This is a genomic window from Paenibacillus sp. FSL F4-0243 (genome assembly GCF_037963295.1).
Classification (GTDB): Bacteria; Bacillota; Bacilli; order Paenibacillales; family Paenibacillaceae; genus Paenibacillus_AQ.
In genome coordinates this window covers 1-230686 of sequence record NZ_CP150151.1, presented here as the reverse complement: position 1 = coordinate 230686, position 230686 = coordinate 1, and the positions used below count along the sequence as shown (strand labels likewise).

Annotated in this window: 190 protein-coding genes, 12 tRNA genes, 12 rRNA genes, 2 other RNA genes and 3 riboswitches (1 of these 219 cut by a window edge); of the genes, 23 read left to right on the top strand and 193 right to left on the bottom strand. The window is 45.3% G+C overall.

Annotation, left to right across the window (positions count from 1 at the left end; translation table 11 throughout):
* The 13 genes from NSS87_RS01080 to NSS87_RS01020 form a co-directional block, all read right to left on the bottom strand.
* Positions 1-1497, bottom strand: the 5' portion of a protein-coding gene (locus tag NSS87_RS01080) for a glycosyltransferase family 39 protein (RefSeq protein WP_339244288.1). The gene continues 45 nt to the left of window position 1, outside the view; the window shows 1497 of its 1542 coding nt (coding positions 1-1497); its start codon is at positions 1495-1497; its stop codon lies beyond the left edge, outside the window.
* Between the two features lie 29 nt (positions 1498-1526).
* The gene (locus NSS87_RS01075) at positions 1527-3587 is read right to left on the bottom strand and encodes a glycosyltransferase family 2 protein (RefSeq protein WP_339244287.1); all 2061 of its coding nucleotides are present in this window, start codon (positions 3585-3587) and stop codon (positions 1527-1529) included.
* Entirely contained in the window at positions 3584-4972 is a 1389-nt protein-coding gene (locus NSS87_RS01070; RefSeq protein WP_339244285.1) for a sugar phosphate nucleotidyltransferase, read from the bottom strand. The genes NSS87_RS01075 and NSS87_RS01070 overlap by 4 nt, the downstream gene beginning before the upstream one ends.
* A 424-nt stretch (positions 4973-5396) precedes the next feature.
* A complete protein-coding gene (locus NSS87_RS01065; protein ID WP_339244284.1) occupies positions 5397-6902 on the bottom strand; it encodes a CehA/McbA family metallohydrolase in 1506 nt (501 codons plus the stop codon).
* A 46-nt stretch (positions 6903-6948) separates the two neighbouring features.
* Positions 6949-7806: a DMT family transporter gene (locus NSS87_RS01060; protein ID WP_339244283.1), complete on the bottom strand. Its 858-nt coding sequence runs from the start codon at positions 7804-7806 to the stop codon at positions 6949-6951.
* A 7-nt stretch (positions 7807-7813) separates the two neighbouring features.
* On the bottom strand, positions 7814-8959 hold the full coding sequence (locus tag NSS87_RS01055) for a glycoside hydrolase family 88 protein (protein WP_339248371.1): 1146 nt from the start codon (positions 8957-8959) through the stop codon (positions 7814-7816).
* Positions 8960-9191: 232 nt separating this feature from the next.
* Entirely contained in the window at positions 9192-10949 is a 1758-nt protein-coding gene (locus NSS87_RS01050) for a beta-galactosidase (RefSeq protein ID WP_339244281.1), read from the bottom strand.
* 54 nt (positions 10950-11003) lie between these two features.
* Positions 11004-12671 carry a DUF4091 domain-containing protein gene (locus NSS87_RS01045; RefSeq protein ID WP_339248369.1) on the bottom strand — a complete coding sequence of 556 codons (1668 nt, stop codon included), beginning with the start codon at positions 12669-12671 and terminating at the stop codon, positions 11004-11006.
* Positions 12672-12767: 96 nt separating this feature from the next.
* Positions 12768-14285: an extracellular solute-binding protein gene (locus tag NSS87_RS01040; protein WP_339244280.1), complete on the bottom strand. Its 1518-nt coding sequence runs from the start codon at positions 14283-14285 to the stop codon at positions 12768-12770.
* Between the two features lie 55 nt (positions 14286-14340).
* Positions 14341-15222 carry a carbohydrate ABC transporter permease gene (locus tag NSS87_RS01035; RefSeq protein ID WP_339244278.1) on the bottom strand — a complete coding sequence of 294 codons (882 nt, stop codon included), beginning with the start codon at positions 15220-15222 and terminating at the stop codon, positions 14341-14343.
* Positions 15222-16109: an ABC transporter permease subunit gene (locus tag NSS87_RS01030; RefSeq protein ID WP_339248366.1), complete on the bottom strand. Its 888-nt coding sequence runs from the start codon at positions 16107-16109 to the stop codon at positions 15222-15224. The genes NSS87_RS01035 and NSS87_RS01030 overlap by 1 nt, the downstream gene beginning before the upstream one ends.
* Positions 16110-16537: 428 nt before the next feature.
* Entirely contained in the window at positions 16538-18847 is a 2310-nt protein-coding gene (locus NSS87_RS01025; protein WP_339244277.1) for a helix-turn-helix domain-containing protein, read from the bottom strand.
* Positions 18848-19068: 221 nt separating this feature from the next.
* Positions 19069-21198 (bottom strand): pectate lyase, encoded by a 2130-nt coding sequence (locus NSS87_RS01020; RefSeq protein ID WP_339244275.1) that lies wholly within the window; start codon positions 21196-21198, stop codon positions 19069-19071.
* 336 nt (positions 21199-21534) lie between these two features.
* Between NSS87_RS01020 and NSS87_RS01015 the strand changes: the two genes are divergently transcribed.
* Positions 21535-21711 (top strand): hypothetical protein, encoded by a 177-nt coding sequence (locus tag NSS87_RS01015; RefSeq protein ID WP_179085866.1) that lies wholly within the window; start codon positions 21535-21537, stop codon positions 21709-21711.
* A gap of 142 nt (positions 21712-21853) precedes the next feature.
* Here the strand turns inward: NSS87_RS01015 and NSS87_RS01010 are convergent, their stop codons facing one another.
* Both NSS87_RS01010 and NSS87_RS01005 read right to left on the bottom strand, forming a co-directional pair.
* Positions 21854-23107 carry a mechanosensitive ion channel domain-containing protein gene (locus NSS87_RS01010; protein ID WP_076299965.1) on the bottom strand — a complete coding sequence of 418 codons (1254 nt, stop codon included), beginning with the start codon at positions 23105-23107 and terminating at the stop codon, positions 21854-21856.
* An 87-nt stretch (positions 23108-23194) separates the two neighbouring features.
* Positions 23195-24052, bottom strand: coding sequence for a LysR family transcriptional regulator (locus NSS87_RS01005; protein ID WP_339244273.1), 858 nt, complete (start codon positions 24050-24052; stop codon positions 23195-23197).
* 128 nt (positions 24053-24180) lie between these two features.
* Here NSS87_RS01005 and NSS87_RS01000 point away from each other — a divergent pair, with 128 nt between their 5' ends.
* Complete coding sequence (locus NSS87_RS01000) at positions 24181-25170, top strand: zinc-binding dehydrogenase (RefSeq protein ID WP_339244272.1); 990 nt, start codon at positions 24181-24183, stop codon at positions 25168-25170.
* Positions 25171-25312: 142 nt separating this feature from the next.
* Here NSS87_RS01000 and NSS87_RS00995 read toward each other — a convergent pair whose 3' ends face one another.
* The 3 genes from NSS87_RS00995 to NSS87_RS00985 form a co-directional block, all read right to left on the bottom strand.
* Positions 25313-26629 (bottom strand): NAD(P)/FAD-dependent oxidoreductase, encoded by a 1317-nt coding sequence (locus tag NSS87_RS00995; protein ID WP_042184042.1) that lies wholly within the window; start codon positions 26627-26629, stop codon positions 25313-25315.
* 31 nt (positions 26630-26660) lie between these two features.
* On the bottom strand, positions 26661-27968 hold the full coding sequence (locus NSS87_RS00990) for an aminoacetone oxidase family FAD-binding enzyme (RefSeq protein WP_339244270.1): 1308 nt from the start codon (positions 27966-27968) through the stop codon (positions 26661-26663).
* Between the two features lie 443 nt (positions 27969-28411).
* Complete coding sequence (locus tag NSS87_RS00985; RefSeq protein ID WP_339244268.1) at positions 28412-28900, bottom strand: MarR family transcriptional regulator; 489 nt, start codon at positions 28898-28900, stop codon at positions 28412-28414.
* A gap of 161 nt (positions 28901-29061) precedes the next feature.
* Between NSS87_RS00985 and NSS87_RS00980 the strand changes: the two genes are divergently transcribed.
* On the top strand, positions 29062-29805 hold the full coding sequence (locus NSS87_RS00980; protein ID WP_339244266.1) for a nitroreductase family protein: 744 nt from the start codon (positions 29062-29064) through the stop codon (positions 29803-29805).
* Positions 29806-29945: 140 nt separating this feature from the next.
* Here NSS87_RS00980 and NSS87_RS00975 read toward each other — a convergent pair whose 3' ends face one another.
* From NSS87_RS00975 to NSS87_RS00915, 13 genes are all read right to left on the bottom strand, one after another.
* Positions 29946-30623 carry a zf-HC2 domain-containing protein gene (locus NSS87_RS00975; RefSeq protein WP_339244264.1) on the bottom strand — a complete coding sequence of 226 codons (678 nt, stop codon included), beginning with the start codon at positions 30621-30623 and terminating at the stop codon, positions 29946-29948.
* Positions 30620-31111: an RNA polymerase sigma factor gene (locus NSS87_RS00970; RefSeq protein WP_339244263.1), complete on the bottom strand. Its 492-nt coding sequence runs from the start codon at positions 31109-31111 to the stop codon at positions 30620-30622. The genes NSS87_RS00975 and NSS87_RS00970 overlap by 4 nt, the downstream gene beginning before the upstream one ends.
* 473 nt (positions 31112-31584) lie before the next feature.
* Positions 31585-31950: a hypothetical protein gene (locus NSS87_RS00965; protein WP_042184038.1), complete on the bottom strand. Its 366-nt coding sequence runs from the start codon at positions 31948-31950 to the stop codon at positions 31585-31587.
* A gap of 229 nt (positions 31951-32179) precedes the next feature.
* Positions 32180-32544: a transfer-messenger RNA gene (ssrA, locus tag NSS87_RS00960) on the bottom strand.
* A 198-nt stretch (positions 32545-32742) separates the two neighbouring features.
* Positions 32743-33222, bottom strand: coding sequence for an SsrA-binding protein SmpB (gene smpB, locus NSS87_RS00955; protein ID WP_339244261.1), 480 nt, complete (start codon positions 33220-33222; stop codon positions 32743-32745).
* A gap of 732 nt (positions 33223-33954) precedes the next feature.
* Positions 33955-36837 carry a ribonuclease R gene (gene rnr, locus NSS87_RS00950; RefSeq protein ID WP_339248363.1) on the bottom strand — a complete coding sequence of 961 codons (2883 nt, stop codon included), beginning with the start codon at positions 36835-36837 and terminating at the stop codon, positions 33955-33957.
* A 346-nt stretch (positions 36838-37183) separates the two neighbouring features.
* Entirely contained in the window at positions 37184-37417 is a 234-nt protein-coding gene (gene secG / locus NSS87_RS00945; RefSeq protein WP_042123332.1) for a preprotein translocase subunit SecG, read from the bottom strand.
* Between the two features lie 211 nt (positions 37418-37628).
* Positions 37629-38915 carry a phosphopyruvate hydratase gene (gene eno / locus NSS87_RS00940; protein WP_042123330.1) on the bottom strand — a complete coding sequence of 429 codons (1287 nt, stop codon included), beginning with the start codon at positions 38913-38915 and terminating at the stop codon, positions 37629-37631.
* A 68-nt stretch (positions 38916-38983) separates the two neighbouring features.
* Complete coding sequence (gene gpmI / locus NSS87_RS00935) at positions 38984-40528, bottom strand: 2,3-bisphosphoglycerate-independent phosphoglycerate mutase (RefSeq protein ID WP_042123328.1); 1545 nt, start codon at positions 40526-40528, stop codon at positions 38984-38986.
* Position 40529: 1 nt separating this feature from the next.
* Positions 40530-41282, bottom strand: coding sequence for a triose-phosphate isomerase (gene tpiA / locus NSS87_RS00930; protein ID WP_042123325.1), 753 nt, complete (start codon positions 41280-41282; stop codon positions 40530-40532).
* 27 nt (positions 41283-41309) lie between these two features.
* A complete protein-coding gene (locus NSS87_RS00925) occupies positions 41310-42491 on the bottom strand; it encodes a phosphoglycerate kinase (protein WP_042184036.1) in 1182 nt (393 codons plus the stop codon).
* A gap of 116 nt (positions 42492-42607) precedes the next feature.
* Complete coding sequence (gap, locus tag NSS87_RS00920) at positions 42608-43618, bottom strand: type I glyceraldehyde-3-phosphate dehydrogenase (protein ID WP_036687120.1); 1011 nt, start codon at positions 43616-43618, stop codon at positions 42608-42610.
* Between the two features lie 102 nt (positions 43619-43720).
* Positions 43721-44773, bottom strand: a complete 1053-nt coding sequence (locus NSS87_RS00915) for a sugar-binding domain-containing protein (RefSeq protein ID WP_042123320.1) — start codon at positions 44771-44773, stop codon at positions 43721-43723.
* Positions 44774-45206: 433 nt separating this feature from the next.
* Here NSS87_RS00915 and NSS87_RS00910 point away from each other — a divergent pair.
* Together NSS87_RS00910 and clpP are read left to right on the top strand one after the other, a co-directional pair.
* Positions 45207-45281: transfer RNA gene (locus tag NSS87_RS00910), tRNA-Arg, on the top strand.
* Between the two features lie 193 nt (positions 45282-45474).
* A complete protein-coding gene (gene clpP / locus NSS87_RS00905; RefSeq protein ID WP_042184034.1) occupies positions 45475-46071 on the top strand; it encodes an ATP-dependent Clp endopeptidase proteolytic subunit ClpP in 597 nt (198 codons plus the stop codon).
* Positions 46072-46166: 95 nt separating this feature from the next.
* Here clpP and NSS87_RS00900 read toward each other — a convergent pair whose 3' ends face one another.
* The 26 genes from NSS87_RS00900 to NSS87_RS00775 form a co-directional block, all read right to left on the bottom strand.
* A complete protein-coding gene (locus tag NSS87_RS00900) occupies positions 46167-46805 on the bottom strand; it encodes a GDSL-type esterase/lipase family protein (RefSeq protein ID WP_042184032.1) in 639 nt (212 codons plus the stop codon).
* An 85-nt stretch (positions 46806-46890) separates the two neighbouring features.
* Positions 46891-47991: a DUF4163 domain-containing protein gene (locus NSS87_RS00895; RefSeq protein ID WP_339244254.1), complete on the bottom strand. Its 1101-nt coding sequence runs from the start codon at positions 47989-47991 to the stop codon at positions 46891-46893.
* A 126-nt stretch (positions 47992-48117) separates the two neighbouring features.
* Positions 48118-48873: an SIMPL domain-containing protein gene (locus NSS87_RS00890; RefSeq protein WP_042184030.1), complete on the bottom strand. Its 756-nt coding sequence runs from the start codon at positions 48871-48873 to the stop codon at positions 48118-48120.
* 150 nt (positions 48874-49023) lie between these two features.
* On the bottom strand, positions 49024-49293 hold the full coding sequence (locus NSS87_RS00885; RefSeq protein WP_036687106.1) for an HPr family phosphocarrier protein: 270 nt from the start codon (positions 49291-49293) through the stop codon (positions 49024-49026).
* Positions 49294-49390: 97 nt separating this feature from the next.
* Positions 49391-50320: a DNA-binding protein WhiA gene (gene whiA, locus NSS87_RS00880; protein WP_042123310.1), complete on the bottom strand. Its 930-nt coding sequence runs from the start codon at positions 50318-50320 to the stop codon at positions 49391-49393.
* A gap of 144 nt (positions 50321-50464) precedes the next feature.
* Positions 50465-51412 (bottom strand): YvcK family protein, encoded by a 948-nt coding sequence (locus NSS87_RS00875; RefSeq protein WP_179085868.1) that lies wholly within the window; start codon positions 51410-51412, stop codon positions 50465-50467.
* A 57-nt stretch (positions 51413-51469) separates the two neighbouring features.
* Entirely contained in the window at positions 51470-52369 is a 900-nt protein-coding gene (gene rapZ, locus NSS87_RS00870) for an RNase adapter RapZ (RefSeq protein ID WP_042123306.1), read from the bottom strand.
* A 45-nt stretch (positions 52370-52414) separates the two neighbouring features.
* On the bottom strand, positions 52415-53365 hold the full coding sequence (locus NSS87_RS00865) for an ROK family glucokinase (protein ID WP_042184026.1): 951 nt from the start codon (positions 53363-53365) through the stop codon (positions 52415-52417).
* Between the two features lie 209 nt (positions 53366-53574).
* Positions 53575-54837 (bottom strand): DUF438 domain-containing protein, encoded by a 1263-nt coding sequence (locus NSS87_RS00860; RefSeq protein WP_339244251.1) that lies wholly within the window; start codon positions 54835-54837, stop codon positions 53575-53577.
* A gap of 40 nt (positions 54838-54877) precedes the next feature.
* Positions 54878-55105 (bottom strand): DUF1858 domain-containing protein, encoded by a 228-nt coding sequence (locus NSS87_RS00855; RefSeq protein ID WP_042184022.1) that lies wholly within the window; start codon positions 55103-55105, stop codon positions 54878-54880.
* Between the two features lie 201 nt (positions 55106-55306).
* Positions 55307-56797 (bottom strand): altronate dehydratase family protein, encoded by a 1491-nt coding sequence (locus NSS87_RS00850; RefSeq protein WP_339248361.1) that lies wholly within the window; start codon positions 56795-56797, stop codon positions 55307-55309.
* 34 nt (positions 56798-56831) lie between these two features.
* Positions 56832-58301, bottom strand: coding sequence for a tagaturonate reductase (locus NSS87_RS00845; protein WP_339244249.1), 1470 nt, complete (start codon positions 58299-58301; stop codon positions 56832-56834).
* A 162-nt stretch (positions 58302-58463) separates the two neighbouring features.
* Entirely contained in the window at positions 58464-59462 is a 999-nt protein-coding gene (locus NSS87_RS00840; protein ID WP_339244247.1) for a LacI family DNA-binding transcriptional regulator, read from the bottom strand.
* A 57-nt stretch (positions 59463-59519) separates the two neighbouring features.
* Positions 59520-60947 (bottom strand): glucuronate isomerase, encoded by a 1428-nt coding sequence (uxaC, locus tag NSS87_RS00835; protein WP_339244246.1) that lies wholly within the window; start codon positions 60945-60947, stop codon positions 59520-59522.
* A 306-nt stretch (positions 60948-61253) separates the two neighbouring features.
* The gene (trxB, locus tag NSS87_RS00830; RefSeq protein WP_149647951.1) at positions 61254-62207 is read right to left on the bottom strand and encodes a thioredoxin-disulfide reductase; all 954 of its coding nucleotides are present in this window, start codon (positions 62205-62207) and stop codon (positions 61254-61256) included.
* Between the two features lie 40 nt (positions 62208-62247).
* The gene (locus NSS87_RS00825) at positions 62248-63984 is read right to left on the bottom strand and encodes a tetratricopeptide repeat protein (RefSeq protein WP_339244243.1); all 1737 of its coding nucleotides are present in this window, start codon (positions 63982-63984) and stop codon (positions 62248-62250) included.
* Positions 63985-64218: 234 nt separating this feature from the next.
* Entirely contained in the window at positions 64219-65169 is a 951-nt protein-coding gene (locus NSS87_RS00820) for a ribose-phosphate pyrophosphokinase (protein WP_042123288.1), read from the bottom strand.
* A gap of 23 nt (positions 65170-65192) precedes the next feature.
* A complete protein-coding gene (hisJ, locus tag NSS87_RS00815) occupies positions 65193-66020 on the bottom strand; it encodes a histidinol-phosphatase HisJ (RefSeq protein ID WP_339244241.1) in 828 nt (275 codons plus the stop codon).
* 15 nt (positions 66021-66035) lie between these two features.
* Entirely contained in the window at positions 66036-66752 is a 717-nt protein-coding gene (hisIE, locus tag NSS87_RS00810) for a bifunctional phosphoribosyl-AMP cyclohydrolase/phosphoribosyl-ATP diphosphatase HisIE (RefSeq protein WP_339244239.1), read from the bottom strand.
* The gene (gene hisF / locus NSS87_RS00805) at positions 66749-67507 is read right to left on the bottom strand and encodes an imidazole glycerol phosphate synthase subunit HisF (RefSeq protein ID WP_339244238.1); all 759 of its coding nucleotides are present in this window, start codon (positions 67505-67507) and stop codon (positions 66749-66751) included. Before hisF ends, hisIE begins: the two co-directional genes overlap by 4 nt.
* 766 nt (positions 67508-68273) lie before the next feature.
* Positions 68274-69011, bottom strand: a complete 738-nt coding sequence (hisA, locus tag NSS87_RS00800) for a 1-(5-phosphoribosyl)-5-[(5-phosphoribosylamino)methylideneamino]imidazole-4-carboxamide isomerase (RefSeq protein ID WP_076286827.1) — start codon at positions 69009-69011, stop codon at positions 68274-68276.
* A 42-nt stretch (positions 69012-69053) separates the two neighbouring features.
* Entirely contained in the window at positions 69054-69677 is a 624-nt protein-coding gene (gene hisH, locus NSS87_RS00795; protein ID WP_339244237.1) for an imidazole glycerol phosphate synthase subunit HisH, read from the bottom strand.
* 1 nt (position 69678) lies between these two features.
* Complete coding sequence (gene hisB, locus NSS87_RS00790) at positions 69679-70287, bottom strand: imidazoleglycerol-phosphate dehydratase HisB (protein ID WP_036687073.1); 609 nt, start codon at positions 70285-70287, stop codon at positions 69679-69681.
* Positions 70274-71584 (bottom strand): histidinol dehydrogenase, encoded by a 1311-nt coding sequence (hisD, locus tag NSS87_RS00785; protein ID WP_339244235.1) that lies wholly within the window; start codon positions 71582-71584, stop codon positions 70274-70276. Before hisD ends, hisB begins: the two co-directional genes overlap by 14 nt.
* Before the next feature lie 36 nt (positions 71585-71620).
* Positions 71621-72259, bottom strand: coding sequence for an ATP phosphoribosyltransferase (gene hisG / locus NSS87_RS00780; protein WP_042123270.1), 639 nt, complete (start codon positions 72257-72259; stop codon positions 71621-71623).
* Positions 72260-72328: 69 nt separating this feature from the next.
* Positions 72329-73546, bottom strand: coding sequence for an ATP phosphoribosyltransferase regulatory subunit (locus NSS87_RS00775; RefSeq protein WP_042193089.1), 1218 nt, complete (start codon positions 73544-73546; stop codon positions 72329-72331).
* A 379-nt stretch (positions 73547-73925) separates the two neighbouring features.
* Between NSS87_RS00775 and gntK the strand changes: the two genes are divergently transcribed.
* Positions 73926-75455, top strand: a complete 1530-nt coding sequence (gene gntK, locus NSS87_RS00770; protein ID WP_339248359.1) for a gluconokinase — start codon at positions 73926-73928, stop codon at positions 75453-75455.
* A 72-nt stretch (positions 75456-75527) separates the two neighbouring features.
* On the opposite strand, the gene NSS87_RS00765 is transcribed toward gntK, so the two are convergent.
* From NSS87_RS00765 to rpoE, 35 genes are all read right to left on the bottom strand, one after another.
* The gene (locus NSS87_RS00765) at positions 75528-76682 is read right to left on the bottom strand and encodes an acyltransferase (RefSeq protein ID WP_339244233.1); all 1155 of its coding nucleotides are present in this window, start codon (positions 76680-76682) and stop codon (positions 75528-75530) included.
* A 42-nt stretch (positions 76683-76724) separates the two neighbouring features.
* Positions 76725-77921 carry an acyltransferase gene (locus NSS87_RS00760; RefSeq protein WP_339244232.1) on the bottom strand — a complete coding sequence of 399 codons (1197 nt, stop codon included), beginning with the start codon at positions 77919-77921 and terminating at the stop codon, positions 76725-76727.
* Positions 77922-78214: 293 nt separating this feature from the next.
* Positions 78215-78724, bottom strand: coding sequence for an acyltransferase (locus NSS87_RS00755; RefSeq protein WP_179281711.1), 510 nt, complete (start codon positions 78722-78724; stop codon positions 78215-78217).
* Complete coding sequence (gene ppaX, locus NSS87_RS00750) at positions 78721-79377, bottom strand: pyrophosphatase PpaX (protein WP_076286834.1); 657 nt, start codon at positions 79375-79377, stop codon at positions 78721-78723. Before ppaX ends, NSS87_RS00755 begins: the two co-directional genes overlap by 4 nt.
* Before the next feature lie 5 nt (positions 79378-79382).
* On the bottom strand, positions 79383-80414 hold the full coding sequence (lgt, locus tag NSS87_RS00745) for a prolipoprotein diacylglyceryl transferase (RefSeq protein ID WP_042183990.1): 1032 nt from the start codon (positions 80412-80414) through the stop codon (positions 79383-79385).
* A 12-nt stretch (positions 80415-80426) separates the two neighbouring features.
* Entirely contained in the window at positions 80427-81365 is a 939-nt protein-coding gene (gene hprK, locus NSS87_RS00740) for an HPr(Ser) kinase/phosphatase (protein WP_042183988.1), read from the bottom strand.
* A 210-nt stretch (positions 81366-81575) separates the two neighbouring features.
* Positions 81576-82697, bottom strand: a complete 1122-nt coding sequence (gene ugpC / locus NSS87_RS00735; protein ID WP_042123255.1) for a sn-glycerol-3-phosphate ABC transporter ATP-binding protein UgpC — start codon at positions 82695-82697, stop codon at positions 81576-81578.
* A gap of 114 nt (positions 82698-82811) precedes the next feature.
* On the bottom strand, positions 82812-83906 hold the full coding sequence (locus NSS87_RS00730) for a helix-turn-helix domain-containing protein (RefSeq protein WP_042183986.1): 1095 nt from the start codon (positions 83904-83906) through the stop codon (positions 82812-82814).
* A gap of 149 nt (positions 83907-84055) precedes the next feature.
* A tRNA-Lys gene (locus NSS87_RS00725) sits at positions 84056-84128 on the bottom strand.
* Between the two features lie 5 nt (positions 84129-84133).
* Positions 84134-84219, bottom strand: a tRNA-Tyr gene (locus NSS87_RS00720).
* Positions 84220-84228: 9 nt separating this feature from the next.
* Positions 84229-84301, bottom strand: a tRNA-Phe gene (locus tag NSS87_RS00715).
* 66 nt (positions 84302-84367) lie between these two features.
* A tRNA-Asp gene (locus NSS87_RS00710) sits at positions 84368-84445 on the bottom strand.
* A gap of 13 nt (positions 84446-84458) precedes the next feature.
* A tRNA-Thr gene (locus NSS87_RS00705) sits at positions 84459-84534 on the bottom strand.
* A 33-nt stretch (positions 84535-84567) separates the two neighbouring features.
* Positions 84568-84643: transfer RNA gene (locus NSS87_RS00700), tRNA-Val, on the bottom strand.
* A gap of 8 nt (positions 84644-84651) precedes the next feature.
* Positions 84652-84728: transfer RNA gene (locus NSS87_RS00695), tRNA-Met, on the bottom strand.
* A gap of 30 nt (positions 84729-84758) precedes the next feature.
* Positions 84759-84850 (bottom strand) — tRNA-Ser (locus NSS87_RS00690).
* 82 nt (positions 84851-84932) lie between these two features.
* Positions 84933-87861 (bottom strand): 23S ribosomal RNA (locus NSS87_RS00685).
* A 165-nt stretch (positions 87862-88026) separates the two neighbouring features.
* Positions 88027-88102 (bottom strand) — tRNA-Ala (locus NSS87_RS00680).
* Positions 88103-88123: 21 nt separating this feature from the next.
* A tRNA-Ile gene (locus tag NSS87_RS00675) sits at positions 88124-88200 on the bottom strand.
* A gap of 45 nt (positions 88201-88245) precedes the next feature.
* Positions 88246-88362 (bottom strand): 5S ribosomal RNA (rrf, locus tag NSS87_RS00670).
* Between the two features lie 124 nt (positions 88363-88486).
* A 16S ribosomal RNA gene (locus NSS87_RS00665) occupies positions 88487-90044 on the bottom strand.
* Together the 16S, 23S and 5S rRNA genes with 10 tRNA genes alongside form the textbook arrangement of a ribosomal RNA operon.
* A 302-nt stretch (positions 90045-90346) precedes the next feature.
* Entirely contained in the window at positions 90347-90613 is a 267-nt protein-coding gene (locus NSS87_RS00660) for a pro-sigmaK processing inhibitor BofA family protein (RefSeq protein WP_042183984.1), read from the bottom strand.
* A 34-nt stretch (positions 90614-90647) separates the two neighbouring features.
* Positions 90648-90899 carry a DUF2508 family protein gene (locus tag NSS87_RS00655; RefSeq protein WP_052404100.1) on the bottom strand — a complete coding sequence of 84 codons (252 nt, stop codon included), beginning with the start codon at positions 90897-90899 and terminating at the stop codon, positions 90648-90650.
* Positions 90900-91035: 136 nt separating this feature from the next.
* Positions 91036-91635 (bottom strand): recombination mediator RecR, encoded by a 600-nt coding sequence (gene recR, locus NSS87_RS00650; RefSeq protein WP_042123249.1) that lies wholly within the window; start codon positions 91633-91635, stop codon positions 91036-91038.
* 38 nt (positions 91636-91673) lie between these two features.
* Positions 91674-91985: a YbaB/EbfC family nucleoid-associated protein gene (locus tag NSS87_RS00645; RefSeq protein WP_042183982.1), complete on the bottom strand. Its 312-nt coding sequence runs from the start codon at positions 91983-91985 to the stop codon at positions 91674-91676.
* Positions 91986-92032: 47 nt separating this feature from the next.
* Positions 92033-93808, bottom strand: coding sequence for a DNA polymerase III subunit gamma/tau (gene dnaX, locus NSS87_RS00640; RefSeq protein WP_339244228.1), 1776 nt, complete (start codon positions 93806-93808; stop codon positions 92033-92035).
* 137 nt (positions 93809-93945) lie between these two features.
* Positions 93946-94214, bottom strand: an RNA gene (gene ffs, locus NSS87_RS00635) — signal recognition particle sRNA large type.
* 116 nt (positions 94215-94330) lie between these two features.
* Positions 94331-94528 (bottom strand): 50S ribosomal protein L31, encoded by a 198-nt coding sequence (rpmE, locus tag NSS87_RS00630; protein WP_042123239.1) that lies wholly within the window; start codon positions 94526-94528, stop codon positions 94331-94333.
* A gap of 131 nt (positions 94529-94659) precedes the next feature.
* Complete coding sequence (locus tag NSS87_RS00625) at positions 94660-95937, bottom strand: radical SAM protein (RefSeq protein ID WP_042183978.1); 1278 nt, start codon at positions 95935-95937, stop codon at positions 94660-94662.
* Between the two features lie 25 nt (positions 95938-95962).
* Entirely contained in the window at positions 95963-97315 is a 1353-nt protein-coding gene (gene rho, locus NSS87_RS00620) for a transcription termination factor Rho (RefSeq protein ID WP_042123234.1), read from the bottom strand.
* 163 nt (positions 97316-97478) lie between these two features.
* Complete coding sequence (locus NSS87_RS00615; protein WP_042183976.1) at positions 97479-98732, bottom strand: UDP-N-acetylglucosamine 1-carboxyvinyltransferase; 1254 nt, start codon at positions 98730-98732, stop codon at positions 97479-97481.
* Positions 98733-98919: 187 nt separating this feature from the next.
* Positions 98920-99774 (bottom strand): class II fructose-1,6-bisphosphate aldolase, encoded by an 855-nt coding sequence (fba, locus tag NSS87_RS00610; RefSeq protein WP_036679934.1) that lies wholly within the window; start codon positions 99772-99774, stop codon positions 98920-98922.
* 208 nt (positions 99775-99982) lie between these two features.
* Complete coding sequence (locus NSS87_RS00605; RefSeq protein ID WP_042123230.1) at positions 99983-100369, bottom strand: response regulator; 387 nt, start codon at positions 100367-100369, stop codon at positions 99983-99985.
* A gap of 369 nt (positions 100370-100738) precedes the next feature.
* Entirely contained in the window at positions 100739-102346 is a 1608-nt protein-coding gene (locus NSS87_RS00600) for a CTP synthase (protein ID WP_042183974.1), read from the bottom strand.
* A gap of 326 nt (positions 102347-102672) precedes the next feature.
* Positions 102673-103224: a DNA-directed RNA polymerase subunit delta gene (rpoE, locus tag NSS87_RS00595; protein ID WP_042183972.1), complete on the bottom strand. Its 552-nt coding sequence runs from the start codon at positions 103222-103224 to the stop codon at positions 102673-102675.
* Positions 103225-103682: 458 nt separating this feature from the next.
* Between rpoE and NSS87_RS00590 the strand changes: the two genes are divergently transcribed.
* On the top strand, positions 103683-104852 hold the full coding sequence (locus tag NSS87_RS00590; RefSeq protein WP_339244224.1) for a S8 family peptidase: 1170 nt from the start codon (positions 103683-103685) through the stop codon (positions 104850-104852).
* A gap of 127 nt (positions 104853-104979) precedes the next feature.
* On the opposite strand, the gene argS is transcribed toward NSS87_RS00590, so the two are convergent.
* The 3 genes from argS to NSS87_RS00575 all read right to left on the bottom strand — a co-directional run bounded on the left by argS (position 104980) and on the right by NSS87_RS00575 (position 108617).
* On the bottom strand, positions 104980-106665 hold the full coding sequence (gene argS, locus NSS87_RS00585) for an arginine--tRNA ligase (protein ID WP_339244222.1): 1686 nt from the start codon (positions 106663-106665) through the stop codon (positions 104980-104982).
* Positions 106662-107105 (bottom strand): DUF1934 domain-containing protein, encoded by a 444-nt coding sequence (locus NSS87_RS00580; RefSeq protein WP_339248356.1) that lies wholly within the window; start codon positions 107103-107105, stop codon positions 106662-106664. The genes argS and NSS87_RS00580 overlap by 4 nt, the downstream gene beginning before the upstream one ends.
* A 327-nt stretch (positions 107106-107432) precedes the next feature.
* Complete coding sequence (locus NSS87_RS00575; protein ID WP_339244220.1) at positions 107433-108617, bottom strand: hypothetical protein; 1185 nt, start codon at positions 108615-108617, stop codon at positions 107433-107435.
* A 224-nt stretch (positions 108618-108841) separates the two neighbouring features.
* Here NSS87_RS00575 and NSS87_RS00570 point away from each other — a divergent pair, with 224 nt between their 5' ends.
* Both NSS87_RS00570 and NSS87_RS00565 read left to right on the top strand, forming a co-directional pair.
* A complete protein-coding gene (locus NSS87_RS00570) occupies positions 108842-110902 on the top strand; it encodes a PBP1A family penicillin-binding protein (RefSeq protein WP_339244219.1) in 2061 nt (686 codons plus the stop codon).
* A 202-nt stretch (positions 110903-111104) separates the two neighbouring features.
* On the top strand, positions 111105-111578 hold the full coding sequence (locus NSS87_RS00565; protein WP_076286897.1) for an AbrB/MazE/SpoVT family DNA-binding domain-containing protein: 474 nt from the start codon (positions 111105-111107) through the stop codon (positions 111576-111578).
* 101 nt (positions 111579-111679) lie between these two features.
* On the opposite strand, the gene NSS87_RS00560 is transcribed toward NSS87_RS00565, so the two are convergent.
* Complete coding sequence (locus NSS87_RS00560) at positions 111680-112186, bottom strand: YwhD family protein (RefSeq protein WP_339244218.1); 507 nt, start codon at positions 112184-112186, stop codon at positions 111680-111682.
* Between the two features lie 103 nt (positions 112187-112289).
* On the opposite strand from NSS87_RS00560, the gene NSS87_RS00555 reads away from it, so the two are divergent.
* The 6 genes from NSS87_RS00555 (at position 112290) to NSS87_RS00530 (ending at position 118196) form a co-directional block, all read left to right on the top strand.
* Positions 112290-114296 carry a M1 family metallopeptidase gene (locus NSS87_RS00555; protein ID WP_339244217.1) on the top strand — a complete coding sequence of 669 codons (2007 nt, stop codon included), beginning with the start codon at positions 112290-112292 and terminating at the stop codon, positions 114294-114296.
* Positions 114297-114307: 11 nt separating this feature from the next.
* Positions 114308-115138, top strand: coding sequence for a hypothetical protein (locus tag NSS87_RS00550; RefSeq protein WP_042193082.1), 831 nt, complete (start codon positions 114308-114310; stop codon positions 115136-115138).
* 214 nt (positions 115139-115352) lie between these two features.
* A riboswitch (cyclic di-AMP (ydaO/yuaA leader) is annotated at positions 115353-115491 on the top strand.
* A 53-nt stretch (positions 115492-115544) separates the two neighbouring features.
* On the top strand, positions 115545-115973 hold the full coding sequence (locus NSS87_RS00545) for a C40 family peptidase (RefSeq protein ID WP_042193080.1): 429 nt from the start codon (positions 115545-115547) through the stop codon (positions 115971-115973).
* Positions 115974-116332: 359 nt separating this feature from the next.
* Positions 116333-116474: riboswitch (cyclic di-AMP (ydaO/yuaA leader) on the top strand.
* A 5-nt stretch (positions 116475-116479) separates the two neighbouring features.
* Positions 116480-116971, top strand: coding sequence for a C40 family peptidase (locus NSS87_RS00540; protein WP_042183954.1), 492 nt, complete (start codon positions 116480-116482; stop codon positions 116969-116971).
* 255 nt (positions 116972-117226) lie between these two features.
* A complete protein-coding gene (locus NSS87_RS00535) occupies positions 117227-117712 on the top strand; it encodes a GNAT family N-acetyltransferase (protein WP_339244216.1) in 486 nt (161 codons plus the stop codon).
* 127 nt (positions 117713-117839) lie between these two features.
* Positions 117840-118196 (top strand): cytochrome c, encoded by a 357-nt coding sequence (locus tag NSS87_RS00530; RefSeq protein ID WP_042183950.1) that lies wholly within the window; start codon positions 117840-117842, stop codon positions 118194-118196.
* Between the two features lie 91 nt (positions 118197-118287).
* Here NSS87_RS00530 and NSS87_RS00525 read toward each other — a convergent pair whose 3' ends face one another.
* Together NSS87_RS00525 and NSS87_RS00520 are read right to left on the bottom strand one after the other, a co-directional pair.
* On the bottom strand, positions 118288-118575 hold the full coding sequence (locus NSS87_RS00525) for a 4a-hydroxytetrahydrobiopterin dehydratase (RefSeq protein ID WP_042123209.1): 288 nt from the start codon (positions 118573-118575) through the stop codon (positions 118288-118290).
* 228 nt (positions 118576-118803) lie between these two features.
* Positions 118804-119097, bottom strand: coding sequence for a hypothetical protein (locus NSS87_RS00520; protein ID WP_042131745.1), 294 nt, complete (start codon positions 119095-119097; stop codon positions 118804-118806).
* A gap of 206 nt (positions 119098-119303) precedes the next feature.
* On the opposite strand from NSS87_RS00520, the gene motA reads away from it, so the two are divergent.
* Entirely contained in the window at positions 119304-120107 is an 804-nt protein-coding gene (gene motA, locus NSS87_RS00515; RefSeq protein ID WP_076286892.1) for a flagellar motor stator protein MotA, read from the top strand.
* Positions 120091-120909, top strand: coding sequence for a flagellar motor protein MotB (motB, locus tag NSS87_RS00510; RefSeq protein WP_042183946.1), 819 nt, complete (start codon positions 120091-120093; stop codon positions 120907-120909). Before motA ends, motB begins: the two co-directional genes overlap by 17 nt.
* Before the next feature lie 99 nt (positions 120910-121008).
* Here the strand turns inward: motB and rluF are convergent, their stop codons facing one another.
* Complete coding sequence (gene rluF / locus NSS87_RS00505; RefSeq protein ID WP_042183944.1) at positions 121009-121710, bottom strand: 23S rRNA pseudouridine(2604) synthase RluF; 702 nt, start codon at positions 121708-121710, stop codon at positions 121009-121011.
* Positions 121700-124027 carry a sensor histidine kinase gene (locus NSS87_RS00500; protein WP_042183942.1) on the bottom strand — a complete coding sequence of 776 codons (2328 nt, stop codon included), beginning with the start codon at positions 124025-124027 and terminating at the stop codon, positions 121700-121702. Before NSS87_RS00500 ends, rluF begins: the two co-directional genes overlap by 11 nt.
* Before the next feature lie 442 nt (positions 124028-124469).
* Between NSS87_RS00500 and tadA the strand changes: the two genes are divergently transcribed.
* Positions 124470-124943 (top strand): tRNA adenosine(34) deaminase TadA, encoded by a 474-nt coding sequence (tadA, locus tag NSS87_RS00495; RefSeq protein ID WP_218641875.1) that lies wholly within the window; start codon positions 124470-124472, stop codon positions 124941-124943.
* Between the two features lie 112 nt (positions 124944-125055).
* A complete protein-coding gene (locus NSS87_RS00490) occupies positions 125056-125625 on the top strand; it encodes a GNAT family protein (RefSeq protein WP_042183940.1) in 570 nt (189 codons plus the stop codon).
* Between the two features lie 108 nt (positions 125626-125733).
* Here NSS87_RS00490 and NSS87_RS00485 read toward each other — a convergent pair whose 3' ends face one another.
* From NSS87_RS00485 to pth, 48 genes are all read right to left on the bottom strand, one after another.
* Positions 125734-126825, bottom strand: a complete 1092-nt coding sequence (locus NSS87_RS00485; RefSeq protein ID WP_339244214.1) for a hypothetical protein — start codon at positions 126823-126825, stop codon at positions 125734-125736.
* 103 nt (positions 126826-126928) lie between these two features.
* Positions 126929-127081: a small acid-soluble spore protein P gene (locus tag NSS87_RS00480; protein WP_042183936.1), complete on the bottom strand. Its 153-nt coding sequence runs from the start codon at positions 127079-127081 to the stop codon at positions 126929-126931.
* A gap of 12 nt (positions 127082-127093) precedes the next feature.
* Entirely contained in the window at positions 127094-127435 is a 342-nt protein-coding gene (locus tag NSS87_RS00475) for a hypothetical protein (protein WP_042183934.1), read from the bottom strand.
* A 173-nt stretch (positions 127436-127608) separates the two neighbouring features.
* Positions 127609-127697 (bottom strand) — tRNA-Ser (locus NSS87_RS00470).
* Between the two features lie 68 nt (positions 127698-127765).
* Complete coding sequence (serS, locus tag NSS87_RS00465; protein WP_076301054.1) at positions 127766-129052, bottom strand: serine--tRNA ligase; 1287 nt, start codon at positions 129050-129052, stop codon at positions 127766-127768.
* Positions 129053-129125: 73 nt separating this feature from the next.
* Complete coding sequence (gene pdxT, locus NSS87_RS00460) at positions 129126-129722, bottom strand: pyridoxal 5'-phosphate synthase glutaminase subunit PdxT (protein ID WP_339244211.1); 597 nt, start codon at positions 129720-129722, stop codon at positions 129126-129128.
* A gap of 18 nt (positions 129723-129740) precedes the next feature.
* Complete coding sequence (pdxS, locus tag NSS87_RS00455; RefSeq protein WP_042123186.1) at positions 129741-130622, bottom strand: pyridoxal 5'-phosphate synthase lyase subunit PdxS; 882 nt, start codon at positions 130620-130622, stop codon at positions 129741-129743.
* 111 nt (positions 130623-130733) lie between these two features.
* On the bottom strand, positions 130734-132080 hold the full coding sequence (locus NSS87_RS00450) for a D-alanyl-D-alanine carboxypeptidase family protein (protein WP_042193075.1): 1347 nt from the start codon (positions 132078-132080) through the stop codon (positions 130734-130736).
* A gap of 161 nt (positions 132081-132241) precedes the next feature.
* Positions 132242-133699 carry an IMP dehydrogenase gene (gene guaB / locus NSS87_RS00445; RefSeq protein ID WP_042183912.1) on the bottom strand — a complete coding sequence of 486 codons (1458 nt, stop codon included), beginning with the start codon at positions 133697-133699 and terminating at the stop codon, positions 132242-132244.
* A 431-nt stretch (positions 133700-134130) separates the two neighbouring features.
* A 5S ribosomal RNA gene (gene rrf / locus NSS87_RS00440) occupies positions 134131-134247 on the bottom strand.
* A 74-nt stretch (positions 134248-134321) separates the two neighbouring features.
* Positions 134322-137250, bottom strand: a 23S ribosomal RNA gene (locus NSS87_RS00435).
* 214 nt (positions 137251-137464) lie between these two features.
* Positions 137465-139022 (bottom strand): 16S ribosomal RNA (locus NSS87_RS00430).
* Positions 139023-139429: 407 nt separating this feature from the next.
* Positions 139430-140950: a lysine--tRNA ligase gene (gene lysS, locus NSS87_RS00425; protein ID WP_179085871.1), complete on the bottom strand. Its 1521-nt coding sequence runs from the start codon at positions 140948-140950 to the stop codon at positions 139430-139432.
* Between the two features lie 156 nt (positions 140951-141106).
* Positions 141107-141586 carry a transcription elongation factor GreA gene (gene greA, locus NSS87_RS00420; RefSeq protein ID WP_042183910.1) on the bottom strand — a complete coding sequence of 160 codons (480 nt, stop codon included), beginning with the start codon at positions 141584-141586 and terminating at the stop codon, positions 141107-141109.
* Positions 141587-141787: 201 nt separating this feature from the next.
* A complete protein-coding gene (gene dusB / locus NSS87_RS00415; RefSeq protein WP_042183908.1) occupies positions 141788-142804 on the bottom strand; it encodes a tRNA dihydrouridine synthase DusB in 1017 nt (338 codons plus the stop codon).
* A 40-nt stretch (positions 142805-142844) separates the two neighbouring features.
* On the bottom strand, positions 142845-143039 hold the full coding sequence (locus NSS87_RS00410; protein WP_234540301.1) for a helix-turn-helix transcriptional regulator: 195 nt from the start codon (positions 143037-143039) through the stop codon (positions 142845-142847).
* Complete coding sequence (gene folK, locus NSS87_RS00405) at positions 143006-143557, bottom strand: 2-amino-4-hydroxy-6-hydroxymethyldihydropteridine diphosphokinase (RefSeq protein WP_042183906.1); 552 nt, start codon at positions 143555-143557, stop codon at positions 143006-143008. Before folK ends, NSS87_RS00410 begins: the two co-directional genes overlap by 34 nt.
* Before the next feature lie 11 nt (positions 143558-143568).
* Positions 143569-143931: a dihydroneopterin aldolase gene (gene folB, locus NSS87_RS00400; protein ID WP_042183904.1), complete on the bottom strand. Its 363-nt coding sequence runs from the start codon at positions 143929-143931 to the stop codon at positions 143569-143571.
* A gap of 30 nt (positions 143932-143961) precedes the next feature.
* The gene (gene folP / locus NSS87_RS00395) at positions 143962-144819 is read right to left on the bottom strand and encodes a dihydropteroate synthase (RefSeq protein WP_339244207.1); all 858 of its coding nucleotides are present in this window, start codon (positions 144817-144819) and stop codon (positions 143962-143964) included.
* On the bottom strand, positions 144816-145697 hold the full coding sequence (locus tag NSS87_RS00390; RefSeq protein ID WP_339244205.1) for an aminotransferase class IV: 882 nt from the start codon (positions 145695-145697) through the stop codon (positions 144816-144818). Before NSS87_RS00390 ends, folP begins: the two co-directional genes overlap by 4 nt.
* Positions 145694-146275: an aminodeoxychorismate/anthranilate synthase component II gene (pabA, locus tag NSS87_RS00385; RefSeq protein ID WP_042123170.1), complete on the bottom strand. Its 582-nt coding sequence runs from the start codon at positions 146273-146275 to the stop codon at positions 145694-145696. The genes NSS87_RS00390 and pabA overlap by 4 nt, the downstream gene beginning before the upstream one ends.
* Positions 146272-147816: an anthranilate synthase component I family protein gene (locus NSS87_RS00380; RefSeq protein WP_339248350.1), complete on the bottom strand. Its 1545-nt coding sequence runs from the start codon at positions 147814-147816 to the stop codon at positions 146272-146274. The genes pabA and NSS87_RS00380 overlap by 4 nt, the downstream gene beginning before the upstream one ends.
* Before the next feature lie 484 nt (positions 147817-148300).
* Positions 148301-149239, bottom strand: coding sequence for a cysteine synthase A (cysK, locus tag NSS87_RS00375; RefSeq protein ID WP_042123166.1), 939 nt, complete (start codon positions 149237-149239; stop codon positions 148301-148303).
* 174 nt (positions 149240-149413) lie between these two features.
* On the bottom strand, positions 149414-150358 hold the full coding sequence (locus tag NSS87_RS00370) for a peptidylprolyl isomerase (RefSeq protein ID WP_339244202.1): 945 nt from the start codon (positions 150356-150358) through the stop codon (positions 149414-149416).
* Between the two features lie 8 nt (positions 150359-150366).
* Positions 150367-151251: an Hsp33 family molecular chaperone HslO gene (gene hslO / locus NSS87_RS00365; protein WP_042183894.1), complete on the bottom strand. Its 885-nt coding sequence runs from the start codon at positions 151249-151251 to the stop codon at positions 150367-150369.
* A 47-nt stretch (positions 151252-151298) separates the two neighbouring features.
* Positions 151299-152066 (bottom strand): type III pantothenate kinase, encoded by a 768-nt coding sequence (locus NSS87_RS00360; RefSeq protein ID WP_042183892.1) that lies wholly within the window; start codon positions 152064-152066, stop codon positions 151299-151301.
* Complete coding sequence (gene nadC, locus NSS87_RS00355) at positions 152063-152938, bottom strand: carboxylating nicotinate-nucleotide diphosphorylase (protein WP_339244200.1); 876 nt, start codon at positions 152936-152938, stop codon at positions 152063-152065. The genes NSS87_RS00360 and nadC overlap by 4 nt, the downstream gene beginning before the upstream one ends.
* Positions 152928-154544, bottom strand: a complete 1617-nt coding sequence (gene nadB / locus NSS87_RS00350) for an L-aspartate oxidase (RefSeq protein WP_076286871.1) — start codon at positions 154542-154544, stop codon at positions 152928-152930. The genes nadC and nadB overlap by 11 nt, the downstream gene beginning before the upstream one ends.
* Before the next feature lie 39 nt (positions 154545-154583).
* Entirely contained in the window at positions 154584-155522 is a 939-nt protein-coding gene (gene nadA / locus NSS87_RS00345; RefSeq protein WP_042183878.1) for a quinolinate synthase NadA, read from the bottom strand.
* A 258-nt stretch (positions 155523-155780) separates the two neighbouring features.
* Positions 155781-157835, bottom strand: a complete 2055-nt coding sequence (gene ftsH / locus NSS87_RS00340) for an ATP-dependent zinc metalloprotease FtsH (protein ID WP_042183872.1) — start codon at positions 157833-157835, stop codon at positions 155781-155783.
* Positions 157836-157944: 109 nt separating this feature from the next.
* Positions 157945-158484 (bottom strand): hypoxanthine phosphoribosyltransferase, encoded by a 540-nt coding sequence (hpt, locus tag NSS87_RS00335; RefSeq protein ID WP_042183870.1) that lies wholly within the window; start codon positions 158482-158484, stop codon positions 157945-157947.
* A 46-nt stretch (positions 158485-158530) separates the two neighbouring features.
* Complete coding sequence (gene tilS, locus NSS87_RS00330; RefSeq protein WP_042183868.1) at positions 158531-159973, bottom strand: tRNA lysidine(34) synthetase TilS; 1443 nt, start codon at positions 159971-159973, stop codon at positions 158531-158533.
* A 36-nt stretch (positions 159974-160009) separates the two neighbouring features.
* Positions 160010-160948: a serine/threonine protein kinase gene (locus tag NSS87_RS00325; protein ID WP_042193073.1), complete on the bottom strand. Its 939-nt coding sequence runs from the start codon at positions 160946-160948 to the stop codon at positions 160010-160012.
* The gene (locus NSS87_RS00320; protein ID WP_042183866.1) at positions 160938-161684 is read right to left on the bottom strand and encodes a VWA domain-containing protein; all 747 of its coding nucleotides are present in this window, start codon (positions 161682-161684) and stop codon (positions 160938-160940) included. Before NSS87_RS00320 ends, NSS87_RS00325 begins: the two co-directional genes overlap by 11 nt.
* Before the next feature lie 507 nt (positions 161685-162191).
* Positions 162192-164699: a stage II sporulation protein E gene (spoIIE, locus tag NSS87_RS00315; RefSeq protein WP_339244197.1), complete on the bottom strand. Its 2508-nt coding sequence runs from the start codon at positions 164697-164699 to the stop codon at positions 162192-162194.
* A 343-nt stretch (positions 164700-165042) separates the two neighbouring features.
* Positions 165043-165543 (bottom strand): S1 domain-containing RNA-binding protein, encoded by a 501-nt coding sequence (locus NSS87_RS00310; RefSeq protein WP_036678766.1) that lies wholly within the window; start codon positions 165541-165543, stop codon positions 165043-165045.
* A gap of 124 nt (positions 165544-165667) precedes the next feature.
* The gene (locus NSS87_RS00305) at positions 165668-166003 is read right to left on the bottom strand and encodes a septum formation initiator family protein (protein ID WP_339244196.1); all 336 of its coding nucleotides are present in this window, start codon (positions 166001-166003) and stop codon (positions 165668-165670) included.
* Positions 166004-166026: 23 nt separating this feature from the next.
* Positions 166027-166590 carry a spore cortex biosynthesis protein YabQ gene (yabQ, locus tag NSS87_RS00300; RefSeq protein ID WP_076286874.1) on the bottom strand — a complete coding sequence of 188 codons (564 nt, stop codon included), beginning with the start codon at positions 166588-166590 and terminating at the stop codon, positions 166027-166029.
* Entirely contained in the window at positions 166587-166871 is a 285-nt protein-coding gene (gene yabP / locus NSS87_RS00295; protein WP_042123140.1) for a sporulation protein YabP, read from the bottom strand. The genes yabQ and yabP overlap by 4 nt, the downstream gene beginning before the upstream one ends.
* A gap of 137 nt (positions 166872-167008) precedes the next feature.
* Positions 167009-167287: an RNA-binding S4 domain-containing protein gene (locus tag NSS87_RS00290; RefSeq protein WP_042183857.1), complete on the bottom strand. Its 279-nt coding sequence runs from the start codon at positions 167285-167287 to the stop codon at positions 167009-167011.
* Positions 167287-167559, bottom strand: a complete 273-nt coding sequence (locus NSS87_RS00285; RefSeq protein ID WP_036678778.1) for an HU family DNA-binding protein — start codon at positions 167557-167559, stop codon at positions 167287-167289. The genes NSS87_RS00290 and NSS87_RS00285 overlap by 1 nt, the downstream gene beginning before the upstream one ends.
* A 287-nt stretch (positions 167560-167846) precedes the next feature.
* The gene (gene mazG, locus NSS87_RS00280; RefSeq protein ID WP_042183855.1) at positions 167847-169346 is read right to left on the bottom strand and encodes a nucleoside triphosphate pyrophosphohydrolase; all 1500 of its coding nucleotides are present in this window, start codon (positions 169344-169346) and stop codon (positions 167847-167849) included.
* Positions 169347-169412: 66 nt separating this feature from the next.
* Positions 169413-171095, bottom strand: coding sequence for a polysaccharide biosynthesis protein (locus tag NSS87_RS00275; protein WP_339244193.1), 1683 nt, complete (start codon positions 171093-171095; stop codon positions 169413-169415).
* A gap of 148 nt (positions 171096-171243) precedes the next feature.
* Positions 171244-171786, bottom strand: a complete 543-nt coding sequence (spoVT, locus tag NSS87_RS00270; RefSeq protein WP_339244191.1) for a stage V sporulation protein T — start codon at positions 171784-171786, stop codon at positions 171244-171246.
* Positions 171787-172041: 255 nt separating this feature from the next.
* Positions 172042-173085 carry a peptidylprolyl isomerase gene (locus NSS87_RS00265; RefSeq protein ID WP_042183851.1) on the bottom strand — a complete coding sequence of 348 codons (1044 nt, stop codon included), beginning with the start codon at positions 173083-173085 and terminating at the stop codon, positions 172042-172044.
* Entirely contained in the window at positions 173072-176596 is a 3525-nt protein-coding gene (mfd, locus tag NSS87_RS00260) for a transcription-repair coupling factor (RefSeq protein ID WP_042123128.1), read from the bottom strand. Before mfd ends, NSS87_RS00265 begins: the two co-directional genes overlap by 14 nt.
* Before the next feature lie 131 nt (positions 176597-176727).
* Positions 176728-176958 carry an anti-sigma-F factor Fin family protein gene (locus NSS87_RS00255; RefSeq protein WP_042123127.1) on the bottom strand — a complete coding sequence of 77 codons (231 nt, stop codon included), beginning with the start codon at positions 176956-176958 and terminating at the stop codon, positions 176728-176730.
* An 84-nt stretch (positions 176959-177042) separates the two neighbouring features.
* On the bottom strand, positions 177043-177603 hold the full coding sequence (pth, locus tag NSS87_RS00250; protein WP_339244188.1) for an aminoacyl-tRNA hydrolase: 561 nt from the start codon (positions 177601-177603) through the stop codon (positions 177043-177045).
* A gap of 124 nt (positions 177604-177727) precedes the next feature.
* Between pth and NSS87_RS00245 the strand changes: the two genes are divergently transcribed.
* Entirely contained in the window at positions 177728-177928 is a 201-nt protein-coding gene (locus tag NSS87_RS00245) for a hypothetical protein (RefSeq protein WP_042183847.1), read from the top strand.
* 116 nt (positions 177929-178044) lie between these two features.
* On the opposite strand, the gene NSS87_RS00240 is transcribed toward NSS87_RS00245, so the two are convergent.
* The 13 genes from NSS87_RS00240 to NSS87_RS00180 all read right to left on the bottom strand — a co-directional run bounded on the left by NSS87_RS00240 (position 178045) and on the right by NSS87_RS00180 (position 190827).
* Complete coding sequence (locus tag NSS87_RS00240) at positions 178045-178998, bottom strand: ribose-phosphate diphosphokinase (RefSeq protein WP_036678796.1); 954 nt, start codon at positions 178996-178998, stop codon at positions 178045-178047.
* 87 nt (positions 178999-179085) lie between these two features.
* Positions 179086-180486, bottom strand: coding sequence for a bifunctional UDP-N-acetylglucosamine diphosphorylase/glucosamine-1-phosphate N-acetyltransferase GlmU (gene glmU / locus NSS87_RS00235; protein WP_042183845.1), 1401 nt, complete (start codon positions 180484-180486; stop codon positions 179086-179088).
* Between the two features lie 272 nt (positions 180487-180758).
* Positions 180759-181049, bottom strand: coding sequence for a septation regulator SpoVG (gene spoVG / locus NSS87_RS00230; RefSeq protein ID WP_042123119.1), 291 nt, complete (start codon positions 181047-181049; stop codon positions 180759-180761).
* 210 nt (positions 181050-181259) lie between these two features.
* Positions 181260-182087 carry a pur operon repressor gene (gene purR / locus NSS87_RS00225; RefSeq protein WP_042183840.1) on the bottom strand — a complete coding sequence of 276 codons (828 nt, stop codon included), beginning with the start codon at positions 182085-182087 and terminating at the stop codon, positions 181260-181262.
* A gap of 76 nt (positions 182088-182163) precedes the next feature.
* Entirely contained in the window at positions 182164-183018 is an 855-nt protein-coding gene (ispE, locus tag NSS87_RS00220) for a 4-(cytidine 5'-diphospho)-2-C-methyl-D-erythritol kinase (RefSeq protein WP_042183839.1), read from the bottom strand.
* A 140-nt stretch (positions 183019-183158) separates the two neighbouring features.
* Positions 183159-183335 (bottom strand): small, acid-soluble spore protein, alpha/beta type, encoded by a 177-nt coding sequence (locus NSS87_RS00215; RefSeq protein ID WP_042183837.1) that lies wholly within the window; start codon positions 183333-183335, stop codon positions 183159-183161.
* A gap of 181 nt (positions 183336-183516) precedes the next feature.
* Positions 183517-183792, bottom strand: a complete 276-nt coding sequence (locus tag NSS87_RS00210) for a Veg family protein (RefSeq protein WP_019914493.1) — start codon at positions 183790-183792, stop codon at positions 183517-183519.
* Positions 183793-184206: 414 nt separating this feature from the next.
* Positions 184207-185109 carry a sporulation peptidase YabG gene (gene yabG / locus NSS87_RS00205; protein WP_042183835.1) on the bottom strand — a complete coding sequence of 301 codons (903 nt, stop codon included), beginning with the start codon at positions 185107-185109 and terminating at the stop codon, positions 184207-184209.
* Positions 185110-185180: 71 nt separating this feature from the next.
* Positions 185181-186065, bottom strand: coding sequence for a 16S rRNA (adenine(1518)-N(6)/adenine(1519)-N(6))-dimethyltransferase RsmA (gene rsmA, locus NSS87_RS00200; RefSeq protein WP_042183833.1), 885 nt, complete (start codon positions 186063-186065; stop codon positions 185181-185183).
* Positions 186062-186613, bottom strand: coding sequence for a ribonuclease M5 (gene rnmV, locus NSS87_RS00195; RefSeq protein WP_042183831.1), 552 nt, complete (start codon positions 186611-186613; stop codon positions 186062-186064). The genes rsmA and rnmV overlap by 4 nt, the downstream gene beginning before the upstream one ends.
* 176 nt (positions 186614-186789) lie before the next feature.
* Positions 186790-187953: a 3D domain-containing protein gene (locus tag NSS87_RS00190; RefSeq protein ID WP_042183829.1), complete on the bottom strand. Its 1164-nt coding sequence runs from the start codon at positions 187951-187953 to the stop codon at positions 186790-186792.
* Positions 187954-188234: 281 nt separating this feature from the next.
* Positions 188235-188464: riboswitch (cyclic di-AMP (ydaO/yuaA leader) on the bottom strand.
* A gap of 197 nt (positions 188465-188661) precedes the next feature.
* Positions 188662-189432 carry a TatD family hydrolase gene (locus NSS87_RS00185; RefSeq protein WP_339244182.1) on the bottom strand — a complete coding sequence of 257 codons (771 nt, stop codon included), beginning with the start codon at positions 189430-189432 and terminating at the stop codon, positions 188662-188664.
* A gap of 111 nt (positions 189433-189543) precedes the next feature.
* Positions 189544-190827, bottom strand: a complete 1284-nt coding sequence (locus tag NSS87_RS00180) for an HD domain-containing protein (RefSeq protein ID WP_339244181.1) — start codon at positions 190825-190827, stop codon at positions 189544-189546.
* Between the two features lie 304 nt (positions 190828-191131).
* Here NSS87_RS00180 and NSS87_RS00175 point away from each other — a divergent pair, with 304 nt between their 5' ends.
* Positions 191132-191386 carry an AbrB/MazE/SpoVT family DNA-binding domain-containing protein gene (locus tag NSS87_RS00175; RefSeq protein WP_042123095.1) on the top strand — a complete coding sequence of 85 codons (255 nt, stop codon included), beginning with the start codon at positions 191132-191134 and terminating at the stop codon, positions 191384-191386.
* 325 nt (positions 191387-191711) lie between these two features.
* Here the strand turns inward: NSS87_RS00175 and rsmI are convergent, their stop codons facing one another.
* The 10 genes from rsmI to NSS87_RS00125 form a co-directional block, all read right to left on the bottom strand.
* Positions 191712-192626, bottom strand: coding sequence for a 16S rRNA (cytidine(1402)-2'-O)-methyltransferase (rsmI, locus tag NSS87_RS00170; protein ID WP_042183824.1), 915 nt, complete (start codon positions 192624-192626; stop codon positions 191712-191714).
* Complete coding sequence (locus NSS87_RS00165; protein ID WP_042183822.1) at positions 192623-193396, bottom strand: tRNA1(Val) (adenine(37)-N6)-methyltransferase; 774 nt, start codon at positions 193394-193396, stop codon at positions 192623-192625. The genes rsmI and NSS87_RS00165 overlap by 4 nt, the downstream gene beginning before the upstream one ends.
* 77 nt (positions 193397-193473) lie before the next feature.
* Entirely contained in the window at positions 193474-193839 is a 366-nt protein-coding gene (yabA, locus tag NSS87_RS00160) for a DNA replication initiation control protein YabA (protein ID WP_042123089.1), read from the bottom strand.
* Positions 193840-193870: 31 nt separating this feature from the next.
* A complete protein-coding gene (locus NSS87_RS00155) occupies positions 193871-194671 on the bottom strand; it encodes a stage 0 sporulation family protein (RefSeq protein ID WP_076286882.1) in 801 nt (266 codons plus the stop codon).
* A gap of 137 nt (positions 194672-194808) precedes the next feature.
* On the bottom strand, positions 194809-195783 hold the full coding sequence (gene holB / locus NSS87_RS00150; protein ID WP_042123085.1) for a DNA polymerase III subunit delta': 975 nt from the start codon (positions 195781-195783) through the stop codon (positions 194809-194811).
* A gap of 117 nt (positions 195784-195900) precedes the next feature.
* Positions 195901-196344 carry a YaaR family protein gene (locus NSS87_RS00145; RefSeq protein WP_042183820.1) on the bottom strand — a complete coding sequence of 148 codons (444 nt, stop codon included), beginning with the start codon at positions 196342-196344 and terminating at the stop codon, positions 195901-195903.
* 49 nt (positions 196345-196393) lie between these two features.
* Complete coding sequence (locus NSS87_RS00140) at positions 196394-196723, bottom strand: cyclic-di-AMP receptor (RefSeq protein WP_042183817.1); 330 nt, start codon at positions 196721-196723, stop codon at positions 196394-196396.
* A 123-nt stretch (positions 196724-196846) separates the two neighbouring features.
* Positions 196847-197488 (bottom strand): dTMP kinase, encoded by a 642-nt coding sequence (gene tmk, locus NSS87_RS00135; RefSeq protein ID WP_042183814.1) that lies wholly within the window; start codon positions 197486-197488, stop codon positions 196847-196849.
* A complete protein-coding gene (locus tag NSS87_RS00130) occupies positions 197489-199030 on the bottom strand; it encodes an aminotransferase class I/II-fold pyridoxal phosphate-dependent enzyme (RefSeq protein ID WP_339244176.1) in 1542 nt (513 codons plus the stop codon).
* Between the two features lie 209 nt (positions 199031-199239).
* On the bottom strand, positions 199240-199425 hold the full coding sequence (locus NSS87_RS00125) for a sigma factor G inhibitor Gin (protein WP_042123074.1): 186 nt from the start codon (positions 199423-199425) through the stop codon (positions 199240-199242).
* A gap of 208 nt (positions 199426-199633) precedes the next feature.
* On the opposite strand from NSS87_RS00125, the gene NSS87_RS00120 reads away from it, so the two are divergent.
* On the top strand, positions 199634-200158 hold the full coding sequence (locus NSS87_RS00120; protein ID WP_042183802.1) for a hypothetical protein: 525 nt from the start codon (positions 199634-199636) through the stop codon (positions 200156-200158).
* Positions 200159-200230: 72 nt separating this feature from the next.
* Here NSS87_RS00120 and NSS87_RS00115 read toward each other — a convergent pair whose 3' ends face one another.
* The 16 genes from NSS87_RS00115 to gyrA all read right to left on the bottom strand — a co-directional run bounded on the left by NSS87_RS00115 (position 200231) and on the right by gyrA (position 222945).
* Positions 200231-200644 carry a hypothetical protein gene (locus NSS87_RS00115; RefSeq protein ID WP_042183800.1) on the bottom strand — a complete coding sequence of 138 codons (414 nt, stop codon included), beginning with the start codon at positions 200642-200644 and terminating at the stop codon, positions 200231-200233.
* A 255-nt stretch (positions 200645-200899) separates the two neighbouring features.
* Positions 200900-201016, bottom strand: a 5S ribosomal RNA gene (rrf, locus tag NSS87_RS00110).
* Positions 201017-201145: 129 nt separating this feature from the next.
* A 23S ribosomal RNA gene (locus tag NSS87_RS00105) occupies positions 201146-204074 on the bottom strand.
* Positions 204075-204337: 263 nt separating this feature from the next.
* Positions 204338-205895 (bottom strand): 16S ribosomal RNA (locus NSS87_RS00100).
* Between the two features lie 425 nt (positions 205896-206320).
* The gene (locus tag NSS87_RS00095; RefSeq protein ID WP_042183798.1) at positions 206321-207472 is read right to left on the bottom strand and encodes an amidohydrolase family protein; all 1152 of its coding nucleotides are present in this window, start codon (positions 207470-207472) and stop codon (positions 206321-206323) included.
* Positions 207473-207474: 2 nt separating this feature from the next.
* The gene (locus NSS87_RS00090) at positions 207475-208533 is read right to left on the bottom strand and encodes an aminotransferase class V-fold PLP-dependent enzyme (protein WP_042183796.1); all 1059 of its coding nucleotides are present in this window, start codon (positions 208531-208533) and stop codon (positions 207475-207477) included.
* Entirely contained in the window at positions 208530-209303 is a 774-nt protein-coding gene (locus NSS87_RS00085) for an ATP-binding cassette domain-containing protein (protein WP_042183794.1), read from the bottom strand. Before NSS87_RS00085 ends, NSS87_RS00090 begins: the two co-directional genes overlap by 4 nt.
* On the bottom strand, positions 209294-210061 hold the full coding sequence (locus tag NSS87_RS00080) for an ABC transporter ATP-binding protein (protein WP_231573369.1): 768 nt from the start codon (positions 210059-210061) through the stop codon (positions 209294-209296). Before NSS87_RS00080 ends, NSS87_RS00085 begins: the two co-directional genes overlap by 10 nt.
* Complete coding sequence (locus NSS87_RS00075; RefSeq protein WP_143764167.1) at positions 210058-210924, bottom strand: ABC transporter permease; 867 nt, start codon at positions 210922-210924, stop codon at positions 210058-210060. Before NSS87_RS00075 ends, NSS87_RS00080 begins: the two co-directional genes overlap by 4 nt.
* Complete coding sequence (locus NSS87_RS00070) at positions 210921-211910, bottom strand: ABC transporter permease (RefSeq protein ID WP_339244172.1); 990 nt, start codon at positions 211908-211910, stop codon at positions 210921-210923. The genes NSS87_RS00075 and NSS87_RS00070 overlap by 4 nt, the downstream gene beginning before the upstream one ends.
* Positions 211907-213529, bottom strand: a complete 1623-nt coding sequence (locus NSS87_RS00065) for an ABC transporter substrate-binding protein (protein WP_339244171.1) — start codon at positions 213527-213529, stop codon at positions 211907-211909. The genes NSS87_RS00070 and NSS87_RS00065 overlap by 4 nt, the downstream gene beginning before the upstream one ends.
* A gap of 155 nt (positions 213530-213684) precedes the next feature.
* Positions 213685-213801 (bottom strand): 5S ribosomal RNA (gene rrf / locus NSS87_RS00060).
* Between the two features lie 129 nt (positions 213802-213930).
* A 23S ribosomal RNA gene (locus NSS87_RS00055) occupies positions 213931-216859 on the bottom strand.
* A 232-nt stretch (positions 216860-217091) separates the two neighbouring features.
* Positions 217092-218649, bottom strand: a 16S ribosomal RNA gene (locus NSS87_RS00050).
* A 389-nt stretch (positions 218650-219038) separates the two neighbouring features.
* Positions 219039-220136 carry an HD-GYP domain-containing protein gene (locus NSS87_RS00045; protein ID WP_339244169.1) on the bottom strand — a complete coding sequence of 366 codons (1098 nt, stop codon included), beginning with the start codon at positions 220134-220136 and terminating at the stop codon, positions 219039-219041.
* Positions 220137-220404: 268 nt separating this feature from the next.
* Positions 220405-222945: a DNA gyrase subunit A gene (gene gyrA, locus NSS87_RS00040; RefSeq protein WP_042183783.1), complete on the bottom strand. Its 2541-nt coding sequence runs from the start codon at positions 222943-222945 to the stop codon at positions 220405-220407.
* A gap of 355 nt (positions 222946-223300) precedes the next feature.
* Between gyrA and NSS87_RS00035 the strand changes: the two genes are divergently transcribed.
* Positions 223301-224176, top strand: a complete 876-nt coding sequence (locus NSS87_RS00035; protein ID WP_339244167.1) for a YheC/YheD family protein — start codon at positions 223301-223303, stop codon at positions 224174-224176.
* A gap of 182 nt (positions 224177-224358) precedes the next feature.
* Here NSS87_RS00035 and gyrB read toward each other — a convergent pair whose 3' ends face one another.
* The 6 genes from gyrB to dnaA form a co-directional block, all read right to left on the bottom strand.
* Positions 224359-226269, bottom strand: a complete 1911-nt coding sequence (gene gyrB, locus NSS87_RS00030) for a DNA topoisomerase (ATP-hydrolyzing) subunit B (protein WP_042183779.1) — start codon at positions 226267-226269, stop codon at positions 224359-224361.
* A 47-nt stretch (positions 226270-226316) separates the two neighbouring features.
* A complete protein-coding gene (locus NSS87_RS00025; RefSeq protein WP_036677731.1) occupies positions 226317-226565 on the bottom strand; it encodes an extracellular matrix/biofilm biosynthesis regulator RemA family protein in 249 nt (82 codons plus the stop codon).
* A gap of 16 nt (positions 226566-226581) precedes the next feature.
* Complete coding sequence (gene recF / locus NSS87_RS00020) at positions 226582-227700, bottom strand: DNA replication/repair protein RecF (RefSeq protein ID WP_042123050.1); 1119 nt, start codon at positions 227698-227700, stop codon at positions 226582-226584.
* A 20-nt stretch (positions 227701-227720) separates the two neighbouring features.
* Positions 227721-227951: a S4 domain-containing protein YaaA gene (gene yaaA / locus NSS87_RS00015; RefSeq protein ID WP_042123047.1), complete on the bottom strand. Its 231-nt coding sequence runs from the start codon at positions 227949-227951 to the stop codon at positions 227721-227723.
* A gap of 48 nt (positions 227952-227999) precedes the next feature.
* A complete protein-coding gene (gene dnaN, locus NSS87_RS00010) occupies positions 228000-229142 on the bottom strand; it encodes a DNA polymerase III subunit beta (protein ID WP_339244164.1) in 1143 nt (380 codons plus the stop codon).
* Between the two features lie 197 nt (positions 229143-229339).
* Complete coding sequence (gene dnaA, locus NSS87_RS00005) at positions 229340-230686, bottom strand: chromosomal replication initiator protein DnaA (RefSeq protein ID WP_042183777.1); 1347 nt, start codon at positions 230684-230686, stop codon at positions 229340-229342.

The following is a 230686-nucleotide window of genomic DNA, read 5'->3' as shown; positions in this document are numbered from 1 at the left end:
CAATGTAGTCCACTCTGCTCCATTTTCATAGAGATCCGGATACTTTTGGTTCACTCCATCTATGGACAAAACGGCTTTCGGGTTTGGAAGCAGGATAAAATCAATGTTATGCTCTGCAGGATTTTCAAGCGATTCTACAAAATCATCATCACTTGTTATAACGAAGTTTTTAGGATTGCTGCTGCCCATAATAATTCTAAAGCTGCTGAATGAGTCTGTAAGAATCATCTGGTTAGGCACATTTTTATTAATGAATGCTGTTACCGCTGCGCCAGCTTGTTGTTCTTCAAACAGCTTATTTTGACGGAAAGCCTCATATTCATCGGATGCGATTTTCGGATTATTCATCATCATACCCATGACTACTCCGCTTATAAGCATCCCAATAATGAGCAGGGTCGATCCTACTTTACGAAATCTCATTTTGCTAATCTCGTAAGGAATCCACGCAACAACGATCGGAAATACATACATGTAGTATCGAATCCACGCTGCAGTCCCTCCCCTTAGCAAAAGAATAACTTGCATCGAAGGTATTGAGAGTGCAAGTATAAGCAGCATGAGAAAATCCCATCTGAATATTCGCCGCTCTATGATACGCATCACAAATATAATAATGAGCGGTATACTGAAATACCATAAACGCTCCGCAACGAAAATTAAAGTAGAAATAGGGTTATTAACCAGCGAAGTAAATTTCTCATCTTCCATTAATAAGGTAGCTTGTCCTAAATTCCCGTAGCTGGATGTCAGAAAGTAAAATCCATCCCCCATAATTGTATAGTTGAAGAAAATCCATAACAATCCTGAGAAAACAACCGGCGTTAATAGAAGAATCCACGTTCCCTCGACTTGCTGCAACCGCTCCTTCATTAATTCTTTTTTGGTCTGCATTATCCAGATAAGGACCGCTACTGCTAGTGCTGCCCCAAAAAATACAGTTTCGTAACGTGTCCAAAAAGCAAATGCAATTGCAATGGCTGCTATAACCAAAGGTCTTGCACCATCTTTATGCATCCAGAGCAGCATTTGGATCACAGCTATGTTAATGAAATAAATGAAGATAACCTCTGTTAGTCCATTAGCTCCATAATAAAAAATATACGGATTAAAAGCGTAAAGCAGTGCAAAGATGATGCTTAACCATTTGTTCAAACCGAATTGCTTTCCAGCCTTTACTAATAACGCTACAGTTAGAGCAGCAAATAAGCTGGAAACAATAACGGCAGCTAATCCTTCTGATGCAAGTGCTGGGAATAGGGGATAAAATACAAGTAAAATCATCTCCATAAAACTCGGGAGAGGATTCCAGACAAACCCAATATTTGCAAGGCTCGGCTCACGACTATAAAGGACATAGAAAGCATTAGCTACACGGCTTGAAGCGTCTCCCGACATAAATCCATAAATGGATGTTAGGTAATATCCTACCCCCAACTCTAGTAACAAAACCAAAAAAAAGATAATATATTTTGATCGTTTCCATGTAACTGACATTCAATTCACCTATCCATTTATTTGTTGGCCTACATCGATGTATCCATTTTTGAATTTGCATGATGTGTATCCATTGTAGCGTGTCCGTGAGTCGTTTTTTCCCAATAAAATGGCTTGGTGACGAGTTGGATTGCCGCCTTAATTGCTGCGATACTCATCAACACCCAATAAATCGGCGTCAACAATGTGTATTTGATAAGTGAAAATGAAAATACTTTATTTCCTTTATTATGTAAATCTCTTGTTACCCAGTAAATACCAACAGTAAGACTATATACAAAAATAAAATTGCCAATAAACAATTCAAATGCGGCAAAATAATAAATTGGACCTGGGAAAAATAGAGGTATGATTTCTACTTTCGCCAAATACCACAGCAACAGCATTGTCCAAAATATAGGGTTTAATAAAGGCAGCATGGGAGTTGCAAGCACCATCGCTTGAAAGCCAAAAAAGCCTTTTGCTCCGAGGTCACGCCAAAGCTGAACCGGGTTACGCATATGGACAAGCCATGTTTGCATATAACCCTTAATCCACCTCGACCGCTGTCTAATCCAGTTGCCTACTCGGCTCGTTGCTTCTTCCCATGTTCTGGAGTCAACAATAGCCGTCTTGTATCCTTCTTTATATAGTCGAACTCCAAGATCCGCGTCTTCCGTCACGTTGTACGGATCCCACGCATTAATTTTCTTCAATACATCCGTCTTAAAATGGTTTGAAGTGCCTCCCAAAGGTATTGGAATATCGAGTTGCATTACTCCTGGCAGAAGCAATTCAAACCACATGCTATATTCATGAGTGAACCAGCGGGTTAGCAGATTTTGATTGCTGTTGTAATAATTAAGCTTTGCCTGTATACAGCAAACATTTTCTTGACTCGCCTGAAAGGCAAGGTATACCTTTTTCAGTTGATCTGGATCGGGACGATCTTCCGCATCATAAATAACTACATATTCTCCTCTTGCCCGTATAAGACCGTAGTTGCAAGCTTTTGGTTTAGTCTTGGGCAAGCTGTGCGGCACAACAAGCACCGTAAAATAAGATGGAGGCTTAAACGCTCTCAGTAATTCCTGGGCTTCGACATCGTCCTCTTCAATTAGCAGCCTGACATCCAATTTCGATCTAGGATAATCTAAGTTTTCAATATTTCGAATAAGCTGTGGAATGATATTGCTTTCCTTATAGATAGGAACCAGTATGCTATATACCGGCAAGGATCTTTCATCTATAGCTGCAATTTCTTCCTCCGTGTACCTAAGCTGAGCTGATTCCTTTGCCCCGTAGATTAAAATGGAATATTTAAAGACCGACATCAATAAATATCCGATTTGAACAACGATGTTAAATATGATTAATGTCCATAGCCAATCCCATATCAAACCGCCCACAAATAATACACCGGATATAAGTAATCCAATGGTTTGTCTTTTCGTAAACGTAATATGTGCGGAATCTTCTGGTTTTTCGGCTATAAGCTTATCCGTACTTTCCAACATGAGCTCCTCGACGTAAACTTCTTTCCAGAATAATTCCATCTCGTCTCTAGTTGCCATTACTTGTTCAATCGGGCTGTCCAGGTATCTTTCTAGTTCCCTCACCTGTTCCTGAGATAGAATGCTACTCACCGCTACCAAGTACCGGTTGAAATCTCTATTTAAAATAATCGCATTATAAGCACGGGCCATCGTTTCTGGCAATTTATGCTCCTGCTCAAATGAAAACTCCACGCCGATACGACCCATATTATTCTGAGTGGCAATGGCCCGATATAGCTGATCAGGTTCAATAAAACGGAACGATAACAAAATATCTCCCAGAATACCTCCACTTTTCTGTTGAAACAAAAGAGCTTGATCCAGCTGTTCTTGCGTAATCTGCCCTGTATTCACCAGCATTTCGCCTAGGCGTCCTTTGCTTGGAAGCTGCTGAGTGAATAATTGAATCGCTTCGCGATCCACACCTTCTAGTTTCATAATAATATCGCCTAGGCGACCGCCAAATCTTGTCTGGTAATCGATAGCTTCTTGCAGCTGTTCGTTCGTAATTAAGCCTTCGCTCAACAGTGCATCCCCAATACGTACAGGCTTCATACGAATATTCTTCCTTTCCTTAGGAGCCTGTGCTCTTCCCAGTCGTAGTCATATCTTGTTATGTCTTCTTCACTAACTTCAACACCAATTTGAACCTCAATCAGGTCAAGGCCATCTATCGCCCTAATTGCATGTTTCGATCCACACTTAATATGAATCACATCGCCTGAACTCACGGTAAAGCGTTGCTCATCAACAACGACATCCCCATTTCCGCTAATAATCGTCCATATTTCTTCGCGCATCGTATGAATCTGGTAGCTAATATGTTTTCTAGCCCATACATGCACCCGCTTCGTAACTACGTGCTGGTCCATCTCGTTTTTCTCTATATCAATCACACGGTACCATCCATATAGGGTCTCTTCGTACATAGGCCTTGCTGAAATGGGCTCTATCAGTTCCTTTAGCTTGGGACTGAGTTTTTTATCCGCGAACAAAATCCCGTCTGGACTGGCCGCGATAATTGCATTGGAAATCCCCATCACAACGATTGGGATCTGCAATTCATTGACGATATGTGTATTTACACTATCCTCACTTAGAATACCTTTTCCATTCAAGTAACTTGGCATCGTGGTTGTCCATTCATCCCAGGTTCCCAGATCACTCCATTTTCCTTCATACGGTTTCACGACAACGTTTCTTTCCTTCTCAACCACTTCATAATCAAAGCTGATGGCAGGCATCGTGTGATATTGAGTAAGAAGCTCCTCGTATTGCCTAGGCCGTTGTGACGCATCCAATAATTGAAGTAGATAGCCTAAGCGGAAAACAAATACCCCGCAATTCCATAGCGCACCCAAAGCAATCAATTGTGATGCTTCGTCTGAAGCAGGCTTTTCAACAAATCGGTCAATTGTTAACAAAGCTGCATTATCATCTGAAGAATCAGGAAGAATATAACCGAACTTCTCTGAAGGATGTGTCGGTTTCAAGCCAATAAGCCCTATATTTGCTGTCGATGATTCAAATTCAAGCGCAAGCTGCTTAATAGCAGCAAAAAAGCCTTCATCCGATTCAACATCGACAGGCATGACTACAACTACCTCATCTTCGTTCACATTCCATTTTGTATGCAAAAAACTCGATGCTAGACATATTGCCGGGAAAGTATCCCTCTTAACGGGCTCGAGCACGAGAGTAACATCATCGCCAAGTTGAGATTCGATGACCTCTTGCTGTACCCTGCTTGCTGCAATGATCGCCGAAGAAGCAAGATCATACTTTTTTAAGTTGTTCCATACTCGTTGGATCATTGAAGTTTGACTTTCATTAATGCCATTATCACTATTCATTACCTTTATAAACTGTTTCGAACGATAGTCGTTTGACAACGGCCATAATCGCTTTCCAGATCCGCCAGATAAAAGTATTATTTTCATAGTATTCTCCTTCTAGCTATTAATGAAAGATCAAATATCTCAATGAAAGGAACCTAAAGGCAGCACTATTAATCTAGTTATTTGAAGATACTCATCCAAAATGGCAAATAGCCGTAATCACATCTAGATAATTCATACATAATCTAACATATTAACCTTCCAAATACTAGAATTCTACATTTTCCTTAAAAAAGGATCCTATTATACAAAAAAATATGGTCAAATTGTTACGAGGACCCTAGAGATTGTAAATAAAGCAAAAACCACATCCTCTTGCTGATGTGGTTTTACATGGCGGACCCGAATTGTAGCTATGCGAAATCACAATTCACCTGAGCTCAGAACCTGGGTAGCCTATTTACGTGTATACGGTTTGTAAAATTGTCTTATCCGCTAGCTTCAACAATAAATGCAGCATCTATTTTCACGTCAGGTTCGCACTTGCCAAGAGCTCGTTATAAGTTGTGATCTGCGGCTTCTTAGAACCATAATAAACTGGATTCGTAAAGGCGAGCAGCGTCCCCGCTTCATCACGAATGTCAAAGCGATACCAGTTATACGTCCCCTCTTCTAAAGCTATATTCCATTCCAGCACCTCAGGTACTTCTCCTGTGGCCGTTATAGATACATCCCTTACCGATTCAGCAATTCCGTTGTGGATCAGTGTCACTCGAGCGTTGACATCACTTGCTACGCTTAATGTGCAAGTCACCTCATGAGATGCTATTTCTCCTTGTTCCTGACTGAATGCAGCAGACAGGTCACAGCCGAAGCGATAAGTATTACCACCAGCTTGAATCGATGCATCAATCACTGGACCACGCGATACATAAACATGCCCATTTCGCACACCTTCTAATACTGCATCTGCACTCAGATCATCACACCACACATACGTAGCAGGATCCCCGATTAAAGAAGGAATTGGGCTATCATCATAGCTCTCAGTTGGTAGCATATGTGAGTCAGAGCCGCCAATACCTGTAATGCGGTAGCCTTCATTCCAGCTTGCTGTCCATAACTGCAATGCTTTCTCGGTAGCTACATTGTTAGGAGAAAAGGTCGGGTCATTCCATATTTCCATGGAATGTACTCCCTCCAACTGCGTCTCTCCGTATAGCCAAGCCCATGGCGTCAGCATCGGATGATTAATTGAGCAAATCGCCCCCAGCTCTGCCGCCTCTTTCATCAATCGATCCATACCCTGCTGAGTGGTTAGGCCTCCATCCGGTGAGGTTGCTCGCCAATCGATCCATTTTCGAAGTCCAAGTGCATTCCAATGTCCGTCGCCAGCTGTTACCTCTACACCTGGAATGACGAGCGCATCTCCTTTAGCCCAAGATGTAGACATTACATTGTGATCTGTCGCTACAAAGAAATCCATACCTTGCTTCAGTGCCTGCTCACGATTCATAAGCTGAGTCATCTTGCCATCGGACAACACGGTATGCGTATGGAAATCCCCCTTGTACCAACGGCTTCCTGCCTGCCATATCTTCGCCCAGTCATAGTTTTCCATTATGAAGCCAGCATTCAGCTTGCCGCTGTTCCAATACTCACGTTCGCCCTGAATTTGCGCAGATACATACTCGTCTGGCAATGTGCCACAACCAAATTCCCACTCAGCTTCAAAAGTTCTGCCTTCTTCATTTGAAACTTCAAGCATCCATGTGCCGGTCATAATCGGCCCTGGCACCGCTATTGAACTCGTTAATTCCGGTTGGTTATGAACGACAATGAGCCGCTCGTTTCCACCATCCAGAAAGCAGAATCGAATATGTTTTTCCGAATCAAACAAATGTAATCGTCCCCACGATTTCTCCTTCTCATAAGTAAATCGAATCGCGAACCATTCGTACTCTTCTTCAGCCTCAATCGTGAAGTAGGTATTATTCTGTTCCAGCTTAACGGAAATTTGTCCTTTATTCATAGTTAGCCACCCTCCATATTCCAAGTTTAGTTGTACAATTCTTCATCTATCCAAGTGTTCCAATAATAATTATCCCTGCCGTAATCGCAATCGACATCATGACCCGCATTCTACCCTGCTGTTCCTTCAAGACTATTATGCCTAGCAGTGTCCCGAAGACGGTGCCTATCTCTCGGATCGGAGACAGATGTGCTAAAGGGCCTAGATTCATAGCAAATAAGAATAACAAGTAAGATCCTGGCGATAAAATGGAGCCGACTATAAGTGGCACCTTATTGATCTTCCACTCCGTCTTGACCGCTTTCGAGCGCAAGGCAGGCAATGTTAGAACAAGCATATAGCCAATGTTGCACAGGGCCAGTAATGCAAGCGGTGGCATGAATTCCAATATGTTCTTATCTGTCAGGGTATAGCCTGTTATGCATAAACCAACCCCAAGAGCATACATAAGACCCTTCATATACTTCTTATCTTGCAGCAATGTTCGATTCAACTTAAAGCCACCGATGCGGATCATTCCATAAATAATAAGCATTAAACCTGCCCATCCGAAGATGGAAAGGGACTCGTTATACATAAGTACACTTAGGACAGGAACGAGCAGTGCTCCTGTCCCACGCATAATCGGGTAAACCTGCGAAATATCACCGAACTGATACGCCTTCGATAGTAGTATGAAATACCCGCTCTGCAGCATTATAGATAGCAGTATTAAGCCGTAAGCTTTCAATGGAATCGTATTGCTTACTAGCCATTCAATCAGATATGGAGTAAGCAGCAAAAAACACGGGATATTAATCATCCATAGGAACACATCTTTGTTCATGCTACGTTTCGCAAACAAATTCCATATTGAATGCGTAAAACCAGATGCTAACACGAGTATGAGTGCGATAGTTGTCATTGTTTAATCACCGAGTTTCTTGTAAAGGTTGTGACTCGTACCAGTATCCTTTTATTCCTTTTTCCAAACGTATCAGTGCTTCGAGGTAGAAATAATCGCCCCATATCATATAATCATCTGGAGCTACATTTCCTCGTACATAGTAGGACCCATGTTTTAATAATCCCTCGGCTCCTTCTTCGCCAATAGTTGAATAATGAAGCACGAGTGAGGTCATCGACAGCTCAAACTTCTCTTCAAACTCAGCGCGATCGGGATCTGTATCGTCAAGAAGACTTAGCATCTCGATCAAGCCAGCTGCGGCGATCGCTGAAGCGGAACTGTCTCGATACGTATTCGCATTAACCGGAGCATCAAAGTCCCAATAAGCCACATAATCTTCTGGCAGTTGCCCAATAAAATAGGATGCCATACGCTTCGCCGTGTCCAAGTAAACTTTATGTCCTGTGTAGCGATAGGCAAGGGAAAAGCCATAAATACCCCATGCTTGACCACGAGCCCATGTAGATCCGTTCGTAAATCCTTGATGAGTCGCTCCGCCAAGCGCTTCACCTGTTTCCGTATCAAACACAAACGTATGGTATGAGCTATCATCCCCACGCACAAGATATCGCTGGCTTTGATCAGCTTGCTTAATCGCAACCTGACGATAACGCTCTTCCCCTGTTTGTTGATAAGCCCAGAACAACAGCGGGAGATTCATGAGACAATCAATGATCATTCGTCCCCCATGCTGTGCATCACCAGACAGTCCCCAAGCTTGAATATACTGTCCATCCTCGCGCCAACGACGCATGAGTACATCTGCCGCTTGTAGTGTCAATTCTCTTGATTCCTCATCCTGCTCCACCACCCATTGCGCCTGCGAGGATAAGGTATAGAGGAATCCAATGTCATGATGATCAAGAACGATGTTCTGTTCCATTCTCCGCTTGAAGCTTTTTACCGTAAGGCGTGCTGCCTCACGGTAAGCCTCGTCGCCAGAATACTCGTAGCACAGCCACAGCATTCCGCTCCAGAACCCGTTCGTCCAATCATCATTATTGTTCAATTCATACCTGCCGTTAACACTGACATGTGGGAAGCGATCTCCGAAACGCTCCACATTATTTTTGATCTTCTCCATTGCATCTTCAATTGCATGTTTCCACATGTCCTTACACCCTTTCCACGATCCATTCATCTCAGCGAAGCATTCGTTGCAGAACTGCAGCAGCCTCACCAGATAGTCTACATCTTCCTTAGCCCAATGATTGTCCATATCCTTGAATGTCTTCACATGCTCAACCAAGATGTAGGAATGTCATACAGAATGCTACTATAATTGAAATCCGTCTCTTTCTGATGCCCATTCAAGGTCTCCTCCTACTGAACCCATAGTAATATCACCCTAAGTCCGGTTGATCCTGAAGTGTAACTTGCAGGTCATTCGTACCATGCAATTCGAACACAACAATCTCATTCTCACCGGCATGCAGCAATGGCCCTGGAACATAAAGCGTCTTTTGCGGTCCCGCCTCCCAATAACGTCCGAGATTGAAGCCATTTACGAATACAATTCCCTTTGTCCAGCCCTCAAGTGCTAGGAAGGTGTCTGCGATATCTGCCTCTTGCTCAATATGGAAGGAGCCTTTATAAAATGCAGGTCCTTCTTTTCCTTCCTCAACATTAACAACAGGTTCATGTAGTAGATCGATATTGTCCATTGGTAGACTATGAATCGTCCAATCAAATAGGAACTGGAATCCCAATCTCGCACCCTCGGTAATTCCCTTACAATCTCTTAAATACGGTCCATAGTTTGTTCTGCCCATATTCTCGACTAGAATACGAAGCTCTGCTCCGCCCTCTGGTACATGGAACTCAATCGGCTGCGGATCCCAACGCTCAATAACTCCCTTATACTCTCCATCGAGAAATACGAGCGCACGATCATGTACCTCCTGCAAGACCAGTGAACAATTTTGTCTAGGACCGGAAACCTTCGTTGTATATAAAATGAAGCCATAATCCTGTCCAAGCTTCTCCATCGGCTCTGGGCAAGTTCGTTGCACAGGCGTCGACAGCACTGGCAGTAGGTCAAACAGCGGTGCTACTGGCTTCATCTGAACACTGCCATAATCCATCTTGCGAACAGGCTCAGGAAGCGGCATTAGCTCCGTATCGAGATATTTTGCAATAAGCTCCCTTAACAGAATGTACTTCTCCGTAACGTCCCCCCATTCTGTCAGTGGGCTGTCATAGTCGTAGCTAGTTACCGTTGGCTCATATATCCCGTGATTATTGGCACCATTGTAGAATCCAAAGTTTGTTCCGCCATGAAACATATAAAAGTTAACCGATCCGCCAGCCTTCAGCATATCCTCAAACACATGCACAGCATCCTGTGCATCTCGCGTATGATGCGGCTTGTTCCAATGATCGAACCACCCGTTCCAATACTCCATACACATTAGCGGCTTATCCGGCTGCACCTGCTTCAAACTATTAAAGGCTTCCTCCGTTCTCGAGCCAAAATTAACGGTTTCAAGAACTCCTGGAACCATGCCGCCTTGCAGCATGAAATCTTCAGGGCCATCTGAGGTGAACAGCAGGATGTCCATCCCGCGTGAGATCATGCTCTCCTGTATATGTTCTAGATATTTCAGGTCATTCCCATAGCTTCCGTACTCATTCTCTATCTGCATCGCGATGATCGGGCCGCCATTCGTACATAACAACGGCTTCAGCTTCGGCAGCAGCACATCATAATAAGAATCTATCTTAGATAAAAATACCTCGTCATAGCAGCGCAAGCGCATCCCATCCTCGGCAAGCAGCCAGGCCGGCATTCCACCGAACTCCCACTCCGCACAGATGTAAGGACTTGGGCGTACGATAACATGCAAACCTAACTCTGCTGCTGTTTCGATAAATGTGACGATATCCGCCATACCCGTAAAACAGAACTTACCTTCCTGAGGCTCATGAATATTCCATGCAACATACGTTTCTACCGTGTTAAAGCCGCAAGCCTTCAGCTTGCTCAATCGATCCTTCCAATACTCAGGAATTACGCGAAAATAGTGAATCGCTCCTGACACAAGCGTAAGGGGTGTACCCTCATAAAGAAATTGATCTCCTTGCACTGTGAATGATGCCATATTAGATACTCCTCTACTCATGAACTCGATATAGACTCCTTCTACCTGTCATTACTATTCTGAACAAGAATTCTCGCTAACCAGACGGTTAATCTCTTCACGCTTACGGATATACCATTCTGCCTCTTGTGGGTATACTTCAAGGGATAATTCTTGCTCCAAGCCATCTTCCAATAAGGCGATTACTGCCTCTCTTCCGACTTTCTGCTCGAGTAGCTCAAGTGCGCGTAAATCTTGCAGAGCTTCCGTAAGGACCTCCAGCCTGATCGACTCGATCGGCCCCTCAGCGCCTGGATATACCAAAAATGCATCGCCCGCTGGAAATCCACCTCCTGCATCCGTCACTTGAAATGGATCAATCGGATACTTTGAGAACTGCGCATACCAGAAGTTGTAACCCCAATGCAAAAATCCTTTAAGTTTTAGCTTATAAATTTGCATCCCGAGTACACGATTGCGTGATGACGGCATATGAAGAAAGCGATTAGAAACGAGCTTGTATTGGGCACAGCAATAATAAGTCCATAACCCCTCTACGCCATGATCCAGAAATGGTTGAATACCATTGCTCGCTGGAATCGGATGCTTAATTAAACCACTTTCATAAAATTCATACTCAGAGAGCGCATCAATGATCGGAAAACCTTCTAGAATTGGCCCAATAAGTTCGCTCGCTGCACGATAAGTATCCATGTCCGCAAGATTTGGTTCATCCGATAGATGGAAATAAACTCGCTGCTCTAAACCATTCTCTTTTACAAACGCTAAAAGCTCTTGTAAAAATAACGTAAGGAATCCCGTGTACTCCGGATCTCTAGAATCGGTATCCCATCCAAATAGTTGCTTTAATTGACCATCAACCATAGCCATTACTTTTGGTGCATGCTTGGCACCCCATTGTGTGAATAGATGGGAGAACTCAAAATATTTCACGCCACTGCGGTCACACAACTCTATCCAACGCTTTAATCGCTCAAAAGTGAAGTTATACTTCTCTCCTGTCCGTTCTACTTGAACAAGTTGTATGGTTGGGCGGTCTCCCCCGATCTCCGTGTCTAACGGCGGTGTAAACAAAGGGGTTAGAATCATATTCATTCCATGTTTCACCGCGGTGTGGATGTATTGCTCAATCAACTGCCAATGGTACTCGCTAAATATGTCCGCTTTATAGTAGGTAGCCAAGCAGTCTACATGGAACCATTCCGTATGTATAAGCGACTGCTCCGGCAATGTTGCCGCGATCACTTCCAGCGTAAATGTTTCCTCACTTACTAGTTCGCCGCTATCATTTGCGATTTGGATACAAATATCAAATAATCCCGCCTTAGCATTGAGCGGCACCTCAACAGTGATCCATATTGAGCGCCATTGATTCGGATAACCAGTTAAACCCCGATTCGTATCGAACGGAATTAACGCATCTGGATAAAGACCCGACGTGCTTCTTAAGACATGTTCATCTGCATCGTGATAGCTCACCATATTAGCAGGCACTAGCTCTACAGTTCGCACAGTGATATTGGGCCCCAACTCGGATTGCTCGGCCCGAACTTGAAGCGACCGCATAAGTACATTTGCCCGATATGCAACCTGGAAAGAATAGGATTCACCAAGTAGTGCCGAGCCTCTAAGTTGAGTTGGTGCATGCAGTTCTTCATCAGCAAATACCTTGATTAATGAACTGATACATCTTGTTTCCATCCGTGCAGCTCTATTCAACATTTCCACTTCTTTTCCCCCCATATGAATTGGTAAAAAGGATAAGCCCGGCAAACTCGACTGACTATTCGAACTTACCGGGCTTATTTAATTACTTAATTACTTACTTGCTTTGTAAGCATCGCTAGTATCTTTGAGATGCTGCTGGAAGCTAGGGTCTGCTTTCAGTCCATTAATAAACTTGTCCCAATCCTCCAAGCTGGATTTTTTGATAACGACATTTGTATACATATCAACAAACTTCTTCTGCCAATCGCCGCCTTTTTCCATCCACGCTTCGGTATTTGGCAATCCTGCAGCAGGATTCTTAATCGAAGATTCTGAGATTGTATCGATCAGCTTACGATTGTACTCTAATACTTCTGCTGGCATTCCAGGTCCTTCAGCACGTTGGTATTTATTGAAGAAACCAGAAATCCATTGTGCTGTTGTCGCTGTACCGTATCCTTGCTTCTTACCTTCATCTGTTTGAACAATAGAACCATCTTCAGAAACGGTATAATCCTTGTCTTTGATACCATAAGTCACGAGATTGTAGCCTTCTTGAGTAGCCGTTTCGTTGTAAACTTCAAGAATCTTCTTGAGCTTGTCTTCACTAACCGATTTGTTAACTAGGAACAATCCATAATAACCATAAGCTTGCTCATTGTATTTCTTGCCGTCTTTTGCAGCTGGAATTTCATACGCCTTCAACTCAGCTTCAGGCTTAACCTTCTGCAACTCTTGGCCAAACATAAATGCTTCGTTAATATTACCGAATGAGATGCCCGCTTTGCCTTGAATCATCATTTCTTTCACTTGGCTTGACTTCATAACTGGTAAGTCCGGTGTAATAAGACCATCACCATAAGCCTTGCTCCAGAATTCAAGCGCTTCTCTCGCTTCAGCTGTTAGCCAGTATGGCTCAAGACCGCCATCAGCTGTTTCCTTCCACGATGTACCTGCACCAAACATCGTCATCATATAAGGACTGACACTTGCCTGTACCATACCGTAAGTATCGTTTTTACCGTTTTTGTCCGGGTCATTCTTTGTAAAGGCCTCTAACACTTTGTAGAACTCTTCCATAGTAGTAGGAGCAGTCAATCCTACGTTTTTGAGCCAGTCTTCACGAATCAACAGCGACTCATGCCCGTCCAATGGACGAACGCGTGGAATACCATAAGATTTTCCTTTGAACTTAATATTGTTAATTGCATTCTCCGGATAGCCTGCTAGATTAGGATAGTCTGGCAGGAAAGGAGTCAAATCCCAGAATGCACCTTGATCTATTGCAGTTGAGAATGCAGGGTCATTAATATCCTCGATGAGAACGACATCTGGCAAACTCTTCGAAGCAAGCAATGCATTCAACTTTTCTTTATAGTTATTAATTGGATAGAAGTCGATCTGAAGCTTTACATTCAATTTTTCATTCAGCTGTAGAATGCTTTCAAGATCACTACTAGGGGATTCACCATAAGTCATCGTACCGATATTGATTTCAACTGGCTTTTGTTGCTTGGACTTGGAAGCATCTCCAGCAGAATTGGTCTCACCACCCTTTGCACAACCCACCAACATGCTTGTAGTGAGAACTAACACCAATAACATGGTCATCCAACTTCTTTTTTTCATTTGTAAAAACCCTCCCTTTTATCTAATAAATTAATATATAAGCTTGGTTTACCCCTTAACCCTTTACGGAGCCAACCAACATACCCTTAACAAAGTACTTCTGAAGGAACGGGTAGACCATAATGATAGGTAGAGAAGCGACGACTACTGCAGCCATTTTAATCGTCTCTGGAGGAAGCATCTGCTCACTCTGTAGCATTGCAGCTACGGATGGATCTGCTATATTCGTTGAAGCTTGTATCAGCATCATCTGCAGCACAACCTGCATCGGCCGAAGTTCATCTGAGTTGATGTATAAAACGCCATTGAAGTACGTATTCCAGAAACCTACTGCAAAGAATAGACCGAATGCAGCAACCGCTGACAGCGAGATCGGGAACATAATTTTGAAAAAGACTCCGATATCATTACATCCATCAATCTTCGCTGCTTCCTCTAACTCCTCCGGCAGTTCCTGATAGAAGTTCTTCATCAAGAATACATACCATGCGCTTGTAATTGCCGGTAATATCAACGACCAGATGGAGTCAATAAGACCTAATCCTTCAACTAACATGAAATTTGGAATCATTCCTGGGTTGAACAACATCGTCATTAGAATAGCAACTAGGAAAAACTTCTTCCCGAAGAATCGTTTCCGTGATAGAGAATACGCCAAGGCACTCGTCACCATAATACTAATCGCAGAGCCGACAATAGCTAAGAAGGCACTAACCCCTAATGAGCTCATAAACATCTTGGTTGATAGAATGTACTTATAGGAGGAAAGACTCCAGTTTTCCGGAATAATAATTAATGGCTTGCTCAAATATTCCGAAGGATCTGTAAAGGATACGATAATGACATAAAGAAAAGGTAGTAGTGTTACAAGCCCGATTAAACTGAGCACCGTATAAATGATGCCGTTTGTCACTTTATAGCCGAGGGACTTATTCATTAGTAAAGACCCTCCTCGCCGAATTTTTTAGCTAAACGATTGGCTGTTACTACAAGTACAAGACCAACAACCGACTTGAATACTCCAACGACTGTCGCATAACTGAAACGACCATTCTGTATCCCAGCCCGATACACATATGTATCAAAGACATCCGCAACATGCGCTACGGGAGAACTCATCATCAAGAAGATCTGTTCAAACCCTACCTCCATCACTTGACCGAGCCTGAGTATGAGCAACACGACGATTGTACTCCTGATGCAAGGCACTGTAATCTTCATAATCTGTTTCCAACGGTTCGCACCATCAATTTGAGCCGCCTCATACATTTCTTGATTGATACCTGCAATTGCAGCCAAGAAGATGATTGTACCCCACCCGGCTTCTTTCCATATGCTCTGCGCAGTTAACAAACCCCAGAAGTAATTCGGCTCTGTCAAGAAAGCGATTGGCTGACCGCCAAGCTCGACAATAATCTTGTTAACAATTCCATCGCTCTGTCCAAGAATAATAAAACAGATACCAGCAATGATTACCCAAGATAAAAAGTGAGGTAAATAAACTATCGTTTGTATTACTTTCTTAAATCTCATACTCCGAACCTCGTTAATGAGCAATGCAAGAACGATCGGAATTGGGAAGAAGAAGATGATATTTAGCAAGCTAATCGCCATCGTATTTCTAAATAAGAGAAAGAAGTCTGGATTCGTGAAAAACTCACGAAAATATTTGAATCCGACCCATTCGCTTTCCCAGAACCCTAGGTATGGAGAATAGTTTTTAAATGCTAAACCTAGCCCCCATAGCGGGAAGTACTTGAAGATTAAAAAGAAGAGAAGACCTGGAAGTGCTAGTAAGTACAAATATTTCTCTCGACCAAATATGACTTTGAATCGAGCCCATAGGGAGTCTTTCGGATTTAATCTTTGTCTGTCGGCTTCATATGCCTGTGATAAACTTGCGTTCGCTAATTTAAGATTAGATTGCGGCAAGGGTTTCACCACCTCCAACGATTTTGTTTGAACCTGGTTGACTGTAACGTTTCATGTCTGCATCTTACAAGCTGCAACGCCCATCAACAATGACCAATTCTTATTCGCCTGAGATCCTTGTGCAATAATTGCGAACAGCTTGATACTACTGGGTTTATGAACACTTCTAGTCTCAATAATTAACCTCGTTAGCCCTGAGAGATTATAAATTTGCACCTCATAAAAATCAAAAAAAGACTTGCAAGAACGAGAGGTTTCATTTCTCTCGCTCTTGGCAAAGTCTTATTAAAAAAAAAGTGCATTTAATTTAGTCAGGAATACTATTTTCGATGCATCTCTCGATATTGCCCCGGCGGTAAGCCCACCTGCTTCTTAAATACACGAATGAAATTTTTAGGGTTATATCCTACCTGCTCCGCTATTTCATTGACCAATAAATCAGTCGTTTCTAACAACTCCTGGGCTTTGGCTACACGCAATTGTGTTAAATACTCGATAAAGGAAATATTCATCGTCCGCTTAAACAACTTGCTTAAATATTGCGGGCTCAAATTGCATATCTGTGCACACTGGTCAAGAGAGATATCAAGATGATAGTTTGCCTCGATATAGTCCGTGACCTTCTCAATAAATTGCTCATACTCTTGATTCTTCTTACTATTCACATACAGCATAATCGGTTCGAATATACGATCCATAAACCACTCATTAATTGAATGTATAGTTGTGAGTTTTCTCAGATTTACATTGAGTTCACTAGTTGTATAGCCAAATAATTGCTCCGAATTTATATCCATTAAATATACCATTCGTAAAGTAGTAGACAACAGCTGATCGTAAGACATCATAATGAGCTCTGGATTGTGTACAGCGGATTGTACTTTATCAGAGAATGCATCAAGCATCCGCTTCGTTTCAGAGAGATCTCCCACCAGCAGCGAATCGGTCAGATGGTTCTCAATCTCCGTTGGATAACGGTACATCATCGAAATCGCAAGCCCTTTGCTCTCAATAATCTGATTTCCCCCATTAATCATCCGCGAGTGAATCGCAAGCTGCGCCTCACGATATAAATCAGGCAACTCCTCCACATGCGATGTGGTTCGACTCAAACCGATCGTCGCCGGAGATTTCAAAAAATGAGTAATCTGCTCACGTATCCTATCAATCACAGGCTTCAGCTTATCTGACCAAACGTCTACCTCTTCATGCTCTGTCCATAGCCAAACCACAACTTGATCATTAAAAGAGTTGATGACCAAGCCCTCCAGTTGCTGATGCTCCAATAATTCTGTCGTCATATTCTTTATGATGAAGAGAATTAGATCCCTATCCGTCTCTTGGAACTTGGTCACATCCGATAGGTGATCATAGGCAATAATAAATACAACTGCACACTGCTTCTCCGGAATAGAATGCCTGCGCAGAAGCTCCAGTAAATATTCACGACGGTCATGAGTAAACTGCCCCTCCATTAACCTTAAGGCGAACAGCTCGCGAATAAGTGGGAATTGTTCATTTAATTGTTCTTCTAGTTGACTCGCTTTACGGTTAATTTCCTTCCAACGCTGATTCACATAACTGAACTCATCCGTTCCCATATCCGCGGTTTGATTATCGCTGATGAGAGAGACTAGCTTCCGAATCGGACTATACACTTTCCTAGTGCCGATCATCGCCAATGCAATTCCTGCAGCAAGTACAGCAATTACAATTCCTATCGTAATGCCTGCAATCTGCCTTGCACTGCTATACAGTTCCGCCGTCGGGATCATATCCACAAACAACATCTTTTGGATTGGAGATTCCGTAGAGGTCACTAAGTACTCTCGGTCCTGCCATCGATAGATAAACTCTTGCTCACCTTTTTTTGTAACCGTTATCAATTCATACAAGTCTTCAGGCACTTCGCTTCCGTTCAAATGGAATACAAGTTGACCGGTGTTATCCATCACATACATTTGCTCATGCTCGTATTTAAGAAATTGTTTTGTCAGTGATTCAAACGCTTTATTATCTATGATGACCTGGATAAATCCGATAGGTTCTTTTGAATGTAAAGGTACTGTACTTGTTAACGTTATTCCTGAATCATAGTCTTTGCCACCCTGAGAATAGCCTACTTTCCAATCTAGTTGCTGATTTTTATCCAGTAGGTTCGCATACTTCTCCCGTTCCACTGCTGATTCGATCTTTATTCCACCGTAAGTTGATGATATTAAGTAGTTCTCATCCAATGTATATAGCGCAATATCCTTAACACGAGAATTTCCGTTCATAAAAGCTAACAAATTCTGATATACACCCGTATAGAAGCTGGAATAATTGGTTCGCTTCATTTCATTCAAGTCTGAAGTAAAGAACGAGCTCAGTTCCATCTGGACTAAGTTATTCTGAACCGCTTCCAACTCGGTATCCATCGTCCTTGAAGCGTAATTCAAGATTTGAGTAATATCTTGGCTAACATTATCTTTAATAGCATTAGAAGTTAATGCATAACTAGCGATTCCAACGATAACGATAGGAATGATCGATGAAAATAATGTATATGCAATCATTTTGCGATAAAATGATGGATACTTCAGCAATCTTTTATTCCAAATTGTTCGGTAATCATCTTTAAGCTTCATATTGTAATCTCCCATGTTGATAAACTATGTCCTCAGCGTACAAATCATTTGATATGAAGTCAATAACTACGAAAAAAATTTTGGGAAATATTATAATATTAAACAAATCAAACAATCTACAATGATTCGAGTCTTAAGATCATAGAAAAAAAGCGACCCTGACCAAAAAAGCTGCCAACGATATTGCAATATCGTTAGCAGCTTTTATCTTATAAAACTATCTATTCCAACTTCATATAATACAGATTCGCCGTACTATCCTTCGTAATGGTATGTGCGCCCGCCGTAAGGGAGACAGTGGCAATGCCATTCGTTATAGGATAATTTGTTCCATCCACTTTTATTTTGGTTCCTTCTGTATTGAACACTAGGGTTAGGGTTGAAGCTTTAGCAGCTGTGAACTGAATACTGGTTGCACTCTCGATTTTTAGACATTGGGTTAGGGTTAAACCCTGATATGTCACATTTCCCTTACTTGTTGAGAGATTTCCTTGGATATTGAAGAAGCTGCTCGTTGTTCCATCAGTGGTAAAGTTATGAATGGTTGCTCCCGCTGTCGGCACTGGCGTTGCCGTCGGTGTAGGTACAGGTGTTGCTGTTGCTGTTGCTGTTGCTGTTGCTGTTGCTGTTGCTGTTGCTGTTGGAGTCGGTGTCGGACTTGTTGGGTTTGAATTGCCCCCTACAGAGACAAGCCCCGTTGTGTAGCTTCTGATTGCAGACATCAGTGCAGTATTCAGCGCATACGATGCGTCATCCACGGAATCATTAAATTCCCATGTGAAGTCTCCACCATTCAGACGTCCGGCTTTTGCCGTAACAACCTGTTCCACATTGCTTACGTTGTCAATATTCGATACGTTCACTCCAGTTTGGACGCTCGTATCGAAGTTATTATAAGCTGTTCCGCCTTTTAATGCTTTGTATGAGCTTGGGACGGTTTCATTTCTCGACGAGGCTAAATAGGCATCAAATGAGGTTGCATTAGCAGGAGCTGTCCCTGTGTTGGAGTTAGCGTAGATAAGACTTGAAGCATCAACAATTAGATTGTTATAAGCTTTAATCACACCCCCATTTTCACCCGAGAACGTACCCTCACCTAAAGCATCTGTACCCTGTAAAGAACTAAGCATTGGGTCTTTAGTATTTCTAAAAACATTGGATTCCACAAAAGCCGAAGCTCCGGTTGTAACGCCGACACCATATTTCGAGACTCCATCATAGAAGTTATTATAGACGTGAACAGAGGCCACTCTGATCCGCGGATGACGGGAGTCCGAATGATCAAACCAGTTATGGTGGAAGGTAACAAAGAATTCTGCCGACTCACTAAGTCCGACTAGAGCAGCTTTTCCGGAATCAAAGTAATGGTTGTACGAGATCGTAATATACGTTGATCCTTTTTTGAGGTCCGTAGACCCGTCACCTTTGGCTTGGTCCGCGTCGCCCCCTGCGGATCCATAAAAAATATCATTATTATGCACCCATACATTCGCATTGCCTGTGTCCATTGAAATGCCATCGTCAGGAAATAACATCACACCCAGATTTCTTACTTCCAAATTACCAACATATCTAAGCAGCAATCCCCAACCGTATGCATAAGCATCTTTTCCGATACCTTCGATTGTAATATTCATTTCCGAATAATTATTTTTACCTTTGACTTCAAGATATCCACTGCTGTTAAGCTGTCCACTCAGGTCAGCAGCTGTAACTTTACCGATAATTCGGATGGCAAGTGGGGTTGTATCATAACCCTTTTGTCTCAGAGCCAAGATGCTACCAAGACCAACGCCTGTTTGTACAGCACCTGAGCTGTTGATTTTCACATCAAGTGTTACGGTTTTCGCATTCTGAGATGTTATATACAGCACTTGAGCACCATTCTTGAGGGTTCCATTCTCATTATAAGCGCCAGAACCCGTACCAAATGGCGAGCTTGCCGAAAAAGAAAACCCAGATCGATCATATGACGTTACGGATAACGTATTTGATACCGAACTTGCCGTTCCTCCCCCTGATAGGGTAGCCTCAACCTTCATTACATAACTTCCAGCTGCAAGCCCTACAGCATCCGCTCTCCAATAGGAAGAATATTTGCGGATCAATTCATTATCAATCTGTTGGTACCCCGAATCTGATGCGCTTGCCTGTTTAACATATACGTTATATCCTGTCGCATTACTTACAGGTGACCATTCCACATATGCCGCTTCATTCCAGCCTCCACTGCCTGTTATCGAAAGACCAGCAGCATGCACTACTGTATTTGTCCATCCACCTGCTATCAAAGAAAGTGCAAGAGAAAACAACACACCAATACTGATTACCTTGGCAATACTTTTTTTCATTTTATTCCCTCCTGATTCTAATTTGTTGCAGATAGAATTGTAACCGCTTGCAAGAAGATATAAAGCTTCCTTTTCACCTCCTGACAATATTACATTTTATGGGACTAAAACATCCTCAACATATCAGAACAGAAATCAGTTCCGATACAATCATTTCCTCATATTTTTCACATCTAACAGTATTCTGAGTTAATGATTATAGGACAGAGCATTGATTCACCCGTACTTTCAGCAATGTATCCTGGGCTCTTGTGAAAATACAACATGAATAGCCACACAGTAGCCAGCACATAATAAAATTCACAACCATTAGATAATCAAGGGAGGAGCTTTCAATTGAGTGCAAATCAACCAGATAAGAATCTAATCAACACAGTAAAAGAACTGGAAGCCACGCCCGTAAACAGCCTGGAAGCCCAACAGCAGCAGCAAGCCCGTAATGATCGCCGCAAACAAGCTCTGCATGACAGCGATGGCAAATTCTCAGAAAATGAATCTGGGAACTTCCATTAGAGTCTTCAGCTATGTCCGCACCCCAATAAATCGCACGTATTATGATCCTTTCCAAAATGAAAAAAACGTAAAAAAGCGACCAACGATGGTCGCTTTTTTACTGATATTAAGAAATGCCTTCTCCTGCAAATCATTCTTATCTTCAGTATCCAGACGAATACTCTTTGCTTTCTTTTAAGCGAGCAATATCATGGCCCGTCGGGTTTTGGAAGACACGAAGCCCAAATATCGGTACAACTGCAAAAATGTGATCAAAGATATCAGCTTGAACCGATTCATACACCACCCAGTTAGTATCATTGCTAAACGCGTAGATTTCTAAGGGCAGTCCATTATCCTCTGGTGCTAGCTGTCTGACGATCAGCGTCATATCCTTATGAATTTTAGGATGATTCCTCAGATATTCATGGATATATTCTCTGAATACACCAACATTCGTGAGATGTCTTCCATTTACTTTACTCTCCGTATTGATTTGATGTTCGATATTATAAATGCTAATTTCATTTAATCTTGCCCTTATAAAATCGGACAGGTAGTGAATCTTCTGGAATTCCTCCATCATTTCTTTTGTACAAAAACATATGCTGCTTGTATCGATATGAACGCTTCGTTTAATCCTTCTGCCTCCAGAAACTTGCATGCCCCTCCAGTTTTTGAACGAATCTGAAATAAGGGCGTAGCTAGGAATCATGGTGATTGTTTTATCGAAATTCATAACCTTTACCGTATTCAATGTAATGTCAATTACATCACCATCCGCATTATATTTAGGCATTTCGATCCAGTCACCTACACGAACCATATCATTAGATGATAATTGAACACCTGCCACCAAACCCAATATAGAATCTTTGAAAATCAGCATAAAAACAGCTGATAATGCACCTAACCCACTAAGTATAATCAGTGGATTCTGACCAATGAGGTTAGAGATCACCACAATAACACCAATGATAAATAGAATAATCTTTGCAACCTGAATGTACCCCTTGATCGGCCTAATCTTGGAGACCTCGAATGAGCGATAAATAGCATCAATGGCATTAAGTAGTGCATTAAACACCGTGATAGTTACGATAATCATATAAGTTAAGGCGGATTTTTCAATAAAGGCCTGATATAGCGGAAAGATAGACGCAGAATAATAGATGATGAAGGCTGGCGCGAGATGCGACAGCTTGTGAAACACTTTTTTCTCCAAAACGATATTATCCCATGCATACCGATCCTTACTAATGAAATGAATAATTATCTTCAGCACGATTTTTTTGGCTATTAAATTGGCCAGTACAGAGAGTAGTGCTATAAATAAGACCATGATTATATTCGAAAGATAACCTGTCATTTGTTCGTTTACACCGTATCCTGCTAGTTGATCTTTTATAAAATTCATCATTTCCTCCTGCTGCGTGTTACTTAAATTGTTTGATGAAATGGTCTAGCACTAACATTCGACGTATCGATCGTTGCGGGTGAACTATTATTGCCTAGTTTCAACTAATTGTATTAACCTGGTTAACGCGCTTGAGTAAATTGTGTCATGTCTATGCACAAACCATACCTGCAAATCTCGATACTCTTCAGGCAAACGGTGGGAAGTGATTATGCCCTGTTCTTCCGCCTTGGCAATCGATGACTGTGGCAGCATAGACACACCAAGTCCAGAGGAAACGCCATCTAGAATAACTGCTAATGTGCCAAATTCCATAATCTGATAAGTGGTCAGGCCAGTGCCTCTCAGAAAACTCTCTGCTTTTGCCCGATGCGTACATCCAACGTCAAAGAACAACATCGGTTTCATAAGTAGCTCATACATTCCGTTTTGTCCCGGCTCAGAGATCAACACCAACTCCTCTTCAAAGGCCGCGATATGTTCTATATCTGGATCATCAACAGGACCATAGACGAACGCTCCATCAAGCTCGTAATCCAACACCTTTTGTAAGAGCGCATGTGTCACACCCGTAGTGAGCGATAAATTAACATCCGGATATCGTGATTGATACTCGGCCAATAAAGGAGTCAGATGAATGACTGCTGTCGCTTCAATGGACCCTATCCGAAGAGGCCCTGCAGGATGGTCCGAGTATTGTGTAGTTTTCACAGCCTCGTCCATCAGAGTCAGTATTTTATCCGCATATCCCAGTAAATTCTCGCCAGCCAAAGTTAGCGTCATTCCTCGATTGGATCTCCGAAAAAGGGGTGTTTTCAACTGAGCCTCAAGATACTGAATTCGAGTCGTCACATTAGACTGTACATAGTTCAACATTTGCGCAGCCTTGGTTATGCTCCCCTCTCGAGCCACAGCCTGAAATATTCTTAAATCTCCGCTTTCCATTTCTATGTCACCTGCTTGGTATGATCATTTATGATACTCACAATCGGTTTTGTTCATTTTACTGTATGATTCCCACTCTGTACAATTCAATATAGATTCATTGAAATACGAATGACTGGAGGATTAGGATGAAAGCAATCGTACATGCTGGGATGAACGGCTTGAAGAGCCTGACATATGAAGACGTTGTTGATAAACAGCCAGGCTTCGGTGAAGTAAAAGTAAGGCTGAAAACCGCAGGGTTAAATCATCGAGACTTATTTCTCATAGCGGATCGAAAAAATGAGGATGCTCCCCTGATTATGGGCTCTGATGGGGCGGGTATAATTGAAGCGGTAGGTGAAGGCATAACATCACTTACAGTAGGTACCGATGTAATCATTAATCCGTGTATCGGATGGGAAATCACCCACGATGTCCCGAACGTTCCGGCCATAGTGGGCGGCCCTTCAGATGGTACATTTGCCGAGTCTATCGTCATCCCTGCGCAAAATGCCATCAGCAAGCCAGCTTATTTGTCTTGGGAAGAAGCGGGCGTGTTGCCCTTATCTGCCTTGACAGCCTATCGGGCTTTGTTTACGAGAGGCCGCTTACAGCAAGGTGAACATATCCTTATTCCGGGTATTGGTGGCGGTGTGGCTACTTATGCCATGCTTATGGCTTCAGCAGCGGGTGCAAGAGTCAGTGTCACATCACGAAGTGAAACAAAAAGGCAAGTTGCTCTTGCACATGGGGCAGATCATGCCTTTGACAGTCATAGTGATTGGAAGGAAAGTATGAAAGGAGAAACAGTGGATCTCATCCTGGATAGTATCGGGCCAGCGACGTTCCAACAGTACTTTGATATCATTAAGCCAAATGGCCGAATCGTTACGTTTGGAGCAAGCTCAGGAGATCGAATGGAAATAGCAGCACGATCCATATTTTACCCCCAAATCAGTATCATCGGCACCTCAATGGGAAGCAGTGAGGAGTTTGTTGCGATGCTTCAATTTATGGAACTCCACTCGATACGCCCTATCATTGATAGTGTGTATCCTTTTCAAGACACCCTTCAAGCCTTTCAGCGAATGCAACAGGGGGAGCAGTCTGGGAATATTGGAATAAGAATTGATTGAAAAAAGACACCTCACAAGGTGTCTTTTATTTACTCTATATGGAACCGAGGCGTGGCATGGCAAATCCATTAGCCGCCGTGTGTTCTAGGGCATGCAAGTATTTCCACTGCAACATGCCAAGAGTCAGCAACCATCTATCCTATTACGTGGCGCTAACACGTCGTTTAGCAAGCGCCATCGCGGCAGCATAGCCGGAGCTCCAGGCCCATTGCAGGTTATAGCCGCCGCAATCTCCATCGACATCCATCACTTCACCTGCCAAATACAGCCCAGGGACTAACTTAGATTCTAACGTTCCTTCGATTAGCTCCGTCGTATCGATGCCACCGGCTGTTGTTTGTGCATTCGTGAAGCTATTGGTATCGGTCACTTTAAATTCCCAACGTTTCAAGATTCGATAAAATATTTTCTTGGTTTTCCATGATAAATCCATACAAAGCAAGTGCGGCTGTTGATCAATTCCAGCCTCCTTCAGCAGAACTGGAATCAGTTTCTTGCTGACGATGCCCACAAAAGAATCGGCAACCGTCCGGTGTCCGAAGATCCCCCAGTGGATCTCCAGAAAATCAATTAACTCTTCCTCCGTGCGCTCCGGCATTAAATCAACCGACAATGTCACCGATTCTCCTATTCCGAGATTATACGCAGCCTTTCTGCTGAGCTGAAGTATGGGCGGGCCCGAGATACCATAGTCCGTAAAAAGAATCTCACCAGACTCAGTGCGGATGACTTCATTGTTTACGATAACATGGGCCTCTCCCTCAAATTTGATGCCCGATAGTTCCTTCAAATACGGATAATCCAGCTTCAATTGTACAATGCCTGGCACCGGGTTGATCAGGGTGTGCCCCAGACGTTGGACAAGCGTATAACCGGAGCCGTCTGTTCCCGTTTTGGGAGCGGTAAGGCCGCCTGCACATAGAAAAAGATAGTCGCTGGTATACACAACCTGTTCCTCTGTCTCCGTCTGGCAGGTTATCGCGAACCGCGGATGTCCCGCCGAAACGGTAACATCCAACACTTTATGTTTATAATATACGGGAACATTCCGATCCTCCAGCGCAAGCTTAAATACACCCGGCACCGAAGCCGCCTGCAGCGACATCGGATACATCCGGCCATTCTCCAAGCTTACAAAAGGAAGCCCGAGCGAGGAGAAAAATTCGATCGTTTGGCGGACACCGAATTGCCGCAATACATGTATTGGGAATCCTTCCTGATTACTGTGATACTTGCGTGATAAAGCGGCCGCTTCATCCGTACCGGTGGCGGTGGATTGGTTCGTAATGTTGCAACGCCCGTTACCCGTCGTTATTATTTTCTTCCCAAGCCGGTCATTGCTTTCAATAATTGCTGTATCAATACCTTGATCCCTCGCTGTAACTGCAGCCATTAGACCTGCAGCACCCCCACCGATAATGAACAGCTCGTGGTGCTTAGAAGTCTGATCCTTATACATGTTAATTGATGCATCCCTTTTCCTAATAAATTTATTGAATTGACTTAGCTAGCGCCATGGCGGCCACATATCCGGAACTCCAGGCCCATTGCAGGTTATAGCCGCCGAAATCTCCGTCGACATCCATCACTTCGCCAGCCAAATACAGCCCAGGCACCAGCTTGGATTCCAGCGTTCCTTCGATGAGTTCCGACGTATCAATGCCGCCGGCTGTCACTTGCGCATTAGTAAAGCCATTGGTATCCGTCACTTTAAATTCCCAACGCTTCAAGATTCGATAAAATTTCCCCTTGGTTTTCATCGATAGATCCTGGCAAAGCAGCTCTGGCTGTTGATCTAAGCCAGTCTCTTTTAGTAGGACAGAAACAAGCTTCTTATTGAAGATGCCAACAAGGCAATCCGCCACAGTCCGGTGTCCAAAGGTCTCCCAGAGCCTTTCTAAAAACTCAACCAACTCTTCCTCCGTGCGGCCCGGCATCAGATCAACCGACAATGTTACCTGTTCTCCTCTTGCAAGATGATACGCAGCCTTCCTGCTTAGCTGAAGAATTGGCGGGCCGGTAATACCATAATCCGTGAAGGCAATTTCACCCTGTTCACTGCAGATGACTTTACCGTTCACAATGATATGAGCTTGTCCCTGAGATTTGATAGTGGACAGTGCCCTCATATTCGGATATTGCAGCTTCAATTGCACAATGGCCGGCAAAGGCTCAATCAGGGTGTGTCCCAGACGTTCGGCAAGTGTATACCCAGGAGGTTCTTTTCCCGCATTTGGACCGGCAAGACCACCCGCAGATAGAAGTAGATAGTCGCTAGTATAAACAACCTCCTCCTCTGTCTCCGTTTGGCATTTTATCTTGAAGCGCGGATGATTCTTCGAAACAGTAACATCCAACACTTTGTTATTGAGGTATACCGGAACATTCCGATCCTCCAGCGCAAGCTGGAAAATATCCAGCACCGCTGCTGCCTGCAGCGACATTGGATACATCAAGCCCTCCTTCAATCTTGTAAGCGGAAGCCCGAGGAAGGAGAAAAAAACTATGGTTTGACGGATGCCAAATTGCTGCAATACCGCAAGTGGAAATCCGGCCTGATTACTGTGATACTTGCGCGATAAAGCGATTGCTTCATCCGTACCCGTTGCAGTGGATTCATTCGTAATGTTACAGCGGCCATCACCTGTCATTAATATCTTCTTTCCAATCCGGTCGTTACCCTCCAGAATGGCAGTATCGATACCCATATCACGCGCAGTAACGGCGGCCATTAGTCCGGCAGCACCTGCGCCGATAATAAACAGCTTGTGGTGCATAGAAGTCTGATTCTCATACATGGTTGGTCAATGCATCCTTTATCCAATTTTTCTAAAAGCACAGAGTCACTTTATTAAATTATAGCATAAGTATACTGGTTTTCATTTATATCTCCCTATTAACTCTTCCTATCCTATGTTTGCCTTTTTTATCCCTATATAGAACCTTAAGTTTTTTTGGCCTTCAAAACTTTCACAACTCTAAGACTGAATGAATAGCATTTCCAGAGCTTATCAACTTTGATTACGGGACGAGCATGCTTTCTACACTGCAATCTTTAATTCCATACACGTAAGATACTGGACCTAGCAAAATACGCAGTTTTTTTGAACCATTACACATAGTCTAGATCATACTTTGAAAAACATAAAAAAAGACACCCTTCAAGGTGTCTTTCACTGGTACTCCATATGGAGGAGAACCGTGGCGATGCAAAACCGTTACCTATCGGAGCACCCATGCCCTATCGCAGACGGGCTAGCTTCTCCAAAAAGTCTGCCACAATTTCCAACGACGCTGCATCGAAACTTGTCAACAGTTCCATCACCTTTTGATCTTTCTCCTGGTGGAATACCCGATGCAGTTCGGCCAATTCGGTGCCGAGCGGAGTCATGGAGAAATAAATTTCTTTCAGGTTGTCCGGCAGCTGGGTTTTCCGGATCAGGTCATAATCCAGCAATTTGCGGGTGATTTTGGAGACGGCGCCTTTCGTTATCTCCATATCGCGGGCGATATCAGCCCCTTTAATACCTTCATGCATATTGATGACGTCCAAAACGTGCAGGCTTGAGACGGATAGGCGGGGCAGCAGCCTTTTTAGCCGGTCGTCGGAGATGTGCTCTATGAGCCAAAGCCGATCCTGGTCCTCGTCGGTTTCGCTGATGAGGATCCGGTAAATGGACTTTTCTATACGGTTTTTGAGCTGAAGCAAATCATCATTCATATCTGGCATAAGGCAAGCCTACCTTTTTTCTTTTTATTATATCATGGTTTCCACGGAAACCATTTGACAAGATATCTTTTTCTTGTTATCATCGTTTCCATGGAAACCATTTTGCAAAACACAATTTTCTTATAACTTCCACAAAAACCATCGATTGGGAGGGAATTTTAATGAATGAGGTCATGCAAGTGATCCGCCAGCATCGCTCCATCCGTAAGTTTAAAAATATTCCGTTGACTGGCAAGCAAATCGAAGCCATTGTCGATGCAGCGCAAATGGCACCGACCTCGGCGCATATGCAGCCGTTCTCGATCATCGGCGTTACCGATCAGGAACTTCGGAAGAAGATCGCGGTGCATTCGAAAAATCCATCGATTGAGGAATGTGGGTACTTTTTTATTTTTTGCGCCGATCTTCATCGGATGATGTTGGCCGCCGGCCCGGACCAACAAGAAAAAATGGGTCGTAACCTGAGCTTCTCGTATTTTTACCAAACCGCTGTGCTGAGTGCCGCGCTTGCCCTGCAAAATGCCAATCTGACGGCCGAATCGATGGAGCTCGGAGCCGTGATTATTGGCGGAATTAACGAGGCCCTGCCTGGACTGGACGAATGGCTTGGACTGCCGGACTTCGTCATTCCTTTGGTCGGTCTTGCAGTAGGTGTTCCCGACGAGGTTCCAGAGCAAAAGCCACGGTTGCCACGGTCTGCCGTATTTTTTGAAAACAAGTATGATCCAGATCTTAAAGCAAAGGTCGAAAGATATGACCGGGAAATCGAGGAGTACTACGGCGCGCGAACGAATAACAAACAAATGTCAAGCTGGTCCGGAAAATTCATCGCCATGCTGGATAAAGATTTGCCGTTGGATCGTTATACGGAATACGTAAAAAGCAAAGGATTTGATTTGAAATAGTGAGAATTCTGTATAAAGAGCATCTTATTCTATAGTTTCTTATCCCTGAAACGCAAAATCCACAACCAGATTGGGTTGTGGATTTAACATATGGAGCCGAGGGGAGTCGAACAGCCCTTGTCTCAACATGAGCCCCCTAATTATCGACTTGCCGTCGGCAGTTCCATTCCCTTCTTCCAAATCAGAATCGGATGATCCGGTGAACCGTAGTAGATGGACGTAATCTCCACGTCCTTACCATACTTCTTCTGATAGGCCCTTACATTCAGAGGATTGACGAACATCTCGCCATTGACTGGATTGGAGGCATTATATTTCTTCGATATGATAAGAGGATGAACGGGGATCATATAGAAACTCCCATCATCCTTAACGGTATTCTTCACATGAGCGAAACTATACCCGTCCCTGATTTGAACACGAAAAGCAATTTCACCGCTTGATATGGTTCTTATATCAGAAATAATAATATGGTCGGATGACACCGGTAGGATATTCCAGCGGAAAAGACCGAAGTAGCCAACAATCAACATTCCAAATACGGAAGCAGCCACAAACAATCCTTTCATAAAAGCCATCGATCGGGTACGGCTCCACATTCTTTTAATGCTTTGCAGCCCTTTTCCCTCCAATTTATTTACTTCCATATCTTGAATGGGCAAGCTCAGGCTGGATTTCAATTGTTCCAGAGAAGAACGGCAGTCAGGGCAATCAACAAGGTGTTCCTCCACCAGTCCCTTACTAGTTTCACTGCATATGTCATCATAATACAAGGGGAGAAGATCTTGAACTACGTCACATGAGATTCGGTTCATCATTTATCCTCCACTAGCAGATTTTGTATTCTTAGCCGAGCACGGTGATAGGTCACTCTTGCCCAGCTTTCCGTTCGCCCAAAGATTTGACTAATATGATCGAAAGATAGTTCTCCAAATAACCTGAGCATAAAAACCTCCTTATACGGCTCGTTCAAAACGTGCAAAACCTTATGAATACGCATAGCTTCAGTCTGATCAATGAGTTTTTGCTCCAGATTAATGCTGCCCTCTTCTTCCTGTACAGCCAACGAAGCTAACTTCCGCTGCCCGTTCATATAGGAGAAATAAGTATTTTTCGCAATCTGACACAGCCAGACGCTCATTTTGCAGTCCCCCCTGAACTGGTCAATTCGCTTCAGCGCTTTAAAAAAGGTTTCCTGTGTAATTTCCTCGGCAATCTGCTCGTCCCTGCTTAACGACAGCACAAATATGTATACATCACGGAAGTATTGATCATAGACTCCTTCTAATTCATCTGATTTGTCCAATGGTTCACCACCTTACATATATAAGACTAACTAAACATAAAAACGTTACAATGAATTCAGTTTATTTTATTGTACTTGTAATAGAAAAAAAGAAATAAAAAAGACACCCCTAAAGGTGTCATCACTTACACTCCATATGGAGCCGAGGGGAGTCGAACTCCTGTCCGAAGATAACGGCACATTAGCTTTTACGAGTGTAGTCACAGTTTTGATGTCACCCTAGAAGCATTCTAACCAGCATTTGATGAGTCCGTCTGATTTTACTTAGATAAAAATTGGCTATATTACTGTTCTTCCTTGTTATATATTTAACAAATTATAGAATCGTATAAAAATTACTTATCTATGGTTAAAAAAGGAGACTGATCATAGGAATATCTCCTTAGTATAGTGATGCAATTATATAAGTTAATACGCAAAAGTACCTTTGCCGCTACAGATGATGGCTGGACCCTTTTAATTATTAGAAGTTGCTAATTCCCTGCAGAATCAAGATACGTTTCAGCTTCTTCTATCGATTCGTACAAGTTTGCAATATCTTTAAACATACGATGCATTTGCGTTTTGTAGAAAGAGGTAGGCGCAACATACACCCATTTGTGTTTTGTAGAGATTCCAGCTTTCACAGCATCTTCACTAGTTGGAGCAAGAATTGCCAACACTTCTTGCTTAAATACCAGGCCACCAGTAATTACAGTCATACCTGTAAACCCTCGCTTAGTTTTCTTCAGTACTTTCGGAAATTGTTCCGCGTACGCAAGGGCATCCTCAACATCCATACCGTCCGATGTTACAATAATTCTGTTTTTGTTTTTAACATAATCAATAGTAAAACTCATGATAGTAATTCCTCCGAATGTTTTTGTTTTTGGATGCTTAATACTATAATTTTATATCAGTTCGGGCTCTTATAGATATTAATAACTTCAAAGTGAATGATCTAATTTTAGATGTAGACAACATGTCTACAATAATGAACACATTTAGTTCCCTATAACTCCTTGTCTACATTCGGTCTGCAATCCAACCACTAAACAGCAAAAAACCCGCTATTTTAGCGGGTTTTTCTTATGGAGCCGAGGGGAGTCGAACCCCTGTCCGAAGATAACGGCACATAAGCTTCTACGAGTGTAGTCACAGTTTTGATGTCACCCGAGTATCGCCCCGTAACCGGCTATACGTTGGGTCAGCCTGATTATCTTCTTCCGTTGACCCCAGGCGGAGACCAGACGGCGTATCCCACTACTTGTTAGCCCCTATCCCTGTCACATGGGCGATGCAGGGTAGAAGCACGCGCGCAGTTTCTTAGGCTGCGAAAGCGTAGTTGTTTTGTTGTTTGCCGTTTAATAGGCTTTAGCGTTGATGAAGCGGACGCGTCCCCACTACTCGCTACTCATGCTCGAACTACCCCCGTCGAATCCAAGAACGGCCCCTCATTAAAAAGGGCGCTTCGGATCAAGCGGATCTTCCAAGCAAGAGAGATCCTATCCACAGCTTCTTCTTCAAGAAGTCTGTAACGAAGCAATAATCTTACTTACTCAGTATATCACATTTATCAATACTTTAACACGTAGGTTAAAGGAATTGAAGGTGGAAACTGGTACTCATTTGAATCGTACATTCTTCCTAGATTATCTGGCGATCTTTTGCTTCTCACGCAATACACGCTGAATATCACGTTGAGCATCACGCTTAGCAGCAGAGTCACGTTTATCGTACTCTTTCTTACCTTTACCAAGACCAATTAACAGCTTCGCATAGCCATTTCGCACATAAATCTTGAGTGGCACAATCGTAAATCCATCTCGCTTGGACAAGCCCAGCAGTTTATGAATTTGCTCCTTATGCATCAGCAATTTACGAGTACGCGTCGGGTCCGTAGGGTTAGCACGATTACCTTGTTCAAAAGGGCTGATATGCATGTTGTGAATGTGAATCTCACCGTTACGGATCGTAGCAAAAGCATCTCCAATATTAGCGCGGCCATTACGTAGCGACTTGATTTCTGTACCTGTCAGCACCAAGCCAGCTTCATAAGTATCCTCGATAAAATAATCATGGGAAGCTTTTTTGTTCTGGGCAAGTACTTTCCCGTCTGCTTTTTTACCCATGAGAATCACTCCTTGAATCATATTCATAAGTTAAAGTAACCATGTCTCTCTAATCTTAAACGACATAGTCATCGAACGTCTGATCTATATTGTAACAAATGGAATCGATTGTGCGCAAGGAAGGATCAGGTAATCCTTTCCCAGCCATTTTGACAACTAGTTGTCAGTAAGTTTGCCCAATAGTTAACTTTAATTACATTTATTTATAAAAAATTGTTTATGTTTCTATATTCACACATCTCAGTTAACTCATACCCTTTTCTATTCACTCTCTCCCTCCGACGCTACCCTAAAGCTACATAAATGCACTTTATACATCTATTTAATATATTTAGATGCTCGATGGTTGTTTAGTTGTACTTTCTGCAGTTAAAAACTCAAAATCATGCCGTTTTGAAGATACTGATCACATTTTAATGTACAAAGTGCAATTAACCTCAATCTCTACTGAAACGCCGGAATTTTAACTGCACATTATGCAATTAAAAAATAAGCATCGTGATAGCACGGGTTACTTTGCTCCAACCCAAGTGTCATAGTTACAAACAATGCTGCAACCTAGCTTCTTCTGATTATTACTCAACAAACTTGTGGCAACCAATAGTCTCGGTCATAAATGAGAATTTCACACTTGAGCCGCGAAAAAGAATTAAAAAAGCACCGCCCCCAATCAAAGGGGGCAGTGCTTAATTTTGCGTCATAGAGCTACGTAATGTAGCCCAATAACGTTATTTATTTCTTCTTTCTCTTACGAGGAGCACCGTCTGGTGCGTTACCTGTAGTTTCACTACGTTTAGAAGCGGCTTGTTCTGACGTCTGAACGTTGCCTGGTGTCACGGATTGACCGATGAACACACCGCTTTTGTTCTTCTTTTTCCGGCGACCTTTACCTGTTGGAGCGCCGCTACGGCCTTCTCCACCGCCAAAGTTACCGCCGCGGTCCTCTCGGCTACGGAACTTCGTGCTGCCGTCCAGGCCGCGGACCTCGCCGCCGGAAGAGTCAGACGCAGGAGCGCCGTATCCGCCTTTGCCGGAGCCAAAGCCGAAGCTGATGCCGCGTCCACTACCGGCACCGCCGTTGTCACCGCCGCGGCCTCGCCCGCCGCTGCGCTCACGTGGCGCGCCTACGTTACCGCCGGCTTCGCCCCCGCGCTCTGCGCCGGTGCTTCCGCCCGGCGCCGCAACTACCCGGCTCGCATCCTCGCCGGCATCACGCCCGCGCTTCCGCTTTCCGCGTCCGCCCGGTGCGCCAACACCGGCCGCTTCGCGCGGCCCTTCGCCGACGCGCACACCAGCGCCCGGCTTGCCCTTGCCCGCGCCTACAGCAGCGCCGGGCTTGCCTTTACCGCCGCGGCCCTTGCTGCCCGCGCCGCCTTTACCCCCGGCTGGCGCCTTGAAGCCGCCGCTACCTGGACGGCCGCCTTTGCCACCGCGGCCGCCTCCAAAACCACCGCCGCGATGCTCACCTGGCGCGCGTGGTTTCATGTCGACCAACTCGAAATCGATCGTGTGGTCATCCATGTTTACCTTGGCGACTCGAATTTTCACCTCGTCGCCAATACGGAACACCCGTGATGTGCGCTCGCCGATGAGCGCCATATGGGCCTCGTCGAAGTGATAATAATCGTCGCTCATAGCGCTGAGACGAATAAGGCCTTCGACAGTATTGTCCAGCTCGATGAACATTCCGAAGCTGGTCACACTGCTGACCATTGCCTCGAATTCCTCGCCTACTTTATCCTGCATGTATTCAGCTTTCTTCAGCTGCTCTGTATCGCGTTCTGCTTCTACCGCTACACGCTCACGCTCCGAGGACTGCTGAGCAATGTCAGGCATCCGGCCGGTCAAATAATCATGTCGTTTCTGGCTCAGCGCCCCTCCATTCTCAATCACTTCACGCATTACGCGGTGAATGACCAGATCGGGGTAACGGCGAATCGGCGAAGTGAAGTGGGAATAGTATTCCGCAGCCAGTCCGAAATGGCCTGTGCTCTCCGCATCATATTTCGCCTGCTTCATGGAACGCAACATCATTGTGCTAATAACGGTCTGTTCTTTAGTCCCTTGGATTTGCTCCAACAGATCCTGCAAAGCACGTGGATGAACCGAATTGCCACGTCCCTTCACGTGATATCCGAAATTAGCCGCAAAAGCCATAAAATTCTGCAGCTTCTCTGGATCTGGATCTTCATGAATCCGGTAAAGGAACGGAACCTTCAACCAGTGAAAATGCTCCGCAACTGTTTCATTCGCCGCGAGCATAAATTCCTCGATAATCTGCTCAGCTACAGAACGCTCACGCTTCACAATATCTACAGCCTTGCCGTTCTCATCTACGATGATTTTGCTTTCTTCAAAATCAAAATCAACCGCGCCTCGCCGCATCCGTGCATCACGCAGCTTCATCGCCAATTCTTTCATGAGACGGAAATCATCAATTAATGGACTATAGCGCTCCAGCAATTCTGGATCTTCATCCTCCAAAATTTTGCGAACATTGGAATAAGTCATTCTTTCCTTGGTGCGAATCACACTTGTAAAGACATCGTGCTTCACGACCTTCATGTGTTCGTTAAATTCCATCTCGCAGGACATCGTTAAGCGGTCTACCTGTGGATTCAAACTACAAATCCCGTTAGACAAACGATGAGGCAGCATCGGAATCACCCGATCCACCAAGTACACACTACAGCCCCGATCATAGGCTTCTTTATCGAGCTCAGAGCTCTCGCGTACGTAATAACCTACATCCGCAATATGCACGCCTAGCTTGTAGTTTCCGTTCTCCAGTCGCTGAACATTAACCGCATCATCCAGGTCCTTAGCATCCTCACCATCAATCGTGACAATGTTTAGTCCGCGCAAGTCGCGACGTCCCTGCTCAGCAATTTCCTCTTCTGTGATTGAATCCGGAGCGTTGTCCGCTTCGTTCATCACTTCAGCCGGAAAGGCCTCAGGCAGCTGATGCTTACGGATAATAGATAGAATATCGACTCCTGGATCATCCTTATGTCCGAGGATCTCAATAATTTCACCCTCTGCCGCTGATCGGCCTTCTGGATAATTCACGATACGTACAACGACCTTTTGACCGTCTACCGCCCCCATGAAGGATTGCTTCGGAATAAAAATATCGCGGTTAATCCGTTTATCATCAGGCAGCACAAAGCCATAGGTCTCCAGATTTTGAAATACGCCAACCGTCTGCAATACTCCCCGTTTTACAATGCGCTCAACTTCGCCTTCCATACGTCCGCCGGACGGACTTTTAGAGGTAATACGGATAAGGACGATATCACCATTCATAGCTCCCTTAAGATCATTCGCATGGATATATACGTCAGGATGATCACGATCATCCGGGATAAGAAAAGCGAAGCCTTTCGCATGAGCCTGTAACCGGCCTCGCAGTAAATCCATTCGTTCCGGCACGCCATAACGTGCATTACGAGTTAATACAATTCTTCCGTCCTGCTCTAATTCAATTAGTAGTTCCTCGAACTTTTTAAACCCTGTGCTATCTTCTAGAGCAAAATGGCTCACCAGCTCTTCATAAGTCATTGGTTTATATGCAGTTTCCCGCATGAAATCGAGTAATATTTCTTGTGTTATCATGTTCGTCACCCCAGCCCTCCGCGGCTCCAAGCCGCTGGCAAATATGTATGTCTTGTCCTGCTCTGTAGTAATGCCAAGTAAAATTTACCTTTACCTACTTCATACCCTAGTATACACGAAATCAATCCTGCGCATCCCTGTTACTGTCATCCAAAGGTAAACGCAGTACGAAATTTCATTCACATCGAAGGAGAAAGTTTATTTATTAAGGCTTTACCGTATCGAATCTTATTCTTTCTGCTATGCAAAGAAAAGCACCTGCAGGTGCTTTATCCCCTTTTTATTATAACAAAAAAGCCTTCGCTCCATTCCATTCAGAACAGAGCGAGGGCTTACTGTAGGTACTTTAGTCAATGAAAACAGCAGCTAGAATCGCCATAATGAAGAATCCTGCAGCAAGTCCAACTGTTACACGTTGTAGTACGAGTTCCATACCACGAGCTTTTGTTTTACCAAAGAGATGCTCAGCACCACCGGAGATGGCACCGGAAAGACCCGCGCTTTTCCCCTTTTGCAGAAGAACGACCGCAATAAGACCGACGGAAAAAATCAGGAGCACAACTTTCAAAAAGATATCCATTCACTTCCACCTCCTACGCCTAAGCATCACTATCTATGGTAATTGAGGTTATCACGATACATAAACAGTACTCTTATTTTATCATAGCAGTGCCGGTAATACAACCGCCTAGACTGTTAAGTCGTAGCTTTTCTTGAAAGATTAGGATAAACACATATTAAAAAAAGACCCGCCATAATGGCGGGTCTTCGTACTCTGCTATAAAAGCAGATTATCTTTTAAGGTTGTAGAAGGATTTCAGGCCGTTGTATTGAGCCAATTCACCCAACTCGTCTTCGATGCGAAGCAATTGGTTGTATTTAGCAACACGGTCTGTACGGGAAGGAGCACCTGTTTTGATTTGACCAGCGTTAGTCGCAACAGCGATGTCAGCGATTGTGCTATCTTCGGATTCACCGGAACGGTGAGAGATAACTGCTGTGTAACCAGCACGTTTAGCCATTTCGATAGCATCGAAAGTTTCAGTCAATGTACCAATTTGGTTAACTTTAACCAAGATGGAGTTACCGATACCTTTTTCGATACCTGTTGCAAGACGCTCAGTGTTTGTAACGAACAAGTCGTCACCAACCAATTGAACTTTGTCTCCCAATTTTTCAGTAAGCAATTTCCAACCATCCCAGTCGTCTTCGGACATACCGTCTTCGATTGTGATGATAGGATATTTTTCAACCCATGAAGCAAGAAGGTCAACATACTCAGCGGAAGTGTAAGATTTACCTTCGCCAGCAAGGGTGTATTTACCGTCTTTGTAGAACTCAGTGGAAGCAACGTCCATACCCAAGAATACGTCAACACCTGGTTTGTAACCAGCTTTTTCAATAGCTTCGATGATTGTAGTGATTGCTTCTTCATTCGAACCAAGGTTTGGTGCGAAACCACCTTCGTCACCAACAGCTGTGTTCAGGCCTTTGGATTGAAGTACGGATTTCAAGTTGTGGAAGATTTCAGCACCTGTACGAAGAGCTTCTTTAAAGCTTGGAGCTCCTACAGGAAGAACCATGAACTCTTGAACGTCGATGTTGTTGTCCGCATGCTCACCACCATTGATGATGTTCATCATTGGTACTGGAAGAGTTTTAGCGTTGAATCCGCCCAGGTATACGTACAAAGGAATATCCAATGCTGCTGCAGCTGCGCGAGCTACGGCCATGGATACAGCTAGGATTGCGTTAGCGCCCAATTTACCTTTGTTATGAGTTCCATCCAAAGTGATCATCAATTTGTCGATGCCCACTTGGTCAAGAGCGTCCATACCAATAACTTCTGGAGCGATGATTTCATTTACGTTCTCAACAGCTTTCAGAACGCCTTTACCCATGTAACGGGATTTGTCGCCATCACGAAGCTCTACAGCTTCATGAGCGCCAGTGGAGGCGCCGGAAGGAACGATAGCGCGGCCTTTAGCACCGGATTCAAGATAAACGTCAACCTCTACAGTAGGGTTACCACGGGAGTCAAGGACTTCGCGAGCATAAACATCAGAAATAATAGTCATTTTAGTTAATCTCCTTTAAACAATGTTTTGGTTTTGATTGTTGAAGCTTAATCTTAGGTATTGTTTCCTTATTTGCGACTAGCGATCATGGATTGACCAGTCATTTCCGCAGGTTGCGGAATTCCCATCAGATCCAGAATGGTTGGTGCTACATCAGCAAGGATACCGCGATCGCGCAATACAACATTTTCATCCGTAAGGATGAACGGAACCGGGTTAGTAGTATGAGCTGTGAACGGACGACCGTTCTCATCAAATACCATGTCTGCATTACCGTGATCGGCGATAATGATCGCAACGCCACCCTTGGCAACTACTGCGTCCACTACTTTACCTACACACTCATCAGTTACCTCTACAGCCTTGATTGTTGGCTCCAGCATACCGGAGTGTCCAACCATATCAGGGTTTGCAAAGTTAAGGATAATAGCATCCTGTCTTTCCGCTTCGATTTCTGCTACGCAGGCTGCAGCCACTTCGTAAGCACTCATCTCAGGTTGAAGATCATAGGTTGCCACTTTAGGAGAGTTGATCAAGATACGAGTTTCTCCTGGAAGTTCCTCATCACGTCCACCACTGAAGAAGAACGTTACGTGCGGATACTTCTCAGTTTCCGCGATGCGCAGTTGCTTCTTGTTGTGTTGCACAAGTACTTCACCCAATGTGTTATCCAGGTTCTTCGGTGAATAGGCTACATAACCTTGTACCGTTTCACTGAAAGTAGTCAGGCATACGAAGTGCAAGTCTTGCGGGAACAAAGGACCCCGGTCGAAACCGCGGAAATCTTGATTCGTGAACACTTGTGACAACTGAATAGCACGGTCAGGGCGGAAGTTGAGGAACACGACGGAATCGCCGCTCTCTACTGCCGTTACCGGCTTGCCTTCACTGTCTACAATCACGCTAGGTTCAACGAATTCGTCGAATACGGAATTTGAATAAGAAGCAGTGATAGCTTGCAGAGCATCTGTGTATTTCGGTCCTTCGCCATAAACCATAGCACGATAAGCTTTTTCTACACGATCCCAACGTTTGTCACGGTCCATTGCGTAATAACGCCCGGATACCGTTGCAATTGTACCTACTCCAACTTCTTCAATCTTAGCAACCAGATCTTGAACAAACTTCTTACCACTATCTGGAGGTACGTCCCGGCCATCCATGAAAGCATGGATATACACTTCGTGCATATCTTCTTTCTTAGCCAGGTCAAGCATAGCAAACAGGTGATTAATATGGCTATGTACCCCTCCGTCGGATACAAGCGCGTAAAGATGAAGCTTTTTACCTGTGTTCTTAGCATTTCTAACTGCTGCTACCAGTGTTTCATTATCGAAGAATTCGCCCTCACGGATCGATTTATCGATACGAGTCAAATCCTGGTATACAATCCGTCCTGCACCAATATTTAAGTGCCCTACTTCAGAGTTGCCCATTTGGCCTTCTGGAAGACCAACAGCTTCACCACAAGCAGTAAGGGTAGTATTAGGATATTGTTTCAAGTAACGGTCATAGTTAGGTTTGTTAGCTTGAGCAACGGCGTTACCTTCAGATGTTCCACGCAAACCGAAACCATCCATGATGATCAAAGCTACAGGTCTTGGAGCTGACATCTTACTTCGCCCCCTCAACCAATTGAACGAAGGAAGCAGGCTGCAAGCTGGCACCGCCAACAAGCGCACCATCGATGTCGCTTTGGCCCATGTACTCAGTTACATTCTCAGGCTTCACGCTGCCGCCGTATTGAATACGAACAGCTTCAGCTGTTGCAACATCATACAAATCTTTTACAAGACTGCGGATGTAAGCAATAACTTCGTTAGCATCTTGGGAAGTGGAAGATTTACCTGTGCCAATAGCCCAGATAGGTTCGTATGCAATGACAACTTTTGCTGCTTGCTCGGCACTAAGTCCTTGGAATGCAGCTTCAGTTTGTACTTTACATACTGCTTTAGTTTGATCAGCTTCACGCTCTTCGAGCTTTTCGCCAACACATACGATTGGAGTGATACCGTGACGGAATGCAGCATGCATTTTCTTATTCACGATTTCATCTGTTTCGCCAAAATAAGCACGACGCTCTGAGTGACCAATGATTACATAGTCTACGCCAAGATCGCTAAGCATTACACCACTGATTTCTCCTGTGTAAGCACCGTTATCTTCAAAGTGCAGGTTCTGTGCGCCAATCTTGATGTCTGTACCTTTTGCAGCTGCTACAAGTGCAGGCAGGTTAGTAAATGGGGCGCAGATTACAGTCTCAACGCCTTCTACTTCTGCTTTGCCTTTGATGTCAGCAATAAAGCTTTCTGCTTCAGGAACTGTTTTGAACATCTTCCAGTTACCCGCAATAATTGGTGTTCTCATGAATTTAATTGCCTCCTTCTATACGTCTTACTTGTCGTTCAGTGCTTCTACGCCAGGAAGCGCCTTGCCTTCCATGAACTCAAGGGATGCACCGCCACCAGTGGAGATGTGATCCATTTGGTCAGCCAGGTGGAATTTTTCTGCTGCTGCTGCGGAATCTCCGCCGCCAATAACAGTGTAACCTTCAGTTGTTGCACAAGCTTTTGCTACTGCAAGTGTACCTTCAGCGAATTTATCGATTTCGAATACGCCCATAGGTCCATTCCAGACAACCAGCTTGGAGTTCTTGATAATATCGGCATAAAGTTCACGAGTCTTAGGTCCGATATCAAGTCCTTCCCAGCCTTCTGGGATTTCATTGTAATTAACGATCTTAGTGTTAGCATCAGCACCGAATTTATCAGCAACCACAACATCAACAGGAAGCATGAAGTTTTTGCCAAGTGCTTTGGCTTTTTCGATGAATCCAAGAGCAACATCAAGTTTGTCGTTGTCTACAAGTGACTTACCGATTTCAAAGCCTTGTGCTTTAGTGAATGTATAAGACAATCCACCGCCGATCAGGACGTTATCAGCCAAAGACAACAAGTTATCAATAACATCAATCTTGTCTTTAACTTTCGAACCACCGATTATCGCAGTGAAAGGACGTTCTGGGTTAGTAAGAGCTTTACCAAGAACGGTCAATTCTTTCTCCATCAAAAGACCTGATACAGCTGGTAAGAAATGAGCGATACCTTCTGTCGATGCATGTGCACGGTGAGCCGCACCAAACGCATCATTGACGAACAAATCAGCTAGTTCAGCGAATTGTTTAGCCAATTCAGGATCGTTCTTTTCTTCGCCTGGGTAGAAACGAACATTCTCAAGTACAAGTACGTCGCCTTCGCCTAGCTCAGCAATTTTTGCTTTGACAGCTTCGCCAACAGCTTCGTCAGCTTTAGCTACTGGTTTGCCAAGAAGCTCGGACAGACGCTCAGCAGCAGTAGTCAAACGCATGGAATCTACGAATTGACCTTTAGGACGACCCATGTGACTCGCAAGAATGATCTTTGCACCGTTCTCAATCAAATATTTAATGGTAGGAAGGGTTTCGCGAATACGAGTATCATCAGTAATCTTACCGTCTTCTACAGGTACGTTGAAATCCACGCGTACAAATACGCGTTTACCCTTTACTTCTACATCACGGACGCTCTTTTTGTTCATGATTAATTCCTCCACACCCAAAGTTGTTTCTAGCAGGAAACAAGAAATACATTTAGAAAGAGCGGAAACAAGGAACTTCTGTTTCCGCTCTATAGATGTTACTTATATCAAGTCAATTACTTAGCGATTTTAGCGAATTTCTCCAAAGTACGAACCAATTGTGCAGTGTAGGACATTTCATTGTCATACCAAGCAACAGTCTTAACGAGTTGTTTGTCGCCAACAGTCAATACTTTAGTTTGTGTAGCATCGAACAGGGATCCGAAAGTCATACCTTTGATATCGGAAGATACGATTTCATCTTCAGTGTAACCATAAGTGTCTGGATCGGAAGCTGCTTTCATTGCTGCGTTGATTTCTTCAACAGTAACGCTCTTATCAAGAACAGTTACAAGCTCAGTCAGGGAACCAGTTGCAACTGGAACACGTTGAGCCGCGCCATCCAATTTACCTTTAAGTTCTGGAATAACAAGACCGATTGCTTTAGCAGCACCAGTAGTGTTAGGAATGATGTTCTCAGCTGCTGCACGAGCGCGTCTGAAGTCACCTTTAGCGTGTGGAGCATCCAAAGTGTTTTGGTCACCAGTGTAAGCGTGAATTGTAGTCATCAAGCCTTCAACGATACCGAACTTGTCGTTCAATACTTTTGCCATTGGAGCTAGGCAGTTCGTTGTGCAAGATGCGCCGGAAATAACAGTCTCAGTACCATCAAGAATGTCATCGTTAACGTTGTAAACGACAGTTTTCATGTCGCCAGTAGCTGGAGCGGAGATAACTACTTTCTTAGCTCCACCTTTCAAGTGTTTTTCAGCTGCTTCTTTAGTTGTGAAGAAACCTGTGCACTCAAGTACGATATCAACGCCTAGGTCGCCCCATGGCAATTCTTCAGGGTTGCGGTTAGCAAGAACCTTAACTTCTTTGCCATTGACTTTGAAGAAGCCATCATGTACTTCAACATCACCTTGGAATTTACCTTGAGTTGTATCATATTTAAGCAAATGAGCAAGCATCTTAGCGTCAGTCAAGTCGTTGATTGCTACCACTTCGATACCTTCTACATTTTGAATACGGCGGAAAGCAAGGCGTCCAATACGTCCAAATCCGTTAATTCCAACTTTTACACTCATTGAATAGTTCCTCCTAGAATTCGTTTTATTTATTCAAAACAGACCGTGAAGCCTGTCATGACAACAATGTTAAGTATGATGCAAGATATAATCTCTAGTGAGTTACGAGGATATCTGTAACTGATTATCAATTTCCTTGCCGATTTCCACAGCAGCAGCCTCGTCGGTGACGAGTATATTCTCCTGCCCGAAACGCAGCATGGCATGAATGGCTTTGGCCTTTGGTTTGCCTCCAGCAATACCGATGACTGTCTCCGTCCGAACAATATCTTCTAGACGTAGTCCCATCGTAAGCATCGTATGGACAACCTGACCATCTTCGTTAAAGTAATACCCAAAGGATTCAGCCACGGCTCCCTCACCCTGGATTTCTGAGACAGTTGCCTCATCCAGCTTGCGGCGGCGAGTCATTTCAATGGCATCCCCAATCCCATGTACAATAATACGCGAACTGCGGATGATTTGTACAATCTCTCCAATATTAGAGTCAAGTGCTAGTGACTGGTAGGCATCCCCACTAAGTAAATCAGGTACATGCAGCAACCGGTAATTCGCTCCTACCCGCTTTGCCATTGTTGAGGCAATCGTATTGGCTTGAATCTCCATACTCTCTCCTAATCCACCACGCGCCGGAACAAACCAAGCGTTCTTATAGGAAAGGGATAACGGCGGTGTCAGTTGATCAGCCATATCGGCAAGCGTTGATCCACCTGTGACAGCAACTATATCATCTGTACGAAGTACACTGAGCAGCGCTTTTGCACCCGCTCGGCCAAGCTCACGTTTGGTGAACGGCGATGACTCACAATCACCCGGCACCACAATAACTTTATCCAGACCGTACGTTGCCCGAATTTTCTCTTCCAGCTCATCCAGACCAAACAGGCTCTTAACGACCGGCTCTAGCAAATCAAGCAGTCTACGCCCAGCAGCGCTAATGCGCATGCCAACGCTCTCGATCTCAATGAGCCCTTGCGATTTCAGAAGATCCGTCTCGGCACGCAGTACCCGCTCAGTCATATCAAGTGAAGCGGCAAGCGTTCTGCGCCCAATTATATCGGACAGCATGATCTGATGAAGAATCGTGTACCGTCTCTTAAGGGTTTCCATGAGATCAGGCAGAAGCTGCTTTTGGATATCTAATAAATTACGCATACTTTCACTCCTGCAACTTCGTCTTCCTCTATTCCCTTGTTCATGGTCTCAAAATGTCCCGGGTAAACTTTTTAAGTCCCACTCATATTCTAACCAAATATTGCTCGAAGTGCAAGTCTTCCGAGAGTAGAATTCTCAAGCGCTTGTCTTCTTATACATTTATAGGATTGGGAAAGAGATTCAGCTCCAAAAAACCTGTCATTAACAATCCAGATTCTTTAGCTGAGTGAAACACAATGTACGCTTGTCCACCTTGAAGACAAGGGATAGAGCCTGAGTACAGTATTATTAAAAATATAAGAAATTACAGGTTTCACGTTATATATCATCCTTATATTTCTACGAGAAACGGTTGTCGTCAATAAAGGACGACAGCGTCGTTTCTTCCTGTCCATTGCAATTGCACAGAAATTGTATTATAATCATTTTTGTTGCGCCCGTGGTCCAATGGATATGACGTAGGCCTCCGAAGCCTGAGATCCAAGTTCGATTCTTGGCGGGCGCGCCATTAATTTCACTTTTGTACATAATTTAGTAGTGCCTATACTACTACTTAACCAAAGAGCCGCGTGTCGGCTCTTTTTTTTGAATATAAGTTTGACTTTCTTTGACTTTTTGTTTGAATTTGTTTATCATGTGGGTAATACGGCAAGAGTAAAAATGAATACATTTGAAGAACCAATATCAAGGAGGTTTTCCACGTGAGTTATATTCCTATGGTAGTAGAACAGAGCAACCGCGGTGAGCGCGCTTATGACATCTATTCCCGCCTGCTGAAGGACCGCATCATTTTCCTTGGAACGGAGGTTAATGACGTGGTAGCCAATTCTATCATCGCACAAATGCTGTTCTTGGCTGCCGAAGATCCGGAGAAGGACATTCACCTTTATGTGAATAGCCCAGGCGGTTCCATTACTGCAGGTATGGCTATTTTTGATACAATGCAGTACATTAAACCGGACGTTTCCACCATCTGTGTGGGTATGGCAGCTTCTATGGGAGCTTTCCTACTTAACGCTGGCGCTAAAGGCAAACGCTTCGCGCTGCCTAACAGTGAGATCATGATTCACCAACCTCTGGGTGGTGCTCAAGGTCAAGCAACGGATATTGAAATCCGTGCCCGTCGTATCCTGAAATTGCGTGATAAGTTGAATCGTATTCTTGCAGAACGTACGGGTCAACCGCTAGAACGTATTGAGAAGGACACTGATCGTGATTACTTCATGACTGCTGCAGATGCGGCAGCTTACGGTATCGTTGATAAAGTCATCGAGAAGACACTGCCTAGCGGTGTGTAAGCTATAAAACAACACAAAGAGGCTGTGCCCTATCCACTTGATGGTTAGTGCACAGCCTCTTTACTTTTCAAACCACTACTTCATACGAATCTCAATTAATACAAACCACCATAACCAAGCGCATCCAGTTTCTCAGCAATCACACGGTAGCCTCGACCATTAGGATGTAAGTGGTCAATTGATAAAAGCCCTCTCTCGTTTCCTGCAAACTCACTATAAATAGAAGCAAATCCACATACCCGGCTACTGTACTGTGAGGCATAACTGTTAAACTGCCTTACCCACTCTGTAGCGCCTACTACCTGAGGATAGGGATTATACAATCCCACAATTCGAATGATATAAGGTCTACGCGTTCCCGCCTTCAATTGGAAGAGGATACTCATAATTGCAGCAAAATTCTGTTTGCACTCTTGCAATGATCTTCGCAGCTCTTTAGATAAATTTTCAGGTTGTCTAGCTGCAGCCTTCGCTGCATGGATTAAATCATTACCACCAATGGATAGAGTGATAATATCCGCTGCTCGAATGGCTTCACGAGTCATAGAGCTTCCGCGTAGCCGCTGTTCCAATTCAGAAGTAGTCAATCCATTCACGCCCAAATTCGTGGAGGCTACGTTAGAACGCAGTCTCCCTTCCGCCATTCTACGGTACACCGGTACAAAACCGTTACCTGGCAGAGCGCCAAATCCAGTCGTCAAGGAATCGCCAATTGCAGTGTATTGATAGCTCATAGCTCTCCCCCGTTCATAAACTAGTTACTCCATTTAGCATATGAATTCGAGGTGATTCTGGTAAGGGGGAGATGTCCAGTTCTATTTATTTTACAGCAGCAAATGGGCTGCCGCCTTCCGGCAACAGTTCTTTGAAAGTAAAGATGTATTCGGGGAACCCCGCAGCATAAGCTGTGTATTCATACAATTGGAAGAACAGAACGACCTGATCATCCTTCAGATAAAAATACTTTTCCGTATTCAATCCGTTGAATCCTCCCAAATAACTTTCCTCCGCTTTTACTAGCTTGTTTAACTTAGCATTCAACTCTTTTTTGTAGTTTGGGTTAGCTCCGAACAGGTCGCCCAACAGCAGACGTTTTCCATCCTTGAGCGAAAAGGTAAAAGCCTCCCGATTGGTCATACCATGAGCGCCGCCCGTATCGCTATACTCTGACATCACTAAACTGATCACACCATCCTGATTGTAGGTCACCACATAATCTATATCATAAGTATACTTAGGCTCTGACCCGGATCGATTCGAGATATCCTTCTCTGCGCCTGCAGCGAATTTCATGGCACTTTCTTTCAAAATATCATTCATGGCCTGCTGTGCATTGGAATTGCTTAATCCACTAAACTTCGGATAATCAAGCTGGATCAAAGCCTCTTTCCGATCCTTAGCATAGGTCTCCGTGGTTACTATCAACGCATTCTGTGATCTATTCACCACATTCAACCTACTAGAGCCCCGACTCCAATCCACTTTATAACCCAAATAATCATTTAACAGACCGGATGGAACATAAAGCCGGTTGTTTATTAGCTTTCCTTCATACTCTCGAATGTAATAATTATTCACCCAAATTGAAGTACCATAGCTAGATAACAGCAACTTGGCCTTAGTCGTTCCCTTTCCGATCGTGTATGCATTTTCTTTTTTATCATAAGTTAGAGGTAATTGCAGCACATCACGCATAAAGGTAATCGGAATCCAGACCTTCCCTTCCTGCAAAATACCTGTCTGCTGAGAAATTACCCCGTTCGCCTTTAAAGCTATACTTGCAGCAATAGCCTTGCTCTTCGTCTGATCAGACGCTGCATAACCCTTATCACTAGGCAGCAATCCTCCACCAAGCAATAATCCCGCCGACATCAAACCTATGCCCCATTTGCGTACTGTTTCTTTTGAGATATTCACCATCTAATTTTCCCACTCCTTTCCAGTTTATTAAACCTAATCTTAGAGAATTTACACAAAAAAAGAGGCATCCCCCACTATTACTAGTGGAAGATCACCTCTCCTCTCTGCAATCATCTTGTTCTGCTACTATTTCAATTCATACATTACGCTCAGCTGTGTTGTAACTTTAACTACTCCCGGTTGAACGGATGTGCTTGCACCAGCATCTGCTGCAGCCATTTCCATTTTTAGATTCTGTTCAAAATAAACCGGAGTGACATTGCCATCATTTTGGCTGACCGTGATTACTTGACCCAAGCTACGTTTAGCTGCCTTAGCAATAGCACCTGCTTTAACATCTGCGTTCGCCATCGCCTTTTCAATCACCTGAGCTTCAAAGGCAGAAGTATCTTCCACGGAAAAACGTGCATTTCCGATATTATTTGCCCCCGCCGCAGATGCAGCGTCTAGCAATTCACCAACCTTAGTCAGATCTCTATAGGACACTAACAGTGTATGATTCGCGTTGTATCCTTTCACTTGCTGTCCTTCTTTTTCACTATAACTATAGTTGGGTTGCACATAGAATTGGGTACTTTGAATATCCTTATCTGCGATTTTCCAAGTCCCCTTCAGTAGAGTAGTGATCTTTTGGATTTTAGCAGCATTTGTTTTTTGCGCTTCTTGCGCAGTTGTAGCCGTAGTATCCACACCGATGGACAAGTATACAATATCCGGCTTGATGGACAACTCACCTTTACCTACTACACTAACAACATTTTTCTGCACTTCATCTGCATAAGCCTTTGCAGGACCTTGGAAGACACCACTCATGCTAATCCCTCCAATTAACAAACTTCCTACGATCAACACTGAACCAATCTTTTTTACCAAACCTTTCATATTTGCCAGCCCCTTTCATCCTTTGTGATTTGTTATTATCCTCTAGACGAGTCTTTTTGGTAAATGTTGCACAGTTAAAATCTATTTTTTGGTATAAAAAAAAGCCCCTAGGGGCTTTTTAGTCATTCGATAAAAAGTCACTTCAAAAGATTATTGGTTCTCAAGCTCTTCTTTGCTGACGAGACTCGTCAAAGCGTTTACAGCTTGATCCGCGTCTGCACCATCCGCGCTGATATAGATCTCCGTGCCGGAACTGATCGCTAGGCTCATAATACCCATAATACTTTTGGCGTTTACTTTTTTATCGTCTTTTTCCACGAAAATCTCCGACGAAAACTTGTTAGCTTCTTGCACAAACAATGCTGCCGGTCGAGCGTGTAGCCCTGTCTTCAACCGAACAACTACCGGGTGCTTTGTCATGAAACGCTTACCCCCTAATTGAGTTCTCCCCAAAAATTTCACATTAATTTTATATTATTATATCATTATAACGTAAACCACACTAGAAAAAAAGTGACTAGCCGCCTCGAACCTTGTCCGCCAGTTCATCAATCTTACGAAGTCGATGATTTACTCCGGACTTACTAACCGTACCTTTCAGCATTTCACCAACCTCTTTAAGGTTGATATCCGGATGTGCCATTCGAATTTCTGCAACTTCCCGCAGTTTATCCGGTAAGCTCTCCAGACCCACTTCTCGCTGCAGCAGTTTGATATTCTCAATCTGCCGCACTGCGGCACTTATCGTTTTATTGAGATTCGCAGTCTCGCAGTTCACGATCCGATTCACGGAATTACGCATATCGCGCATAATTCTTACATCCTCAAATTTGAACAACGCTTGATGCGCCCCGATCAGACTTAAGAATTCGATAATCTTCTCGCCTTCTTTAATGTATAGAATGAACCCTTTTTTACGTTCAATGCAGCGTGCGTTTAGGTGAAATTCACCAGCCAGATCGACCAGCGCCTTACAATGCTCCTCATACATCGAGGAAATCTCCAAATGGTAAGAGGAACCCTCCGGATTATTAACGGATCCGCCCGCCAAAAAGGCACCCCGCAAATAAGCACGCTTACAGCAGTTATTCCCAACAATCTCTTTATCAATACCGTCGGTAAAAATAAATCCTTCGGACACAATTCTGAGATCATTTAAGATTTCCTGTACGCGACTAGGGATTCTAACGATATAAACGTTATTTTTCTTCAAACGCATTTTTTTACGCACGAGTAGCTCAATATGGACCTGGTAATATTTCTTAAGTAAAGAATATACCCGCCTTGCAATCGCGGCGTTCTCCGTCGAAATGTCGAGAATCACCTTTTTGCTTGAAAGCTGCACAGATCCATTCATACGGATAAGCGCTGACATTTCCGCCTTCTCACAACAGGGCTCACTCTCCACCATCGTCAGCTCTTTTTTGGTAAGGGCCGCAAAAGACAAGGGTCTCACCTCTTTCTGAAAATAAGTACGTCATTCATATATACAAGCATAAACGCCTTCGGCGTCCTTTTGAGGACGGTAAGCGTTTAAGCGAGAAAAATAAGAAAGTATAGGTGTAAAACTTATATTTTCTTATATTTTAAGTTATACCCTAGGGTTTCTGTTTATCCAATCTTGCACAAGCTGATAGATATGATGACTAAGCTTATCGGTATCATGCCTTAAATAAGTTCGGAATAACACTAGCTTATCCGCTATAACTTTATATGCACTGCCTTCTAGTACATCCTTGTCGAGCTGTACCGGACGTGCACCCTTCTCAGCGTATTTCGACTGCACCTGCTCTGGAATTTCACCGTCATTCACAATAATATAATCAAATAAATGAATCCCAATATGATCATAAACGGCTTGTAGATGGTCATTTACAGTATAATTATCCGTTTCACCAGGCTGAGTCATTACATTGCAGACAAAAATTTTGATTGCATCAGAAGATACAACTGCTTCTGCTAGCTTCGGAACAAGTAGGTTCGGAAGAATGCTCGTATATAGACTACCTGGCCCCAAAAGAATTGCATCAGCATTTCGAATCGCTTCAAGTGCTTCAGGCAACGGCTCCACATCAGCAGGCTCCAAAGAAACCCGTTTAATGATCCCGCCTGCTTCCGGTATCTTAGATTCACCCGTGATAATCGTGCCGTCCGACATTTCTGCACGCAATACTACGGCATCCCCCGCAGCGGGTAATACCCGTCCGCGAACAGCAAATAATCGGCTAAGCTCACGAACAGCTGTGACAAAATCGCCAGATATATCTGTAAGCGCGGCAAGAATTAAATTGCCAAGACTATGACCCGCCAAGCCTTCGCCCGTGTTGAAACGATATCTCATAATATCCGCCATGAGCGGCTCTACATCAGCCATAGCTGTTAATACGTTACGGATGTCCCCAGGAGGCGGCATTTGCAGTTCACTGCGCAAAATGCCCGAGCTTCCTCCATCATCTGCTACGGTAACTATAGCTGTAATATCTAGCGGCTTTTCTTTTAAGCCGCGAAGCATGACAGATAGCCCCGTGCCACCGCCCATAACGACGATACGTGGACGCTGTCTTTGTTCTTCAGCCACTATGGACCCCTTCTCTCATTAGTGCCGATCACGCTCGGAATCCCGATGACTAACGGCTACGGATTCCGTTTCGCTGACGCCCAGCATTTTGCCCAAATATTCAGAAATGGCTACTGAACGGTGTTTCCCGCCTGTACAGCCAATGCCGATAATAATCTGGGATTTACCTTCCCTACGATATTGCGGAATTAAGAAATGAAGCATATCGAGCAGTTTGGTCAGGAACACCTGTGTTTCAGGCCACTTCATTACATAGTCATAGACATCGCTGTCCTGACCTGTTTTTGGCCGCAGATGATCCACATAATGTGGGTTAGGCAAAAAGCGAACATCGAAGACGAGGTCTGCATCAATAGGAATACCATACTTAAATCCGAACGATGTAATGTTCACGGAGAGTGTACTTTTTCCTAAATGCGAGAACCGAGAAACGATCTTCTCCTTGAGCTGCACTGGTTTCATACTGCTAGTATCCAGACATAATGTAGCTGAATTCTTTAATTCCTCAAGCATTTTACGTTCCAGCTTGATACCATCAAGCGGAAGTCCCTTAGGCGCTAGAGGATGATGACGCCGGCTTTCCTTGTAACGCTGCACAAGCACCGAATCCGTAGCATCCAAGAACAAGATTTCACAGCCAATGGTTGACTCATCTTTGATATAGGCTAGAGACTCGGACAGAGCAGTGAAGAATTCCCTACCGCGCAGGTCAATTACAAGCGCTACCTTGGCGATCTTACCCTTCGACTGCTCAATCAGTTCTGCAAACTTAGGGATCAGCACCGGCGGCAAATTATCGACACAGAAGAACCCTAGGTCTTCCAGACTCTGCACAGCAATTGTCTTACCCGCACCTGACATTCCGGTAATAATGATCAGGGTGGCTCCAGCCGTTGGAGTATTGTCCAATTCGGTCATTAAAGCGTCCCCTCCCTAAATTAGTATATGAATACTCCCTATCTTTTAAGAACGAAGCAGAAGACCTGCTGCACCCACAATACCTGCATCATTACCAAGCTCTGCAGGAATAATCGAAACACCAGTCTGAAGCGGCGCCGGTGCGAGCTTAGCAAACACACGACGAACTTCATCAAATAGAATATCTCCAGCCTTAGACACACCACCACCAATGATGAAGACCTCAGGGTTAAGCACGGCTGCAACAGAAGCCATAGATTTACCCAGGTAGTATGCTGCACGGTTTACTATGCGAATCGCTACTTCATCGCCAGCCTTAGCCGCATCAAAGACTTCCTTCGCAGCAATCTTCTCTACCATTGAGAGGGAAGTACGATCACCACGAGCTACTGCATCGTTAGCCATACGAATAATTCCTGTAGCAGAGGAAACGGTTTCCAGACATCCCATATTACCGCAACCACATTGAATGGCTTCCAAATCCGGCACTACAGTGATATGGCCAAGCTCACCTGCTAGACCTGCAAAACCTTGATAAATCTTTCCGTTAATAATGATTCCGCCACCAACACCTGTTCCTAGCGTATAGCAGACACAGTTTTCAATCCCGCGTCCTGCACCACTCCAGGCTTCACCCAGTGCAGCCACGTTCGCATCATTGTCTATTTTGACAGGCTTGTTCCAGCGGTCTTCCAAAATGGAACGAATCGGCACATCTTTAAATCCTATGTTGGGCGCAAGGATAATGATTCCTTCACGAATATTTGTGAACCCTGCTACGCCCGCGCCTACACCTGCAAGCTGATCCCAAGAGTACGGGGAATCCTCCACAATTTGGCGTACATACTTCTCGATATTATCGATAACAGTATCGACACCTTCTGCAGTTCCTGTGGGTCCCTCATAAGTATGCAGTAGCGTTCCCTCAGCATTGCAGATTCCAACCTTAATTGCAGTTCCACCCAAATCCACGCCAACGTAGATATTCTCAGACATGTAACAAGCCACCTTTTTTTATACTAAAATAGTTAATCCTAAGTACCAACTATAATAGAAGCCCCCTCTGTGGTCAAGGAAAGACAACACACCCGGGAATTCCTTATTTTAATACTATACTCTATTATATTCTAAAAAGACCCCCTTACGACTAAGTAAGAGAGTCTTCTGACTATATTATTATCTGGAAAATAACCTAAATCACCCATTTATTCTGACAAAATACGCTTTTGCCCCTCCAGTGCACGGATAGGTGCGATATTCTGTGTAAACTCCAGCGTACCCATATACCGACCAGTCTCGTCGCGGACAGCGAAATAACGGATATAGATAAATTTATCCTTGATGTTGATCCAGAAGTCCTCAGCATCCTTACGACCTGCCTTAAAATCTTCCAGAAGCTTCTCCACCACATGAACACTTTGAGGCGGATGACAGTTCTGTACCGTGCGGCCGATAACTGCCTTAGTTCGGGCAAAGATACGTTCCTTCCCGTGTGAAAAATATCGAACGACATCATTCTCATCAATGAATGTCAGATCTACTGGCAGGTGATTGAGTACTGTTTCGAGCTGATGCAACGACAACAGCCCTGTCTCAAAACGGATGAACCCTTCTTGCGGAGCGGCTCCCACTGCTTCACCCTGCAATGCTGCACCTTCCGGCTCTGCGGCACGTTCGGGTATCCACTCCTGTTCCGGCGCCGTTAGGCAGAATCCGATCTCATCGCTCTCCCGAGCGATTTTGACCCATTCGTCTTCCGTCAATTTATCCAGCGACATAGGCAATAAAATATTTTCTTCCTTAAAAATCATTTCATTAACTTCCTTGATGATCTCCGTAAGTTGAACACCAATATCTGCTGCATTTCCGCTGTAGCTGCTGAGCGCTGTTTTTGCATCTTTAATCATACGACGGATATGATCATCCACGCCCCACATTACCTTGGTTGGTCCATAAATGCCGTATTTTTCAAGGTAAGGGAACAACAGATTTTCTTTTCGACTATAGTGTTTATCTAGATCCAGCAGTAAGCTAAGATCCTCCAGCAGCTTAAAGATCAGCTCCTCGCTGTCATTCTTCTGGAATTTGGTAGCATGCAAATCTAAACGGAAGTTCACAAGTCTTTCAATCTCACGGTTTTCTAGCTTGAAGGTGTGGACTGGGTGGCCGGGTTGTTCTTCAGGCTTTGAGGAGCGGTGAATTTGCTCAATAGAGCCTTTGAATATTGCTGTATGCACCGAACAAAGCCGCTGTACCTCGGATACTGGAATTCCCTCTTCAGTCATTAACGAATGCTCCATTGCAGAGATTTCCGCAACAGTAACATCACCTACAGCTTCCTCGAAGCGTGCCTTAACCTCTTCAACACTTTTGCCTGCATGCAGTTCTTTAATAATCTCCTTGAGCATGGCTTGGCGACGAGTTTGCTCCGGTACATCAACCTCGCGGTTATTTATCAGTTCACTCATTATTGATCTCTCCTTAATGAAATTTTGATGATAGATTCCTTTATTTCATAATCTCGAAGCCATGTCGTTCAAATGCTAACTTCACGGTGTTGAGATCCATTTTCTTCAGCTTGATTCCTTTGGATAAGGTCATGAAACGGCCAGCGGTCTGCAGCATACCTGGCTTAGCAATGTCCTTAAAGCCCAGCTCTACCATAATCTCAACGACCTCTGGATGCCGGGATACCATCTCGAAGATAGACTCATCCATTCGCAGCATTTTTTCCATTGGACTCTTCTCCTTTATATGAGAACTATTCTCAACAACAGATTAGCATAGGCCGTACAAAGCAATTGTGATTGCAATCACTAAATCAGAAGAAAGCAAGGACCGTTCTTTTAAAGATGGATTATGAATAATGTCAAATTAAAAAAACTGCCCCTAAGCTTAATAGCATAAGGGACAGTCTAATTCGTAATAAATTATTTATTATAGCGTTACTCCTGTTTTAAATATGGATATCTCGCGGAAGTTATTCTTCTCGTTATTTACCCATTCCCCACTAGCTACGCTGATAATGTAGTTAATGAAGTCACGCAGAACCTCATCTGGAGAACCATCTTCAACCAACACACCTGCGTTAAAATCGATCCAGTGACGTTTGCCTTCATACAATGGGGTATTGGTAGACACCTTCATTGTTGGCACGAATGTACCAAAAGGTGTCCCCCGTCCGGTCGTAAAGATCACCAATTGGCAGCCGGCAGCAGCCAGAGCCGACGAAGCCACTAGGTCATTGCCCGGCGCGTTAAGAAGATTTAAGCCCTTGTTAGTGATAAGCTCTCCGTACTTGAGTACATCCATTACCGTGGAATTACCGGATTTTTGAGTGCAACCCAGCGATTTATCCTCAAGCGTAGTAATTCCTCCGGCTTTATTGCCTGGCGAAGGATTTTCATATACCGGCTGTTTATAGTCCATGAAATACTGCTTAAAGTCATTGATGAGATCAACAATTTTGTGGAAAATAGCTTCGTCTGCAGCACGTTCCATCAGAATCTTTTCGGCGCCAAACATTTCAGGTACTTCAGTGAGTACAGTTGTGCCGCCTTGGGCAGCAATATAGTCAGACAGACGTCCAAGAAGGGGATTCGCTGAAATCCCGGACAGGCCATCCGAGCCTCCACACTTCAGACCAATCTTCAGCTCAGAGAGTGCCACTTCTTCCCGATGATCGCCCTGTACGTTATTGTAGAGTTCCTTCAGCAGCTTTACGCCTTCTTCAATCTCGTTTCCAACCTCTTGGGAGACAAGAAAACGCACTCGATCCTCATCGTAACTACCCAGCATGTCTTTAAAAATATGCAAATTGTTATTCTCACAACCTAGTCCGAGCACAAGTACGGCGCCTGCATTTGGATGCTTAACCGCGTTAGCAAGTATTGTACGAGTATTGTCATGATCATCACCCAGCTGGGAGCAACCATAGTTATGCTTAAGTACTAGCACGTTGTCGAACGGCGCAATATCCCCAACCTCTGCCTTAAAAATATTGATGATCTGCTCCGCCACTCCATTCACACAACCAACCGTAGGGACGATCCACAGCTCATTACGAATACCTACAGATCCGTCAAAGCGACGATACCCCTTAAAGGTCAAATTCTCCGTTTTAAAAGGATTGGGGGTCAGCTTCTGCTCAAAAGTATATTCCTCAACCCCTGTTAGGTTTGTCTTCGTATTATGGGTATGCACCCACTGGCCCGGCACGATAGGCGCTTTAGCATGACCGATGGGATAACCATACTTCAATACATTCTCGCCTTCGCTAATACTGGTTAGTGCAATTTTATGACCTCTAGCAATATCTTCCGTAATTTTTATCTCTTTTGAACCAATCACAATGGTGTCGCCTGCTTGATAGTCTTTAAGTGCAACTGCCACGTTATCAGCCTCGTTGATCTGCAGTACCTCTTTCATAGTCTTAATCATGTCGTTATCCACCTCCTGTGTATTAGTTGTGTGCAGGTCTCTTCACGTACGCTTGCAGCGCTTGCTTCATACCTGTTCTCTCAATCGCAATGAGCCCTTCTGTCACCTTGTCAGTAAGACCAGCCACTTCATTCAGGTCACAGCCCCAGCGATTTGTCGCTGCTAATACCTCGACAGCCAGTGCCCGTAACCCAGTGTCTGTGCCATCCCATCCTCCCCACAAGGAGGCGAACCATTCCAAAATATCCGCATCATCGGCCAGCTGAATCTCTTCTTCCCCTCTACGTCCTTTATAGAAGGCAATTAATGCACTCATTGAGAAAACAAGCTTCTCGGGCAATTGTCCTTTGGACTCTACATATTGCAATAAAGAAGGCAGATCTCTTGTCTTAAATTTCGAGATAGAATTAAGGGAGATGCTCATCAAGTAATGCTGCACATAAGGGTTCAGGAACCTTTCCAATACCGCGTCTGCAAAAGAATTCAATTCCTCTACCGGCAGATCCAGCGTCGGAATGATCTCATCGTAGATTAAGGACTTCACGTACGCCCCAACCTCTTCGTGCTCAATGGCCTCGGCAACCGTATCAATGCCGTACAAATACGCTACTGGTGTCAACGCGGTATGAGCTCCGTTTAGAATTCTCACTTTACGCGTCCGGTAAGGGGTCATATCATCTACCACGAGCACATTAAGACCTGCTAGTTCAGCTGGGAACTCCTCTTTAATCCACTGCGGCCCTTCAATTACCCAAAGATGGAACTGCTCACCGACAACGACCAACTTATCCTCATAGCCCAATTCTTCCGTAATCTCAGCGATGGTGTCTCTTGGATATCCAGGAACGATGCGGTCCACCAAACTACAGCAGAAGGTGTTAGCTTCATTCAGCCAGTTTACAAAGCCCTCTCCAAGATTCCATAAATCTGCATATTTCAAAATAACCTTCTTAAGCTCATCCCCATTTCGGTCAATCAGCTCGCACGGAATGATGATAAAACCTTTAGATGCATCACCGTTAAAAAATTCAAAACGCTTATACAATAAGGCCGTCAGTTTACCTGGAAAACTGCTCTGCGGAGCATCGGTTAACTTGTCGCCTGCTTCAAAAGCAATTCCCGCCTCAGTGGTGTTGGACACGATAAAGCGCAGCTCTGGATTTTCGGCAAGCTTCATATACTCCTCATGCTGGGCAAAAGGATTAAGCGTTCGTGTAATACAGTTGATGACCTCATGTTCTTTTACCGCTGCTCCATCTTTGATTCCTTGGAGATAAAGCGTATATAAACCGTTCTGAGCATTTAGCATTTCTGCAAGTCCGTTGCCCAGCGGTTGTACAACCACCACGCCACCATTGAAATCCGTTTTTTGATTCATGGTATGAATCTGCCAATCTACAAAAGCGCGCATGAAATTGCCTTCACCAAATTGCAGAACCTTCTCAGGATATTGCTTGTAGGCTTTCCAACTATCACTATTTAATCTGCTCATATAAACGCCTCCTGATTATTAATGCACACGATAAACTAATTAAACATACTTTATAATACAATATTTATATTATTATTTTATTAATTAATGCACACGTGAAAATTTTAATTCAAAATCCTTTACGAGTGAAAGGATCAAGCTGCTATGTTCAGCTTTTTGCTTCTACAGTTTTCTAACCGATTCTCTCGCAATAAACTCCGTATCAATGGAGGTTAGCCCGTCATTCTCCAAAGGTTCTTTAATTAAGCTTAGCAGCTTGAGGGCTCCATGCTCGCTGATCTTCTCAATAGGACGTTTAACTGTGGTAAGCGAAGGATTCGCAAAGAGCGAAAATCCAATATCATCAAAACCAACAATAGAAACATCGTTTGGCACCTGCTGCCCTCGCTCAAAAACAGCTTTCATAGCCCCGATTGCCATATCGTCATTGGAACAAAATACTGCCGTCGGCGGTTTTTCCAAATCTAGCAGCTTGCCCATCGCCTCATACCCACTTTGCATATCGTAATTACCATTTCTCATATAATCGTTACGAACAGGGATATTATGGTCAATCAAAGCTTTTATAAAACCGTCTCTGCGTTCCTGCGTGGATTTAAAGCCCTCGACGCCTTCAATGATCGCAATGTCTTGATGCCCAGATTCAATCAGGTGTTTGCCTGCATGATAAGCACCTTCCCGGTCATTTGAGATGATGTTGATAATGGAGCGGTCATCAATTTGTCGGTTTAGCACAACGATTGGAATGCCTTGCTGGACCACATGATAAATAAATTTATTATCTGCTTCGCTTTGGCTCATTAGAATGATTCCGTCAAAACGTCTGCGATGAATAGAAGAATACTCTGCATAATCATCGATCCCACGTATAAACAAATTATATTCAACATCTACAACGCTGTTCACACCACGAATCGTATCAGAGAAGAAACTGGACGATGTGCCCTTCGCAATGCTTGTGAAGAACAGGCCAATGGTATACGATCGCTGCATTACAAGGCTTTTAGCATTGTAATTGGGAACGTAACCCACTTGCGCAGCGATCTCGGCGATTTTTTTACGTGTAACTTCTTTAATTAGGGGACTGTTGTTAAGTGCTCTTGATACAGTTGTATGTGAAACATTCGCCAGCTTGGCGATATCCTTGATTGTAGGTGCCATGGGTCAACCTTCCTTATCAAACGGGTTTGTCTCTTCCATGTAAGGATATCATAACGATTACCTAGTCACCAATGCCTGTTTCGAGAAATTGAAATAATGATCAGCGTTATTGTAACAGATATTCTCAATCATACTGCCCAGTAGCTCCATATCATCCGGGGCTTCTCCAGTCTCTACCCAAGAGCCAACAAGATCACATAGGATTCTTCTAAAATACTCATGTCTGGTATACGATAAAAAGCTTCTGGAGTCTGTTAGCATCCCGACAAATTGGCTAAGTACACCGAGATTAGCGAGCGTCTTCATCTGTTCCAGCATGCCATCCTTATTGTCATTGAACCACCATGCCGTTCCGAATTGAATCTTCCCTGGAATTCCGCAGCCTTGGAAGCAGCCCATTAAACCAGCAATGACATGATTATCATTTGGATTCAGTGAGTACAAAATCGTCTTAGGCAGCGCATTCTCACGATCCAGCGCATCTAGCAGACCTGCCAGCGGTTTAGCAATCACGCCATCATTAATCGAATCATAGCCCGTATCAGGGCCGAGTCGTCCGAACATTACGCTGTTATTATTGCGTAGCGCATGGATATGGAATTGCATGGCCCAATCCAGCTCGCTATATAATTTCCCGAGGAACACAAGGGTGAACCCTTTATATTTCTTTTCTTCACCCTCACTTACAACGCCTTCACGAAGAGCTTTGTTGAATATAGCCGTAGCTTCCTCCAAGGTAGCAGGCTCAAACATTACTGCATCCAAAGCATGATCGGATACACGGCCCGCTCTGGCGTGGAAGAATCTCACTCTGCTCTCCAATGCTTCTAGAAACTGACCATAATTCTCAACATCCATTCCTGAGACTTCGCTTAGCTGAGCTACCCAAGGCTTGAAGGTAGGACGATTAATCTCAAGGGCTTTATCTGGACGAAACCCCGGAACTACGCTGGCATCGAATCCACTCAAGCTGCTGATTTTTTCATGATATTCCAGAGAATCTACTGGGTCATCGGTGGTGCATACAACAGTTACTTTCGATTTAACAATTAGGTCTCTTGCTCCATATCCTTCACCTTGCAACTGTCTGTTCACTTCATCCCAAATCTTCGGTGCATTAGCCTCATTTAGCAAATCATATACTCCAAAGAAACGCTGCAACTCAAGATGTGTCCAATGATAGAGCGGATTCCCGATAATCTTAGGAACGGTTCTAGACCATGCTAAGAACTTTTCATAGTCACTAGCATCACCAGTAATGAACTTCTCCTCTATACCATTTGCCCGCATCACTCTCCATTTGTAATGGTCGCCATACAGCCAAGCTTCGGTAATATTGTTGAACGTCTTGTTCTCATAGATTTCTTGAGGACTGAGGTGGCAATGATAGTCGATAATAGGCATATCTTTCGCATGATTATGAAACAGCTTAATGGCGGTCTCGCTCGACAACAGGAAGTTCTCATCCATGAATTTTTTGCTCATGAGGTTTGCTGCTCTCCTTTATAATCATAATGGGAGTTACAATTAGTTTAACGTGAACATTTTTGAATTATGATATTTAAACTTAGTTATTTCTTTAAATTACAATAATTTCATTGCTGAATATGTTAAAATTGTTCACGTTAACATTATCTCTTATTGTAAACGTATTTTTTAAATGCGCAAGCCCTTTTCGAAAGACATTGTTACAGTTATTTTAACAGCACCCAGCTTCCTGCTACAAAAAAGCAGGCGCCCCTTTAAAATAAGGATCACCTGCTTGAATTCATTCCGATTAATTTAGTTATATTAACTACCCAAGTTTTCGCTCCAGTCATGTACCATTGTGCCCTCAAGATATTTCTCAGCGTCCATTGCTGCCATACAGCCGGTGCCCGCTGCGGAGATCGCTTGTCGGTAACGGGTATCCTGTACGTCGCCGCAAGCGAATACACCCGGAATGTTCGTCTCAGTAGTACCTGGATTTACTACAATATAACCATTGGTATCCGTCGTAATCTGACCGCCCAAGAATCCGGTATTCGGCGTATGACCGATAGCGACAAACACTCCGTCCGCTTCGATCAGTTCTTCAAGCCCTGTATCATTGTTGCGAACCGTCAGTCCCTTAACTCCAGACTCGCCGGTTGTTACTTCAAGCGGTGTACGGTTAAGTGCCCACACAACCTTACTGTTATCGCGTGCGCGGTCCTGCATAATCTTTGAAGCTCTGAGCTCATCACGACGATGAACCACGGTTACGCTAGAAGCAAATCTTGTTAAGAAGCTGGCTTCCTCCATCGCAGAGTCACCACCACCGACCACGATAATCTTCTTGTTCCGGAAAAAGAAGCCATCACAAGTAGCGCAAGTGCTGACCCCACGGCCCACATTCTCCTGCTCCCCTGGTATTCCTAAATATCTGGCAGAAGCACCGGTAGAGATAATTACCGACTCTGCCTCTAATACACCCAAACCATCTACTGTCACTTTAAATGGACGCTGTGAAAAATCCACTGAATCCACCCAACCATTCTTGAATTCAGCACCAAAACGTTCAGCCTGCTTCCGCATGTTGTCCATTAAATCCGGGCCGAGAATCCCTTCGGGAAAACCTGGAAAATTCTCCACTTCCGTTGTCGTTGTCAGTTGTCCACCTGGCTGCATCCCTTCAATTACAAGTGGGTTAAGGTTGGCACGTGCCAGATAAATAGCAGCAGTAAGCCCGGCCGGGCCTGTTCCGATTACAATCGTTTTGTACATAACAGTGGCCTCCTCACAATAGGGTTTATGCATCAAGAATTTAGATATTTTCAGTAAACGGGGGAAGACTGTCGCTCACACTTCCCTGAAAACTACATTCATCATCGATACGCCGAGCATAACGGCTGACCATCGACACGGATACGTCATAACGCTGAGCTACCTCGCGGTAGGTGACTGGAAGGTTATGCATTTTTGCGATCAGATATTCTAAGGCAGCACACCAGCCTTCCGTTTGACGGATAAAAGGAACATCTGGATATATGCTACTCACGAATTGCTTCCAAAGTAATTCAGCATCTTTTTTCTGGACGGCATCAAATCTCCGGTCCATCATACTTACCGTCTGGTCGATGACTTTTTGCCAATCTTCTCTCCATTCTGGCAATCCCTTCAGACGCGCATTAGAAGTTTCTTTGGCTTCCTGAAGTACATTTTCCTCCGGAACACTACCAATCAGTCGCTGCAGGCTCAGAAGCGCAGCTTCCTGCAGCTTTTCTTCCTGCAATGGCTGTTGCTTCAGAAGTCCTTGTAGAATCTCGGACATTTCTTCATCTTCAATCCAGCGCAGAGCTTCCGTAACCTGAATCTTCGTATTGGCATCACCGTAGCGAAGTGCCCAGAAGAAGGAAGATCGAAGCAGTGGATTGTTCCGCACCTCTTCAGCAAAGCTGCCTTTGTTGTCTTTCCACAGCTTCAGCTGCTCTTGAAAGGGGAGCTGATAGTTGTAACTGATTGGAGACAACGCCTTGCCTTCCCCCTGTGCTTGCTGCAGTTGGGCCAGAAAAAATCTCGGCACAGCCGATTCCGGATCCAGCTTAGCAGCTTTTTGCCAGCAACGCTGAGCCTCTGCATAGAGACCACTATTACTTGCTGCTGCCGCACAGTAATGGTACAAACTGGCGTCACCGCCGACTTCCTCATCTTTCAGCAGGCGCCGAAAATGACCATAGGCGGTTCTATGCCGTCCCAGAATCCCCATCGTAGTGGCCATCTTGAATAAATGCTCCTGGTGAAAAGGAATAGTCGTCTCTAGCAGACGTAATAATCCAGCCAGTTGCCCGCGGTCACCTTCATACTGCAAAAAGATCGCCAAGTTACAAAGTGCGTGCAAATTCCCAGAGTCCTGTTCAAGCACCCGCATAATGCATTCTTTGGCTTTGGTAAAACGACCCATATAGAAATACGCAAGGGCTAGGTTGTTATGCGCCGCCAAGAAGTCTGGCGTATTGCTCACAATCTCTTCAAGCAAAGTTACGGCTTGTGTAAACTTGCCTTCCTCCAACAGCGCTCGGGCCCGCTCATGCTCTATTACCCCTTCCCGGCTTCTAATCCGGATAAGTGGTGCAGGACGATCGAGCTCATATTGCAGAAGTTCCATCAACTCTTCCGATTCGGCTAGAAATTCACCGTTCACATCTTCTTCGAGATAAGTAACGAGTGAGCGTTCTGCCTCCTCATAGCTTTCCATATTGGCGAAGTTGTTAGCCATATAGAAATAACATTCCGTCATTCCAGGATCAATATTCTCCAGCACATGGGTCAAAATGTCGTTAGACGCCTCATAATTACCCATCTCTGATAATACACCTGCTACGTTACAATGATTTACCGGGTTCTCCGGTTCGTACTCTACAGCTTTGCGAAAATTCTTTAATGCCTTATCATATTGAAAGCGATCCAAGGACCGAACGGCTCTTTCAAAGAAAAAATTGGCATTCAGAGTGACAGGAATAACATTACCATTCTCCTCATACTCTGAAGTTCTCTCCATCATGGAAGCAAGGCACCCCCTTATAAGAAGCTTCCTTTTATACTAACGAAAAAATAGGAGGACGGCGCCCAATGGGGTATACCGGAGCTCCAAACTTAATCGCTATTCCGTTCCCTTTATGGGTGCGGCTATCTTCACACAGTATACCACATGTGACCGCGAGATTCTCAAGTTGAGAAAGACTCTACCACTCCACAAACAGCAACTTTTTCACATAAAAATAAAAAAGACGGGGAATTAAATTCCCGCGTCTCTGAAAAGCTTATCGATCGAACCGCCCTCAAGAATAATACGTGTAGCTTGTGCAAGCATCGGTGCCACCGATAAGACCGTAAACCGACTTGAATGATCATCTGGCAGTGCAATAGAGTCCGTAATGACCACTTCCTGAACAGAGGGATGGTCAAGCCGCTGCAGCGCAGGTCCTGAGAACAATCCATGCGTTGCACAGACGATACTGTCCTTCGCACCTCTCTCTTTCAGACCCTCAACCACATTCACGATGGTAGTCCCTGTATCAATAAGGTCCTCGATAATGATCGGTGTACGTCCCTCGACATCACCAATGACATGAGTGATTACAGATTCATTATGGGCTGGACGCTTCTTGATCATAATGGCAAAAGGTGAATCCAGCTTATTTGCGAGCTTCTCAGCCATAGATGCACGTCCCGCATCCGGAGAAACAATGACCAAATCAGACATAGCCTTGGCCTTCAAATGGCTGCTGATCAAATCGAGAGCAGTCAAATGATCGACCGGAATGTTGAAAAAGCCTTGAATTGCCGCTGCATGCAAATCAATAGTAATTACACGGGTTGCGCCCGCGGTCGTAAGTACATCAGCTACCATCTTAGCCGAGATCGGTTCACGAGGTGCAGACTTACGTTCCTGTCGAGCGTATCCATAATACGGCACAATAATGTTAACTGTACGTGCTGATGCCCGTTTAGCAGCATCTATCATCACGAGCAGTTCCACGAACATCTCATTAATGGGATGGGATAGGGATTGCACCAAAAATACGTCGCAGTTCCGGATGCTCTCTTCGTAATGCACGTAAATCTCGCCGCTCATGAAACGGGTCAGCTTAATCTGCCCCAATTCAACACCAAGTCGCTCTGCAATATCTGCCGCCAGCTTTGGATTCGACGAACCGGAAAAAATACGTAATTGTTGATGATGCATAATACCCTCCTGCGGATTATAAATTATAGTTTGAACGGAACAGTGGTACGACGGCGTCCCTCAAATACAGCCAGCTCACGGAAGCCTGTGTGCCAAAGCATGCTACGTGCCTCTTGCAGGCCGTCGCCAAGCTTGGCAGGGTCATGTGCATCCGAGCCGAGCGTAAGCGGTATACCGAGCTTAAAAGCTTCCTGTAGCAGATGTTCCGCCGGGAACATCTCAGCACATGGCTTGGTAAGTCCTGAAGCATTCAGCTCCATGGCGATTCCGCTATCCGCTATAACCTTTAAGGTTTCCAGCTCCAGCGTTCTCACCTCTGCTTTACCTTCTGGTGTCTGAGGACCATAGCCGAACCGTTTAATAACATCCATATGTCCTATAATATCATATAATCCTGATAACGCCGACTTCTTTACAGCATCATAATAAAGGCGATATACCTCTAGTTCATCCTTGCCTTCCCAGCCATCAACCTGTCGATAATCTGTGATATCCCACTCCCCGAGAAAATGCACAGAGCCTATCAGATAATCCCATGGGTAAGTAGTTAAAATCTCACTAATTTGATCCTCGTAGCCTTCAATATAATCTGCTTCCAGCCCTACCCGCAGGTCTATGACTCCGCGATAGCGTTCCTTCAGCTTCAGGCATTCCTCCACATAACGAGGCAGTTCAGCCATTGGCATGGCCATTTCAGGGTAATAGCTAGCGGGATCAACATGGATGAGCGGCAAGTGGTCGGATAACCCTAGCTGCTGAAGACCAAGCTGTATCCCACGCTGCACATACTCCTCAAGTTTGCCCACGGCATGACCGCAGCGCTCATGATGCGTGTGGTAATCGATATGCATCCGTCAGTTCCCTCCCTAGTACTGGTCCCGGCGTGGGCGCTCGTGGCGGGTACTCAACTCTTCCATGATTTCATCCAGCGGAAGCTTGCGCTCTTGTAGCAGTACTAGTAAGTGGTAGATCAGATCACTAACTTCAAGACGCAGCTCGGCATTATCTTTATTTTTGGCGGCAATAATCGTTTCAGAGGCTTCTTCGCCTACCTTCTTAAGGATCTTATCGACACCTTTATCGAACAAATAAGTTGTATACGCGCCTTCCGGACGCTCTACTTCCCGCTCAGCAATCACGCGTTCCAGCTCACCAAGAACAGCAAAACGCTCACCATCCGTAAGGCTAGTAGCTACCGATTTCTGAGCTTCCTCGGCTTGGTTATTCAAAGGAATGTCACGGAAAAAGCATGATGTAGCTCCAGTATGGCAAGCTGGTCCTTCAGGGACAACCTTCACGAGCAGTGTATCACTATCGCAATCATAGGATATGGAAGTAATCGCTTGTGTATTGCCTGAGGTTCCACCTTTGTGCCAAAGCTCGCTGCGTGAGCGGCTCCAGAACCAGGTCTGGCCACTTTCCAACGAGAGCTGCAACGATTCCGAATTCATATAAGCAACCATCAAAACTTCTAGTGTGTTAGCATCCTGCACAACGGTAGGCACCAACCCCGCTTCATTCCAGCGAATGCCAGCCAGCGCTTCTTTTTGGCTAATGGATGTTTTCTTTTCTGTTTCGCTCATCTGATCTCTACCCCTTTTTGCTTCAAGTCAGCCTTTAAGTCGTTAATGGCAATCTCTTTATAGTGAAAAATGGTCGCCGCCAGTCCCGCATCGGCTTTCCCTTCCGTAAATACATCGTAAAAATGCTCCTTCTTCCCAGCGCCGCCAGAAGCAATCACAGGAATACTAAGTAAATTGCTTACTGCTGAGGTCAGCTTCAGGTCGAAGCCATCTTTCGTCCCATCTGCATCCATACTTGTGAGCAAAATCTCGCCTGCACCCAGCTTTTCAGCTTCCTTGGCCCAGGTCAGAGCACGGATACCAGTGGGCTTGCGACCACCATGCGTATACACTTCCCATTCACCAAATGCCTCGTTATATTTAGCATCTATTGCTACCACAATACATTGAGAGCCAAAACGGCGTGCACCTTCCAAAATTAACTGTGGATTAGTGATAGCAGCCGTATTAATGCCGATTTTGTCTGCACCTGCACGAAGAATCCGCTTCATATCATCAGGTGTAGAGATCCCGCCACCCACTGTAAAAGGAATGGCGATTTCACCTGCGGTCTGCCGCACAACCTCAATCATGGTCGCCCGGCCTTCTACGGAAGCCGATATATCGAGAAACACAAGCTCATCTGCACCCTCACGGTCATACAGCGCCGCCAGCTCTACCGGATCTCCGGCATCACGCAGATTCACAAAGTTAACGCCTTTGACTACCCGTCCGTCCTTAACGTCAAGACAGGGGATGATACGTTTTGCTAACATTATTAATCCCCCTTTCCATGTGTTTCCCTAAAACATTTTGATCCCCCTAAATCCCGCTCCACTCACTCTATAATCACTATGTTCCCACGATTCTTGCTCTAGCAGGACGACGGGCTCGCGACAACCGCAAGACCACATTCATATAGGCGGCCTGTGGGCTTGCGCTCATGATATAATCGGTTCATTTAATTGCACAATGTGCAGTTATTTCACCGTCCATCCAGCAAACTAGGCATTTAACTGCATTTCGTACAATTAAATCTGGGAATGAACTTAAATATAAGCTCAACTCTCATTTATAGCTGCACGAAATACAATTAAATTAGCAAACACGCTCATAATTGGAATAATAGTTGTATGAAGTACACTTATATCATCTATCAGAGGAATAATGTCAAACCCGGCGCCTAATTAACTTATTGCAGCAGATTCCAAATCAGGCTTTAGCTGAAACCACCTTAGTCGCTCAATAGTTTAGTGAATTATTAACCTAGTTCAACGTTCTATTGCATTCTGTACAATAGAATCGACCTCAAACAATCTAATTGTGACGTCTGTTGCATTTCGTGCAATAGATTCCTGAGAAATCCACAAAAATAAGAGCTTTGAACTGTTTGGATTGTACAAAGTGCAGTCAGATAAGCATTCAGCTTCTTTAAGCAGCTTTCTATTGCACAAAATGCAACCAGCACCCCTAAATGAGACTTTTCACAGAGTAAGAACGAGTTAATTAGTCAGGTTCGTCAACAAACGCACATACTCAGCACTACTTCTGCCCGAGCGCCTGCAAAGCTTTGGAAAGATCAATATTGCCCGTGTACAACGCCTTGCCAACAATAGCTCCGCCCACACCGCTGCCGCTGTGTACGTTCAGACGTAACAGATCATCAAGACTGGTGACTCCGCCGGAGGCGATCACCGTTTTACCGCTGACCTTTGCCATGGACACAATGCCCTCCACGTTCGGACCCTGCATCATCCCGTCGCGGGAGATGTCGGTGTAAATGAACGTCTCGGCTCCTTTTGCAGCCAATTCCTTAGCCAGATCCTCAGCACGTACTTCAGAGGTGTTCAACCAGCCATGTGTCGCAACATAACCGTTGCGCGCATCAATGCCGATAGCTACTTTATCACCGTATTTAGCCAAAACCGCTTCGGTAAAAGCATGATCGTTAATCGCAGCAGTTCCGATAATAACCCGACTAACGCCAAGCCCAAGCAATTTTTCCACGTCCGCAAGATTACGAAGGCCACCGCCCACCTGAACAGGCACATTAGCATTAGCAGCAATAGCGCCGATAATCGCATCATTCACAGGATGACCTGCTTTCGCGCCATCTAAGTCCACCAAATGAATGAACTTTCCGCCTTGCTCTTCCCATGATTTTGCCACCTCCAGTGGGCTATCATTGTATATCGTTTCCTGACTGTAATCCCCTTGTTGCAGCCTGACACATTTTCCATCCCGGATATCAATCGCCGGATATACAATAAAAGAAGACATTTGGCGCTCCCCACTTTCGTTACATTATATTTATAGCGCGGCTTATGCCCGCTCTCCCTTTAATTTCAAAAAATTTCCCAGCAGCTTGATTCCCAGCTCCCCGCTTTTTTCAGGATGGAACTGCATGCCGAACACATTATCTCGCCCCACAATAGCTGTGACTGGGTAACCATAATCGCTGACAGCCAGCAGATCACTCTCATTCGCTACAAGCGCATGATAAGAGTGCACAAAGTACACATGACCCTCATCAAGATCTGCAAAAAGCGGACTTTGCGGCTGCCTAAAGCTCAGCTTGTTCCAACCCATATGCGGCACCTTATAGCCATCTCTAGGAGCGAAACGCACCACCGAGCCTGAGAGAATATCAAGTCCCTCATGGCTGCCATGCTCTTCACTGCTGCTAAACAGTAGTTGCATACCAAGACAGATTCCTAGCAGCGGCTGGGTTCCGGCAGCTACCTGTTTGACCACACGATCCAAACCACTTTCCCGCAGCTGCTCCATCGCATCGCCAAATGCACCGACACCAGGCAGAATGACACTATCAGCAGCGAGAATTTGCTCGGCTTCCCCCGTCACTACACACTCATAACCGAGACGTTCTACCGCCTTGCTCACACTGTGCAGGTTGCCCATGCCATAATCGACGATTGCAACAGTCATGCTACAGCACTCCCTTCGTAGAAGGCACACCCTTCACGCGTGGATCAATCAGTGTCGCTTCATCGAGTGCCCGTCCGAGCGCCTTGAATACAGCCTCAATCATGTGATGTGTGTTAGAACCGTAGTGTACGATCACATGTAGCGTAATCCGAGCTTCCAGCGCGAACTTCCATAAGAATTCCTGAACAAGCTCCGTCGAAAAGCTGCCCACCTGCTGTGAAGGATACGTTGCGCGATATTCAAAGTGTGGGCGATTGCTGATATCGATCACAACCTGCGCCAACGCCTCATCCATCGGTACAAAAACACTCGCATAACGTTTGATTCCCTTTTTATCACCAAGTGCTTCGTGCAGCGCTTGACCTAGGCAGATCCCGATGTCTTCAACCGTGTGGTGATCATCAATTTCGATATCTCCCCGCGCCTGTACTGACAGGTCAAACTGGCCGTGCTTCGTAAATAGGTCCAGCATATGATTCAGAAAAGGAACATCCGTCTCCAGCTCGGAAACTCCACTTCCATCTACGTTAAGAGACAGCTTGATATCCGTCTCGTTTGTTTTACGGCTTAATCCTGCTTGGCGCAAGGCCTGTTCATTATTGTTCTCCATATCCGTCTCCACCTTTTCCTTCGTTCTTGAGTCGAATCTCAATGGCTCGTGCGTGGCCTTCTAGCCCTTCGCGACGCGCTAGCTCTATAATGGTCTTCCCATCCCGCAGGAGGGCTTCTTTACTGTAATAGATCAAACTTGATTTCTTTATAAAATCATCCACATCCACTGGCGACGAGAAGCGTGCCGTACCATTGGTCGGGATAATATGATTCGGTCCGGCAAAATAGTCGCCCACAGGCTCCGAGCTATACGCTCCCAGGAAGATCGCCCCAGCATTCTCGATGCTGCCCACAAGGCCCATTGGATCCTCGACAACAATCTCTAGATGCTCTGGTGCCAACCGATTCACTACGGAGATTCCCTCCTCCATAGATTCCACAACAATGATCGCCCCGTAATTTTCTACGGATGAACGGGCGATCGCCTGTCGCGGCAGCTCCTGTAGCTGACGCTCCACTTCAGCAGCCACGCTTTCCGCCAAGCTCTGCGATGGCGTGACTAGAATCGCCGAGGCCATCTCGTCATGCTCGGCCTGCGAGAGCAGATCCGCTGCGACATAGGCCGGCTCAGCGGTCTCATCTGCGAGCACGACAATCTCGCTTGGTCCCGCGATACTGTCGATGTCCACGGCGCCATATACCTCGCGTTTTGCTAGCGCGACGTATATGTTGCCGGGCCCACATATCTTATCTACCGGCGCTATGCTCTCCGTCCCAAAAGCCAAAGCAGCTACCGCCTGCGCTCCGCCCACACGGTAGATTTCATTCACCCCTGCTTCTGCAGCAGCAACCAGGATGTAAGGATCAATCCCTTCTTTGCCGCCGGTGGATGGCGGGGTTACCATAACGATCTCCGGCACGCCTGCGATCTGTGCAGGGATCACGTTCATCAGCACCGAGGAAGGATAAGCTGCCTTACCACCAGGAACATATACCCCTACCCGCTTCAGCGGACGAATAATCTGTCCCAGAATAGTGCCATCGGGCTGCAAATCCATCCACGAATTCCGTTTCTGTCTAGCATGAAAAGCCCGGATATTGGCTGCGGCTGCTTGAATAGCGGATACGAAAGATTCCTCTACTCGACCATACGCCGCCTGAAGCTCTTCCGGCGTTACCCTCAGCTGATTCGGCGTAAGCGTGACCCGATCAAATTGCGCCGTGTAGCGAAGAAGTGCCGTGTCTCCTTCTTTTTTAATCGCGGTCACAATTTCCTTTACCGCCTGATTTTGTTCTGGCGTTCCATACTCGACTTCTCGCTCTAGCTTAAAATCCTTGCTCGATACAACCTTCATCGCCGGTTCCTCCCTTTACCCCTTAACATCTGTCACCTACCGCAAATTTGGTTCCCCTATAACCGCCTGTAGTCGGTCACACAGCTGCTGTATCTCTTCATTTTTCATCCGATAGCTCACACGATTGGCCACAAGACGGCTCGTAATTTCGAATATGCTCTTCATTTCAATTAATCCGTTATCCCGCAGCGTTTGGCCCGTCTCTACCATATCCACGATACGATCAGCGAGACCAATCAGCGGCGCAAGCTCAATTGAACCATTCAGCTTCACGACTTCAACCTGCTGTCCCTGCTCCCGAAAATATTTTGAAGCCACATTCGGATATTTCGTCGCTACACGCTGCTGAATCCCCGGCTGCCAGTTCGGTAATCCAATGATCGACATCCGGCATCGAGCGATGCCAAGATCAAGCAGCTCATATACATCACGATCTTCCTCCAGCAATACGTCCTTGCCCACGATTCCAATGTCGGCCACACCATATTCTACATATGTAGGTACATCTACTGGTTTAGCTAATATAAATTCCATGCCTGCCTCAGGCAGCGGAATAACAAGCTTGCGGGATGCCTCACCATCCGGTGGAATCGGGAGACCTGCCTGGCGGAACAGCTCAGCAGCCTTTTCATAAATCCGACCTTTTGGCATAGCGACCTTCAAAATCTGTGCCATCGTTAAGTTGCCTCCTTTTCCATTTCCATACAAAATTTATCTTAACTGCTCATTCTTGCTAGCAATATCTCAGCCATGCTCACTTACAAAAGATACAAAGGTATAGATTTCGCCGTACCGCATACCATCTGCTTCGATCGTATCCGTATCTAGACGCTTCACCGTTTCAAGCTCTTCTGGACCTGCTGCTAGTCTAGTCACTACTGCGTGCCCTTCCGACCGTAAGCGTGTTGCCTCTTCCAGACCTTCTTTTCTGCGAGTAGCATCATATTGGATCAAGATAGGCAGCTCTTCCTCTTCGCTCGATCCAGCCACACCATCGAGAATACGATTCGTTTTTAAAGAAAAACCTGTAGAAGGGATCGGACGTCCAAACTGCTGAAGGAGATTATCATATCTGCCTCCACTACATACCGGAAACCCTAATTCCGCTGCATAGCCTTCGAAAGTCATCCCTGTATAATAAGAGAAGTCCCCGATCATCGTCAGATCGATCAGCACATGCTGTGATACGCCGTAAGAGACCAGTACCTCCCACACCTTGCATAAATGATCTATCGAATGACGGGCAAGCGGATGATCGCTAAGCTCCAGCGCCTGTCCACAAATCTCCTTGCCTCCACGCAAACGTAACAGTCCATCCAGTTCATTCTTCTGAGCTTCCGTCAGATCCAGTCGGCGTAAAGTCTCCCGAAAAGAGACGTAGTCACGGCCCAACAAATGACTTTTGAGCTCCTCCTGAGCCTCCGGCAATTGTGGAAGTGCCTCTTGAAATAAACCATTCAGAAAGCCTACATGCCCCATAGCGATTTTAAAAGATTTCACACCCGCAGCCTGTAAAGATGAAATTGCGAGCGCCACTACTTCAGCATCAGCCTCAGGTGAATCGTCACCTACCAGCTCGACCCCTGTCTGGAAAAACTCCGCTTCCCGCCCTGCTTCTTCCTCAATGGCACGGAAAACATTAGCGTGATAGGACAACCGCAATGGTAATGGCTCATCCTTTAATAAAGATGCCACAACACGGGCAACCGGAGCTGTCATTTCAGAACGAAGCACTAGCGCCTGACCACGATTGTTGAGCAATTTATAAAGCTTTTGGTCGGACGTAGAGCTAGCTACGCCAACTGTATCGTAATATTCTAGCGTCGGAGTCATCATTTGCTGATAACCCCAGCGACTCATGCAATGCAGTACATCATTCTCAATTTTGCGTAATTTCGTTACGGCCCGGGGCAGATAGTCCCGAACGCCAGACGGCTTCTCAAATCCCTTTGGTTTGGACATCTTCATTGTTCACCTCGTCAGTTATCATTAGATACTGTTTATATTTACTTTACTATGGTAAAGTGGTAGCAAATTAAAGTATTTTCAATATCGTATCATGGTCACTGCTTTTTCGTCAATCTAACGGGGTAAAGCTATGACTTCAATTCTAATGCTTGTATGCTTAAAGCTTGTCTACCTAGGTTGAATTGTTCACAAAGAAAATCTAAATCAAACACTTATGTACTTCGAACCAATACTTGGGAATCCCTTTATTTTGCCTCCACGTTTATCCAATACTATAATGAGCTAATATGATTGTACTTCATAATTCTGTAATTAGTGTTCTAAAAATCTACTTACAACTAGAAAGAAGGGCTAATGCGTGACTAAATCCTATATGATTGGCGTTGATATTGGAACTACAAGTACCAAAGCAGTTCTCTTCGAGGAAAAAGGAGCCATAGCTGCACAAGCTAATGTAGGATATCCCTTACATCAGCCCTCACCCTCAATAGCGGAGCAGGACCCAGAACAAATCCTGAGTGCAGTCTTCCATACTATCTCTGAAGTTATGCGGCAAAGCGGTGTATCTGCGGATGCAATCCTTTTCGTCTCCTTCAGTTCTGCCATGCACAGTGTCATTGCAGTTGATAAACTGGGTAAGGCCCTAACTGCCTGCATCACATGGGCTGATAATCGCAGTGCCGGATGCGCACTTCGTTTGAAGGATGAGCTAAACGGCCATGAATTGTATCTACGCACAGGTACACCTATACACCCAATGTCTCCGATCACCAAGCTAATGTGGCTTCGAGAAGAACATCCAGAAGTGTTCCAACAAACCTATAAATTCATTTCCATAAAAGAATACATATTCGCAAGACTGTTTGGCGAATACATCATCGATCATTCCATTGCCTCTTCCACAGGCATGCTCAATCTGGAGAATCTAGAATGGGATAAAGAAGCTTTGGAGATTGCCCACATTACAACAGATCAACTCTCGCGGCTTGTTCCCACCACGCAGATTATGCAAGGGCTGCTCCCTGGTCTGGCAGAGGAGCTTTTGCTGCTCCCTACAACTCCATTTGTTGTTGGCGCCAGTGATGGCGTCCTGTCCAACCTCGGCGTAGGCGCAATTGAGCCCGGTGTAGTGGCCGCTACGATTGGTACGAGTGGAGCAATTCGTACCGTAGTCGATCACCCGCTCACCGATCCCAAAGGACGGACCTTCTGTTATAACTTAACCCCAAAACATTGGGTGATCGGAGGCCCCGTCAATAATGGTGGCATGCTGTTCCGCTGGGTACGTGACGAGTTCGCGGCCTCTGAAGTTGAAACCGCCAAACGACTAGGCATTGATCCTTACGAGGTTCTGACTCGCATTGCAGAGCAAGTTCCTGCGGGAAGCGGTGGACTTTTATTCCATCCTTACTTGACTGGAGAACGAGCACCGCTGTGGAATCCGGATGCTCGGGGCTCCTTCTTTGGCCTTACTATGAACCACCATAAGGAGCATATGATTCGGTCAGTACTAGAGGGCGTAATCTTCAATATGTATATGGTTCTCCTTGCTATGGAAGAGCAAATCGGACGCCCAAGCAGAATCCTTGCCACAGGCGGTTTCGCCCGCTCCTCAGTGTGGCGGCAGATGATGGCTGATATCTTTGATCAGGAGGTTGTCATTCCGGAGAGTATCGAGAGCTCCTGCCTCGGTGCGGTTGTACTTGGCCTTTATGCTACGGGTCGTGTAGATTCATTTGATGTGGTGTTTGACATGATTGGTTCAACCTATAAACATGATCCATTGGATGAACATACCAAAATATACAAGCAGCTGCTGCCGATCTATATTTCTGTCTACCGTAGTCTCGAAAGCCAGTATCAAGCCATTGCAGAATTTCAGCGAGAACAAGCTGGAGAATAAGGCAAAAATAAAAAGCGTCGGCCTGCCCACATATGTGGGAAAACCGACGCTTTTATATTTCCTTGCAATAGACTATGCACTTTTAGATTCTGCTTTTGCTTTCTGTGGACCCGAGCCGAAGATGATCCAAGCCGATTTAATATATCGGAAGGCAAAGGCCACTACCACCCATGAACCTAACAACGCAAAGAGCCAACCCCCAGCAATCGCTGCGGTATATGCAAGAGAACCCCCGTGAAACGGTAATTTTCTATAGAAAAATAGCAGTAACGGATGCAGTAAATAGATACCGAAAGAGCAAGCTCCGGCAGATAACAACAGTCTTGTGAGCAAGCTTCGGCCCGCTCCGTACAATAAGAAGGAGACTTGTAGCAACACCACACAAGAGAGTAGCGCATGAAGGTTAGAGAATCCTTCATACCATAAACTATTGATGACTGTTTTCTTCGTATAGTTGTTAAACCATAGCTCAACATGAACAACCCCAGCTACGATCCACAACAACCACAACGTAATCCATACCGGACCTTTACCGGCGCGCCAGCCTTCACGTGAAGGTACCAGCCATTTTTTCAAAGAAGGATAATATACTGCAATCCCAGCACCCAGCAAGAAATACGAGAAATAAGTGATTGCCAGACTGCCCTTGGACAACTGCCAATACCCGTTATTAGTCATGTATTTATTCAGCAGCACAAAACCCCATTGTAGAATCAATCCGATTAGCGGTGCCCAAGCCGCCAGACGACGAACCTTTTGCAGACACCACAGAATGAGTGGAAACAATACATAGAACTGAATAATGATAATAATATAATACAAATGCGTGTATGCTGTTCCTGTCCACAAATACTTCCAAAGCTTAGAAGCCATCTCCCCTGGAGGTAAACTCCATGTATGTCCCGCCGTCATTTTTAATGCAAAATACAACAGTGAAAATAGTACATAAGGCACGATAATATAAAGCAGCCTTCTACTGTAGAACTTCCCCAGCGTCTTTCCGCCCAGAGGACGATCAATATAGTTATAGAACAGCACGAACCCACTCAAAAATATGAATGAAGGTACAGCGAACTGGCTGAATTTATTAATAAATAAGAACGGATGAAACATGTTTGTACCTAGTGTCTCCGCCAACGTTCGCGAAGTAGCATGAATAGCTAGCACTGCAAAAATAGCAATCGCTCGAAAAATATCCAGCTGCGGAATTCTTTCTTTTTGTCTCATTATCTTTCCTCCTGTTAAGCTCCGCATCAAAATGATGCCTAATCAAGTATTAACCTTCCTCATCTCCTCCGAGACATGTCCTGACTTTACCTTGGAACTAGACTCTAGAGACCGAGGAACACTTCCCAAGAAGATCCATGACTTAGGAATTCGGCGAAAAGCAAACTGCACCATGAACCAGCTTCCTCCCAGTGCAACTACAAGTCCTCCATAGATGAAGAAAACATAAGTTAGCGATTCGAGGGGAATATGATATCGGAACCTGCGATATATCGCCAGCAATAGCGGATGAATCAAATAAATTGCAAATGACAACTCACCTAAACGAGTCAAGAAAGCAACGATCACACGAGGGGCCTTTCGATAAAGCAAAAATGTAGCGTACAACAGAACCAATGCCGATAACATCGTATGAACATTCCATAACAGCTCGTACCACAGCGAATCCGTCCACACCCCAAAATGGCGGGCTACATACCATAGCTGCACATGGATAAAGGCTGCAATTAACCACAAGCTCACTAATAAGACAGTCCATCTCTTTTGCTTGGCAGCCAGCTCACTCCATGGCTTTATCAGCCACAGCTTCACCTTCTCAAAGTGAATGGCGAGATAAGCACCCATCATATAATAGGCCAGGTAGGAGATCGCCAAGCTCCCTTTTTCAACAATGTGCAGTTCGTACTTATTCCAAAAAATAAAACCCCACTGAAGCGCCAAACCCACCGGTATCGCCCATTTCATTAAGAAGCGGGAACTCTGCAGTAGCTTAAGCAGCACTGGAAAAAGCAAATAAAACTGAATGCTAATAAAGACAAAATACAAATGCGCATATGCGGAACCCGAGAATAACGCTCTAGAAAAGCTTAACAAGTTATCTCCAAGGCTCTGCATCAATCGTCCGTTCACATATAGAGTTAGTGCATAATAGCCCATAGAAGCTAGCAAATAAGGCAGTAAGATATACTTTAATCGCCGACGGTAGAAATTAATGATCAAGCTACGTGTCACAGGACGACCATAATAATTATAAAACAATACGAAGCTGCTAAGGAAAATAAATGAGGGCGTACCGAATTTAAAGAAAATGTTAATCCAGTTCAGCCAGTAATAATAAGGTGAATGCAGTGCCTGCTCTCCAGCAGCAAAAGATGAGGCATGCACATGCAGCACACCTAATATAGCTAGAGCTCTGAAAATATCCAGCTGGGGCAGCCTTTCCTGTCTCACAGTATTCATATTAAATTCCTCTTCTCTACTATGATGGTTGTTCATAGAGACGCTAAGCGGAATGTGGAAACTGAACATACCAGGAAGTCTGCACTTGCTGAATTTACATTCTGATATTTGACGCTGAATGCCTAGCGTGGGATTTACGTGATTACTAAGGTTAATTATACCGCCTACATCCGAATAAAAAACTTAAGAAGATCTTAAAGTTTTCTTAATATGCTTCTCCAAGACGCAAGAAACCCTGCAGATCCTGCGCTAAAAAAACGCAATATGAAACTGCAGGGTTTACGAAGCATCTTTTACACTTGTTCCGAAGAATCTTCCGATGAAGCTGGGCGTAGCTCTCGCAGTGGGTTGCCTCCTACAAAAGAGCCAGCCGCCACGTTCTTGTGTACTACTGATCCTGCGGCAACAACTGCCCAATCACCGATGGTTACACCGGGAAGAATCGTTGTATTGGCGCCAATCAATACATTTTCCCCAATCACTACTTCTCCCAGGCGATACTCCTTGATTAAATATTCATGCGCCAGAATCGTCGTGTTATAACCGATAATAGAGTTCTCACCCACCGTTATTTTTTCCGGAAAAAATACATCCACCATCGCCATCAGACCGAAGGAGGTATGCTTGCCTACCTTCATCCCGAGAATCCGACGATAGATCCAGTTCTTTAACGGTAGAATCGGGCAATAACGGGCAATCTGAATAAAAATAAAGTTGCGGACACCCTTCCACGGGCTGACCGTACGGTAAATGTACCAAAGTGAGTTATGACCTTCTACAGGATATCGGGTTACGTTTCTCACGATTCACTCGTTCCTCGCTCCACAATTTCTATAATATCCTTCATGTTATGGATGATATAGTCGGGATCATACTTGCGGAGAGTCTCTTCGCCTTTTAAAGACCACGATACTCCAGCCGCATATACACCAGCAGCTTTTGCTGACTGAATATCAACCGTACTGTCACCCACCATAAGAGTTTTACGAGGATCAACGCCAAGGTTATTGACTGCTGTCAGAACAGGCTCTGGATGTGGCTTTGGTTCAGTAACATCGTTCACCGTCACAATCGTATCCATGTACTTTAGCAAATCAAACATCTCAAGCGATTTAATCGTTGTTGGACGAATTTTTGTAGTCACAATCCCCATTTTAATTCCACGACGTAAGAGCTCTTCCATTGTCTCATTCACTTGAGGAAAGGGACGTACTAACTCATCGTGATGTTCATAATTATAAGAACGGTAGGATTTCTCAAGCGCACCACTTACATCCTCAAGTCCAGAGAAGACTCTCATCTGTTGCTGAAGGGTTGTGCCCATATGCGGAATAATCTCTTCCCTAGTGAGTGGAGCTAGACCATTGTCCTTCAGCGCGTACATAAACGAACTAATAATTAGCTCATTCGTATCGACAATCGTTCCATCTAGATCAAAAAGAACGCATTCTATCATAAGCTTTACTGCTCCTTCTTATCTCCATCCGCAGGCTGTCCTTGCTCAGGTTGAGCCCCGTGACGAGCTTTCTGCGGTGTATTTACTGCGCTTTCAGGCACTATGGTATCTGCTTTGATCGGTTTAGTACATACGATAGGATCAGAATAATGTGCTTTAGGCTCTCCCGTGACCCTACGAATAATGATAAGCAGTACAGCTGCGACGATGATCAGTAAAGCAAGCAGCTGAGAAATACGGATATTTCCATAGCTTGGGTCCAAGTATCCTTGCTCAAAGCCTAACCATTCCATCGGTTTCCACAATCCGTTCATAAAGGATGCCAAGCCTGCACTTCCATTAAAGGCCAAGCTGTCCGTACGTATGGCTTCAATGAAGAAACGACCGATGGAATACCATATAAAGTAAGACATGAAGATCTCACCGGCTCGCACAAACTTCTGACGACGAAGAACCATTAGTAGCGCGATACCTAGTAAGCTCCAAAGAGATTCATACAAGAAGGTCGGATGATGAAAAGCATCCCCTATGTACATTTGGTTCACAATGAAGTCAGGTAAATGCAGTTTATCCCGTAAAAACGACTCTTCAACCACGCTGCCGTATGCCTCTTGGTTGACAAAGTTTCCCCAGCGTCCAATCATTTGACCCGCAAGTAGTCCAGGTGCACAAATATCAACGATACGCCAGAAGGGGTAGCCTTTATAGCGGAAATAAATAATCCCGCAAATAATGGCTCCAATTAACGCACCGTAAATGGCGATGCCACCATTCCAGATCTTAAAGACATCTATTAAATTATCCTTATAATCCTCCCATTTAAACGCTACAAAGTAAATCCGTGCCCCAATAATGGCCGAAGGCACACCTAGCAGCAGCATATCCATAAAGAATTCTTGTGGTATACCAAACCGTTTGCCCTCGCGGATCGCAAGAAATAACCCCGCGAGTGCACCGAAACCTAGTATTAATCCGTACCAGTGTACTTGCAGTGATCCAATTGAGAAGACAATAGGATTTAGTGCTAATGGGAACATTCTCTCACACTCCTAATCGAGATCATCCATATCTTCAGATATGGTCGCAGTTAGCTTATTCGTGAACTGCAGGGCTGCATTAAAGCCCATTTGTTTCAGGCGATAGTTCATCGCTGCAACCTCTATAATAACTGCAAGGTTACGTCCTGGGCGTACGGGAATCGTTACAAGCGGAACATCTGTGTCAATAATCCGTGTCGTTTCCTCATCAAGTCCAAGTCGATCATACTGCTTGTCTTGCTGCCAAGCTTCCAATCTAACAACAAGTGTAATCCGTTTATGATTACGAATGGCACCCGCACCAAAAAGTGTCATTACATTAATGATACCGACTCCACGGATCTCCAGTAAATGACGGATTAACTCAGGGGCTGTACCATGCAGCTGGTTATCTGAAGTCTGACGGATTTCTACGGCATCATCAGCAATCAATCGATGACCGCGTTTTACAAGCTCAAGGGCTGTTTCACTTTTACCAATCCCACTACTACCCGTAATTAGCATACCTACACCATATACATCACAAAGTACGCCATGAATAGTCGCCGTAGGAGCTAATTTTCCTTCTAGGAAGCTCGTCAAACGGCTGGAGAAAATAGTCGTAGCCATCGAGCTGCGAAGCACAGGAAGAGCCTTTTCATTACTTATGTCAATTAACTCTTGAGGCACTTCTAAACCACGTGTAATTACAATACAAGGTGTGTTATCATTGCAAATTCCACGAAGTCGGCTTTTCCGCTCAGCTTCGGGCAGCATGGAGAAAAAAGCGAGTTCTGTTTTGCCTAGCAATTGAACACGTTCTTCTGGATAATATTCAAAATAACCAGCAATCTCTAGTCCAGGGCGATTCAGGTCATCGACCGTAATGGGTCTCTTTAGACCTTCCTGGCCGGAAATAACCTCTAATTGAAAATGCTGTACCAATTCAGATACTTTTACTTTCTTAGCCATGTAATTTCGTCCTTTCGTCACCTGCGGTATTTGTCCGCTTACTGCGTCCGGTTGGCAGCGATCTCTTTACATTCCGGAGGTAATTCTCCTGCTATCTTAATTGATAACGCTTATGAATGCAATCTTAGCGCCTAACCAAACAGGGTCCATCTAAACAATAAAGCCACCCTTTCGGGTGGCTTTATCAAGAGAGAAAAGATCTTTACAATCTTATCCCAACAAAATGTTAGCTTCGGATTCTTTATCAAAGAAGTGAATTTTGTTCATATCAATAGCCAATTTAGGCTTGCTGCCTTCGCGAGTAGTGGAACGTCCATCTACACGAGCGATTACAGTAGATTTACCAAGGCCGCTCAAGTAAAGGAGCATTTCGTGACCAAGGTTCTCAGTAACATCAACCAATGAAGTGAAGATTGTGTTCGGGGAAGCTTCCAAGAATACTGGCTCTTCATGGATATCTTCTGGACGAACGCCCATGATTACTTCTTTACCGATGTAACCTTTGTTGCGGATGATTTGAGCTTTTCCGCCTGGTACTTCAACATCAAGGTTCTCAGCACGGAAACGGATAGAACCGCTCACTTCGGACAAAGTACCATTGATAAAGTTCATTGTAGGGGATCCGATAAATCCAGCTACGAACAAGTTTGTAGGTTCATTGTACAACTCTTCAGGGGAAGCTGCTTGTTGAATGATACCATCATACATAACTACGATGCGATCACCCATTGTCATAGCTTCTGTTTGGTCATGCGTTACGTAGATACAAGTAGTTTCAAGGCGCTTAACCAGTTTAGTGATTTCAGCACGCATTTGACCACGAAGTTTAGCATCCAAGTTGGAAAGAGGCTCATCCATCAAGAAGACTTGTGGATCACGTACGATAGCGCGTCCCAAAGCGACACGTTGGCGTTGACCACCGGAAAGCGCTTTTGGTTTACGATCTAGCAAATGCTCGATATCAAGAATTTTAGCAGCTTCGCGAACTTTCTTGTCGATTTCATCCTTCTTCACTTTACGAAGTTTCAAACCGAAAGCCATGTTTTGGTATACGCTCATATGCGGATACAGGGCGTAGGATTGGAATACCATCGCGATATCGCGGTCTTTAGGTGCAACGTCATTAACTACACGATCGCCAATGTACATTTTACCTTCGGAGATTTCTTCCAAACCAGCGATCATACGCAAAGTTGTGGATTTACCGCAACCGGAAGGTCCAACCAATACTAGAAATTCCTTATCTTTAATATCAAGATTGATATCGATTACTGTTGCTTTATCTGAACCCGGGTATTTTTTGAAAATATGCTCTAAACGTACGCCTGCCATTGTATTTCCCCCTCGAGTTAATTATTAATTAGTTAATATAAAAATTCTGTTTCCTTGTACATTTATATTACCCCAGTCGGGACACTATGGCTATTTGTAAGGTTCACAAAAAACCTATTTCCTTTTCGTCACTTTATACAAAAGCATAGTAAGCTTCACAATAGCAGCGTCCCCAAAGCTTCGTACATCTGCTCCGGTCTCTTGTTTTATCTTATCCAGACGGTAAAGCAGCGTATTTCGATGGATATACAACTTCTTGGCGGTTTCACTTACATTACAGTCCATCTCAAAAAAAGTCTCCAAAGTCAGCAGCATCTCTTTATCTGATAGTACAGAGGAGTAGTCACCAATTTGTCCAAGCAACTGTTTGCGGCGTACATCAGGAATGCTGTTAACCAGACGTTCCAAATGCAGTTCCCAAGGTAAATGAATATATTCTCCTACTTGAAAAATACGACCGAGTACAATCGTCTCCCTGAGCAAAGCTACAGATCCAGTCAATCCCTTAACAGGGACTATAGCCGGAGCTACTGCCAAATGGAATACCCCTACCCATTCACTAGCTATCAGCTCATGTAACCCCATACTAGTCTGTGCTAGAAGATCATCTACACTCTCTTCTTCATCATCTTTATCATCCCCGCCCGTAAGTAATTCTTTACGAGCTAAAATTAACCATTCCTTCTCTTGAAGGGGAATGAGCAGAATTTCGTTCTCAAAATAGCTACGCAGTAATTTCATCAGTGAACGATAAGAGATCTGTGGACTATGGGCAATCTCACTACTAAGGAGGAATGGAATCATATCTCCGAACAGACGTCCCTTTAGGGTGATCTCATCGGGAATTTCAGTGTCATTCTTCTCTTGCTCTAGCTCCGTGTTCAACCAAGCGCCAAGCTGCCGCGCCTCCACTTCACCTTCTTCTCGAAGACCTGTTGCTTTAAGTGCAATAGCAAAATTTCGAACTGCATAGTTGACCAGTTGTACTTCCAGAGAAGTGAGCCCCTCCATTTCTACCCAGACAGCGGTTATACGTCCGTCACTCTCATACAAAGGTGCCCAGAGATGACCCTCATGGATTACCAGCTGATCCTGTCCTTCTAATCCCATGCTAAAAAGAGAAGCTGAATGCTGCCTCCCTAACTGCTTGATTCCGGTTCTCTTTCCGGTGAGCTGCTCTAATTTTTTCCGCAATGTCTCACTATCCATAGTCACCATGCTCCACCACTTTTGCTCTTTTCGCCTATTTTAGCATATTCTCTTATATTATGTTAATCGCTACAGTAGCGCGCTACTATAATACAACCATAAAACACAAAAAAAGCCACCACCATAAGGTGATGACTTTCTGTTTGGGATGAGCCATGAAGGACTCGAACCTTCGACACCCTGATTAAAAGTCAGGTGCTCTACCAACTGAGCTAATGGCTCATAAATGGTGGGGGATGATGGATTCGAACCACCGAACACGTACGTGAGCAGATTTACAGTCTGATGCGTTTGGCCACTTCGCTAATCCCCCAGGGAAAAGTGGCTCGAGACGGATTCGAACCGCCGACACGAGGATTTTCAGTCCTCTGCTCTACCGACTGAGCTATCGAGCCATATTAAATTGACATAAAAATAAAGTGGTAGTATTATACTTCCCACCCTAGTCTTGTGGAAAAAAATGGCGGAACCGACGAGATTCGAACTCGCGATCTCCTGCGTGACAGGCAGGCATGTTAGGCCAACTACACCACGGTTCCGCATTGATAATAATGGTGCCGGCGAGAGGACTTGAACCCCCAACCTACTGATTACAAGTCAGTTGCTCTACCAGTTGAGCTACACCGGCACGGTGTAAAAAGTATTTCTTAAAAAGTAATAATGGTGGAGGCTGAGGGGATCGAACCCCCGACCCTCTGCTTGTAAGGCAGATGCTCTCCCAGCTGAGCTAAGCCTCCAGGTATTATGGTAGCGGCGAAGGGGATCGAACCCCCGACCTCACGGGTATGAACCGTACGCTCTAGCCAGCTGAGCTACACCGCCACAATAATTAGAAATGCTATGGATTGAAAATGGCGGAGAGAGTGGGATTCGAACCCACGCACCGCTTACGCAGTCTAACCCCTTAGCAGAGGGTCCCCTTATAGCCACTTGGGTATCTCTCCAAACGATATCAGTACCACAGCAATCCAAACAGGAATTTGACTCCCTGAAAACTGAATCCGAATTGAATTTGCGTCTTAAGTATAGGATAAGCCCTCGACCGATTAGTATTGGTCAGCTCCATGCATTACTGCACTTCCACCTCCAACCTATCTACCTCGTCGTCTTCAAGGGGTCTTACTAATTGGGAAATCTCATCTTGAGGGGGGCTTCACGCTTAGATGCTTTCAGCGCTTATCCCGTCCGTACGTAGCTACCCAGCCATGCTTCTGGCGAAACAACTGGTGCACCAGCGGTACGTCCATCCCGGTCCTCTCGTACTAAGGACAGCTCCTCTCAAATTTCCTGCGCCCACGACAGATAGGGACCGAACTGTCTCACGACGTTCTGAACCCAGCTCGCGTACCGCTTTAATGGGCGAACAGCCCAACCCTTGGGACCTACTTCAGCCCCAGGATGCGATGAGCCGACATCGAGGTGCCAAACCTCCCCGTCGATGTGGACTCTTGGGGGAGATAAGCCTGTTATCCCCAGGGTAGCTTTTATCCGTTGAGCGATGGCCCTTCCATGCGGTACCACCGGATCACTAAGTCCGACTTTCGTCCCTGCTCGACTTGTAGGTCTCGCAGTCAAGCTCCCTTATGCCTTTGCACTCTTCGAATGATTTCCAACCATTCTGAGGGAACCTTGGAACGCCTCCGTTACTCTTTAGGAGGCGACCGCCCCAGTCAAACTGCCCGCCTGACACGGTCCCCGTACCCGGTAAGGGTACTAGGTTAGAACCTAGATACGATCAGGGTGGTATCCCAACGGCGCCTCCACCGAAGCTTGCGCTCCGATTTCTACGGCTCCCACCTATCCTGTACAGATCGTACCCAAATTCAATATCAAGCTGCAGTAAAGCTCCATGGGGTCTTTCCGTCTTGTCGCGGGTAACCTGCATCTTCACAGGTATTAAAATTTCACCGGATCTCTCGTTGAGACAGCGCCCAAGTCGTTACGCCATTCGTGCGGGTCAGAATTTACCTGACAAGGAATTTCGCTACCTTAGGACCGTTATAGTTACGGCCGCCGTTTACTGGGGCTTCGGTTCATAGCTTCGGGTTACCCCTAACCACTCCCCTTAACCTTCCAGCACCGGGCAGGCGTCAGCCCGTATACTTCGCCTTGCGGCTTCGCACAGACCTGTGTTTTTGCTAAACAGTCGCTTGGGCCTTTTCACTGCGGCCCCCTCGTGCTATTCACACTACCGGGGCACCCCTTCTCCCGAAGTTACGGGGTCATTTTGCCGAGTTCCTTAACGAGAGTTCTTCCGCGCGCCTTAGAATTCTCTTCTCGCCTACCTGTGTCGGTTTGCGGTACGGGCACCTTCTCCTGGCTAGAGGCTTTTCTTGGCAGTGTGAGATCATGACCTTCGCTACTATAATTTTCGCTCCCCATCACAGCCCAGCCTTAACGATGTGCGGATTTGCCTACACATCAGCCTCACTGCTTAGACGGACATATCCATCAGTCCGCGTCACTACCCTCCTGCGTCACCCCATCGCTCATAGCGGATTACGGTGGTACAGTAATTTCAAACTGTTGTCCTTCGACTACGCCTTTCGGCCTCGCCTTAGGTCCCGACTTACCCTGAGCGGACGAGCCTTCCTCAGGAAACCTTGGGCTTTCGGCGGATCAGATTCTCACTGATCTTTTCGTTACTCATACCGGCATTCTCACTTGTATGCTGTCCAGCGCTCCTTACGGTACACCTTCAACCCACATACAACGCTCCCCTACCCCAGATACATACGTATCTAGCCATAGCTTCGGTGGTGTGTTTAGCCCCGTTACATTTTCGGCGCAGAGTCACTCGACCAGTGAGCTATTACGCACTCTTTCAATGGTGGCTGCTTCTAAGCCAACATCCTGGTTGTCTGTGCAACTCCACATCCTTTCCCACTTAACACACACTTGGGGACCTTAGCTGATGGTCTGGGCTGTTTCCCTTTTGACAATGGATCTTAGCACTCACTGTCTGACTCCCGGCAATAAGTATATGGCATTCGGAGTTTGACTGAGCTTGGTAATCCTTGCGGACCCCGCACCCAATCAGTGCTCTACCTCCACTACTCTTATACCGAGGCTAGCCCTAAAGCTATTTCGGGGAGAACCAGCTATCTCCGAGTTCGATTGGAATTTCTCCGCTACCCCCACCTCATCCCCGCATTTTTCAACATGCGTGGGTTCGGGCCTCCAGTGCGTGTTACCGCACCTTCACCCTGGACAGGGGTAGATCACACGGTTTCGGGTCTACGTCCACATACTCAATCGCCCTATTCAGACTCGCTTTCGCTGCGGCTCCGTCTTCTCGACTTAACCTTGCATGTTAAACGTAACTCGCCGGTTCATTCTACAAAAGGCACGCCATCACCCATAGATAGGGCTCTGACTTTTTGTAAGCACACGGTTTCAGGTTCTATTTCACTCCCCTTCCGGGGTGCTTTTCACCTTTCCCTCACGGTACTGTTTCACTATCGGTCGCCAGGTAGTATTTAGCCTTAGCAGATGGTCCTGCTGGATTCATACGGGGTTTCACGTGCCCCGCACTACTCGGGATCCGTCTCGGAGAGAACACAGTTTAGGCTACAGGGCTTTTACCTCTATCGCGGGCCTTTCCAGACCTCTTCACCTACCATATTCCTTTGTAACTCCATGTGAGACGTCCCACAACCCCTAAGAGCAAGCTCTTAGGTTTAGGCTGTTCCGCGTTCGCTCGCCGCTACTGACGGAATCACTATTGTTTTCTCTTCCTCAGGGTACTTAGATGTTTCAGTTCCCCTGGTCTGCCTCTACATCTCCTATGTGTTCAGAGATGAGTAACTGCGAATTACCACAGCTGGGTTTCCCCATTCGGACACCCCCGGATCAAAGCTTGCTTACAGCTCCCCGAGGCAGTTTCGTTGTTCGCCACGTCCTTCGTCGGCTCCTGGCGCCTAGGCATCCTCCGTGTGCTCTTATTAGCTTAACCTTGATTTTTCCGCAGGAAAATATCGAACGATATCTTCTTTGAAAAATCTCACTAATAACATTTACTTGTTTGCACAAGTTGCTAAAAGATGTTCTAAAACGCAAATTCGTTTCGGTATCCAGTTTTCAAGGATCAATGTTTAAAACAGGTATTGAATTAAAATTATGGTGGAGCCAAGCGGGATCGAACCGCTGACCTCCTGCTTGCAAGGCAGGCGCTCTCCCAGCTGAGCTATGGCCCCATAAAAGGATATAATGTCATATGGTGGGCCTTGGTGGACTCGAACCACCGACCTCACCCTTATCAGAGGTGCGCTCTAACCAACTGAGCTAAAAGCCCATATAACATATATAATATTGTGAATCAACCAAAGAATGGTTGTCCGCTTGGCGGCGTCCTACTCTCCCAGGACCCTTCGGTCCAAGTACCATCGGCGCTGGAGGGCTTAACGGTCGTGTTCGGGATGGGTACGTGTGGAACCCCTCCGCTATCGCCACCAAACGCATACGAAAGAGACTTGCTCTTTCAAAACTGAACACGAGTGAGTGTTCGAACCCGAAGGTTCTATAATGGAAGTTTAACTTCCGATTTGAATGTCTTCATTGCAGAAGACGATTCTCCATAGAAAGGAGGTGATCCAGCCGCACCTTCCGATACGGCTACCTTGTTACGACTTCACCCCAATCATCTACCCCACCTTCGGCGGCTGGCTCCCTTGCGGGTTACCCCACCGACTTCGGGTGTTGTAAACTCTCGTGGTGTGACGGGCGGTGTGTACAAGACCCGGGAACGTATTCACCGCGGCATGCTGATCCGCGATTACTAGCAATTCCGACTTCATGCAGGCGAGTTGCAGCCTGCAATCCGAACTGAGACCGGCTTTGATGGGATTGGCTTCACCTCGCGGTTTCGCTTCCCGTTGTACCGGCCATTGTAGTACGTGTGTAGCCCAGGTCATAAGGGGCATGATGATTTGACGTCATCCCCACCTTCCTCCGGTTTGTCACCGGCAGTCACTCTAGAGTGCCCAACATTACTTGCTGGCAACTAAAGTTAAGGGTTGCGCTCGTTGCGGGACTTAACCCAACATCTCACGACACGAGCTGACGACAACCATGCACCACCTGTCTCCTCTGTCCCGAAGGCCGCCACTATCTCTAGTGGATTCAGAGGGATGTCAAGACCTGGTAAGGTTCTTCGCGTTGCTTCGAATTAAACCACATACTCCACTGCTTGTGCGGGTCCCCGTCAATTCCTTTGAGTTTCAGTCTTGCGACCGTACTCCCCAGGCGGAGTGCTTACTGTGTTAACTTCGGCACCAAGGGTATCGAAACCCCTAACACCTAGCACTCATCGTTTACGGCGTGGACTACCAGGGTATCTAATCCTGTTTGCTCCCCACGCTTTCGCGCCTCAGCGTCAGTTACAGCCCAGAAAGTCGCCTTCGCCACTGGTGTTCCTCCACATATCTACGCATTTCACCGCTACACGTGGAATTCCACTTTCCTCTTCTGTACTCAAGTCACCCAGTTTCCAGTGCGACCTCAGGTTGAGCCCAAGGTTTAAACACCAGACTTAAATGACCGCCTGCGCGCGCTTTACGCCCAATAATTCCGGACAACGCTTGCCCCCTACGTATTACCGCGGCTGCTGGCACGTAGTTAGCCGGGGCTTTCTTCTCAGGTACCGTCACTCCGATAGCAGTTACTCTACCGGACGTTCTTCCCTGGCAACAGAGCTTTACGATCCGAAAACCTTCATCACTCACGCGGCGTTGCTCCGTCAGACTTTCGTCCATTGCGGAAGATTCCCTACTGCTGCCTCCCGTAGGAGTCTGGGCCGTGTCTCAGTCCCAGTGTGGCCGTTCACCCTCTCAGGTCGGCTACGCATCGTCGCCTTGGTGGGCCGTTACCCCACCAACTAGCTAATGCGCCGCAGGCCCATCCCTCAGTGACAGATTGCTCCGTCTTTCATTCTTTCTTCAGGAGAAAAAAGAAATTATCCGGTATTAGCTACCGTTTCCGGTAGTTATCCCAGTCTAAGGGGCAGGTTGCCTACGTGTTACTCACCCGTCCGCCGCTAAGTTATTTTGAAAGCAAGCTTTCAAAATAACTCCGCTCGACTTGCATGTATTAGGCACGCCGCCAGCGTTCGTCCTGAGCCAGGATCAAACTCTCCAATTAGTATTGAAAAGAGCGATATGCTCATTTTGAAACATCTGACGAGAAAATTAATTCTCTAATTTTGGATTTCACTTTCGCGATTTCCCACTCACTCGTTGTTCAGTTTTCAAAGATCAATGTCTCATCTTTCGTTGTCGTTGCTTGTCAGCAGCGACCTTTATAATATATCACAGCACCTTTGTTTTCGTCAAGCGTTTTTTTAATTTCTTTTTTTCGCTTACCGTTTCAGCAAGTTGTTAATCAACATCTTGTCCAAAGGGGCGAGACTTAATGTATCATATTTTTCAAACTCACGTCAAGCATTAAAACAAAATAATTCTTAATCCTATTAACATTACTACGCCTGGAAGGCCAAGAACCGTTACTGCGCCTATGGTTGCGGGATTCAGGGGAATATGAACTTGTGTGATTAAACCCGAGAAATTCACTACATATATCGCGAGCGCAGCCAGTACCAAATGAGCTCCGAACAGACTAAGCCATCCAAAGCCAAGTTTTTTTCGGAATACAATTACACTCAACAACACAACCGATATGACTAGTACTCCTATAGCTAACATTCTTAGCATGTTGATCCCTCCTATATTTCCTTTTGACTAGCGCCTACATCTGACTGCTATTTAATCCAATGCTCTTTGCATGTTTGAGATGTATCTGATACTTGCGCTCTGCTGCCTCTAAAATATAAATAGCATAATCAATTTGATCTTGACCCAACGCTTCATCAAACATTAGGTACGCTCTCTCCCACTCAGATTGCGCCTTACGAACCTCCAGCAACGTTTCCCAGCCCTCCGTATCTTTTCTACCCTGTTCTTCATCTGCTCCCCGCCACAATGAGGTCCACCATCCCATTACTCATTCCTCCTCAGAATAATTTCGATGCAAAATTACATCTCGTTATTCTCATTCATATCGGGATAGGGACAAACTTAGAACAAAAAAAGGAGGCCCAGGGGGCCTCCTTTTGAAAAACACGACTTTAGAGCTACTAGAATAGCTCACGACGACCTTCCAACGCTTTGGACAAGGTAACCTCGTCGGCATATTCAAGATCGCCACCAACAGGCAAGCCATGGGCTATTCTGGTGATTTTAATCTCAAAAGGCCGAACTAAACGAGAAATATACATCGCCGTTGCCTCACCCTCAATGTTGGGGTTAGTCGCCATGATAAGCTCACTCACTCTTTCATCACTCAAACGAGTCAATAATTCCTTCAAGCGAATATCATCAGGGCCTATACCTTCCATAGGTGAAATCGCACCCTGAAGAACGTGATAATACCCATTAAACTCTTTGGTTCGTTCTATTGCCACCAAATCCTTGGAGTCTTGGATCACACAGATTACTGAAGGATCTCTAGTTTTGTCCTGACATATCTTACACGGGTCCGTATCCGTAATATTACAGCAGACGGAGCAATAATGAAGATTACGCTTGACACTTACTAGCGCTTTAGCAAAATCAATGACGTCATCCTCTTTCATGTTAAGCACATGAAAAGCTAACCGGGCGGCTGTCTTCGGCCCAATCCCGGGCAAGCGCGTAAAAGCATCGATCAGCTTGGCTAGCGGTTCGGGATAATACAAATTAATAATTCTCCTTTAGACGAAGTGGAGTGAGTGAATTAGAACAAGCCTGGGATCTTCATTCCACCAGTAAATTTACCCATATCATTGTTCGCAAGGTCTTCAGCTTGAGTCAAAGCATCATTAACTGCAGTGATTACCAAATCCTGTAGCATTTCAACATCTTCCGGATCAACAGCTTCTGGCTTGATTTGGATAGAAAGCAACTTTTTGTGGCCATTAACTTGAACTGTAACTACACCGCCACCTGATGAGCCTTCAATTACCTTGCCACCTAGTTCTTCTTGAGCTTTAAGCATTTGCTCCTGCATTTTCTTAACTTGCTTCATCATTTGGTTCATATTATTCATACATCATCTCTCCTTTGGAATGCGCAATTTGCGCTAGTATGCTTACATTACTCTTTTATGACAACAAGGTCTTCTCCAAAAAGCTGGATAGCCTCATCAATCCAAGGTTCAGATTTCGCATCTGCAGTATCATGTTCATGCTCTAGCCGCAACTCTTCCTTGCTAGGCTGTCCCACTGACTTCTGAGCGGCTTCGTTCCAATCGCGCTGCATTATAGTTACCAGTCTATAAGGTTTACCAAGACGCGCTGCAAACACATTCTCAATGACCTGTCTGTTTGCTGGCTTCTCCGTTGTATCACGATGAATCGTGTTCTTAAACGCAACAAGCACAGCATCGTCCATTACAGATACAGGTTCTCCGTCTACAAACCACGCATGAACCGTTACCTTCTCCTCTTTTACCCCTTGCAAGACAAGACTCCACTGTTTGTAGATAGCTGCAAAATCAGGACTATCCTTACCAGCAATAAACTTATCAACATTTGGAGGCATTTTGGAGGTTGCAGAGATTCTAGGCGCAGAACTTGGAGTCGGATTCGATTTCGCAGAAGAGGCACCATCTCGCCCACCTCCGGAAATACCACCGGCCTGCAATGCCTGCTCCAGCTTTTTCTCCAGCGCAGTAATCTGTCTCTTGAGCAGATCCAGTTCACCAGAGTGGACTGCAGGAGCATTCACCCCTGACCCAGCCTGTAATGCACCTAACGGAGCAGCTGATGCGGTCTCACTTTCCTCTTGCTGCAAGCTACAAAGCTTCATCAGCGCGACTTCAAACAAAGTCTGTGGATGAGTAGCATATTTCATTTCACCCAGGTACTTATTAAGTGTATCTACGATCTGAAACAGACGATCCCGGGAAAATGCGGTGGCCATATCTTTAAACTCGGCGGGATTAAGCACTCGCTCCGTCAGTTGATCGGCCCCAGGTACCATCTTAATCATCAATAAATCACGGAAATAATACATAAGATTCTCTAGACATTTATCAGCACTCTTACCTTCATGCATAAGCTGTTCAACAAGCTCCAGCAGAAGACCCATATCACCTTCCAATATGGCAGTGGCAAGACGTGCAAATTGCTCAGAGGGTATCCCTCCGGTCATCCCCAGGACTTGTTCGTACGTAACTTTGCCATCTGTAAAAGATGAAATCTGATCCAGCAAACTCACTGCATCGCGCATACCTCCATCAGAAAGGCGGGCAATATACTGCAATGCGTTAACATCAGCTGTAATCCCTTCCTTCTCACAGATAGCACTTAGATGTGCTGTCTGCTCTTCCAAAGCTACTCTGCGGAAGTCAAAACGCTGACAACGAGAAATGATCGTCGCTGGCAATTTATGAGGTTCCGTAGTCGCAAGGATGAACATTGCATGTGACGGCGGTTCTTCCAATGTCTTTAATAGCGCATTAAATGCTTCTGTTGTCAGCATATGCACTTCATCAATAATATACACTTTACGGCGCACCTCGGTAGGTGCATATTTCACCTTGTCCCGGAGGTCGCGAATCTCTTCTACGCCCCGGTTAGATGCCGCGTCTATTTCCTGCACATCCATCACATTACCCGCAGTGATTCGCAAGCAGGAAGGACACTCGTTGCAAGGCTCCGGACCTGGCCCACGTTCACAATTGACCGCTTTCGCTAAGACTTTAGCAGCACTTGTCTTACCAGTTCCCCGCGGACCACTGAACAGATAGGCATGCGAAACCCGCTGTTCACGAATTGCGTTCTGCAGCGTTTGGATAATGTGCTGTTGTCCAACCATGTCTTGAAACGACTGCGGCCGCCAAGCACGGTACAGCGCGATATGTTCCACTATGCATTACCCTCTCTTAGGCTGCCTCTTTCCCGGCATTTGTCGCAAATTTATTATACTATATTCATCGGCTATTGACCAAAAACAAAAAGCATCTTTGCTTGTGGCAAAGATGCTGTTATAAACAGAATTATAAACCGTGCACCTGTTATTGATGACTACGATCCAAGCGGCAACCCTACATGACTGCTCGGGCTAGGCCACCCTCCGGCACAAGAGTAAACTTACTTATGGCTGCTTCCTTCCGGACCTGACCAGGTTCATAAGCACTCATTGCGGAGGACCCAACCGTCAACACAGCCCGTAGGAACCAAGGCCTCACATCGATAGCACCTCTAACAGGAATTCAACCTCGCTACAGCGGATTGCGAGTTACAGGGCACCGCTACCTCCCCGTCTAGCACGGCGAAGATAAGTATAGCTCACGCCCGGATAAAAATCAACTCCAAGACATAAAATGAGCCCCCAGCGAGAAAGCTGGGAGCTCGATCTAACCATTAAGCCGCTAAGCGGCTATTCCAATTAGATACCGTATTTCTTCTTGAATTTATCAACGCGACCGCCGGCATCCAGGAACTTCTGCTTGCCAGTGAAGAAAGGATGGCAGCTGGAGCAAATTTCAACACGAAGCTCTTGTTTAACAGAGCCAGCTTCGAAAGAGTTGCCACATGCGCAGGTTACCTTAGTTAAGTTATACTTTGGTTGAATTGCTGCTTGCATTTTGAATTTCACCTCTCATGCCCTAAGCCTCATGCGGACCCAGAGTTATATGATTACACTGTGGTATTTTAGCACGAAAAATTCAATTGATCAATATGTTTCATTGGTAATTCATTGGTACATTTAATCTATTAAATGTTGAGTTGCCGTTGCTTTACCCGAGCCATATTTGCTGGTGGTACATGTGTGTAAGAACCAATAACAACATCCGGCAATTCGTCCCGGAAAATTTCCAGCATTGTCTTCATGCCGAGAATTTCACCCTTAGCAGGAGGAATTAACTCCAGATAACTCTCTGGATCAATGTTCAGATTACGCATCTGAATAAGCTTCAGATCCGTACGTCTTACAAACTCCACCATCGCCTCAATCTCTTCTTCGCGATCAGTTACTCCAGGGAAAATCAGATAGTTGATCGATGTGTAAACACCTTGCGAGGCAGCATATTTCAAAGACTTCTCTACATTAGCCAATGTGTAGCCACGTGGTTTGTAATAAGCATTGTAATGATCATCTAGAGCACTAATCGTGCTGACACGCATCAAATCCAGCCCAGCATCGACGATTCCACGAATATGATCGCTTAAGCCAGCATTGGTGTTGATATTAATGTAGCCCATGTCAGTAATCGAGCGCACTTCACGGATTGCTTCTATAATAAGTTTTGCCTGCGTAGAAGGCTCACCTTCACAGCCTTGTCCAAAACTGATAATCGATTCAGGCGTCTTCAAGTGCTCCAACATAACTTGTGAAATTTCATTAACCGTTGGTCGGAAATTCATACGAGTCTGCGGAGACACAAAACCACTATCATCAGGTTGCTCAGAAATACAGCCAAAACATCCAGCATTACATGAATAAGAGACAGGCACACCGCCCTCCCAGCGCCCTAAGAAGGTGTTGGAGGAAGTCAGGCATTCATAACCAAGCGCACAGTTAGAAAGATGCTCATAGAGACGGTTATCAGGATATTTGGCAGTCAACTCGCCAACACTTACCTCAAGATCCTGTTTATCACAGTTCAGTGGGTTCCACTTCTCCGGATTATCGGTTGGATCTGCCGCAACATAGAACCCGCCATCCTTCCACACTACAGCCGAATACCCAAACAGAGGAAGCTTGTAAGACTTATCTGTCTTTACATACCCAGGAAGACACAAGCGAGTATAGCCCTGAGGCAGCAGCGCGCCTACAGCCTGTGAGCCATCCGGCAACGCCATCATTTCACCTGTCTCAGGATCCATACCCACAGCCCGCGTACTAGGCAAGCCCACAAGAGTAGCGCCTTCAGGCAGCGGTATCAACTCTTCCTCCAACATTTCAACGATCATATCTCCACTACGGGCTAACCCGTACAGTTCTGGATGATCATATACGTTTCCTTGCCCGTCGGCATATACCAAATACATGTTAGTCTCCTCTTATTATCAATTCTCAAGTTGTAGGCACTGAAGAAGTCTTTGCCCGTGTTGTGCGACGAGCAGCCGTACCACTGTTGGAAGTTCCTCCGCTACTTGCAGTTCCATTTGGCGATTGTTTAGCTCCCGCAACGTCAAATGATGCTAAGAATTCAGCATTAGTCTTTGTATCACGCAGCTTTTTGATGAATCCCTCCACAAAATCGTAGGATTCATTCATATTTTTGCGAATCGCCCAGATCGTATCAAGCTCTTCTTTGCTCAAGAGCACTTCTTCACGACGTGTACCTGAACGACGAATATCAATAGCAGGGAATATACGGCGTTCCGCCAATTTTCGGTCCAAATGAAGCTCCATATTACCAGTACCCTTAAACTCTTCATAAATAATATCATCCATACGTGATCCGGTATCAATTAAAGCAGTTGCTAAAATAGTCAGTGAACCGCCCTCTTCTACATTCCGTGCAGAGCCAAAAAACCGTTTCGGCCGATGAAAGGCTGCTGGGTCAATCCCCCCACTAAGCGTGCGTCCAGATGGTGGAACCACAAGATTATACGCACGTGCAAGACGGGTAATGCTGTCTAAAAGAATAACTACATCCTTCTTGTGCTCAACTAAACGAAGAGCTCTTTGCAACACAAGTTCGGCCACTTTAATATGATTCTCTGGAAGCTCATCAAACGTCGATGCAACCACTTCGCCTTTTACTGAACGCTGCATATCAGTTACTTCTTCGGGACGCTCATCTATTAGCAATACAAAGAGTTCAATCTCAGGATTATTAGTGGAAATACTATTGGCAATTTCTTTCAAGAGGAGCGTTTTTCCTGCTTTAGGAGGTGCTACAATCAAACCCCGCTGCCCCAAACCTACAGGAGCGAGCAAATCCATTATTCGGGTAGACAAATGAGTAGGGGATGTTTCAAGCGGTAGCTTGTCTTGCGGATAAAGTGGTGTTAATGCTGGAAAATGTAGTCGCTCCGCTGCGCTAGCAGGGTTCTCGCCATTAACGGCATTGACTTGAAGCAGGCCAAAATATCGTTCATTTTCTTTCGGCGTCCGGCATTTCCCAGATACAAGATCTCCGCTTCTGAGATCAAACTTCCGAATTTGTGAGGCTGAGATATAAATATCTTCAGCGCTAGGCAAATAGTTAATCGGCCTTAGAAATCCATAACCCTCGGGTAGAATTTCCAGTACGCCTTCCATAAACATAAGACCGCTTTGCTCTGCCTGTGCCCGAAGGATCGCAAAGATCAGTTCCCGTTTCTTCAGCTGTCCGTAATAAGGGATCTGGTATTTCTTGGCCAGCTTATACAACTCGGTCAGCTTCATTTCTTCCAAATCGGAAATTTGAAGATCCATGTAATAACCACCTATTCAATTTTTAAATGAGTTCGCCCTAGTCTATCTACTAGGCAAAATGATGAGTCTATTAAAATGCCCATTAGGATATTAATACCCAATTTGGAAGGATATATGCGGTAAATAAGCAAATAAACCTCCTTCCAAACGGGATATCCTAATTTTATTCGTTCTCACGCCAAACATGAGCACCAAGTTGTCGAAGGTTGCTCACTAAATTATCATAACCACGGTCAATATATTCTACGCCGGTCACCTCGGTGATCCCATCCCCTACTGTCAATCCAGCAATGACAAGAGCAGCGCCTGCCCGTAAATCAGTCGCTTTCACCTTTGCAGCGTTAAGCTTACCACCCTCAATAATTGCAGAACGGCCTTCAACGCGTATTTTCGCGCCCATCCGTACCAATTCTGGCACATGTTTAAAACGGTTGCTGTAGACGAAATCGCTAAGCACACTAACACCTTCCGCCTGTGTCAACATACTTGTCATAGGAGATTGTAAATCTGTAGGAAAGCCAGGATAGGTCAACGCTTTGACATCTGCGTGCTCATATTTAGCTCTACCTATAACGCGAATACTTTCGTCAAGCTCTTCAATCTCAACGCCCATCTCTAAAAGCTTGGCCGTTAAAGCTTCCAAGTGCTTAGGAATAACGTTATCTATCAACACATTACCACGCGTAGCCGCAGCGGCAATCATATAAGTTCCTGCTTGAATCCGATCGGGAATAATGGAGTGACGGCAACCGTGCATCTCCGATACCCCTTCGATTCTGATGGTTTCTGTACCGGCGCCTTTAATAACAGCGCCCATAGAGTTCAATAGGGTTGCTACATCTATAATCTCAGGCTCTTTAGCCGCATTTTCAATAATTGTGGAGCCTTTGGCACGTGAAGCCGCAAGCATGATGTTAATAGTGGCACCTACGCTTGATACGTCTAAATAAATCTTCGCACCGCGTAGCTCTTTAGCATATAAGTGGATAGAACCATGTTCGTTGGTAACTGTTGCTCCCAGTGCCTCGAATCCTTTGATATGCTGATCGATTGGACGAGGTTCGAAGTTACAACCACCGGGTAGACCTATTGTCGCTTCTTTGAATCTTCCAAGTAGAGCTCCCATCATATAATACGAAGCTCGAAGTTTCTTAACCGGACCATTAGGCATAGGTATAGATACAATACGCGAAGGATCAATTTTCATCTGGTTGCCTGACCAAGATACACTTGCGCCAAGCTCTTGCAAGATTTCGGAGTAAACGGCTACATCACTAAGGGACGGTAAATTATCAAGAACAACTTCAGATTCGGCCAAAATCGCCGCAGGAATAAGTGCAATAGCACTATTCTTTGCTCCACTGATGGTTACAACGCCCTCTAGCGGACGTCCACCGCCAATCATTAATTTTTCCATAGATTTATCAATTTCCCCCTACGTGTATTGCAGCTGTGTGGGCAATACGTGCTGTGGACTTTTAGTGATGAAAATGGAAAGACACCGGCTAAGCGGTGTGCTTTCCTCATCAAACTATTCAACTGGGCAGAGCTACACCCTGCCCTTTACAAATTGCTTGTCCACCTGTGGCGGAAGCTAACAATGATTAGGCTTTGTTGTTGGATCCAAATTCGCGGATTTTACCGATAACGGTTTCTTTGATCGCATCGCGACCTGGTGCGATGAATGTACGTGGATCGTAAGCATCAGGTTTAGCAGCTAGAACTTCGCGAACAACTTTTGCGAACACGATTTGGTTCTCAGTGTTTACGTTGATTTTGGAAGTACCCAAGGAGATAGCTTTCTTGATGTCATGTTCAGGAATACCTGTACCACCATGAAGAACCATTGGGATGTTAGTAGCGTCGCGGATTTCTTCCATTTCTTTAAATCCGAGGTTAGGCTCGCCATGGTAAGGTCCATGAACGGAACCTAGTGCAGGAGCCAAAGTGTCGATACCTGTTTCTTTAACAATACGTACGCACTCATCAAGCTTAGCATACATGATGCCGCCGATAACGTCGTCTTCTTGTCCACCAACAGTACCTACTTCTGCTTCTACAGAAACACCTTTAGCGTGAGCATATTCAACGACTTTTTTAGTCATATCAATGTTCTCATCGATTGGGTGGTGGGAACCGTCGATCATTACGGATGTAAATCCAGCATCAATTGCTGCTTTACATTTATCAAAGCTAGATCCATGGTCAAGGTGGATCGCTACAGGAACTGTGATATTCATATCGATAATTAGACCTTCTACCATTTTAACAACAGTAGTGAAGCCGCCCATGTGACGTGCTGCGCCTTCGGATACACCAAGGATTACTGGTGATTTCTCTTGTTCAGCGGCACCAAGAATAGCTTGTGTCCACTCCAAGTTGTTAATGTTGTACTGACCTACTGCGTATTTTCCTTCAAGTGCTTTGTTCAACATGTCTGTCATAGATACTAATGGCATGGTTTCATCCTCCTAAGAATGTTGGTTGGCTATGTTTTTAAACCGACATCACATACAGGCTTATTATAACACATCCTGAGTCAAATACTAAATAGGATAAACAAAAAAATGTCCCGGTGGGACGATTTTTATCCAGCCCGTATAGCATTTGCACTCAAACTGTTTATAATCACCATAACCAAATAGAATCGATACAGAAAATATCACTTTAACTGCATTGATCTACAGACTTATTATGAAGATGCATATTGACCGCTACCCGCATTTCATCGATGTCAAATGGCTTTGTGAAATGCATCAATGCGCCTAGCTTGGTTGCTTCCTTAATCATATCCAGCTCTCCATAAGCGGTCATCATTATGACCTTAATGGATGGATTTAGTTCCTTCAGATGCTTCAAAATCTCGAGTCCATCCATTCCCGGTATTTTCATATCGAGCAAAACCAAGTCAGGAGACTCACTGCGAACAATGTCTAAGGCCAATTTTCCGTTAGCTGCTTGAAATGTCGTATATCCTTCGCTATTGAACACTTCCATAAGAAGAATCCGAATCCCATTCTGATCATCGACAATTAACACTTTCTTTTTTTCCATATAATACCCTCCCAGAGATTAAGCCAGATTGACTATACCGCGCTCTCCACAGCTAACGGCCCCTTCAGAAACTAACCCATACGAAACCTATTATTCGTGCTTCACTGCTCAAATCCTGCTAATTGGATAAAATGGGTAAATAAAGAGTCTGAATTACAGTGATGTCATTTACGGAGCTCTTCAAAATGGACAAACAGGCATAAACACCTTCGGCGTCCCTATAAGGACGGTAAGCGTTTAAGCGAAAAATATTAGACATAAAGAATAGATGAACAACTTATACTTTCGAATAGTTAAAAAAAAGAGCCTCCCATGGGAGGCTCTTCAGGTTTGATACAGAACCCGCAGGTTCCGATTATATTTACAAAATTACTGCTGTTCGGAATGAGTCAAAGAAGCTTTGACGAAATCACGGAACAACGGTTGTGGACGGTTCGGACGTGAAGTGAATTCCGGATGGAATTGAACCGACAAGAACCAAGGATGTCCCGGAAGCTCTACGATCTCAACTAAACGGCCATCTGGAGAGGTTCCGGAAATAACCAGACCTGCTTTTTCAATCTCATCACGGTACGTATTGTTGAACTCATACCGGTGACGGTGACGCTCATAAACCAGTTCATCATCGTAGCAAGACATTGCCAGGGAACCCTCAGCAATCTTACAAGGATACAAGCCAAGACGCATAGTACCGCCCATATCTTCAATATCCTTCTGCTCAGGAAGCAGATCGATCAGTGGATATGGTGTGTTCGGATCGATTTCGGAGCTATTCGCACCTTGTAGACCTAGAACAGAACGGCCATATTCGATTACGGAAACTTGCATACCTAAGCAAATTCCGAAGAAAGGTATCAATTTCTCACGGGCATAACGAATCGCGGAGATTTTACCTTCAATTCCCCGATCACCGAAACCACCAGGAACAAGAATACCACCAATACCACGCAGCATTTCGTCCACGTTCTCATCCGTAATTTCCTCTGCATTCACCCAGCGAATCTTAACCTCTGCATTAGCAGCAAAGCCTGCGTGTGAAAGTGATTCAACAACGCTCAAATAAGCGTCATGCAGGGCTACGTACTTGCCAACAATCGCAATTTCCACTGTTTTTTCAAGCTTCTGAATCCGTTCAAGCATACTTTCCCATTCACGCATATCTGGTGCAGGTGTTGTAAGCTTCAAATGATTAACAACAATCTCGTCCAATCCTTCATCACGAAGATTCAATGGAACTTCATACAACGTTGAAGCATCGCGGCATTCCACAACAGCATTAGCATCAATATCGCAAAAGAGTGCGATCTTCGCTTTCATATCTGCGGAAAGCTCATATTCCGTACGGCACACGATGACATTCGGTTGAATACCGATACTGCGCAGCTCTTTAACACTGTGTTGTGTCGGCTTTGTCTTCACTTCTCCAGCAGCCTTGATATAAGGAATCAAGGTTACGTGGATATACATCACATTTTCCCGTCCGATATCACTCTTGATCTGACGAATGGCTTCCAGGAACGGAAGACTTTCAATATCACCTACGGTTCCACCAATCTCTGTGATTACAACATCAGAGTTGGTCTCGCGGCCTGCACGGAACACGCGTTCTTTGATCTCATTCGTAATGTGTGGGATAACTTGTACAGTTCCGCCCAAATACTCTCCACGACGTTCCTTGCTGATTACGGATGAATAGATCTTACCTGTCGTCACATTGTTGTTCTTTGACAGATTAATATCAATAAACCGTTCATAGTGTCCAAGGTCAAGGTCAGTCTCCGCACCGTCATCGGTTACGAATACTTCACCGTGCTGATAAGGACTCATCGTTCCAGGGTCTACGTTAAGATACGGATCAAATTTCTGAATCGTTACCTTTAGACCTCTGTTTTTGAGCAGCCTGCCCAGCGAAGCGGCGGTAATGCCCTTGCCCAGGGAAGACACAACGCCACCCGTTACAAAAATATACTTTGTCACTGTAAAACCCTCCTAAATAAAGTCCAGACATAAAAGCGGCGCATGGTGTTTATCGTAACCCGTTTTACTATCATCAAAACAGGGGAAATCAAAAGTTTGATTCACCGGGGAAAACATAAAACGTTGTCCCGCAAATTACATAAAACTACAGCTACTTTGCATCTAAAAAAACAAAAAAGTGACACCCGTAGAACCGGGGCACTTTTTATTTTAAGAAACGCGTTTATTAACTTACATGATAAGCCCATGCAATAGTTTACTCTGACGTTCCCCCACTGTCAAGGGAGGAATTATACCATCAGCAAGACTCTTTGAAATTATTTATCTTACTTGTCAGCTTCTGCATCGTCTTCATCTGAGTCATCTTCTGCATCGTCTTCATCTGAGTCATCTTCGTCTATGTCATCTTCATCGATCACGACATCTTCGTCGACTTCTTCTTCGCTGTCGTCGTCGGAATAGAGGTCGTCGCGATCTTCGTCAATAGCGTCGAAATCCTCTTCTTCAGCAGCGTAGTTTTCTTCTTCTTCAGCAAAGTCGTCATCTTCCAAATCATCGTCTTCATCGTTGATGATACGCACGCGTTTGGTGTTACCAACCGGATCATCAGAGCGCTCTAGAGGATACCAGCGTTTCAATCCCCAAAGGTTGGTTCCGACACAGGCAAAACGCCCATCAATGTTAATCTCGGTATATAACTGGGCAATAGTATCTTGGCTTTGTTGATCGGTCATGCCGCGCAACTTGGCTACCTCGACCATCAGATCACGGTAATAATACGGTGTATTGGCTGCCTTAAGCACTAGAAAGGCCAAATCCACCATCGGCATTTCTTTAACTTTCTCAGGGTCTAGCTTTAAATTGAGTGGCGTACTCACTAAAGGACACTTCCTCTCACGCATTGTTCACATTACGGTTTATTTCAATAATATCCATTAACAAAACTAAGTAAAACCTATTTGACAACAAATTGCAAGTCAAAAGCGGTAACAGCTGACAGAAAGAGCCTTCAGGCTGTTATCCATAGCAGAAACCTGTCTCCATCTTGAAGAAGGATAAGCCCATAACATATGTACCCGTGTGAAACATATAATTCCTTTTAAATAAAAAAAGGCGGAGGAAACCCTCCGCGCATGACTGTATCCACGCCAAGGATCGGCTCCTTACGTGATGTTACAAAGAGAGTGTTAATCTCTTCTGTCTATTTTATGTAAAGCGCCGTCTTTTGACACGATGGGCAGCCCATTTCGTTAAAAAAGGGCAAGTTCCCATTCGGACCCCCTCTTCCACTCATACAATATGGCAGCAGGGCACCGAGGAGGGGACAGCGAAACCTATGGACTATTACAAATTTTGGCACATGCTTCTTGAAGAAATATCGGTTGCCCCCAACAATGGTGAGCGGCGTATTCTTACCTTCAATGATCCCCGCCAGTATACCGGAGCTTTTACACAATGGAAGGCGCTGAAAGCGAAGCAGCCTGAGCTGCGGCAAGTGCAGGTATCTCCGCTGATTCGGGCCTTTTTTGTGCCTGCTGCCGGAGCTGGAAAACTAATGAACCGATTTGCAGATCTCCTAAATGTCGAAGAGGATCTACAAATACAAATCCATTCTATAGCTAACGAAAAAAGCGGAACCGCTACACTCCCTTGGGGAGTAAAAGCCATTCATGCTCCTCAGGCATGGTCCAAATCAACTGGAGTTCACGTCAAAATCGGCGTAATCGATACAGGAGCTGATTACCGCCATCCCGATCTGAAGCATTCATTAGCCTCAGGGGTCAACCTACTACACCGCGGAATGTTGCCGCTGGATGATAACGGTCACGGAACTCATATCGCCGGGACCTTAGCGGCAGCAGGGGGAAATCGTGGGATGATGGGTGTAGCACCACGGGCACTACTATATCCAGTCAAGGCTTTTGATCATAGTGGATCAGCCTATGTGTCTGATATTGTGCTGGGTATTGATTGGTGTGTGCAGAACAAAATAGATATCATCAATATGAGCTTCGGAATGAAAACTAGAAGCAAAGCGCTTCACAATGTGGTTATTAAAGCGTACCGAGCCGGAATCGCTATCATCGCCTCCTCCGGCAATGACGGCAAACGTGGCGGGGACTATCCCGCACGTTATCCTGAGACGATTGCCGTGGGCGCCATCGATAAAAGACATCGTGTTGCCGGCTTCAGCAACCGCGGTTCTTATATCGATGTCTATGGTCCCGGCGAAGGCGTGACCTCCTGTTGGCTGAAGGAGGGCTACAAAGAGATGAGCGGCACCTCCATGGCGACCTCTCATGTCACGGGAGCCGCTGCACTGCTGCTCTCGGTGCGACCGGGGCTCTCGCCAAGGGAGCTGAAGCTGCTCTTGCGCCGCACCGCGTCCCCGGTGCGGCTGCGCAAGGGGCAGCGACGCGCATCCCTTGGCGGCGGCGCTGCCGATGCCCTACGCCTGCTGAAAGCAGGAGTGAGGGCCAAGCGGGCGGTATCCGCGAACGTATAGACCCTGCCCGGGCACCGGGTGGGTCACTCTGACGTGAGCGCAGCTTGTGCCGGTGCGAAGAACGGCACAAAATAGAATCCGCCTCCCAGGGAACCGGAAGGCGGATTTTTTGTCGTTTGATGTTGAATTACATGCGATCCGGTGCGGAAACACCAACAAGACGCAGGACATTAGCAATGGTGGTACGCGCAGCACCAAGCAGTGCAAGTCGTGCCACGGTTTGAGCGGCATCCTCAGTGATTACACGTTCAGCTTTGTAATAACTGTGGAACATCGCAGCCAGCTCATATACATAACGGATGAGGCGATGTGGAGCATAACCTTCAGCCGCAACAGCAATTTCTGCTGGGAGCTCACCAATTTTGCGCAGCAGGTCATATTCATGCACTGCTGTCAGCTTGGAGAAGTCAATCTCAGCGTAATCAGGAATGGAGATCCCTTGCTCCTCTGCCTGACGGAAGATGCTGCAGATACGCGCATGCGCATATTGAACGTAGAATACAGGGTTCTCATTAGAAGTAGAGATCGCCAAGTCCATATCGAAATCGAGATGGGAATCCATGCTACGCATGGTGAAGAAATAACGAATCGCATCGATTCCTACTTCTTCCATCAAATCTTCCATCGTAACCGCTTTGCCGGTACGTTTCGACATTTTAACCTTTTCACCATTCTGGAACAGGCTGACCATCTGAGCAATCAGAACCACTAGCTTCTCAGGATCATTGCCAAGTGCTGACATCGCCGCTTTCATCCGCGGAATATAGCCATGATGATCCGCACCCCAAATGTTGATCATTTTATCGTAACCACGGCCATACTTATCGCTGTGATATGCAATGTCCGGTGTAAGGTAGGTGTATGTGCCATCGTTCTTAATCAGAACGCGGTCTTTATCATCGCCATACTTAGTCGTTTGCAGCCAGGTTGCCCCATCCTGCTCATAAACTTCTCCACGATCACGAAGCTCGTCTAGCGAGCGTAACACTTCTCCGTTCTCGTACAGGGAGGTCTCACTGAACCAGATATCGAAGTTTACGCGGAATAGTCCCAAATCACGTTTGATTTTATCGAGCTCTTTATTAAGTCCATAAGTCCGGAAAAAAGCTGCGCGGTCACTCGGGCTCATTTCGAGTAGTGTATCACCCTTTTCAGCCACAAGCTCTTTAGCAAATCCCTTAATATCCTCGCCATGGTAACCGTCTTCAGGCATTTCTGCTTCTTGGCCCAGCTCCTGCAGGTAACGAGTTTCAATGGATTTGCACAGGTTGACCACCTGGTTACCGGCATCATTAATATAATATTCCCGTGTCACCTGATAGCCTGCATAATCGAGTACGTTGCAAAGCGCATCGCCGACAGCAGCACCACGAGCATGTCCTAAATGAAGGCTACCCGTTGGATTAGCGCTGACGAACTCCATTTCAACCTTCTGACCTTGACCGATGTTAATACGGCCATAATCATCACCCTGCTCAGCAACAAGGCTGATAATTGGGTACAAATAATTCTTGGACAACGTAAAGTTAATAAAGCCTGGTCCGGCAATCTCAGCTTTTTCAATAGAAGCGCTGCTTGTATCCAAATGTTCTATAATTGCCTCAGCAATCTGGCGCGGGTTACGTTTTGCGATTTTGGTCAGCTGCATAGCAGCGTTCGTAGCCAAATCACCGTGTGCCTTATCTCTTGGTACTTCCAGTACGATATCCGGAACCTCTTCCGGTGCAACAATTCCTGCATTTACAATTGCATCGGCAACGGCTTCTTTTACCCGTTCATTCACTAGCTCCAACGGATTCTTTCTCTGTGTCATAATTTCGGTTCCTCCTGTATATGCAAACTAATAGCAAACTTTCCTGACAATTCCTCGTATACGTACAAATCATATTCCCATGCAACCGTTAGGGAGCGCCCTTCGCGCACCACGTCCAGCTTGTTCGTTTCTGTAGAAAGATTAAACTGTGTATATGGTGAACGATAGAATCCCGGCAGACGCCGTCCGGATTGAAAGCTCTGTTCCGACTGTATCCCACCGTGGCGGATTAACTTTAGCTGATTGCCTGCAATCTTTATTGTTGTACGAACAGAAATTTCCTCTCCTCGAGGGCCTTGCTCTAACTCTTCATATTGAATATATAGATGCGGTCCTTTGGATACTACCTCTCCATTCGCTTTCATAACATTCCGCTGACCATCTTGAAGGCTCACGAGCGTAATAGAGACGTCATATTTGTTAGACTGTAGTTCGGGCATCACACGTTCCTCCATTCTGCAAGCCTCTGCAATTTGCATAAGAAAAACGCCTGTCGTAAAACTTAAACATTTTTATATTCATTCAAAGGCCTATTCGCTTTCCCATTGTACACTATATCCAGTTCAAAGAAGCATTTCAATCTCAGAATCCAGTAGATCTAGCTTAGCTCATAAAATTTTACCATATTGATGGATAAAAGCACACTTGGAACATGTAGTAAAACTGTACACAAGTGCAACCAACTTCATAATCACAAAAAAAACGGTTCCCTTAGGAACCGTTTAGAAAACTAAAAGCTATGCTCGCTACCTTTACTAACCCGCCTGTTACAAGGACAAAATTTTCAACGAAAATCTAAGTTGCCAAGAAGCGCCGCCATCTTTAGTTACATATAACGATGAATAATCGCGTTCGCGAACGGCTAGCCAGCCTTCTTTATTACTAGTGAACGAGATTACTCCTGCATACCCAGCAATCGCCGGAAGATTGGTCCACTGCTTGCCACCGTTATATGTGCGTCCTACCGCTACTTTTTCTGCTGCGTCGGAATAACCCACCAAGAAGGTCGTATTGTTCCCTATCAGCTCCAAATTTCCCGGTCTGCCAGACGCAGGCCCTTTATTTACTACAGCTTTTCCACTACCCGGGGAAGGTCCACCCCCAGCAGTTTCCTGGGCGATCACTCTATTCCAGCTTTTCCCCTTATTCGTACTTGTATATAGGGAGTATGAGGTTTGACTCATCCCTGAGCCGCCAAAGAGAACCACATCAACTTGATCTCCCTTCGCGGTGATTTGGCCATACTCAGGATCAGAAAAGGCTGCCTTCAACGATAAACTCCAAGTTTTCCCACCATCTGTAGTCTTCATTATTCGGTAGCCGGTTCCAGGCACAGTTACAACAGCCCAGCCGGTATTACGATCACTGAAATAAGCACCACGTGTATTGGATGGGGTTGAAATCTTACTCCAGCTAAGTCCCCCGTCCTTGGTGTAATACGTTGATGCCCTGTTATACCCGAAACCAATCTTACTGTCGAAAAAATCGATTCTTTCAAAGCTAACAGCTTTATTCGAAAGTCTTTTCCATTCTGAGCCGCCATTAGAGGTACTGATTAAATATCGAGCTTGACCGTCTTCTACAGAAGCAAGGGCAAAACCATGCACGTTATCGGGAAAATCAATCTGTTTAAAGCTCCATTGCCCTTCATAAATTTCTTGAAAATTGCAGCCTCCATCAGAAGTACCAATCATAAATCCATTGCCTGCTGCCCGTCCGATATCTCCATTCAGAAACTGAACATCAGAAAAGGTAAGCGGTGTGGATACGTCTCCTGAATGCTTGTTTTGCAGAGACTGTAGTAGCCCATGATCTCCAGTGCCGCACGCCGCTGGTGTAGCCGATGCCGCAGCATGTACAGAAGAAGCTGATGCACCCCAGCCTGAAACCATTATTAGCGTCGCCGAAAGGGCGGTTATTGTCGATCTGTGAATCTTTTTCGTCCAGTTCATAATGACACCTCCTATTGTATATATACCCTCGCTTTCAATCTCTACTCTTTTATACCTCCTGAAGCACGCATGATCCACCATTGAATAGTCACAAAATGGAAACAGTTTGTCATCTCCTATTTAAATCTCCTCCGGTGATAGTCCCTTTAACAGATCACCTAGTTATACAATGAATATCCTTCCAGTTCCTTTCCCATAATACAAGGAGAAGGGAGTCTGGTGTCATGTCACGTGAATCAACGAGTCCACCCAAACGAAAAAGCCGCTTCCGCCGTTTATTCCGGCTGCTGGTAGCCATGATTATATTGTTTCTACTGACCACGGGAGCTCTGCTCGGTTACCTATACCAAAAAGATCTCCCTCCCATTGGCGACGATGTGCGCTCCAAGCTACTCGACTCCAGAGGCAATATTCTTGCCACCTTTACCTCAGACGGGCGTAGCCGTGAACCGGTCAAATTAAGTCAAATTTCTCCCCTGCTCATTGAAGCCACACTAGCCGTCGAGGACCGTAAGTTTTACGAGCATTCCGGATTTGACATGAAGGGGATGGCTCGGGCAGTGCTCGTCAATCTGGAAGAGGGAAACCGAACGCAGGGGGCTAGCACGCTAACTCAGCAGCTCGCGAGAAATCTTTATCTATCCCACGAGAAGACGTGGACGCGTAAAGCTAAAGAAGCCTTGTATACGATGCAGCTCGAGATGAAATACAGCAAAGATGAAATCTTGAACATGTATTTAAATAACATTTACTATGGCCATGGTGCCTATGGCATTGAAGCAGCCTCTCAAATGTATTTTGGTAAATCTGCAGCAGACTTAGACTTGGCAGAGAGTACCATGCTAGCTGGGATTCCAAAAGGACCAACCTATTATTCGCCGTACAATCATTTAGACAACGCTAAAAAACGACAAAAAATCATTTTGACTGTCATGGCTAATTTAGGAGAAATCACACAAGAAGAAGCGGGACAAGCTGTTCAGGAGGACTTGAACTTAAAACCACAAGGCCAGAAGGATACCACTGTGGTTGCACCCTATTTCAGAGATTATATTCGCAATCTGGCCACAGAATCTCTTAACATCAGCAGTGATGAGTTGGAACAAGGGGGACTAAATGTTTACACCACCCTGGACCCTGACATGCAGCATGCCGCAGAACAAGCAGTCGACAAAGAGATGGATCAAAAGAGTGATCTGGAGACCGCCCTTGTTTCCATCGATCCTCGCACTGGCTACATTAAAGCTATGGTCGGCGGAAAAAATTATCGTACCAACCAATACAATCATGCTCTAGCCACCACACGTCAGCCTGGCTCGTCCTTTAAGCCGATCATGTATTTAGCAGCACTCTCTTCTAAAGAGATGACTAGTCTTTCCGTTTTCAAAAGCCAGCCAACGATGTTCCATTATGATAACAATCGCAAAACCTACCAGCCTCGGAACTTCGGGGATAAGTATCTGGGCGAAATCAATATGCGACAAGCCATTGCAGCATCCGACAATATCTATGCTGTGAATACGATCATGAAGATCGGCGCAGATAAGGTGAGCGAGATGGCAGGCAAGATGGGCATTGATAGTCCGCTTCAAAGCGTGCCGTCACTGGCACTCGGTACCTCACCGATCAGTCCGCTAGAAATGGCTGCGGCATTCGCTGTTATTGGAAACAGTGGTCAGAAAATGCCAACCACAGCCATTCTAAAAATAACGGATTCCAATGGTATGGTGCTGTATGAAGCACCACAGCCAAAGGGTGAAGCCATTGTAGAGCCTTCTGCCGCCTATGTGTTGACCCGTTTAATGGAGGGAGTATTTGAGACTGGGGGGACAGGAAACCGTGTAGCTTCTATAATCAAACGTCCGGTAGCCGGCAAGACTGGAACTACGGATACAGACGGCTGGATGGTAGGCTTCACCCCCGAGCTGTCCACTGCAGTTTGGGTTGGATATGACAAGGGGCGAGACATCACAACTACCGATGGCCGACGGGCAGCTCCAATTTTCGCGGAGTTTACTGAAAAAGCGTTGGAAAATATCCCGCCTAAGATTTTTCCCATTCCAGATGGCGTAGTCAGTGTATACATCAATCCGCAATCCGGTAAGCTAGCTACAGCAGCCTGTCCCGAAAAAGAACTGGAGACTTTCATTAGTGGAACTGAGCCCACCGAATACTGTGATCAACATGGCAAAGCTCCCGCTGTCGATGATGTACAAAGCAAAGTAGATCCTGCTGAAGAAAGTCGTTCCCTGTGGAACAATATTAAACGCTGGTGGTTGAATTAACCTCTTCATTAATTGAAGAGGTTTTTCTTTTTTATTACTTATTTATTGTAGAATCCATAGGATGGCCAAACTCGATTTTCACTTCTCCCACAAAGGATGTAACCGCTTCATTAATTATATTCACCCCATTCTCTTAACTCACAATTACTGCTATAATAGTTAGTAGCAACCAAAATATAAAGATGTAAATGAGGGACATGGGATGAAGGATACAGGCATGATCCGGAGTTTAGACAGTCTTGGGAGAATTGTGGTTCCCGCAGAAATCCGTATGACTCGTAATATCGACATTGGTGATCCTATCGAATTTTTTATATTAAACGATAACACCATCATACTCAGGAAGTACACCTCGACAGAATGTACGTTTTGCAGAAGCCACGACCATGTCACCTACTATAAAGAGCAATTTATTTGCAGTAGCTGTCTAAAAGAAATTGCCGACCCTGAACGCATGTCTCAAGTGCCTGAGGCGCGCCAAGATTTTGCAGGCGAAGTGTCAGAACACAGCAGCACGATCCGGAAGACGAAGACAGAGGATATGTGCCAACGCCTGGAGCGGGCCATAGAAGAACATCCATATGCCAATCAGAAAGAGCTTGCTGAAATTCTTGGGATCAGTCAAGCCAGAGTAAGTCAACTCAAACGCAAACTTAGTACGGCAGGCAAATCGTAAACTAATTCATTGTGTTAAATTCAAAAAGGCTTCGACTCTCCTATTTCAGGATGTCGAAGCCTTTTTTCTGTATCAGGTAACCTTGACCGGATAATTCGTTCCTACTCGGTCAGTGCAGCCTTAAGCTCATCGGAGGACGCAGTCCACCATGCCTCATTATGAGAGATCAAGAGGGATTTGAGGGCAGCTTTTCCAACTGCGCCAAGCCCTCCCACATCGATTTTACGTTTTAGAGCAGCATCCAACTTATTGACATGCTCGGCGAGAATTTTCCAACCGCGACGTGCTTCCGTATCGATCCACATTTCGCAGGCCGTTATTCCACCATAGAATTGACTATCCTGTGTACGGTCCACTGCTACCCATACTACCCAAACCTGTCTACCATTAGGTACATCTTCACGGTTCATGGAGAATTTAATCCCCTTTTCAACCTTACTCTTGGCATGCATGGCACCAATATCAATGACTGCTTCACCGCCATCAATAATGACAGGCGATACGTTATTGAGCTCTATAGAGCCCGCTCCAAAGCCTTTATGTTTACTTTTGGCATTCACAATATTTAAGGCAATCTGTTTCTTGCCCTCCGGTTGTATGTTGTCCACGAGTGCACACCCTTCCTCTTACGAATAATTTAATTTTAGCTAATAATGCGGCGATTGCAAACATATACATCCCGTAGATGCTTGTCACGGGAGGAATCACACTATGAAGTCACTGTCATTAAGGTACATCATCATCTTTGCGACCCTGGCCACCCTCGTGCTATTAGGAGGCATATGGGTCTATTCGGGGGATAACTCCACATCTTCTGTTACTAGCTTTGTTTCAAAAGAGGCCAAGTCCTCAAGCGGCATAGCTCCTGCAGCTGCACCACAACAGACACTGCCTGAAAGCGCCCCCGTTCCAGCAGAAGAGGCATTAAGTCAACGAGTTGTCGAGTATCACATCGATGTTCAGCTTGTTCCTGATACAGAAACCTTAATCGCTTCTGAGACGGTAACCTGGACACACCCCGGTGTAAAACCGGTAAGTGATCTATATTTTCATATGTATCCAAATGCTTTTGCTTCATCAGATACTACCTTTATGAAGGAGTCCGGGGGAACGCTCAGAGGTGACACCATGCCAGAGAACGGCTTCGGAAGTATGACTTTAACCGATTTGCGCACAACAGAAGGAACATCACTAATGCAAAGAGTGCAATTTGTACAACCCGATGATGGTAACGTCAACGATAAGACACTCCTAAAGGTACATCTCCCACAGCCGGTTAATGGTGGAGAAAGTGTCACGCTTAAACTCCAGTACGAGGTCCAGCTCCCCAAAATTTTTGCCCGTATGGGCGCATCAGGCAATTTCGTGATGGCTGGGCAATGGTTCCCTAAACTTAGTGTATACGAGCCTATGGGCACACGTGGGGTTAAGGAGGAAGGCTGGGATTTGCATCAGTATCACGGCACCTCTGAGTTTTACAGCGATTTTGGCATCTTTAATGTAACGATTGCGGTTCCTTCCGACTACACGGTAGCTGCGACCGGATTTCCTGTGAAGAATGCCAAGCTAAAGCAAGATCAAAAAATATATCAGTTCTACGCTGACGATGTCCATGACTTTGCGTGGGCGGCATCCCCTGATTTTACAGTAGCCGAAGAAGCCTTCTCTACGCCAGAAGTGCCTGGTGTACGGATTAAGGTGTATCTCGATCCATTACACAAAGACTTAAAGGAACGATACCTTCAGGCCGCTAAGGCAGCTCTGACCTACTTCAGCAAATGGTATGGTCCTTATCCCTACTCGACTCTGTCTATTATCGTTCCGCCTAAGGAGGGGAATGGGGCTGGAGGAATGGAGTATCCAACACTCATTACAGCGTTTGGAGCCACAGACTCTTCTCCTGACACCTCACTTGAAAGAACCGTCGTTCATGAAATTGGCCATCAATACTTTTACGGCATGGTAGCCAGCAATGAATTCGAAGAGGCTTGGCTAGATGAAAGCTTCACTTCTTATGCTGAAGACAGACTCATGGAGCAAGAATATGGCATCAAAACGAATCTCCCTCTTCAGTCCAGCTTGGTGACCAAATCAGAGCCGCTAAATTTAGAAACATGGAAATATGCCGGGGCAGAATCCTATAGCCGGAATGTGTATATTCGCGGAAAGCTAGTACTTAAGGATATTGAACGCCAAGTAGGCACTAAGGCAATGAACAGCATCATGTCCACTTACGCACGTAAATTCCGTTTCCAGCACCCCACTACGTCTGATTTTCAAAAAGTCATTGAGAAGGTAACCAAAAAATCATGGCAGCCTTATTTCGAAGATTATATTTATGGTGGTGGTGCTCCTGATTTCTCAGTAGATACGATTACGATTAAAAAGAATGGCAACAGCGATGCTCAGAGCTATGAATCCATAGTAAAGATTACAAACAAAGGGAGCCATTACGTTGACGTTCCCATTAAATTCACATTCGCCGATGGCTCTGCTACAGAGCGGGTCTGGAGCGGTGAAGGAGCAGAGACTACCTTCCAATTGTTAAGCGATAAGCTTCTGCTCTCTGCTGAGGTTGATCCTGAGCATACCATTCTGTTAGAAAACAAGCATCTTAATAACTTCAGACTGGCGGAAATAGAGCCGAAAACGCTCTCCCGCTGGACATTAAGTGTAACTAAACTAGTTGAAACCGTGCTCGGAACTCTTGTCTGGTGAGGTGAATGATTGTGAGAACATCGATAACCCGCGGCTGGCAAAGCATGAAGGAGCAATTTTATATTCTGATTCTGCTCTTCATCTACCGACTGCTCTGGGGCTACTTTATGTACGGCTTCATCCGGTCTGCTATCGTTCCAATTCTACTGCGTTATCCAGATAAAGACGCTGGAGGCAGCGGAATGGGCAGACTACTCTATTATGTCGAAGGGCAGTTCAACTTGAACACAGATCCTGCGATACGTACTTGGTTATGGATGTTCCTAGGGCTTGTTGTCTTACGACTGCTACTCTCCCCCTTCATAAGGGCAGGATTACTGCATGAACTCCATCAGGAGCGAAAAGGAGAGCGTGGCCTGTTCTTTTTTCCAGGTATGAAGCTTTATGGATTTCCAGTGTTTATCTTCAGTCTAATCGAATGGGCGCTGGCTCTACTTCCGTTATACTGGCTTGCTCCAAAAATGTACGGGCTATTCTTGTCCTCCTTTCTGAACTACTCTTTGTTACTTCATCTAGTTCCATACGTATTGGCATGGCTTATATACATCTTTATCGTGCGCCTGTTCCTTCTATATATGCAGTTTGGGTATACCAGCGGCACGGGGATGTTCTCCTCCTTATTCATTTGCTTGAAGTCGCTGATTCCGGCAATAGGAATTTCAATCATACTTGGTGCAGCAGGCCTGATCCTTTTGCTAGTGTGCGGAATAACGGGTATCTTCTGTCCTGGCCTACCAGCACTTCTTATTCGTCAACTTTCATCACTGCCCTCAACACTCTTCAAAATGTGGGGAATTTCAGCTCAATATCATCTATGGCACAGTAAAGCATTTCCACAATAATTTGAAGCATTACAGAACATAATATAAGAGTCCCGGTTCCTGAATCAGGAGCTGGGACTCTTTCGCGTTATAGACAAATTATGAGGATTTGCAAAATCGTAAAGACTTTGTTACAATAAGTCCTGTTCCATTGGTAACAAGTTTGTAATCATTTGAAACGATTTCTACATAACTTCATGTATTTGTCGTAGTCATGTCGATAAGTCACTATCTGGTGCATAAAACGCCGAATTCCTTGCACCGGGAAGTGGGGGAACCATATTTTGGGTGAATTGATCTCGCTTTGCAGTGATCATAGGGGAACCTTCTACCGAATCCTTAAGCTAACCTCACAGGCATTGGAAGGGGTACAATTTTTTTGAAGAATTTAAGAAAAGCATGCGTCGCTGCGGCGCTAGGACTTGTGATGGCGTTCTCTATTGGTGGAGGAAGTGCCTTTGCAGATTCTAAGATGGACAGTGTTATTTCAAAGACAATTGGAGTTGCCTATAAAACCGGAGGCACTAGCACTGCCGGGTTTGACTGTTCTGGATTTACTACGTATGTATTCAAGAAGGTGGGTCTTTCTTTGCCCCGTACTTCAAAAGCTCAATATAATGTCGGAACTCCTGTAGCTAAAAGTAAATTACGTTCAGGTGACCTAGTTTTCTTTAACACATTGGGCAACGGCGTATCCCATGTCGGCATTTATGTTGGAAACGGAAAATTCGCACAATCATCATCTTCATATGGCGTGACCATCACTTCACTTAGCCAATCCTACTGGGCCAATCGCTACGTTGGTGCTAAAAGAGTAATGAGTACTTCCTCATATCAAGCTATAGCCTACGATTAATACTTCCCCACAACTATAACCTCACAATTACATTATATAGACCTGGGTTTGATTATTGACTTAATCGAATCCAGGTTTTCTTTTGCCTTATTATATTCTTTACACCTCTTGAACGGACTTTAAACACTTTTATTTGATAAAAATTTCAATAAATATAAAAATTAGTTTAATATTATCGCTTACATATGCATTTTGTCTTTAAAAAAACGAATTTTTCTGCATGATTATGTTAAAAACGATTGCCAAGCGGCACTCTGTTTGTTACAATAACTGCAGTAAGATTTTAGTAACATTTTTGTAATCATTAAGTTGTTATTTACAAAGGTTTTGTCATGTATTGATTACAAGCTATTCCTAATCAACAGTATCAGCCGAGTTTCCTAACTATTAGGAAAACGGGGGAACCAACTTTGGGTGAATTGACCTCCATTTTTAGAGGGGTCATAGGGGACCTTCAACCGAACCCTTAAGCTAACCTCGTAGGCATCCGGAAGGGGTATAAACTTTTGAAGAAGAAGCTAGCAGCAGCAGTACTTAGCTTTTCCATTATTTTCACCATCGGAGCAGGAAGCGCTTTCGCGGATTCCAAAATGGATAAAGTGATCGACAAGACCATCGGAACTAAGTACGTATCCGGCGGCATCTCCACAAATGGATTTGATTGCTCCGGATTTACAATGTATGTATTTGATAAAATTGGTATAAATCTACCACACCAATCAGGTTCCCAGTATCAAATGGGTACTGCTATCTCCCAAGATGATTTAAGATCTGGAGATCTTGTATTCTTCAATACAAGTGGTAAGGGTGTCTCCCATGTCGGTATTTATGTCGGTGAAGGCAAGTTTGCACACGCATCTTCCTCACGCGGTGTAACGATTAGCTCCCTGAGTGATAGCTACTACGTGAAACGCTACATCGGTGCTAAACGAATTATGAGCACAGATGCTTATCATTCTGTTGCTTCTGAGACAGAAGATAATGATGATGTTCAATAAGTAAATCGTACATAGGCTCTTTTCCAAGATGTTGATTCTTGGGGAGGAGCTTGTTTTTTGTCTTATTTAGTATTTACCCCTCTCAGAATTTGTAAAACAATAATCCTCATAAATTTCTGAGTCGACCATGCCTTTTTTTGTATATAATTAGTTACAAGCATAAACGCCTTCGATGTCCTTATAAGGACCATAAGTATTTAAAGCTAGAAATATAAGACATTTAAAGTCCCCCCGTGAAAGGAGGTCCTTGACCTTATGATAAATCCCTCTGTTACTTTTCATGTAGCGCCTATGGAGACCAGTCACGCGGAAGAGATTTGCAACTGGGATTACACTGCCCCTTATAATATTTACGGCTGGATGCCGTGGGAGCAAATGCAGGCTCTTGGAATCGAGTTCGGTGACCCTCAGCTACGGAATGAGCAATATGTTTCCATACTAAATGGGCAAGGGATTTTGTGTGGATTCGCGCAGTTGTTTCCAATGGAAGGTGTTGTTCGCTTGGGGATTGGTATGCGCCCTGATCTATGCGGTCAAGGTCTAGGAAAAATATTCATGGATGCAATTGTGCAAGCAGCCTTGTTTCGTTATCCTGAGCGTGAGATTGATCTAGAGGTATTGACCTGGAACCAGCGGGCGATCCGAACTTACCAAAAGTGTGGATTTACGATTACCGATACGTATGAACGCCTAACCCCCACAGGAAACAAACCTTTTTATTGCATGGTCTATGATAAATAATATTAAATTCCATATTTTTCAATGATTTGATGGCATTATCGTTCATTTTTTTGTCACAAACCCTATGATAACGCTTCACCTTGAGCTATAATGTAGGGAGCAGCTTACATAGAAGGGACGAACTGGGATGCAGAAATGGATCATGAGCGGTTTGTTTTTTGCCGCCTGTGCCTTTGCGGTAGTACTTATGTTTACACTTCCAGGTAAAGAAGAGGTAGCTGAACAGAATAAGCCGACGATGCCGGAAGTCCAATTGGATGCGGCAAAGGCCGAAGCAACCGTGAAAGCCAGCTGTATCACCTGTCACGGCGATCAGCTTCAAGGTGGAGTTGGACCCAGTCTTCAAAATGAAGGCGGTCAGCATGATGCTGAAGAAATCTACAGTATAGTCACTAAAGGACGCGGTCAAATGCCTTCCTTTAAAGAAAAGCTAGCCCCTGAGGAGATTGCAAACGTCGCCCTCTGGCTCTCAGAGAAAAAGTAACAGTAACTACTACCTAAGCAACTAAAAACGCCCGTGCCAGAAGATAGTTCACTATCTGCGCACGGGCGTTTATTTATGAGTTTGGGTGACACTAACGATTTTTCTCAAAGGCTTCATTAAATTCATGTGCCTCTCGAATATCTAGAGCTGTAATACCGTCTTCCTCATTTGATTTCAGTCGTAAAGTCACTGTCTTATAATCAATCGTAATATGTGGATGGTGATCAAAGGCTTCTGAAATGGTGGCTACTTCATCAACGAAAGCAATACCCTTCATATATTGGCTGAACATATATTTTCGCACCATGGTATTCTCTTCCAGCTTCCAACCTTCCAGCTTGCTGATCTGCTCACGCAGTTCTTCTTCCGTAAATAACAATTCGTTTCCTCCCTTACTAAAAATTGCAGTAAAATCCGCAGGTCCCTTTACTCGTCATATTCGTTAAACAAAACATCCCTTAGCTTCTGAGGTCCAAGGGATGTGCCAGGATAAAGGCAATATTTTCGATTAAATGTATTCAAGAATCCCAGCGATTATAACTCGGCTACACCAATTTTAACACGGGCTACTAACTACGGGCAAATTACGCCCCGCCGCCCCCTCTTCTTAAATCAAAACAACAGAGGCTAAATCCTCTTCTCCGACTAAAATATTAATGCGGTGCGTGTCCTTATCGTAGATGATAACGCCGCTCCCCACCTCAATCATAGGTTCATTACCCAGCGCGAAGAAAAGATCCTCAGCCAGTGCCTCCCATACCTCCATCTTGGATTCCTGCGGCAATTCTTGCCACTCTTCCGGATCCATTTCAAAAAATAAGTACCCATCGGAAATTCTTCCGACAGCCTCAGTCAAATCCGTTAGGATTTCACCGTAATCTCTACCATGCTTTACACCCACATGTATCACTCCGTTTTCTCCACAGATGAATAATTACTTACCTTATCCATTATAGCCGAAAAAATGACTTCACAAAAAACGGAATGATGTCGATAAATAAGAATATACGTTATTCGGTTTCGAACAGAGTGCCTTGCCGCTGTTTCAAGGATGATATACGCGGCTTTGTCGGAACACATCTTATAATCTCATGGACGAGGTGCATAATGGAAATTTCAACAATACTTGGTTTAATTTTTGGTCTAGTTGCAGTTATTTGGGGTATGATCCTCAAGCACGCTCCTCTTCACGCTTTAGCCACACCTGCTGCTTACGTTATTATCTTAGTGGGTACGGCAGCTTCCATCTTTATGGCCTTTCCGTTCTCGGAGGTCAAGAAGATTCCAAGTCTGTTTAAAATGATTTTTGTCAAAAAGAAATTAATCAGTAAATCCGAATTAATTACTATGTTCATGGAGTGGGCTTCTATTACACGGCGTGAAGGTCTGCTGGCTCTTGAGTCGAAAGTCGATGAAATAGAAGATAACTTCCTCAGAAATGGCATGCGGATGATTATTGATGGAAATGATCAGGATTTTGTCCGCGATGTTCTCATGGAGGACATCCACGCCACAGAGGATAGACATAAAGCAGGCGCACTCATTTTCTCACAAGCAGGTATGTATGCTCCTACACTTGGCGTACTCGGGGCCGTTATCGGACTTATAGCCGCTCTGGCTGATATGAGTGATATGAACAAATTGGCTGCAGCAATCGGGGCTGCCTTCATCGCAACACTACTCGGTATCTTTACAGGTTACGTATTATGGCATCCTATTGCCAATAAGCTAAAACGACTTTCCAAACGTGAAATTGAAGTTCGAATGATGATGGTCGAAGGTCTTTTGTCCATACAATCCGGTGTATCCACTATTGCCATCAATCAGAAGCTTGCTGTCTTCCTGACACCTTCGGAACGAGCTAAGTTAAATGATGAGAAGGAGAGTGGATCGGGTGAGCAAAAAGACTAGACGACACGAAGAGCATGAAGAACACGCCGATGAATCGTGGCTACTGCCTTATTCTGATCTTATGACCCTTCTGGTAGCCTTGTTCATCGTAATGTATTCTATGAGTGCAACGGATGCCAAAAAATTCGAAGAGATGAGTCAAGCCTTCAGTTCCGCTCTTAATGGCGGTACAGGTGTTCTTGAAGAACGGGCGGCAATGCCATCTAAGAGTCAAGAGGATTTAGGAAAAAATGATCAAATGGATAAATCAGTAACCAAGAAAAATGAACAAACAGAAATGGCTAAGCTGCGGCAAAAGGAGCAAGAGGATTTAGAGAAGCTTAAAAAGCAGTTTGATCAATATATCAGTAAGAACGGCCTTACCGATCTACTCAGTACTAAGCTCAATCAATCCCAACTTATGATTACGATAAGTGATAACGCGTTGTTCGCATCCGGACAGGCAGTAGTTAAAGATGATTCTCGGCAATTAGCAAAGTCCATCTCAACTATGCTGCAGCAATTCCCGGATTATGATGTAGTCGTGCAAGGACATACCGATAACATCCCTATCTCTAATAGCGACTATTCTTCCAACTGGGACCTGAGCGCCGATCGCGCCCTTCAGTTCATGAAGATTTTGCTAACAAATACGAACCTGAATCCACGGAAATTTAGTGCGATTGGATACGGGGAATACCACCCCATTTCTGAAAATACTACAGCTGTTGGACGAAGTAAGAACCGCCGGGTTGAAGTATCCATTATTCGTAAATATCAAGAAACCAAAGAGTTCTCAGGTATTGCTCCTTCCGATGAATAATGGTTATCCTTTTACAAGCATAAAGAGCTGTCCAAAGGTCTTAGACCGATGGAACAGCTCTTTTTTGATACATTGTATTCAAATAAAGACTCTTCTAGGTTATAGAAGTTCGTAGTTCAGTGTAGCTCCAAGTTCTTGCTTCTCTTCAGCAGACAGCTCACGCCATTCTCCTGTTTGTAATGCCCCTAGACGAATATTCATAATCCGAATGCGTTGAAGCTTTCTAACCTCGTAGCCAAAAGCGCTGCACATACGGCGGATCTGACGATTCTTACCTTCCGTCAAAATAATACGGAATACACGCTCTGTAATACGAGTGACCTCACAAGGTAGCGTCTTCTCACCTAATATCTTTACGCCGCTGGACATGCCGGTAATAAATGATGGCGTAATCGGTCTGTCTACAGTAACAACATACTCTTTTTCATGCCGACCTTCGGACCGTAAAATCTTGTTAACGATGTCCCCATCGTTGGTAAGCAGAATCAATCCTTCTGAATCCTTATCGAGTCGCCCAATCGGGAAGATTCGCTCATGATGACCTACAAAATCAACAATATTCCCCTTAATATGCTGCTCTGTAGTTGAAGTGATACCCACTGGCTTGTTTAACGCAATGTAAACCGTCTGGCTTGATGATTCAAGCGCAACACCATCTATTCTCACATCATCGCCTGGAACGGCCTGACTGCCAAGCACAGCAGGTTGTCCGTTGATCGTAACTCTACCACCTTCCACCAGCTTATCTGCTTCACGGCGTGAACAGTACCCTGTCTCACTGATGAATTTATTAATTCTCACGTTGTCCTTCACTCCGTTCATCCTTAATATTAAGCCAAGGGCTATCCGTACCAGCTGCAGGCAGCTTGATCATAACAGTTGTCCCTTGACCCACTTCACTTTGTATTTCCAAATGACCCTTATGAGCCTGAATAATACGTTGGCTAATCATTAGCCCTAAGCCTGTTCCCGACTCCTTATTGGTGAAGAAGGGCTCACCCAGCTTAGGCAGCATATCCTTAGGAATTCCTTCGCCTTGATCTGAAATAAGAATGAAGACAGAATCCAAGGTATTTCTTAACTCCATTGAAATTACACCACCATCAGGCATAGCTTCAATAGCATTTTTGACGATGTTAATAAACACCTGCTTTAGCTGGTTCACTTCACAATGTACGGTGGATGGATATTCAGAGAATGTCGCACTAAACTGAATTCCAAACAAATGAGCTTGACTGTCTAATAGAGAAACCACATCACCAAGGATATCCCGCACATCTTTTTCCTGGAAATGAACAGCTTGAGGCTTAGCCAAAATCAAAAATTCACTTACGATCAGATTAATCCGCTCGAGCTCGGACAACATCAGTTCAATATGGAGGGGAACCAAAATCTGCTTTTCTTGTTGAAGCTGCAGAAATCCTTTTAGCGTCGTAAGAGGATTACGAATCTCATGAGCTACTCCCGCGGCTAATTGGCCAACTGTAGTCAGCTTCTCAGAGCGTCTAAGCAGTTCCTCCATTCGGTTACGTTCCGTCATATCACGTGAGACGTGAATAAAGGAATGCGGATACCCGTCTTCATCACGAATCACTGAGGTACTAACACTCACTTCAACAATTGTTCCATCACGTTTAAGTCTTACGGTTTCAATTGGTGGTAGAACCGCACCACTCTTTAACGCATCAAGCCGCTCTTCCTCCTGCTTAAGCGCTGTCGCAGGCACAAGGTAAGGCTTATTCCCTAGCACCTCTTTGGCACTCCATCCATACAGCTCTTCGAAGGCTCTGTTCGTACTAGTAATTCGGCCGTCCATATCGATCGTATGTATCGCATCAGAGGTTCCATTAATAACCGATTCCAAATGCTCCTTAACTGCTCGGTTCTCTTCCAGTGTCTGTTTGAGTCGATTAGTGCGCTGCATGAGATGAGCCGTCATAGCGTTGATTCGTAGTGCCAATTGCCCTAACTCATCCCGGCTAGTTACCTTAAGTGGAGGCTCGAATTTCCCTTTGGCTACATCGTTGACTTTGGCAAGTATCGCCTGAATAGGACGAGTAACAAATCCAGACAGTATGTAACTACATAACAAGAATAATGTAAGTAATAACAGTGAAGTTGTCAGATTATTAATTAATTGTTCATGAACCACAGATGAAATCACGGAGTAATCCAAAACGACTCCAATCACATAAGCTTTCAGTCCAGGAGATTGGATAGGAATGAAGCTTTTGAGCACTCTTTTTCCAAGCACTTTCGTCTCCAGTGTAACCGGCTTCTGCTTCTCCTGAGCCAATAGCATCGCTGTTCTATCCTGCTCCACATTACCATAAGTATAGGTGCCGTACTTAATGGGACGGTTACCAAGATTCTTATTCAATGTGTCAGTTCCGTCAGCCTTCATACTTGCTGAACCAAATGTTACCGGGTTAAATCCTGTGAGTTCTAAGATCCCTGGATTAGCTTCTTTAGTCTGCGCTGCGATTTGATCGGGATTGGTAATCTTGACATAGTCGCTGGCTGCAGTATTGAGAATAACAGGATTTATGATGTAGTTGCTCTCTTCATCATGGTAATATCCCCACTTTTCAATGAAATCGAGATTGTAGGTTGAATAATCAAAAGGGCCTGACCAAAAATGGTCCATGGCCTGCCCCTGACCCACGGATACCTCCTGATTATCGAACAACTCCAAAAAGGCCAGATACCAGTACCCCCAGTCCTTTGTGGACACCCCAATATCACTAGGCACCGAAGACCTCGCTATTACAATATCGTTATCAGTCTTTACCAGAATTGAAATATTAGACACGCCCACCTTGGAAGTTAGGGCCTTAAGTTCTTCATTCGTCACATTCCTATAGTCGGGGTCCAGCTCTTCGGAGGCAAAGATAGCTGCCATCCTTAAATTATGCGCAATTTGATATTCTACATAGTTAGAGCTATAGTTACTTTGTTCTACAGAAACGGCCATTTGCATAGCGGTTAGTTGCATATTATTAATGCTTTCATTCCGTAGATTATTTTGGGCGGCATAAAGGTTAAATGTCAGGTTCAGTGCTAAAATTAGCAACACCGCCCCAAAAATAATAGCAGATAGTTTTGTCTTTATGGACAAACTGTTTGTTCACCTCTTATCCACTGGTAAATCCTTGCGGGGCCTACAATAAACATCATACCTTTTGCCCTCACATTTGAAAAGACATTTCAATGAAGCGTTCCAATTCAAGAAATATTGAAATTCAAAAGGTCTTTCTCTACAATATACAAGTGTAAATGCCTTCGGCGTCCTTATACGGACGGGAAGCGTTTAAGCGCGAAATATAAGGACAAAGTATAGCGTGAAACTTATACTTTCTTATATTTCAAGAAACCATCCACAGCTTATGCACATATAAACATTTTATTATAAAACGATGTGTACAAAAATGTGCATAAGTAGGCGGTTATCCACAGAGTTATGCACATTTTGTTAAGAACGAATATTTGTTCGTTGTACAATGGATATAAAGGAAGGGAAGATGATCTTGAATATTAAAGCAGGTGAATCGCTAGATGATATGCGAGCGGTTCATGAACACTGGATGAGGCAGGCGATAGCAGAAGCCCGCAAGGCCGAAGCATTAGGGGAGGTTCCCATTGGGGCGGTCATCGTACGGCATGGTGAAATTATCGGACGTGGATACAATTTAAGAGAAACTACAATGGATTCTACAGCTCATGCAGAAATGGTTGCCATTCGTGAGGCCAGCAATGTCATGAACTCATGGCGACTGCTGGATTGCCAGCTGTATGTTACTTTAGAGCCTTGTCCTATGTGTGCGGGAGCGATTGTACAATCAAGAGTACCCCTCACTGTATATGGCACTCCTGATCCTAAGGCTGGATGTGCTGGGACCCTCATGAATTTGCTTGAAGAACCGCGTTTTAACCATCGCACCGAAGTGATTCAGGGGATTTTACAAGAAGAATGTGCAGACCTACTGACCTCATTCTTTCGTCGTTTACGTCAAAAACCATCGAAACAAGCATAAACGCCTTCGGCGTCCTTATAAGGACGGTAAGCGTTTAAGCGAGAAATATAAAACATAAAGTATAGGTGCTAAACTTATACTTTCTTATATTTAAAAAAAGGAGAGACCTGAAATGACCCTTACTTTATATCATACCTCACATGGTATCTATATTTCTCCTCTAGAGCTAAAGGATACAGAGAACTTACTGGAGCTGCGTTTGAATAATCGATTAACACATGAACCATTTGAACCAAAACGCGATGAGCAATTCTACACTTTGGAGAGCCAACAACGGATCATCAATCAGCGTCTGGAGGATGCTCTGGAGGACAAAGCCTATATGTTCGGTGTCTATCTGCTTGATGGACAACTAATAGGTCAAATCACGCTATCTAATGTCTCAAGAGGTGTAGCTCAGTATGCTGATTTAGGCTATTTAATGGATCATCGGATGCAGGCAAAAGGTTACATGACCGCTGCGGTCGGATTAGTTCTCGGCTACGCTTTTCGAGCCTTAGGTCTTCATAGGGTTCAAGCAGCCATCTTATTGCATAACGAGGCTTCTCGGAGGGTGCTGGAGAAGAGCGGATTTAAACCTGAAGGTATCGCCCGCCGGTATCTCAAAATAAACGGCCAGTGGCAGGATCATCAAACCTATGCAATATTAGCCGAAGATATGCTGCCGGATGAACACAAATAACTTTCTACTGACTCGTTCAGGATTAAAAATCTTATTCTTCTAATAAAAAAAGACCCGCATGGGCGTATATCATACGCAACATGCGGGTCTTTCTTTCATAACTTCTTATTAATAAGTCCCCACGCTACCGAATTGCTCCTCTAGTTGATCCATTGTAATTACATCATCACCTTGAGGAATGCCAATCTTAAACTCTGGCTTCTCGTTAATCTTGTCATATTGACCCGTTCCATTTATAGAGAAGGCTACGTTCATGCCATCTTCAGGATCATTTACTTTAATGTCCATCAGTAAATCCTGAAACACAGGGAACCCGTCTTTATTGATTGCTGTATTGTAGTGGAACTGATTAATCGTAAGATACTTATCAAGATCCGCCAAACTCTTATCGAATTCAGTTCTAGTTTCACTTGATGTGATCTCTTCTTTAGCCTTAGCCAGATCAGCATCATTAATTTGCAGCATATCCTTGTATTCTTCCTTGCTCACAATATCAATGATTTTAGGCAGGGCATTATTCACAAAGATGGTGATTGCTTCTTTAACATTATCGTTCGTCACTTGGAACTGAACGACCTGTTTAGCTTCAACACCCTCCGGTAAATTTGCTTCCTTTGGACTAAGCTCATTAAAATATTTTCCTTCATCATATTCCGCTAATACAGTGTCCATCACTTCATTAGAGAACTTTTGCATTTTCTGTGTATCAAGAGCACTTGGATTAAACTCAGCACCCTCTTGCTCTGCCAACGCCTTCAGATCCACCTCTACAAACTTATTTACGATTGTCTCCGGAATCGGGAAGAACGGAATCGATGGAATCTTAACATACAACTTCTCAGTGGTCATCACCATAGGGACATTGAAGCTCATGCTCATATCGCCCTTGAGATTCAGAACCATAGTTAGCTCTGTCTGCATTGGATCAGCCTGATAAACACCGTCAATAGTTATATCAGCGTTCTTAAGCATGCTGAGTACCTGTGTGGTCATTGCAGCAGATTCAGCATCAGCCGTCTCAATGGTTAGGTCATTGATCGAGAATTTACTCTTCATCTCATATGAAGACATCGTAGTCGCTTTTGTAGCGGCTGATTTCAAAGCCTCTTTTGGTGCCTCCTGTTTACTTCCACATCCCGGCAGAATTACTGCTGCTGTAAGCAACAGTGCCGCGGCCGATAAACCCCATTTTTTGTTCATTATTTTTCTCCTCTCCCATGTAAAAAAAATCTCCCCCCACTTATCATAAACTATTTGTAAAAATCAAGAAACACTTCTTTATAATTCTTATTGTTTTTATTTGTTATCCTTGCGGATTATGATGGTCTACATGATTAGCTTGCTTCACCTTTTTAGAGCCAGAAAGTGGTTCTGGTGCAGAAGAATTATGCTCCTTTCTACGCTGGCCATCGTTGGGCTGTGCCCCGGGAACTGGAATACTTTTTGGCTTTGACATTGTTCATTCCTCCTAAGGATTAGTTATATTCTGTAGAGCCTGAGCACATTCGTGAATTTGTCGTGAATACTGCTGTGCTAATAGCTGTACTGCATCACTATGCTCATCAATATGAATTCCACTCTGCTCCACATCAAGCAGATCAACAGCGACCTCCCTGCTATCTACATACCTGCAACGAAAATCAAGTGAGTACCCTTGACGTCCCGCTGCATTAAAATGAATAAGCAGACTATTCGGATCACCATCATCCGCTAGTACATTGAAACTGTCCCCATCCTCCATTAACGCAGGCAGGCGTTCTTGCCAGGCCGAGACAAGATTATGCTGATCTACTTCCAATTGTCTGTCCATAATTATGATCATCCTCCTTCTCTAATACATTGCGGAGAAATCAATCTTTTTATTCTCAATGGAACTAGGTTCATCAAACAATAACTAAAACTGTACCAGTTCAAGCACAACAAAAAAACCGCCTCCAAAGGAGACGGTTTCTATCTGCTTATTTCTTAAAGTTCATAAAGGAATGGCGGAGAGGATGGGATTCGAACCCATGTGGGCTTGCACCCTAACGGTTTTCAAGACCGCCCCGTTATGACCGCTTCGGTACCTCTCCAAATGCATATAAATTTCACATGCATTAGTAATTGTACCATATGGTGCAAAGAAAAAGCAACTATTTTCTTAAATAGTTTTAGGTTGGATCGATTTTACATTGCGCATATACGGTTGTAGACATTCCGGAATCAGAACACTACCATCCTCTTGCTGATAATTCTCAAGAATTGCTGCAACAGTACGCCCAACAGCCAAAGCAGATCCGTTCAGTGTATGAACAAATTCAGGTTTGGATTTCGGATCTTTACGGAAACGAATATTTGCCCGACGCGCTTGGAAGTCCTCCGTATTCGAGCAAGAAGAGATCTCACGGTACATTCCACTCTCAGGCAGCCATACTTCCAAATCGTACGTCTTAGCAGATGTAAAGCCCATATCAGCTGTACATAGCCCAAGTACGCGATAAGGCAATCCAAGAAGCTGCAGCACACGCTCAGCATCTGCTGTCATTTTTTCTAACTCCTCATAAGAGGATTCGGGAGTAGTAAGCTTCACCAGCTCTACCTTGTTGAATTGATGCTGACGGATCAGACCGCGAGTATCACGGCCAGCTGAACCCGCCTCAGAACGGAAACAAGAGCTGTAAGCTACATGATACTTAGGTAGATCTGCTGCTGTCAAAATCTCTTCGCGATAGTAGTTGGTTACAGGTACTTCCGCTGTAGGAATCAAATAGTATTCAGTATCACGTAACTTAAACAGATCTTCCTCAAACTTAGGAAGTTGCCCCGTTCCGTACAAGCTGTCTTTATTCACAATGTATGGCGGCAGCATTTCTTCATAGTTATGCTCACCACTGTGCAGATCCATCATAAAGTTAATAAGCGCCCGCTCTAAACGTGCTCCCAGTCCTTTATAAAAAACAAACCGAGATCCCGTAACCTTCGCTGCAGCTTCAAAATCAATAATATCGAGCTGCTGCGCAAGCTCCCAATGTGATTTCGGAGTAAATCCGAATTCCTTTGGCTCCGACCAGCGACGCAATTCTACGTTATCATCCTCGGATTTACCAACTGGAACTGAATCATGAGGAATATTCGGAATACTCATAGTAAGTTCAGCAATCTGAACTTCCAATTCACGCACTTCGTCATCAAGCTCTTTAATTCGGTCAGATACCGTACGCATTTCTGCAATTAGGTCATCTGCTGGCTCACCATTCTTTTTCTTCTTCGCTACTTCACCAGATACCGTATTACGACGGTTCTTAAGACCTTCTGTTTCTTGCAGTAATTCACGTCTGCGTAGATCAAGTTGTGGAAAATCAGCAATTAAATCCAGTGATTTACCCCGTTTCTCTAAGGCTTGTTCAACTCGAGCGTAATCACTGCGTAATACTTTTACGTCTAACACAAAGTTTCCCTCCTGAAAACAGCCTAAACTCTTTCAAATTGCTGCTTACAGCTTTGAAAGAGTCAGAATGTTCTTATATGCGATTCTGTTGTTGCACTTGCCTAGTAGCCTCTACCATATCAGCAAAATATTGATGCAGTCTGAAATCATCGGTCAATTCTGGATGAAAAGAAGACACCAGCAGGTTACCCTCCCGTGCAGTTACAATCTCATCATTATAGACTGTAAGCACATCTACATCCGGGCCTACCTCGTTGATAAGCGGTGCACGTATAAAAACAGCACGAACCGGCTCATCAATTCCTTTAACCTCCAGATCACATTCAAAGCTTTCCCGTTGACGACCGAATGCATTCCGAGCCACCTTAATATCCATTAGCTTCAAATGCCCTGGTTCGCCGCCGGCAATTTGTTTGGCCAGAATAATCATACCCGCGCATGTTCCAAAAATCGGCTTACCCTGATTGGAGAAATCACGTATCGCTTCGATGAAGCCATATTTTCGCATCAGTTTACCGATCGTTGTACTCTCACCACCAGGAATAATTAGGCCATCAACCTCCTCAAGCTGCTCTACTCGCTTGATAGGTACGCCCACTGCTCCGGTCTTCTCTATACTAACAATATGCTCCGTAACTGCGCCTTGAAGCGCCAGCACTCCTATTTTCATCCGGCAACCTTCTCTCTATTAACGGCCACGCTCCGACATACGTTCAGCCGGGGTTAGAGTTGCAATATCAATCCCCTTCATTGGTGCGCCAAGGTTCTTAGATACTTCTGCAATCAGTTTGTAATCAGTATAGTGTGTAGTGGCTTCAACGATCGCACGGGCAAATTTCTCAGGGTTGTCCGATTTAAAAATACCTGAGCCTACAAACACACCATCCGCACCTAGATGCATCATCAGGGCAGCATCGGCAGGAGTTGCTACACCGCCAGCAGCAAAGTTAACAACCGGCAGCTTACCAAGCTCATGCACTTCAAGCAGTAGCTCGTAAGGAACTCCCAGGTTCTTAGCTTCATTATATAGCTCATCCTTGGACAAATTAGTTACTTTGCGGATTTGACTATTGATAAAGCGCATATGACGCACTGCTTCGACAATATTTCCTGTTCCTGGTTCACCTTTCGTACGGATCATGGATGCACCTTCGTTAATACGTCTCAAGGCTTCACCCAAGTCTTTAGCTCCACATACGAACGGAACAGTGAACTCACGTTTATTAATATGGAAGACTTCATCAGCAGGAGTAAGAACCTCACTCTCATCCAAATAGTCGACACCCAAGGATTCCAGAACCTTTGCTTCTACGTAATGGCCAATACGAGCCTTAGCCATAACAGGGATACTTACCACTTTGATAACTTCTTCTACAATTGTAGGATCGGCCATCCGTGCTACACCGCCAGCTGCGCGAATATCAGAAGGCACGCGTTCCAATGCCATAACAGCTACTGCACCCGCAGCCTCAGCAATTTTTGCTTGTTCTGCATTCATGACGTCCATAATGACGCCGCCTTTTTGCATTTCTGCCATGCCTCTTTTAACTCGCGATGTTCCAGTTTCCATGTCCTAGCCCCCCGAATGATCTATCTTAATCTAACTTGTAATTTTACCCCAATGAAGGGAAATATACAATCCACTTACTCGGATTTAACGCAATTTTCGATGCTAAATTCATTAGAACAAGTTCTTGATCCCTGTAAATAAATCGCCGAAGAAATCTCCAATGGCTCTAAGGAATAAACTGAACCAACCGGCTTTCTCCGCTTCTTCAGCAGTAATCAGATTAACTGTCTTCTGCTGAACATCAGACATGCCTTCAACTTGGTAGGAATAAGTAACCTTACCCACTTTAGCAGATTGTTCTATAGGAGCAACTAAGGTTGCTGGATCATTTATTTCAACAGTTGTTTTAATTTGAGGGGAGGTTGTTCCCTTAGGGACGATAAACGAAACAGCTTCATCCGTAACTACAGACACCTTTTTATTTTTCCCTTTAAGAACTGGCACGGTTTCGTTGCCGGCTATCACTGCTTTAGGGGCCACGACCTGTTTGATTTCAAAATTATTAAATCCGAAATCAAGTACTTTCTTCGTCTCTGTAAAACGGTGTGGCTCTGTATTAGCCCCCATTACTACACTTATCAGACGCATGCCATCACGTACAGCTGTACCTGCAAAACAATATTTTGCTCTAGCGGTATGGCCTGTTTTCAAACCATCCAATCCCTCATAAGCATAAGCCTTAAAATTCTGGATACTCTTGTTAGCTTCCAACATCCAGTTAAAGTTAATCATTGGTGCGGTATCACGTTCACGGAACTTATACGACTGAACCGTTGTAAATCTATTAAAATCAGGATGATCAGTAACGATATATTTGGCAAGAATAGCAGCATCCATCGCTGACATTACGTTTTCTTTCTTATCAGTTGAGCGGAACTTCTTAGGCATGTCAGCTTTGTCTAATCCAGTAGAATTAACAAAATAGGCAGTTTTCATCCCCATCTTCTGGGCAGTCTGATTCATTAGCTCTACGAATTCCAATTCTGATCCGGAAACTAGTTCTGCCAAAGCTACTGTAGCATCATTTGCAGATCCGACAGCCATTGCTATGTACAGCTCTTCAACCGTATGCTCGTCATTTTCCGCTAGAAAAATACGTGATCCAACCTGTTTAGACGCATTTTCCCCCACTATGACTTTTTGATCCCATGAAAGCTGTCCAGTCTTCACCGCTTCTGCTACAAGATACTCTGTCATCATCTTAGTCATACTAGCTGGAGGCAAAGCCTCATCTGCATTCATAGATAGAAGAATTTCACCTGTTGTTGGTTCTATTAGAACCGCTGATTTCAAATTTAGACCCAGTGATTCCACAGAAGGGATCTTTACTGCTTTCTGAGTTGTCTTAGTTGCAGTACCAGCCTGTATTGTCGTAGTCGTACCTTCCTCAGCGAATGCCGGAAGCGGAGTGGAAACTAACATATTTAAAAGTAGACCTACTGTGACTGTCTTAATCATAAATTGCTTACCGTTAAATTTCTGTTTGTGCTTCAATGATTACTACTCTCCTTTAAACCTCATATCAATAGCTTGTTCTATTCTAACACAGGGGTACACGCAAAAAAAGACAGACAGGACGAAATAGTCCTGTCTGTCCAAAAAATAGTCTTTCTAGTCCATTACACGGAATAGTTTGGAGCTTCTTTCGTAATTTGCACATCATGTGGATGGCTTTCGCGAAGTCCAGCACTTGTGATGCGAATGAAAGAAGTGTCATTCCGAAGTTCTTCGAGTGACTTGGTCCCACAGTAGCCCATACCCGAACGCAATCCGCCAATCAATTGATGAACGGTATCCGAAAGAGGCCCTTTAAAAGCGATACGACCCTCAATTCCTTCAGGAACAAGCTTCTTATCGTCATCCTGGAAATAACGATCCTTACTACCTTGTTTCATGGCACTCATACTGCCCATACCACGATATACTTTAAATTTACGGCCTTGATAAAGCTCCGATTCTCCTGGGCTTTCTTCTGTACCCGCAAACATACTTCCCATCATTACTGCATGAGCACCAGCGGCAATAGCCTTCGTGATTTCACCGGAGTACTTGATTCCACCGTCAGCGATGATAGGAACTCCGTACTCACGAGCAACCGTTGCACAATCATAAATGGCTGTAACCTGCGGAACACCGATACCAGCGATAACTCGTGTTGTACAGATAGATCCAGGTCCAATACCTACTTTAACTACAGAAGCTCCAGCTTCAATAAGTTCACGGGTTGCTTCACCTGTAGCCACGTTACCAGCAACAATTGTAAGATCAGGATACAACTCACGAATTTGGCGAACCGCTTCAATAATATTAATGTGGTGACCATGTGCAGAATCGACGACGATCAAATCCACACCTGATTTCACTAACGCTGCAGTACGCTCGAATGTATCTTTAGAGATACCAACAGCTGCTCCAACCAGTAAGCGACCCTGTGCATCTTTCGCTCCGTTAGGGAACTGAATCGCCTTCTCGATATCTTTAATTGTGATTAGGCCCTTAAGAACGTTATTCTCGTCCACCAGCGGCAATTTCTCAATTTTATGACGTTGTAAGATGCCTTCTGCTTCTTGAAGTGTCGTGCCTACAGCAGCAGTCACGAGATTCTCATGTGTCATAACTTCTTTGATTGGAATATTAAAGTCATGAATAAAACGTAAATCTCTATTAGTCAGAATACCGACCAGTTTGTTGTCATTGTCTACAATCGGTACTCCGGAAATACGATATTTACCCATCAGCAGTTCAGCATCGGATACCAGATGTTCTGCTGAAAGAGAGAATGGGTTAGTAATAACTCCGCTCTCGGAACGCTTTACACGATCCACTTCTTCCGCTTGCTGCTCTACAGGCATATTCTTGTGAATAATCCCGATACCACCCTCACGAGCAATAGCAATGGCCATAGCCGCTTCTGTGACTGTGTCCATACCTGCACTCATAAGCGGGATGTTCAACTTCACATTCTTACTTAGAACTGTAGTCAAATCTACTTCCTTCGGCAGTACCTCAGATTTACGCGGAACCAGCAGCACATCATCAAAAGTCAGACCTTCTTTACCAAACTTATCTTTCCACACCTGGGTCATTCCTCCTCGGTTGTTTTTAAATTATACCCGCCTACAAACTTTATAAAAGAAGAACCTTCGACTTTAAGTCCATTCACGACAGACAACTCTGTACATCTGGAAGTTGAACAAGTTCATATCTTCAATTTAGGTTTGAGATGCTTATCCAAAAATATATTATTGCCATCTTAGCAAAGGGCATTTGGACTGTCAAGAACATTACATCATCAGAGTAGGTATTCAAAAAACGACTCCCGCGTAAGCGAATTATTGGACTATTGTCCGCACAGAGTGGACAATTAGTGGTGAAATTATACAATCCACCATACCCATCACCAATGCTTACACCTATCTCTAATGTAGTATCTCAAGTTAAACCCTAATGAATTCTTCAATAATACAACAAAAAGACCACTGTCGATTACTCAACAGTGGTCTTGCGTGCTTGGCAACGTCCTACTCTCCCAGGACCCTTCGGTCCAAGTACCATCGGCGCTGGAGGGCTTAACGGTCGTGTTCGGGATGGGTACGCGTGGAACCCCTCCGCTATCGCCACCAAACGGGCATTTACAGCGTAAATGCTCAGACTTAATCGCCTGAAAACTGAATCCGAATTGAATTTGCGTCTTAAGTATAGGATAAGCCCTCGACCGATTAGTATTGGTCAGCTCCATGCATTACTGCACTTCCACCTCCAACCTATCTACCTCGTCGTCTTCAAGGGGTCTTACTAATTGGGAAATCTCATCTTGAGGGGGGCTTCACGCTTAGATGCTTTCAGCGCTTATCCCGTCCGTACGTAGCTACCCAGCCATGCTTCTGGCGAAACAACTGGTGCACCAGCGGTACGTCCATCCCGGTCCTCTCGTACTAAGGACAGCTCCTCTCAAATTTCCTGCGCCCACGACAGATAGGGACCGAACTGTCTCACGACGTTCTGAACCCAGCTCGCGTACCGCTTTAATGGGCGAACAGCCCAACCCTTGGGACCTACTTCAGCCCCAGGATGCGATGAGCCGACATCGAGGTGCCAAACCTCCCCGTCGATGTGGACTCTTGGGGGAGATAAGCCTGTTATCCCCAGGGTAGCTTTTATCCGTTGAGCGATGGCCCTTCCATGCGGTACCACCGGATCACTAAGTCCGACTTTCGTCCCTGCTCGACTTGTAGGTCTCGCAGTCAAGCTCCCTTATGCCTTTGCACTCTTCGAATGATTTCCAACCATTCTGAGGGAACCTTGGAACGCCTCCGTTACTCTTTAGGAGGCGACCGCCCCAGTCAAACTGCCCGCCTGACACGGTCCCCGTACCCGGTAAGGGTACTAGGTTAGAACCTAGATACGATCAGGGTGGTATCCCAACGGCGCCTCCACCGAAGCTTGCGCTCCGATTTCTACGGCTCCCACCTATCCTGTACAGATCGTACCCAAATTCAATATCAAGCTGCAGTAAAGCTCCATGGGGTCTTTCCGTCTTGTCGCGGGTAACCTGCATCTTCACAGGTATTAAAATTTCACCGGATCTCTCGTTGAGACAGCGCCCAAGTCGTTACGCCATTCGTGCGGGTCAGAATTTACCTGACAAGGAATTTCGCTACCTTAGGACCGTTATAGTTACGGCCGCCGTTTACTGGGGCTTCGGTTCATAGCTTCGGGTTACCCCTAACCACTCCCCTTAACCTTCCAGCACCGGGCAGGCGTCAGCCCGTATACTTCGCCTTGCGGCTTCGCACAGACCTGTGTTTTTGCTAAACAGTCGCTTGGGCCTTTTCACTGCGGCCCCCTCGTGCTATTCACACTACCGGGGCACCCCTTCTCCCGAAGTTACGGGGTCATTTTGCCGAGTTCCTTAACGAGAGTTCTTCCGCGCGCCTTAGAATTCTCTTCTCGCCTACCTGTGTCGGTTTGCGGTACGGGCACCTTCTCCTGGCTAGAGGCTTTTCTTGGCAGTGTGAGATCATGACCTTCGCTACTACAATTTTCGCTCCCCATCACAGCCCAGCCTTAATGATGTGCGGATTTGCCTACACATCAGCCTCACTGCTTAGACGGACATATCCATCAGTCCGCGTCACTACCCTCCTGCGTCACCCCATCGCTCATAGCGGATTACGGTGGTACAGTAATTTCAAACTGTTGTCCTTCGACTACGCCTTTCGGCCTCGCCTTAGGTCCCGACTTACCCTGAGCGGACGAGCCTTCCTCAGGAAACCTTGGGCTTTCGGCGGATCAGATTCTCACTGATCTTTTCGTTACTCATACCGGCATTCTCACTTGTATGCTGTCCAGCGCTCCTTACGGTACACCTTCAACCCACATACAACGCTCCCCTACCCCAGATACATACGTATCTAGCCATAGCTTCGGTGGTGTGTTTAGCCCCGTTACATTTTCGGCGCAGAGTCACTCGACCAGTGAGCTATTACGCACTCTTTCAATGGTGGCTGCTTCTAAGCCAACATCCTGGTTGTCTGTGCAACTCCACATCCTTTCCCACTTAACACACACTTGGGGACCTTAGCTGATGGTCTGGGCTGTTTCCCTTTTGACAATGGATCTTAGCACTCACTGTCTGACTCCCGGCAATAAGTATATGGCATTCGGAGTTTGACTGAGCTTGGTAATCCTTGCGGACCCCGCACCCAATCAGTGCTCTACCTCCACTACTCTTATACCGAGGCTAGCCCTAAAGCTATTTCGGGGAGAACCAGCTATCTCCGAGTTCGATTGGAATTTCTCCGCTACCCCCACCTCATCCCCGCATTTTTCAACATGCGTGGGTTCGGGCCTCCAGTGCGTGTTACCGCACCTTCACCCTGGACAGGGGTAGATCACACGGTTTCGGGTCTACGTCCACATACTCAATCGCCCTATTCAGACTCGCTTTCGCTGCGGCTCCGTCTTCTCGACTTAACCTTGCATGTTAAACGTAACTCGCCGGTTCATTCTACAAAAGGCACGCCATCACCCATTAATAGGGCTCTGACTTTTTGTAAGCACACGGTTTCAGGTTCTATTTCACTCCCCTTCCGGGGTGCTTTTCACCTTTCCCTCACGGTACTGTTTCACTATCGGTCGCCAGGTAGTATTTAGCCTTAGCAGATGGTCCTGCTGGATTCATACGGGGTTTCACGTGCCCCGCACTACTCGGGATCCGTCTCGGAGAGAACACAGTTTAGGTTACAGGGCTTTTACCTCTATCGCGGGCCTTTCCAGACCTCTTCACCTACCATATTCCTTTGTAACTCCATGTGAGACGTCCCACAACCCCTAAGAGCAAGCTCTTAGGTTTAGGCTGTTCCGCGTTCGCTCGCCGCTACTGACGGAATCACTATTGTTTTCTCTTCCTCAGGGTACTTAGATGTTTCAGTTCCCCTGGTCTGCCTCTACATCTCCTATGTGTTCAGAGATGAGTAACTGCGAATTACCACAGCTGGGTTTCCCCATTCGGACACCCCCGGATCAAAGCTTGCTTACAGCTCCCCGAGGCAGTTTCGTTGTTCGCCACGTCCTTCGTCGGCTCCTGGCGCCTAGGCATCCTCCGTGTGCTCTTATTAGCTTAACCTTGATTTTTCCTAAGAAAAATCTCACTAATAACATTTACTTGTTTACACAAGTTGCTAAAAGATGTTCTAAAACGCAAATTCGTTTCGGTATCCAGTTTTCAAGGATCAAGTTTAAAGATGAGAGCTTAAACTCTCAAAACTGAGCAACGAGTGAGTTGTGGAAGTTTAACTTCCGATTTGAATGTCTTCATTGCAGAAGACGATTCTCCATAGAAAGGAGGTGATCCAGCCGCACCTTCCGATACGGCTACCTTGTTACGACTTCACCCCAATCATCTACCCCACCTTCGGCGGCTGGCTCCCTTGCGGGTTACCCCACCGACTTCGGGTGTTGTAAACTCTCGTGGTGTGACGGGCGGTGTGTACAAGACCCGGGAACGTATTCACCGCGGCATGCTGATCCGCGATTACTAGCAATTCCGACTTCATGCAGGCGAGTTGCAGCCTGCAATCCGAACTGAGACCGGCTTTGATGGGATTGGCTTCACCTCGCGGTTTCGCTTCCCGTTGTACCGGCCATTGTAGTACGTGTGTAGCCCAGGTCATAAGGGGCATGATGATTTGACGTCATCCCCACCTTCCTCCGGTTTGTCACCGGCAGTCACTCTAGAGTGCCCAACATTACTTGCTGGCAACTAAAGTTAAGGGTTGCGCTCGTTGCGGGACTTAACCCAACATCTCACGACACGAGCTGACGACAACCATGCACCACCTGTCTCCTCTGTCCCGAAGGCCGCCACTATCTCTAGTGGATTCAGAGGGATGTCAAGACCTGGTAAGGTTCTTCGCGTTGCTTCGAATTAAACCACATACTCCACTGCTTGTGCGGGTCCCCGTCAATTCCTTTGAGTTTCAGTCTTGCGACCGTACTCCCCAGGCGGAGTGCTTACTGTGTTAACTTCGGCACCAAGGGTATCGAAACCCCTAACACCTAGCACTCATCGTTTACGGCGTGGACTACCAGGGTATCTAATCCTGTTTGCTCCCCACGCTTTCGCGCCTCAGCGTCAGTTACAGCCCAGAAAGTCGCCTTCGCCACTGGTGTTCCTCCACATATCTACGCATTTCACCGCTACACGTGGAATTCCACTTTCCTCTTCTGTACTCAAGTCACCCAGTTTCCAGTGCGACCTCAGGTTGAGCCCAAGGTTTAAACACCAGACTTAAATGACCGCCTGCGCGCGCTTTACGCCCAATAATTCCGGACAACGCTTGCCCCCTACGTATTACCGCGGCTGCTGGCACGTAGTTAGCCGGGGCTTTCTTCTCAGGTACCGTCACTCCGATAGCAGTTACTCTACCGGACGTTCTTCCCTGGCAACAGAGCTTTACGATCCGAAAACCTTCATCACTCACGCGGCGTTGCTCCGTCAGACTTTCGTCCATTGCGGAAGATTCCCTACTGCTGCCTCCCGTAGGAGTCTGGGCCGTGTCTCAGTCCCAGTGTGGCCGTTCACCCTCTCAGGTCGGCTACGCATCGTCGCCTTGGTGGGCCGTTACCCCACCAACTAGCTAATGCGCCGCAGGCCCATCCCTCAGTGACAGATTGCTCCGTCTTTCATTCTTCCTTCAGGAGAAAAAAGAAATTATCCGGTATTAGCTACCGTTTCCGGTAGTTATCCCAGTCTAAGGGGCAGGTTGCCTACGTGTTACTCACCCGTCCGCCGCTAAGTTATTTTGAAAGCAAGCTTTCAAAATAACTCCGCTCGACTTGCATGTATTAGGCACGCCGCCAGCGTTCGTCCTGAGCCAGGATCAAACTCTCCAATTAGTATTGAAAAGAGCGATATGCTCATTTTGAAACATCTGACGAGAAAATTAATTCTCTAATTTTGGATTTCACTTTCGTGATTTCCTACTCACTCGTTGTTCAGTTTTCAAAGATCAAGTTCTCGTTGGCGCCGTTTAATGTCTCAGCAGCAACTCTTATACTATATCATGTTCGACCGTTTAATGTCAAGCTCTTTTTTTAACTTCTTTTTCGAGCTCGGCATGTGTGTTTCTCGGCCAGAAATAGAATATATCATGTATAGAGATTCATTGCAACACTTTTTTTCAAACAAATTAGTATTAAGCTATATATCCTCATAACGATACCCGAATCTTTACCTTCTGATCAACAGTAGCCAAGGAGAACCGCCGCTAGACAGCTCCCCTGTGCTCATTGTTGTATAAATACTATTCGTTTGTACGGTTACGCATATGCGGGAACAGCAGTACATCACGAATAGATGCAGAATTGGTAAGCAACATGATCAAACGGTCTACACCGATTCCCAGTCCACCTGTAGGAGGCATACCATATTCCAAAGCACGGATAAAGTCATCGTCCATTTCATGAGCTTCGTCATTACCTTGCTCTTTCTCCTGGATTTGTGCTTCAAAGCGTTGACGCTGGTCGATCGGATCATTCAATTCACTAAATGCATTCGCATGTTCACGACCCACAATAAACAATTCAAAACGATCGGTGAAGCGTGGATCCTCATCGTTTTTCTTCGCCAGTGGTGAGATTTCAACCGGATGTCCCATTACAAAGGTAGGCTGAATCAGAGTTTCCTCTACAAATTGCTCGAAGAAAGCATTAAGGATATGACCGAAAGACATGTGCTTCTCTACAGGTACACGGTGCTCTTTTGCCAGAGCCTGTGCTTCCTCATCTGTCATATGAACACTGAAATCAACACCGGTTACTTCTTTAACGGCATCAACCATAGTTACACGACGCCATCCTGGTGACAGATCTACCGGCTTGCCTTGATAGTCGACCTGTTGAGTTCCTAATACCTCTTGGGCAATATGAGCGATCATATTCTCCGTAAGGTTCATGATGTCCTTGTAATCAGCATAAGCTTCATACAGCTCAATCATAGTAAACTCAGGATTGTGACGAGTCGAAATTCCTTCATTACGGTATACACGACCGATTTCGTATACTTTTTCCAGTCCACCAACAATAAGACGTTTCAAATGAAGCTCAATAGCAATACGCATATAAAGCTGCATTTCAAGCGTGTTGTGGTAAGTAATGAACGGACGCGCTGCAGCTCCACCGGCAATCGCATGAAGTGTAGGTGTCTCAACTTCAAGATAGCCAAGTGAATCCAAATAACGACGCATAGATTGAATGATTCTTGAACGAGCAATAAAGGTCTGTTGAACTTCCGGATTAATAATCAAATCAACATAGCGCTGACGGTAACGCAGCTCTACATCTTTAAGACCATGATATTTCTCAGGAAGCGGCAACAAGGACTTGGACAAGACTTCGAGATTATGCACTTTGATGGAGGTCTCGCCTGTTTTGGTTTTGAATACTGTTCCGCGAACGCCGATGATGTCTCCTAGATCGAGAACATTGAACGCTGCGTATTGCGTTTCAGGAATGCTGTCTTGACGAACATAAAGCTGAATTCTTCCACTGAGATCTTGGATGTGCGCAAAACTGGCTTTACCCATAACACGTTTTGCCATAATGCGACCCGCTATGCTGACTTCAACAGATAGCTCGTCCAATTCTTCTTTAGAAAGTCCATCATACTTCGATACTAGGTCGCCAGCGTTAGCTGTACGCTCATACTTTTTGCCGAAAGGATCGATACCAAGTCCTCTTAGCTCGTCCAATTTGGCACGGCGGATTTGCAAAAGCTCACTAAGTTCGTTCTCTGCATTCTCCACATTATTCATTTCCTCGGTCATGCTATTCATCCCCTTGCAGATATAAATCCCTTATATTTTGAAAAAAAGCTTCCCTAAGGAAGCTTTCCCAAACAATGTTCCCTTATCTGCCTGCATACAAGAAAACTACTTATACATTCGGCAGCACATCTATTTACAGACTATAAGATCTGTACACTACTTCATTCTGATATCGAGAATTTTATATTGAATAACGCCTGCAGGTGTATTAACGTCAACAATCGTGCCTATTTTCTTGCCGATGATGGCTTTGCCTACTGGACTTTCGTTGGAGATCTTATTATTCAGTGGATCGGACTCCGCTGTACCTACGATCGTGTATTCCATAGTGTCACCATATTCCAAATCTTCAACACTTACAGTAACACCGATACTTACCACATCAGTAACGATCTCGTCGCTATTAATGATGCGCGCGTTGCGAAGCATCTTCTCCAAGGTGATAACGCGTCCTTCGATAAAAGCCTGCTCATTCTTCGCGTCTTCATACTCCGAGTTCTCACTGATATCTCCGTAGCCAATCGCTACCTTAATCCGTTCAGCAACCTCGCGGCGTTTCACAGATTTGAGGAATTCCAGCTCATCTTCCAGACGCTTTAGCCCGTCCGGCGTAAGGATGACTTCTTTATCGCTCATCTCAACCGATTCTCCTGTCGTATACATTTATTGAAAACACCATACTATATGCTAATCTAGGAGGATAAGAACCCTCCCTGCTGCATTGCTCTTACTGTAACGGCGATTTTATACTGTGAAATTATATTGGAACCGCTACAAAATGTCAATGACACCACATATAAAGTGGGATGTGTTCAAAAAGCGTAAGGAAAACAACGTTTATACTGCGGAAGCAGACATTTCATTACCCTTATTCTCTTCTTCATGCTTTAGCTGAACGACAAAATCATTCAAAATCTTCACCATTCCATCACGTTCTGTCTCTAACATGAGTACATCCTTTACTCGTGCAGCAGACTTCAGGCCTTTTAAATACCAAGCCATATGCTTACGCATATCCCGAACGGCTACTGCTTCTCCCTTAAGTGCAACCAGCCGATCCATATGAAGAATGGCAACCTTAATCTTCTCATCCAATCCAGGTTCAGGCATCAGTTCCCCGGTGCTTAAATACTGAATCGTACGGTACAGCATCCATGGGTTACCTAGCGCACCACGCCCGATCATCACGCCATCACAACCGGTCTGATCAAGCATAGCCCGAGCATCTTCAGGTGTATTGACATCACCATTGCCGATAACCGGAATGGAGACCGCTTCTTTTGCCATCTTGATATAATTCCAATCTGCACGCCCCGTGTAGAGCTGCTCCCGTGTTCGTCCATGTACACTGACAGCCTTGCCACCGGCACGTTCTACTGCACGCGCATTATCTTCGACAAAAATATGCTCGCTATCCCAGCCAATCCGCATTTTCACGGTTACGGGTTTATCGACAACATCGACAACCGCAGAGACCATTTCATAGATTTTGTCGGGATTCAAAAGCCAGCGGGCTCCTGCATCACATTTAGTTACTTTAGGCACTGGGCATCCCATATTGATATCGATAATATCAGCATTGGTTTCTTTATCAACCACTTTAGCTGCTTGCACCAGTGATTCTCTATCCCCGCCAAAAATCTGCAAACTAAGCGGTTTCTCCCGTTCATCCACGAACAACATTTCGCGAGTACGAGTATTTCCGTGAATAATAGCCTTGTCGCTCACCATTTCCGCACAGACTAAACCTGTTCCAAACTCTTTAGCGATTAGACGAAAGGCCGGATTGCACACCCCAGCCATAGGTGCCAGAACAACTTGATTTTTCATCTCAATGTCGCCAATCTTCAGCATTCGTATCACTTCCATTACTCCTATTTGAATTGCTTAAAAATTATGAGTCAGGGTTCACCAACTCTTCGGTTGTAACCCCTAGTACATTCGCAATTTTATCTAAAATTTGATCTTCCAAACGTCTATTGCCCCTCTCGACTGCGCCAAGCACAGCCAAGGAAATTCCAGTGAGATCCGCAAGTTCCTGTTGAGTATAGCCTTTTAGCTTGCGGAATGCCCTGACCCTCCGTCCCATACGCTTGTTGTCCACAACCGAATTCCTTCCTTCCCGTCTATGTCTTGAAGCGCTGCTGTAATCAACTTGCGGAGTCCGGAAGACTGTTCATTCTGTGGAACGATATCACTGAGCGGAAGCATTACAAATGCACGCTCAAACATACGCGGATGCGGTAACGTTAAATGCGGAGTATCAAGTGCCTGGCCCTCTACCCACAATAAATCTAGATCTACCGTTCTCGGTCCATAGCGAATATCCCGGATACGACCCAGCTGCGTTTCGATTCCCAGCATTACTTCCAGCAAGGTCTCTGGCGCAAGCGTCGTGCGCAAAGCTGCTGCCATATTAAGAAACTGCGGCTGATCTAAATAACCTACTGGCTCTGTCTCGTAGACTTTGGAGCAGCGAACTACCGATATTTCATCATGATTATTCAGTCTGTTCAAAGCCTCTGACAGCGTGCCCTCACGGTCGCCCAAATTAGCCCCTAAAGCAATATAAGCCTCTGATTCTTCAGAGGTGGAATGTATATTCATGGACTTTGTTCTCACTTTCTAGTTCTGCGCAGCTCCACAGTCACTCCCTGAAAATGAATGTCGAATGGCGGATGCGGTTTAGTTACCTTTACCGTTACTGCATTGATAACAGTATAAGTGTCCAGTACGGAGGATGCAATATATTCTGCCAGAGCCTCAATTAACTTAAAGGACTTTATTTCGACAATGTTTTTGACCAGTTCATGCACTTCAGCATAGTTTACGGTTTGGTTCAAATCATCGTTCTGGCCCGCTCCCTGTAGATCAAGTTCCAGCTCCAAATCAATGTAAAAACGTTGGCCCAGCTTACGCTCTTCTTCAAACACACCATGATATCCGTAATATTCCATTCGATGCAGTGTCATTTTATCCATCTTTAAACCCGCCCTTTTTATAAAATATCTTTATTCACGCACCAATGGAGGTGCAGCATACAACATCGCATCACACATCTTGACCGTTCGTTTTATTAGGGACACATCATGCACTCGTACGATCTGGCAGCCCTGAGCAATACCAAAGGCTACTGTAGCTGCGGTACCTTCCACAATATCATCAGCGGGCAAATCAAGTACGGTCCGGATGAATTTTTTGCGTGAAGTCGCCAGTAACAGTGGATAGCCAAACTCAGTCAACCCGTCCAAAAGCATCATCGCCTGCAAATTTTCATTAAAATCCTTCGCAAAGCCGATCCCTGGATCCAAGATGATATTGGCCGGCTTCACTCCTGCGGCTAAAGCAAGATCAATACTTTCCTTAAGGTCTGCCGACATATCCGCACTTAGATTCGTATAATCACGGTCCTGCCGGTTATGCATCAAAATAATGGGACAGTCCGCAGCAGCTGCCACTGCCGCCATTTCCGGATCAGCTTTACAGCCCCATATATCATTAATGATATGGGCACCAGCAGTAATAGCTTGGCGTGCCACTTCAGCTTTGTACGTATCTATAGATAACGGAATATGCGGTGCCGCTCGATGAATACTCTCGATGACAGGCAATACACGAGCTAATTCCTCTTCAAGCCCCACTGGTTTATGACCAGGACGGGTAGATTCTCCACCAATATCTATAATATCAGCACCGTCTGCGGCCATTTGTAGCGCATGTTCTACTGCTTTGTCCGGATCATCCCAAAGTCCTCCATCTGAAAAAGAATCCGGGGTTACATTCAGGATGCCCATAATCAGCGTTCGCTTTCCCAATTCCAAATCAGTATTTCCACAGCGGTATGTCCGCTTGAATATGGCTGGTCTCATTTCGGTATTCCCGTCCTTTCTCTATAGAATGAAATCAAATCCGAAGTCATTCTGCCGCAAAGGCCATCGCCTACGGTAAATTTTTTATCTTTTTCCCAAAGCGTTGTGACCGGGACAATTTCTTGTACGGAATTAGTAAGAAATACTTCATCGGCTATTTTTAACTGCTCCCAATAATATGCGCCTTCTTCTACCCTAATCCCAGCACTACGAGCCAGCTCCATTACCATTTCCCGGGTAATTCCCGGTAGAATCCCAGCTGAGATATCTGGAGTGTGGAGAATATTGTTTTTTATAAAAAAGATGTTGCTGACAATGCCCTCTGCTATGATCTCTTGTGCAGTCAACATCAGTCCTTCAGCACCATTCGCCGCAGAGGCATAGCCCCTAAGCTCACGCTTGGCCAAAATATTATTCATATAATGCAGAGACTTGAATCGCACTGCTCCCTCCGGAGTGTTACGCCTTAAGGACAACAATTGCAGGTCTTTGCCTTCGCTATATATCTTTTCGGATACTTTCGGCAGCGCTTTGATGTACAGCAAATGATTGGGTTCGCAATAGTCGCCCGCAGGTAACCCGAGAATATCCTCACCAGCGGTCACGGTATAGCGTATATAAGCTTCTTTTAATTCATTTTTGTCCATAACACGCTGGATCCACTCCTGCAGCTGTTCAACATCCTGCGCAAATGGAATACCAAGCTCCTTGCACCCCTCTGCCATACGCTTCAAATGACGCTCCAGCAGAAAAGGCACTCCCCCATACGTCCGAAAGGTCTCGAACAATCCTATACCGTATAAAAAACCGTGATCCAGGGCGGAAACCACGGCTTGTCTTGCATCAATGACACCATTGTTAAATCCTATATATTTCATGCCGTTTCTCCGGCTCTCCGTTTCAAGAAATTACGCAGCATCGTATGACCATGATCCGTAATAATCGATTCCGGATGGAATTGCACACCTTCGATAGGGTATTCTTTATGGCGCAGTGCCATAATCTCCCCTTCTTCGGTCTCCGCTGTAATCTCCAGACAATCCGGCAGACTCTCGCGCTCTACAATCAAAGAATGATATCTTGTTGCCGTAAAAGGAGACTCCAGACCTTCAAAAACCGACGTGCCCTTATGATGAATCGGGGATGTTTTTCCATGCATCAAACGCTCTGCACGAATAACATTTCCACCAAATGCTTGGCCTATCGCCTGATGCCCAAGGCATACGCCGAAGATCGGAATAATACCTTTGAAATGATGTAACAATTCCAAACTGATCCCCGCTTCATTAGGTGTACATGGTCCTGGAGAAATTAAAATATGATCGGGAGCCATTTTTTCAATCTCTTCAATGGTAATTTCATCGTTGCGGTGTACTTTAACCTCTTCCCCAAGTTCACCCAAATACTGTACGAGGTTATACGTAAAGGAATCATAATTATCGATGACCAAGATCACAGTGTTTCTCCCCCTTCGGCGCCGCTGGTAGTTTGGGATTCCTGCTGTAACTCACTACAGAGTACTGCCTTCACTACCGCTTTGGCTTTATTATGGCATTCACGGTATTCACGGTAGGGATCAGAGTCGATCACGATGCCCGCACCTGTCTGAATATATCCGACTCCATCCTTTACAGCCAGTGTTCTAATAATAATATTTAATTCCATATTTCCGTTATAGTCAATAAAGCCCATGGATCCTGTATACGGCCCACGCCGAACCGGCTCCAGCTCTTCAATGATTTCCATTGTTCTTACTTTGGGCGCGCCTGTAATCGTTCCCCCTGGGAACAATGCTGCGATTACAGCATAAGCATCCTTATCCGGTGCGACCTGGCCCTCTACCTGCGAAACGAGATGCATCACATGAGAGTAGCGCTCCACCGTCATCAGCTCAGGCACGCTGACGGATCCATATGCAGCGACACGCCCGATGTCGTTGCGCTCCAGATCGACAAGCATAATATGCTCGGCGATCTCCTTTTCGCTCCCGCGAAGCTCCGCCTCCATGGCGGCATCCTCCGCGGGAGTCAGGCCTCGGCGCCGGGTGCCGGCGATTGGCCGTGCGCTCACTTTGTCCCCGTGCAGCTTGACGAGCAGCTCCGGTGAAGCGCTGGATAGCGCGAAGCCGGGCGACCGCAAGAGCCCCATGTACGGGGACGGATTGAGCTTGCGCAGCCATTCGTAAACATCCTCCGGCGAGGACTTCAGCTGCGCCTCCTGGCGCAGCGAGAGGTTCACTTGAAATACATCGCCTTGGCGGATGTATTCCTGAACGTCCAGCACGGCCTGCTGGAACTTCTCAGGCGAGAAGGCCGAGGTCATACCCGGCCACTCCCCTGAGGAATCTGTGAGGGCCTCAATGCTACCTTTGACCTCTTCGTTCAATCCCGAAGCAGTGGATATCAACTGCCACTGCTCTACCATTCGCCCAGCCTGTTCTATAGCACCGAGATAAAGGTTCTGCAAATCCTCCATCCCACATTCTGCTGGAACCGGGACATGAACAGCACAATAAAGCACATGCTCTTCGTGATCATAAATCCATACCTCATCCATCCTCATAAAGAGATAATCAGGAAAACCGGGATCATCTTGTGCGAGAGACGGTAAACGCTCCAATGAGCGAACCACATCGTACCCTAGAAATCCAATACATCCACCGGTAAATGGAGGAATGCCCTGAACGTTTAGACTTGGCGAGGTGAAGCCTGACATCCACTGCTGTAGCAGCTCTAGCGGCTGACCTATCAGCGTTGTAGTCTCATGTGAACCCTCATCGGCTGTATGACCCAATGATTCGGGAGAAAGGCTAAACACCTCAGCGCCTTCTCCCTTGCCTTTTAATATTGATACAGGATTTAAACCTAAGTACGTATAGCGGCCACCCTTGCCACTCTCCAACACTACGGAGTATTCGGAAGCTAGTTCCCAGGCCTTCTTCCAGGATGCGGGCAATTCCCCCGAGCACTTGGGTGATTTTATAATCAAGGGGAACATGCTCCAGTCTTCAGCTGCCCATTGTTCCCACTCATTCCATGTCGTTATGATTTCCAAAGCCATCCTCCTAAAAGTTTTATGAAGCAATTACATCATAGACATCACTTCGCAATAAAACTTACTTCGTAAGCATTTGCTTAGTTTTATGGAGCCATTACATCATAGACATCACTTCGCAACAAAACTTACTTCGTAAGCATTCGCTTAGTTTTATCTAGCAATTACTTATTATTAATCATCAGTAGTATATTGCCTGTCAGTATACTGTACTTAAGGCATTATTGAAAAGCCCCCAGCTATAGGAAATTATTATGGCTTTTAAGTCTTCAGTAAAAACCATAGCATTTTTCAAAAATAATAAATTACCACGTCTAGGTCGTCATATATCCATAGAGCCTTTTGCCCATATAATCAACGAAAAGAGTCTCCATCACCACCAGAAAAGTGGTATGAAGACTCTTATAAATTACGTTATTGCAAACAATTACGCTTCGAAATTGTAAAGTGGTGTGCTCAGGTAACGTTCACCATTACTTGGGATGATGACAACTACCTTCTTGCCAGGACCGAGGTCTTTAGCAACCTTAAGTGCTGCAAATACTGCTGCACCGGAAGAAATCCCAGACAAGACGCCTTCTTCTTTAGCTACACGGCGTGCAGTTTCGAATGCTTCATCGTTCTCAACATGGATGATCTCATCATAAATGTCCTGGTTCAGGATTTCAGGAATGAAGTTTGCTCCGATACCCTGAATTTTGTGAGGGCCTGGTTTGCCTCCTGCCAAGATTGGAGAAGCAGCAGGTTCCACAGCATAGATCTTCACGTCAGGATATTTGCTCTTCAGCACTTCACCCGCACCCGTGATCGTTCCACCTGTTCCGATACCTGCAATAAAAGCATCCAGCGGGCCTCCGATGGACTCAATAGCTTCAACGATTTCAGGTCCAGTGGTCTCACGGTGGATCTTCACGTTCGCTTTATTCTTGAATTGCTCCGATGGGAAATAGCTTGGGTTCTCTTTCAGAATTTCTTCCGCTTTCTTAACCGCACCATTCATGCCTTCCGATCCTGGAGTCAGAACCAATTCTGCTCCGTATGCACGAAGTAGATTACGGCGTTCCAAGCTCATGGTTTCCGGCATTACGATAACTGCCTTATAGCCTTTAGCCGCAGCCACAAGTGCCAAGCCAATACCAGTGTTACCACTAGTTGCTTCTACAATTGTACCTCCAGGCTTCAGTAGACCTTCACGTTCAGCTTCTTCAACGATGCTGATTGCGATACGGTCTTTTACGCTTGATCCCGGATTCTGATATTCCAATTTCAAATAAATATCTGCGGAGCCTTCCTGTGCCAGACGATTCAAACGAACGAGCGGAGTACCTCCGATCAATTCTGTTACGTTGTTAACGACTTTAGCCATGAGCAAAAACCTCCTTAGAATGATAAATGCGATATAAGAACGTAAATTGTGACTTTACTCTTCTGTATGTGTGTCCCTATTATGCAATAATAACTGCTATAAAGGGGTATAGATATTGGACCACCGTTAGTTATTTCCGACTAAAACGGTAGGTTTTACGTTAATATCATATTATCAATCTTGCAGGCTGTTGTCAATATTTATTGCCACATCATATTTCGTGCGCAAATCACTCTCCACCTGCTGTAGAGGGGGTGCTTGCTCCAACGCCAGCTCTTGACGTATCAGCGCCCGAATTTCCTTTTGATCAGGAATATTTTGTGTGTGAATACTCTCTAGTCGAATGATAGCGAAGTCGTCCTCCGCCTGAATCGGCCCCGCTATATCACCCTCATCCAAACTAGCAGCGGTCTTAAGCAGTCCCTCAGGCCAAAAAGGATCGTCTTCCTCTACTTTGCCCAAACGGCCTCCTTGCAGCCGACTCTCTGCATCAATGGAAACTTCCCTAGCTAAATCAGCAAAATTCTCGCCCTGCTCCAAGCGATCCATTACTTGCTCGCCTTCGTCATAAGATGAAACCTTAATCATGGAGAGTTCCAATTCCCTTTTGGGAGTGAAACGCTCCGTGTTTTGGTCTAAATAAGTATCGATATCAGCTTCCTTAATCGTAATACCATCAGTGGCTATTGCTTGTAAGGTCAGACGATAAGCCGTTTCTGCGAACACTTCCTGACGAGATAACCCCAGCTGAGACTGCATTTGTGCATAATACTGTTCTTCCGATCCGTATCCAACCATAGTTCGTGCAAGTTCTTGCTCAACCTCATCGTCGGTCACGGTAATCCCCAGAGCCTTTGCTTCCATCTCCACAACAATATGATTGATCATTCCAACCAGCACTTCGTGGCCATGCTTTTTTTTGAGCTCATCCATCCACTGCTTATCTGTTATCGGTAATCCGCCTGCAGTCGCTGCATCCGGTGTTTCGTTTTCTGTTGTATCCCCTTTTAGAAGAGCCATGGCGCGTAAGCTCCAGAACAATAGGCCCCCGAGCATTAAAGTTGCAACAGCCAGAATAACAACCGTATTGCGAAGTGCACGTTCCTGTCTCGTCATCATCCCATGCCCTACGATTTCGCTTGTTCTAAAATGACCTGTAATTCGTCCTTATTAAAAACATAAGCCTCGTTGCAAAAATGACATACAACTTCAGCCTGCTCATCTTCTGCAATTAATCTCTCCAGTTCATCTTGCCCTAAGCTAACCAATGTCTGCTCAACCCGCTCACGCGAACATTGACAAGCAAAGTTAATATCCAGTTCATCCATAACTACGGCATCCGGCAAAAGAAAACGCAGCATTTCTTCTGGCTCTAGACCCTGATCAAGAAGTGTTGTCACGGAAGGCATAGCCCCTAGAGCTTTTTCGATCTCCGTAATCTCCGCATCCGTCAGTCCTGGAAGAAGCTGCACGATAAACCCTCCGGCTACAATCACTGACTCATCGGTATCCACTAATACACCTAAGCCAACTGCAGCTGGGGTTTGTTCAGAAACAGCGAAATAATAAGTGAAATCTTCCGCAAGTTCTCCGGAGATGATAGGAATACTACCTCGATAAGGTTCCTTCAAACCTAAATCCTTTATAATATCAATGAACCCTTCAGTTCCTACGGCTCCAGCAACATCCAATTTACCCATACTATTGCTAGGTAAGTGAATGTGAGGATGGTGTACATAACCGCACACTTCTCCCAACGCATTGGACTCCGCAACGATTTGCCCGATCGGTCCATCCCCTTTGACCATGATACATAGCTTCTCTCTTCCTTTAAGCATAGCGCCCATCATGGCTGCAGCGGTAACTGTACGTCCAAGTGCGGCTGTAGCCGTTGGATACGTATCATGTCTGCGCCGCAATTCCTCGACCAATTCTGTTGTGCGGACAGCAAACGCTCTCACTTTACCATTCATAGCCGTTCCACGGATAAGTCGATCCTTCTTTTTTTCCATTGGGTGCATAGCCCTCCTATCTCTTCGCCCTTTAGGCTTCTTTATCTTTATTGGTTACGGTCATAAATAATTCGTAATCCTTCTAGTGTTAACATAGGATTTACTTCGTCGATACAATCCGTCTCCCCCGCAATTAGCGAAGCGAGGCCTCCAGTAGAAATAACCTTCAGTTCCGGAGCGTTCATCTCGATTTTGATACGCTTTACAATCCCCTCGACTTGGCCTGCATACCCAAAAATAATACCAGCCTGCATAGCGTGAACTGTATTACGTCCGATAACCTTTTTAGGCTTCTCCAACTCAATTCGTGGCAGTTTCGACGCCCGCTGGTATAAGGCCTCTGTAGAAATAACAAGACCCGGAACAATCGCTCCTCCAAGATAATTAGCCCCTGCATCGATACAGTCGAAGGTCGTAGCCGTACCAAAATCAACAACAACAAGCGGACATTTATATTGTTCAATCGCAGCCACAGCATTAACAATCCGGTCTGCGCCAATCTCACGCGGATTCTCATAGCGAAGATTAAGTCCCGTTTTTATCCCTGGTCCTACGAGTAACGGATCTTTGCCTATATACTTTATACACATATCCACGATAGTCTTAACCAGAGGTGGAACTACCGAGGATATAATTACACCTTCCACATCTTTGACAGAGATCCCTGACATCTGAAAAAGATTGTGTATCAGCACTCCATATTCGTCCACGGTGGATTGGCGCGCAGTACTTAGCCGAAAATGATGTAACAATTCGCGCTTTCTGTATACACCGAGAACAATATTGGTATTACCGACATCGACAGCAAGCATCATGATGAGGACCCTTCCTTCTTGGCATTAAGGTCTAGACTAATATCCAGACTGGAAAAGGAGTACGTAAGGCGTCCTACAGAAATCACATCCACACCTGTTTCTGCGATCCCACGAACCGTTTCTAACGATACATTGCCGGAGGCCTCTGTCTTGACATGTGGAGCTTTAGCTTTAATCCTAGCCACCGCTTGCTTCATCATCTCGTTAGACATATTATCAAGCATAATAATATCAGCACCTGCTGCCAGCGCCTCTTCGACTTGCTCTAAGTTCTCAGTCTCTACTTCAATGCTCATCGTATGTGGAATGTTCTTCCGCGCACGACCTACTGCCTGCCTAATACCACCTGCACCTTTGATATGATTGTCCTTGATCATAACCGCATCATATAGACCAAAACGATGATTAAAGCCTCCACCAACACGAACTGCATATTTTTCCAGCATACGATGTCCTGGTGTAGTCTTACGTGTATCTACTAGACGAGTCGGTAATCCATCGAGCACCTGTACGAAAAATGACGTACGTGATGCTACACCGGAAAGACGCTGCATCAAGTTGAGTGCAAGCCGTTCACCCGTAAGAATTGCATGTGTGCTTCCCTCTACCTCAATAATTACAGTCCCTTTTGTCACTGCTTGACCTTCTTCTACAAGGGCTGTAAAGCTAAGCGTAGGATCAACAATTTCAAAAACCAACTCTGCAATCGGGATACCACAAATTACGCCATCTTCTTTAGCATGAATAATCCCTTTAGATTCATGGCCAACAGGTATTGTCATTTGTGTTGTTACATCACCGGAACCAACATCTTCCCGCAGCCAAGCCTTAATGGATTGTACTAGTTCTTCATTGTAACCATTAAACATCATCGCTTAATTCCTCCACTATTCCCAGATCGCGAATTTGAAGCAGGTGCTTGCGCCACTGATCATCACTTCGCTGCGGGTAATCCTCACGGTAATGTGCCCCGCGACTCTCTTCCCGTGCTAGAGCAGACTCTGTCACGAGCAAACAGCAGGTCAGCATATTAGCGAACTCGTATTCCTCGCGTTTAGTCAATACGGATCCAAAGATGGGTAGCTGCCGTTTTAATTCTTCTATTCCCTTAGACAAGGTCTCTTCATTACGTCGTAATCCAGCATATCGAACCATTACCTTTTGTAGCTTCAAACGGCGTTCCACAATAGCTTGAGTTGGCGAATCAACACGCCCTTCGTTGCTACTAACTGATGTAACATCACGTCCAAGCGGAGATAATTGGCGAATCCGCTCAATAATACGATGTCCAAAAACAACTGCTTCCGATAATGAATTGCTTGCTAATCGATTAGCCCCATGTACGCCTGTGGAAGAAACCTCCCCGCAAGCAAACAAGCGAGGAATCGTACTCTCCCCATTCAGATCGGTCTTAATGCCCCCCATCATATAATGCGCAGCTGGAGCCACTGGAATCCAATCACTTGTAATATCCAGTCCATAGCCCATACAGGTCTCATGTATTGTAGGGAAACGATGCTTCACCATTTCTGGGGATTCATGCGTAATATCCAAATAGACAAACGTTGACTTTGTAAGCTCCATTTCACTTACAATAGCCCGAGCTACAATATCTCGTGGGGCTAGCTCAAGCAACTCATGATATCGTTCCATGAACCGCTCTCCATTAATATTGCGCAATACTGCTCCTTCCCCACGAACTGCTTCGGAGATTAGGAATCTAGGAGCTCCAGGATAACTCAATGCTGTAGGATGAAATTGAATAAATTCCATATCTCGTATATGAGCCCCGGCACGATAAGCAATGGCTACCCCGTCGCCTGTAGCTACTTCAGGGTTGGTAGTGTATCTAAATAATTGTCCTGCACCGCCAGAGCACAAAATAGTCGCATCCCCTTGCAGGAATAACCGTCCGCCGCCGGGACGCTGCAACAATGCGCCTACACATTCTCCACCTTCAGTGATGAGATCAATGACATAATGATCATCCCACACCTCAATGTTCTCATGTTCAGCTACCTGTTCAGCCAAGGCACGAACAATCTCATAACCTGTAGCATCTCCATTAGCATGCAAAATACGACGGTGACTATGCGCTCCTTCCTGCGTCAAAGCCAGTACCCCATCTTCCTTATCAAAAAGAGTACCTAAACGAATTAGCTCATGAACTCTATCTGGTCCTTCATTAACAAGTGCATCGACAGCTGTGGATGAGCACAGACCTGCTCCCGCCATTAATGTATCCTGCCGGTGGTAAGCAGGGGAATCGTCCTCAGCTATTACAGCTGCGATCCCCCCCTGTGCATAGCGAGTATTACTCTCCATTACTGATTTCTTTGTGATCATAATGACACGCCGATCTTCACTAGCTTTAATAGCTGTGAACAATCCGGCAATCCCTGAACCGATAACAATACAATCTGTCTTTACTTTAGGAATATCCCGAAGATCAAAATCAACCAAATATTGTGGAATCATGACCGCGTTTCACCTGTTTCAACGAAAGAGTAGCGCATACTACCGGACTTGTAGCATGCGCTCTAGGGAAGTTCTGGCTTTGTCGGCGACAGCAGGCGGTACATAGATTTGTGGCTTCATCGTCTCCAGGCATTTCACCAGTTTTTTTAGATTGTTAACTTTCATATTAGGACAAACAAGAAATTTTGTAGCAAAATGGAATTCTTTATCCGGACTATCTTTACGAAGCTGATATCCTGTACCATCCTCAGTTCCAACGATAAATTGCTTACGGTCAGATTTCCGGCAATACTCGAGAATGGATGTAGTACTACCTACATAATCACCCATGGCCACTACTTCCGGACGACATTCTGGATGAACTACAAATTCTGCTTCTGGGTATTTCGCTCTCATTTCTACTACATCTTTAACAGTCAACATATCATGAGTGTTGCAATAGCCTTCCCAGATAATCAGTTTTTTGCCGGTCTGATCTTGTACGTATTGACCAAGATTCTTATCGGGTACCCAGATAATTTCTTCAGCATCGAGGGATTCGATTACTTTCACGGCATTGGCAGAGGTACAACAGATATCAGTTTCCGCTTTAATCTCTGCAGACGAGTTGATATAAGTCACCACTTTAGCATTTGGATGTTGCGCTTTAAGCTTACGCAAACCGTCTACATTGACCATATCAGCCATTGGGCAGCCTGCACGTTCATCAGGAATAAGGACGGTTTTGTTTGGAGCCAGAATTTTAGCACTTTCCCCCATGAAATGAACACCGCAGAATACAATAACCTCTGCATCAGTCTCTGCAGCCTTCTGAGCGAGTAAAAAAGAGTCTCCCCGGAAATCGGCAACCTCCTGAATTTCATCACGTTGATAATAATGAGCTAAAATGATTGCGTTTCTTTCCTTCTTAAGCTGTTCAAGACGTATACGAAGTTCTCGATTCTGTTCCTGCTTACGCTCAAGTGCCAGAGCTTCCACCGATTGTTCTCCCCCTTAAATCTTCGCGGCTTTACGCCGGTGCGATGTTATCAAATGGCATGAGCCATCATCCGAAAAAATGAATAAGCTGATGTTAATAGTAAGTAATATTAATCACTAATGTACACAACGTTCCAGCCCCTGTCAATGTGACTAGACAGGCTTCCAAGCATGAAATTACCTAAAAATTAAAATAAAAAATCCGGAGAGCAATTACGCTCTCCGGATTAATTTACATCTTATGAATAGTGATCCTGCTTAGGTAAGGCTAGTTCCGCCGCCTTTATTGTCATCATCAGATCCGTCATTACCCTCAGATTCAGGTTTGTTCGGGATTTCCTTTGATAGGTTCGGAGGCGTGGAATCAGTATCTTCAGACTTGCCTTGAATGCGGACACGCACATCACCGATATTATCAATGACAGGTTCGCCAACTTCAAGCGCAACGCCTTCGCCACCCTCAGCCTTACCATCTTCAGAAAGGAATCCTTGTTCAATCAGCTCTTTAATCTGATCAAGCTCAAGTGTTTCCTTCTCAAGTAACGTATTGGCAATCAGGTGCATTTCTTTAGAGTATTTGAGCAACAGTTCTTTACAACGTTCGTAGCTCGAAGTAATAAAGTTCTGCATTTCTTGATCAATCTCATAAGCAATGGAATCACTATAATTCTGTTCATGCCCAATATCACGACCCAAGAATACTTGGCCTTGAGAAGAGCCGAACTGCATAGGTCCAAGCTTATCGCTCATACCGTACTCCATGATCATGGCACGCACGATGCGCGTAGCCTGTTGGAAGTCACTGTATGCGCCCGTACCGATCTCACCAATAAACAATTCTTCGGCAACACGTCCACCAAGTAATCCAGTAACCTTATCCAAAAGCTCCTGCTTGGTAACGATCATCCGATCTTCCTTCGGAAGCATAATAACATATCCGCCGGCACGTCCGCGTGGGATAATTGTAACTTTATGCACCATATCAGCATGCTCAAGGAAATAACCAGCTATAGTATGGCCTGCTTCATGGTAAGCAACAATGCGTTTCTCACGGTCACTGATAACCCGACTACGTTTCTCAGTACCCACGATAACACGGTCAATGGCTTCATCCACTTCAATCATGGAAATATCTTTGCGGTTACGACGTGCAGCTAGCAATGCTGCTTCATTCAGCAGATTCTCTAGATCAGCACCCGTGAATCCAGTTGTGCGTTTAGCGACAACATCCAGTCTTACATCTTTCGTAAGCGGCTTGTTACGAGCGTGAACCTTAAGTACAGCTTCACGGCCTTTTACGTCAGGGCGGTCAACCGTAATTTGACGGTCAAAACGTCCTGGACGAAGTAATGCAGGATCAAGTATATCAGCGCGGTTAGTTGCCGCAACAATAATAATGCCTTCGTTACCACCGAATCCATCCATCTCAACCAGCAATTGGTTAAGTGTTTGCTCGCGCTCGTCATGTCCGCCGCCGAGTCCGGCGCCGCGTTGACGACCCACAGCATCAATTTCATCAATGAAGATAATACATGGCGCGTTCTTCTTAGCGTTCTCGAACAAATCACGTACCCGAGAAGCACCGACACCCACGAACATTTCTACAAAATCGGAACCGGAAATACTAAAGAAAGGAACACCGGCTTCACCTGCTACTGCACGTGCAAGCAATGTTTTACCTGTTCCCGGAGGGCCTACAAGCAGTACGCCTTTAGGGATACGTGCACCGACAGCTGCAAATTTGCGCGGATCTTTCAGGAACTCAACGACTTCGACAAGCTCTTGCTTCTCTTCGTCCGCCCCTGCAACATCCTCGAAGCTGATTTTCTTCTTCTCTTCATTATATAACCGAGCCTTGCTCTTGCCGAAATTCATGACTTTACCGCCGCCACCTTGCGCCTGGTTAAACAGGAAGAAGAACAAGATGAACATAATGACTAGCGGGATAATAGAAGAAAGGAATGTCAGCCAAATGCTGGTACCTTCCATTTTCTTCTGAGTTAATTCAATCCCATTAACATCACTGGCTTGAATCAGTTCATTAATAGCAGCATCTGTTGGAGGAATATATGTGGAGAAGCTTTTCGATTTAGTATCGGCAGGCAACTCTCTATATTCGCCTGTAACTAAAAAGGCATTACCCTCAAACTGAACCGTCAAATCCTTCACATTGTTGCTCTTGATCTCCTGCCGTAACTCGTCGTATCTAGGGAAATCGGCGGCTTCATTTCCATTGCTCACAAACTGGACAATACCCACCACGACTAAAAATAAAATCAAATAAAAACCAGAATTCCGGATGAACCGATTCATCCCCTACCTCCTCTCGCAACACTCAAGTTATTGTACCATAGCCTCTTGGGACACCTCAAATAAAGGAAGCCAAGGGTGCCCGATCCGTATGATCAAGGCAATCAATAGTTCAATTGGAATAAATCTCAGGCTTCAGTACTCCAACATATGGGAGGTTCCGATACCGCTCGGCATAATCCAATCCGTAGCCTACTACAAATTCGTCTGGCAACACGAAGCCTGTATAGCTGGCTTCCAGATTAACCGTACGACCTGAGGGCTTATCAAACAAGGTAACCACATTGATAGAAGCAGCATTGCGGTTGCGGAGTAGCTCAATCAAATAGCTGAGCGTAAGGCCACTGTCAATAATATCTTCAACGATCAAGATATCGCGGCCTTCTACCGATACATCTAAATCCTTAATAATTTTGACAACACCAGAGGACTTGGTGGATGCTCCATAGCTAGATACTGCCATGAAATCCATCTCAACAGGTACTGTAATGGCTTTAACCAGATCTGCCATAAATATAAACGCGCCTTTTAGTACACAAATGACTAAAGGGGTACGTCCTGCGTATTCTTCGCTCAGTGTTCGACCGAGCTCCTTAATTTTCTGCTGAAGTTCCTCTTCGGTGATCAAGACTTCTTGAATATCATTTTGCAACTTGCGAAACCTCCTAAGTTATACTATGAAAGACTTACATCGACCATTACGTTTCTTCACGGTCATCCAGCTCTGCTAGAGACAATAGAAGTACCGAGGTCGTTTGCCGCCCTACTGCGGCATGCATCGAGCGTCTTACGCCCGGAATCCAGACGATATTGCCCAAACCATCACAAACGAGGGGGATCATTGAGCGTTCAGCAGCAGGTATTTTATCATCAATATAAATATCTTTTACCTTTTTGCTTCCGTTTAATCCCATGACTCTTATGGTATCTCCAGGCAATCGGGAACGAATCGTTAGTGGAAAGACCAGTTCATCACGGTCAAACCAAGCCGACATCTTCCCATAATCCTCCCCCTGTACAAAAAAGTTTTCTCTCTCCAGCACCGCCATCGACATCACCTTACCTATTTCCTCCAGCTTAAGCTCGGAATCCGGTAAAAACAGACGATATGTATAGCTTGCCTGTTGCTGCGCGGGCTTGGACGAGAACAAGATGATATCATATTGCCGCACACAAGTCAGGCCTCCACCTAAATCCAAACTCCAGGTGGTGGGATAGCTCTGCAGCGTTCCCCGACGTACAGATTCAATCTTGGAGAAATCAAGGGCAGATAGATCCGCCGACAGATAATTTAATATTAGTTTAATCAAACGCCGTTGTAAAGCGGAGGGTATGGCCGCAAATGAAGCTCTGTTAAAGGTATATTTCCCTTCCCCTTCCGAAACCAGCTCCTCAAAGCATTTTACCGCAGATGCTTCCATATATTCATCCTCAGCTCCTGCAATTTCCGCAAGCTGCACAAGTGACTGCCTTACTCTGCCGTTATACCTTTCCAGAAAAGGAAGAACTTCCAATCGAACAGCATTCCGCTTGTATTTCGTCAGCAGATTAGTCGCATCCTCGGCATAGGTGAAACCTTCATTCTGACATAACCCAAGAAGAGCCGTTTTGTTAATACGTAGGAATGGACGAATGAGTTCCACCTTTTTTTCTGTTCTTTTCCACTTGATACCGGACAGCCCCGATAAACCGCTTCCTCGCAATAGACGCATAATCACCGTTTCTGCCTGATCATCCGCATGATGAGCCAGAGCAACGGAGCGCGCCCCATAACGGTGTGCGGTATCAATCAGGAATTCGTATCGCTTCTCGCGCGCTGTCCCCTCAGGGCCGAGTCCACTCTCTTTAGCCAAAGAGGGAATATCGAATTCTGCCAACTCAAAGGGCAGTCCCAATTGTTCAGCCATACCACGTACTAGCTCTGCCTCTTCCTTAGACTCCGCTCTAAATCCGTGATTCACATGAGCGCATATTAAGGTAAGTGGCATAACGTTTAAAGCTATTTCATGCAAAACATGCAAAAGAGCCACAGAATCCGGGCCGCCGGAAACTGCGACTACAATGGTGTCATGGGGCGCCCACAGCTCGTGCTCGGCTGCTGACTCCAATACTGACTCCACCAGTCCATTCATTTGCTCCATATGCGGCCCCCCTTTTCTCTAACTATATGTATAAGTTCAAAACCGAAATACCCAATAAATTGTAAAGGCAAGCACAAACAAGGATAACCCAAAAGCATTTTTGAGCCAGCGAGGTGTGTCCATACTATCAGGACGCTTTCTACGCGAATTGTAAATATGGCTTCGCCAGAGCTCTGTAGCATCTGCGGAACCGGTGAAACCTCCTTTTAATGCCAAACAAATCCAAGAGGATAGTTTCTTGTCGGGTAGATTTCTAGCCAGCTTAAACAGCTCATCTACACTTCTTGTCTGCGGCAGCTGTAGCGCAGCTTTCTTGAGCCCCTCTTCATTCAAAAGACGGAGGCACAGTACAGCAAAAGCGAATAGATCATAACCCTCATCACTCGTGCGGCTGCCTGCATTCCAAAAGCCACGGTCATGCCATTCGGTAAACTGCTTCACACTGCGACCAATAGGACTTGTGCCCCCAAAGTCGATCAGCTCCACTTCGCCGTACTTTGATACCATGACGTTCTCCGGCTTCAAATCCCCGAACACAAAACCGCATTCATGCAGTGTGCGCAGCTTATCAAGCAGACCAAGCCCTACCAGGCCTAACCAGTCGGGACCGTTTTTCGATAAAAAATGATGCAGAGGTTTGCCTTCAACATACCTCATTACATAGAAGGGGACATTATCCCCATTCGCAAAATCATCCGCTTCCAAAAAATAAGAAGACAATGGATTCTCACGACGAGCACGATGCTCATTCCGCTTTCGCCGTGATTGCAGCGAGGTTAGTACATTGATCTCCGATTGAAGTTCAAGTGTATCGTATCCGATTTTTAGCGCGTACCTTTCCCGTCTGCCTTCTCTTTGCACAAGATATACGGTTCCGTTCGCGCCCCTTCCCAGCATCCGCTCAACGACATAACGGTTACCCCGCCATTTGCCGTTAATTAAGGTACCAGTAGGATAGGACGGATTAGACGACATACCCACCAATCATCCCTTCTCTTTCGTCGTGGTCATCACTTAGTCGGCGTCCACGATGTTCATCCAGTGTATCATAACGATAATGTTCAAGCACCTTGAAAATAGCTGGACCCGTCGGTGTCGCGCCTCTCATGTGTAATTTAGAGAATAACGTACGAATACCTGACATGTCATGGGTCCAATCTAGATCAAGCTTGGCATCTTCGCTGCTGTTATTTCCAGGATAATGGAATACAGCAATCTCACTCTTACCTTCCCGTGCTTCCAAACTGAGCGCCAAATCGCGGATAGCATCTTCCACAGCACCCAGTTTAGGTTTCATACTAGCACTGGCATCGATAAGAAGTGCAATGCGCAGCGGTGTTGTTTCTGTCAGTTCATCTACAACTGTAACAACCTGTGAACGTTGAACAGGAGGTAACTGATCCAGTGAGCCATCGCCTAGTATCTTTTTCACCTCTTTATTAACCGCCTGTTGGATCGTCTGAACCACGGTCTTGCGTGTCATCATCTGAATCGTCTGCGCCAGTTGTGGCGTTCCGACTATTCGGCTAAGGCCTCCCCCGGCCTTGGCAATGTCGGCAATCTCCCGGCTTCCGAGCTCGCCGATCGTACCATAATCAACTACACCAACCACATTTACGGTGATTCCCTCCTGCAGGGCATGCGCCGCTGCCAACACCGGACTTTCTCCTACATTCGAACAACCGTCAGTAATGAGCATAATTTGCTTCATAACCCTCAACTCCCCCTTTGTTTGAACCTCTGTTTCTAGCATATCCAGAAATGAGAGATTTCAAACGGTCGCTTTTGTTGGGGAAATTTGTGATCTGAACTAAGGGGATAGTGAATAGGGGAACTGCAAGAAAGGTTTGGGCTTTCGATCGCTGTTATTATTTGATTTCTCTATTAAAACCGCCCTCTGCAGTTGAAATCAAATAATAAAGGCGAACGCTCCGCTTCTACAGCTCCAAACTTTCTCTCCGTTCCGTACCTTCACTAGTAAACAGTTTAGATCTAAAAAATTACGCGCCAAAGTCAGCGAAACTTTGAAACGTAAATAGTAGAGACCGGCGAGTTTCACATCACAGACTCGCCTCGACTACCATTCAAGCACGGCACTATGCCCGTGCTTCAAACAATCAGCACGACGCCTTGCGCGTACTAAAACATACAAGCAACACGACGCTTCGCGCGTGCTAAAACATACAGGCAATACGACGCTTCGCGCGTGCCCAACCATCTAGCTCACCGTACGCGGACGCTCCATTCGGCCAACACCAGGCATATGCAAACTGGACCACTCTGGGTGGAAATGATCTACACGACTGACGACAATCGTCATGTCATCATGGATCTCATTGCCCTGATAACGAATTACCTTATCTAACAGGCTATCCGCCAAGTCTTGAGGATCATCCCCCTCGAGCTCTTGGATCAACCGTTTCATCCATATCTCCTTATTAACGGCATATCCTGGCGCATCATAAATACCATCCGTCATCATAATCAAAATATCACCGGCCCGAAGCTGCATGCTAATCAGATCCACATCGATATCTTTAATGATTCCTATAGGCAGATTGCTAGAGGTTATTGGAATGACCTCACTACCCCTCCGGATAAAGCTCGGTGCGGAAGCAATCTTCATAAAAGTTGTCTGTGCGGAATACTGATCGATCAAAGCCATGTCAACGGTAGCGTAGAATTCGTCAGGAGAACGTAATAAGAGAATAGAGTTTACCGACTTTACAGCCAGCTTCTCATCCATACCGGATTGCAGTAGCTTTTCTAACATACCGAGGGCGGCACTACTCTCCATTCTCGCCCGCTCACCATTTCCCATTCCATCGCTAATGGATACTGCAAAGGTGCCGTTTCCAAGCTCCACGGTACTGAAGCTATCGCCAGATAACATATCTCCTCCTTTAGAAACAACGGCCACTCCTGTGTTTATCTCAAAGGCTTTGGCTGAACCGAAGGTAACCATCGACAATCCTTCCCGAGGATGGACTGCCGTCTCGCTCATGACAGCAATATTCTCATCTAGTATGTCGGAAAGGAGCGGAGCGATCATTTTACGGCATTCATCAAAACCACGAGTATAGGCATGCACCACCTCTATTTCTACACGCCCAGGATCTAAACTTAGGATTTCGATACTATGAATAGACAGCCCTAATTTCTCCAATGTCTCACGGATTTGAGCTTCCTGATGATACATAGCCTGTCCCTCACGTTTTATTTCACGCGCCAGGTCCTCCATAACCTGTGACACGCCCGATAACTGCTCGGCAACAAATTGACGACTATCGTATATTTGTCTTTTCCATCGCATATCATGTTGGTAAAGATCATATTGTCCTTTCATGACTTCAAGTACTTCACCAGTCTTACCGCAAATCCGGCTCCATTCCGGAGGCAGCTGAGCTGCCGTAATATCAGGGCATTCCTCAACAGTAGTCATCATATCTGTCATGTATCTATACGTCTGATAGAATTTTGCATCCCAGCAGTGGGAACGCCGAATGCATCCTGCACAGGCCCCCTCTGTCACCGTACTCATGAAATCCTCCATCTCACGGTCTGACTTCCCTACTTCTCCGGCACGTGGAATCTGCCCAAAGCTGCTCGACAGCTGCTGGAATACCTGTGAGAATTGCGTCACCCGTTCTGCCGTTAAATCCCTGACCCTTCGCGCATATTCGTGTTGAGATCGGCTATGATCTGACGTGCCAGGAACATATTTAGCAATGGCAGATATCATCGCCTTAGGCGTTATAAGAAATAGCACTACCGCTACGCAGGTTTCCCATGTTGAGGCCATCATATCACCCGGACCCGTAAAATAGACGGAAAGGATCGTGGATCCTAGCAACATCCCGATAGATACTGCACCTTTTCGACCACCCTGCATCATTCCCGCTAGCATTCCAGAAAAAGCAAGCAGGCTCATCTGATAGATAGCACTAATATCCGCCAAACTGAGAATCAATCCGGTCACCACCCCAACAGCAGCCCCAAGAGGAGCCCCCCCTGCCATGGCGAAGAGTAGAATCAAATATCGTGACAATATATGCTCCAAAGACAAACCATTAAGGGTCCAGCCCACAAGGCCCGTCATTACTGAGGCAAGTAATATAATAAGGCACAGAATCTCCTCGTTCCTGAGCGCTCTACTTTTTTGCTTATAGGTTAGTAGAGGCAGCGCTTGAATGAACACAAGTGTAAGCACAAAACCTAGTAAAGCATCTAGTGTTGTCATCATAAGCGGATACCAAGAAAGAGAAGGTCCAATAACAATCTGGAACAAGCCAACCATAAACGAAGACACGAACACCATAAGTGGTGCATAGGATAAATCTATTCGTTCATAACTTTCCAAGCCTTTATAAACTAAAAAGAAAATAATCAGCTCAGCAGTAGTAACCAAAGCTCCAGGGAATGGAGTAAAGAGACTTCCAGCTATAATGGCTGCAGCTACAGGTAGAATAGAGTCGCGACGCATAAACACAATGACGGCAAAGTATGCGACAGCAAAAGGGGATAGTTCGTCCAGAATCATGGCTCTACCCAGCAGAAACCCCATGAAACTGAGCAATAGCATCCATTTCTTCGCTGCTATTAGCTGAACATACCGCTGCTTCTGACCCCAAGCTGTAATACGCGTGCGCAATGCTTGTCTCTGCTTCTTATCTTCACTTCCCACTCTTGTCCACTCTGGCAAATTTACCACGTTGCTTTTACTCATTCCCCTACACCACCCGTTTAAGAATTTATGGTTCTCATTATATAACCGGGGAATTGAGAAAGTTTGTCAGAAATGGAGGGACACACACAAGAAATTTCCGACAAAAAAGCCTTCATTCATGATCTGTAAAAAAGTGGTTCTATCCCTTGCGGGACGGTAGGTTGATTGGTTTCAAGATTGTTTACAACGTAATTTCACGCGCTGACGCGGCGGTCTTTCGTCAGCGATTGCCCTAGAGTTATGTGAGAATGTCATGGATGCTGTCGGCAATTTTATATGACATGACAAAAAAACCGCAAGGGCGAAATGCCCCTGCGGTTATTTATGATGTACAGGTATTGGATTACACGCGTTTAGCTCCACGGCCTCCGCGCTTTCCTTCTGTGTTCTTCTTAATCGAAGATATCCGTTCTTCGCTGTCTTTCAGGAATCGCGACATTTTATCCTCGAATGAAGGTTTACCGGCTGCAGGCTTAAATGGACGCCCACCCCGTTCACGATTGAATCCACCGCCGCCTCCACCACTGCCGCCTCCACCGCCGAAACGGTCTCCGCCGCTAGGACGTTCTGGTCTTGGAGCTCTAGGCGGACGTACTTCCGATGCTGGCTTGTCAACAGCCTGCTTAATGGAAAGTCCGATCTTGCCGTCCTTATCGACGTTGATCACCTTGACTGTTACTACATCACTAATCTTCAGATGATCGTTAACATCCTTGACATAATTATCGGCGATTTCCGAGATGTGAACGAGACCTGTGACACCTCCTGACAGATCCACAAATGCTCCGAAATGCGTGATGCCTGTCACTTTGCCTTCTAACTTGGTGCCCACTTCAATTGCCATAGAATAAAATGATCCTCCCTTAAAAATATACAGACGAATATTAAGGTCATCCTGTCTGCGGTGATTTGATTATACAGTAAAGAGCAAAGCAAGGCAACAGAGTAAAAGCCTCTTTTCGCCGCTATTATTGCTCTGATTGCTCTGTTCGAATAGGAGTTTCCCCTTGAGGATAGATATTGTACCATTTACGTGCTAATTGGCCAATATACTCGTCATCATTAAGTCTGGATAATTCATATTTTAATTGAGTTAAAGATGCCATGACATCCTCACTAGTCTCCTGTTTCTTTGCAAGTTCCTCACCCTTGTCCGCAATGACCGCACTTTGAGCGAAGTAAGTATAACTCGCCCAACCAAAAAATACTGCCACAAAGACAATCCACATAAATCTTCTTCTCTTCGCGCCTGCGGCCGAATTTTTGCTATGATTACTTTTCTCTTCCGCAGTAAATCTGTTCATGCAACGTACCCCCTAATTCAAGGTCAGCGTTTCCGCCATTTGGTAATCCATTCAGTGATCTTCACAATCCAGGCGCTATGTGTCAGCCGCGATAACTGTGGAGAGATCCACCTAACAGGTAATACCCAAATTGGTTTGGTCAGACGCAGCAGAAGCTTAAAGATGAACCGCAGAATACGACCTAGTAGCTTTAGCAGCCCTAAAATAAATCGCCAAAGCCAGAGAAGAGGTGTACCTATCAGGATCTCCACAAGTCTCCACAGCAACCTGCACATATACTGAACCGATTGAATTAACCTTAACACAAAACGCCGCACCGTAACACTGAAGATTAAAAAATAGATCCATACTCCTAGAAACAAACCTAGAAAGACATAAAACCGCAATTGTCCTTGATTTCCGGCATACAGCATACGAAAAACGAGCAAGGCGGCCCAAAGCCAATACAGTAGATCTAGCATGGCATTCAGCCATTTGGGAAAATTGAACTTCAGCGACAGCACCCGGTAGCTGTCATAGGCCAGTCCCATTGCCAGCCCGGCCATGATCATGTAGAACAGCGTCACCCACTGGACTGCAGGATTCATTTAAATAGCTTACCGAGCAGACCTTTATTTTTGCCCTGCGATCCGGGATCGAGATAAATCAGGGAATGTACATTGCCCTCTAGGGACAACATTCCGTTCTCCAGACTTAAATTTTTGATATGTAAATGATTCCCGCGAATGGTGAGATGGCCGAGTTCTGTACGAAGCAAAAATTCCTCGCTGTCGAAGCTCTCCACATTTTGCACGCCCGTCAACTCCAGCTGCTTCCGACTGCGCATGTGCAGATCATGCTGTTTGTTTACCTTTCCTGGCTCGATCATAGCATGTACCCCTCCTTCTTACCTCTAATCTATGGCAGAGGCAGAAGTTATAGAACATCCCGTCCCACTAAAAATAATAGAAACAAAAAGAAGGCACAACTCTACAAAATGTAAAGTTATGCCTTCTTCTATTACTCTTACCAGTCCAGTCCGCTGCTTTTGGCAACAGGCTCTTCCCGAACTAGAGTATACATACCAGCGGCCTCGTCCTTGCGAGTCGTTTCGACCAGCTTTTCTACTTTGACCGTTACAAGCTTTTGTCCAAATTGTACAGTAATCTCGTCACCGATCTTAACTGCACTACTAGGTTTAGATTCCCGCCCGTTAATCAGTACCCGGCCTTGTTCGGACACATCCTTGGCCACTGTACGGCGCTTAATTAAACGGGACACTTTCAGGAATTTGTCAAGACGCATTAGTTAACGGCTTCTTTAAGCTTGTTACCAGCTTTGAAAGCCGGTACAGTCGATTCTGGAATTTCAATCGTTGTGCCCGTTTGCGGGTTGCGACCAGTGCGTCCTGCACGTTTGCGAGTTTCAAAAGTTCCGAAACCGATCAGTTGGACTTTATCACCTTTTGCCAAAGCTTCTGTAATCTCACCCAAGAATCCGTTCAATACTGCTTCTACATCTTTTTTTGCCAATCCGTTTTTCTCGGAAATGTTGTTTACCAAATCTGTCTTGTTCATAATTTAAAGTTCCTCCTAGGATACGAAAAAATAAATGAAACGAGAATCACCACCATAATATGGGGCGAATCGCATTTCGTCTTTATGTTATTCTTGATGTCACCTTAAAATCCTGCCACGATTCGTCGTTTTTTTAAAAAAGAAGCAGTTATTTCTCAGAAATCGTCGCAGAATCTATTCTATAGCACTATTAAACTACTGGCCACATTCTAAATCAGAAAATAAAAGCTACATCCACAGCATTGCCCCATTTTTGAGTCCATATACCGTAAAGGGGCTGTGAATTACTAGACTTTTCGCTCCTCAGCCTTAGCCTCTTGCCACAGTTCTTCCATCTCTTCCAAACTACTATCCTTTACGCTCGTTCCCTTGCGCTGCAAGCTTTGCTCAATATATTGAAACCGGCGCACAAATTTGCGGTTAGTCCGGGTTAATGCCTCTTCCGGATCTGCACCGATAAAACGAGCGACATTCGTAACTGCAAACAACAAATCCCCAAGTTCCAGAATTTGATCATCTGTCGCCGCATCGGTGTCAATCGCCTCCTGCAGCTCATCGATCTCCTCACGAATCTTGGCTATGCAATCCGTAGCGTTGTCCCAGTCAAAGCCCACCTTGGATGCTTTTTTCTGAAGCTTGTATGCCTTCATAAGAGCAGGCAGGTCACGCGGAACACCACTAAGAACGGATAATTCCTCTGGCTTCACACCTTTACGCCGCTTCTCTTCTGCCTTCATGCCCTCCCAGTTCTTCAGCGCTTCTTCGGCATCATTCGCATTGGTATCCCCAAATACGTGAGGGTGACGGAAGATAAGCTTATCATTCAGCCCTTCAATGACGTCATACACGTTAAACGTGCCAAGCTCCTCCTCCATTTGAGAGTGAAGCATAATTTGCAGCAAAAGGTCGCCCAGCTCCTCTTTCATATGATCAGGGTCATCCTCATCAATCGTTTCAAGGACTTCATAGGTTTCTTCGATTAAATTTTTGCGCAGGGATTCATGTGTCTGCTCCCGATCCCATGGACAACCTTCCGGGCTTCGAAGAATATCGACAATCTCATGCAGACGGGCAAAGGTACGATTTCTTAGATTCTCGTCACGATTGGCAGGTACATAAACTAACGACAGGTTGCCATAACCGTCGAGTCGATCCAGTTCGTACAGTGGGACTCTTACAATACTTTCTTCGTTCTCGACACCGAGTGCATGCCCCACAACAACTTCATATTCAGGCGGGTACAGCTCCATCAAACATAATTTTGTCTCCGAGGCTGTAAAGCTATCGTACACCTGACCAATCAGAGTATGTAGTTCAGGCTGAAGCTGAGCACTGCGAATGCCTGAAGCATCTAGTAACTGAAACCCTTCAATGGGGTCAAACCCCAGTCGAACAAACGCCTCGTCGAGAAAGCTCTCCCCACCCAATATTTGCAGTTCAATGCCTTCCTCAGGACACCGCTCGCGCAGCTGCGAAACCGCTGATTCCGCAACCATAGGATGACCCGGAACCGCGTAAACAATATCTGTACCGTCTGCTGCTGCTTGTGCCTCTTCAATCAGTTTTGAAGTAATCGCTGCATACACCTCTGGAAACGAGGATAAAGATTCATACAATCCATCAAAGGACTGTGAAGTTATTTCAAGCTCGGAGAGGGCAGCCATGACTGGATGCTCTTTTGTGCGGACATAGACAACGGATGCTGCCTTCAGCTTCTTTATAATTCCTAGCGTCAATCGATCAGGGTTGCCTGAACCCAGACCGACGACCGTTAATGTTGCACTCATGTCTGTTCCTCCTCTTAAGCGGCTGTCTCAGCAGACCGCATTTTTATATTGTGATGTAAACGTTGATTAAGGGAATAAGCGCAGCTTCTTCAGCTTGTCCGCCAGGGACGGGCCGAAGCCTGGAAGCTGGCGAAGCTCGCTCTCGCTAAGGAGCCGAAGGACTATAGCCCCTACGGCAAAGACAGCGCAGCCTGCGAGCACCCCGAGCAGGCTCTGCGCCAAGCTGGCAGTGCGCCCGCCGCCGATGCCAGCGGCCGTAGCCGCAGCGTCCACGCCCCAGCTGGTGGCTGCAGCGGCAAGAGCCAGGCCCGCTGTGAGCAGCGCGGGCCGTGCCAGGGCATCTGCGAGGCGAAGCCGCAGATGGCCCTGGCGATACAGCAGCAGCACGTTGAGCGCTGCTGCGAACGAATGCGCGGCCACGCCAGCGATGGCTGCGCCGGTAATGCCCTGCTGCGGAACCAGCAGCAGGTTCAGGGCCGCCTTGAGCAGCGCGGCGGCCAAAAGGTGCAGGGCCGGGGCGCGCACGTAGCCGAGGCCCTGCAGGAGTGCAGCCGAGATGATGCTGACCGTACCGCCAACAGCGGTTAAGGCCAGCCAAGTCATAGTGCTGCTGCCGGCGGTGTCGCCATAAAGAGCCATATTAATCGGCTCAGCAAGCACTGCAAGGCCCGCTGACGCTGCCAGCCCTAGCAGCCAGAACCAACGCAGCGACAAGCTGCAACGGTTCTCGATCAGCTTCATATCTCCCTTGTACTTCGCCTCTGCTAAGGCTGGTATGAACACAACAGACAAAGAAGTGGCAATCATCGTTACAATCTGCACTAGTGGCAAACCACGATTGTATATACCAAACTGTGTCATTGCCTCCACTTCGCTTCCTAGAGAGGATAGCAAGCGAGGTACAGTGAATACATCTACAAGACCGATAAGAGGCATTGCGAGCGCGCCAAGCATCACGGGAATTCCATAAGCCAGCAAGGCCCCTGCTTTAACGCCCATAATCCGTTGATTTGAACGCCCCTCATTATCTGCATTGGGCAGCTTTAAACCCTGACTTTCGATAGAAGCGGTAGCATCTAAAGGGGAACCTTGTCTTAACACCCGCCGATGACGTCGCAAAAATAGCAGCATAATCACAAGCCCTGCTGCCCCTCCCCCGGCTGAGCCAAGCAAGGCGCCAGCAGCAATGCTCTCAGCTCCTGCACCCAGTGAGGTCAGGTATAAGAGCAGTACAATCATTACTGTAACACGTACGGACTGCTCTACAATTTGTGACACAGCCGTCGGAACCATATTATGAAGACCCTGAAAGTAACCCCGAAGAGCTGACATGATTGGAACAACCGCAAGTCCCCACGCACTTGCCCGCAAAGCGGGCATCACATGCGAGTTGCCGACCCACCCAGCTATAATCGGCGCACCTGCATAGGTGATTGCTCCGATAACCAAACCGCTTATGGCTGTTATAACCGCAGATAACCGCAGAATCCGCCGACCCTCGTCATCCCGCCTTCCTGCAGAGGCTTCAGCGACAAATTTGGATATGGCCGCTGGCAGACCCAGCATCGCTACCGTCAACAACATCGTGTACAAAGGATAAACCGTGTTGTATATACCAAATACCGCATCTCCGCCTAGATTTTGCAGCGGGATTTTTTGGAGTGTACCTATAAGCTTTGAAATAATCGCTGCTGCACTTAGAATAAATGCCCCTTGCAGCAATCGTGATGTTTGTGAGTTAGATTTCATAAAGTACCTGCTTCTACAACTTTAATGGGATGAATTTCTATATTATAACGTATGTATACCCACAAGTAGAAACGGTTTTGTAAGAACGACAAAACCCCGTTTGCCCTTTGTATATCTTACCAAAAGGAAAGCGGGGTCTACATTACGGTTATTGCTCCATTTGCTTGCCAAGGAATGCGGCGGCGGTTTCGGACATTTTCACTTCCATTGACGACATTTTCGCTGAATCATCCTTACTTACCATCACTACACAACCAATAGGATCTCCACCGGAAATGATCGGTGAGGCTACATATGAGGACACCAAATCCGGATGATCTTTAGCGATTTCATAACTGCCTTCGTTGGTTTCCAGTACAGTCTTACGACTATCCATGACCTTCTCCAAAAGAATTCCTACTTGTTTTTCCAAATAGTCTTTCTTGGAGCCACCAGCCAGTGCAATAAAGGTATCACGATCAGCAATCATCGTAATATGCCCAGTACCCTCGAACAAGGACTCCGCGTACTCTTTTGCAAAGTCACCAAGCTCGCCAATCGGGGAATATTTCTTGAGTATGACTTCACCGTCCCGATCGACGAAAATTTCCAGTGGGTCGCCTTCTCTAATCCGTAGAGTACGTCTAATTTCTTTGGGAATAACCACTCGTCCGAGATCATCAATACGCCGAACAATTCCAGTAGCTTTCATTTCACATGTGCCCCGCTTTCTTAAGAAGTATGGTCTTACTACTGTCCATTATGGGAAAGGATAATCCCAGTGATTTATCGTAATATCTGACCATAGTATTCATCTCTTCCCAGATCCTTATACATAAGCTGACATGTATTAATATCTGCATCAAGATAAAGGCCGTTCTGAAGATGTTTCTTCGAAATAAAAAGCCATCTTCACATTAAGTGAGGATGGCTTTTCTAAGGTAAGCTTGTCCATTTTTACCGATGTTTATTCAGCAGCTTTTGTAGCACTTGGGGATGCGCTTGGCGCTGTAGTGGCTTCTGTTCCGCTATTTTTTGTTCCGGATTCATCTGCGGCAGCAGAGCTCTTCGGCAGATTGATGCTCTCAATAATGCCTTCCAGATCTTTCTCCATGAACGCTTCTAGGTTCTTGGACACAATGGAGCTCTTAATGCCTTCTTTTTGTTCATCCGTTAACTGATCAAAGGTTTTGTCGGTACGGGACTCCACTTTGATAATGTGGTAACCATAAGAAGTCTCTACAGGATCACTAATGGTATTCAAAGGCAAGGTTTGAGCAGCCTTCTTAAACTCGTCTACATACGTTCCTACAGCTTTATCTTTATATTCTCCGCCTGTTTCCTTAGAGCTTGTATCGTCAGTGTATTCCTTAGCGATTGCTGCAAAATCAGCTCCGCCGTCCAGCTTTGCCTTAACTTCCTTCGCGATTTTCAGTGCTTCTTCGCTAGTGCGCTCTTTGTTGTTAGCATCTGTCAGACCGATTAGCACATGGCGCAAAGTCGCTACCGTAAAGTCACCTTTTGTAGCTTCAAATTCTTTGACAACCTGATCATCTGTCACTTTAAGCAGCATATCCTGATAAACCGTCAGCACACGCTCCATATAACTATGGATATCGCCCTCTGTAACGTCTGCGTCTTTAAGTGTTTTCTTATAAGTGTCGCCCAGAGCTTTCTTCAAGTCAGCGATTTGGCTATCAGCCTCTTTCTTCGCCTGCTTCTTCGCTTCATCCGTTGCTTTGGAAGCCAAATATTCAAAGCCTACTTCCTGCTTCAAAATAGACTCCTTAAACGCCTCAATCTCTAAATATTGCGCTTGCTGCGGGGAGAGGAATTTCATGATTTTTTGATCCATCGCAAATTCCTTCTCTGTGATTGTTCCACCTTTATAAGTCGCAACTGCCTTGCTATCATCAGCACTACTACCGCATGCTGCTAGCATAGAAAAGGAAACCGCTGCTACCAATGAAACGAGCAGTACTTTCCATGATTTTTTTTTATTTAACGACATTGTGTAGTTCTCCCTTCGATTTAAAAGACTGTTTAGCTTCCTTAAGAAACTGTTCAAGCAAGTCAAGCAGCTGTTTATCACTTAAGTCTTTCGACTTTACTCGGATACTGGCTTTAGCATCTCTATCGAATTGTACACGTCTTTCGAAGCTATTTCCAACTTTGGCGAGTTTGGCCGTATCCAGAGCGCCAAGACTTCCCTCATAGAAATTCAGGGTAACATCATCACCACGTCTGATCATGGAATCAATGCCATACATTTTTCCATACACTTTTAGACGAGCCACAGTTAATAGATTAACAACTGCTTCAGGCAGTTCTCCGAACCGATCCAAGAGCTCATCCTCAAGCTCAGAAGCATCATCGAAGGATGTTACTGCCGCAACCTTTTTGTAGATTTCAATTTTCTGGATACTGTCGTAAATATACTCGGACGGCAGATATGCGTCAATCGACAAATCAATGACGGTATTGCCCTCTTTGAGCGAGGTATCTTCCTCTCCAAGCACAGTAACCTTACGCTTGCGGATCTCCTCCGCCAGCATTTGTGAGTATAGATCAAATCCCACGGATGCAATAAAGCCATGCTGTTCTGCACCAAGTAAGTTACCGGCACCACGAATAGATAAATCCCGCATCGCTATTTTGAAACCAGAACCCAGTTCCGTAAATTCCTTGATAGATTGCAGCCGCTTCTCTGCCACTTCAGTCAGAACCTTGTCCCGCTGATAGGTAAAATAGGCGTACGCAATCCGGTTGGACCGGCCTACACGTCCACGTAATTGATAGAGCTGAGACAAGCCCATCTTATCGGCATCATGCACAATAAGTGTATTTACGTTAGGAATATCTACACCCGTCTCAATAATACTTGTGCTGACCAGCACATCGTATTCTCCATCAAGAAAATCAAGGATCGTCTTCTCCAGCTCCGCTTCCGACATTTGGCCATGTCCAATGCCTACCCTAGCCTCAGGAACAAGCATAGAAATTTGAGCGGCCATTTCTTGAATGCCCTGCACACGATTATAGAGATAGTAGACTTGACCGCCACGAGCCAATTCACGCTCTACAGCTTCCCGCGTAAGCGTCTGACTATGCTCAACAACATAAGTCTGGACGGGGAAACGGTTCTCCGGCGGCGTCTCAATGACAGACAAATCACGCACTCCCAGCATCGACATATGCAATGTACGAGGAATTGGAGTTGCTGTCAGGGTAAGAACATCTACATTCGTTTTTAACTTCTTCAGCTTCTCTTTATGAGTCACGCCAAATCGCTGTTCCTCATCCACGATCAATAAACCTAAGTCCTTAAATACAAGGTCCTGAGACAACAAACGGTGGGTACCAATAACCACGTCAACCGTTCCTGCCCGAACGCCTTTAATCGTCTCATTCTGCTCCTTACGGCTGCGGAAACGACTTAGGACTTGAATATTTAGCGGATAATTTGCGAAGCGTTCCCGAAAGGTCTCATAATGCTGCTGAGCTAGAATCGTTGTCGGTACCAGCACAGCCACCTGTTTACCTTCAATCGCTGATTTAAAGGCTGCTCGTATAGCTACCTCCGTCTTACCATATCCAACGTCTCCACAAAGGAGCCGATCCATTGGACGATTCTGTTCCATATCCTTCTTAATCTCTTCAATCGCTCGAAGCTGATCCCGAGTCTCCTCGTAAGGGAACATTTCTTCAAATTCACGCTGTTCCTGTGTGTCCTTCTCAAAACCATACCCTGCTGCACTTTGGCGTTCAGCGTACAGTTTGATTAGATCATCAGCAATATCCTGAACGGAAGAGCGAACCTTATTGGTCACCCGCGTCCATTCATTACCGCCTAATTTATATACTTTCGGCTCTTTATCTTCTGAACCGACATATTTCTGAATCAAGTCAATTTGCTCAATTGGAACCGAGAGCTTATCGCCACCCGCATATAAAATATGCATATAGTCGCGATGAATACCGCTGACCTCCAGCGTACCGATCCCCATATACTTACCGATACCATGGTTCTGGTGAACAACATAATCACCAATTTTCAGCTCAGTATAACTCTTGATCCGTTCAGCATTATCTATCCCTTTGGAGATCTTCCGTGCCTTCCGCTGCTTCTGAGAGAACATCTCTCCTTCAGTGATAACGGCTAAATGAATAGAAGGCAGCTCAAAGCCTGAACCCAGGTTTCCTTGTACGATCGTTGGCTCATCAATGCCGTAGTCATAAAGGACTCTGCGCACACGTTCAATCCGTTCTTCACTGCTCGCAAGCATCATTACCTTTACACCAGACTTCTGCCAACGCTCCATTTCCGATTTAAGCACATTCATCTGACCATGGAAATCCTGCATCCCACGACTAATAAACCCAAGAATGTTCTGTGGTTGAATGTGTGGGACCTGGCGCAAAAAGATCGACATAAACAGGCTTTGGAACGGACGTTTGTACATCACAACATCTGTCTCGACAGAGAGATCCAGATCCGGCAATGTTTTGCCGTTTTGCATCAGATGGAGGTTCCATTCCGATTCATCTCTTTCGAGCTGTTTCGCCGTTTCAAGCAGTCTTGTCGGCTCATCGAGAATAAGAATCGTATCCTGGGCCATGTAATCAAATAAATGAGAGCGTTCAGGGTATAAAAGACTGATATATTTATAGATTTCAGGAAAATAGGTTCCTTCGCGCAGCATTTCTAGCTCGCGTCCAATTTCTTCTTTTAGACGCAACTTAGCCTGCCGATCCGCCATTTTCTCAAGCTGTCGTTCCAGCATAACAGATGCTTCAGCAGAAGCAGATTCCTGGCGAAACCTGCTCGCTATAATCTCTTTAGCCGGTGTAATCTTCACACTTCGTACTTTATCAATAGAACGCTGATCGACTGGATCAAAAGTTCTGATCGAATCAACCTCATCATCAAATAACTCAACACGATATGCCAAAGGAGAAGTCATTGGATAAAAATCAATAATTCCACCTCTTACACTCAGTTCACCGCGATTCTCAACCCGCTCTACTCTTTCATAACCCATTTCGATCATGGACATCAAGAATTCATCCAGAGCAAGCGTTCCATCCTGAGAAACCGTAACCTGTGCCTCTGCCATAACCTCTGGTGCAGGGAGCAGTCTGCGCACTCCCGAGTAGGGAACCACAACAATACCACGGAAGCCCTGAGCACATTTGGTCAGTACATCAATACGCTGGGCTAATGTCTCTGGACTTGAGACAGCCGCTTCCGCAGCCACAAGTTCATTAGCAGGATAGAGCAGAACTCGTTCCGGGGAAAGCGCTTCCTGTAAATCATCGGCCATTTTCTGAGCCGAAAACATATTATGAGTCACTACAAGCAAGGGACGAGCTGTCTCTTCATGCAGTGCTGCAAGCATGATCTGTCTAGCTGAACCTGTAAGCCCCGATATGAGCTGTTCTTTCATACCTGCAGCTACACCCTGGGTGATAGACTGGAAATCGGGATCCTTGGAAAAAGCTTCTATAATACCTTGTAACAACAGGCGCACCTCTCTTACTAAACAGGCTAACGGGAGCCAAAGCCACCGTCACCTATTATGATTGGAATCGAAAAGAAGCCTCAGCTGTAACGCCAAGGCTTGCGGATGACGATAGAGACAGGCGCTATCACCTACTGAAGCGGACTCGTCAGCAGGCTAAGCTCCGGATTATGCTCTAAAGCCTCCTTGCAATAGTCGCAAGTCACCTTTACCGTGATCTCACCTTCTGAATTATACGCTATTATATCTCTGCGCTCCGCAGGGGTCAAGGAATGAAGGCCCAACTGCATTTCTGTAACATCACTTCTATTAATGCTGCCTAGAGATGTCTTGCAGTGCCTACATACATAGTTTATTGCCATCTATATGCCTCCTGAAGGTACTATATACCTTCAGTATGTCCGGGGAGCATCATCTTTAGCCTCATAACCAACAGAGTTTACAGATCAACCATTGAATTTAGCCATCGTCTGTTCGAATGAATTCTGTAAGCTGAACTCCAGTGCATCACAAGTATTAAGGATCATCTGCTTCAGAGGATCGCCTTCCTTTTTAGGAAATGAAGAGAGAACATAATCCACTATTGCAAAACCCGGTTCAGGGCGAGAAATACCCATGCGTACCCGATTAAAGCTTTGTGTACCTACATGCTGAATGATCGATTTAATTCCGTTATGCCCACCAGCACTACCTTGATAACGCAAGCGAATTTTTCCGATTTCGGTATCTAGATCATCGTAGACGACGATCATATCTTCTAGTTTAACTTTGTAATAATCCATATAAGCGCGAACGGCCTCACCGGACAAATTCATAAAGGTCATCGGTTTAATCAATACGGTTTTGATTCCCCCGATAACCCCTTCACCGATCACGGATTTACATTTGCTTTGGTTGAAGGAAATCCCGTTCTGAGCCGCAAGCTCATCCAATGCCATAAAACCAACATTATGCCTTGTTTTCGCATATTGTGTTCCCGGATTTCCCAATCCGACAATCCATTTCATTATCGAACCTTTCCTTTCCATCGGGCTCTCCGGCAAGAGAAGTCCGTTTTTGGTACAATAGATCTTATCTACATATCTCTGTGCAACCAGAGCGAAATTATACTCCGAAGACAGGTGATAACCTATGCTACATCAAAGTGGAATCTTAACACATCAGCGCGATTTTCAGTACCATATCCAATATGCTGTGCCTGTGGAAATATACAGAGGCGACGTGCACATTGACATTGGTGTATTGACAGCAGTGGACGAAGGATTCGTGGAGCTGCAAGGGACACTCTATAACCGCAGCATATTCACCTTCGTCTCCCGCGCCGGGTATTGAAGCCAGCGCTTCTACCTGCATCACGCCGATAAGGGTTACATCTCCGAGAGCGGAGGTGTAACCCTTTTGTACAATATAAGAATGTATAAGTTTCACGCTATACATTATCCTTATATTTATTCAATCTCAAACAATTTACTAATCGACAACTCTTCATGAACGCGGATAATTGCCTCACCCATAAGTGGAGCCACGGACAACACTTTGAGTTTAGAAGTTGGGTTCGCGCTGCGAATTGGAATCGTATCTGTCACGATAATCTCTTTAATTGGAGAATTCTCCAGACGTTCATGTGCAGGACCAGACAATACTGGGTGTGTACAGCAAGCGTATACTTCCTTCACGCCGCCTTCCATCAAAGCATTAGCACCAAGTACAATGGTTCCAGCAGTATCGATAATATCATCGATCAGAATGGCTGTTTTACCTTCAATATTACCGATAATGTTCATGACTTCGCTGACATTCGGTTCTGGACGACGCTTGTCTATAATTGCAAGCGGAGCGTTCAGGAAATCAGCAAGCTTTCTTGCACGTACTACACCGCCGTGATCTGGCGATACGACAACTGGGTTCTCGATTTGTTTGGAACGGAAATACTGAGCCAGGATAGGAACTCCCAGCAAGTGATCCACTGGAATATCAAAGAATCCCTGAATCTGCATAGCATGGAGGTCCATCGTAATTACACGGTGGGCGCCGGCTTTTTCAATCAAATTTGCTACCAGCTTGGCTGTAATAGGGTCACGGGAACGAGCTTTCCGATCTTGACGAGCGTAACCATAGTAAGGGATAACCACATTGATGCTTTTTGCGGAGGCGCGTTTGAGTGCATCCACCATAACTAAAAGCTCCATTAGGTTGTCATTAACCGGGCCGCAGGTGGATTGAACAATATACACATGACAACCCCGAACGCTCTCTGACAGCTTGACCTGAATTTCTCCATCGCTAAAACTTGTAGTATGCGATTCACCCATCGGAATTCCGATGTAATCAGCGATTTGACTAGCAAGCTTTGGGTTGGAGTTACAGGTGAAAATCTTTAATTTGGAATCACAATAAGTCATAAAATTTAAACCCTCCGTGACGGAATTTAGCTTTCCAAAGGCGCCGGCGCGGAAATTCAAGTCCGTCCGGCGCTTCTTAGCAACGCTTTACGATGGACTCGAGTGGTCTTTCTTCGCTTTTGCACGGGAACGGATCTTCTCTGCATATCCCGGTTTATTCTCCTGCCGTACTCTGGCAACAGCCAGATCATTCTCTGAAACGGAACGCGTAATTGTCGAACCAGCTACAACAAAAGCCCCCTTGCCCACAGAAACCGGTGCAATAAGGTTAACGTTACTGCCGATAAAGGCATCGTCTTCAATTGTTGTCGTAAATTTATTATACCCGTCGTAGTTAACAGTAATCGCACCGCAACCGACGTTTACATTCTTACCCACAGATGCGTCGCCAATATAGCTAAGATGCGACACCTTAGAACCGTCACCAATCGTAGCATTCTTGATCTCGACGAAATCTCCAACCTTCACTTCTTCTCCAAGTATAGAACCTGGACGCAAATAGGCAAAAGGCCCAACGGTAGTCCGTGCGCCAACTTGTGCTTGATTCAATACGGACTGCTTAATCGTCGCGTCGTCCATGATCTGACAATCTTCGATTTCACTTGCCGGTCCGATCACACAGTTCTCACCGATTACAGTTTTACCCTTCAAGATGGTTCCTGGATAGATCGTTGTATCCGACCCAATGACTACATCTGCTCCGATATATGTGGAGGCAGGATCGATTATGGTTACGCCACCCAGCATATGTTTGCGGTTGATACGTTGACGCATAATACCTTCCGCATCAGATAAAGCTAAACGGTCATTAACACCAATAGACTCGTTAGCATCCTCAGTCTGGAATGCTAAAACAAGATCACCTTGCTCACGCAAAATACTGATAACATCTGTCAAATAATATTCCTGTTGATTATTGCTGTTAGTAACCTTCTCTAAAGCCGAAAATAACTTGATGTTATCAAAGCAATAAATTCCTGTGTTGATTTCATGAATAGCTGCCTGTTCGGCATTACAATCTTTCTGTTCTACGATCTTCATTAAGCCGCCATCTTCACTACGTATAATCCGTCCTAATCCAGATGGATCATCCATTACTGCGGTTAATACAGTCGCTGCCGCCTGACGCTCCTCATGCAGAGCCATCAATCCTATCAGCGTCTCCGATGTAATAAGCGGAGTGTCACCATAAGCAACAATCGTCGTTCCTTCTTCACCACCGAGCAAATCCTTAGCTTGTTTGACAGCGTGACCAGTACCGAGCTGAGTTTCCTGCAGCACGTATTCCGCACTTTGCCCTACATAGGCCTTAACCTTCTCTGCGCCATGCCCAACAACAACAACGGTGCGCTGGCATCCGGTCGCTTCTACTGTATCAAGCACGTGCCCTACCATTGGCTTACCGCAAACGGGGTGCAGCACCTTATATAATTTAGATTTCATTCGCTTGCCTTGACCTGCGGCAAGAACTACAGCCATTCTTTTCAAGAATGCCAACCTCCTACTCTTGAACTCACTACTGAATATATCTCATTCCGGGCAAAAAGAAAAGAGAACCATGAAGTCATGGTTCTCTTTTCTATAAACCCCATGTTAGAAAAGCATTTATCGCTGCCTTTCGAAGATGTCGTCAAATCCTTCACTAGCGCTAGCTTTTCTTGCAAGATCAAGCTGCTTAAGTCATGAAGTATATTCGGTATGATCTTATCAAAAACGGCGGATCCTACGCCACCCAAAAGGTAGCCGTCTTCCGAGGCAGCCTAAGCTCCCTCTTCAATAACTTCTTCTTCTTCTTCAGTAGCGGCGCGATCGTACTCGGCCAGAACCGCGGATTGAATCTTCTCGCGTGTTCCCGAAGAGATCGGGTGAGCGATATCGCGGAATTCGCCATCCGGTGTACGCTTGCTGGGCATTGCAACAAACATCCCGTTATTACCATCGATGACGCGAATGTCATGAACAACAAACTCGTTATCGATTGTAATGGATGCGATTGCTTTCATTCTCCCCTCAGAGTTAACGCGGCGGAGTCTGACATCCGTAATTTGCATGTGTGTGTTCACCACCTTTTTCCATCAGAGACTTGGTGTATAATTCCACACAGCAAAGCGAATTCCTTCTTTTTGATTCCATAAAATACCTAAAAAAGAAATATATTTTTTAGGATCTGTTGTTTTCGACACGCATCGGGTGATTTTCTTAATATCCCTTACGTTTTCGACAATTTCCACGCTTTTTGAAAACAAAGAAACGTCAATCTATCAAGAGGAAAAGTAGTTACCCGGATGCGCGGAAATCCGCCGCTCTTTCGAGTCTACCTCGCTTAGTTTCACTAAAGAAACATAGTCATGCAACAGACGCTCTTCCGTCTCTACTGCACCTGATTCGACCAACACACCCACTCCAGCAACTTCGGCATTGAACTCACCGAGTAAATCAACCATCCCTCGAACGGTCCCGCCTGCCTTCATAAAGTCATCTACAATGAGTACCCGTGATTTCTCCTTGAGTGCTCGTCTAGAAAGAGACATGGTATGTATGCTCTTATGTGATCCAGATACATAATTAATGCTTACTGCTGAGCCTTCTGTAACCTGATGATCACGTCGTACCAGCACCACTGGCAAGCCGAGCTGTGCTGCCGTTGCATAGGCTAGCGGAATCCCTTTAGTTTCTACTGTCATCACCACATCGATTTCCGATCCATAAAAGGCCGTTGCGATGATCTTCCCAGCTTGCTCCATCAAAGATGGCAGTCCAAGCAGGTCCGACATATACAAATAACCACCAGGCAATATCCGATCTGTCTGTTCCAGCTGCACACATAAACGTTTAACAAAAGAGAGCGCCATTTCTTTAGGCATCACAGGAATATAACGTACTCCACCTGCTGCACCGGCTAAGGTCTGAAGCTCTCCAATGCCCTCACCTTCAAATACTTCTTTTATGATTGCCAAATCTTCACTGATGGAGGACTTAGCCGCTCCATACCGATCGGCAAATATAGACAGCGGCAGTAGGTCATGTGGCCGCTCAAGTAAAAACTGAGTCATGTCTACCAAACGTTGGCTTCTTTTTAATTTCTTCACGGAATGCTCCTCGCCAAAACCGAATATTTTATGAAAAATATATCACTTTTGTACGGGTTTACACAAGAGAAGCATACTAATTGAGTGATCTCACTGCATAGACTTCCTTGCAGAACCCTCGCAGTCCATTATAAATTCTTGCTACTTTAGACTGCTTGGACACTAAACCGAACACTGTAGGACCGCTGCCGGACATTAACACTCCGTCTGCTCCGAGCTTAACCATCGCCTCTTTGAGCTGCTGGACCTCTGGATGTAGCTTTAGGGTAACATCCTCAAGCACATTGCCCAGATGATTACACACGCCCCCAAAATCTCCAGCTTCGATCGCGTCCTGCATCTTTCGAGCCGAAGGATGAACAGCTATATTATTGCTCCGCACACGTCCGTATACTTCCGCAGTCGATACATTGATAGGTGGCTTAGCCAATACTACCCAGCATTGCGGAGGATTCTTAATCGGCGTCAGCTTCTCGCCACGACCTGTTGCCAAGGCAGTGCCACCTGTAACGCAGAAAGGCACATCTGAGCCAAGCTCAGCGCCAAGCTCCTGCAGCTCCTGCGCAGGTATACCTAGGCGCCACAGTCGGTTCAGACCACGTAGGGTAGCCGCTGCATCACTGCTGCCGCCAGCCAGGCCAGCTGCCACCGGTATTCTTTTATCCAGATGGATATGTACACCACTCTTCACGTTATAACGCTCTTTAATAAGCCTAGCCGCTTGAAAGGCCAGGTTCTTCTCATCTAGGGGAATATAACCCGCTTGACTTGATATTATAATAGTATCCCTTGGCAGCTCAGACAGCTCTAAACGGTCTGCTAGATCTACCATGGTCATAATCATTTCCACCTCATGAAAACCGTCAGCACGCTTGTGTAGCACATCCAGCATCAAATTAATTTTAGCTGGTGCCTTCTCATACATTTTCAAGGCGTTCACCCACCTTCAGCTTTTCCCGTAAAAACAACTTAACATATTATATGAAAAACTTCTAATGAAGTCCAATAATAAAAGGGTGTCGCCAGTTAGACGCACCCTTTTTCGTTAAATAATTGTTCACACGCTAAAGATTAAGATTTCCGGGCAGCCTCTTCAGCGAGCTGAATCGCTCTTTTCACCATATTACCTGCATCCTTCGCCCGTATTCCTCCCCAGCCTTCACGTTCCACAGTTTCGTAAAAACCAAGCTCCTTGGCTAACTCTGTCTTTAGTTCTTCCGACATCATGCCTCGTTTTCTGCGGCTCATTACGGAATTCCTCCCTTATGAAAGAAAATGATAAACCGATTGCTCAATTAGTATGCTTGCTTAGAACAAGGATCATTCACTGAATATTCACGCAAAAAAAAGAAACAGTCGTCCTTTATGAAGGACAACCGTTTCTGATACAAATAAAAAACAGCCTCCAAAGGAAGCTGCCCGTGAAACATTAAGCTTTAATATACATAATCCGCATCTGCCCATCGTCTTCACATACTGTGATTTCCACAGATTCAGTAAGGATATCGGCATAGCTATAGGAGACTCGCTTGAATGTTTGCTGCTCCTGATCCAGTTTGACAATAAATACAGAAGGGTACGTTTCTTCCAGGACACCGGTGCGTTCTACGGTTTTACGACGACCTCCGTTTGCACGCAACGTGATCTTATGACCGACGTGAGCTTCGAGACTGCGTTTGATTTCCAACAGCGCGTTATTAGCCATTGCCTGACGACCACCTCTTTTCTTGTCCATTATACAACTTCCCCAGGTGTTTGTCAAAGCAAATAAATAATTATAGATGATGAATATTTGGTTGTCAACGGAATTTTTTTGCGGAGAATCAGAGGCGAACTAATAGCCTTGTTATCTGTAATAGGTTTACCACAAAGCAAGAAAAATAACATTGTCGATCTTTAAAGATAACTACCATTTCACACAAGCATAATCGCCTTTGGCGTCGTCCCTACAAGGACGGTTAGCGTTTATGCGGGAAATATAAGGATAATGTATAGCGTGAAACTTATACTTTCTTATATAAAAAAAGGGTTAAGCTCATCGCTCACCCTTTCTTCGCGTTACTCTATTCGGCCACTCCAAATTACATATTAGCTTTGAAAATAGACCAGTACCTGTCGATTAAATTGCGGAAGGTGTCACTTTTAGTGCTGACAGGTTCTGCAGACGCGGCATCCCAATACGGAAGCTGCCACGGGTCTCAATACCGCCGATTCCCTGATTACCACTAATGGTGTTGTTCAAAACCTCACTCAGATTCACCGTATCCCTAATGGGCGTGAACGACGATTTTGCCGCTACATAAACTGGGTCTAGGGCATGGATCAATATCCGTCCAGGAGAACTGGCGAAATTCGCCCCTGCCCCCAGCAGTGCTTCAAAATGTGACTGACAAGCACCTGCAACAATCGTCAACGCATCAAAATTTCGCTCATAATCCCTAGCTACCCTAATAGCAGCTACGAAGTTTTGCGAATTTTTATAGCTGCTCAGACTGTGAAGATCGTAAGTATGCTGTTGCTTCAGCACCCCGTCATGACCGGTAATCACCACAATATCTGGACGCACGCGGGGCAGCAGCCGGTATAAAGTGTCAGCCATTGCGGACTCATGAACATGATGGCCTTCAGCAGGGATCCGCAATTGCTCGTATAAGCTAAGGCTCTTATTCAAATACGCTGGATCGCCATCCAGATGCAGTACTTTTCCCGGCACTTCAAAATAAGCAGCTTCCTTGGGCGATGGAGCCCATGCTCCTTCTGATAGAGCGCTCCCGCTCCTCTGACTTTGCTCCTGTCGGTCTTTCCGCAGCTGTGTCAGTGATTCATTCGCTTTAATCTGTGCCTGCTGTCCTCGTTCCGTAATTCGGGTAGGAGGCACTTGAACCAAGTCATTCAGAGGAGAATCCGCCAACAGACGGAAATCTGTGCCTTTAATGACGGCTCTGTCCTGCACAATATGATCTACACGAAAAGTCAAATCTCCGCCATAAGATTTACGAACGACCAAGTCTCCTAAATTCATTACAACCACCACCTCTACCCCATCGTATGGGCAAAGGCCTCAGTTGGTTCATAACTAGCTATGTTTTTAGCTTATTCAATTCCAGCAGCCAACAGAACACCGCTTAATCGGGCGTATTCTTCTAGACTTAACGTTTCTCCACGACGTGTTGGTTCAATACCAGCTTCTGCGAGTAAAGCCTCCAGACGCTCACGTCCCTCTTCAGGGAAGTAACGAGCCTTGAGATTGTTAGCAATCGTCTTGCGACGCTGTGTGAAAGAAGCTTGGACGACCTCAAAGAAGTGCTTCTCACTCTCAACTTCTACCGGTGGACGCTCTCTTACCTTTAGACGGATTACAGCGGACTCCACATTAGGTTGAGGAATGAACACCGTACGCGGCACAATGCAGACGAGCTCAGGCTCGCTGTAGTACTGCACGGCAATGCTAAGACTCCCGTATTCCTTTCCTCCCGGAGAAGCGGCCATACGCTCCGCAACCTCTTTCTGAATCATTACAACAATGTTATCAAGCGGAAGCTTCTCTTCGAGCAGCTTCATCAGAATCGGAGTAGTTACATAATACGGCAGATTGGCAACTACGCTTACCTTGTTCACGGATGCAAAATCTTCTTTGAACAGCTCCTGCAGATTTACATTCAGAACATCATCATTACGAACCTTAACATGCGGATAAGGGGAAAGTACGTCCCTTAAAATAGGAATCAGCCTACGGTCGATCTCCACAGCGGTCACTGCACCAGCGGTTAGCGCCAAACGCTCCGTCAGGGCACCAATCCCAGGACCGATTTCCAATGCCCCTGATTCGCTATCTAGCCCAGCAGCGTCAACAATCTTGTCCAATATATTTTGATCAATCAAAAAATTCTGTCCTAAGCTCTTCTTGAACTTGAATCCATAACGTTGAATAATTTCTTTCGTCCGTTTTGGAGTCGAAATTTCCTCTCTACCACTCATGAAGTAATGCCCCCCTGATCAATTTGGGCGAGAGCTCCGGCAAATTCCTCCCGCGTAATTCCAAACATCGCCAGCCGCTTGTACAGCTGCTTGCCATTACAATATCCGATTCCAAGCAAATTACCAAGTGCCATACGTCTTTCAGCTGCCCGAGGGTGTACAAGCATTCCAGCGGCCATTAAATCATCAAGTCCAATTAAAGCAGGTGCACCTTCAAAAGAGGTATGTACATTCCGCAGCGCATGACGAATCGCCTCTGGAGAAGCGTTCTCCACACCGATATCTCCCTTGCGGGTTGCGTCCTTCTCAGGAATGAAGGCATGCTTACAGCCCGGCACCTTTGCGGACACAATCTTACGAATTCGTTCACCCGCATGATCCGGGTCAGTAAGGATAATCACTCCTCTACGCTCCATAGCAAGCGCGATCTTCGCAATTACGGTCCGGTCTACAGCCGAGCCCCCTGTTTCGATCGTATCTGCTTCTACAGCGCGTTTAACAGCGACGGTATCACTCTTACCTTCAACGACAATTAATTCCTTAATCATATCTCTTGACTCCTTCCAAAAAAAGCAAAAAAGAAGAGGTTTCGCTCCTCTTCTTTTGGTTAAAGAATGTATAAGTGATGAGCGGTTGCTCTGCGATCAACGAAATGATCATCTGGCGTTCCTTAACGGTTATCATCACTATAGCTTATCAAAGAATAATTTGCAAAAGCTTCAGCCTAGTTTAACTCCGGCTTCACAGGTCCAATCACATAAACGGTACGTGATTTACGACCGAAATTACGCACATGGCTCAGTGAATCGTAATAGACATCTACTTTATTGCCTTTAATGGCACCGCCAGTATCTTCTGCTCGGCGGAATCCAAGCCCCTCGATATATACCCACCAGCCAATAGGAATTACATTCGGGTCTACCGCAATTGTACGACCTTCCGTTACGCGTGTTCCGGAAGCAGTTTTGTTACCAATACCTGGCTCTTCTGATGAATAAGCTGTCATGGAGACGTTCTTAATCATCTTCTTGTACTCAAAGTCTACGCCAGCCTTGCTTGTGACATTATTAGTCTTGGCGCTAACCTTAGCCGTTTTTGAAGTGGTGTTTGATTTGGAAGTTGTTGTAGTCTTAGCTACAGCCGGCTTAGGAAGTGCTTTGGTACCAACGGCAATAATCTTATCTTTCGTTACCGTTTGTACTTCCTTACCAATCATGCGCATAGAGGCCAGTTCTCCGTCTTGGTAGATCTTCTCAATATGCTGAATCATGACGCCTGGTTTGCCTGCCTGTGCCACTCTAACTGTTCCCACAGTAAGGGAGGGGTCTGCTGTCTTGATGACTCTGAAGGGTAAGTTAGTTGTTCGCTGTACGGTCTGTTTGTTGATGCGAACAATCTTAACCTCCATGTTTGCAGAAATGGTGGTGTCTAACGAAGGGAAAATCTTATCATGACCTTCTAGGGTAATGCCCATTTTCTCAATTGCTTTACCAATTGTGTCCTCGGTCGTATATAACGTTTTTGTTGCTCCATCCGCAGTAAGACTAATTTTCTGCGCACGATTGATAACGACACGGTCACCGTCTTTTATTTCATCACTCAGACCTAAAGATAGTTCATCATGCGGCTGCAGCGAAATTTGCTCTTTCTCCAACACATCACCAAGAAGCGCTTCCCGCGTTTCAAGCGTCTGTGTTTGCCCGTCTATTACTAAAAATAATTGTTTGTTACTTTGACCGTGTACGTACAGCAGAATAAGTAGCGCGATAGCGACTGAAATCACGCCTGCAAGTAAAAGTACGCGAGTATTTACTTGCTCCCACCGTAATGCGAAAGACCTGCTGGATGACTGCGAATCATGGGATACTTCTGGTTGGAATACGCCCATTCTCTCCATCCTCCTTACATAGCCCCGTCGTCAATTGTATATCATGAGGACTGAATTCCTTTGACGAAACTATTTGAGATTGTCACAGGACACGCACGTAATAACTTAGCGTCTCCTGCTCATGGATCGCCTGCTCGGCACAGCTACTCCCACCCCTGTTATATAACAGTATGTGGGCAACATTCTATTTATTCAAAAATAAAAAAGCCTAAAAAGAGTTCAACTGAGGACTCTTTCGTGGCTTCTCCAATATCAGAATAGAGAATGCTTGTGCACGAGGTTGCCTCTCTTACTTGCGCTTACGGGGTTAGCTGTCGGGTTCGGACGAAAGAGAGACGCCCTATTTCAGGTCACCCGCTCATGGCGGTTGCCCTTAAATTCACCCCAAAGACCACGTGAAGAAATCAAATACTGTCCTACGGCACGTCTAAACCGTATTTAAAATACAGGCATGCGGTAGGTCAATATTGGTTCCCCCGTTCTCCATACGGAGACTCAGCGAGACGATCCATGAATCAATGGCTGTCACTATAACACAGCTCACATCACTGAAAAGATGATATCCTGTTTTGATGCATGTTGTAAAGGACGATTCAACCACGTTTACGCAAAAATATGGTTAAAATATTGTAATATTCAGCCGTTTTTATATTAAAAAAGTTTAATATATCGGCCATTCTCTATTTTTCGCCTGTTTTGCTCCCGTTTTCACTCAATCCCAAATCGTTCCAGTGCGTTCGCATACGTTATTTTAGCCAATTCTTCCCATGTTAACCCTTTAATTTCAGCTGCTGCCTCTGCTACAAGCTTCACATGAGCGCTCTCATTTCGCTTCCCGCGGAAGGGGTGTGGAGTCAAATATGGAGCATCGGTTTCGATCAATAATCGGTCTAGTGGTGTCTGCGCAAGCACTTCTTTTGGCACTCTTGCATTTTTGAACGTAATGGGTCCTCCAAAGGATAAATGAAAACCAAGATTCAAGCACATTTTAGCTGTTTCCCAGCTTCCTGAGAACGAGTGCATCACGCCTCCAACCTCATTTGCTTTTTCCTCCCGTAAAATCCGTACAACATCCTCATGTGCATCACGATCATGAATACAAATCGGCATATTTAATTCACGGGCTAGTCCAATTTGCTTGCGAAAAACTTCATGTTGCACATCCTTGGGAGAAGTATCCCAGTAATAATCCAATCCGATTTCACCAATAGCCACTACTTTTTTATGACTGCATAGAGAAGCGATCCAATCGAGATCTCCTTCTTTCATATCAATCGCATCCTGAGGATGCCAACCCACTGCCGCATAAATATAATCATAAGATTCCGCCAGCTTTATCGTTGAGGGAATCGTCTCCCGATTAAATCCGATATTAATCATCTTGCTAACTCCTGCTTCTACAGCACGAGCGATAACTTCTTCGCGATCCTCGTCGAATTGAGGTGCATCCAGATGCGTATGTGTGTCAAACAGAAACATTTTAACCCTCACTCCTTGTTCTTTTTTAGATATATAACAATATAAGTTTCACGCTATCCGTGATATCTTATTTTTCTACTCTTCTTGTCAAAAATCCCATATTTTCTTGTATTATTTTGCAAAAATCTCTGCAATAGAAGCAGGCAATCGCGTAAGCGCATTTCTTAACTTATCCTGAGGAAAATAAAGATGATATCTTCCACGGTGAATGCCGCTAATAGAACGCACAATATCCGACACCTCTGAAATTTCCCGCAGATGATCATGCCGATCAAGCAGCAGAATTTGTTTATTGTCAAAAGCTTCTCCCGGACGGAACACATCATAGGGCAGATCTGTCGGAAAATCAATCTCCAAATCATATTCTGGGTGAAGTCCCGCTGCCGCAAAACTGCTGCGAATTTCAGTAATCATTTCTGTATCGAGATTCTCCACCTCAACATATTTATAAAGTTTACGATGAATAAAACGGGTACACAAGTCGCTTAGTAGCTCATCTTTCTCAAGCGTCCACTGCATAAAAGCCGTCTGTACCAGTGCTTCATCCAGCATTAAATACTGCTTCACTGTCACCTCACCACGGAACAAATCCTCCAGTGGATTAATCATGAAACTAAAATTGTACCCCTCTTGGAAAAGCTCCTTGGCTCTACGAAAAATTTGTCGCAAAATAATCTCTGAGCTGCGTGTCACCGGATGAAAATAGACTTGCCAGTACATTTGATAACGCGACATTAAATAATCTTCAATGGCATGCATTCCCGATTCTTTTACAACAATTCGACCATTATAAGGACGCAGCATTCTTAAAATCCGATCAATGTCGATCGTTCCATAGTTTACACCTGTATAGTACGCATCACGCAGCAAATAATCCATGCGATCAGCATCTAGCGGACTCGAAACCAGATTTACAACAATTTCATGCTCATAAGTTTTAGCGATTACAGAGGCTACTTTACGAGGAAAATCCTCCTCCACATCACGCAAGATCTCAGTAATCTCTGTGTCCTCCAGAATAATTCGACAAGTCCAATCCTCATGATTCATTTCAAAAGCTTCTTCTATAGAATGGGAAAATGGACCGTGTCCCAGATCATGCAGCAAGGCCGCACACAAGGTGAGCAGACTTTCTTCAGGAATCCAATCCTTATACCCGCTTCGTTCAAATTGCGAAATAATTCTACGTGTAATTTCGTACACCCCTAGGGAATGAGAAAACCGACTATGCTCTGCGCCATGAAAAGTAAGATACGAGGTACCCAGCTGGCGAATACGACGTAAACGCTGAAATTCCTTTGTATTTATTAGTCGCCAAATAATAGTATCCTGCACATGGATATAATTGTGAACCGGATCTTTGAAAACCTTTTCTTCTGTGAGCGGCTGCTTCATGAGATCAACTCCTTTATTAAATTTAGTATGATTTTAACCAATATAAGTATATAATAAGTAATTATGTCGTACTTTGTCGAATAGTGACGTTTTTAGTCTTGGTAAATCGACAAAGTTTATTTTTTCACTTTTTTTAGAATTCGTGATTGTTATAGGGAATTCAAAGTTTTCGTGAAAAAGCACTTATTCAACAGATGAAAAAAGGTTGACTGTTTTGGGAATCGTTGGTATTATAAATATCATAAAACAGTGAACAATGTCGAATAATGACGTTTTTGGAACATTGAGAGGAGTAACGATTGTTATGATGAAATCAACAGGAATTGTAAGAAAAGTAGACGAACTTGGACGGGTAGTTATTCCCATTGAATTGCGCCGTACTCTTGGCATTGGTGAAAAAGACGCACTTGAAATTTACGTTGATGGTGAGCGCATTATGCTTAAGAAATATGAGCCTGCCTGCATTTTCTGCGGCAACGCTGAGAACGTAACTTACTTCAAAGGAAAAATAGTTTGTCATGAATGCATTTCTACTATCCCTACCCCTGTGACAAACTAAAATAAATAGTATATAATAGAACTAATCAAATTGTTAATTCTAACCTTTTCATATCTCCTTGACCTCCCGTGACCGCGGGAGGTATTTTTTTTCTGCAATCACCTGTGTTTCCTGCCCAAAAGGTGTCTACAAGGATTAACTCCCCTCATGACACCTAATAATGATGGGGAATGCGGTGAGAGCATGAAGCAAATCGAGTTTTTACCATGATCTGGTCTATCTTGGGCTTCCTTTTGGGAACCACCTTCAGGCTAGAATCTCGTCAGCTTCGTAATACCCCTCCGCACCTTGTTAGCCTCTTAGAATTAGAATCCGTCAATAATACTTACTGCTGCTCCGTTTTATCCAGAAGTGCGTTATAAATATCCCGCTTTGACACACCACGATCAGAGGCTGCTTTTTTCATAGCTTCTTTACGCGGCATATCTGCTGCTTCGTAATGAGCAACATGTTCTTCAATATTTAACTGGCGCCACCAAGCCGATTCCGCCATTTCAGCATCTTCCTTGCTCTCGCCTTCAACGACGATAACATACTCACCAAGCGGTGGATGTTCAGCGAGCCAATCCGTACATTCCTCGATCGTCCCACGTAGAAACTCCTCATATCTCTTCGTCAGTTCACGAGCAAGCACAATTCGCCGATTGCCAAATGCTTCATGGAGATGAGCCAGTGTCTTCACCACGCGATGTGGAGATTCGTAGAACAGTATAGTCCCTTGCGCCGAACGAAGTGGACTTAATACCGCACGGATATCTTTACGTTCTCGAGGTAAGAAGCCGATAAAAGTGAAAGTAGTCGTAGGCAGACCAGAGGCAATTAATGCTGACAAAGCTGCGTTAGCTCCGGGTATAGGAATTACTGGTATACCATGACTTATGGCAAGGGCTACAAGGTCTGCACCAGGGTCGGAAATGGCTGGTAAACCGGCATCGCTGACGAGTGCCAAATTTTTTCCTTCTATTATATAGCGGATAAGTTCAGGTCCACTGGCAGCCTTATTATGCTCATGATAACTGAACAGCATAGAGGGTGTAATTTCAAAATGGCTCAACAATTTCCGAGTTTGTCTTGTATCCTCAGCTGCAATAATATCGCATTCCTGCAAAGTGCGGACAGCACGATAAGTCATATCCTCTAAATTACCGATGGGTGTTGCCACCAAAAAAAGTGAACCGGTTGATTCCTGCTTATGTGTATTGTTATTGTTCTGAAAACTGCTTTGGCATGATATCGTCATGATTTACCCTCTTTAGCACCATAGTAGATGTCCATAATTTCTGGACAATATTGATTGTCCTCATTATATACAATGAGTGGTGGATGTAAACGAACCTCCGGCTTACCATCACGTATCGCTTCAATTAATACCATATTAGCTTCCAGATGCGCACGTGGATGTACAAAGCGAATAATCTTAGGCTCGAGCCTATATTTTCTCATAAGACTAATAATATCGACCAATCGTTGTGGCTTGTGAACCATACTTACCTTTCCACCGGTGCGAACCAGTCTCACACAGGCTTGAATGACCTCCTCCAGCGTACACCCGATTTCATGACGAGCCATAGCCTGATGAGTGTTCAGCTTGAGGTCACTGCCGTTAAGCGGCATATAAGGAGGATTGACTGTTATTGCATCATATACGCCATGTCCTGCTACTTTATATAACTCACGTAAATCGCCTTCATGGATCACAACCTGATCCTGTAGCCCATTTAGAGCCACGCTACGCCGAGCCATATCCGCTAAACGGGGCTGAATTTCAATCCCTTCTATAGAAGCTTTAGTTCGGGTCGTCATCAAAATAGGAATTACACCATTCCCAGTACAAAGATCCAGGACTCTCCCACGAGGCGGAACGCTGGCGAAACGCGCAAGCAGTACAGCATCCATAGAAAAGCTAAATACTTCGTCACTTTGAATAATTCGCAAGTCATGCGTTAATAAATCATCCACCCGCTCCGTCGGCAACAAAGGAACAGATATATCGTTAAAAGAATTTGTCATGTAGTAATCTCCTAAATGTTTTGTTGAGCTAAAATTCAAAAAAAACCGTAGGATCAATCTCCTACGGCTGGATATCCTCATTTATTAAGAAAAGAAAGACAGAACAGACAATCACCTTCCGTGCGTAAATGTCCAAAATAAACATTACAGATGTGAAAGCCTTCATGGTAAAGCCGGGCCAAGTTGTCATAACCTTCCCCGACAACCTCTTCTGTTCCCTCTCCGGCAGCTAAAAGAGCTTCCGCCTCCGCAGAATCTACGGTAGGATCCAAAGGTGCATCCCGCTTTAAAATTTTGCGAAGCTGTTCATTCTCCAGAGTTAACCTCTGATTAGCTTCCATCAGTTCTTTTACCGTCTGTTTCCATTCTCCAAGATTGGCGCGCATCGTTTCCATCTGTGCTTCCATATCCTGCATGTGTGCAAATATATTTTTCTTCTCCAAGTTTCCACCCCGAAAGTAACCTTATAATGGTTTACTTGACGACAACATCATCCATTGGAAGTTCCTTAACTTTGCCCACTTCAAACAACTGTACATGAACCGTACGGCTTCCGGCATTAAGTCCTACTACTTTGCCATCACCCAATGAGGTCACGACAATCTTGCCGACCGCTGGCATTTCTTCCTTTACACTCTCATAATTGTCATGCTCAAATTTCAAACAACACATCAGACGTCCACAAAGTCCTGAAATCTTCGTCGGATTAAGTGACAGGTTCTGATCCTTCGCCATTTTAATGGATACGGGTTCAAAATCCCCTAACCAAGATGAACAACAAAGTACTCGCCCACAAGGTCCAAGTCCACCTAGCATTTTAGCCTCATCACGCACCCCAATTTGCCGTAGCTCAATGCGGGTCCGGAAGATACTTGCTAGATCTTTAACCAATTCTCTAAAGTCGACCCGTCCTTCGGCCGTAAAGTAAAATATAATCTTATTACGGTCAAAAGTAAACTCTACATCGACGAGCTTCATTTTGAGACCATGGTCGCGTATTTTATTTAAACAGGTGGTAAAAGCCTCTTTAGCGGCCCCTTTGTTCTCTTCAACTACGCGTGCGTCGGTTTCTCCGGCAATACGCATCACTTTTTTGAGGGGCAAAACTACGTCGGATTCTTCCACCTCTTTTTTGCCTACGACAACTTTACCGTATTCAACCCCACGTGCTGTCTCCACAATAACATGTTGATCCCGTTCAATCGGAAAATCAAGTGGATCGAAATAATATATTTTACCCGCTTTTTTAAAACGGACACCTACTACGCTGTACAAAAATTAACCCCCTTGTTTGCCGGTAAAAGGAATCTATGGGCATGTCCGCTCCCTGATGATCCATGCTTCCTTCCTCGTCTGTTAAAACGATATTTCCAGGTAAAGCGACATCCGGAGGATATATCATAACTAATCCTTTAACTTTCCAGTCGGATTAAAAACTGCTCCAGACACAATTGGGCATTGGCATTGGATCGCAGCTTCTTAGTGCTCTCTGCAGCAAATCCCATATAAGCCACCCATTGTTCCGCACTCCGCTCACGGGCATGCCTGGAAATAAAGTCTAACTGATCTATGAAAACGATACTCTCATGCTTACGATACAGGAAGTAAAGCATATCTTTAAACCACAGATGGAACATGCTGAAGAAGATATCCAAATGTTCAGCGAGTCCGGTCTTGAACAGCTTCTGCCCAGCAGTTGCTACAGCGGAGCTGCCCTTGCCTAAGGACTCCTTAGCTAATTGTAACATTACATTTCTCATTTCTGCAAACCAATTCTGTTCCAAAAGTTTCCTGCAACCATCAAGTCCTGAACTAAGTGATACTGCACATCGAGCTAAGGGTATGGGAACGCCCTCACTTGCCAGAGCTTGGAGCATAATATCCGGGTTTAACGGACTAAATGGAATCCGCTGAGTCCGCGACTGAATGGTTGGCAATAAGGAACGGCTATTATCAGAAATTAAGATTCCAACAGCCGGAGCTGGTGGTTCCTCCAGAAATTTCAGCAGACTATTGGCAGCTTGTACCGTCATTTTGTCTGCTCCATCTATAATATAAACTTTCGGATTCACACCCTCTGACCGATAGGAAAAGACGCGCTGCAGCTCACGGATTTGATCTATTTTAATACTTGCTCCATCTGGCTGCAGCAGTGACAAATCAGGGTGGTTTCCATGTTCTACTTTGCGGCACTCCAGGCATTCCCCACAGGCATCGTCCTTGCTCTGGGTACAAAATATAGCTTGGGCAAACATCAGCGCCGTTTTCATTTGTCCACTGCCTGCCGGCCCTGTAAATAAATAAGCATGACTCACAGCTTCTTTGCGCAAGGCGTTTTGGAGTAGCCGCTTGGCGTTCTCCTGGCCTACTATATCATGAAAAGGCATAATTTCCTCCCAAAACTTTCAAACATAAACGCCTTTATCGTCCTTATAAGGACGATAAGTGTTTAATCGAGAAATATAAGGCTAAAGTATAGTGTAAAGCATATACTTTCTTATATTTTAAAAAGAAAGGTTGATTAACAACCCACGGATTTCTCCAACGCGTCCTAACAGATCGATCCGGCCTTGCTCACTATTCAGCAAATCATCTGCCATTGATAGCAAAGCCGAATCAATTTCCTCAAGCAGCTTGTAACGCTTGCCACGTCCACGTCGATCCCATCCGCGTGTTTCCTTCAGAATGACGCCTCTTCGAGCCGTTTCCTCCAGAAATCTTTTGATCATCATCCGGTAGATGGTAAGCTCACGAATCGTCATAGACTTAGATAAACGATCGCCTTGAGACTGTATTTCTTTGATCTGGCGATTCAGTTCATCTTTGGTTTTCTGCTCACTTTGCTGCTGAAAAACATCAGAGAACGTTTTTTGCTGAACGGGTTTGTTAGCCCCTTCTGCATTTGGCATCTCACTCTTCAAGGGCCTATACCCCGGATTGATCTTCAAAGGTTATCTACCGCCCTTTTTATAAATGGCTTGCTAATCTATATTATACTTAATAATGTTCAAAACGATCTACAGGAAGTACGAATACAGTAGCTCCACCGACTTGTACCTCAACAGGAAGTGGCAAATACGAATCCGTTGTTCCACTCATCGGTGTTACAGGAGTGACTAGCTGTTCACGCACTTTACAGCTGTTACGGATCACGGTCAATACGGATTCAATCTGACTGTCTTCTACCCCGATCATAAATGTCGTATTCCCTGCCCGTAGAAATCCACCTGTACTTGCAAGTTTAGTAGCACGGAAATTGGCTTTGACTAGCTCACTGGACAACCGGTTACTGTCTTTATCCTGGATAATTGCAATGATCAACTTCATCTTCGCATTCCCTCCCAATATTTTTATGGTGTATTACTACTTAGAGTTACTCGTAGTAACCCTTACTTCATAAGCACACGCCTAGTTATATGTTACTTCTCTTAGTATATTAGACAAAACACCTTAAAAACCCTTTAATACTCTCTCTTCAAGAGTTCTCACGATATCTTGTTCTACCATATGAATGGGGCGATTAGCATCCAGAACTACTATTCTGTCCGGATTGGCCTGGGCTAATAATTGATAGCCTTCACGAACCTTCTTATGAAAAGAAAGGCTCTCCAGATCCAGACGATTCACTTCCCGTTCTTGATTCGCTGCAATCCGTGACAACCCTATCTCTGGGTCTACATCCAGATAAAAGGTTAGATCTGGCATACGGTTCCCTATCGCAAAACGATTAATACTCCATACCTCTTCTATTCCGAGTCCTCTCGCATGTCCTTGATAAACGAGGCTGCTGTCTACAAAGCGGTCACAGAGTACAGTAAGCCCTTCTCTAAGAGCCGGTTCAACGACTTCGGCGAGATGTTGGCTTCTTGATGCAGCATATAGTAATGCCTCTGTACGCGCATCCATAGCTGTATGGGCAGGATCTAGAATAATGGAACGAATCTTCTCAGCAATCTCAACGCCACCCGGTTCACGGGTAATTCGATAAGGCATGGACCGGTTCTGTAAATAGGCCGTTACTCTACCTAGTACCGTTGTTTTTCCGGAGCCTTCGCCCCCTTCTAATGTTATGAAGAAACCTTCTTTTCCCACTTATGCTTCTCCGCCCTTCTGAATGTTGTATACCTCAATACGCTGCAAGACCGGATCAGCACAAGCCTGGAATTTGGCGCCTCCTTTGGCTAAACCAGCCAGCCTTCTTTGGATCTGATCTGTGATCACTTCACCCGGATATAATACCGGGATGCCTGGTGGATAGGGAATAACCATCTCTGCCGCCACTCTACCCACGCAATGTTCAAGATCAATGCTTTCAATTTCATTTGCTGACACCGGCTTCAATGAGAAGGGGACAGGATCTGAGATTTGTAAAGAATGGAAATTGTTCCACGTGGAAATATTGCGAGCGCCTGATAAGTCGGGGGCGTTCTGTGATTCGGAAGGTTCCTCCGAATCTATTTCCCGCAGCGCCTGCAGCAAATGATCTGCATCTTCAGCCTTCGATCCAAGGCTGAACAGCAGCACTACGTGCCGGTCATCGCTCATCTCCGGCACGCATCCCTTTATTTCGAGCTTGCGCTGCAGCTCGAAGCCGCTCAGGACCCCGGTGGCGTCATAAATGACGACTTTAAAGGGGTCCTGTGTCACATACGCCGCCAAAGAATCAGGCGGCGTATTCGGGTGCAGCTGCTCTGCCGGCTGCACTAGTCCGTAGCGCGGCAGCTCCGCGAGCCCGCGCCGTAGAACGTCCACGGCGGCCAGCCCCGCCGAGAAGGCACCCTTGCCCCGGCTGTGCAGCAGCCGCCGGGCAAGATCCAGCGACGCCATCATAGGATATGATGGGCTGGAGCTCTGCACCATGGCGAGCCGCTGCCGGAGCAGGGCGCGGTTGAGCCGCGGCCCTTGAACATGCAGCATAGCGCCCATGGTCATCGCTGTGAGCATCTTGTGCGTGGACTGCACGACGCCGTCCGCGCCACAAGCAAGTGCCCCGGCTGGCAGCGCCGGGTGCTGCCCGTAATGCGCCCCATGCGCCTCATCCACAAGCAGCGGTACACCGCTGTCGTGACAAATACTCGCGAGGGGCGCAAAATCACTACCCATGCCGTAATAATTCGGCATAGTAACAAGTACAGCTGCGGCTTCAGGATAGGCTGCAAGTGCAGCCTTAACAGCTTTGGCCGCCGGCGCCACTGCCAAGCCGCTGAGTGGATCAATCAGAGGCTCCAGAAAAACAGCACGTACTCCAGCCAACATCAGTCCATGAATGACTGACTTATGCACATTGCGTTGAACAATCATAATCATTCCAGGCTCGGGACAAGCGGTTAGAATAAGAGCCAGATTGCCGGCTGTGCTCCCTCCAACCAGAAAAAAGCTTTCCTCTGCTCCAAAGCAATCTGCTGCCAACTCTTGCGCTTCCTTGATAACTCCCTCAGGATGATGAAGATCATCCGTTCCGGAAATTTCCGTAACATCATACTTCATTACCTCATCTAAAAAGCCAGCGCCTTCAACGCCATCATATGCCTCTCCATTCTTATGACCTGGCACATGATATGATCTATTACCCATAATTCTATATTGTTCCAGCATTTCGTATATAGGCGCCCTACAACGTTGTAATTTATTCATATTAAATTCCTTCCCATAGGGTTCCTTCTATTTTAGCGTAAATATTCGCAAACGCCTACGCTTCAGTGTAAAAGCGGCCCTTTGGACAACAAAACGGCTCCTCCCGCCTGAAGAACGAGGAAGCCGTGTATTGAATATCACTAATGCAGCCTTCGTATCTTTCATCCAGACCGCTCTCTTAATTGCATCATTTAACAGAGTTACTCTACTTAAGCGTTCTTTTGCAATCCAATCTTCTTCATCCGGCCGATAAAAAAACGGTACTTGGCATCTTCAGCCTCGGTACGTATCATCTCAGCCTCACATTCCTCACAAATAAAATGCGAGACAATCACAATACCTTCCTCTTTTACCTGTCCACAAATGATACAAGCTTGCCCGGTTTGCTGTTCCATAACCATCCCACCTTGACTCTTTTAAGAACAGTATGATACACCTTCTATCATTTTAAACCTTTTCATAGTTTTTTCATATCCTTCGTATCGTGCATTATATATATTCCGTTGCCGTTATATCGGTGAATTTTCGCCGCAGTTTAATAAAATACATCCACTCGCCGATATTAAGAACATACGAATTCACGAGGAGGTTAGACTATAATCTATGGAACCCACTACCAAAGGTGCAGCTACATTCTATCAATATAAACTAATTAAAAAAGTAAATCTAACGGCACGCCTGCTGCCTATTTATATTATGCTTCCCTTATTAGTCCTTGTGCTCGAAACCGTATTTCTTTCCTGGTGGAGCATTCTTTACATAATCATAGCAGCGCCTGTAGCCTTCTGGGTTCAATATGTCATTTCACGCTCAGTTCTTTTAATCTCAGGACACCCCATTTCAAAAAGATGGTCTGTCTCATTTAAACTGCCTTGGTTAGGGTTTATGCCTGATCAACATATTAGTTACCGTATATTCCGTAAAGTACAGCTACATAATTTCTATATCGGTCTTTGTATTGCAGCACTCTTTATTTTCTGGTCACCGCCAGCATTTACAGTATCACTGATCACTTGTCACTTATGGCTCCTACTGCCTCGTCTTTATACTCTGTTCAGACTGAATCGACAGGATCAGGGAGGCATGTTGAAATTCAATCCGACCGATGTATCCTATTACTCTCAATAAAGTGCAGCAGTATAGCTCATATTATTTTCACGTATTAAAAAATAAACCGCCATCCTTAGGGATGGCGATTCTTTATTTCGTCTTAAGGCCTTTAATGGAGGTCTTCTTTTCTTTAGGAATCATCACTACAAAATAATCATCGTGCACTGTTAAATGAACCGTTAACCCATCCTTCAGAAAAACACCCGAAGAATCACTATCATCATCTTCCTGTTCTGTCCATCCCCAGGCTTTAATAGCCTCCAAATAAGGATCCGGAATACCATTCTTCTCCTTTAATCCAGGTAAAGAATAACGTACATAATCCATAGCAACGTTAGTAGTGGTCTGGTCTGGTGAGTTTGCCTCATGGGGGACAGGGAAGCTTTTCTCATTCAGTGCACCCTCAAAAGTATCCCACTTAGGTTCTTTAGCCCCGCAACTTGCCAGTATTAAAGTTAAAATACAAGAAATCATTATTAACTTGAATATTTTTAATTGTTTCATGCCTTAAATCCTCCCTACCTCTACAATGCATCTAAAGACACAAGAAAATTCAAAGTTAGAATTTATGAGTAGTTCCTTCGTATTAAAGATCTGCTAACTATTAGCACTTTTCTATTATACTTGTATCCACCGCAGCGTCGGTAACAAAAATGTCATTCCACAGTAACCTATTCTACTGTTATTACTAGCCTTAAATACTTGCATAATAAAAAAGAAAAAAAGCCACTGCTGATATTATCAACAATGGCTTAATCTGCTTGGCAACGTCCTACTCTCCCAGGACCCTTCGGTCCAAGTACCATCGGCGCTGGAGGGCTTAACGGTCGTGTTCGGGATGGGTACGCGTGGAACCCCTCCGCTATCGCCACCAAACATGCGTCTGTGAAACAGACGCTGCCGCGTGAAATTTCGTTCATCACCAGAAGTGAGAATGAATTTCTAAGCGTGTTACAGGCTTAATCGCCTGAAAACTGAATCCGAATTGAATTTGCGTTTTAAGTATAGGATAAGCCCTCGACCGATTAGTATTGGTCAGCTCCATGCATTACTGCACTTCCACCTCCAACCTATCTACCTCGTCGTCTTCAAGGGGTCTTACTAATTGGGAAATCTCATCTTGAGGGGGGCTTCACGCTTAGATGCTTTCAGCGCTTATCCCGTCCGTACGTAGCTACCCAGCCATGCTTCTGGCGAAACAACTGGTGCACCAGCGGTACGTCCATCCCGGTCCTCTCGTACTAAGGACAGCTCCTCTCAAATTTCCTGCGCCCACGACAGATAGGGACCGAACTGTCTCACGACGTTCTGAACCCAGCTCGCGTACCGCTTTAATGGGCGAACAGCCCAACCCTTGGGACCTACTTCAGCCCCAGGATGCGATGAGCCGACATCGAGGTGCCAAACCTCCCCGTCGATGTGGACTCTTGGGGGAGATAAGCCTGTTATCCCCAGGGTAGCTTTTATCCGTTGAGCGATGGCCCTTCCATGCGGTACCACCGGATCACTAAGTCCGACTTTCGTCCCTGCTCGACTTGTAGGTCTCGCAGTCAAGCTCCCTTATGCCTTTGCACTCTTCGAATGATTTCCAACCATTCTGAGGGAACCTTGGAACGCCTCCGTTACTCTTTAGGAGGCGACCGCCCCAGTCAAACTGCCCGCCTGACACGGTCCCCGTACCCGATTAGGGTACTAGGTTAGAACCTAGATACGATCAGGGTGGTATCCCAACGGCGCCTCCACCGAAGCTTGCGCTCCGATTTCTACGGCTCCCACCTATCCTGTACAGATCGTACCCAAATTCAATATCAAGCTGCAGTAAAGCTCCATGGGGTCTTTCCGTCTTGTCGCGGGTAACCTGCATCTTCACAGGTATTAAAATTTCACCGGATCTCTCGTTGAGACAGCGCCCAAGTCGTTACGCCATTCGTGCGGGTCAGAATTTACCTGACAAGGAATTTCGCTACCTTAGGACCGTTATAGTTACGGCCGCCGTTTACTGGGGCTTCGGTTCATAGCTTCGGGTTACCCCTAACCACTCCCCTTAACCTTCCAGCACCGGGCAGGCGTCAGCCCGTATACTTCGCCTTGCGGCTTCGCACAGACCTGTGTTTTTGCTAAACAGTCGCTTGGGCCTTTTCACTGCGGCCCCCTCGTGCTATTCACACTACCGGGGCACCCCTTCTCCCGAAGTTACGGGGTCATTTTGCCGAGTTCCTTAACGAGAGTTCTTCCGCGCGCCTTAGAATTCTCTTCTCGCCTACCTGTGTCGGTTTGCGGTACGGGCACCTTCTCCTGGCTAGAGGCTTTTCTTGGCAGTGTGAGATCATGACCTTCGCTACTGTAATTTTCGCTCCCCATCACAGCCCAGCCTTAATGATGTGCGGATTTGCCTACACATCAGCCTCACTGCTTAGACGGACATATCCATCAGTCCGCGTCACTACCCTCCTGCGTCACCCCATCGCTCATAGCGGATTACGGTGGTACAGTAATTTCAAACTGTTGTCCTTCGACTACGCCTTTCGGCCTCGCCTTAGGTCCCGACTTACCCTGAGCGGACGAGCCTTCCTCAGGAAACCTTGGGCTTTCGGCGGATCAGATTCTCACTGATCTTTTCGTTACTCATACCGGCATTCTCACTTGTATGCTGTCCAGCGCTCCTTACGGTACACCTTCAACCCACATACAACGCTCCCCTACCCCAGATACATACGTATCTAGCCATAGCTTCGGTGGTGTGTTTAGCCCCGTTACATTTTCGGCGCAGAGTCACTCGACCAGTGAGCTATTACGCACTCTTTCAATGGTGGCTGCTTCTAAGCCAACATCCTGGTTGTCTGTGCAACTCCACATCCTTTCCCACTTAACACACACTTGGGGACCTTAGCTGATGGTCTGGGCTGTTTCCCTTTTGACAATGGATCTTAGCACTCACTGTCTGACTCCCGGCAATAAGTATATGGCATTCGGAGTTTGACTGAGCTTGGTAATCCTTGCGGACCCCGCACCCAATCAGTGCTCTACCTCCACTACTCTTATACCGAGGCTAGCCCTAAAGCTATTTCGGGGAGAACCAGCTATCTCCGAGTTCGATTGGAATTTCTCCGCTACCCCCACCTCATCCCCGCATTTTTCAACATGCGTGGGTTCGGGCCTCCAGTGCGTGTTACCGCACCTTCACCCTGGACAGGGGTAGATCACACGGTTTCGGGTCTACGTCCACATACTCAATCGCCCTATTCAGACTCGCTTTCGCTGCGGCTCCGTCTTCTCGACTTAACCTTGCATGTTAAACGTAACTCGCCGGTTCATTCTACAAAAGGCACGCCATCACCCATAGATAGGGCTCTGACTTTTTGTAAGCACACGGTTTCAGGTTCTATTTCACTCCCCTTCCGGGGTGCTTTTCACCTTTCCCTCACGGTACTGTTTCACTATCGGTCGCCAGGTAGTATTTAGCCTTAGCAGATGGTCCTGCTGGATTCATACGGGGTTTCACGTGCCCCGCACTACTCGGGATCCGTCTCGGAGAGAACACAGTTTAGGTTACAGGGCTTTTACCTCTATCGCGGGCCTTTCCAGACCTCTTCGCCTACCATATTCCTTTGTAACTCCATGTGAGACGTCCCACAACCCCTAAGAGCAAGCTCTTAGGTTTAGGCTGTTCCGCGTTCGCTCGCCGCTACTGACGGAATCACTATTGTTTTCTCTTCCTCAGGGTACTTAGATGTTTCAGTTCCCCTGGTCTGCCTCTACATCTCCTATGTGTTCAGAGATGAGTAACTGCGAATTACCACAGCTGGGTTTCCCCATTCGGACACCCCCGGATCAAAGCTTGCTTACAGCTCCCCGAGGCAGTTTCGTTGTTCGCCACGTCCTTCGTCGGCTCCTGGCGCCTAGGCATCCTCCGTGTGCTCTTATTAGCTTAACCTTCGCTCCGATGTTTCGCTTGTTCGCACAATTGAAAATCTTCGCTTCCAGCTAATAACTAACGTACTTGTTCACACAAGTTTTAGCTAAAAGATGTTCTAAAACGCAAATTCGTTTCGGTATCCAGTTTTCAAGGATCAAGTCTTACTTGAGAGCTTAAACTCTCAAAACTGAGCAACGAGTGAGTAACAGGCCTAAACCTGAGATTTTGGAAGTTTAACTTCCGATTTGAATGTCTTCATTGCAGAAGACGATTCTCCATAGAAAGGAGGTGATCCAGCCGCACCTTCCGATACGGCTACCTTGTTACGACTTCACCCCAATCATCTACCCCACCTTCGGCGGCTGGCTCCCTTGCGGGTTACCCCACCGACTTCGGGTGTTGTAAACTCTCGTGGTGTGACGGGCGGTGTGTACAAGACCCGGGAACGTATTCACCGCGGCATGCTGATCCGCGATTACTAGCAATTCCGACTTCATGCAGGCGAGTTGCAGCCTGCAATCCGAACTGAGACCGGCTTTGATGGGATTGGCTTCACCTCGCGGTTTCGCTTCCCGTTGTACCGGCCATTGTAGTACGTGTGTAGCCCAGGTCATAAGGGGCATGATGATTTGACGTCATCCCCACCTTCCTCCGGTTTGTCACCGGCAGTCACTCTAGAGTGCCCAGCCTTACCTGCTGGCAACTAAAGTTAAGGGTTGCGCTCGTTGCGGGACTTAACCCAACATCTCACGACACGAGCTGACGACAACCATGCACCACCTGTCTCCTCTGTCCCGAAGGCCGCCACTATCTCTAGTGGATTCAGAGGGATGTCAAGACCTGGTAAGGTTCTTCGCGTTGCTTCGAATTAAACCACATACTCCACTGCTTGTGCGGGTCCCCGTCAATTCCTTTGAGTTTCAGTCTTGCGACCGTACTCCCCAGGCGGAGTGCTTACTGTGTTAACTTCGGCACCAAGGGTATCGAAACCCCTAACACCTAGCACTCATCGTTTACGGCGTGGACTACCAGGGTATCTAATCCTGTTTGCTCCCCACGCTTTCGCGCCTCAGCGTCAGTTACAGCCCAGAAAGTCGCCTTCGCCACTGGTGTTCCTCCACATATCTACGCATTTCACCGCTACACGTGGAATTCCACTTTCCTCTTCTGTACTCAAGTCACCCAGTTTCCAGTGCGACCTCAGGTTGAGCCCAAGGTTTAAACACCAGACTTAAATGACCGCCTGCGCGCGCTTTACGCCCAATAATTCCGGACAACGCTTGCCCCCTACGTATTACCGCGGCTGCTGGCACGTAGTTAGCCGGGGCTTTCTTCTCAGGTACCGTCACTCCGATAGCAGTTACTCTACCGGACGTTCTTCCCTGGCAACAGAGCTTTACGATCCGAAAACCTTCATCACTCACGCGGCGTTGCTCCGTCAGACTTTCGTCCATTGCGGAAGATTCCCTACTGCTGCCTCCCGTAGGAGTCTGGGCCGTGTCTCAGTCCCAGTGTGGCCGTTCACCCTCTCAGGTCGGCTACGCATCGTCGCCTTGGTGGGCCGTTACCCCACCAACTAGCTAATGCGCCGCAGGCCCATCCCTCAGTGACAGATTGCTCCGTCTTTCATTCTTCCTTCAGGAGAAAAAAGAAATTATCCGGTATTAGCTACCGTTTCCGGTAGTTATCCCAGTCTAAGGGGCAGGTTGCCTACGTGTTACTCACCCGTCCGCCGCTAAGTTACTTTGAAAGCAAGCTTTCAAAGTAACTCCGCTCGACTTGCATGTATTAGGCACGCCGCCAGCGTTCGTCCTGAGCCAGGATCAAACTCTCCAATTAGTATTGAAAAGAGCGATATGCTCATTTTGAAACATCTGACGAGAAAATTAATTCTCTAATTTTGGATTTCACTTTCGTGATTTCCTACTCACTCGTTGTTCAGTTTTCAAAGATCAAGTTCTCGTTGGCGCCGTTTAATGTCTCAGCAGCAACTCTTATACTATATCATGTTCGGCCGTTTAATGTCAAGCTCTTTTTTTAACTTCTTTTTCGAGCTCGGCATGTGTGTTTCTCGGCCAGAAATAGAATATATCATGTATAGAGATTCATTGCAACACTTTTTTTGAATGATTTAAAAACCATAAATCATGTATTAATGAATATACTCTATCTTTATATACTGTTGCCTTATATACATTCCATAATATAAAAGAAAAACAACTGAAAAAGATATCAGTTGTTTTCAGAAGATAGCTTAGACGAATCTAAATTAATTCCGCTTCCTTCGCTCCAGTAATTACGGAAACGATACTGTTTCGAAGTATCTCTGCATTATACGCCTGGTATGGATCGACATTGAAAACAACAGCATCTGCAATAAAACCTTCTGCAATCTGCCCCAGCTCGTTACCGCTCCCTAGAATGTCAGCAGCGCTTTTAGTAGCTGACTGCCACGCTTCTCTGCGAGTTAAGCCATAATCAATCAACGTATCCAGTTCTTGAAGGTTATAACCATGTAATGAGGGTGTAGCATAATCTGTACCGAATCCAATACGAACGCCCTCTCTTTTTGCATAATTAATGGCTTTGGAATGTGATTCAGCAGCACGGGCAGCTCGTTCACAAATGATTGGATTCAACGCAAGAACACCTTTCGGATCTGCAGCAATGCGATAGATGGATGTAGTAGGTACAAAAGCTACTCCCGAATTAGCAAGCCTTCCCGCCTGATCTTCAGTTAGAAACATCCCATGCTCTATAGATTCCACACCGGCCTGGATGGACCAGTCTATCGTCACTCCACCCCAGGTGTGAACCAGCACCTTCTTATCGTGGGCATGTGCATTACGAACAATGAACGCGAATTCTTCTTCGGAAAAGATCGGATCAACCACTTTCTCGGTAGGTGCTCCAAGACCACCTGTGGCCATGATTTTTATCCAACCCGCTCCTGTAGCAAAGATTTCTGCCATCCGTTGTTCCAAATGCTTAAGTCCACGGGCATCTGCTGCTCCAAGCATATCGCTGCTGGTATGCACTCTTAAAGGCTGCTGATATTGCTGAACAAGATGCTGCACTGTGCTGGGCAGAATTCCGCCTGCATCACGTACAGTCGTTACACCTGTCCTTAAAGTAGCCTCAAAGGCTTGTGCCTGCATGGCTTCGATCTGCTGGGAGTCGCGCTTTAATTGATCTGCATGGTCAAAGTCTGTCCAAGCCATATGCGTATGAAGATCTATAATACCTGGACTAATCCATAGATCTGTCCCTGTAAGTGTTGAATTATTTTGTTGCGGCTCTATTTCAGTTATAGATAAAAAATAACCATCCTTAATCACAACATCAAAACGTTTACCTTCGATACCTGCTATATAAATATTCTTGAATGTATGCAGTTCTGGATGCTTGTCAATCATCTTCATTCCCCCCAAGCCAGCCGAACAGCATGTAATGCCTGATCAGGGTCTTGTTTCAATAACTCAGCAAGTGTTGATATGGCTTCCTCCACACTTTTCCGAGCAGCATTTGTTCCGAAATGATTGATCCGCAAAAGATGGCCAAATAATTCTCCGTCTCCTGGAGCCACAATGCCTATAGGTTTTTCGATCTGCAAATCTTGCTTTCCAGCAATCCGAACCGTTGTAGTCAGTGTAGAATAATGTCTGCTGTCCTTTTGCCAAGGCTCAAGCCCCAAGGATTCTATACCAGCTAATGTAGCAGCTGCAGCCCTTTCATGACGCTGAATGATTTGCTCCAATCCCTCTTCTTCAATTCGTGTCAAGGCCAGGATCAGAGCTCGAGCCTCTAAAGTAGGGATATTTGGAGCAACCCGTAGCGGCGCAGTGCCATCCAGCGAAGGTTTGAGATCCAGCAAGGACAGAATGGAGTTACGCGGTGCATTTTTATTAGACTCAAGAAATTGCCAGCCACGTGGTGAAATACTGACGGCGCTAACACCGTTAGGTCCAGCCAAGGCTTTTTGTGCGCCTATCACAGCAAAATCAACTCCCCATTCATCGACCAGTAACGCCTCTCCCCCAACCGCAGAAACTGAGTCCGTCACAGTAATGAGATTGAACTCCTTTGCAATCTTAAATATTTCTTTAGCCGGATTAGAACCACCTGTAACTACTTCAGCCTGAACAAAGGAAAGGGCACAAGGGCTAAACTCTTTAATTGCGGAAGCAACTTGGTCGCTAGTGACCACTTCATCAAAAGGAACCTTTACTTCAATAACCGTTGCACCTCCCCGTTCAAGCCACTTTCCAAATAGACTTCCATAGGGACCTGTTACTATATTTACAATGGTTCGACCAGGCGCGGCTATTCCTGCAGCCACTGCCTCGATCCCCAGAATTGCCTCAGCTGGGATGATAACTGGTGGGTGCTCAGTAAACAAGATAGTAGAAATCAATTGTGTAAGCTTATTGTACTCATCCACTGAAAGTGGCACATGTACATTATATTCTGGGCTCATAAGAAACCTCCTGATGTACTTGATTTTGGCATTTTAGGAACTGCCGACAACAGCTCGTAACTGTATTCATGTTTAGGCCGGATGAAGAATTGATCCTTCGGACTCTGCTCCACGAGCTTTCCTTGCCGCATAACTGCTACCGTATCGCTAATTGCATTAATTACTCCTAGATCATGGGAAATAAAAAGCATGGTGAGATTAAGCTCAGCTTTCAGCGTATTGAACAGTTCGAGCACACTAAGCTGCACAGATACATCCAGCGCGCTGGTTGGTTCATCGGCGATCAGGATATTTGGTTCAACGCTTAATGCACGAGCGATCGCTATCCGTTGCCGTTGACCACCTGAAAATTCATGCGGGAATTTATCTAAAGCCTTTTGCTCCAAATGAACCTGGTTCAAAAGCTCTTTACATCTTTGCTCAACGTCCGTACGTCCCACAATTTTATGAAACAATAAGGGCTCGGAAAGAATTTGCCTAATCGAATGCTTTGGATTCAGCGATGCATCAGGATTTTGGAAGATCATCTGGATTGTTTTACGCTGCTCACGGCTCCTTTTCTTTTTTAACTCTTGGGTACCTAACAGAATCTTCCCCTCATGCGGGGCAATCAGTCCAGCAATTACTCGCGCCAGCGTAGATTTCCCTGAACCGGATTCTCCAACAAGTCCAAGAGTGGTGTGCTGCTCAAGATTCAAATTGATACAATCCAGTGCAGTAAATCCGCCGTAGTGAACAGTTAAATCTTTTATTTGTAAGGCTAGTTCCATGAGTCTCTACTCCCTTCAAGCTCTGGCAAAGGAAGCACCGAATCAATCAGCATCTGTGTGTAAGGGTCGGATGGATTTTGCAAAATATCAAGGGTAGCGCCATGCTCCACAATCTGCCCTTGTTTCATTACACATAGGCGTGAGCACAAGTTGGCTGCAATCGCGAGATTATGCGTTACAAAAACCATAGCAAATCCCAGCTCCTGCTGGAGGTTCGTGATCGTTTCAATAATTTGTCGTTGAACCGTGACATCCAGCGCCGTTGTCGGCTCATCACAGAGAAGAATACCTGGCTTGCACGCCAGTGCCAAAGCGATGACTACCCGTTGACATTGACCGCCTGACAGCTGACTCGGATATCGATCCTTTTTCTTTAAAGAATCAGGGAGACCAAGCCTTTCGAGTAGCTCCAGCGCAATCATTCGCGAAGCCTTTCGACTAACTTTCTGTCTGTAATACACGACTTCAGCCAGCTGATTGACAACCATACAGAGTGGATCAAGCGCACCTCTTGGGTCTTGAAACACCATCGCACTGCTTACGTCACTCTTAATGGTGCCACCTGTCTGTTCAACACCATTTGGAAGTAGTCCCAGAATTGCACGCAGCGTAAGCGATTTTCCTGAACCCGACTCACCTACTAATCCTAGACTCTCCCCTTTGCTCAGCGAAAAGCTAACATTGTTGACTAATCTCTCTTTTGACTTCGCTGCCAGCGATAGTGCGTTTATTTCTAAAATGGGTTGTATAGACATCATTTTTTCCTCCATATGTCTGCCAAACCATCACCTAGGAGCGACAAAGCTATTCCGGTATACACCACTGCAAATCCTGGGACAGCTGAGAGCCACCAAGCTGTAGTGATGAAGGGCTGTCCATCTGAGATCATAGTTCCCCAGTCTGGAGTTGGCGGTGTAATACCGATCCCAAGATACCCCAGTGTAACAATGGCAACAAGCAATCCAATCATGTCTGTCATAAGAACGACAACGGCTTGCGGAAGTACATTGGGCAGCAGATGACGCAAAATAATTTTTACTCCGGGTAGCCCTAAGGTTTGAGCGGATGCCACCCATTCCTGATTGCGAAAAGATGCGCTAAGACCTCTCACTACACGGGCAAAGACAATCCAACCTACAAGGATAAACGTAATATAAATGCCTCGTTCTCCTGCTCCACTGGCAAAAGCAACGATAATGACGATTAGATAAAAAGGAAAAGCGATCAACGTATCTGACAGCAGCGTAATAACTGTATCAATCCATTTGCCGTAATATCCTGCTAGCATTCCTAGGAACACACCTATGCAAAAGGGAATGATTTCTGCCAAGACCATGATTTTTAAATCAGTCCTCGCTGCATAAATCAATCTAGTAAACAGATCACGTCCCAGCTGATCGGTTCCTAGCCAGTGTTCAGCCGACGGAGGCTGCAGAAAGGCGCTCAAATTTTGCTCGGAGGGATCATAGGGACTTATATACGGTATGAACACAGTCAAGAGAATAAGAGCTGCAAACATAATCAATCCCACTAGAAGTGAAGGGGTATTCCATATTCGTTTTAAGCCGCTAGTCATTTTGCCAGCCTCATACAATCGTGGTTCTAGTCTTATCGTTTTCATTGTTTTCCCTTCGTTCTGGGATCAAGCCACCAAGAAATGATTTCAATCAAGAGACTGATGATCACAACAGCTAGCGCACAGTAAAGTGCTATTCCTTGAATAACTGGAAAGTCCCGTTTCGAAATTGAAGTGAATAACAAACTGCCAATTCCCTTTATTCCAAACACCTGTTCAACGACCAATGTACCGCCGATTAGATATGAAATATTCACACCCATCAGCATCAGTGTTGGTAGAGCCGAATTGCGCAGCACATGTTTAAATAAAATAACCCTGCTTGGTATTCCGGCACCCTTAAGTGTAACTACAAAATCCGATTCTAACACTTCAAGCATCTGTGCTCTTAACGAACGGACCAGCGTAGGGATCTGTGAGAAAGCAACGGTGATTGCTGGAAGTGCAAGACTGTGCAAAGTTCCAATCCACCCTTCACTTACTCCCCCAACGGGGAACCAGCCAAGCCGGACACTAAAGAGCAAAATTAAAAGTAAGCCAACCCAGAAGATTGGCATACCCAAAGTTATTGTAGGAAAAATACGTATTAAATGATCCAGCAGTTTATCCTTATGCGTAGCTGCTACTGTAGCAAGCAGAAGTGATACGAAAATCGCCAACACACACGCCATTACTATGAGCAACAAAGTGACAGGGGCACGCTGCATAATCAACTCTCTTGTTGATGTACCCATAACAATGGAGTTTCCAGTATCCCCCTGAGTAAATAGCGTCTTCAGAAATCGCATGAACTGCTCCCATAAAGGAAGGTCCAGCCCAAGAGTATGATGCATACTCTTGAGCGCCTCAGGGGTACTGTATTCTCCCAATATCATTTTAGCTGGATCTCCAGGCACAATTCGGATGATGAAAAAGACTGCTATCATTACGCAGCAGATCACTGCCAGCGCCTTTATAAGTGATATCACAAGCCAGTTGTAAGAGTCCTTGCTTCCTCTAGGTTGATTTAACACCTGCTTAAGATTCGTCATTGGCTGATGTGGACATCTTCGAAACGGGCGCTGCCGTTAGGTAGAACAACAAGACCATCAACAGAAGAACGAATACCTTTCAAGACATCTGGATAATAAAGCGGAATATAAGGTACTTCATCAGCAAGTGTCTGCAGCAGTTTAGTATAGATTTGCGCACGAGCATCGCCATCTGCAGTTTTTTGACCCTCATATAGAAGCTTCGTTACTTCATCATTCGTATAATGCGTCCAATACGATTTGCTGAAGCCTTCCGGATCAGTTTGAAAAGCAATGATCGAGTTCGCTTCCGGGGAATCCGCTTGACCGCTATTAAGCATTGCCGCAAAATCATATGCAAAGAAACGTTCACGGAAAGTAGCAAGCTCAATCGATTCAATCTCAATCTTAATCCCGATTGTTTGACCCGCTGCCTGGATAATTTGTGCTTCTTGTGCTCTTGTACTGTTGCCGGAGGCTACAAGTAATTTGGTAGTGAATCCATTAGGGAAGGCAGATTTAGCAAGCTCCTCCTTGGCTGCCTCAACATTGAAGTTCAGAGCCTTGATTGTATCATTGGAGTTATAAGGAATCGTTGTTGGCAGTAATGAGTTTGCCGTTTGTGCATAACCAAACGTTAATGCTTTGGTCAAGCCTTCACGATCAAGTGCCAGAGCAAGCGCGCGGCGAACATGCACATCCGAGAAATGCTCATCCAGCGTATTAAAGAACAATTGCTCTGTCACCCAACTGCCGTTAGTAATTACTTTAGTGTCAGCTCCATCTTTGATCTCATTGGCATTTTGCAGCGCTAAAGATTCAATAGCATTAACTTCCCCAGCCTTCAGCTGGTTGATCGCTTGGCTATCATCCTCAATCAACTTATAAACAAGCTTATCAATATATGGTTTTCCTTCTTGCCAGTAGAATTTGTTCTTAGTAAAGGTCAGATCCCCCGCTGTATCCCATGATTCAACCACAAAGGGTCCCGTTCCAATTGGCTTCTTAAAGAATTCTTCTTCGGAAACTCCACCAAAATTGTTAGGCAAGATGCCATTTGAGAAATTGGATAGCTCTGAGATAAATGGTGTATAAGGCTCTTTAAGTGTAATAACAAGCGTTTTGTTATCCTGCGCCTTAATTGTGCCGACCTTTGCCGATATTGCCAGCGGGCCGCCAACCTTCAAGTGCCGCTCAAGGGAGAATACAGCATCTTCTGCAGTCACATCCGTACCATTTGAAAACTTTACGCCGTCGCGAAGTTCAAAAGTATACGTCAGGCCATCCTCACTGATACTATGTGACTTTGCAAGCCAATCTACAATTTCGCCCTTGCTGTCAAAAGCAACTAACGATTCAAATACTTTGTCGATTGCAAAAGCATTGTTGGACGTAATCTGGTTATGCAAATCCAACGAGGTTACAGATGCAGGGCGTCCATAGACGAAGGTTCCTCCTACTGCCGGCTCTGCCGCTTGAGGACTCTGAGTTGCTGTTGCTGGACTCGCACTTTCCTGCGCATCTTTATTTGAAGCAGCCTTATTATTAGATCCCGAGCATCCTGCAATTACCATCAATAGCAAAACTGCTATCGCCCCCAACAGAACCGGTTTCTTAACAGATACATTAAAATATGACATAATCCGCTCCCCCTATAATTCTTATATGTTTAGTATGAATTGTATTATGGATTAATCAATGTGGTCTGTCAAACAAAATTTAAATCTTAACAATCCGTTAAGTAAATAGATATAACAAAAAGACCACTGTCGATTACTCAACAGTGGTCTTGCGTGCTTGGCAACGTCCTACTCTCCCAGGACCCTTCGGTCCAAGTACCATCGGCGCTGGAGGGCTTAACGGTCGTGTTCGGGATGGGTACGCGTGGAACCCCTCCGCTATCGCCACCAAACATGCGTCTGTGAAACAGACGCTGCCGCGTGAAATTTCGTTCATCACCAGAAGTGAGAATGAATTTCTAAGCGTGTTACAGGCTTAATCGCCTGAAAACTGAATCCGAATTGAATTTGCGTTTTAAGTATAGGATAAGCCCTCGACCGATTAGTATTGGTCAGCTCCATGCATTACTGCACTTCCACCTCCAACCTATCTACCTCGTCGTCTTCAAGGGGTCTTACTAATTGGGAAATCTCATCTTGAGGGGGGCTTCACGCTTAGATGCTTTCAGCGCTTATCCCGTCCGTACGTAGCTACCCAGCCATGCTTCTGGCGAAACAACTGGTGCACCAGCGGTACGTCCATCCCGGTCCTCTCGTACTAAGGACAGCTCCTCTCAAATTTCCTGCGCCCACGACAGATAGGGACCGAACTGTCTCACGACGTTCTGAACCCAGCTCGCGTACCGCTTTAATGGGCGAACAGCCCAACCCTTGGGACCTACTTCAGCCCCAGGATGCGATGAGCCGACATCGAGGTGCCAAACCTCCCCGTCGATGTGGACTCTTGGGGGAGATAAGCCTGTTATCCCCAGGGTAGCTTTTATCCGTTGAGCGATGGCCCTTCCATGCGGTACCACCGGATCACTAAGTCCGACTTTCGTCCCTGCTCGACTTGTAGGTCTCGCAGTCAAGCTCCCTTATGCCTTTGCACTCTTCGAATGATTTCCAACCATTCTGAGGGAACCTTGGAACGCCTCCGTTACTCTTTAGGAGGCGACCGCCCCAGTCAAACTGCCCGCCTGACACGGTCCCCGTACCCGATTAGGGTACTAGGTTAGAACCTAGATACGATCAGGGTGGTATCCCAACGGCGCCTCCACCGAAGCTTGCGCTCCGATTTCTACGGCTCCCACCTATCCTGTACAGATCGTACCCAAATTCAATATCAAGCTGCAGTAAAGCTCCATGGGGTCTTTCCGTCTTGTCGCGGGTAACCTGCATCTTCACAGGTATTAAAATTTCACCGGATCTCTCGTTGAGACAGCGCCCAAGTCGTTACGCCATTCGTGCGGGTCAGAATTTACCTGACAAGGAATTTCGCTACCTTAGGACCGTTATAGTTACGGCCGCCGTTTACTGGGGCTTCGGTTCATAGCTTCGGGTTACCCCTAACCACTCCCCTTAACCTTCCAGCACCGGGCAGGCGTCAGCCCGTATACTTCGCCTTGCGGCTTCGCACAGACCTGTGTTTTTGCTAAACAGTCGCTTGGGCCTTTTCACTGCGGCCCCCTCGTGCTATTCACACTACCGGGGCACCCCTTCTCCCGAAGTTACGGGGTCATTTTGCCGAGTTCCTTAACGAGAGTTCTTCCGCGCGCCTTAGAATTCTCTTCTCGCCTACCTGTGTCGGTTTGCGGTACGGGCACCTTCTCCTGGCTAGAGGCTTTTCTTGGCAGTGTGAGATCATGACCTTCGCTACTGTAATTTTCGCTCCCCATCACAGCCCAGCCTTAATGATGTGCGGATTTGCCTACACATCAGCCTCACTGCTTAGACGGACATATCCATCAGTCCGCGTCACTACCCTCCTGCGTCACCCCATCGCTCATAGCGGATTACGGTGGTACAGTAATTTCAAACTGTTGTCCTTCGACTACGCCTTTCGGCCTCGCCTTAGGTCCCGACTTACCCTGAGCGGACGAGCCTTCCTCAGGAAACCTTGGGCTTTCGGCGGATCAGATTCTCACTGATCTTTTCGTTACTCATACCGGCATTCTCACTTGTATGCTGTCCAGCGCTCCTTACGGTACACCTTCAACCCACATACAACGCTCCCCTACCCCAGATACATACGTATCTAGCCATAGCTTCGGTGGTGTGTTTAGCCCCGTTACATTTTCGGCGCAGAGTCACTCGACCAGTGAGCTATTACGCACTCTTTCAATGGTGGCTGCTTCTAAGCCAACATCCTGGTTGTCTGTGCAACTCCACATCCTTTCCCACTTAACACACACTTGGGGACCTTAGCTGATGGTCTGGGCTGTTTCCCTTTTGACAATGGATCTTAGCACTCACTGTCTGACTCCCGGCAATAAGTATATGGCATTCGGAGTTTGACTGAGCTTGGTAATCCTTGCGGACCCCGCACCCAATCAGTGCTCTACCTCCACTACTCTTATACCGAGGCTAGCCCTAAAGCTATTTCGGGGAGAACCAGCTATCTCCGAGTTCGATTGGAATTTCTCCGCTACCCCCACCTCATCCCCGCATTTTTCAACATGCGTGGGTTCGGGCCTCCAGTGCGTGTTACCGCACCTTCACCCTGGACAGGGGTAGATCACACGGTTTCGGGTCTACGTCCACATACTAAATCGCCCTATTCAGACTCGCTTTCGCTGCGGCTCCGTCTTCTCGACTTAACCTTGCATGTTAAACGTAACTCGCCGGTTCATTCTACAAAAGGCACGCCATCACCCATAGATAGGGCTCTGACTTTTTGTAAGCACACGGTTTCAGGTTCTATTTCACTCCCCTTCCGGGGTGCTTTTCACCTTTCCCTCACGGTACTGTTTCACTATCGGTCGCCAGGTAGTATTTAGCCTTAGCAGATGGTCCTGCTGGATTCATACGGGGTTTCACGTGCCCCGCACTACTCGGGATCCGTCTCGGAGAGAACACAGTTTAGGTTACAGGGCTTTTACCTCTATCGCGGGCCTTTCCAGACCTCTTCGCCTACCATATTCCTTTGTAACTCCATGTGAGACGTCCCACAACCCCTAAGAGCAAGCTCTTAGGTTTAGGCTGTTCCGCGTTCGCTCGCCGCTACTGACGGAATCACTATTGTTTTCTCTTCCTCAGGGTACTTAGATGTTTCAGTTCCCCTGGTCTGCCTCTACATCTCCTATGTGTTCAGAGATGAGTAACTGCGAATTACCACAGCTGGGTTTCCCCATTCGGACACCCCCGGATCAAAGCTTGCTTACAGCTCCCCGAGGCAGTTTCGTTGTTCGCCACGTCCTTCGTCGGCTCCTGGCGCCTAGGCATCCTCCGTGTGCTCTTATTAGCTTAACCTTGATTTTTCCTAAGAAAAATCTCACTAATAACATTTACTTGTTTGCACAAGTTGCTAAAAGATGTTCTAAAACGCAAATTCGTTTCGGTATCCAGTTTTCAAGGATCAAGTTTTACTTGAGAGCTTAAACTCTCAAAACTGAGCAACGAGTGAGTAACAGGCCTAAACCTGAGATTTGGAAGTTTAACTTCCGATTTGAATGTCTTCATTGCAGAAGACGATTCTCCATAGAAAGGAGGTGATCCAGCCGCACCTTCCGATACGGCTACCTTGTTACGACTTCACCCCAATCATCTACCCCACCTTCGGCGGCTGGCTCCCTTGCGGGTTACCCCACCGACTTCGGGTGTTGTAAACTCTCGTGGTGTGACGGGCGGTGTGTACAAGACCCGGGAACGTATTCACCGCGGCATGCTGATCCGCGATTACTAGCAATTCCGACTTCATGCAGGCGAGTTGCAGCCTGCAATCCGAACTGAGACCGGCTTTGATGGGATTGGCTTCACCTCGCGGTTTCGCTTCCCGTTGTACCGGCCATTGTAGTACGTGTGTAGCCCAGGTCATAAGGGGCATGATGATTTGACGTCATCCCCACCTTCCTCCGGTTTGTCACCGGCAGTCACTCTAGAGTGCCCAGCCTTACCTGCTGGCAACTAAAGTTAAGGGTTGCGCTCGTTGCGGGACTTAACCCAACATCTCACGACACGAGCTGACGACAACCATGCACCACCTGTCTCCTCTGTCCCGAAGGCCGCCACTATCTCTAGTGGATTCAGAGGGATGTCAAGACCTGGTAAGGTTCTTCGCGTTGCTTCGAATTAAACCACATACTCCACTGCTTGTGCGGGTCCCCGTCAATTCCTTTGAGTTTCAGTCTTGCGACCGTACTCCCCAGGCGGAGTGCTTACTGTGTTAACTTCGGCACCAAGGGTATCGAAACCCCTAACACCTAGCACTCATCGTTTACGGCGTGGACTACCAGGGTATCTAATCCTGTTTGCTCCCCACGCTTTCGCGCCTCAGCGTCAGTTACAGCCCAGAAAGTCGCCTTCGCCACTGGTGTTCCTCCACATATCTACGCATTTCACCGCTACACGTGGAATTCCACTTTCCTCTTCTGTACTCAAGTCACCCAGTTTCCAGTGCGACCTCAGGTTGAGCCCAAGGTTTAAACACCAGACTTAAATGACCGCCTGCGCGCGCTTTACGCCCAATAATTCCGGACAACGCTTGCCCCCTACGTATTACCGCGGCTGCTGGCACGTAGTTAGCCGGGGCTTTCTTCTCAGGTACCGTCACTCCGATAGCAGTTACTCTACCGGACGTTCTTCCCTGGCAACAGAGCTTTACGATCCGAAAACCTTCATCACTCACGCGGCGTTGCTCCGTCAGACTTTCGTCCATTGCGGAAGATTCCCTACTGCTGCCTCCCGTAGGAGTCTGGGCCGTGTCTCAGTCCCAGTGTGGCCGTTCACCCTCTCAGGTCGGCTACGCATCGTCGCCTTGGTGGGCCGTTACCCCACCAACTAGCTAATGCGCCGCAGGCCCATCCCTCAGTGACAGATTGCTCCGTCTTTCATTCTTTCTTCAGGAGAAAAAAGAAATTATCCGGTATTAGCTACCGTTTCCGGTAGTTATCCCAGTCTAAGGGGCAGGTTGCCTACGTGTTACTCACCCGTCCGCCGCTAAGTTACTTTGAAAGCAAGCTTTCAAAGTAACTCCGCTCGACTTGCATGTATTAGGCACGCCGCCAGCGTTCGTCCTGAGCCAGGATCAAACTCTCCAATTAGTATTGAAAAGAGCGATATGCTCATTTTGAAACATCTGACGAGAAAATTAATTCTCTAATTTTGGATTTCACTTTCGTGATTTCCTACTCACTCGTTGTTCAGTTTTCAAAGATCAAGTTCTCGTTGGCGCCGTTTAATGTCTCAGCAGCAACTCTTATACTATATCATGTTCAGCCGTTTAATGTCAAGCTCTTTTTTTACTTCTTTTTCGAGCTCGGCATGTGTGTTTCTCGGCCAGAAATAGAATATATCATGTATAGAGATTCATTGCAACACTTTTTTTAAATATAATCTATAAATAAGAGACTGTGCTATTAATCTCCCTTTATATATTGGTATATACCTTTTAGCACAGTCTCATTTATACAGTCTCTTAATACTTCCTTCTCTAAGCAATGATCTCCTGAATATACAATTCTCGCTCCAACATTAGGTTCACAATCGTACCATCTACCTTAATCATAGGACGTGTTGGATTAGCACGGTCAGTAAATATGATCTCTCCATGACGTCCATCGCTCAGACGTATTCTGGTTCCATTAAACAAATCGGTACTCTTCTGTATAAAGGTCTGTACAACGACTGGGTCGAGCTTACCGAAGCTTTCTGTCATTATCTGCTCTAACACTAAATAAGGAGACTGTGCTTTTCTATAGGCCCTTTCTAGAGTCATTGCATGGAATATATCTGCTACCGCAACTACTTTAGCGTAAAAATGAATCTGGCTACCTTCTAGCTTAAGTGGGTATCCAGACCCGTCAACCTTCTCATGATGCTGCAATGCTGTTAGTCTTACCCCTTCATTAATCGCTGTAACATTACGCAACAATTGATAGCCATATGTAGTATGTCTGCGAACCTCTTCTATTTCAGCACTATTAAGTGACTCCGGCTTATGTAAAAGAGAACTATCTACTTTTGCGTTTCCGATGTCATGTAGCAATCCGGCAAAAGCGATCTGCATCCAATCCTTTTGCGGATACCCGCACCACTGAGCGATCTTATATGATGTTAACGCGGACAGTACGGCATTGTGATAGTTGTAATCCTCGTCTTTTAGCGTACGTGGAGAAAACTTCAACACATGATAATCCTTCAAATGACTAATAAGTAACTCTAATTGACTCCGCAACTCAAAAATAGGAAGTGAGGCTGCCGTTACCGAACGATAGCTGGTCCTAATAAGTGCGATCATTTTTTCATATTCATCATGTAGTGGGGAATTGTTCTTGATCAGCATCGATTCATTTATAATCGCTCCAGCTTTAAGTGCTGTCTGCTTGGCGTTTTTTTTGACAGCATCAGAGTTGGCCTCTCCCTGAACACCTTCGATCTCCACTTGCCCAACCAAAAAAGCTTCTAAAATTTCTAGATCACGGGGGAGTAGTATTTTTCCCTTGGTGAACAAAATCCCCCCCAAAGGTGTAATTACATCTTTGGTTATCTTTGAGCCCGCTTTAACTTCTCCAGCCAATACACTTGGCATATACTCAGCCCCTTAATTTCTATAACAATAAGCTCAGGATTACCGAAATCTAATATGACAGATAATTTCTGAGAAAATAGTACTTTATATACTGATTTATACTCTATCGGCTAATTATAGTACGGATAAAAGGAAGCGACTAGTGAAATGAAAACTATTCTTATAAAAATTCTCATTAAATTTCATTAAATAACTAGCTATTAATTAATCACAGCAAAAAGAGCAAGGGTCTCTGTAATAGAAGCCCTTGCTCTTTATTGAATAAAACCTACTCTAAATTATCTTCTTGATCCTCAGCGATTGTTTCCGGTTGATCAATATCACCAGATTCATCTACTGTTACTTGTTCCTCGAGGCCTTCCATATCTTCAGACAATTCGTCTTCTTCGTTCTTATCTGCTCTGCACAGAGTAGCCACTGCATCATCCTCGCGGATGTTAATTAGCTTAACCCCTTGCGCATAACGACCCATAGTAGAGATTCCATCCATGCTGGTACGAATCAAGGTACCGCTTGTAGTAATGATCATTAAGTCTTCATCGTTCTTAACGACTTTTAGACCAACTACAGGGCCATTCTTCTCAGTGAGATTAATGGTCTTGATTCCTTTACCACCACGAGTCTGGGAACGATAGTCACCGGCTGGTGTCCGTTTACCATAACCCTTGCTAGTAACAATCAGAACCTCAAGCTCCTTATCGACACAATCCATACCGATGACATGGTCATTACTATCAAGCGTAATGCCCTTCACGCCTGTCGCGCTACGACCCATAGAACGAACATCATTCTCTGAGAACGTAATCGACATTCCGCGAGCTGTACCGATAATAAGATTTTGCTGTCCATCTGTCAGCTTAACCTCAATTAGAGAATCCTCTTCACGAAGGTTAATAGCGATAAGTCCGCCTTTGCGGATGTTATTGTAATCCTCAAGCGGCGTCTTCTTCACGATACCTTCGCGGGTAGCAAAGAACAAGTACTTGTCACTATCGGTCTCTTCCACTTGGATTACGGCACTAATCTTCTCACCTTGTTCAATTTGAATCAGGTTGATGATTGGTGTCCCACGTGCAGTACGTCCCAGCTCTGGGATCTCATAAGCTTTAATCCGGTACACCTTACCCTTATCAGTAAAGAACATCAGATAGTTATGAGAGTTACTCACGAAGAGATGCTCCACAAAGTCCTGATCCTTGGTGTCCATCCCCATGACTCCGCGCCCTCCACGCTTCTGACTGCGGTAGGTGCTTACAGGTAGACGTTTGATGTATCCCGTATGTGTAATAGTGATAACAACCTCTTCACGCGGAATAAGGTCTTCATCCAGGATACTTTCTTCACCAACGGTAATCTCTGTCCGGCGTTCATCAGAATATCTATCACGAATATCCTGCAGCTCGTTACTGATGATTTCCAGTACAAGATGCTCATTCGCCAAAATTTCACGGTACTCTGCAATTTTAGCTAGCAATTCGTTATATTCATTCTCGATCTTTTCTCTTTCCAGACCGGTCAGACGCTGCATCCGCATGTCGAGGATCGCTTGAGCCTGCTCTACACTGAGGCTAAAGGTGCTCATTAATCCCTCGCGGGCTATATCCGTTGTCCGAGAAGCTCGAATTAACGCAATCACTTCATCCAGATGATCCAGCGCAATACGCAGACCTTCTAAGATATGAGCGCGTGCTTCAGCTTTTTTAAGATCAAATATAGTACGACGACGAATAACTTCAATCTGGTGCTGCAAATAATGATAGAGCACATCACGCAGATTAAGAATTTTCGGCTCGTTGTTCACGATGGCCAGCATGTTAATACCAAATGTAGATTGCATAGAAGTATGTTTATATAGATTGTTCAACACAACATTTGGATTCACATCACGTCTCATCTCGACAACTACACGCATACCGTTACGGTCAGACTCATCTCGAAGATCCGTTATACCCTCGATCCGTTTCTCACGTACTAATTCTGCGATTTTCTCAACCAGTCTCGCCTTATTCACCTGATACGGCAGCTCATGTACAATGATGCGAGCCTTACCGTTATTCTCTTCAATCGTTGCCTTTGCACGCATGGTCACTGAACCACGCCCCGTACGATAAGCCTGACGAATACCCTCACGACCCAAAATATATCCAGCCGTTGGGAAATCTGGGCCTTGGATATACTCCATCAATTCCATAGGGGTGATGTCAGGATTCTTAATCATCGCCTGCACACCATCGATAACTTCACCTAGGTTATGCGGTGGAATATTAGTAGCCATACCTACAGCTATACCAGATACCCCATTAACGAGCAGGTTCGGATAGCGAGCTGGTAATACAACTGGCTCATTCTCTTCACCATCATAGTTGGGTGCGAAATCAACTGTTTCTTTGTTCAAATCTCGAAGCATTTCGCCTGCAATCTTGGAAAGACGGGCTTCTGTATAACGCATCGCTGCAGCCATATCACCATCAATCGAACCAAAGTTCCCGTGACCGTCCACAAGCATATAGCGCATAGAGAAATCCTGAGCCATCCGTACCATTGTTTCATAGACGGCTGAGTCACCGTGAGGGTGGTACTTACCGATAACCTCACCGACGATTCTTGCCGATTTCTTATGAGGCTTATCCGCAGACATTCCAAGTTCCGACATCGCAAACAAAATGCGTCGGTGAACCGGCTTGAGTCCGTCCCGCACATCTGGCAAAGCCCGGCTAACAATGATGCTCATTGCGTAATCCATAAAGGATTCACGCATTTCCACGCCAATGTCCCGATCTTTGACTTGTGGGTTATTTTGTTCAGCCATGAGTTGCTGGACCTCCTTCAGTTAAAAAACCGCTACCCTTAATTATATTACTTTCACAAAAGTAGCACAATTAAACATGATAGCCTTTTATCTTCTAATATTGATTTCTTTTGCGCTGATTAGGGTATTCGCCCTTTCCGCAAATGTCTTTAGTACATAGACTGTAAAGACAAGAAACACGGTTTTATTATCCTAGTATCGTTCGATAAGGCATAACCCCATATCCTTATATTATACCATTGTTTAGGTAGCTTGTCCTGGTTTTCAGCTGCCAAAGATTATGCTTCCACAGCAAGTTTTGTACAAGGGAATTCAAAAGAGCAAATGCTGCACAAAATTGTTAAGGAGGAAGATAATGAAGATTCAACGAGTCCCAAGTAAATGGGCTAAAACAAAAGTTATCCTTCAAAATCAATCTCTATCTCTATATGTGCCTGATACTCGTAAATATGATTTAAATGTTCTTAAAGAAATGCTTGCGTTATATGCCATGGTCTATATAAAACCTGATCGCGGAAGCTTTGGTATTGGTGTAATGAGAGCTGAGCAGCGTACGGTGATTTTAAGTCCTAGCCAGCAGAAGACTGAAATGACTGTCACCGCCAATAACGAGGAGAGAGAACAGCAAGAAGCACAGGTCCTATATATTTTAAGATATGCAAAGACGGCAGAAGTTTTCTTCTCCCCCGAAGAGCTGCATGAGGCCTTACAGAAACGAATTCAGAACCGTACCTACCTCGTCCAAAAAGGAATTGATCTCCTGCGTCATCAAGATCGTCCCTTCGACCTTCGAGTTCTTGCCCAAAAGACTCCATCAGGTGCATGGGAAACAACAGGAATGCTCGGAAGAGTAGCTGCCCCTCAGAAAATCGTCACCAATTATCATAGTGGAGGCAGTATTCTGTCAGTAAATACATTATTAAAAAATCATATGAACCCTTCTGAAACACTCTCCACGATTAATCAATTAAAATCTTTAGGGGTACAAATTGCAGGCCAATTGGAAACCACCTATCCAGGAATTAAAGAAATTGGTCTGGATATTGCCATGGATCAACATATGGATATGTGGCTGCTTGAGGTCAACACGCTTCCATCCATTGTTGTATTCAAGTTATTTCCTGATAAATCTATCTATCGTAGAATACACCGCTATGCTGTAGCATACGGACGTGTAAAAGCTAGAAAATCCCCATATACTACCCGCAATAGGCAATATACTAAAGCCTAAAAATCAGCTCTGAAACCAAAAAAACCTCCAGCATTCTCATTCCGTTAGGAACAGAAGCCGGAGGTTTTATTAAAATATAAGAAAGTATAAGTTTTACACCATACTTTATGTCTTATATTTCTCGCTTAAACGCTTATCGTCCTTATAAGGACGCCGAAGGCGTTTATGCTTGAATGTAATTGTTACACATCAAGGTATCTGACGCTCTTCGCATGCTCATGGATAAAGTCACGTCTTGGTTCAACATTATCGCCCATCAGCGTATCAAAGATACTATCAGCGAGCATCGCATCTTCAATCGTTACTTGTAGCATCATACGAGCCTCAGGATCCATCGTCGTGTCCCACAGCTGGGTAGCATTCATTTCACCCAAACCTTTGTAGCGCTGAACATTGACCTTAACATTCTCACCAAAAGAGGCGATAATCTCATCGCGTTCCTTCTCGCTACCTGCATAACGGATCACTTTGTTGCGTTCTATCTTAAACAATGGCGGTTGTGCGATATAGATATAACCTGCATCTACTAGCTTCCGCATGTAACGGTAGAAGAATGTTAACAACAGAGTTCTAATATGAGCTCCATCGACGTCGGCATCCGTCATAATAACGACTTTATGGTAACGAGCCTTCGATAGGTCAAAATCATCACTGATTCCTGTACCAAGAGCAGTAATAATAGCCCGGATCTCGGCGTTGGATAAAATACGGTCTAAGCGTGCCTTTTCTACGTTTAGAATCTTACCACGCAGCGGTAGAATCGCTTGGAAATGACGATCCCGGCCCTGCTTGGCCGATCCACCCGCAGAGTCACCTTCGACGATATACAGTTCGCTGATAGACGCATCCTTGGATGAACAGTCCGCAAGTTTACCAGGTAGTGCACTGACTTCAAGCGCACTCTTACGGCGGGTTAACTCACGAGCCTTACGAGCGGCTTCTCGTGCACGTGAAGCTGAAAGCGACTTCTCAAGGACACGGCGTGATACTGCCGGATTCTCTTCCAGGAATTCCTGCAATTTCTCTCCGAACAGTGATTCTACTATTCCACGGACTTCACTATTTCCGAGCTTAGTCTTCGTTTGACCTTCGAACTGAGGCTCTGGAATTTTGACAGAAATAATGGCTGTCAATCCTTCACGCACGTCGTCGCCAGTCAGATTTGAATTACCATCCTTCAGCACACCCGCTTTACGGGCGTAATCGTTGATAATACGTGTTAGAGCACTTTTGAAGCCGGATTCATGCGTTCCGCCCTCATGGGTATTAATATTATTCGCAAAAGAGTAGATGTTCTCTGTATACGAATCATTATATTGGAGAGCTACTTCAACCTGAATCATATCCCGTGAGCCTTCCACGTAGATTGGTTCCTCGTGCAGCGCTTCTTTTTTCTCATTCAGATATTTCACATATTCAACGATACCACCCTCATATTTGAACACGTTGGTGACATCGGTCCGCTCATCATGCAGTGAAAGCTCAATTCCTTTGTTAAGAAAAGCTAGCTCCCGAATACGAGTAAGCAGTGTCGCATATTCAAAGACCGTGGTTTCAGTAAAGATTTCAGGGTCCGGATGAAAAGTTGTAGTCGTACCTGTCTCTTCCGTATCTCCAACAACTTTGATCTCATACTGTGGTGCACCACGTCTGTATTCCTGCTGATAAATATGCCCATCACGCTTAACATTAACAACAACCTTCTCAGACAAGGCATTTACTACGGAGATACCCACACCGTGTAAGCCGCCTGATACTTTATATCCGCCGCCGCCGAATTTACCGCCTGCATGCAGTACTGTCATTACAACTTCAAGCGTCGACTTTTTAAGTTTTTCATTTTCACCTACAGGTATGCCACGTCCATTATCGATAACAGTAATCCCGTTATCCTCATGAATAATCACTTGAATCCGGTCACAATAACCTGCTAGGGCTTCATCGATACTATTATCTACGACCTCCCACACCAAGTGATGGAGACCTTTAGAACTAGTGGAACCAATATACATGCCCGGACGTTTCCGGACAGCTTCTAGCCCTTCCAGTACCTGAATCTGGCTCTCATCATATGTCGGTTGATTCATTGACATGCCTTCACCTACTTCTTTCAGATTATCTCTTTGTTACTAAACGCAAGTTATATTTCGAGCAAAATTTTGGCTCTTTTTTTGAGAGTGGAGGAGGAAATGGGGGAGTAATACACGATATTTTTAGTTACGACAATAGATTTTGCTTCCTCTTCACCAATCCGCTCAAGCTTCTTGTCCTGCTCAGAGTGAATGACGAATTGCTTAGACACCTTGGAAGATTTCTCAATCGAAATATCAAATATTGCAATTAACTCCGAAGAGCGAATAATCTTCTCCCCGCCCAAATGAATATACATGATCTTCCTCCGCTCTTTATAACTCCACTTTTCCATCATGAACATGATATAGGCTGGCGCCCTTTAATTTATCGGCATTCAGACCCTCAATCCCGGTAGCGGTAATGAATGTCTGTACCTTGCTTTGAAAGGTTTCAATAAGCTGGGTCTGTCGGTAAGGATCAAGCTCGGATAAAACATCATCAAGAAGCAGCACAGGATATTCTCCGATTTCTTCATGGATCAGCTCGATTTCCGCCAGCTTGAGCGATAAAGCCGTTGTACGCTGCTGTCCCTGAGAACCGTAGACCTGAGCTTCCCTTCCGTTGATAAAAAAGGACAGGTCATCCCGATGGGGACCCGTCAGCGTCATACCGCGCCTGATTTCTTGTTCTCTCGTTTGTGATAACTTTAACATAAAATTGTCTAATAAGACAGCTTCATCTTCCTCATCCCGATCGCCGAAAGAGGGGACATAGAGCAATTTCAGTTCTTCTCCGCCGTTCGTAATCCCCCGGTGTATGCTTTCAGCCCATATTTGCAGCTTCTTTATGAATTGTTTCCTTTTTTTGACGATTTTAACACCGTGCTCCACAAGTTGAGCATCCCAAATTTCCAAAAGGTCTTTTCCCGCTGCCTCTTTCCCCCACAACTGCTTCAGCAAATTGCCTCTTTGTAAGAGAATTTTTTGATATTGCTGGAGGTGAAATAGATAACTGGGCTGGACTTGGCCAATCTCCATATCGAGAAAACGCCGTCTGATGCCAGGTGTGCCTTTGACTATCTCTAAATCTTCCGGTGCAAACATGACCACATTGAGTGATCCCACAAACTCACTAAGACGTCGCTGTTCTAAACCGTTAATCTTAGCTTTTTTACCTTTGGCAGATAGGGTGAGCTCTAGCTTGAGATCGCCGTACTTACGTTCTACCTCGGCAATGATCTGAGCAGCGTCTCCAGGGGCATCAAATGAGATAAGTTCGCGATCCTTCGAGGTGCGGTGGCTTTTGGTCATCGCCAGGACGAACAATGCCTCCATGAGGTTTGTTTTGCCTTGGGCGTTCTGACCCAGAATCAGGTTCACATCGCCCAAGCTCTCCAGACGCAGCAGCCCGTAATTCCGATAATGCTGCAGACCGATATTTTTAACAAACACGAAATGGTTCCTCCCCTAGCCTACTCCTCTTTGACTCCTCCGCCTTCAACCTGAAATGTGCCGTTATCCTGCACTTCAATTTGATCACCCGGATAAAGTTTTCTTCCGCGCCGTTCCTCTACTTCTCCGTTAACAAGTACATGTCCTTCTTGCAGCAAAGCTTTAGCCATTCCACCTGTGGATACACAATCAGAAAGTTTCAGGAATTGATCCAGCTTAATATATCCACTGTGGATAAGTATTTTTTTCATGGTTTTTATCCTTTCAGCCACTTATCCACATGTTCATGAATGTTGGCATTAATTTGTTGTACGGTAAGGCAAAATAATATACAAGCTATTGGTTTGATCGAGCGGCTTCAAAATGATCGGACTCATCATTCCTGTAAATGCTATTACAAGCTGCTCACTCTCAATAACTTTTAGGACATCGAGCATATATTTGGAGTTGAAAGATATTTTGAGCGGTTCACCTTTGAAATCAATGACTTCAAGTTCTTCGCGAACTTTACCAAGCTCAGAAGAGCTAGATGAAATTTCAATACCGCCTTGCTCAAGCGTCTGCATGCGCACAATATTGGTTTTTTCTTCGCGGGACAGCAAATAAGCACGATCAATCGATTCGCTTAATTTTTTTGTGTCCAAAGTTAGTTCTGTTTTGTAGGTTGTTGGAATAATTCTAGAAGTATCCGGATAAATTCCATCAAGGATCCGTGAATAGAACAGTACTTTGTCGATTTTAAAGAGAACTTGATTGTCCGCAACCACAATATCAACGAGCATATTTTGATCAGGAATAATCTTGCTTAGCTCATTAAGAGTTTTACCGGCGATTACGATATTTGCAAATTGGACATTCTCCGTACCTTCTAGTTTTGCTGCTCTTGTAGCTAAGCGGTGACGGTCTGTCGCTGTAAACTTAAACTCATTATCAGCCAGATTCCACAGTATACCTGTTAAAATCGGAGTTGTCTCTTGGGTAGAAATAGAAAAAGCGGTTTGTTTAATCATATTTTTCAGCAAATCACCTGGCAGGGAGATCGTATCGTTCTCCTCAATACTCGGTAGCACCGGGAATTCTTCAGGGTCTAAACCTACGATCTGAATCTCAGTGGATCCAGAAGAAATATACGTTTGGAATCCTTCTTTAACTTCCATGTGAATCTCTTTGGAGGGCAGCTTCTTAATAATTTCGACGAAAAATTTAGCGGGAAGAACAACACTTCCTGGCTGATCTATCTTCACGATCGTATGGCTGTCATTCTCTGCTGGAATAAACGATTGAATCGAAATATCGGTGTCGCTTGCAGTTAATGTGACGCCTTGATGGCTAACTTCCAGCTTAATACCGGTCAGAATAGGGATGGTTGTTCTACTGGATATAGCTTTGGATACGTGTTGAATGGATTCGTTGAGTTCATTTTTAAGAATGCTTATTTTCATGATTTCACTCCTAGCTGAAAAATTGGGAATTTCGTTGTATTGGTATCTCTTTATTACGCGTCTTTACATGATGAATTATTATAGTTATTTAATAGTATTAGTAGTAGGGGCGTCTAATATGTGGATAACCCTATCAAATAGCATAAAATTAAGCCTACCCACATGTGTATAGATTGTGTATAGGCTCTTTGTTCCTCTTAGGAAGGATTTTTAATTTTCTCCGCAAGATTATTTACCACTTTGTACAACTCCTGATCGACCTTTAATGACTGTGTAATTTTGTCATGCGCATGAATTACGGTCGTATGGTCACGTCCTCCGAATGCCTCACCAATCTTAGGGAGCGAATAATCGGTTAGTTCACGGGAGAGATACATTGCGATTTGACGTGGAAAAGCTACGGCTTTCGTACGTTTTCGCGCTTTGAAGTCTTCAAGGCGTAAATTGTAGTATTCACCGACTTTTTGCTGAATATCAGCGATGGTAATCATCTTAGGCCGGCTGGAAGGAATAATATCCTTGAGTGCTTCAGCTGCCAAATGAGTGGTTACATCCTGGTTAGTTAGCGAAGAGTAAGCAACAACCCGGATTAATGCACCCTCCAGCTCACGAATATTGGTGTCAATCTGGTTAGCAATATACATCATGGCCTCATTAGGGATATCAAGGTTCTCTGCCTTCGCCTTTTTGCGCAAAATCGCAATTCGGGTTTCTAGATCGGGTGGTTGAATATCCGTAATCAAGCCCCACTCGAACCGGGAACGTAGCCGTTCTTCCAGTGTGGGAATTTCCTTTGGCGGTCGGTCGCTGGAGATGATAATTTGCTTGCGTTCTTCGTGGAGCGCATTGAACGTATGAAAAAACTCCTCCTGCGTGGACTCTTTTCCAGCGAGGAATTGAATATCGTCAATAAGCAAAATGTCAACGTTACGATACTTATTGCGGAAGCTTTCACCGCGGTTATCACGGATTGAATTGATAAATTCATTCGTGAATTTCTCTGATGAGATGTAAATAACCTTGTTATTCGGGTTATGTTCTAGAACATAGTGCCCAATGGCATGCATTAAATGGGTTTTGCCCAGACCTACACCACCATATAAAAACAAGGGATTGTATGCTTTGGCCGGCGCTTCGGCTACTGCCAGTGAGGCTGCATGCGCAAAACGGTTGCCGGAGCCGATTACAAAAGTGTCAAAAGTGTACTTGGGATTGAGTAGATGCGTTTGCGCTTCTTCTCGTGATACTACGGGAGTGGGAGCGGATTGTTGAACCACAAGCTCAGGCGGCTTGCTTTCTTCAATCACGAATTTTACATCCACTTGTTTCCCAGTGACTTCGTAGACCGTTGCTCCTACTAGTTTGGTGTAGCGACTTTCCAGCCATTCTACTGCGAACGTTGTAGGTGCCGAGATAATGAGAACCTGGGAGTTGAAGGTTATCGCTTTAGTAGCCTTAAACCAGGTATCAAAGCTCGGCTTGCTTAATTTGGTTTGAATAATCGATAAAATTTGCTGCCATAATTCGGAAGTATGGCTGTCCAC

What these genes read in the sequence shown, in the direction of transcription:
- NSS87_RS01075 (WP_339244287.1), bottom strand. Translation starts at nt 3,587, where the DNA reads ATGAAGCCTGTACGTATTGGGGATGCACTGTTGAGCGAAGGCTTAATT.
- NSS87_RS01070 (WP_339244285.1), bottom strand. Translation starts at nt 4,972, where the DNA reads ATGAAAATAATACTTTTATCTGGCGGATCTGGAAAGCGATTATGGCCG.
- NSS87_RS01065 (WP_339244284.1), bottom strand. Translation starts at nt 6,902, where the DNA reads ATGAATAAAGGACAAATTTCCGTTAAGCTGGAACAGAATAATACCTAC.
- NSS87_RS01060 (WP_339244283.1), bottom strand. Translation starts at nt 7,806, where the DNA reads ATGACAACTATCGCACTCATACTCGTGTTAGCATCTGGTTTTACGCAT.
- NSS87_RS01055 (WP_339248371.1), bottom strand. Translation starts at nt 8,959, where the DNA reads ATGTGGAAACATGCAATTGAAGATGCAATGGAGAAGATCAAAAATAAT.
- NSS87_RS01050 (WP_339244281.1), bottom strand. Translation starts at nt 10,949, where the DNA reads ATGGCATCATTCACAGTGCAAGGAGATCAATTTCTTTATGAGGGTACA.
- NSS87_RS01045 (WP_339248369.1), bottom strand. Translation starts at nt 12,671, where the DNA reads ATGTTGAATAGAGCTGCACGGATGGAAACAAGATGTATCAGTTCATTA.
- NSS87_RS01040 (WP_339244280.1), bottom strand. Translation starts at nt 14,285, where the DNA reads ATGAAAAAAAGAAGTTGGATGACCATGTTATTGGTGTTAGTTCTCACT.
- NSS87_RS01035 (WP_339244278.1), bottom strand. Translation starts at nt 15,222, where the DNA reads ATGAATAAGTCCCTCGGCTATAAAGTGACAAACGGCATCATTTATACG.
- NSS87_RS01025 (WP_339244277.1), bottom strand. Translation starts at nt 18,847, where the DNA reads ATGAAGCTTAAAGATGATTACCGAACAATTTGGAATAAAAGATTGCTG.
- NSS87_RS01020 (WP_339244275.1), bottom strand. Translation starts at nt 21,198, where the DNA reads ATGAAAAAAAGTATTGCCAAGGTAATCAGTATTGGTGTGTTGTTTTCT.
- NSS87_RS01010 (WP_076299965.1), bottom strand. Translation starts at nt 23,107, where the DNA reads ATGAATTTTATAAAAGATCAACTAGCAGGATACGGTGTAAACGAACAA.
- NSS87_RS01005 (WP_339244273.1), bottom strand. Translation starts at nt 24,052, where the DNA reads ATGGAAAGCGGAGATTTAAGAATATTTCAGGCTGTGGCTCGAGAGGGG.
- NSS87_RS01000 (WP_339244272.1), top strand. Translation starts at nt 24,181, where the DNA reads ATGAAAGCAATCGTACATGCTGGGATGAACGGCTTGAAGAGCCTGACA.
- NSS87_RS00995 (WP_042184042.1), bottom strand. Translation starts at nt 26,629, where the DNA reads ATGTATAAGGATCAGACTTCTAAGCACCACGAGCTGTTCATTATCGGT.
- NSS87_RS00990 (WP_339244270.1), bottom strand. Translation starts at nt 27,968, where the DNA reads ATGTATGAGAATCAGACTTCTATGCACCACAAGCTGTTTATTATCGGC.
- NSS87_RS00985 (WP_339244268.1), bottom strand. Translation starts at nt 28,900, where the DNA reads ATGCCAGATATGAATGATGATTTGCTTCAGCTCAAAAACCGTATAGAA.
- NSS87_RS00980 (WP_339244266.1), top strand. Translation starts at nt 29,062, where the DNA reads ATGAATGAGGTCATGCAAGTGATCCGCCAGCATCGCTCCATCCGTAAG.
- NSS87_RS00975 (WP_339244264.1), bottom strand. Translation starts at nt 30,623, where the DNA reads ATGATGAACCGAATCTCATGTGACGTAGTTCAAGATCTTCTCCCCTTG.
- NSS87_RS00965 (WP_042184038.1), bottom strand. Translation starts at nt 31,950, where the DNA reads ATGAGTTTTACTATTGATTATGTTAAAAACAAAAACAGAATTATTGTA.
- smpB (WP_339244261.1), bottom strand. Translation starts at nt 33,222, where the DNA reads ATGGGTAAAAAAGCAGACGGGAAAGTACTTGCCCAGAACAAAAAAGCT.
- rnr (WP_339248363.1), bottom strand. Translation starts at nt 36,837, where the DNA reads ATGATAACACAAGAAATATTACTCGATTTCATGCGGGAAACTGCATAT.
- secG (WP_042123332.1), bottom strand. Translation starts at nt 37,417, where the DNA reads ATGGATATCTTTTTGAAAGTTGTGCTCCTGATTTTTTCCGTCGGTCTT.
- eno (WP_042123330.1), bottom strand. Translation starts at nt 38,915, where the DNA reads ATGACTATTATTTCTGATGTTTATGCTCGCGAAGTCCTTGACTCCCGT.
- gpmI (WP_042123328.1), bottom strand. Translation starts at nt 40,528, where the DNA reads ATGTCAGCTCCAAGACCTGTAGCTTTGATCATCATGGATGGTTTCGGT.
- tpiA (WP_042123325.1), bottom strand. Translation starts at nt 41,282, where the DNA reads ATGAGAACACCAATTATTGCGGGTAACTGGAAGATGTTCAAAACAGTT.
- NSS87_RS00925 (WP_042184036.1), bottom strand. Translation starts at nt 42,491, where the DNA reads ATGAACAAAAAGAGCGTCCGTGATGTAGAAGTAAAGGGTAAACGCGTA.
- gap (WP_036687120.1), bottom strand. Translation starts at nt 43,618, where the DNA reads ATGAGTGTAAAAGTTGGAATTAACGGATTTGGACGTATTGGACGCCTT.
- NSS87_RS00915 (WP_042123320.1), bottom strand. Translation starts at nt 44,773, where the DNA reads ATGCGTAATTTATTAGATATCCAAAAGCAGCTTCTGCCTGATCTCATG.
- NSS87_RS00900 (WP_042184032.1), bottom strand. Translation starts at nt 46,805, where the DNA reads ATGAGCTATCAATACACTGCAATTGGCGATTCCTTGACGACTGGATTT.
- NSS87_RS00895 (WP_339244254.1), bottom strand. Translation starts at nt 47,991, where the DNA reads ATGGTGAATATCTCAAAAGAAACAGTACGCAAATGGGGCATAGGTTTG.
- NSS87_RS00890 (WP_042184030.1), bottom strand. Translation starts at nt 48,873, where the DNA reads ATGAAAGGTTTGGTAAAAAAGATTGGTTCAGTGTTGATCGTAGGAAGT.
- NSS87_RS00885 (WP_036687106.1), bottom strand. Translation starts at nt 49,293, where the DNA reads ATGACAAAGCACCCGGTAGTTGTTCGGTTGAAGACAGGGCTACACGCT.
- NSS87_RS00875 (WP_179085868.1), bottom strand. Translation starts at nt 51,412, where the DNA reads ATGGGCGGTGGCACGGGGCTATCTGTCATGCTTCGCGGCTTAAAAGAA.
- rapZ (WP_042123306.1), bottom strand. Translation starts at nt 52,369, where the DNA reads ATGACCGAATTGGACAATACTCCAACGGCTGGAGCCACCCTGATCATT.
- NSS87_RS00865 (WP_042184026.1), bottom strand. Translation starts at nt 53,365, where the DNA reads ATGTCTGAGAATATCTACGTTGGCGTGGATTTGGGTGGAACTGCAATT.
- NSS87_RS00860 (WP_339244251.1), bottom strand. Translation starts at nt 54,837, where the DNA reads ATGAGTGAACTGATAAATAACCGCGAGGTTGATGTACCGGAGCAAACT.
- NSS87_RS00855 (WP_042184022.1), bottom strand. Translation starts at nt 55,105, where the DNA reads ATGGAAAAAATGCTGCGAATGGATGAGTCTATCTTCGAGATGGTATCC.
- NSS87_RS00850 (WP_339248361.1), bottom strand. Translation starts at nt 56,797, where the DNA reads ATGAAAGAGGTACTGCAGATCAACGAGGCTGATAACGTGGCAGTTGCA.
- NSS87_RS00845 (WP_339244249.1), bottom strand. Translation starts at nt 58,301, where the DNA reads ATGAGCAGATTAAATAGTGATAGTTGGAAAGCCTACAAGCAATATCCT.
- NSS87_RS00840 (WP_339244247.1), bottom strand. Translation starts at nt 59,462, where the DNA reads ATGGCACCTACAATCAAGGATATCGCCAAGCTGGCGAATGTTTCACAT.
- uxaC (WP_339244246.1), bottom strand. Translation starts at nt 60,947, where the DNA reads ATGAGCAAAAAATTCATGGATGAGAACTTCCTGTTGTCGAGCGAGACC.
- trxB (WP_149647951.1), bottom strand. Translation starts at nt 62,207, where the DNA reads ATGTACAAAACGATTGTAATCGGAACAGGCCCGGCCGGGCTTACTGCT.
- NSS87_RS00825 (WP_339244243.1), bottom strand. Translation starts at nt 63,984, where the DNA reads ATGATGGAGAGAACTTCAGAGTATGAGGAGAATGGTAATGTTATTCCT.
- NSS87_RS00820 (WP_042123288.1), bottom strand. Translation starts at nt 65,169, where the DNA reads ATGCATCATCAACAATTACGTATTTTTTCCGGTTCGTCGAATCCAAAG.
- hisJ (WP_339244241.1), bottom strand. Translation starts at nt 66,020, where the DNA reads ATGCATATCGATTACCACACGCATCATGAGCGCTGCGGTCATGCCGTG.
- hisIE (WP_339244239.1), bottom strand. Translation starts at nt 66,752, where the DNA reads ATGAGCGAAACAGAAAAGAAAACATCCATTAGCCAAAAAGAAGCGCTG.
- hisF (WP_339244238.1), bottom strand. Translation starts at nt 67,507, where the DNA reads ATGTTAGCAAAACGTATCATCCCCTGTCTTGACGTTAAGGACGGACGG.
- hisA (WP_076286827.1), bottom strand. Translation starts at nt 69,011, where the DNA reads ATGTCTTCTTTTATTGTATATCCGGCGATTGATATCCGGGATGGAAAA.
- hisH (WP_339244237.1), bottom strand. Translation starts at nt 69,677, where the DNA reads ATGACTGTTGCAATCGTCGATTATGGCATGGGCAACCTGCACAGTGTG.
- hisB (WP_036687073.1), bottom strand. Translation starts at nt 70,287, where the DNA reads ATGGAGAACAATAATGAACAGGCCTTGCGCCAAGCAGGATTAAGCCGT.
- hisD (WP_339244235.1), bottom strand. Translation starts at nt 71,584, where the DNA reads ATGAAGGTTGTATCGAGCAAGGATTTTAAGCTAGAGCGAGAAGTCGAG.
- hisG (WP_042123270.1), bottom strand. Translation starts at nt 72,259, where the DNA reads ATGGCACAGATTTTGAAGGTCGCTATGCCAAAAGGTCGGATTTATGAA.
- NSS87_RS00775 (WP_042193089.1), bottom strand. Translation starts at nt 73,546, where the DNA reads ATGTCCAAACCAAAGGGATTTGAGAAGCCGTCTGGCGTTCGGGACTAT.
- gntK (WP_339248359.1), top strand. Translation starts at nt 73,926, where the DNA reads ATGATTGGCGTTGATATTGGAACTACAAGTACCAAAGCAGTTCTCTTC.
- NSS87_RS00765 (WP_339244233.1), bottom strand. Translation starts at nt 76,682, where the DNA reads ATGAGACAAAAAGAAAGAATTCCGCAGCTGGATATTTTTCGAGCGATT.
- NSS87_RS00760 (WP_339244232.1), bottom strand. Translation starts at nt 77,921, where the DNA reads ATGAATACTGTGAGACAGGAAAGGCTGCCCCAGCTGGATATTTTCAGA.
- ppaX (WP_076286834.1), bottom strand. Translation starts at nt 79,377, where the DNA reads ATGATAGAATGCGTTCTTTTTGATCTAGATGGAACGATTGTCGATACG.
- lgt (WP_042183990.1), bottom strand. Translation starts at nt 80,414, where the DNA reads ATGTTCCCATTAGCACTAAATCCTATTGTCTTCTCAATTGGATCACTG.
- hprK (WP_042183988.1), bottom strand. Translation starts at nt 81,365, where the DNA reads ATGGCTAAGAAAGTAAAAGTATCTGAATTGGTACAGCATTTTCAATTA.
- ugpC (WP_042123255.1), bottom strand. Translation starts at nt 82,697, where the DNA reads ATGGCAGGCGTACGTTTAGAGCATATTTTCAAAAAATACCCGGGTTCA.
- NSS87_RS00730 (WP_042183986.1), bottom strand. Translation starts at nt 83,906, where the DNA reads ATGGATAGTGAGACATTGCGGAAAAAATTAGAGCAGCTCACCGGAAAG.
- NSS87_RS00660 (WP_042183984.1), bottom strand. Translation starts at nt 90,613, where the DNA reads ATGCTAAGAATGTTAGCTATAGGAGTACTAGTCATATCGGTTGTGTTG.
- NSS87_RS00655 (WP_052404100.1), bottom strand. Translation starts at nt 90,899, where the DNA reads ATGGGATGGTGGACCTCATTGTGGCGGGGAGCAGATGAAGAACAGGGT.
- NSS87_RS00645 (WP_042183982.1), bottom strand. Translation starts at nt 91,985, where the DNA reads ATGAATAATATGAACCAAATGATGAAGCAAGTTAAGAAAATGCAGGAG.
- rpmE (WP_042123239.1), bottom strand. Translation starts at nt 94,528, where the DNA reads ATGCAAGCAGCAATTCAACCAAAGTATAACTTAACTAAGGTAACCTGC.
- NSS87_RS00625 (WP_042183978.1), bottom strand. Translation starts at nt 95,937, where the DNA reads ATGTATTTGGTATATGCCGACGGGCAAGGAAACGTATATGATCATCCA.
- rho (WP_042123234.1), bottom strand. Translation starts at nt 97,315, where the DNA reads ATGGATCTTCAAATTTCCGATTTGGAAGAAATGAAGCTGACCGAGTTG.
- NSS87_RS00615 (WP_042183976.1), bottom strand. Translation starts at nt 98,732, where the DNA reads ATGGAAAAATTAATGATTGGCGGTGGACGTCCGCTAGAGGGCGTTGTA.
- fba (WP_036679934.1), bottom strand. Translation starts at nt 99,774, where the DNA reads ATGCCATTAGTATCTATGACAGACATGTTGAACAAAGCACTTGAAGGA.
- NSS87_RS00605 (WP_042123230.1), bottom strand. Translation starts at nt 100,369, where the DNA reads ATGGAAAAAAAGAAAGTGTTAATTGTCGATGATCAGAATGGGATTCGG.
- NSS87_RS00590 (WP_339244224.1), top strand. Translation starts at nt 103,683, where the DNA reads ATGGACTATTACAAATTTTGGCACATGCTTCTTGAAGAAATATCGGTT.
- argS (WP_339244222.1), bottom strand. Translation starts at nt 106,665, where the DNA reads ATGACACAGAGAAAGAATCCGTTGGAGCTAGTGAATGAACGGGTAAAA.
- NSS87_RS00580 (WP_339248356.1), bottom strand. Translation starts at nt 107,105, where the DNA reads ATGCCCGAACTACAGTCTAACAAATATGACGTCTCTATTACGCTCGTG.
- NSS87_RS00575 (WP_339244220.1), bottom strand. Translation starts at nt 108,617, where the DNA reads ATGAACTGGACGAAAAAGATTCACAGATCGACAATAACCGCCCTTTCG.
- NSS87_RS00570 (WP_339244219.1), top strand. Translation starts at nt 108,842, where the DNA reads ATGTCACGTGAATCAACGAGTCCACCCAAACGAAAAAGCCGCTTCCGC.
- NSS87_RS00565 (WP_076286897.1), top strand. Translation starts at nt 111,105, where the DNA reads ATGAAGGATACAGGCATGATCCGGAGTTTAGACAGTCTTGGGAGAATT.
- NSS87_RS00555 (WP_339244217.1), top strand. Translation starts at nt 112,290, where the DNA reads ATGAAGTCACTGTCATTAAGGTACATCATCATCTTTGCGACCCTGGCC.
- NSS87_RS00545 (WP_042193080.1), top strand. Translation starts at nt 115,545, where the DNA reads ATGGCGTTCTCTATTGGTGGAGGAAGTGCCTTTGCAGATTCTAAGATG.
- NSS87_RS00535 (WP_339244216.1), top strand. Translation starts at nt 117,227, where the DNA reads ATGATAAATCCCTCTGTTACTTTTCATGTAGCGCCTATGGAGACCAGT.
- NSS87_RS00530 (WP_042183950.1), top strand. Translation starts at nt 117,840, where the DNA reads ATGCAGAAATGGATCATGAGCGGTTTGTTTTTTGCCGCCTGTGCCTTT.
- motA (WP_076286892.1), top strand. Translation starts at nt 119,304, where the DNA reads ATGGAAATTTCAACAATACTTGGTTTAATTTTTGGTCTAGTTGCAGTT.
- tadA (WP_218641875.1), top strand. Translation starts at nt 124,470, where the DNA reads ATGCGAGCGGTTCATGAACACTGGATGAGGCAGGCGATAGCAGAAGCC.
- NSS87_RS00490 (WP_042183940.1), top strand. Translation starts at nt 125,056, where the DNA reads ATGACCCTTACTTTATATCATACCTCACATGGTATCTATATTTCTCCT.
- NSS87_RS00485 (WP_339244214.1), bottom strand. Translation starts at nt 126,825, where the DNA reads ATGAACAAAAAATGGGGTTTATCGGCCGCGGCACTGTTGCTTACAGCA.
- NSS87_RS00480 (WP_042183936.1), bottom strand. Translation starts at nt 127,081, where the DNA reads ATGTCAAAGCCAAAAAGTATTCCAGTTCCCGGGGCACAGCCCAACGAT.
- NSS87_RS00475 (WP_042183934.1), bottom strand. Translation starts at nt 127,435, where the DNA reads ATGGACAGACAATTGGAAGTAGATCAGCATAATCTTGTCTCGGCCTGG.
- pdxT (WP_339244211.1), bottom strand. Translation starts at nt 129,722, where the DNA reads ATGAAAATAGGAGTGCTGGCGCTTCAAGGCGCAGTTACGGAGCATATT.
- pdxS (WP_042123186.1), bottom strand. Translation starts at nt 130,622, where the DNA reads ATGGAAACTGGAACATCGCGAGTTAAAAGAGGCATGGCAGAAATGCAA.
- NSS87_RS00450 (WP_042193075.1), bottom strand. Translation starts at nt 132,080, where the DNA reads ATGATTAAGACAGTCACAGTAGGTCTACTTTTAAATATGTTAGTTTCC.
- lysS (WP_179085871.1), bottom strand. Translation starts at nt 140,950, where the DNA reads ATGACCGAGGAAATGAATAATGTGGAGAATGCAGAGAACGAACTTAGT.
- greA (WP_042183910.1), bottom strand. Translation starts at nt 141,586, where the DNA reads ATGAGCGATAAAGAAGTCATCCTTACGCCGGACGGGCTAAAGCGTCTG.
- dusB (WP_042183908.1), bottom strand. Translation starts at nt 142,804, where the DNA reads ATGCTGAAGATTGGCGACATTGAGATGAAAAATCAAGTTGTTCTGGCA.
- NSS87_RS00410 (WP_234540301.1), bottom strand. Translation starts at nt 143,039, where the DNA reads ATGGGACGGAGGGTCAGGGCATTCCGCAAGCTAAAAGGCTATACTCAA.
- folK (WP_042183906.1), bottom strand. Translation starts at nt 143,557, where the DNA reads ATGAATATACATTCCACCTCTGAAGAATCAGAGGCTTATATTGCTTTA.
- folB (WP_042183904.1), bottom strand. Translation starts at nt 143,931, where the DNA reads ATGGATAAAATGACACTGCATCGAATGGAATATTACGGATATCATGGT.
- folP (WP_339244207.1), bottom strand. Translation starts at nt 144,819, where the DNA reads ATGAGACCAGCCATATTCAAGCGGACATACCGCTGTGGAAATACTGAT.
- NSS87_RS00390 (WP_339244205.1), bottom strand. Translation starts at nt 145,697, where the DNA reads ATGAAATATATAGGATTTAACAATGGTGTCATTGATGCAAGACAAGCC.
- NSS87_RS00380 (WP_339248350.1), bottom strand. Translation starts at nt 147,816, where the DNA reads ATGTTCCCCTTGATTATAAAATCACCCAAGTGCTCGGGGGAATTGCCC.
- cysK (WP_042123166.1), bottom strand. Translation starts at nt 149,239, where the DNA reads ATGGCTAAAGTCGTTAACAACGTAACAGAATTGATCGGAGGTACTCCG.
- NSS87_RS00370 (WP_339244202.1), bottom strand. Translation starts at nt 150,358, where the DNA reads ATGATGACGAGACAGGAACGTGCACTTCGCAATACGGTTGTTATTCTG.
- hslO (WP_042183894.1), bottom strand. Translation starts at nt 151,251, where the DNA reads ATGGAAAAAAAGAAGGATCGACTTATCCGTGGAACGGCTATGAATGGT.
- NSS87_RS00360 (WP_042183892.1), bottom strand. Translation starts at nt 152,066, where the DNA reads ATGATGCTTGCTGTCGATGTCGGTAATACCAATATTGTTCTCGGTGTA.
- nadC (WP_339244200.1), bottom strand. Translation starts at nt 152,938, where the DNA reads ATGATGTTTAATGGTTACAATGAAGAACTAGTACAATCCATTAAGGCT.
- nadB (WP_076286871.1), bottom strand. Translation starts at nt 154,544, where the DNA reads ATGATTCCACAATATTTGGTTGATTTTGATCTTCGGGATATTCCTAAA.
- ftsH (WP_042183872.1), bottom strand. Translation starts at nt 157,835, where the DNA reads ATGAATCGGTTCATCCGGAATTCTGGTTTTTATTTGATTTTATTTTTA.
- tilS (WP_042183868.1), bottom strand. Translation starts at nt 159,973, where the DNA reads ATGGAGCAAATGAATGGACTGGTGGAGTCAGTATTGGAGTCAGCAGCC.
- NSS87_RS00325 (WP_042193073.1), bottom strand. Translation starts at nt 160,948, where the DNA reads ATGTCGTCTAATCCGTCCTATCCTACTGGTACCTTAATTAACGGCAAA.
- NSS87_RS00320 (WP_042183866.1), bottom strand. Translation starts at nt 161,684, where the DNA reads ATGAAGCAAATTATGCTCATTACTGACGGTTGTTCGAATGTAGGAGAA.
- spoIIE (WP_339244197.1), bottom strand. Translation starts at nt 164,699, where the DNA reads ATGAGTAAAAGCAACGTGGTAAATTTGCCAGAGTGGACAAGAGTGGGA.
- NSS87_RS00310 (WP_036678766.1), bottom strand. Translation starts at nt 165,543, where the DNA reads ATGGCAATTGAAGTGGGCACCAAGTTAGAAGGCAAAGTGACAGGCATC.
- NSS87_RS00305 (WP_339244196.1), bottom strand. Translation starts at nt 166,003, where the DNA reads ATGAACAGATTTACTGCGGAAGAGAAAAGTAATCATAGCAAAAATTCG.
- yabQ (WP_076286874.1), bottom strand. Translation starts at nt 166,590, where the DNA reads ATGAATCCTGCAGTCCAGTGGGTGACGCTGTTCTACATGATCATGGCC.
- yabP (WP_042123140.1), bottom strand. Translation starts at nt 166,871, where the DNA reads ATGATCGAGCCAGGAAAGGTAAACAAACAGCATGATCTGCACATGCGC.
- NSS87_RS00290 (WP_042183857.1), bottom strand. Translation starts at nt 167,287, where the DNA reads ATGCGTCTTGACAAATTCCTGAAAGTGTCCCGTTTAATTAAGCGCCGT.
- NSS87_RS00285 (WP_036678778.1), bottom strand. Translation starts at nt 167,559, where the DNA reads ATGAACAAGACAGATTTGGTAAACAACATTTCCGAGAAAAACGGATTG.
- mazG (WP_042183855.1), bottom strand. Translation starts at nt 169,346, where the DNA reads ATGAGTGCAACATTAACGGTCGTCGGTCTGGGTTCAGGCAACCCTGAT.
- NSS87_RS00275 (WP_339244193.1), bottom strand. Translation starts at nt 171,095, where the DNA reads ATGAAATCTAACTCACAAACATCACGATTGCTGCAAGGGGCATTTATT.
- spoVT (WP_339244191.1), bottom strand. Translation starts at nt 171,786, where the DNA reads ATGAAAGCTACTGGAATTGTTCGGCGTATTGATGATCTCGGACGAGTG.
- NSS87_RS00265 (WP_042183851.1), bottom strand. Translation starts at nt 173,085, where the DNA reads ATGTCGTTAAATAAAAAAAAATCATGGAAAGTACTGCTCGTTTCATTG.
- NSS87_RS00255 (WP_042123127.1), bottom strand. Translation starts at nt 176,958, where the DNA reads ATGGCAATAAACTATGTATGTAGGCACTGCAAGACATCTCTAGGCAGC.
- pth (WP_339244188.1), bottom strand. Translation starts at nt 177,603, where the DNA reads ATGAAATGGATTGTCGGATTGGGAAATCCGGGAACACAATATGCGAAA.
- NSS87_RS00245 (WP_042183847.1), top strand. Translation starts at nt 177,728, where the DNA reads ATGCTACATCAAAGTGGAATCTTAACACATCAGCGCGATTTTCAGTAC.
- NSS87_RS00240 (WP_036678796.1), bottom strand. Translation starts at nt 178,998, where the DNA reads ATGACTTATTGTGATTCCAAATTAAAGATTTTCACCTGTAACTCCAAC.
- spoVG (WP_042123119.1), bottom strand. Translation starts at nt 181,049, where the DNA reads ATGCAAATTACGGATGTCAGACTCCGCCGCGTTAACTCTGAGGGGAGA.
- NSS87_RS00215 (WP_042183837.1), bottom strand. Translation starts at nt 183,335, where the DNA reads ATGAGCCGCAGAAAACGAGGCATGATGTCGGAAGAACTAAAGACAGAG.
- NSS87_RS00210 (WP_019914493.1), bottom strand. Translation starts at nt 183,792, where the DNA reads ATGGCTAATAACGCGCTGTTGGAAATCAAACGCAGTCTCGAAGCTCAC.
- yabG (WP_042183835.1), bottom strand. Translation starts at nt 185,109, where the DNA reads ATGAATTTAGGAGACTTGGTCGTTCGTAAATCTTATGGCGGAGATTTG.
- rsmA (WP_042183833.1), bottom strand. Translation starts at nt 186,065, where the DNA reads ATGAGTGGTAGAGAGGAAATTTCGACTCCAAAACGGACGAAAGAAATT.
- rnmV (WP_042183831.1), bottom strand. Translation starts at nt 186,613, where the DNA reads ATGATTAAGGAATTAATTGTCGTTGAAGGTAAGAGTGATACCGTCGCT.
- NSS87_RS00190 (WP_042183829.1), bottom strand. Translation starts at nt 187,953, where the DNA reads ATGGGCGTATTCCAACCAGAAGTATCCCATGATTCGCAGTCATCCAGC.
- NSS87_RS00185 (WP_339244182.1), bottom strand. Translation starts at nt 189,432, where the DNA reads ATGTTTCTGTTTGACACACATACGCATCTGGATGCACCTCAATTCGAC.
- NSS87_RS00180 (WP_339244181.1), bottom strand. Translation starts at nt 190,827, where the DNA reads ATGAAGCAGCCGCTCACAGAAGAAAAGGTTTTCAAAGATCCGGTTCAC.
- NSS87_RS00175 (WP_042123095.1), top strand. Translation starts at nt 191,132, where the DNA reads ATGATGAAATCAACAGGAATTGTAAGAAAAGTAGACGAACTTGGACGG.
- rsmI (WP_042183824.1), bottom strand. Translation starts at nt 192,626, where the DNA reads ATGACGATATCATGCCAAAGCAGTTTTCAGAACAATAACAATACACAT.
- NSS87_RS00165 (WP_042183822.1), bottom strand. Translation starts at nt 193,396, where the DNA reads ATGACAAATTCTTTTAACGATATATCTGTTCCTTTGTTGCCGACGGAG.
- holB (WP_042123085.1), bottom strand. Translation starts at nt 195,783, where the DNA reads ATGCCTTTTCATGATATAGTAGGCCAGGAGAACGCCAAGCGGCTACTC.
- NSS87_RS00140 (WP_042183817.1), bottom strand. Translation starts at nt 196,723, where the DNA reads ATGAAGTTGATCATTGCAATTATCCAGGATAAAGACAGTAACCGGTTG.
- NSS87_RS00130 (WP_339244176.1), bottom strand. Translation starts at nt 199,030, where the DNA reads ATGAATAAATTACAACGTTGTAGGGCGCCTATATACGAAATGCTGGAA.
- NSS87_RS00125 (WP_042123074.1), bottom strand. Translation starts at nt 199,425, where the DNA reads ATGGAACAGCAAACCGGGCAAGCTTGTATCATTTGTGGACAGGTAAAA.
- NSS87_RS00120 (WP_042183802.1), top strand. Translation starts at nt 199,634, where the DNA reads ATGGAACCCACTACCAAAGGTGCAGCTACATTCTATCAATATAAACTA.
- NSS87_RS00115 (WP_042183800.1), bottom strand. Translation starts at nt 200,644, where the DNA reads ATGAAACAATTAAAAATATTCAAGTTAATAATGATTTCTTGTATTTTA.
- NSS87_RS00095 (WP_042183798.1), bottom strand. Translation starts at nt 207,472, where the DNA reads ATGATTGACAAGCATCCAGAACTGCATACATTCAAGAATATTTATATA.
- NSS87_RS00090 (WP_042183796.1), bottom strand. Translation starts at nt 208,533, where the DNA reads ATGAGCCCAGAATATAATGTACATGTGCCACTTTCAGTGGATGAGTAC.
- NSS87_RS00085 (WP_042183794.1), bottom strand. Translation starts at nt 209,303, where the DNA reads ATGGAACTAGCCTTACAAATAAAAGATTTAACTGTTCACTACGGCGGA.
- NSS87_RS00080 (WP_231573369.1), bottom strand. Translation starts at nt 210,061, where the DNA reads ATGATGTCTATACAACCCATTTTAGAAATAAACGCACTATCGCTGGCA.
- NSS87_RS00075 (WP_143764167.1), bottom strand. Translation starts at nt 210,924, where the DNA reads ATGAAAACGATAAGACTAGAACCACGATTGTATGAGGCTGGCAAAATG.
- NSS87_RS00070 (WP_339244172.1), bottom strand. Translation starts at nt 211,910, where the DNA reads ATGACGAATCTTAAGCAGGTGTTAAATCAACCTAGAGGAAGCAAGGAC.
- NSS87_RS00065 (WP_339244171.1), bottom strand. Translation starts at nt 213,529, where the DNA reads ATGTCATATTTTAATGTATCTGTTAAGAAACCGGTTCTGTTGGGGGCG.
- NSS87_RS00045 (WP_339244169.1), bottom strand. Translation starts at nt 220,136, where the DNA reads ATGCCAAGTGTATTGGCTGGAGAAGTTAAAGCGGGCTCAAAGATAACC.
- gyrA (WP_042183783.1), bottom strand. Translation starts at nt 222,945, where the DNA reads ATGGCTGAACAAAATAACCCACAAGTCAAAGATCGGGACATTGGCGTG.
- NSS87_RS00035 (WP_339244167.1), top strand. Translation starts at nt 223,301, where the DNA reads ATGAAGATTCAACGAGTCCCAAGTAAATGGGCTAAAACAAAAGTTATC.
- gyrB (WP_042183779.1), bottom strand. Translation starts at nt 226,269, where the DNA reads ATGTCAATGAATCAACCGACATATGATGAGAGCCAGATTCAGGTACTG.
- NSS87_RS00025 (WP_036677731.1), bottom strand. Translation starts at nt 226,565, where the DNA reads ATGTATATTCATTTGGGCGGGGAGAAGATTATTCGCTCTTCGGAGTTA.
- yaaA (WP_042123047.1), bottom strand. Translation starts at nt 227,951, where the DNA reads ATGAAAAAAATACTTATCCACAGTGGATATATTAAGCTGGATCAATTC.
- dnaN (WP_339244164.1), bottom strand. Translation starts at nt 229,142, where the DNA reads ATGAAAATAAGCATTCTTAAAAATGAACTCAACGAATCCATTCAACAC.